General features: G+C 38.0%; 240 protein-coding genes and 8 pseudogenes (1 of these 248 running past the window's edge). 177 read left to right on the top strand and 71 right to left on the bottom strand.

Going from position 1 to position 230,686, the window contains the following annotated elements:
* Positions 1-237: 237 nt before the first annotated feature.
* Both UN64_RS11610 and fdhF read right to left on the bottom strand, forming a co-directional pair.
* On the bottom strand, positions 238-717 hold the full coding sequence (locus UN64_RS11610; protein ID WP_077362827.1) for a helical membrane plugin domain-containing protein: 480 nt from the start codon (positions 715-717) through the stop codon (positions 238-240).
* A gap of 15 nt (positions 718-732) precedes the next feature.
* Entirely contained in the window at positions 733-3,669 is a 2,937-nt protein-coding gene (fdhF, locus tag UN64_RS11605) for a formate dehydrogenase subunit alpha (RefSeq protein ID WP_077362825.1), read from the bottom strand.
* 446 nt (positions 3,670-4,115) lie between these two features.
* Here fdhF and UN64_RS11600 point away from each other — a divergent pair, with 446 nt between their 5' ends.
* Entirely contained in the window at positions 4,116-4,460 is a 345-nt protein-coding gene (locus UN64_RS11600) for a Na-translocating system protein MpsC family protein (RefSeq protein ID WP_077363750.1), read from the top strand.
* A gap of 14 nt (positions 4,461-4,474) precedes the next feature.
* Positions 4,475-5,269, top strand: coding sequence for a formate dehydrogenase accessory sulfurtransferase FdhD (gene fdhD / locus UN64_RS11595; RefSeq protein WP_077362823.1), 795 nt, complete (start codon positions 4,475-4,477; stop codon positions 5,267-5,269).
* A gap of 66 nt (positions 5,270-5,335) precedes the next feature.
* On the opposite strand, the gene UN64_RS11590 is transcribed toward fdhD, so the two are convergent.
* Both UN64_RS11590 and UN64_RS11585 read right to left on the bottom strand, forming a co-directional pair.
* On the bottom strand, positions 5,336-5,704 hold the full coding sequence (locus tag UN64_RS11590) for a VOC family protein (RefSeq protein WP_077362821.1): 369 nt from the start codon (positions 5,702-5,704) through the stop codon (positions 5,336-5,338).
* Between the two features lie 107 nt (positions 5,705-5,811).
* Positions 5,812-7,473, bottom strand: coding sequence for a serine hydrolase domain-containing protein (locus UN64_RS11585; RefSeq protein WP_077362819.1), 1,662 nt, complete (start codon positions 7,471-7,473; stop codon positions 5,812-5,814).
* Positions 7,474-7,699: 226 nt separating this feature from the next.
* On the opposite strand from UN64_RS11585, the gene mraY reads away from it, so the two are divergent.
* Positions 7,700-8,650 (top strand): phospho-N-acetylmuramoyl-pentapeptide-transferase, encoded by a 951-nt coding sequence (mraY, locus tag UN64_RS11580; RefSeq protein ID WP_077362816.1) that lies wholly within the window; start codon positions 7,700-7,702, stop codon positions 8,648-8,650.
* Positions 8,651-8,756: 106 nt separating this feature from the next.
* A complete protein-coding gene (locus UN64_RS11575; RefSeq protein WP_077362814.1) occupies positions 8,757-9,329 on the top strand; it encodes a DUF4256 domain-containing protein in 573 nt (190 codons plus the stop codon).
* Between the two features lie 241 nt (positions 9,330-9,570).
* Here UN64_RS11575 and UN64_RS21290 read toward each other — a convergent pair whose 3' ends face one another.
* Positions 9,571-10,758, bottom strand: coding sequence for an endonuclease (locus UN64_RS21290; protein WP_425590116.1), 1,188 nt, complete (start codon positions 10,756-10,758; stop codon positions 9,571-9,573).
* A 287-nt stretch (positions 10,759-11,045) separates the two neighbouring features.
* On the opposite strand from UN64_RS21290, the gene UN64_RS11565 reads away from it, so the two are divergent.
* The 8 genes from UN64_RS11565 (at position 11,046) to UN64_RS11530 (ending at position 18,240) form a co-directional block, all read left to right on the top strand.
* Positions 11,046-11,690: a pentapeptide repeat-containing protein gene (locus UN64_RS11565; RefSeq protein ID WP_077362810.1), complete on the top strand. Its 645-nt coding sequence runs from the start codon at positions 11,046-11,048 to the stop codon at positions 11,688-11,690.
* 238 nt (positions 11,691-11,928) lie between these two features.
* Positions 11,929-12,456, top strand: a complete 528-nt coding sequence (locus tag UN64_RS11560; protein WP_139343085.1) for a GNAT family N-acetyltransferase — start codon at positions 11,929-11,931, stop codon at positions 12,454-12,456.
* A 108-nt stretch (positions 12,457-12,564) separates the two neighbouring features.
* Positions 12,565-13,629, top strand: a complete 1,065-nt coding sequence (locus UN64_RS11555; RefSeq protein WP_077362806.1) for an NAD(P)H-dependent flavin oxidoreductase — start codon at positions 12,565-12,567, stop codon at positions 13,627-13,629.
* Positions 13,630-13,740: 111 nt separating this feature from the next.
* On the top strand, positions 13,741-13,998 hold the full coding sequence (locus UN64_RS11550; RefSeq protein ID WP_077362804.1) for a phage holin family protein: 258 nt from the start codon (positions 13,741-13,743) through the stop codon (positions 13,996-13,998).
* A gap of 355 nt (positions 13,999-14,353) precedes the next feature.
* Positions 14,354-15,025, top strand: a complete 672-nt coding sequence (locus UN64_RS11545) for a 5'-methylthioadenosine/S-adenosylhomocysteine nucleosidase family protein (protein ID WP_077362802.1) — start codon at positions 14,354-14,356, stop codon at positions 15,023-15,025.
* Positions 15,026-15,520: 495 nt separating this feature from the next.
* Positions 15,521-16,774 (top strand): L-lactate MFS transporter, encoded by a 1,254-nt coding sequence (locus UN64_RS11540; protein WP_077362800.1) that lies wholly within the window; start codon positions 15,521-15,523, stop codon positions 16,772-16,774.
* Positions 16,775-16,903: 129 nt separating this feature from the next.
* The gene (locus UN64_RS11535) at positions 16,904-17,353 is read left to right on the top strand and encodes a GNAT family N-acetyltransferase (protein ID WP_077362798.1); all 450 of its coding nucleotides are present in this window, start codon (positions 16,904-16,906) and stop codon (positions 17,351-17,353) included.
* Positions 17,354-17,577: 224 nt separating this feature from the next.
* Positions 17,578-18,240: a YrrS family protein gene (locus UN64_RS11530; protein WP_077362796.1), complete on the top strand. Its 663-nt coding sequence runs from the start codon at positions 17,578-17,580 to the stop codon at positions 18,238-18,240.
* Positions 18,241-18,351: 111 nt separating this feature from the next.
* On the opposite strand, the gene UN64_RS11525 is transcribed toward UN64_RS11530, so the two are convergent.
* A complete protein-coding gene (locus UN64_RS11525; RefSeq protein WP_077362794.1) occupies positions 18,352-19,113 on the bottom strand; it encodes a class I SAM-dependent methyltransferase in 762 nt (253 codons plus the stop codon).
* A gap of 447 nt (positions 19,114-19,560) precedes the next feature.
* Here UN64_RS11525 and UN64_RS11520 point away from each other — a divergent pair, with 447 nt between their 5' ends.
* Positions 19,561-20,148: a SurA N-terminal domain-containing protein gene (locus UN64_RS11520; protein WP_077362792.1), complete on the top strand. Its 588-nt coding sequence runs from the start codon at positions 19,561-19,563 to the stop codon at positions 20,146-20,148.
* A gap of 36 nt (positions 20,149-20,184) precedes the next feature.
* The gene (locus tag UN64_RS11515) at positions 20,185-20,889 is read left to right on the top strand and encodes a polysaccharide deacetylase family protein (RefSeq protein WP_077362790.1); all 705 of its coding nucleotides are present in this window, start codon (positions 20,185-20,187) and stop codon (positions 20,887-20,889) included.
* A 52-nt stretch (positions 20,890-20,941) separates the two neighbouring features.
* Here the strand turns inward: UN64_RS11515 and UN64_RS11510 are convergent, their stop codons facing one another.
* Positions 20,942-21,394 carry a universal stress protein gene (locus tag UN64_RS11510; RefSeq protein WP_171978882.1) on the bottom strand — a complete coding sequence of 151 codons (453 nt, stop codon included), beginning with the start codon at positions 21,392-21,394 and terminating at the stop codon, positions 20,942-20,944.
* Between the two features lie 159 nt (positions 21,395-21,553).
* Between UN64_RS11510 and UN64_RS11505 the strand changes: the two genes are divergently transcribed.
* The 10 genes and pseudogenes from UN64_RS11505 (at position 21,554) to UN64_RS11460 (ending at position 29,707) form a co-directional block, all read left to right on the top strand.
* A complete protein-coding gene (locus UN64_RS11505) occupies positions 21,554-22,843 on the top strand; it encodes a phytoene desaturase family protein (protein WP_139343084.1) in 1,290 nt (429 codons plus the stop codon).
* A 2-nt stretch (positions 22,844-22,845) separates the two neighbouring features.
* Positions 22,846-23,709: an RNA polymerase sigma-70 factor gene (locus UN64_RS11500; RefSeq protein WP_077362784.1), complete on the top strand. Its 864-nt coding sequence runs from the start codon at positions 22,846-22,848 to the stop codon at positions 23,707-23,709.
* An 18-nt stretch (positions 23,710-23,727) separates the two neighbouring features.
* Positions 23,728-24,289: pseudogene (locus tag UN64_RS11495) on the top strand (GNAT family N-acetyltransferase).
* Positions 24,290-24,305: 16 nt separating this feature from the next.
* Entirely contained in the window at positions 24,306-24,986 is a 681-nt protein-coding gene (locus tag UN64_RS11490; protein ID WP_077362782.1) for an HAD family hydrolase, read from the top strand.
* A gap of 261 nt (positions 24,987-25,247) precedes the next feature.
* On the top strand, positions 25,248-26,135 hold the full coding sequence (locus UN64_RS11485; protein WP_077362780.1) for an AraC family transcriptional regulator: 888 nt from the start codon (positions 25,248-25,250) through the stop codon (positions 26,133-26,135).
* A gap of 113 nt (positions 26,136-26,248) precedes the next feature.
* Positions 26,249-27,364, top strand: a complete 1,116-nt coding sequence (gene dnaN / locus UN64_RS11480) for a DNA polymerase III subunit beta (protein ID WP_077362778.1) — start codon at positions 26,249-26,251, stop codon at positions 27,362-27,364.
* Between the two features lie 10 nt (positions 27,365-27,374).
* A complete protein-coding gene (locus UN64_RS11475) occupies positions 27,375-28,034 on the top strand; it encodes an alpha/beta fold hydrolase (RefSeq protein ID WP_077362776.1) in 660 nt (219 codons plus the stop codon).
* A 244-nt stretch (positions 28,035-28,278) separates the two neighbouring features.
* Positions 28,279-28,752, top strand: a pseudogene (locus tag UN64_RS11470) (GNAT family N-acetyltransferase); the annotation flags it as partial.
* Positions 28,753-28,791: 39 nt separating this feature from the next.
* On the top strand, positions 28,792-29,166 hold the full coding sequence (locus UN64_RS11465; protein WP_281249443.1) for a GNAT family N-acetyltransferase: 375 nt from the start codon (positions 28,792-28,794) through the stop codon (positions 29,164-29,166).
* A gap of 7 nt (positions 29,167-29,173) precedes the next feature.
* Positions 29,174-29,707 (top strand): GNAT family N-acetyltransferase, encoded by a 534-nt coding sequence (locus UN64_RS11460; protein WP_077362774.1) that lies wholly within the window; start codon positions 29,174-29,176, stop codon positions 29,705-29,707.
* 31 nt (positions 29,708-29,738) lie between these two features.
* Here the strand turns inward: UN64_RS11460 and UN64_RS11455 are convergent, their stop codons facing one another.
* Positions 29,739-30,698, bottom strand: coding sequence for a helix-turn-helix transcriptional regulator (locus UN64_RS11455; RefSeq protein ID WP_077362772.1), 960 nt, complete (start codon positions 30,696-30,698; stop codon positions 29,739-29,741).
* An 86-nt stretch (positions 30,699-30,784) separates the two neighbouring features.
* Here UN64_RS11455 and UN64_RS11450 point away from each other — a divergent pair, with 86 nt between their 5' ends.
* Entirely contained in the window at positions 30,785-31,696 is a 912-nt protein-coding gene (locus UN64_RS11450; RefSeq protein WP_077362770.1) for an SDR family oxidoreductase, read from the top strand.
* A 32-nt stretch (positions 31,697-31,728) separates the two neighbouring features.
* Here UN64_RS11450 and UN64_RS11445 read toward each other — a convergent pair whose 3' ends face one another.
* The 3 genes from UN64_RS11445 to UN64_RS11435 are packed head-to-tail and all read right to left on the bottom strand — an operon-like array spanning position 31,729 to position 34,436.
* Positions 31,729-32,484: a hypothetical protein gene (locus UN64_RS11445; protein WP_077362768.1), complete on the bottom strand. Its 756-nt coding sequence runs from the start codon at positions 32,482-32,484 to the stop codon at positions 31,729-31,731.
* A complete protein-coding gene (locus UN64_RS11440; RefSeq protein WP_077362766.1) occupies positions 32,481-32,855 on the bottom strand; it encodes a cupin domain-containing protein in 375 nt (124 codons plus the stop codon). Before UN64_RS11440 ends, UN64_RS11445 begins: the two co-directional genes overlap by 4 nt.
* 15 nt (positions 32,856-32,870) lie before the next feature.
* Complete coding sequence (locus tag UN64_RS11435; protein ID WP_077362764.1) at positions 32,871-34,436, bottom strand: hypothetical protein; 1,566 nt, start codon at positions 34,434-34,436, stop codon at positions 32,871-32,873.
* A 91-nt stretch (positions 34,437-34,527) separates the two neighbouring features.
* Here UN64_RS11435 and UN64_RS11430 point away from each other — a divergent pair.
* Together UN64_RS11430 and UN64_RS11425 are read left to right on the top strand one after the other, a co-directional pair.
* Positions 34,528-35,096 (top strand): annotated as a pseudogene (locus UN64_RS11430) (GNAT family N-acetyltransferase).
* Between the two features lie 14 nt (positions 35,097-35,110).
* Positions 35,111-35,845, top strand: coding sequence for a DUF4362 domain-containing protein (locus UN64_RS11425; RefSeq protein ID WP_171978881.1), 735 nt, complete (start codon positions 35,111-35,113; stop codon positions 35,843-35,845).
* Between the two features lie 59 nt (positions 35,846-35,904).
* Here the strand turns inward: UN64_RS11425 and UN64_RS11420 are convergent, their stop codons facing one another.
* Positions 35,905-37,440 (bottom strand): ATP-binding protein, encoded by a 1,536-nt coding sequence (locus UN64_RS11420; RefSeq protein WP_171978880.1) that lies wholly within the window; start codon positions 37,438-37,440, stop codon positions 35,905-35,907.
* A gap of 397 nt (positions 37,441-37,837) precedes the next feature.
* Here UN64_RS11420 and abc-f point away from each other — a divergent pair, with 397 nt between their 5' ends.
* The 3 genes from abc-f to UN64_RS11405 all read left to right on the top strand — a co-directional run bounded on the left by abc-f (position 37,838) and on the right by UN64_RS11405 (position 42,010).
* The gene (gene abc-f / locus UN64_RS11415) at positions 37,838-39,568 is read left to right on the top strand and encodes a ribosomal protection-like ABC-F family protein (RefSeq protein ID WP_077362758.1); all 1,731 of its coding nucleotides are present in this window, start codon (positions 37,838-37,840) and stop codon (positions 39,566-39,568) included.
* Positions 39,569-40,122: 554 nt separating this feature from the next.
* On the top strand, positions 40,123-40,824 hold the full coding sequence (locus UN64_RS11410; RefSeq protein ID WP_077362756.1) for a hypothetical protein: 702 nt from the start codon (positions 40,123-40,125) through the stop codon (positions 40,822-40,824).
* Between the two features lie 211 nt (positions 40,825-41,035).
* Positions 41,036-42,010, top strand: a complete 975-nt coding sequence (locus UN64_RS11405) for a bile acid:sodium symporter family protein (RefSeq protein ID WP_077362754.1) — start codon at positions 41,036-41,038, stop codon at positions 42,008-42,010.
* 258 nt (positions 42,011-42,268) lie between these two features.
* On the opposite strand, the gene UN64_RS11400 is transcribed toward UN64_RS11405, so the two are convergent.
* Positions 42,269-42,466 (bottom strand): hypothetical protein, encoded by a 198-nt coding sequence (locus tag UN64_RS11400; protein WP_077362752.1) that lies wholly within the window; start codon positions 42,464-42,466, stop codon positions 42,269-42,271.
* Positions 42,467-42,677: 211 nt separating this feature from the next.
* Between UN64_RS11400 and UN64_RS11395 the strand changes: the two genes are divergently transcribed.
* From UN64_RS11395 to UN64_RS11385, 3 genes are read left to right on the top strand one after another with little or no spacing between them, the layout of a single operon-like run.
* The gene (locus tag UN64_RS11395; protein WP_077362750.1) at positions 42,678-43,952 is read left to right on the top strand and encodes an ammonium transporter; all 1,275 of its coding nucleotides are present in this window, start codon (positions 42,678-42,680) and stop codon (positions 43,950-43,952) included.
* Between the two features lie 60 nt (positions 43,953-44,012).
* Positions 44,013-44,987, top strand: coding sequence for a DUF294 nucleotidyltransferase-like domain-containing protein (locus UN64_RS11390; protein ID WP_077362748.1), 975 nt, complete (start codon positions 44,013-44,015; stop codon positions 44,985-44,987).
* The gene (locus UN64_RS11385) at positions 44,984-45,712 is read left to right on the top strand and encodes an exonuclease domain-containing protein (RefSeq protein WP_077362746.1); all 729 of its coding nucleotides are present in this window, start codon (positions 44,984-44,986) and stop codon (positions 45,710-45,712) included. The genes UN64_RS11390 and UN64_RS11385 overlap by 4 nt, the downstream gene beginning before the upstream one ends.
* A gap of 35 nt (positions 45,713-45,747) precedes the next feature.
* On the opposite strand, the gene UN64_RS11380 is transcribed toward UN64_RS11385, so the two are convergent.
* The gene (locus tag UN64_RS11380) at positions 45,748-46,062 is read right to left on the bottom strand and encodes a MerR family transcriptional regulator (RefSeq protein WP_077362744.1); all 315 of its coding nucleotides are present in this window, start codon (positions 46,060-46,062) and stop codon (positions 45,748-45,750) included.
* 192 nt (positions 46,063-46,254) lie between these two features.
* Between UN64_RS11380 and UN64_RS11375 the strand changes: the two genes are divergently transcribed.
* From UN64_RS11375 to UN64_RS11355, 6 genes are all read left to right on the top strand, one after another.
* Positions 46,255-46,836: a nitroreductase family protein gene (locus UN64_RS11375; RefSeq protein ID WP_306460362.1), complete on the top strand. Its 582-nt coding sequence runs from the start codon at positions 46,255-46,257 to the stop codon at positions 46,834-46,836.
* Positions 46,837-47,033: 197 nt separating this feature from the next.
* Entirely contained in the window at positions 47,034-47,222 is a 189-nt protein-coding gene (locus UN64_RS11370) for an alpha/beta-type small acid-soluble spore protein (RefSeq protein ID WP_077362742.1), read from the top strand.
* A gap of 115 nt (positions 47,223-47,337) precedes the next feature.
* A complete protein-coding gene (locus UN64_RS20925) occupies positions 47,338-47,484 on the top strand; it encodes a hypothetical protein (RefSeq protein ID WP_171978879.1) in 147 nt (48 codons plus the stop codon).
* An 18-nt stretch (positions 47,485-47,502) separates the two neighbouring features.
* Positions 47,503-48,138: an FMN-dependent NADH-azoreductase gene (locus UN64_RS11365; protein ID WP_077362740.1), complete on the top strand. Its 636-nt coding sequence runs from the start codon at positions 47,503-47,505 to the stop codon at positions 48,136-48,138.
* A gap of 218 nt (positions 48,139-48,356) precedes the next feature.
* Complete coding sequence (locus tag UN64_RS11360; protein WP_077362738.1) at positions 48,357-48,755, top strand: hypothetical protein; 399 nt, start codon at positions 48,357-48,359, stop codon at positions 48,753-48,755.
* 142 nt (positions 48,756-48,897) lie between these two features.
* Complete coding sequence (locus UN64_RS11355; RefSeq protein WP_245802010.1) at positions 48,898-50,199, top strand: Nramp family divalent metal transporter; 1,302 nt, start codon at positions 48,898-48,900, stop codon at positions 50,197-50,199.
* Between the two features lie 18 nt (positions 50,200-50,217).
* Here UN64_RS11355 and UN64_RS11350 read toward each other — a convergent pair whose 3' ends face one another.
* Positions 50,218-51,198, bottom strand: a complete 981-nt coding sequence (locus UN64_RS11350) for a D-2-hydroxyacid dehydrogenase family protein (RefSeq protein ID WP_077362736.1) — start codon at positions 51,196-51,198, stop codon at positions 50,218-50,220.
* A 163-nt stretch (positions 51,199-51,361) separates the two neighbouring features.
* Here UN64_RS11350 and UN64_RS11345 point away from each other — a divergent pair, with 163 nt between their 5' ends.
* Genes UN64_RS11345 through UN64_RS11335 form a run of 3 tightly spaced genes read left to right on the top strand, consistent with a single transcriptional unit; the run spans position 51,362 to position 54,580 of the window.
* Positions 51,362-52,720 carry a sugar phosphate nucleotidyltransferase gene (locus UN64_RS11345; RefSeq protein WP_077362734.1) on the top strand — a complete coding sequence of 453 codons (1,359 nt, stop codon included), beginning with the start codon at positions 51,362-51,364 and terminating at the stop codon, positions 52,718-52,720.
* 13 nt (positions 52,721-52,733) lie between these two features.
* Positions 52,734-53,420 carry a glycosyltransferase family 2 protein gene (locus UN64_RS11340; protein WP_171978878.1) on the top strand — a complete coding sequence of 229 codons (687 nt, stop codon included), beginning with the start codon at positions 52,734-52,736 and terminating at the stop codon, positions 53,418-53,420.
* A gap of 14 nt (positions 53,421-53,434) precedes the next feature.
* Positions 53,435-54,580, top strand: coding sequence for a glycosyltransferase (locus tag UN64_RS11335; protein ID WP_077362730.1), 1,146 nt, complete (start codon positions 53,435-53,437; stop codon positions 54,578-54,580).
* On the opposite strand, the gene UN64_RS11330 is transcribed toward UN64_RS11335, so the two are convergent.
* Positions 54,566-55,738 (bottom strand): glycosyltransferase family 4 protein, encoded by a 1,173-nt coding sequence (locus UN64_RS11330; protein ID WP_077362728.1) that lies wholly within the window; start codon positions 55,736-55,738, stop codon positions 54,566-54,568. The two genes, UN64_RS11335 and UN64_RS11330, sit on opposite strands and share 15 nt — an antisense overlap.
* The gene (locus UN64_RS11325; RefSeq protein WP_171978877.1) at positions 55,735-56,853 is read right to left on the bottom strand and encodes a glycosyltransferase family 4 protein; all 1,119 of its coding nucleotides are present in this window, start codon (positions 56,851-56,853) and stop codon (positions 55,735-55,737) included. The genes UN64_RS11330 and UN64_RS11325 overlap by 4 nt, the downstream gene beginning before the upstream one ends.
* Before the next feature lie 176 nt (positions 56,854-57,029).
* On the opposite strand from UN64_RS11325, the gene UN64_RS11320 reads away from it, so the two are divergent.
* Both UN64_RS11320 and UN64_RS11315 read left to right on the top strand, forming a co-directional pair.
* Positions 57,030-57,575 (top strand): hypothetical protein, encoded by a 546-nt coding sequence (locus UN64_RS11320; protein ID WP_077362724.1) that lies wholly within the window; start codon positions 57,030-57,032, stop codon positions 57,573-57,575.
* A gap of 333 nt (positions 57,576-57,908) precedes the next feature.
* Positions 57,909-58,331: a DUF1801 domain-containing protein gene (locus UN64_RS11315; protein WP_077362722.1), complete on the top strand. Its 423-nt coding sequence runs from the start codon at positions 57,909-57,911 to the stop codon at positions 58,329-58,331.
* Between the two features lie 395 nt (positions 58,332-58,726).
* On the opposite strand, the gene UN64_RS11310 is transcribed toward UN64_RS11315, so the two are convergent.
* Complete coding sequence (locus UN64_RS11310) at positions 58,727-59,710, bottom strand: nucleoside hydrolase (RefSeq protein WP_077362720.1); 984 nt, start codon at positions 59,708-59,710, stop codon at positions 58,727-58,729.
* 169 nt (positions 59,711-59,879) lie between these two features.
* Between UN64_RS11310 and pepT the strand changes: the two genes are divergently transcribed.
* The gene (pepT, locus tag UN64_RS11305) at positions 59,880-61,112 is read left to right on the top strand and encodes a peptidase T (protein WP_077362718.1); all 1,233 of its coding nucleotides are present in this window, start codon (positions 59,880-59,882) and stop codon (positions 61,110-61,112) included.
* 282 nt (positions 61,113-61,394) lie between these two features.
* A complete protein-coding gene (locus tag UN64_RS11300) occupies positions 61,395-62,663 on the top strand; it encodes an aminopeptidase P family protein (RefSeq protein ID WP_077362716.1) in 1,269 nt (422 codons plus the stop codon).
* 40 nt (positions 62,664-62,703) lie between these two features.
* Here the strand turns inward: UN64_RS11300 and UN64_RS11295 are convergent, their stop codons facing one another.
* Positions 62,704-63,255: an NAD(P)/FAD-dependent oxidoreductase gene (locus tag UN64_RS11295; protein ID WP_077362714.1), complete on the bottom strand. Its 552-nt coding sequence runs from the start codon at positions 63,253-63,255 to the stop codon at positions 62,704-62,706.
* Positions 63,256-63,666: 411 nt separating this feature from the next.
* Between UN64_RS11295 and UN64_RS11290 the strand changes: the two genes are divergently transcribed.
* The 7 genes from UN64_RS11290 to UN64_RS11255 all read left to right on the top strand — a co-directional run bounded on the left by UN64_RS11290 (position 63,667) and on the right by UN64_RS11255 (position 69,851).
* Positions 63,667-64,749, top strand: a complete 1,083-nt coding sequence (locus UN64_RS11290) for a GGDEF domain-containing protein (protein ID WP_077362712.1) — start codon at positions 63,667-63,669, stop codon at positions 64,747-64,749.
* A gap of 87 nt (positions 64,750-64,836) precedes the next feature.
* Positions 64,837-65,355, top strand: coding sequence for a GNAT family N-acetyltransferase (locus UN64_RS11285; protein WP_077362710.1), 519 nt, complete (start codon positions 64,837-64,839; stop codon positions 65,353-65,355).
* A gap of 130 nt (positions 65,356-65,485) precedes the next feature.
* Complete coding sequence (locus UN64_RS11280) at positions 65,486-65,845, top strand: rhodanese-like domain-containing protein (protein WP_077362708.1); 360 nt, start codon at positions 65,486-65,488, stop codon at positions 65,843-65,845.
* Positions 65,846-65,861: 16 nt separating this feature from the next.
* Positions 65,862-66,158, top strand: a complete 297-nt coding sequence (locus UN64_RS11275) for a rhodanese-like domain-containing protein (RefSeq protein WP_077362706.1) — start codon at positions 65,862-65,864, stop codon at positions 66,156-66,158.
* 98 nt (positions 66,159-66,256) lie between these two features.
* On the top strand, positions 66,257-67,501 hold the full coding sequence (locus tag UN64_RS11270; RefSeq protein ID WP_077362704.1) for an erythromycin esterase family protein: 1,245 nt from the start codon (positions 66,257-66,259) through the stop codon (positions 67,499-67,501).
* Positions 67,502-67,601: 100 nt separating this feature from the next.
* Positions 67,602-68,444, top strand: a complete 843-nt coding sequence (gene ypfJ, locus UN64_RS11265) for a KPN_02809 family neutral zinc metallopeptidase (RefSeq protein WP_077362702.1) — start codon at positions 67,602-67,604, stop codon at positions 68,442-68,444.
* A 390-nt stretch (positions 68,445-68,834) separates the two neighbouring features.
* Positions 68,835-69,851 (top strand): Gfo/Idh/MocA family protein, encoded by a 1,017-nt coding sequence (locus UN64_RS11255; protein WP_077362698.1) that lies wholly within the window; start codon positions 68,835-68,837, stop codon positions 69,849-69,851.
* A 265-nt stretch (positions 69,852-70,116) separates the two neighbouring features.
* Here the strand turns inward: UN64_RS11255 and UN64_RS11250 are convergent, their stop codons facing one another.
* From UN64_RS11250 to UN64_RS11235, 3 genes are all read right to left on the bottom strand, one after another.
* Positions 70,117-71,205 carry a GerAB/ArcD/ProY family transporter gene (locus UN64_RS11250; RefSeq protein ID WP_077362696.1) on the bottom strand — a complete coding sequence of 363 codons (1,089 nt, stop codon included), beginning with the start codon at positions 71,203-71,205 and terminating at the stop codon, positions 70,117-70,119.
* A gap of 244 nt (positions 71,206-71,449) precedes the next feature.
* The gene (locus UN64_RS11240; RefSeq protein ID WP_171978876.1) at positions 71,450-72,655 is read right to left on the bottom strand and encodes a Ger(x)C family spore germination protein; all 1,206 of its coding nucleotides are present in this window, start codon (positions 72,653-72,655) and stop codon (positions 71,450-71,452) included.
* A gap of 16 nt (positions 72,656-72,671) precedes the next feature.
* Positions 72,672-74,261 (bottom strand): spore germination protein, encoded by a 1,590-nt coding sequence (locus UN64_RS11235; protein ID WP_077362690.1) that lies wholly within the window; start codon positions 74,259-74,261, stop codon positions 72,672-72,674.
* Between the two features lie 163 nt (positions 74,262-74,424).
* Between UN64_RS11235 and UN64_RS11230 the strand changes: the two genes are divergently transcribed.
* Together UN64_RS11230 and UN64_RS11225 are read left to right on the top strand one after the other, a co-directional pair.
* The gene (locus UN64_RS11230; RefSeq protein ID WP_171978875.1) at positions 74,425-74,910 is read left to right on the top strand and encodes a DinB family protein; all 486 of its coding nucleotides are present in this window, start codon (positions 74,425-74,427) and stop codon (positions 74,908-74,910) included.
* 18 nt (positions 74,911-74,928) lie between these two features.
* The gene (locus UN64_RS11225) at positions 74,929-75,381 is read left to right on the top strand and encodes an SRPBCC family protein (protein ID WP_077362686.1); all 453 of its coding nucleotides are present in this window, start codon (positions 74,929-74,931) and stop codon (positions 75,379-75,381) included.
* A gap of 774 nt (positions 75,382-76,155) precedes the next feature.
* On the opposite strand, the gene UN64_RS11220 is transcribed toward UN64_RS11225, so the two are convergent.
* Positions 76,156-76,989: a deoxyribonuclease IV gene (locus tag UN64_RS11220; protein WP_077362684.1), complete on the bottom strand. Its 834-nt coding sequence runs from the start codon at positions 76,987-76,989 to the stop codon at positions 76,156-76,158.
* 144 nt (positions 76,990-77,133) lie between these two features.
* On the opposite strand from UN64_RS11220, the gene UN64_RS11215 reads away from it, so the two are divergent.
* Positions 77,134-77,361: a hypothetical protein gene (locus UN64_RS11215; protein ID WP_077362682.1), complete on the top strand. Its 228-nt coding sequence runs from the start codon at positions 77,134-77,136 to the stop codon at positions 77,359-77,361.
* 124 nt (positions 77,362-77,485) lie between these two features.
* Positions 77,486-78,334, top strand: a complete 849-nt coding sequence (locus UN64_RS11210) for an MBL fold metallo-hydrolase (protein WP_245802009.1) — start codon at positions 77,486-77,488, stop codon at positions 78,332-78,334.
* Between the two features lie 40 nt (positions 78,335-78,374).
* Here the strand turns inward: UN64_RS11210 and UN64_RS11205 are convergent, their stop codons facing one another.
* A complete protein-coding gene (locus tag UN64_RS11205) occupies positions 78,375-78,638 on the bottom strand; it encodes a hypothetical protein (protein ID WP_077362680.1) in 264 nt (87 codons plus the stop codon).
* 107 nt (positions 78,639-78,745) lie between these two features.
* Here UN64_RS11205 and UN64_RS11200 point away from each other — a divergent pair, with 107 nt between their 5' ends.
* From UN64_RS11200 to UN64_RS11190, 3 genes are all read left to right on the top strand, one after another.
* Positions 78,746-79,372, top strand: a complete 627-nt coding sequence (locus UN64_RS11200) for a LysE family transporter (RefSeq protein WP_077362678.1) — start codon at positions 78,746-78,748, stop codon at positions 79,370-79,372.
* A 449-nt stretch (positions 79,373-79,821) separates the two neighbouring features.
* A complete protein-coding gene (locus UN64_RS11195; RefSeq protein ID WP_077363740.1) occupies positions 79,822-81,114 on the top strand; it encodes an amino acid permease in 1,293 nt (430 codons plus the stop codon).
* 314 nt (positions 81,115-81,428) lie between these two features.
* Complete coding sequence (locus tag UN64_RS11190; protein WP_077362675.1) at positions 81,429-81,821, top strand: VOC family protein; 393 nt, start codon at positions 81,429-81,431, stop codon at positions 81,819-81,821.
* Between the two features lie 29 nt (positions 81,822-81,850).
* Here UN64_RS11190 and UN64_RS11185 read toward each other — a convergent pair whose 3' ends face one another.
* Entirely contained in the window at positions 81,851-82,234 is a 384-nt protein-coding gene (locus UN64_RS11185) for a hypothetical protein (RefSeq protein ID WP_077362673.1), read from the bottom strand.
* A 147-nt stretch (positions 82,235-82,381) separates the two neighbouring features.
* On the opposite strand from UN64_RS11185, the gene UN64_RS11180 reads away from it, so the two are divergent.
* On the top strand, positions 82,382-83,401 hold the full coding sequence (locus tag UN64_RS11180; RefSeq protein ID WP_077362671.1) for a S66 family peptidase: 1,020 nt from the start codon (positions 82,382-82,384) through the stop codon (positions 83,399-83,401).
* A gap of 269 nt (positions 83,402-83,670) precedes the next feature.
* On the opposite strand, the gene UN64_RS11175 is transcribed toward UN64_RS11180, so the two are convergent.
* On the bottom strand, positions 83,671-84,462 hold the full coding sequence (locus tag UN64_RS11175) for a TIGR00266 family protein (RefSeq protein ID WP_077362669.1): 792 nt from the start codon (positions 84,460-84,462) through the stop codon (positions 83,671-83,673).
* A gap of 185 nt (positions 84,463-84,647) precedes the next feature.
* Between UN64_RS11175 and UN64_RS11170 the strand changes: the two genes are divergently transcribed.
* Positions 84,648-85,466, top strand: a complete 819-nt coding sequence (locus UN64_RS11170; RefSeq protein WP_077362667.1) for an STAS domain-containing protein — start codon at positions 84,648-84,650, stop codon at positions 85,464-85,466.
* 139 nt (positions 85,467-85,605) lie between these two features.
* Here UN64_RS11170 and UN64_RS11165 read toward each other — a convergent pair whose 3' ends face one another.
* Together UN64_RS11165 and UN64_RS11160 are read right to left on the bottom strand one after the other, a co-directional pair.
* Positions 85,606-86,289, bottom strand: a complete 684-nt coding sequence (locus UN64_RS11165; RefSeq protein WP_077362665.1) for an LrgB family protein — start codon at positions 86,287-86,289, stop codon at positions 85,606-85,608.
* Complete coding sequence (locus UN64_RS11160; RefSeq protein WP_077362663.1) at positions 86,286-86,648, bottom strand: CidA/LrgA family protein; 363 nt, start codon at positions 86,646-86,648, stop codon at positions 86,286-86,288. Before UN64_RS11160 ends, UN64_RS11165 begins: the two co-directional genes overlap by 4 nt.
* A 201-nt stretch (positions 86,649-86,849) precedes the next feature.
* On the opposite strand from UN64_RS11160, the gene UN64_RS11155 reads away from it, so the two are divergent.
* Positions 86,850-87,188: a MerR family transcriptional regulator gene (locus UN64_RS11155; RefSeq protein WP_077362661.1), complete on the top strand. Its 339-nt coding sequence runs from the start codon at positions 86,850-86,852 to the stop codon at positions 87,186-87,188.
* 16 nt (positions 87,189-87,204) lie between these two features.
* On the opposite strand, the gene UN64_RS11150 is transcribed toward UN64_RS11155, so the two are convergent.
* On the bottom strand, positions 87,205-88,053 hold the full coding sequence (locus tag UN64_RS11150; protein WP_077362659.1) for an SDR family oxidoreductase: 849 nt from the start codon (positions 88,051-88,053) through the stop codon (positions 87,205-87,207).
* Positions 88,054-88,071: 18 nt separating this feature from the next.
* Positions 88,072-88,365 carry a hypothetical protein gene (locus UN64_RS11145; RefSeq protein WP_077362657.1) on the bottom strand — a complete coding sequence of 98 codons (294 nt, stop codon included), beginning with the start codon at positions 88,363-88,365 and terminating at the stop codon, positions 88,072-88,074.
* Between the two features lie 566 nt (positions 88,366-88,931).
* Between UN64_RS11145 and UN64_RS11140 the strand changes: the two genes are divergently transcribed.
* Entirely contained in the window at positions 88,932-89,588 is a 657-nt protein-coding gene (locus tag UN64_RS11140) for a C40 family peptidase (RefSeq protein WP_077362655.1), read from the top strand.
* A gap of 454 nt (positions 89,589-90,042) precedes the next feature.
* Here the strand turns inward: UN64_RS11140 and UN64_RS11135 are convergent, their stop codons facing one another.
* Genes UN64_RS11135 through UN64_RS11125 form a run of 3 tightly spaced genes read right to left on the bottom strand, consistent with a single transcriptional unit; the run spans position 90,043 to position 91,738 of the window.
* A complete protein-coding gene (locus UN64_RS11135; RefSeq protein WP_077362653.1) occupies positions 90,043-90,540 on the bottom strand; it encodes a DMT family transporter in 498 nt (165 codons plus the stop codon).
* A 15-nt stretch (positions 90,541-90,555) separates the two neighbouring features.
* Positions 90,556-91,260, bottom strand: a complete 705-nt coding sequence (locus UN64_RS11130) for a Crp/Fnr family transcriptional regulator (protein WP_077362651.1) — start codon at positions 91,258-91,260, stop codon at positions 90,556-90,558.
* 52 nt (positions 91,261-91,312) lie between these two features.
* On the bottom strand, positions 91,313-91,738 hold the full coding sequence (locus UN64_RS11125; protein WP_077362649.1) for a DMT family transporter: 426 nt from the start codon (positions 91,736-91,738) through the stop codon (positions 91,313-91,315).
* Between the two features lie 204 nt (positions 91,739-91,942).
* On the opposite strand from UN64_RS11125, the gene UN64_RS11120 reads away from it, so the two are divergent.
* Both UN64_RS11120 and UN64_RS11115 read left to right on the top strand, forming a co-directional pair.
* Complete coding sequence (locus UN64_RS11120; protein ID WP_077362648.1) at positions 91,943-92,836, top strand: DUF4199 domain-containing protein; 894 nt, start codon at positions 91,943-91,945, stop codon at positions 92,834-92,836.
* Positions 92,837-93,233: 397 nt separating this feature from the next.
* The gene (locus UN64_RS11115) at positions 93,234-93,737 is read left to right on the top strand and encodes a DinB family protein (protein WP_077362646.1); all 504 of its coding nucleotides are present in this window, start codon (positions 93,234-93,236) and stop codon (positions 93,735-93,737) included.
* A 39-nt stretch (positions 93,738-93,776) separates the two neighbouring features.
* Here the strand turns inward: UN64_RS11115 and UN64_RS11110 are convergent, their stop codons facing one another.
* On the bottom strand, positions 93,777-94,397 hold the full coding sequence (locus UN64_RS11110) for a cell wall hydrolase (RefSeq protein ID WP_077362640.1): 621 nt from the start codon (positions 94,395-94,397) through the stop codon (positions 93,777-93,779).
* Positions 94,398-94,672: 275 nt separating this feature from the next.
* Between UN64_RS11110 and UN64_RS11105 the strand changes: the two genes are divergently transcribed.
* Positions 94,673-94,801, top strand: coding sequence for a DUF4023 domain-containing protein (locus UN64_RS11105; protein WP_077362638.1), 129 nt, complete (start codon positions 94,673-94,675; stop codon positions 94,799-94,801).
* Between the two features lie 54 nt (positions 94,802-94,855).
* Here UN64_RS11105 and UN64_RS11100 read toward each other — a convergent pair whose 3' ends face one another.
* A complete protein-coding gene (locus tag UN64_RS11100) occupies positions 94,856-95,647 on the bottom strand; it encodes a lipase family protein (RefSeq protein ID WP_077362636.1) in 792 nt (263 codons plus the stop codon).
* Between the two features lie 136 nt (positions 95,648-95,783).
* On the opposite strand from UN64_RS11100, the gene UN64_RS11095 reads away from it, so the two are divergent.
* On the top strand, positions 95,784-96,638 hold the full coding sequence (locus tag UN64_RS11095; protein ID WP_077362634.1) for a hypothetical protein: 855 nt from the start codon (positions 95,784-95,786) through the stop codon (positions 96,636-96,638).
* Between the two features lie 177 nt (positions 96,639-96,815).
* On the opposite strand, the gene UN64_RS11090 is transcribed toward UN64_RS11095, so the two are convergent.
* On the bottom strand, positions 96,816-98,276 hold the full coding sequence (locus UN64_RS11090; RefSeq protein ID WP_077362632.1) for an MDR family MFS transporter: 1,461 nt from the start codon (positions 98,274-98,276) through the stop codon (positions 96,816-96,818).
* A 453-nt stretch (positions 98,277-98,729) separates the two neighbouring features.
* On the opposite strand from UN64_RS11090, the gene UN64_RS11085 reads away from it, so the two are divergent.
* From UN64_RS11085 to mngB, 3 genes are all read left to right on the top strand, one after another.
* Positions 98,730-99,464 carry a MurR/RpiR family transcriptional regulator gene (locus UN64_RS11085; protein ID WP_077362630.1) on the top strand — a complete coding sequence of 245 codons (735 nt, stop codon included), beginning with the start codon at positions 98,730-98,732 and terminating at the stop codon, positions 99,462-99,464.
* Positions 99,465-99,595: 131 nt separating this feature from the next.
* A complete protein-coding gene (gene mngA, locus UN64_RS11080; RefSeq protein WP_077362628.1) occupies positions 99,596-101,515 on the top strand; it encodes a PTS 2-O-a-mannosyl-D-glycerate transporter subunit IIABC in 1,920 nt (639 codons plus the stop codon).
* Positions 101,516-101,530: 15 nt separating this feature from the next.
* Complete coding sequence (gene mngB, locus UN64_RS11075; RefSeq protein ID WP_077362626.1) at positions 101,531-104,131, top strand: mannosylglycerate hydrolase; 2,601 nt, start codon at positions 101,531-101,533, stop codon at positions 104,129-104,131.
* 118 nt (positions 104,132-104,249) lie between these two features.
* Here mngB and UN64_RS11070 read toward each other — a convergent pair whose 3' ends face one another.
* A complete protein-coding gene (locus tag UN64_RS11070; RefSeq protein WP_077362624.1) occupies positions 104,250-104,441 on the bottom strand; it encodes a YfhD family protein in 192 nt (63 codons plus the stop codon).
* Positions 104,442-104,528: 87 nt separating this feature from the next.
* Positions 104,529-106,697, bottom strand: a complete 2,169-nt coding sequence (locus UN64_RS11065) for an FUSC family protein (protein ID WP_171978874.1) — start codon at positions 106,695-106,697, stop codon at positions 104,529-104,531.
* Between the two features lie 212 nt (positions 106,698-106,909).
* Between UN64_RS11065 and UN64_RS11060 the strand changes: the two genes are divergently transcribed.
* The 13 genes from UN64_RS11060 to UN64_RS11005 all read left to right on the top strand — a co-directional run bounded on the left by UN64_RS11060 (position 106,910) and on the right by UN64_RS11005 (position 117,598).
* A complete protein-coding gene (locus UN64_RS11060; protein ID WP_077362622.1) occupies positions 106,910-107,419 on the top strand; it encodes an LURP-one-related family protein in 510 nt (169 codons plus the stop codon).
* Between the two features lie 133 nt (positions 107,420-107,552).
* Complete coding sequence (locus UN64_RS11055) at positions 107,553-107,759, top strand: hypothetical protein (RefSeq protein ID WP_077362620.1); 207 nt, start codon at positions 107,553-107,555, stop codon at positions 107,757-107,759.
* A 60-nt stretch (positions 107,760-107,819) separates the two neighbouring features.
* Positions 107,820-107,957: a hypothetical protein gene (locus UN64_RS20920; protein WP_171978873.1), complete on the top strand. Its 138-nt coding sequence runs from the start codon at positions 107,820-107,822 to the stop codon at positions 107,955-107,957.
* A 109-nt stretch (positions 107,958-108,066) separates the two neighbouring features.
* Complete coding sequence (locus UN64_RS11050) at positions 108,067-108,540, top strand: YjdJ family protein (protein WP_077362618.1); 474 nt, start codon at positions 108,067-108,069, stop codon at positions 108,538-108,540.
* A 121-nt stretch (positions 108,541-108,661) separates the two neighbouring features.
* On the top strand, positions 108,662-109,306 hold the full coding sequence (locus tag UN64_RS11045) for a pentapeptide repeat-containing protein (protein ID WP_077362616.1): 645 nt from the start codon (positions 108,662-108,664) through the stop codon (positions 109,304-109,306).
* Positions 109,307-109,574: 268 nt separating this feature from the next.
* Complete coding sequence (locus UN64_RS11040) at positions 109,575-110,360, top strand: cupin domain-containing protein (RefSeq protein WP_245802008.1); 786 nt, start codon at positions 109,575-109,577, stop codon at positions 110,358-110,360.
* A gap of 431 nt (positions 110,361-110,791) precedes the next feature.
* The gene (locus UN64_RS11035; RefSeq protein WP_077362612.1) at positions 110,792-111,604 is read left to right on the top strand and encodes an ABC transporter ATP-binding protein; all 813 of its coding nucleotides are present in this window, start codon (positions 110,792-110,794) and stop codon (positions 111,602-111,604) included.
* A 69-nt stretch (positions 111,605-111,673) separates the two neighbouring features.
* Positions 111,674-112,618: an iron-hydroxamate ABC transporter substrate-binding protein gene (locus UN64_RS11030; protein WP_077362610.1), complete on the top strand. Its 945-nt coding sequence runs from the start codon at positions 111,674-111,676 to the stop codon at positions 112,616-112,618.
* Positions 112,619-112,914: 296 nt separating this feature from the next.
* Positions 112,915-113,958: a FecCD family ABC transporter permease gene (locus tag UN64_RS11025; protein WP_077362608.1), complete on the top strand. Its 1,044-nt coding sequence runs from the start codon at positions 112,915-112,917 to the stop codon at positions 113,956-113,958.
* Positions 113,955-114,962 (top strand): FecCD family ABC transporter permease, encoded by a 1,008-nt coding sequence (locus tag UN64_RS11020; RefSeq protein ID WP_077362606.1) that lies wholly within the window; start codon positions 113,955-113,957, stop codon positions 114,960-114,962. Before UN64_RS11025 ends, UN64_RS11020 begins: the two co-directional genes overlap by 4 nt.
* A 411-nt stretch (positions 114,963-115,373) precedes the next feature.
* Positions 115,374-115,904 (top strand): hypothetical protein, encoded by a 531-nt coding sequence (locus tag UN64_RS11015; protein WP_077362604.1) that lies wholly within the window; start codon positions 115,374-115,376, stop codon positions 115,902-115,904.
* A 154-nt stretch (positions 115,905-116,058) separates the two neighbouring features.
* Positions 116,059-117,063 carry a serine hydrolase domain-containing protein gene (locus tag UN64_RS11010; protein WP_281249421.1) on the top strand — a complete coding sequence of 335 codons (1,005 nt, stop codon included), beginning with the start codon at positions 116,059-116,061 and terminating at the stop codon, positions 117,061-117,063.
* A gap of 181 nt (positions 117,064-117,244) precedes the next feature.
* Positions 117,245-117,598 (top strand): hypothetical protein, encoded by a 354-nt coding sequence (locus UN64_RS11005; RefSeq protein WP_077362602.1) that lies wholly within the window; start codon positions 117,245-117,247, stop codon positions 117,596-117,598.
* Positions 117,599-118,150: 552 nt separating this feature from the next.
* On the opposite strand, the gene UN64_RS11000 is transcribed toward UN64_RS11005, so the two are convergent.
* Entirely contained in the window at positions 118,151-119,032 is an 882-nt protein-coding gene (locus tag UN64_RS11000; RefSeq protein ID WP_077362600.1) for a phosphatidylinositol-specific phospholipase C/glycerophosphodiester phosphodiesterase family protein, read from the bottom strand.
* Between the two features lie 216 nt (positions 119,033-119,248).
* Between UN64_RS11000 and UN64_RS20915 the strand changes: the two are divergent.
* The 11 genes and pseudogenes from UN64_RS20915 (at position 119,249) to UN64_RS10945 (ending at position 125,891) form a co-directional block, all read left to right on the top strand.
* Positions 119,249-119,542 (top strand): annotated as a pseudogene (locus tag UN64_RS20915) (YolD-like family protein).
* A gap of 232 nt (positions 119,543-119,774) precedes the next feature.
* Positions 119,775-120,056 (top strand): antitoxin Xre/MbcA/ParS toxin-binding domain-containing protein, encoded by a 282-nt coding sequence (locus tag UN64_RS10990; protein WP_077362598.1) that lies wholly within the window; start codon positions 119,775-119,777, stop codon positions 120,054-120,056.
* Positions 120,057-120,170: 114 nt separating this feature from the next.
* Positions 120,171-120,581: a DUF2750 domain-containing protein gene (locus UN64_RS10985; protein ID WP_216352796.1), complete on the top strand. Its 411-nt coding sequence runs from the start codon at positions 120,171-120,173 to the stop codon at positions 120,579-120,581.
* A gap of 211 nt (positions 120,582-120,792) precedes the next feature.
* Positions 120,793-121,200, top strand: a complete 408-nt coding sequence (locus UN64_RS10980; protein WP_077362596.1) for a YciI family protein — start codon at positions 120,793-120,795, stop codon at positions 121,198-121,200.
* A 2-nt stretch (positions 121,201-121,202) separates the two neighbouring features.
* Positions 121,203-122,453 (top strand): RNA polymerase sigma factor, encoded by a 1,251-nt coding sequence (locus tag UN64_RS10975; protein WP_077362595.1) that lies wholly within the window; start codon positions 121,203-121,205, stop codon positions 122,451-122,453.
* An 81-nt stretch (positions 122,454-122,534) separates the two neighbouring features.
* Positions 122,535-122,930 (top strand): YciI family protein, encoded by a 396-nt coding sequence (locus UN64_RS10970; protein WP_077362593.1) that lies wholly within the window; start codon positions 122,535-122,537, stop codon positions 122,928-122,930.
* A gap of 646 nt (positions 122,931-123,576) precedes the next feature.
* Positions 123,577-123,846 carry a spore gernimation protein GerQ gene (locus UN64_RS10965; protein WP_077362591.1) on the top strand — a complete coding sequence of 90 codons (270 nt, stop codon included), beginning with the start codon at positions 123,577-123,579 and terminating at the stop codon, positions 123,844-123,846.
* Positions 123,839-124,207: a spore coat protein gene (locus UN64_RS10960; RefSeq protein WP_077362589.1), complete on the top strand. Its 369-nt coding sequence runs from the start codon at positions 123,839-123,841 to the stop codon at positions 124,205-124,207. The genes UN64_RS10965 and UN64_RS10960 overlap by 8 nt, the downstream gene beginning before the upstream one ends.
* Positions 124,208-124,225: 18 nt before the next feature.
* Positions 124,226-125,362 (top strand): zinc-dependent alcohol dehydrogenase, encoded by a 1,137-nt coding sequence (locus UN64_RS10955; protein ID WP_077362587.1) that lies wholly within the window; start codon positions 124,226-124,228, stop codon positions 125,360-125,362.
* Positions 125,363-125,379: 17 nt separating this feature from the next.
* Entirely contained in the window at positions 125,380-125,589 is a 210-nt protein-coding gene (locus UN64_RS10950; protein ID WP_077362585.1) for a hypothetical protein, read from the top strand.
* Positions 125,590-125,591: 2 nt separating this feature from the next.
* Positions 125,592-125,891, top strand: a complete 300-nt coding sequence (locus UN64_RS10945; RefSeq protein ID WP_077362583.1) for a spore coat protein — start codon at positions 125,592-125,594, stop codon at positions 125,889-125,891.
* A gap of 46 nt (positions 125,892-125,937) precedes the next feature.
* Here UN64_RS10945 and UN64_RS10940 read toward each other — a convergent pair whose 3' ends face one another.
* Positions 125,938-127,032 carry an L-dopachrome tautomerase-related protein gene (locus UN64_RS10940; RefSeq protein ID WP_077362581.1) on the bottom strand — a complete coding sequence of 365 codons (1,095 nt, stop codon included), beginning with the start codon at positions 127,030-127,032 and terminating at the stop codon, positions 125,938-125,940.
* Positions 127,033-127,195: 163 nt separating this feature from the next.
* Between UN64_RS10940 and UN64_RS10935 the strand changes: the two genes are divergently transcribed.
* The 13 genes from UN64_RS10935 (at position 127,196) to UN64_RS20540 (ending at position 135,845) form a co-directional block, all read left to right on the top strand.
* Positions 127,196-128,188, top strand: coding sequence for an aminoglycoside phosphotransferase family protein (locus UN64_RS10935; protein ID WP_077362579.1), 993 nt, complete (start codon positions 127,196-127,198; stop codon positions 128,186-128,188).
* Between the two features lie 98 nt (positions 128,189-128,286).
* Positions 128,287-128,772, top strand: a complete 486-nt coding sequence (locus UN64_RS10930; protein WP_077362577.1) for a MerR family transcriptional regulator — start codon at positions 128,287-128,289, stop codon at positions 128,770-128,772.
* Positions 128,773-128,801: 29 nt separating this feature from the next.
* The gene (locus tag UN64_RS10925; protein WP_077362575.1) at positions 128,802-129,260 is read left to right on the top strand and encodes an SRPBCC family protein; all 459 of its coding nucleotides are present in this window, start codon (positions 128,802-128,804) and stop codon (positions 129,258-129,260) included.
* A gap of 111 nt (positions 129,261-129,371) precedes the next feature.
* Entirely contained in the window at positions 129,372-130,040 is a 669-nt protein-coding gene (locus UN64_RS10920; RefSeq protein ID WP_077362573.1) for a Type 1 glutamine amidotransferase-like domain-containing protein, read from the top strand.
* 588 nt (positions 130,041-130,628) lie between these two features.
* Positions 130,629-131,402, top strand: a complete 774-nt coding sequence (locus UN64_RS10915; protein WP_077362571.1) for an RNA polymerase sigma factor — start codon at positions 130,629-130,631, stop codon at positions 131,400-131,402.
* Between the two features lie 12 nt (positions 131,403-131,414).
* Complete coding sequence (locus UN64_RS10910; protein ID WP_077362569.1) at positions 131,415-132,425, top strand: hypothetical protein; 1,011 nt, start codon at positions 131,415-131,417, stop codon at positions 132,423-132,425.
* Positions 132,426-132,439: 14 nt separating this feature from the next.
* Positions 132,440-132,916 (top strand): GyrI-like domain-containing protein, encoded by a 477-nt coding sequence (locus UN64_RS10905; protein ID WP_077362567.1) that lies wholly within the window; start codon positions 132,440-132,442, stop codon positions 132,914-132,916.
* A 28-nt stretch (positions 132,917-132,944) separates the two neighbouring features.
* On the top strand, positions 132,945-133,364 hold the full coding sequence (locus UN64_RS10900) for a VOC family protein (protein ID WP_077362565.1): 420 nt from the start codon (positions 132,945-132,947) through the stop codon (positions 133,362-133,364).
* Between the two features lie 58 nt (positions 133,365-133,422).
* Positions 133,423-133,908, top strand: coding sequence for a GyrI-like domain-containing protein (locus UN64_RS10895; protein ID WP_077362562.1), 486 nt, complete (start codon positions 133,423-133,425; stop codon positions 133,906-133,908).
* Between the two features lie 172 nt (positions 133,909-134,080).
* Positions 134,081-134,626 (top strand): SMI1/KNR4 family protein, encoded by a 546-nt coding sequence (locus tag UN64_RS10890; RefSeq protein ID WP_077362560.1) that lies wholly within the window; start codon positions 134,081-134,083, stop codon positions 134,624-134,626.
* A gap of 122 nt (positions 134,627-134,748) precedes the next feature.
* Positions 134,749-135,108, top strand: coding sequence for a DUF2750 domain-containing protein (locus UN64_RS10885; protein WP_077362558.1), 360 nt, complete (start codon positions 134,749-134,751; stop codon positions 135,106-135,108).
* Positions 135,109-135,278: 170 nt separating this feature from the next.
* Positions 135,279-135,578 carry a hypothetical protein gene (locus tag UN64_RS10880; RefSeq protein WP_077362556.1) on the top strand — a complete coding sequence of 100 codons (300 nt, stop codon included), beginning with the start codon at positions 135,279-135,281 and terminating at the stop codon, positions 135,576-135,578.
* A 111-nt stretch (positions 135,579-135,689) separates the two neighbouring features.
* Positions 135,690-135,845: a tRNA U-34 5-methylaminomethyl-2-thiouridine biosynthesis protein gene (locus tag UN64_RS20540; RefSeq protein WP_139343080.1), complete on the top strand. Its 156-nt coding sequence runs from the start codon at positions 135,690-135,692 to the stop codon at positions 135,843-135,845.
* 524 nt (positions 135,846-136,369) lie between these two features.
* Here the strand turns inward: UN64_RS20540 and UN64_RS10875 are convergent.
* Together UN64_RS10875 and UN64_RS10870 are read right to left on the bottom strand one after the other, a co-directional pair.
* Positions 136,370-136,810, bottom strand: a complete 441-nt coding sequence (locus UN64_RS10875; RefSeq protein ID WP_077362554.1) for a hypothetical protein — start codon at positions 136,808-136,810, stop codon at positions 136,370-136,372.
* A gap of 350 nt (positions 136,811-137,160) precedes the next feature.
* Positions 137,161-137,583: an ASCH domain-containing protein gene (locus UN64_RS10870; protein WP_077362552.1), complete on the bottom strand. Its 423-nt coding sequence runs from the start codon at positions 137,581-137,583 to the stop codon at positions 137,161-137,163.
* 110 nt (positions 137,584-137,693) lie between these two features.
* Here UN64_RS10870 and UN64_RS10865 point away from each other — a divergent pair.
* The 4 genes and pseudogenes from UN64_RS10865 to UN64_RS10850 all read left to right on the top strand — a co-directional run.
* Positions 137,694-138,211 (top strand): annotated as a pseudogene (locus UN64_RS10865) (tyrosine-type recombinase/integrase); the annotation flags it as partial.
* Between the two features lie 148 nt (positions 138,212-138,359).
* Positions 138,360-138,797, top strand: a complete 438-nt coding sequence (locus tag UN64_RS10860; RefSeq protein ID WP_077362548.1) for a hypothetical protein — start codon at positions 138,360-138,362, stop codon at positions 138,795-138,797.
* A 107-nt stretch (positions 138,798-138,904) separates the two neighbouring features.
* On the top strand, positions 138,905-139,684 hold the full coding sequence (locus tag UN64_RS10855; protein WP_077362546.1) for a hypothetical protein: 780 nt from the start codon (positions 138,905-138,907) through the stop codon (positions 139,682-139,684).
* Between the two features lie 180 nt (positions 139,685-139,864).
* On the top strand, positions 139,865-140,320 hold the full coding sequence (locus tag UN64_RS10850) for an SMI1/KNR4 family protein (RefSeq protein WP_077362544.1): 456 nt from the start codon (positions 139,865-139,867) through the stop codon (positions 140,318-140,320).
* 97 nt (positions 140,321-140,417) lie between these two features.
* On the opposite strand, the gene UN64_RS10845 is transcribed toward UN64_RS10850, so the two are convergent.
* On the bottom strand, positions 140,418-140,942 hold the full coding sequence (locus UN64_RS10845) for a DUF4871 domain-containing protein (RefSeq protein ID WP_077362542.1): 525 nt from the start codon (positions 140,940-140,942) through the stop codon (positions 140,418-140,420).
* Between the two features lie 244 nt (positions 140,943-141,186).
* Positions 141,187-141,307: pseudogene (locus UN64_RS21500) on the bottom strand (IS3 family transposase); the annotation flags it as partial.
* A 217-nt stretch (positions 141,308-141,524) separates the two neighbouring features.
* Between UN64_RS21500 and UN64_RS10840 the strand changes: the two are divergent.
* From UN64_RS10840 to UN64_RS21395, 3 genes are read left to right on the top strand one after another with little or no spacing between them, the layout of a single operon-like run.
* Positions 141,525-142,217 (top strand): response regulator transcription factor, encoded by a 693-nt coding sequence (locus UN64_RS10840; RefSeq protein ID WP_077362540.1) that lies wholly within the window; start codon positions 141,525-141,527, stop codon positions 142,215-142,217.
* On the top strand, positions 142,195-144,408 hold the full coding sequence (locus UN64_RS10835; protein WP_077362538.1) for a histidine kinase dimerization/phospho-acceptor domain-containing protein: 2,214 nt from the start codon (positions 142,195-142,197) through the stop codon (positions 144,406-144,408). Before UN64_RS10840 ends, UN64_RS10835 begins: the two co-directional genes overlap by 23 nt.
* Entirely contained in the window at positions 144,408-144,542 is a 135-nt protein-coding gene (locus UN64_RS21395; protein WP_281249419.1) for a hypothetical protein, read from the top strand. Before UN64_RS10835 ends, UN64_RS21395 begins: the two co-directional genes overlap by 1 nt.
* 56 nt (positions 144,543-144,598) lie before the next feature.
* Here UN64_RS21395 and UN64_RS10830 read toward each other — a convergent pair whose 3' ends face one another.
* The gene (locus UN64_RS10830; protein WP_077362536.1) at positions 144,599-145,651 is read right to left on the bottom strand and encodes an NAD(P)/FAD-dependent oxidoreductase; all 1,053 of its coding nucleotides are present in this window, start codon (positions 145,649-145,651) and stop codon (positions 144,599-144,601) included.
* Positions 145,652-145,835: 184 nt separating this feature from the next.
* Between UN64_RS10830 and UN64_RS10825 the strand changes: the two genes are divergently transcribed.
* Positions 145,836-146,399, top strand: coding sequence for a sigma-70 family RNA polymerase sigma factor (locus UN64_RS10825; protein ID WP_171978872.1), 564 nt, complete (start codon positions 145,836-145,838; stop codon positions 146,397-146,399).
* Complete coding sequence (locus tag UN64_RS10820) at positions 146,389-147,708, top strand: hypothetical protein (protein ID WP_077362534.1); 1,320 nt, start codon at positions 146,389-146,391, stop codon at positions 147,706-147,708. Before UN64_RS10825 ends, UN64_RS10820 begins: the two co-directional genes overlap by 11 nt.
* Positions 147,709-147,737: 29 nt before the next feature.
* Here UN64_RS10820 and UN64_RS20910 read toward each other — a convergent pair whose 3' ends face one another.
* Both UN64_RS20910 and UN64_RS10815 read right to left on the bottom strand, forming a co-directional pair.
* Complete coding sequence (locus tag UN64_RS20910) at positions 147,738-147,878, bottom strand: hypothetical protein (RefSeq protein ID WP_171978871.1); 141 nt, start codon at positions 147,876-147,878, stop codon at positions 147,738-147,740.
* 112 nt (positions 147,879-147,990) lie between these two features.
* Positions 147,991-148,860, bottom strand: a complete 870-nt coding sequence (locus tag UN64_RS10815) for a TetR/AcrR family transcriptional regulator (RefSeq protein ID WP_077363730.1) — start codon at positions 148,858-148,860, stop codon at positions 147,991-147,993.
* Between the two features lie 166 nt (positions 148,861-149,026).
* Here UN64_RS10815 and UN64_RS10810 point away from each other — a divergent pair, with 166 nt between their 5' ends.
* Positions 149,027-150,547, top strand: coding sequence for an MDR family MFS transporter (locus UN64_RS10810; RefSeq protein ID WP_077362532.1), 1,521 nt, complete (start codon positions 149,027-149,029; stop codon positions 150,545-150,547).
* A gap of 134 nt (positions 150,548-150,681) precedes the next feature.
* Positions 150,682-150,849, top strand: a complete 168-nt coding sequence (locus UN64_RS10805; RefSeq protein ID WP_077362530.1) for an imidazoleglycerol-phosphate dehydratase — start codon at positions 150,682-150,684, stop codon at positions 150,847-150,849.
* 303 nt (positions 150,850-151,152) lie between these two features.
* On the opposite strand, the gene UN64_RS21125 is transcribed toward UN64_RS10805, so the two are convergent.
* The gene (locus UN64_RS21125) at positions 151,153-151,572 is read right to left on the bottom strand and encodes a hypothetical protein (protein ID WP_077362528.1); all 420 of its coding nucleotides are present in this window, start codon (positions 151,570-151,572) and stop codon (positions 151,153-151,155) included.
* Between the two features lie 215 nt (positions 151,573-151,787).
* Between UN64_RS21125 and UN64_RS10795 the strand changes: the two genes are divergently transcribed.
* On the top strand, positions 151,788-152,159 hold the full coding sequence (locus tag UN64_RS10795; protein WP_077362526.1) for a hypothetical protein: 372 nt from the start codon (positions 151,788-151,790) through the stop codon (positions 152,157-152,159).
* Positions 152,160-152,250: 91 nt separating this feature from the next.
* Here the strand turns inward: UN64_RS10795 and UN64_RS10790 are convergent, their stop codons facing one another.
* Positions 152,251-152,901 carry a FusB/FusC family EF-G-binding protein gene (locus UN64_RS10790; protein ID WP_077362524.1) on the bottom strand — a complete coding sequence of 217 codons (651 nt, stop codon included), beginning with the start codon at positions 152,899-152,901 and terminating at the stop codon, positions 152,251-152,253.
* A gap of 480 nt (positions 152,902-153,381) precedes the next feature.
* Here UN64_RS10790 and UN64_RS10785 point away from each other — a divergent pair, with 480 nt between their 5' ends.
* On the top strand, positions 153,382-153,804 hold the full coding sequence (locus UN64_RS10785) for a hypothetical protein (RefSeq protein ID WP_077362522.1): 423 nt from the start codon (positions 153,382-153,384) through the stop codon (positions 153,802-153,804).
* Positions 153,805-153,918: 114 nt separating this feature from the next.
* Here the strand turns inward: UN64_RS10785 and UN64_RS10780 are convergent.
* Positions 153,919-154,119: pseudogene (locus UN64_RS10780) on the bottom strand (KGG domain-containing protein); the annotation flags it as partial.
* Positions 154,120-154,497: 378 nt separating this feature from the next.
* Here UN64_RS10780 and UN64_RS10775 point away from each other — a divergent pair.
* On the top strand, positions 154,498-155,037 hold the full coding sequence (locus tag UN64_RS10775; protein WP_077362518.1) for a GNAT family N-acetyltransferase: 540 nt from the start codon (positions 154,498-154,500) through the stop codon (positions 155,035-155,037).
* Positions 155,038-155,140: 103 nt separating this feature from the next.
* Here the strand turns inward: UN64_RS10775 and UN64_RS10770 are convergent, their stop codons facing one another.
* On the bottom strand, positions 155,141-155,644 hold the full coding sequence (locus UN64_RS10770) for a hypothetical protein (protein WP_077362516.1): 504 nt from the start codon (positions 155,642-155,644) through the stop codon (positions 155,141-155,143).
* 699 nt (positions 155,645-156,343) lie between these two features.
* Here UN64_RS10770 and UN64_RS10760 point away from each other — a divergent pair.
* The 4 genes from UN64_RS10760 (at position 156,344) to UN64_RS10745 (ending at position 158,483) form a co-directional block, all read left to right on the top strand.
* Positions 156,344-156,892, top strand: coding sequence for a GNAT family N-acetyltransferase (locus UN64_RS10760; protein WP_077362512.1), 549 nt, complete (start codon positions 156,344-156,346; stop codon positions 156,890-156,892).
* Positions 156,879-157,208 carry a hypothetical protein gene (locus UN64_RS10755; protein ID WP_077362510.1) on the top strand — a complete coding sequence of 110 codons (330 nt, stop codon included), beginning with the start codon at positions 156,879-156,881 and terminating at the stop codon, positions 157,206-157,208. Before UN64_RS10760 ends, UN64_RS10755 begins: the two co-directional genes overlap by 14 nt.
* 217 nt (positions 157,209-157,425) lie before the next feature.
* The gene (locus UN64_RS10750; RefSeq protein ID WP_077362508.1) at positions 157,426-158,031 is read left to right on the top strand and encodes a DedA family protein; all 606 of its coding nucleotides are present in this window, start codon (positions 157,426-157,428) and stop codon (positions 158,029-158,031) included.
* Between the two features lie 80 nt (positions 158,032-158,111).
* A complete protein-coding gene (locus UN64_RS10745) occupies positions 158,112-158,483 on the top strand; it encodes a VOC family protein (protein WP_077362506.1) in 372 nt (123 codons plus the stop codon).
* Positions 158,484-158,771: 288 nt separating this feature from the next.
* On the opposite strand, the gene UN64_RS10740 is transcribed toward UN64_RS10745, so the two are convergent.
* The 3 genes from UN64_RS10740 to UN64_RS10730 are packed head-to-tail and all read right to left on the bottom strand — an operon-like array spanning position 158,772 to position 164,100.
* Positions 158,772-160,325, bottom strand: a complete 1,554-nt coding sequence (locus UN64_RS10740; protein WP_077362504.1) for a SagB family peptide dehydrogenase — start codon at positions 160,323-160,325, stop codon at positions 158,772-158,774.
* A 20-nt stretch (positions 160,326-160,345) separates the two neighbouring features.
* Positions 160,346-162,286 (bottom strand): TOMM precursor leader peptide-binding protein, encoded by a 1,941-nt coding sequence (locus tag UN64_RS10735; protein WP_077362502.1) that lies wholly within the window; start codon positions 162,284-162,286, stop codon positions 160,346-160,348.
* Complete coding sequence (locus UN64_RS10730) at positions 162,283-164,100, bottom strand: hypothetical protein (protein ID WP_077362500.1); 1,818 nt, start codon at positions 164,098-164,100, stop codon at positions 162,283-162,285. Before UN64_RS10730 ends, UN64_RS10735 begins: the two co-directional genes overlap by 4 nt.
* 969 nt (positions 164,101-165,069) lie before the next feature.
* On the opposite strand from UN64_RS10730, the gene UN64_RS10720 reads away from it, so the two are divergent.
* The 5 genes from UN64_RS10720 to UN64_RS10700 all read left to right on the top strand — a co-directional run bounded on the left by UN64_RS10720 (position 165,070) and on the right by UN64_RS10700 (position 169,233).
* Positions 165,070-165,645, top strand: coding sequence for an RNA polymerase sigma factor (locus UN64_RS10720; RefSeq protein ID WP_077362496.1), 576 nt, complete (start codon positions 165,070-165,072; stop codon positions 165,643-165,645).
* On the top strand, positions 165,614-166,429 hold the full coding sequence (locus UN64_RS10715; protein WP_077362493.1) for a hypothetical protein: 816 nt from the start codon (positions 165,614-165,616) through the stop codon (positions 166,427-166,429). Before UN64_RS10720 ends, UN64_RS10715 begins: the two co-directional genes overlap by 32 nt.
* Entirely contained in the window at positions 166,413-167,285 is an 873-nt protein-coding gene (locus UN64_RS10710; protein WP_077362491.1) for an ABC transporter ATP-binding protein, read from the top strand. Before UN64_RS10715 ends, UN64_RS10710 begins: the two co-directional genes overlap by 17 nt.
* Positions 167,282-168,394 (top strand): ABC transporter permease, encoded by a 1,113-nt coding sequence (locus tag UN64_RS10705; protein WP_077362489.1) that lies wholly within the window; start codon positions 167,282-167,284, stop codon positions 168,392-168,394. Before UN64_RS10710 ends, UN64_RS10705 begins: the two co-directional genes overlap by 4 nt.
* Before the next feature lie 185 nt (positions 168,395-168,579).
* Positions 168,580-169,233 (top strand): DsbA family oxidoreductase, encoded by a 654-nt coding sequence (locus UN64_RS10700; RefSeq protein WP_281249442.1) that lies wholly within the window; start codon positions 168,580-168,582, stop codon positions 169,231-169,233.
* A 124-nt stretch (positions 169,234-169,357) separates the two neighbouring features.
* On the opposite strand, the gene UN64_RS10695 is transcribed toward UN64_RS10700, so the two are convergent.
* A complete protein-coding gene (locus tag UN64_RS10695) occupies positions 169,358-170,281 on the bottom strand; it encodes a S66 peptidase family protein (RefSeq protein WP_077362487.1) in 924 nt (307 codons plus the stop codon).
* Between the two features lie 158 nt (positions 170,282-170,439).
* Here UN64_RS10695 and UN64_RS10690 point away from each other — a divergent pair, with 158 nt between their 5' ends.
* Positions 170,440-170,925 carry a DinB family protein gene (locus UN64_RS10690; protein WP_077362485.1) on the top strand — a complete coding sequence of 162 codons (486 nt, stop codon included), beginning with the start codon at positions 170,440-170,442 and terminating at the stop codon, positions 170,923-170,925.
* A gap of 153 nt (positions 170,926-171,078) precedes the next feature.
* Positions 171,079-172,539: a protein adenylyltransferase SelO gene (locus UN64_RS10685; protein WP_077362483.1), complete on the top strand. Its 1,461-nt coding sequence runs from the start codon at positions 171,079-171,081 to the stop codon at positions 172,537-172,539.
* Positions 172,540-172,599: 60 nt separating this feature from the next.
* Here the strand turns inward: UN64_RS10685 and UN64_RS10680 are convergent, their stop codons facing one another.
* Positions 172,600-172,947, bottom strand: a complete 348-nt coding sequence (locus tag UN64_RS10680; protein WP_077362481.1) for a hypothetical protein — start codon at positions 172,945-172,947, stop codon at positions 172,600-172,602.
* Positions 172,948-173,136: 189 nt separating this feature from the next.
* Here UN64_RS10680 and UN64_RS10675 point away from each other — a divergent pair, with 189 nt between their 5' ends.
* Positions 173,137-173,931, top strand: a complete 795-nt coding sequence (locus tag UN64_RS10675; RefSeq protein ID WP_077362479.1) for a DUF2935 domain-containing protein — start codon at positions 173,137-173,139, stop codon at positions 173,929-173,931.
* Between the two features lie 274 nt (positions 173,932-174,205).
* On the opposite strand, the gene UN64_RS21390 is transcribed toward UN64_RS10675, so the two are convergent.
* From UN64_RS21390 to UN64_RS10665, 3 genes are all read right to left on the bottom strand, one after another.
* Positions 174,206-174,340 carry a hypothetical protein gene (locus tag UN64_RS21390; RefSeq protein ID WP_281249418.1) on the bottom strand — a complete coding sequence of 45 codons (135 nt, stop codon included), beginning with the start codon at positions 174,338-174,340 and terminating at the stop codon, positions 174,206-174,208.
* Complete coding sequence (locus tag UN64_RS10670) at positions 174,337-175,416, bottom strand: tetratricopeptide repeat protein (RefSeq protein WP_077362477.1); 1,080 nt, start codon at positions 175,414-175,416, stop codon at positions 174,337-174,339. Before UN64_RS10670 ends, UN64_RS21390 begins: the two co-directional genes overlap by 4 nt.
* Positions 175,417-175,639: 223 nt before the next feature.
* The gene (locus UN64_RS10665; protein ID WP_171978870.1) at positions 175,640-176,170 is read right to left on the bottom strand and encodes a DJ-1/PfpI family protein; all 531 of its coding nucleotides are present in this window, start codon (positions 176,168-176,170) and stop codon (positions 175,640-175,642) included.
* 322 nt (positions 176,171-176,492) lie between these two features.
* Between UN64_RS10665 and UN64_RS10660 the strand changes: the two genes are divergently transcribed.
* Both UN64_RS10660 and UN64_RS21495 read left to right on the top strand, forming a co-directional pair.
* Positions 176,493-176,783: a division/cell wall cluster transcriptional repressor MraZ gene (locus UN64_RS10660; protein WP_077362473.1), complete on the top strand. Its 291-nt coding sequence runs from the start codon at positions 176,493-176,495 to the stop codon at positions 176,781-176,783.
* A 57-nt stretch (positions 176,784-176,840) separates the two neighbouring features.
* Positions 176,841-176,951, top strand: coding sequence for a Spo0E family sporulation regulatory protein-aspartic acid phosphatase (locus tag UN64_RS21495; protein WP_171978869.1), 111 nt, complete (start codon positions 176,841-176,843; stop codon positions 176,949-176,951).
* A 77-nt stretch (positions 176,952-177,028) separates the two neighbouring features.
* Here UN64_RS21495 and UN64_RS10650 read toward each other — a convergent pair whose 3' ends face one another.
* Genes UN64_RS10650 through UN64_RS10640 form a run of 3 tightly spaced genes read right to left on the bottom strand, consistent with a single transcriptional unit; the run spans position 177,029 to position 180,459 of the window.
* Positions 177,029-178,078 carry a Ger(x)C family spore germination protein gene (locus UN64_RS10650; RefSeq protein ID WP_281249417.1) on the bottom strand — a complete coding sequence of 350 codons (1,050 nt, stop codon included), beginning with the start codon at positions 178,076-178,078 and terminating at the stop codon, positions 177,029-177,031.
* Positions 178,068-179,147 (bottom strand): GerAB/ArcD/ProY family transporter, encoded by a 1,080-nt coding sequence (locus UN64_RS10645; protein ID WP_171978867.1) that lies wholly within the window; start codon positions 179,145-179,147, stop codon positions 178,068-178,070. Before UN64_RS10645 ends, UN64_RS10650 begins: the two co-directional genes overlap by 11 nt.
* Position 179,148: 1 nt before the next feature.
* Entirely contained in the window at positions 179,149-180,459 is a 1,311-nt protein-coding gene (locus tag UN64_RS10640; protein ID WP_171978866.1) for a spore germination protein, read from the bottom strand.
* A gap of 406 nt (positions 180,460-180,865) precedes the next feature.
* Between UN64_RS10640 and UN64_RS10635 the strand changes: the two are divergent.
* The 4 genes and pseudogenes from UN64_RS10635 to UN64_RS10620 form a co-directional block, all read left to right on the top strand.
* Positions 180,866-180,982: pseudogene (locus tag UN64_RS10635) on the top strand (cyclase); the annotation flags it as partial.
* A gap of 180 nt (positions 180,983-181,162) precedes the next feature.
* Complete coding sequence (locus UN64_RS10630; protein WP_077362465.1) at positions 181,163-181,459, top strand: antibiotic biosynthesis monooxygenase family protein; 297 nt, start codon at positions 181,163-181,165, stop codon at positions 181,457-181,459.
* Positions 181,460-181,814: 355 nt separating this feature from the next.
* Positions 181,815-182,147, top strand: a complete 333-nt coding sequence (locus UN64_RS10625; protein WP_171978865.1) for a VOC family protein — start codon at positions 181,815-181,817, stop codon at positions 182,145-182,147.
* A 469-nt stretch (positions 182,148-182,616) separates the two neighbouring features.
* Positions 182,617-183,315: a hypothetical protein gene (locus UN64_RS10620; protein WP_077363726.1), complete on the top strand. Its 699-nt coding sequence runs from the start codon at positions 182,617-182,619 to the stop codon at positions 183,313-183,315.
* A 119-nt stretch (positions 183,316-183,434) separates the two neighbouring features.
* On the opposite strand, the gene UN64_RS10615 is transcribed toward UN64_RS10620, so the two are convergent.
* On the bottom strand, positions 183,435-184,154 hold the full coding sequence (locus tag UN64_RS10615) for a GDSL-type esterase/lipase family protein (protein WP_077362461.1): 720 nt from the start codon (positions 184,152-184,154) through the stop codon (positions 183,435-183,437).
* 286 nt (positions 184,155-184,440) lie between these two features.
* Between UN64_RS10615 and UN64_RS10610 the strand changes: the two genes are divergently transcribed.
* The 16 genes from UN64_RS10610 (at position 184,441) to UN64_RS10535 (ending at position 194,341) form a co-directional block, all read left to right on the top strand.
* Entirely contained in the window at positions 184,441-185,307 is an 867-nt protein-coding gene (locus tag UN64_RS10610; RefSeq protein ID WP_245802006.1) for an AraC family transcriptional regulator, read from the top strand.
* 147 nt (positions 185,308-185,454) lie between these two features.
* A complete protein-coding gene (locus UN64_RS10605; protein ID WP_077362459.1) occupies positions 185,455-186,042 on the top strand; it encodes a GNAT family N-acetyltransferase in 588 nt (195 codons plus the stop codon).
* A gap of 108 nt (positions 186,043-186,150) precedes the next feature.
* Positions 186,151-186,636 (top strand): NUDIX hydrolase, encoded by a 486-nt coding sequence (locus UN64_RS10600; protein ID WP_077362457.1) that lies wholly within the window; start codon positions 186,151-186,153, stop codon positions 186,634-186,636.
* A 9-nt stretch (positions 186,637-186,645) separates the two neighbouring features.
* A complete protein-coding gene (locus UN64_RS10595) occupies positions 186,646-186,957 on the top strand; it encodes a hypothetical protein (protein WP_077362455.1) in 312 nt (103 codons plus the stop codon).
* A gap of 33 nt (positions 186,958-186,990) precedes the next feature.
* Positions 186,991-187,635: an HAD family hydrolase gene (locus UN64_RS10590; protein WP_077362453.1), complete on the top strand. Its 645-nt coding sequence runs from the start codon at positions 186,991-186,993 to the stop codon at positions 187,633-187,635.
* 56 nt (positions 187,636-187,691) lie between these two features.
* Positions 187,692-188,291, top strand: coding sequence for a GNAT family N-acetyltransferase (locus UN64_RS10585; protein ID WP_077362451.1), 600 nt, complete (start codon positions 187,692-187,694; stop codon positions 188,289-188,291).
* A gap of 19 nt (positions 188,292-188,310) precedes the next feature.
* Positions 188,311-188,763 carry a hypothetical protein gene (locus tag UN64_RS10580; protein WP_077362449.1) on the top strand — a complete coding sequence of 151 codons (453 nt, stop codon included), beginning with the start codon at positions 188,311-188,313 and terminating at the stop codon, positions 188,761-188,763.
* A gap of 96 nt (positions 188,764-188,859) precedes the next feature.
* Positions 188,860-189,216 carry a YunG family protein gene (locus UN64_RS10575; protein ID WP_171978918.1) on the top strand — a complete coding sequence of 119 codons (357 nt, stop codon included), beginning with the start codon at positions 188,860-188,862 and terminating at the stop codon, positions 189,214-189,216.
* Between the two features lie 57 nt (positions 189,217-189,273).
* The gene (locus UN64_RS10570) at positions 189,274-189,723 is read left to right on the top strand and encodes a hypothetical protein (protein ID WP_139343077.1); all 450 of its coding nucleotides are present in this window, start codon (positions 189,274-189,276) and stop codon (positions 189,721-189,723) included.
* A 16-nt stretch (positions 189,724-189,739) separates the two neighbouring features.
* On the top strand, positions 189,740-190,306 hold the full coding sequence (locus UN64_RS10565) for an AAA family ATPase (RefSeq protein ID WP_077362445.1): 567 nt from the start codon (positions 189,740-189,742) through the stop codon (positions 190,304-190,306).
* 33 nt (positions 190,307-190,339) lie between these two features.
* The gene (locus UN64_RS10560) at positions 190,340-190,762 is read left to right on the top strand and encodes a DUF4181 domain-containing protein (protein WP_245802005.1); all 423 of its coding nucleotides are present in this window, start codon (positions 190,340-190,342) and stop codon (positions 190,760-190,762) included.
* Between the two features lie 22 nt (positions 190,763-190,784).
* Positions 190,785-191,327, top strand: coding sequence for an NUDIX hydrolase (locus tag UN64_RS10555; RefSeq protein WP_077362443.1), 543 nt, complete (start codon positions 190,785-190,787; stop codon positions 191,325-191,327).
* Positions 191,328-191,505: 178 nt separating this feature from the next.
* A complete protein-coding gene (locus UN64_RS10550) occupies positions 191,506-191,994 on the top strand; it encodes an RNA polymerase sigma factor (protein WP_077362441.1) in 489 nt (162 codons plus the stop codon).
* Positions 191,991-193,430, top strand: coding sequence for a zf-HC2 domain-containing protein (locus tag UN64_RS10545; protein WP_077362439.1), 1,440 nt, complete (start codon positions 191,991-191,993; stop codon positions 193,428-193,430). Before UN64_RS10550 ends, UN64_RS10545 begins: the two co-directional genes overlap by 4 nt.
* A 20-nt stretch (positions 193,431-193,450) precedes the next feature.
* Positions 193,451-193,897: an NUDIX domain-containing protein gene (locus tag UN64_RS10540; protein WP_077362437.1), complete on the top strand. Its 447-nt coding sequence runs from the start codon at positions 193,451-193,453 to the stop codon at positions 193,895-193,897.
* Positions 193,898-193,996: 99 nt separating this feature from the next.
* Positions 193,997-194,341 (top strand): avidin-fold protein, encoded by a 345-nt coding sequence (locus UN64_RS10535; protein WP_171978864.1) that lies wholly within the window; start codon positions 193,997-193,999, stop codon positions 194,339-194,341.
* A 175-nt stretch (positions 194,342-194,516) separates the two neighbouring features.
* Here UN64_RS10535 and UN64_RS10530 read toward each other — a convergent pair whose 3' ends face one another.
* A complete protein-coding gene (locus tag UN64_RS10530; protein WP_077362435.1) occupies positions 194,517-195,200 on the bottom strand; it encodes a DUF1796 family putative cysteine peptidase in 684 nt (227 codons plus the stop codon).
* Between the two features lie 190 nt (positions 195,201-195,390).
* Here UN64_RS10530 and UN64_RS10525 point away from each other — a divergent pair, with 190 nt between their 5' ends.
* From UN64_RS10525 to UN64_RS10515, 3 genes are all read left to right on the top strand, one after another.
* Positions 195,391-195,777, top strand: a complete 387-nt coding sequence (locus UN64_RS10525) for a GNAT family N-acetyltransferase (protein ID WP_425590115.1) — start codon at positions 195,391-195,393, stop codon at positions 195,775-195,777.
* 172 nt (positions 195,778-195,949) lie between these two features.
* Positions 195,950-196,561, top strand: coding sequence for a hypothetical protein (locus tag UN64_RS10520; RefSeq protein ID WP_077362431.1), 612 nt, complete (start codon positions 195,950-195,952; stop codon positions 196,559-196,561).
* Between the two features lie 27 nt (positions 196,562-196,588).
* The gene (locus tag UN64_RS10515; RefSeq protein ID WP_077362429.1) at positions 196,589-197,230 is read left to right on the top strand and encodes a hypothetical protein; all 642 of its coding nucleotides are present in this window, start codon (positions 196,589-196,591) and stop codon (positions 197,228-197,230) included.
* A 174-nt stretch (positions 197,231-197,404) separates the two neighbouring features.
* Here the strand turns inward: UN64_RS10515 and UN64_RS10510 are convergent, their stop codons facing one another.
* From UN64_RS10510 to UN64_RS10500, 3 genes are all read right to left on the bottom strand, one after another.
* Positions 197,405-198,436, bottom strand: a complete 1,032-nt coding sequence (locus UN64_RS10510) for an HNH endonuclease (RefSeq protein ID WP_077362427.1) — start codon at positions 198,434-198,436, stop codon at positions 197,405-197,407.
* A 145-nt stretch (positions 198,437-198,581) separates the two neighbouring features.
* Entirely contained in the window at positions 198,582-199,331 is a 750-nt protein-coding gene (locus UN64_RS10505; RefSeq protein ID WP_077362425.1) for a DUF1385 domain-containing protein, read from the bottom strand.
* A gap of 127 nt (positions 199,332-199,458) precedes the next feature.
* On the bottom strand, positions 199,459-200,448 hold the full coding sequence (locus UN64_RS10500) for a Gfo/Idh/MocA family protein (RefSeq protein ID WP_077362423.1): 990 nt from the start codon (positions 200,446-200,448) through the stop codon (positions 199,459-199,461).
* A gap of 179 nt (positions 200,449-200,627) precedes the next feature.
* Between UN64_RS10500 and UN64_RS20905 the strand changes: the two genes are divergently transcribed.
* The 3 genes from UN64_RS20905 (at position 200,628) to UN64_RS10490 (ending at position 201,654) form a co-directional block, all read left to right on the top strand.
* Positions 200,628-200,783, top strand: coding sequence for a hypothetical protein (locus UN64_RS20905; RefSeq protein WP_171978863.1), 156 nt, complete (start codon positions 200,628-200,630; stop codon positions 200,781-200,783).
* A gap of 209 nt (positions 200,784-200,992) precedes the next feature.
* Positions 200,993-201,238, top strand: coding sequence for a hypothetical protein (locus tag UN64_RS10495; protein WP_077362421.1), 246 nt, complete (start codon positions 200,993-200,995; stop codon positions 201,236-201,238).
* A 32-nt stretch (positions 201,239-201,270) separates the two neighbouring features.
* The gene (locus UN64_RS10490) at positions 201,271-201,654 is read left to right on the top strand and encodes a hotdog family protein (protein WP_077362419.1); all 384 of its coding nucleotides are present in this window, start codon (positions 201,271-201,273) and stop codon (positions 201,652-201,654) included.
* 69 nt (positions 201,655-201,723) lie between these two features.
* Here the strand turns inward: UN64_RS10490 and UN64_RS10485 are convergent, their stop codons facing one another.
* Positions 201,724-201,915 (bottom strand): hypothetical protein, encoded by a 192-nt coding sequence (locus UN64_RS10485; protein WP_077362417.1) that lies wholly within the window; start codon positions 201,913-201,915, stop codon positions 201,724-201,726.
* A 209-nt stretch (positions 201,916-202,124) separates the two neighbouring features.
* Between UN64_RS10485 and UN64_RS10480 the strand changes: the two genes are divergently transcribed.
* The 14 genes from UN64_RS10480 (at position 202,125) to UN64_RS10410 (ending at position 228,297) form a co-directional block, all read left to right on the top strand.
* A complete protein-coding gene (locus UN64_RS10480; RefSeq protein WP_306460361.1) occupies positions 202,125-202,766 on the top strand; it encodes an alpha/beta fold hydrolase in 642 nt (213 codons plus the stop codon).
* Positions 202,767-202,924: 158 nt separating this feature from the next.
* Entirely contained in the window at positions 202,925-204,268 is a 1,344-nt protein-coding gene (locus UN64_RS10475; RefSeq protein ID WP_077362415.1) for a hypothetical protein, read from the top strand.
* Between the two features lie 1,082 nt (positions 204,269-205,350).
* Positions 205,351-205,611 (top strand): TIGR04540 family protein, encoded by a 261-nt coding sequence (locus UN64_RS10465; RefSeq protein ID WP_245802004.1) that lies wholly within the window; start codon positions 205,351-205,353, stop codon positions 205,609-205,611.
* Positions 205,612-205,633: 22 nt separating this feature from the next.
* Positions 205,634-206,230 carry a DUF1819 family protein gene (locus UN64_RS10460; RefSeq protein ID WP_077362409.1) on the top strand — a complete coding sequence of 199 codons (597 nt, stop codon included), beginning with the start codon at positions 205,634-205,636 and terminating at the stop codon, positions 206,228-206,230.
* Between the two features lie 13 nt (positions 206,231-206,243).
* Entirely contained in the window at positions 206,244-206,810 is a 567-nt protein-coding gene (locus UN64_RS10455; protein WP_077362407.1) for a DUF1788 domain-containing protein, read from the top strand.
* Positions 206,811-206,830: 20 nt separating this feature from the next.
* Positions 206,831-210,388, top strand: a complete 3,558-nt coding sequence (brxC, locus tag UN64_RS10450; RefSeq protein WP_077362405.1) for a BREX system P-loop protein BrxC — start codon at positions 206,831-206,833, stop codon at positions 210,386-210,388.
* Between the two features lie 15 nt (positions 210,389-210,403).
* Positions 210,404-213,931 carry a BREX-1 system adenine-specific DNA-methyltransferase PglX gene (gene pglX, locus UN64_RS10445; RefSeq protein WP_077362403.1) on the top strand — a complete coding sequence of 1,176 codons (3,528 nt, stop codon included), beginning with the start codon at positions 210,404-210,406 and terminating at the stop codon, positions 213,929-213,931.
* Positions 213,932-213,943: 12 nt separating this feature from the next.
* Positions 213,944-217,435 carry a BREX-1 system adenine-specific DNA-methyltransferase PglX gene (pglX, locus tag UN64_RS10440; protein ID WP_077362401.1) on the top strand — a complete coding sequence of 1,164 codons (3,492 nt, stop codon included), beginning with the start codon at positions 213,944-213,946 and terminating at the stop codon, positions 217,433-217,435.
* Positions 217,436-217,510: 75 nt separating this feature from the next.
* Positions 217,511-220,066 (top strand): BREX-1 system phosphatase PglZ type A, encoded by a 2,556-nt coding sequence (pglZ, locus tag UN64_RS10435; protein WP_077362399.1) that lies wholly within the window; start codon positions 217,511-217,513, stop codon positions 220,064-220,066.
* Between the two features lie 27 nt (positions 220,067-220,093).
* Positions 220,094-222,139 carry a protease Lon-related BREX system protein BrxL gene (gene brxL / locus UN64_RS10430; RefSeq protein WP_425590114.1) on the top strand — a complete coding sequence of 682 codons (2,046 nt, stop codon included), beginning with the start codon at positions 220,094-220,096 and terminating at the stop codon, positions 222,137-222,139.
* A 129-nt stretch (positions 222,140-222,268) separates the two neighbouring features.
* Positions 222,269-223,867, top strand: a complete 1,599-nt coding sequence (locus tag UN64_RS10425) for a hypothetical protein (protein ID WP_077362395.1) — start codon at positions 222,269-222,271, stop codon at positions 223,865-223,867.
* 30 nt (positions 223,868-223,897) lie between these two features.
* Positions 223,898-224,398 carry a hypothetical protein gene (locus UN64_RS10420; protein ID WP_077362393.1) on the top strand — a complete coding sequence of 167 codons (501 nt, stop codon included), beginning with the start codon at positions 223,898-223,900 and terminating at the stop codon, positions 224,396-224,398.
* Between the two features lie 150 nt (positions 224,399-224,548).
* Positions 224,549-227,026: an AAA family ATPase gene (locus UN64_RS10415; RefSeq protein WP_077362391.1), complete on the top strand. Its 2,478-nt coding sequence runs from the start codon at positions 224,549-224,551 to the stop codon at positions 227,024-227,026.
* The gene (locus tag UN64_RS10410) at positions 227,023-228,297 is read left to right on the top strand and encodes an McrC family protein (RefSeq protein WP_077362389.1); all 1,275 of its coding nucleotides are present in this window, start codon (positions 227,023-227,025) and stop codon (positions 228,295-228,297) included. Before UN64_RS10415 ends, UN64_RS10410 begins: the two co-directional genes overlap by 4 nt.
* Positions 228,298-228,377: 80 nt before the next feature.
* Here the strand turns inward: UN64_RS10410 and UN64_RS10405 are convergent, their stop codons facing one another.
* The 3 genes from UN64_RS10405 to UN64_RS10395 form a co-directional block, all read right to left on the bottom strand.
* Positions 228,378-228,557, bottom strand: coding sequence for a hypothetical protein (locus tag UN64_RS10405; protein WP_077362387.1), 180 nt, complete (start codon positions 228,555-228,557; stop codon positions 228,378-228,380).
* A 113-nt stretch (positions 228,558-228,670) separates the two neighbouring features.
* A complete protein-coding gene (locus UN64_RS10400; RefSeq protein WP_077362385.1) occupies positions 228,671-229,552 on the bottom strand; it encodes a hydroxymethylglutaryl-CoA lyase in 882 nt (293 codons plus the stop codon).
* Positions 229,545-230,219 carry a GntR family transcriptional regulator gene (locus tag UN64_RS10395; RefSeq protein WP_077362383.1) on the bottom strand — a complete coding sequence of 225 codons (675 nt, stop codon included), beginning with the start codon at positions 230,217-230,219 and terminating at the stop codon, positions 229,545-229,547. Before UN64_RS10395 ends, UN64_RS10400 begins: the two co-directional genes overlap by 8 nt.
* 218 nt (positions 230,220-230,437) lie before the next feature.
* Here UN64_RS10395 and UN64_RS10390 point away from each other — a divergent pair, with 218 nt between their 5' ends.
* Positions 230,438-230,686 carry the beginning of a CaiB/BaiF CoA transferase family protein gene (locus tag UN64_RS10390; protein ID WP_077362381.1) on the top strand. Its footprint extends 951 nt past the window's final position, so 249 of the gene's 1,200 nt are visible here — the first part of the coding sequence; it begins with the start codon at positions 230,438-230,440; the stop codon falls past the right edge of the window.

The raw sequence follows: 230,686 nt of genomic DNA, 5'->3' as shown, positions 1-230,686 counted from the left end.
GCACTTAGGGCAATTAATTTAAAATTATAAAGCTTTAAAAAGGAAAAATCAGAACTTGTCTTATTCTACAATCGGGTGCGATTGTTGAAGATGGTTATAAGTAAACGACCAGACAAAAAAATCTGGTCGTTTTTTTATGTCATATCCAATTATAGTGCTATTTCACCTGCTAAAAGGATTGTGAATTACAATTTTCTCCTCCAAAAGAGAACCCGTTACCAAAAGGTCATCTTTTCTTTATTTCTTCAATTCCTGCCCCATGCCTTTTAAGAAATGAAGGCCAAAGCCGATTGCTCGGTTAATGTCAGGGTCTTTCAGAGACTTAACAAGATCGAATGCTCCAATCTTTTGTTCACTCTCCACAAATGTTTCACCTTGCTTCAAACCAGAAACGACGCTATCGAGAAGTTTCGCGGTCACTTCTGGATCCATCTTCGTCAGGACGCCAGCTGCACCCATCAGATTGTTTATCATGTTCGTGACCGGTTCGCGTGAGGCTTGACCTAGTGCGATACTTGCAATCTTGTCTTTTGCTTCAAGCATGGCATTGGCTGCTTCCAACGCGCCTATCTTATCGAGCTCTCCAATAAAATCGAGCGCCTTTGTTAAGGCTGCGTCTTTTTCCGATAATGCTTTTTGAAGTTCGGCGAGTTTTTCCTGCTGGATCTGTTCTTCTGTTTTTACATTCTTCTTAACAACTGTAATCGGTTCTGCCATATCAAATCAGCCCTCCTACACTTCATCCGTCAGGTGGACATAGCCAGGACGGTTCCATTTTCTATCTACTTCCACGCCATTTTGCGGATAACGTTTCTTGTTTCTCGGGTTGTTGCCAGGCAGCTTCACTTCGCCTTCACGACTGATGATCTCCATTCGTACTTTTGTCTGCTTATAAGCAGGTGTACGTGTTCGGTGGTCAACGGCCGGTCCGGTCAGGAAGTTGATGGCGGACTCTTTATCCACCGAGTTCATCGGCAGGTAAAGCTCGTTGTTTTTAACGCGATCGGTAACAAGTGCGTTCAGCTTTACGGCTCCAAAAGGAGAGATAAGCCGGACGACCGAACCATCAATTAAACCGCGTTCCTCGGCAAGACTTGGCGACACTTCAACAAACACATCAGGCACTTTATGCTGAATTCCTCTCGATTTGTTCGTCAGGTTACCTTCATGGAAGTGCTCCAGCATACGCCCGTTGTTGATGTGCAGGTCAAATTCTTCAGGGAACTCAGCTGGCAGCATCCAGTCAGAAAGTGCAAAGCGCGCTTTTTTATCAGGGAAGTTAAAGCCATCTGTATAAAGAAGCGGTGTGCTCTTGCCGCTGAAATCTCCCCAAAGAAAGCTGCCCCAGCCCTCAAGAATGTCATAGTTAGCTTCTCCAAACAACGGTGCTAATGACGCCATCTCTGCAAAAATCTCGCTTGGGTGCGAGTAGTTCCAGTCAGCTCCCATACGGATGGCAATCGCCTGGATGATTTCCCAGTCCGGCCGTGAACCGCCAGTTGTCGGAAGCGCTTGGTATAATCGCTGAACACGGCGTTCCGTATTCGTGAACGTTCCCTCTTTTTCTAAGGAAGGCGCCGCTGGTAAAATCACATCTGCATATTGAGCGGTCTTCGATAAGAAAATATCTTGAACAACAAAGAAATCAAGCTGAGACAGCATGTCATGGACGTGGTTCGAGTTAGAATCCACTAGAGCCATGTCTTCACCGATCAAGTACATCGCCTTGATCTCGCCTTTCCCGATTCCTTCAACCATTTGGATGTTGTCTTTTCCTGGTTTGCCGTCGATCGATACGCCATACGCTTTTTCAAATTTTGCACGGGCGACATCATCGGTAATGTGCTGATAGCCAGGCAGCCATGCTGGAAGGCTACCCATGTCACAAGCGCCTTGAACGTTGTTATGTCCACGAAGCGGATAAGCTCCAGCACCAGGCCGGCGATAGTTTCCAGTTGCTAAAAGGAGGTTCGAAATGGCAGCTGACGTATCACTTCCGCCCGTGTTCTGCGTAACACCCATGCCCCATAGGACACATGTGCCATCAGCGTCGTGGATCATTTTCGCCACATCGATCAATGTCTCTTGCTTCAAACCTGTGATCTCTTCTGCATATTCAAGAGTGTACTTCTCTAAAACTTCCTTAAATTCATCAAGAAAATGAACGTTATCATCAATAAACTTCTGATCGTGCCAGCCTTGATCGATGATGTACTTTGTAACGGCCATCAGCCACACCTGATCGGTTCCTTGTTTTGGACTTATAAAAATGTCCGAACGCTCAGCAAGTTCATGTTTGCGAAGATCAGCGACGATCAGTTTTTGACCGTGAAGCTTGTGTGCACGTTTTACACGAGTCGCAAGTACAGGATGACCTTCTGTCGGGTTCGCACCAACAACAATAACAAGTCCGGCTTCAGCGATATCTTGAATCGTACCGGCGTCACCACCCATACCGACTGTTCGGAACAGACCGTCTGTTGCAGGTGACTGACAATAACGGGAGCAGTTATCTACGTTGTTCGTTCCGAAAACTTGGCGTGCCAGCTTCTGCATCAAATAGTTTTCTTCATTCGTAATTTTAGATGAAGATACGAACCCAAGAGCATTGCTTCCGTAATCTTGTTTGATCTGGCTCATCTTACTCGCAATCAAAGATAGCGCTTCATCCCAAGTTGATTCTACAAACACTCCGTCTTTACGGATAAGAGGAGTAGTCAGGCGTTCCTCAGAATTCACGAAATCCCAACCGAATTTTCCTTTTACACATGTGGAGATTGCGTTAACAGGGCCTTCACTCGGCTCTACTTTTAAAATTTTTCTGCCTTTTGTCCATACTTCGAACGAACAGCCGACACCGCAGAACGTACAAACCGTTTTCGTCTTTTTCGTACGAGTCTCACGCATAGCTGCTTCCACTTCAGATACGGCGAAAATACCGCTGTAGCCAGGCTCAACTTCTTTTACAAGTTCGACCATCGGCTCAAGTAGATCTTCCTTCAATCCAGTCATGAAACCAGCTTCACCGAGCATTGATTTTTCCATTAAGGCGTTGCACGGACAAACCGTTACACACTGTCCGCAGCTGACACAAGAGGACTCGTCGATACTGGAACCAGCATCCCAAATAACACGCGGGCGTTCACGTTCCCAATCGATCGAAAGTGTCTCGTTCACCTGGAGGTTCTGACATACTTCCACGCACTGGCCGCACGTGATGCACTGGTTTGCATCATAACGGTAGAACGGGTGAGACATATCGATATCCACCGTTTCTTCTTTTGGCGAGTAGGGAATAGACTGATGTTCGATTTCCATCAGTTCAGCCGTGTTATGCAGTTTGCAGTTTCCGTTGTTGTTATCACAGACTGTGCAATAGAGAAGGTGATTTTCCAGAAGGCGGTCCATCGCCTGATTTTGTGCATCCTTCGCTCGAGAGGAGGAGCGAAGGATGCTCATGCCGTCTAGTGCCATCGTCGAGCACGAACGCATCAGTTTGCCATCTACCTCAACGATACATGTGTCACACGTCTCGATCGGATCCACTTGCGGCGTGTAGCAAATTTGAGGATGAGGCAGTTCATTTTTGTTGATGATATCCAGGATGGACGTTCCAGTTGGTGCTTCGTACGCCTTCCCGTCGATCTTGATTTGAATCATTTTATCCATTTCAGACCTTCCTTTCAAATATGAAAGTACAAAAAAATCCACCACGAAAGCACAAATTCTATGAAGCGCAGAAAATGTGTATCATGGTGGAATAGTTTAATAGCAGAACTTACTATTGAGCCAATCCAACATTTATATTTCCCATAAGCAGCGAATCTCTTCGTCAGTTTTGTCCATCCGGTACTCACGTATTAAGATACGCTCCGTTCCTCTGAACTTCACTTCCTCGACCTTCTTGCTTCTGAAAAATATATGAGTTATGTAATTCGGTAAGAGGGAAGAAGAACAAAACATTATTCCTGCATCCAACTTTTCTCCTCTTATTATAGCGTTTTCATAGAAAAAGAACAATGAATCTTCAAAGCTTGCTAAATTTTTTCACGTGCGAAAAGTAAGTACATCATGTATGATTAGTAAAAAATGGAGAAACAGTGGTGATGGTTCAAATGTCTAAGAAGGTACATGATTTTAATGATATTATCCGAAAGCTGCGAAAAAATTTATTAGGAAAAGGGCCAGAGAAAATTCACACGGTTTTTGTTGAAAACATGGCGATCTCAACCATGTACGGCAACTTGACTCCTACTGAGAAGTTTATCGCGAGAACATCTGAAGGCAAAGAAATGGTGCATGCAGCCAGAACGCGCCTCATCCAGGATATTTACGCGACAGCACCGCCAGAAGGTTTAGAAGATGTGACGGGTGCAAAGTTTGTATATCTGTTCTCAGATTTTAAAGTTGATGAAGACATGGCCGTATCTGTATTTGTTTTCGATAAACCCATCGCTTAAGGGGGAAACCACTCATGAAACCTGTTGTAACAAAACGTGAAGTTCTTCATTTTAAAAAGGGTGAAACGTCTCAAGTGGAAGACACCATCGTAACCGAACTTCCAGTGACGATCAAAATCAACGGGGAAGAATTCGTGACGATGGTTTGCAGTCCGGAGTACATAGAAGACATGGTTGTCGGCTATCTTGCATCAGAAGGCATTATACGAAACTATAAGGATATTAAAGACATCTGGGTACAAGAGGACGGAAGCTATGTTCATGTTACGACGGATCGGCTGAACCCTTTGTATCAAAACCTGCAGAATAAAAGATACATAACCTCATGCTGTGGGATGAGCAGACAAGGGTTTGTCTTTGCGAACGATGCGCTTACGGCAAAATCTATGAACGAAGTCCGGGTGAGAGTGACGCCTGAAGATTGTTTCCGTTTGATGAATGAAATGCAGGGAACAGCAGGTGTTTTTAAAGAAACAGGCGGTGTGCATAATGCAGCACTGTGTGATGTGAACGGAATCGTGCTGAGCCGGATGGATATCGGTCGGCATAATGCCCTTGATAAAATCTATGGATATTGCTTGAAGAATGATATTTTCATAGGGGACAAGATCCTCGTGTTCAGCGGAAGGATTTCATCAGAGATCTTGTTAAAAGTAGCGAAGATTGGATGCGAGATCGTATTATCCAAGTCCGCCCCGACCGAATTTGCCCTGCAGTCAGCAGAAGAACTTGGAATTACGACGGTTGGGTTTATCCGTGGAGACTCGATGAACGTGTATACGAGACCTGAGAGGATTATTACGGAATGAAACTGGTTAGGAATAAGGTAAAGAGAAATGAGCAGTCCACCTTTATGGTGTGACTGCTTTTTTGAATTAATTGTGTACTTGGAGTTTATTTCCACTGGGATCAAAGAAATGAAAATAGCTGTGCCCGTTGTCTTCTTGTATCTCATCCACTTTTACATTTTGATTTGATAGATATGAATGCAGCTCTTTAATATTTGAAGTTGTAAATCCGATAGAAAATTCCGCTTGTCCGTTTATGGTGAAATGCCCCCGGGAATCTGGATCTCCCTGTACTAAAATCAGTAATGGACCGGACTTCAGCTCTATAACAGCAAGTTTTTCATCGCTGTGTCTTAATTGAAATCCTAAACATTCCGTGTACCATGTAATGGACTCTTGAAGATCTAGCACAGGTATCCTAAAGTAATGCATCTCATGAATTAATGATTTACTCATTGTTGTTCCTCCTAATGATTTCTATTTACATATTTCGGTAATAATTGTCATATTCCTTCAAAAAAATAAGCAGTTCTGCTACAAAGAGCAAAGCTGCTTCATGCTTTTTACCAATTGCGCTGTTCCCACTGGCTATCGGTTACTTCCAATCTCTCTTTTTTTCCTTCCGAATCAGTAGCATACACATCATCTACATACCAGCCTCTGCCGTTTACAGATCCATCCGTCTGATAGAGGAAGCGAACGAATTGTGTTCCATCAGGAAGTTCCACTTTTTCGTGCGACCATTTTTCATCCTTACCTGTGTAAACTTCAGGTAAGTTCGTCCAAGTTTCACCGTCTTCAGAAACCTGAACCAGCCCTTTGTCACTGCCGGTTTCGATGCTGAACCAGTTTTGGAAGTGAAGTGTATTCTGATCCTCTGCAAGTTTAAAAGTTAAATTCTTTGCAAGTTTATCGCCATACCCCGCAAACCAAGCTTTATCCTTTTGTCCTATAGTGACGGAAATCGAATCTCCAGCTAGACGAGCCACTTCACGTCTGATCGGATTCATCGAAACGGTAGCCCGAGATGGATGGACCCGGTTCGTTAACGTTAAAACGATCATCTGATTTTTTGGCGATACGACCATTGACGTCCCTGTATATCCAGTATGACCGAGAGTCTCTTCATTTGCTAAAGAGTCCATGTACCAGCCTTGATTCAATTCCCAGCCGAGTCCGTGTGAGTTGCTAGGGAACTGAGGAAGCTGGTTTTCAGTTAATAAGCGAACTGTTTCTGGCTCAAGAATTTGAGTCGAACCATACTTTCCTTTTTGTAAAATCATGTGGCCGAAAACGGCGAGGTCTTTAGCGGTTGAGAAAACTCCAGCATGACCTGCTACACCGTCAAGACTCCATGCATTTTCGTCATGAACACTGCCCCAAACCATGCCACGTCCGATGTTTGGCTGAAATTCTGTTGCTGCCACACGGTCACGAAGTTCAGCAGGAGGATTGTACATCGTATCTTTCATTCCGAGCGGCTCTGTGATGTTTTCTTTTACAAACGCATCAAGTCTTTGACCCGACAATCTTTCAACTAAAACACCTAGTGTGATTAAATTCAGGTCACTGTATGTATAGGTCGTGCCAGGCTGATTTTTTAACTGGTATTTTAACGCGATCTGCAGCCTGTCTTCACGGTTCGTTCCCATGTTGTAAAGCGGAATCCATGCGGTAAAGCCAGAGGTGTGCGTCATGATCTGCCTGATCGTTACTGATTCTTTACCATTCTCATTAAATTCAGGAATATACTTTCCGACGGGGTCATCCAGCTCGAATTTTCCTTGTTCATACAGCTGCATCGCAGCAGTTGTAGTGAAAAGCTTGGAGATGGAGGCGATGTCGAAAATCGTATCCTTTTTCATCTCTACAGGGTTGTCCATTTCCGTAAACTGATCGTCTGTATAGCGAGCGGAGTAGCCATAAGCATCATGCTTTGCGATGCTTCCGCTGCGTGCCACAAGAACAACAGCTCCCGGCATCGTCCGTTTCTCCATTTCACTTTCGATAAAAGAATCGATTCTCTGAAGCGGCTCTCTTTTGAGTGAAGCGCTTTCAGGAGTCCCCGGGTGAAGGACAGCAGAAGGCTGAACAGAACGGTTCCAATCTCCTGGTTTAATTTGATTGTTGATTGAAGAATCTTCGGCAAAAATGGCAGGGGTTACACTGGATAAAAGCATGGCTGTACTTAGCATGGTACAAACTAATACGCGTTTTCCTTTCATTTGTACATCTCCTTATTCTGAAAATTCTTACACTTTATTACAGTATCAATCCAGAAAAGGTGTGTCCATCACTCAGAAGACCCACAGCACAAGGACCTATAGAATTGTCAGAATTGTTTGGGGTCTGTCCCGGGTCTGTCCCGGGACAGACCCCCTTTTAATTTTGAAGGAACATTTTGCCTTTTATCGAATTCTATATAAATGGCAAACTTGAAAGGAGATTATCGTGCTTCTACAGCTAACACCTGCATTTATTACGTTTTTATTAACGGTTCTTATAGCCCCTGTATTGATTTTCACTCTAAAAAGATTAAAACTGACCCAGCCGATCAGGGTGGAACTTCCAGCGGACCATCAGGAAAAGAAGGGAACACCCCTCATGGCGGGGAGTGTATTCTTCGTAGGAATCATAGTCGCTTTGTTTTATTACACAAGTCCCAGCATGCTCTTTTTGGTAGGTGTATTTATATTATTTAGTTTCATAGGTTTTCTTGATGATTTTTGGAAAGCGTCAAAACAAGATCCTGGCGGGGTGTCAGGGAGAACAAAGCTTATCTTTCAATTTGGATTTACGATATTGCTTTTATATATTGGCATCGATCTGTTCAACATTGATACGAGCATCAGGGTGACGGAATCCTTCCACATTGTCTTGCCATACATTCCATATCTTGTGATTATCACACTATTTATCGTAGGTACCGCCAATGCGATCAATTTTACTGACGGAATGGACGGGCTGTTGGGCATGGTTGCAATCCCTACATACTTCTTTTTCTTTGTGATCACGGAGAATACAGAAGTGAAAGTTTTTTGTTTAGTCATGATCGCGACCATACTTGGTTTCTTGATCTATAACTTATATCCGGCAAAAGCGTTTATGGGGGATACAGGTTCTTTAGCGTTAGGAGGAACGTTATCATTTCTCGCAATCATTGAAAACGTAGAAATCTTGATTCCAATTCTATTTATCATCTATCTTGCCGAACAACTATCTGTCATCATTCAAGTAGCCTATTTTAAAAGGACGAAGAAGAAACTGTTCAGCTTTACACCAATACATTACCATTACGGCATAAAACATGGCTGGTCTGAAAATATGATCGTTACCGTATTTGCCATGGTCTCATGGGCTGCGTGCGGAATTTGCCTGATTTATTTTGAAATGTTTATGTAGTTTTGCTCGTTTCTATAAGATTGTTGCTTGAACATCACAGTAAGACTCTTGTCTCTGAATTAAATTATAATATCTATTATGAGCTAAACAATAAGGGGGAATGAATATGACAACCACTACCGGTAAAAAGGAATTGTCACTGGAACAGCGTGAAGAATTACTGCAAACATTGAAAACCCGTTTTGAGAAAAACATGGATCGTCATAAAAACCTTGAGTGGGACAAAGTCCAAGCAAAACTGGAAGCTAACCCTGAAAAACTGTGGTCACTCAATGAGATGGAAAGAACTGAAGGGGAACCTGATGTTGTTGAGTATAATGAAAAGAACGATGAATACGTTTTTTATGACTGTTCGGCCGAGAGTCCTAAAGGTCGCAGAAGTCTATGTTACGACCGTGAGGCACTAGATGCGAGAAAAAAACATAAACCAGAGAATAGCGCACTTGACGTGGCAGCTGAGATGGGTATTGAACTTTTAACGGAAGAACAATATCGAGCTTTGCAGAAACTTGGGAACTTTGATAAGAAAACGTCCAGTTGGATACAAACCCCTTCAGATATAAGAAAATTAGGCGGGGCTATTTTCTGCGATTATCGTTTCGGACATGTTTTCGTGTACCACAATGGAGCTGATTCCTACTATGCTGCAAGGGGTTTCCGCGGTTCACTAAAACTCTAATCTAAAAATAACTTAAAAAAACGGGGCTGACTTAAAAGTATAAAAACTTTTAAAGTCATGCCTCATTTTATTTAAACTTATTTAGATAACGTACATCGTTATAAAATAGTAGTTTATCTAATAAACTCGATTAGAATGTTGACGATTTTATTTATTTTTTATTTTGATAAAAAGAAAAAATTAGGGGCTGCCAAAAGTAAGTTTACCTTACTTTTGGGACAGCTCCATTTTTGTTATTTGTTTACCAGATTTCCTCAGCCCATTCTGGATGGTCGATGAAAGGATTTCGGTTGTGCTGATAATCGTTATAGATGATGTTATTCCGGTTGCGTTCCCAGTTATCAACAGGATCTTCTAAATGCCACTGAAGCAGCACCGACATTTTACCGTGATATGGAGCCGTTCCGTTATTCACGTTGTTGTTCAGCTCTAGCTGCGGCTCGCCGCTGTCTCCTTCATAACGGACAGCCATGTAGAACAGCATACGTGCAACGTCGCCTTTTACCGCATCTCTCGGTTCCCACGAATCACTGTCATAGTAGTTTCCAAGGGCTTCAGAGTGCTGTGTGCCTCCATTATCGAAATCAAGGTTGCCTCTTGAACTGTTTACCGTTACATCGGTCGGACGAAGGTGATGAATGTCTGTACCAGGTCCCATCGTCGTACCGAAATCACCGTGAGATTTTGCCCAAACGTGTTCACGGTTCCAGTCGTTTATATCGCCGCCGTTCGTTGTTTTACTTTGAGATCGTCCTGTATATAACAGAATTACGTTGCTGCTGTTGTTTGGATCCTCATCTGTTTCCTTTAATGCTTCCCAAACTGCTGAATAAGAAAGTTCAGTGTGATCGTCGATGATGTTGTGCAGGGCATTTTTTAAAGCTGCACCTGTTTTTCCTCTGGCTGAATCGTAATAAGAATCGTCATACGCGGGCGGATCAGTCGGATCCCCTGGGTCACCAGGATTTCCAGGGTCAGAGCCCGTTGCTTTTTCCATCGCAGTTGCGTTCTTTAAGCCAGGGTGTGAAAAATAAGCGGCTAAGTTCCCTGTAACTTTAATCGATTGTCCTTTTAAGCTTGGATTCGATTGCAAACCAAATGTTGAACGGAACGATGACGGAATTTGTACATACACCATGTTGGCCGTGTTCGTTTCAGAAGCACTGTCCGCGAGTGCGAGCGCATAATCGTTCGGATAGTTGCTCGTCACAACCGTATTGGTAGCAGTAGGCTGCCCGACAACATACCCCTGTACCGTTTTGATGCTGTTGTTTTGATTGGATAGTGCTTGAGATACAGAATACGGACTTGTCCAGGAACCATCACCGGCAGCCTGAAGAGTAGGTATGAATGCTAGTGTACTGATCGCTAAAGCAATGACTACAGAAAAAAGAGAAAGAAACTTCTTGTTTCCATGCCTTCTTTTCATCATCAACGCCTCCATTATTTTATTTTCTTTCAAAGCTTTAAACTGCTTTTATTTTACAATCATTTCATTAACTTCATTTTACAGACTTGTAAAATATCAACCTAGTTACTAAGGAACGAACTATTTATCGAGAAAAAGCAGTTAGATATGCCTAGTCAGTAATCGGGAATCGAAAGAAACGAAACTTTTATAATATATATCTGCAGTGATAGAGTCTTGTGAGAGGGAATATGCGAGTTATGTCGAAACAGACGGTAAAGAGGAAATGGTGAAATGAGGCGAAGGTATTGAAAAAGAAAATAAGATCAATCAACAAACCAGATCTGCCTGAACACTTGGAAACCTTAGAGATAAGCGGGCTGGGGGATAGTGATTCATTCGAAATGGGGAAGATTGAATCTTCCGTTGGAACACTTGATGCAAAGCATGTGCAATTTAATGAAGTTCTTATCAAGGGTGTCAACTTGGGAGATTCCCAGTTACCATTTTCGGCATGGAATGATGTTGTTTTTGAAAAGTGTGATCTGTCGAACGTGAAATTTAACGGTGCACGGTTTAACCGTGTGGAATTTATTGAATGTAAGCTGGTAGGTGCAGATTTTGATGAAGCGGTTCTGCGTGATGTTCAATTTATCGACTGTCCTGCTCCGTATTCCTTATTTAGTCTTACTGAGCTTAGAGATGTTCGATTCGATAATTGCTTGTTAAAAGAAGCAAACTTCATCGAGGCAAAGCTAGACAACTTTCAACTTGGGACTTCAACCATTCAAGAGGTGCAGTTTTCGGACACGTCATTAAAAAGTATAGATCTGAGCAAATGCCAATTTTCATTCATACATGTAAAGGAAGATGATCTGCGGGGTGCTATTATCTCAGCTGAACAGGCAGTCACCTTAATTGAAGTGTTTGGTGTGGAAGTAAATGACGATTGAGGTTGGGACCGGACAAAAATGGCGGTTGACCGAACAAAAATGAAGCATGACCGAACAAAAAAGTGACGCAACCGAACAATTTTTCTTTCCAACCGAACAAAAATAGTTTTACTCAAAAAAATATCATCCTGAAAAAGACTGCCAGTACACCCTCGGATCTACCCCAACAAAAATACTAGTGGTTTAAATGAGAAAAGGATATTATTTACTATTGTGGGGAATTCACGATAGGGGGTTAATGATGTCTAACCAAAAAACACATATTCGTCCTGTACGAGTAGAAGATGCTGAAGCTGTCTTATCGATTCAGCGTGAAGTCGTTGGAGAAAAAGATTATTTTATTGCGGTATCCGAGGAATTTAACAAAACGACGGAAGAGTATCAAGAATGGATTCAGAAGATTATTGAACACGAACGAGAAACCATGTTCGTAGCAGAAATAGAAGGCAAAGTGGTCGGATGGATCGTATTCAAATCACAAGAGCGCAAAAGAATGCATCATACAGGTTCGTTTGCGATCATGCTTCAAAAAGACTGCAGGAATAAAGGGATTGGCAAGCTGTTGATCCACGAATTGCTGCGCTGGGCAGAAGAGCATCCAATCATAGAAAAAGTTTCATTAGGTACGTTCTCAACGAACACAAGAGCGATCGAACTCTATAAAAAGCTTGGTTTTGTTGAAGAAGGACGCAAAGTGAACGAATTTAAGTTTAATGAAAATGAATACGTAGATGATGTACTTATGTACAAATTGGTAAAAGCATAAATAGATTGAAAGATTGCCGTGTAATAGATATCGAGCTTTGGTCAAAACAGACTAAAGCTCTTTCTTTTTGATATGATTTAGAAAAAGTATGGGAGAGGAGAGCAAGATATGATCTGTAAAAGACTAAACATCAAATACCCCATTATCCAGGCAGGAATGGCAGGAGGGCCGACAACCCCGGAGCTGGTAGCCGCAGTCAGCAACGCAGGTGCTCTCGGAACGCTAGGAGCGGGGTATATGTCACCAGAAGATATACGAAATGCACTCTCGCAAATTATGAAACTAACGAAAGATCCCTTTGCCGTGAATCTCTTTCTGCCACAAGTCTATGAAAAAAACGAGCAGCAGATCTTGAACATGCAGAAATATTTGAACAAGTACCGGAAACAGCTTGGCATTCCGGAAGTCAGTTCTGTTCCGGATATCCAGGATCTTTTTGAACAGCAGCTTAACGTGGTGATCGAAGCGGGAGTGAAAATTGTAAGCTTTACGTTCAACAAACCTTCTGCTGGTTTAATAGAAAAATTGCATAATAGCGGAATTACGGTGATCGCCACAGCAACAACTGTAAAAGAAGCGAAAGAACTAGAGTCACTCGGTGTTGATATGATCGTTGCACAGGGCAGTGAGGCGGGTGGCCATAGAGGAACTTTCTTGGATGCTGAAGATGAAGCACTGATCGGCTCGATGGCATTGGTTCCTCAAATCGTTGATACAGTTAAATGTCCTGTTATCGCTGCCGGAGGAATTATGGACGGCAGAGGGATGGCGGCGGCTTTCTCGCTCGGAGCATCGGCTGTACAGTTAGGAACAGCATTTTTAACCGTTCCAGAAAGTGGAGCAAGCGAGATTCACAAGTCAGCCATCCTAACAAGCAAGGATACCAATACAAAAATAACACAAGCATTCTCTGGAAAAAGCGCAAGAGGGTTTAAGAACGAGATGATGTTGAGTTTAGAGAGCGCAACTGATTTGCCGCCTTATCCGATCCAGCATGTGTTAACTTCAGACATCAGAAAAGAAGCGGCAAGGCAAGGAAACAAAGAGATGGTCTCTATGTGGGCAGGGCAAGCATCTGCATTAAGTAAGAAACAATCGGCTAAGGAATTAATTGAATGCCTTGTACAAGAATACAGAACAACGATTTCAAAGATTTCAACTGAATGGAACTAAGGCAGCATCACATGTCGTGCTGCTGTTTTTTATTGTGCTGCTGTTCTTTTATTTAAATCATAAAAATATATTGTGAATAAGCATTACAATACAGTGAACGAGGTGACAGTCATGGATTTTGCGAGTATGGCAGCAAATTTTTCACCGTATGTCGGTCTGGCTGTGATTTTATATGCGATTCGTCAAACGGAACGAGTGTCGAATAAGTATATCCCCATTGTAGCTATCGTGTTAGGAGTCCTGTATTCTTTTTGGGAATCTGGAGGAGCAAGTCCAGGTGCCACTTTAGAAGGATTGAAATATGCATTGCTTGGAATAGGTACAGTTGCAGGTGTTAAGTATTCCATTGAAAACAAGGCTAAGAAATAATACTAGAGTAGTACTGTTTATATGTAACGGGTTCTCTTTTGGAGTATAAAAAAGAAAAAAGCAATACAAATAGCAAGTTAATTCGCATATGAATTAGCTTGCTTATTTTTGTTGTTATATCAATGTTTATTGGGTTTTTATGTTGAAATTAGCGCTCTTATTCGCACTTGTTAATAGACTTACCAATTTTTAGCGAAAAAGGATTAGACTAGGGCTTATTCGAATATATAATTAGATTAAAAGTATGATCTTCTTATTCAACAAACAGAGTAAAGAAGAATAGTGATAAAAATGAAATTCAGACCGTGTGTAGACATTCAATAGTGACAAATTATATTTGTAGGGTGATAAATCGATGATAGGAATAAGCATAGCAACGAAGTGGGAATATGAAGCGACATTGGAATACTTTAGCATAAAAGATAACGAACGCTTCGGTTATCCTTATGGCGAGTATTTCATGAGAACAATTAATGATACTGAGCTTGTTTTTTATAGTACTGGTGTAAGAAAAGTAAATGGTGTTGGTGGTAATCAGTATATGATTTCTAAATTTAATTTAACTAAAGTAATCGTTGCTGGAACATGTGCAGGAATAGATGATATGTTCAGTAATTTGGATATTTTTGTACCTGATAAAGCCGTTCAATATGATTGCACAGTAAAAGAAATTGAGCCTCTTATTAAACAATCCTTCATAGTTAATTTTGATCTATCAAAATATGGAAATGATTTTTATACCGGAACAATTGCCACCGCTGATAAAGCAGTAGTTATGTGGAAGGACTATATAGAACTTAAAGAAAACGAAATTACAATAGCCGATACAGAAGCGGGTGCAATTGCTTATATCTGTAAAAAGAATGATGTTGAATGTATTATTATTAAAGGAATATCTGATTTTCCAACAGATGAAAGAAACTCTGATAAATTCGAATCAAACATTGAACAAATTAATGTTTATTTAGAAAACACACCCAAAGTTATGAATAAAATTTTTGGCGAGTATTTAAAAAGATTTATTTAAAAGCGCACTTCTTTTTCAAATTGCTGTTAGAATAACTGGAGATTGAAAAGCTTCTGAAAAAATTCTTTATGATGTGTTTCATGAACTTTGGGTCACACCAAACGATTTTACTCAATCCAAAGATACATTTCTTTCGAGTTACTTGATCAAACGCTGTAAAATAAAATGTGTGCAAATAGAAGAAACACATATTAAATCTCTTTTGTCAAAAAAATCAAAAAATTATATTGCGGCTTGCCGTTCTATCTGATAACATTAAAAGCGTTTACAACTATTGCAACTGAAATGGAAAATTTGCACGATCTGCTTATTTTCTATTTTATAAAATAATGATGAATGATTTCTCTGCACGAGTATGTAGAGATGTTAGGCAACATTCTTAAAAGACTTATCACTGTATAAGTTCTTTTGGATGTTGCCTTTTTATTTTGTTTGCAATAGGAATAACAAGAAAGAATACTTAACAAAATTAACTTTTTAGGGGGGATTTCCGAGATGAAAAAGACAAAAAACCGTTGGCTTATTGCATTGTCAGCTGTTGGTATTCATATTTCAATCGGGTCTGTGTATGCGTGGAGCAACTTCACAAATCCATTAATTGATAAGTTTGGCTGGTCAGCGTCACAAGTACAGATGACGTTCAGTATCGCTATTCTTTTCTTAGGATTGTCAGCTGCATTTCTAGGACATTTTGTTGAGAAGCATGGTCCGAAAAAAGCAGGTATGCTGGCTGCGATTTTCTTTGGAATCGGTATTGCCGGATCTGGGCTAGCTGTTAATATTGGCTCACTGCCGCTGCTTTATATCTTTTACGGGGTGCTGGGCGGTATAGGACTAGGCGTTGGATACATCGCACCGGTTTCAACACTGATCAAGTGGTTCCCTGACCGTCGTGGGCTTGCGACTGGTCTCGCTATCATGGGCTTTGGTTTCGCCGCGGCAATAAGTTCGCCGATCATGGACACATTAATCAAGTCCGTTGGGGTAGCAAACACGTTCTTTATTTTAGGAATCGCTTATTTTGCCATCATGACATTGTCTTCTCTTTATTTAGAAAAACCAGAAGAGGGCTGGCTGCCGGAAGGATTTAAAGAAAACGTGGAAAGCGGAAAGGTGAAGATCAAGAAGGACCTTTCTCAACTTACTGCAAACGAAGCAGTAAAAACACGCCGTTTTTATTACCTTTGGATCATGCTCTTTATTAACGTAACGTGCGGAATCGCCATTCTTTCAGCTGCAAAACCTCTAGCACAAGAAAGTATCGGCCTTTCTACAGCTGAAGCTGCAGCACTTGTTGGGGTGCTTGGATTGTTCAATGGATTCGGCCGTATCGGCTGGGCTTCCATTTCGGATTACATCGGGCGTCCAAACACGTACACGACGTTCTTTGTGTTACAGATTGCACTCTTTTTCATGCTGCCGCAGACAACATCATCGATTCTTTTCCAAGTGATGCTTGCAGTCGTTTATACGTGTTACGGCGGTGGATTCGCATCGATTCCAGCTTACATTGGCGACTTGTTTGGAACAAAGCAAGTTGGTGCGATTCACGGCTACATCTTAACAGCTTGGGCAGCAGCGGGTCTTGCAGGTCCATTGTTCGCAGCATGGATCAAAGACACAACAGGATCATACGCAAACAGTTTGTCATTCTTCTCAGGACTGTTCGTTGTTGCGCTCGTCGTTTCAATTTTAGTACGTTTTGATATGAAACGATTAGCCGCAAAACAAGAGAAGTCAGTAGCGTAATCAACAATAGCAGAAATGCAGTGCTTTCATTGACGGGAAAGCACTGTTTTTCTTTGTGTGAAATGCCTTGTTTTTGAGAATATATGGTAAGGTTAAGTAGATACATAATTACAGTCAAAAGGGGAATTTATGAATAACAATCTTGTAGAGATCGTAGAATTAAACTCGGAAAATTGGTATGAATGCTGCACATTAGAAGTGTCTGAAGAGCAAACAAGTCACATTGAGCCTAATGCCGTTTCAATTGCTCAATCTAAATTTGAACCAACTTTAAAACCTTATGCTATTCAGTGCGAAGGGAAAACAGTTGGTTTTCTCATGTTTAATACGAATGAAGAAGAGCTTGACGGGTATTGGATTTATCGGATTATGATCGATAAGAACTATCAGAAAAAAGGGATAGGGAAAATCGCGACAAAACTAATGATTGAAGAAATGCGTACATTGCCTAACATAAAAAGAATTGTAGTAGGCTATCACCCAGAAAACATAGGAGCGCAACAGCTTTATAAAAGTATGGGATTTGTTGACAACGGCGATCGGTTCGGTAAAGAAATGGCTGTTGTTTTAGAAGTTTAATAATGCTTTTTAATGCCTAAGTAGGGCAGTTTTTTATGTGAAGAAAGAAAACATTCTATAGCAATTTCTAACAAAGCTTTTAATACCCTCATTTTTTTACACCATTTCTACGAATATTGTTGAGTGATTAAAAGAGATTCTTAATTGATAGAACTCCTTAAGCTGGAGTTCTTTTGTTTTGTTTTAAAGATAGAGGGAACCGTATTTTAAGGAGTGATTTATAGATGGGAAGATATAACAAGAAAGAAAAAAGCACAAAGAAAAGAAATGTTGTCCTATTCAGTGCGTTAAGTGCAGTCCTTTTAGCGCTATTGTTCTTGCCGAAAGATGCGTTATTAATGGGCAATGAAGAAGAGGAACCAGCTAAAAAAGAAAGCAAAGAACCTAAACATAAAGTTGTAAAGCTTCAGCCAGATAATGAAAGTGCTTATGAAGATGAGGAAGAGAGCTCTGAATCTTCTCAAGCAGCGAAAGAAGAAGAACAAGAACCTTCTCAAGAAATCGGTATAGATCCGGAAAAAGAAGCGGATAAGAAAGAAAAAGCTAAAAAAGCAGAAGAAGAGAAAAAGGAACAAGCTGCAGAAGCAAAAAAGAAAGAACAAGCAGCTAGTCAGCCTAAAATTAACGAACCGATCGGAACATCCCAAACCGGAACACATACTTCGAGCTATGAAGAAGGCAGCGTAGACTGGAATGAGAAATTAAAGGCTATTCGTCTCGCTACTGGACTTGATGAAAACATGACCGTTTGGAAGATCGCAAATGGCGGCGGACCACAAAAATCAGTCGCAGAAGTAAGTCCAGACGGTAAGCCGGGTGAAAGATATACGGTAAATCTTGAGTGGGTTGATCAAAAAGGGTGGAAAGTAACGAGCGTTAAGAAGTAAAGTAGGTCTGATTTCGCATTTGGACAGTTTAGCGCACTTATTAGACAAATTAATATAAATGAAGCTGACTCCAGATAGGGATGAACCTATAATGGAGTCAGCTTTTTTTGATCATCTTTTCTTAACTTTTACAATGAAACGATGCTGCTTCACATCAAAATAACCCTTCAATTGGATCATCTCATGAATTTCGTAAAGCTGAGCAATATAGTTTTTACTTTTAAAATCAGGGACCTGCCAAGGTATTGCTTTTAAATAATAGAGGAGAGCTCCAATATCATAAAAGCGCTGAATCGGAAATTCCTCTTTCGCCTCTAGAATTTCGAATCCAATTTCATGTAATTCTTTCTCTGAAAAGGCAAGTTCCCAGTGGGAAAACTCGTCATTTACAGGGGCAGCAAGAGCATGATTAATATCTACATAATCGGCGCCACCAACCTGCTGAGTCACAAAAATACCATCATCAGTCAGTACTCTGTGCACTTCACTTGGAGAATATGATTCATGCTTGTTGATGATCAGATCAAACTGATTATCATCAAATGGAAGCAAGTCATCCTCACCTATTTGATATACCTCAATGCTTAATGGCTCAAGCCGTTCTTTAGCTACTGGAACATTTGGCGGGTAACCTTCTGTTGCACAAACTTCTTTTGGAAAAGGCTGCAGCTTTGATAAAAGCTCACCGCCGCCCGTTCCCATATCTAGCAAGGATGCGGATTTCTGAATGAGCGGCAATACCATACTGCCATATGACCAGGTAAGTAAACTGCTGCTCACTCGGCCGGTTTCTGTTATATAGGAAAAATCCCATCCCGAAAAAGGTTTTTCAATTTCTTTTAAATAACTCTGAAATGATTGATCTTTTAACATAATTGCACCTCCGTATAATTTCAAGGCTATTTTCGTTATACATTGTTGTTTTTGTAAGTAGTTGATCTCCGTTCCAGGATGTTCGCTTTCCGGGGGGGTGTGCGGTGAGCCTCCTCTGCGCTTTGCGCCGATAGGAGTCTCACCTGTCCCACTAATCCCCCAGGAGTCTCACACCTTGCACTCCTATAAACTAGACAATGAAGAAATGAGTCGAAAGCAACAACCTTCTAAACAGCCATTTTTTTTAAGTTAATTGATGCAGCCGGAGGGCCTCTGCACGGATAGCGTTTTTATATGTCATGTTCGAATGTATTCATTATTTACTCCTTTCGCACAGTTTCAGTTGTTTAGTTATTCTTTTTAAAAAGGCATTTACCTTTTAAATAGCAGGGTTTTGAAACTTTTTGTCGAAATTCAGCAGACGCCGATTTATTAAGGAGCGAGTGGATGAAGGATAGAAGGACAGTTCTGTTGGGAGCAGTTACACTTATTTTGCTCATTTTGGTTGCTAGTCGTGGTGATCAAAGTTTTGCTCAATACATACGATCTTTTGCGGACACAAAGATCTCGAATAAAGAAGTTCTTTCGGAACACGAAATCAAGAAACTCGCTTATTTTAACGAGCATGTGATGAATCAATCAAAGAAAGAAGCAACACTCAATTCAATTGATGCGCTATTAGAAGATAAGGCAGTTCAACAAGAAGCAGAAAAGCAGAAGCTGAGTGTTTCAGATGAAGAAGTTCAAAAGACGATCAACTTCCAAATGGAGCATGCAAAAAAGACAACTTCACCAGAATTGACATCACTTCTAAAAGCTTTAGATTTAACGATAGGGGAGTATTACCAAGAATACTCCTATGAATCAATTCGCGAAAAGTTAATAGAGAACAAATTATCTCTGCAAGTGACTAAAGAAGTTCGAGATCCTGAGGAAAAAGCCAAGGTATGGGAGAAGGAAAAGCAAAAACTAGTAAAACAATTTTTGACTGTGAATTATGTTGAAATCGAACAACTTAAAAAAAGGTATGAGTAGTAATAAGTTTCATGCTTGACGATTAAAGGAGAACAAATGAAAAAGAAGATTTTGATTACCCTGCTCTCTGTTGCAGTTTTATTAGCGGTTTCATACACTCTATTTAAAATCAGCAGTTCTAGAGATTTTCAGTTTTACGGCGGCCTTGTTACAAAAGCAGAAACGACAAATAAGGTAGTTGCACTAACGTTTGATGATGGTCCTACGGAAAACACAGATGAAATCTTATCAATTTTAAAAGCAGAAGATGTAAAAGCAACATTCTTTGTTACAGGACGCGAAATTGAGGAGAACTTTGAAGAAGCGCGAAAGCTAGCAGAAGCTGGCCACGAACTGGGAAACCATTCATATTCTCATAAAAGAATGGTCTTGAAAACGCCATCTTTTATCAAGAGCGAAATCGAGAAAACAGACGAACTGATCCAAAAAGCCGGTTACGAAGGGACGATCCAATTCAGACCTCCTTTTGGAAAGAAGCTGATCGGTCTGCCTCGTTATTTGGACAAACATGATCGAAAGACGATTCTTTGGAACCTGGAACCTGATTCTTATCCGGAAATCGCCTCGGATGCAGAAAAAATCGTAAAACATGTAAATGAAAAAATAGAACCGGGATCTATCATACTTCTGCACGTTATGTATGACAGCCGTGAAGAATCCATGAAATCGGTAAAAGGAATCATCAAGGACTTGAAGGCTCAAGGGTATACGTTTCAAACCGTTACAGAAATGCTGGAATAAAAAGAGGAGCTCACTCTCGTTAAAGTGGGCTCCTTTCGTGTATTAGCTTTAATTATTTTGCGACAAGTACTGGCTGGTGTGCGTCAGATACGACTTTTTGACTGACGCTGCCTAGGAATAATTTTTTAAATCCGCTATGGCCTCGGTTTCCGATGACGATGAGATCGATGTTATGGGTATCCGCATACGAGCAAATTGTCGCAGACGGGTCTCCATGCAGAATGGCTGACGTTGTTTTTGTCGTGGGATCGATTCTTCTTAGTGCTTTGTTCAGGATTTCTTCTCCATGACTTTGCTCGGTAATGGCAGCCTCTTTCACTTCAACAGTTGTATTAGCCATGCCTACAGGGTAAACTCCGCCGTACAAAGGCAGAGATACCTCATTCGTTACGTAGAGCAACGTTATTTCAGCACCTGTGTTTCTGGCAATCTCAATGCCATTGTGAAGGGCAACGAAGCTTCCTTCTGAACCGTCAACTGCTACGAGAATCTTTTTATATAACATCACGTGATCTCCTTTCATGCAGATTTGGCAACTTCTATCAAAATAGTTACCTTATAAAAACATTACCCCTTGGAGTTTTATGTAAACAAATTCCGGTGTTCTGTCACAAAACCTAACCCTTTCTCGTCTTGTTTGTAAAATCAGAAAGTGGTGATTAGATTGAATAAATACGATGCAGCGATTATTGGTGGCGGGGTTTCTGGATTGGCAGCCGCGGTGTACCTGTCTAAAGCAGGACTATCTGTGGTTATTTTTGAAAAAGGAAAAGAACTTGGAGGGCGGGCTCAAACCGTTAATCGAAACGGTGCACTATTTAACCTTGGAGGTCATGCATTATATAGAGGCGGAGCAGCAGAAGAAATATTAAAGGAACTTGAGATAAACGTTTCTGGAAATGTTCCCGATACGAAAGGATATGCCATATGGAGCAACGGACTCTTAGAATTGCCAGATTCGTTAAGCAGCATGTTAAAGACGAAATTATTATCGTGGTCAGGAAAAATGGAACTTGGCAAATTAATGATAAAACTTCGGAAAATAAAAGCCGCTTCCATTAAACCGATGACATTGCGAAATTGGGCAGAAACAGAGGTTAAAGATCCAATGGTAAGACATGTGTTCTATGCACTATGCAGGACATCTACCTATTGCATAGATCCGGATCAGCAAGCAGCAAGTGCTGTAATAAAACAAGTTCAACTTGGTATGAAAGGTGTCTTGTATATAGACGGTGGGTGGCAGACGATAGTAGATCATTTAAGAAGGAAAGCTGAAGAAAATGGTGTGGATATCCTGACAAACAAAACCGTTGTTTCTATAGACTGTAAAGAAATGCAGCATATTCATTTTACAGATGGAGAAAAGCTCGAAGTGCCAACCGTTATCGTGACAACTGGTCCAGAAAATACGTGTAAACTTGTTAGAGGAGCTGAACAAACCATGCTTCAGAAATGGAAGGAACAGGCACAACCCGTTTATGCAGCGTGTTTGGATGTAGCATTACATCATCTTCCCAATCCGAACCATAACTTTGCAATAGCTGTGGATCAGCACATATTATTTTCGAATCACTCCAGAGCTTCAATGTTAAGTAAAAATGGATCGGCAGTACTGCAGCTTATTAAATATCTGGGAACTGAAAAAAATTGCGATCCTAAGATTCACAAACAAGAGCTTGAAGAAGTCATGGATCTTATGCAGCCAGGGTGGAGAGAGAACGTAATTGCTCAACAATTTCTACCACAAATGACTGTTGTCCATGATACCATCACAGTGAATGACAGACATTATTTTGGTCCATCTATTCCTGAGATTCCAGGGCTCTATATAGCAGGAGATGGAACAGGACATGGAGAAATGTTGGTGGACGCAGCATTTGCCAGCAGTAAAAGGGCAGCTTATGCCATAATCGAGAAATATGGAGCTCAGAGGGTTCAGAGGGAGGCTTAACGATGAATGAGACGGAACAATTATTTACGACACATCGTCCTTTGTTATTTTCATTGGCATACCGAATGTTAGGAAGTGTGCAGGATGCAGAGGATATTGTTCAAGAAGCCTATATTACCCTGAGTGAGACAACAACGGAACACGTTCTGAACTCGAAAGCATATCTTTGTAAAATTGTGACCAACCGCTGTATCGATTTATTGAAATCAGCAAAAAAACAACGGGAAACATATACAGGCCCTTGGCTTCCTGAACCACTTTTAATAGATTCCAAGGAAGATCCAGCCCAAAACTATATCATGAAGGAATCTCTTTCCACGGCTTATTTGCTTTTGTTAGAACAGCTATCAGAAACGGAACGTGCCGTATTCCTTCTGCGTGAGGCTCTTCAATATGACTATGACGCCATTGCGGATGTGGTAGGGAAGAGCAGTACAAACTGCAGACAGATTTATCACCGCGCGAAAAAAGCAGTTGGGAATCATAGACGATCTGATCCATTAACGCCAGCTAAAGCGCACGCGCTCTCAGAACAGTTTGTTTCAGCGATTATTACAGGAAACGTTAGTAAACTATTAAGCTTGTTAGCCGTTGATGCGACTCTATTATCAGACGGCGGAGGGAAAACAAAAGCGGCTCTATTCCCGATTCTTGGTGCAGAACGAATCTCCCGTTTTTATATGGGAATCTTGGCTAAAACAACTGAAGATTTCTCCTTCAAATTTACAACGGTTAACGGTGACCCTGGTATCGTGTTGTATATAGAAAGCCAGGTCTATGGCGTGCTTTCACTTCATGTCCAAGACGACTTGATTGAAAAGATATACTGGGTAGCAAATCCCGATAAATTATCTCATATCAGCTGACATAATTGGAGGAACACGATGAAACCGATACTATTAGACTTCCCAACAGAATTTACAACAGATAGACTGCTGATCCGTATGCCGAAGCCAGGTGATGGTAAGGCAATGTTTGAAGCGATCAATGCTTCTATCGAAGATCTAAAACCAGGCTGCCCTTTGCCATAATAGATCAGACAGAAGAAGATGTTGAAGTAAATATACGAGAAGCACATCTGAAATTTTTGAAGAGAGAAGATCTGCGTCTTCTCGTTTTCTTAAAAGAAACAGGTGTACTCATTGGATCATCTGGTTTGCACCGGATTGACTGGGCCATTCCGAAGTTTGAGATCGGCTATTGGATCGATTCGCGTCACTCTGGAAAAGGATATGTGAAAGAAGCGGTTCAAGGAATTACTGATTTCGCAGTTAATGAATTAAAAGCCCGCCGGATTGAAATCCGCTGTGACACGAAAAACGTAAGAAGCGCTGCGATACCTGAACGATTAGGCTTTACATTAGAGGGATTCATCGAAATGACTCATTAGCTGTTGGGTCAACCACTATACTAAGAGATACGAGTGTTTATGCGAAGGTGTTTTAAATAGGAGGACTTTCTTGTGATAAAAGCAGTTTTTTTCGACCTTTATGAAACACTTATCACAGAGTGGAACAACAATCAGAAAAAAGCGGTTTATTCCACAGATGAGCTTGGACTGAATCCCAAGGTTTTTAAAAACGAGTGGGATAGTAGAAGAGAACTGCGGATGGACGGAACCTTTCCTGATCATGCGAGTGTATTGAGAGATATCTTGAATTCTCACGGCATGTCTATAGATCCTGATTTGATCGAGAAAGTTCATCAAAAGAGAGTCTGGGCAAAGACAGTGCCTTTTCAAGAAATGCATCCAGAAGTTATAGAATTACTCGCAACCCTTAAAGCAAAAGGCATGAAACTTGGTTTGATATCAAATTGTGCACCAGAAGAAGTCTCGTCATGGAATACAAGTAAACTAGCAGACTATTTTGATACTGTAGTTTTTTCCTATGAAGTAAAGGTCGCAAAACCAAGTCCTGCAATCTATCATATAGCATGTAAGAAACTTGCGGTAACACGAGAAGAAGCTATATTCATTGGCGATGGTGGATCGAACGAATTAGTAGGTGCAGCTGAAGCAGGGTTAAAATCTTATCATGCCACTTGGTTTTTACCCGAAACTTTTAGTCAAAAGATTCAAGGATTCCCGAAATTAAATCATCCATTAGAACTTCTTGATCAAGTTGAACTAGCATATCATTAACGTGCTAGTTCTTGTTTTAGATTGAATGGTTTTACTTTCTAAAATGGTCACACAATGTCAAGGAATGTAAACTCGTTGATAAACAGCAAAAATTTTTGGATTCTAGTCCCAATCTCGTGGATAACATACAAAAACTTTTGGATTCAGCTATAAAACTTTTGGATTGAACTCATGTACAATACATTTTAGAAGAAGTTAGCAAAAAAGGTTAAGAACGAATAGCTGTTCGTGGATATGATAGAAGCAGGGTAGGTGGAAGAGATGGATTATGAGGTTTGTATTCAGCGGACATTAGATTACATCGAGGAGAACTTGCACGAACGGATCACATTAGAGGAGCTTGCAGAGCTCGCTTGCTTCTCGCCGTTTCACTATCATCGGGTGTTTCATTTTCTCGTAGGAGAATCCGTCATGGATTATGTGCGGAAAAGAAGGGTGACGCATGCAGCCATCCGATTAATGGATTCTGATGAGAAAGTGATCGATATCGCACTCGATCTTGGGTTTCAATACCAGGAGTCGTTCAATCGTGCTTTTAAGAAGTTCTTTGGGGTCTCGCCAAGACAGTACAGGAATATGACTTTTATTCCGAGGTCTCTTCATCAAAAAGCTTACCTGAATATGAGCAGTTTTATGGGAGGAATTTCAATGGAAATGAAATTAGTTACGAAACCTGCGTTCAACCTGATCGGATATGAACTGAAAACACGAAATATTGATGGCGAAAACAACAGTGAAATCCCAAAGTTCTGGCAGCATTATATTCAAAACAACCTAGGCGCAAAAATACCAAATCCTCTTAACAGAAATGAACTCGGGCTTTGTACAGACTACAACATGACGACAGGTGAGTTCGTATATATCATTGGAATGGAAGTGGCGGAAGAGACACCGGCTCCTGAAGGCTTAACATACAGAAGCTTCCCTGAAAAAGAGTATGCTGTTTTTACTACTCCTAAAGCAACAGAAGAAAACTTCCCATCAACAATCCAGTCTACATGGGTTGAAATCTACTTAAAGTGGTTTCCGAATTCAGGATATGAGCAGGAAGGGACCCTTGAGTTTGAGTTGTATGATGAAAAATGCCTGGGTAATGAAAAACAGATTGATATCTATATTCCGGTAAAAAAACAAAAAGTAAAAGCATAGGAACAAGTTCAAGTAAGGCAGCTGAAATAAGCTGTCTTTTTTCTTTTTAAAAAAGATTTTCCTATTTTTTGTCGAATTATCAAGTAGACATAAAGATTGGAAGGAAGTAACATATGGAATTTATAATTGCACAGAGTCTTTTCAGCAAAGCTCTTTCTGATGTTAGTAAAGCAGTTTCATCAAGGACACTATTACCTATTTTATCTGGTATAAAGATTGTTGCAGGAGAAGACGGGATCACTTTGATTGGCAGCAACTCAGACATTATCATTGAACGAACCATTTCGGTAACTGATGAGAAAGTTAAGATAAATAAGACGGGTAGCATCGTTGTCTCTGCAAAATATCTAACTGAACTTGTTAAGAAACTGCCAGAACAAATTCATATTAAAACGGATAATAATCAAATATATATACAAGCAGGAACAATCAGTACGAAACTTAATGGGATTGATGCAGAAGAATATCCTTCACTTCCTATAATTGTTGGTGACTCGATACATATATCAGCACAAGAATTGAAAGACGCAGTGAAAACAACAGGGTTTGCAGCTGCAAGAAATGAAACAAGACCTGTCCTGACAGGGGTGAATCTCATTTTTTCAGAGAACTCATTCACTTCGGTCGCGACAGACTCACAGCGCTTGGCATTCAAAAAAAGTGACATCCAAAGCTCAGGGGAAGGAAGCTTTGTCGTTCCGAAATCGAGCATAGATGAACTAGCCAAACTCGTAAACCATTATTCTGGCATGGTAGAGATCCAGTCAGCGGAAGGCTATATCCATTTTAAAACTAATGAGATTTCCTTATATTCAAGATTAATTGCAGGTCATTATCCAAATACCTCTGTTCTGATTCCGAATGAAGTAAAAACGACCCTCGTGTTGTGCAAAGAGACACTGATTAAAGGAATCGACCGTGCGTGCTTGTTTGCAGGAGAGTGGAAGAACAATAATGTAGTGCTAAGTATAAATGAGCATAAGCTGGCTATTTCATCTGGCTCATCGGAAATGGGGAGTATTGAGGAACTTCAAGAAATAAAGGCGATGGAAGGAGAGTCTGATTTAAAGATATCAGTAGACGGTCATTTCTTGCTGGATGCCTTAAAGACGATTAACGACGGAGAAATCAAGGTGAAATTCAGTGGTTCGATGAAACCGATTGTTATAGAATCTGCGAAAGAAGAATCACCGTACTTGCATCTGATTTCGCCAGTTCGGTCTTTTTAAGAGGTGCTCTATGAAATTTAATAATGGTGAATATATATTAAGTATTAGTGGGATCAATCATTGGGTAAAGATTGATGGTTATGAAAACAAAACAATACCTTTAATTCTTCTCCATGGAGGGCCAGGCGGTAATCACTATAATTTTGAACGAACTGTTGGACGCATGATTTCTAAAGAGAGAACAGTTGTGTATTACGAACAAAGAGGATCAGGACGAAGTGACAAGCCAGAATCTGCTGATAACTACTCGATTGATTTACTTGTGTCTGATTTTAAAATATTGAAAGATTTGTTGGGAATAGAAAAGGCGGACTTGCTGGGATACTCCTTTGGAGGAGAGTTAGCACTTGAAATAGCTTATGCCTTTCCAAATGACATTTATAAGCTGGTGATTTCTGGTCCAAGTTTAATGTATTCAAATATACAGCAGCTTATTCAGATACAGGGATTCATGTCTGTTGCTGAAGGAATTCTTCTAGAGAGAATTGAAACAATCCTAAAACAAAAGAAATCGATAGAAGATAAATATAATGAAGTGTGGTCAATCGTAGATACAAAGACTGTTGATAGATTTTTGTTTGAAGATCAAAGTGTGGCTGAACAAAATAGATTGCTTTGGAATAAAAGCGGTCTACAGAACACAGGACAAATGATGAAAGCATTGTATTAAAGTCCACCTAATGTACCACTATTACATCGACTAAAGAAGATAGAAAACGAGACTTTAATAATTAATGGGGTACATGATAGAAACACAGGATTAAGTGTTTCAAAAATAATAGATAAAGAGCTCAACAACAGCAGCTTGGAGTTATTTTATAATAGTGCCCACTTTCCTGAAATGGAGGAAACAGAGAAATTTTTAAGATTAACTTTAGAATTTTTGAATACAAAAGAATTAAGGAGTCATTTCAATGAACATCGTACCAACCTCAGTACTGGACAAAGAAAAAATTGATTGTTTTTTTATCAAGCATTGGGGAAGTTTAGAAATGGTTATTTCAAGCGGAACGTTTCAATGTAATGAATTAGATGGTTTTGCAGTTTTAAATGAATCAGAGCAAATCATAGGTCTTATTACATATATATTTCACGCAGAAATATGTGAGATTATCTCCCTAGATAGTTTAGTAGAGAAATACGGGATAGGGTCTTCACTTATTGATAAAGTGGAACAAATCGCACAGAAAAGAAGTATTTCACAAATTAAAGTCATCACTACAAATGATAATTTACATGCTTTAAGTTTTTATCAGAAGAGAGGTTATCAAATTGTAGAAGTACTGGTAAATGCAGTTGAGCAAGCAAGAAAGAGTAAACCCGAAATTCCTTTTACAACTGAGAACGGAATTCCAATTCGTGATGAAATCGTTTTGCAGAAGAGTTTGGGTGTAGATCAAGTACTAAAAGGTGATATTAAGTATGTCATGAATGATAATTCGTTAACTGCCGAAGTGTTTTTATTATTAGTAAACGGAGTTTGGCAAGGTGATTACAATGAAACACTTACACACATTGCCCTACAGAAAACAATGAACATAACAGCTTGGCAGAACGATAGATTAGTTGGTTGCGTTCGAATTCTAACAGATGGTTATTTTTTTGGAACAATTTCAGAGATTCTAGTACTTCCTGAATTTCAAAAGATGAGGATTGGGAAACAGCTGATGGAACTTGCCTGGGAGGCAAGCCCAACATCACTTTTTTTGGGTGCTCAGCCAGGAAAAGAGCCTTTCTTTGAGAAGCTAGACTATACAAAAGGGATTCAATCTTACCAAAAGAAAAAAGAACGCAGAAAATAGGGAGCTTATGATGCAAAACAAACTACCAAAAGTAATCTTGCGAGAGTTATTAATGGAAGACGCAAATGACCGTTACAAATGGTGCATGGATCTAGAAGTGACCAGGCATCTCAACATGCCTGATAGAACACCACCATTTAGCCTGGATGAGACAAAGGGCTGGATTCAACAGTGCATCAACAAGACAAATGGTTATGAACAAAAAGCTATACTTGCTGAAGATAGTAAACATATTGGCTGGGTTGATTTGAAGAACATTGACTCTTTAAATAAACATGCAGAATTAGGCATCGCAATTGGAGATAAGAACTATTGTGGTAAGGGTTACGGCATTGCTGCAATGTATGAAATGATATCTTTCGGATTTCAAGAACTTGGTTTAAACAAGATTTGGCTTCGAGTAGAAGTGGATAATGAAAAGGCAATAAAATCTTATAAAAGAGTTGGGTATGTAGAAGAAGGGATCTTAAGACAAGACCGCTTAAGAAAAGGCATGTATGTGGACAGGATAAGAATGAGTATTTTAAAAGATGATATGTAAAGGGAAGGCAATCCTAAAGCCTTCCCTTGTTTTATTTGTATAGAGAGAGCGCTGATTCCGCCATTTTAGTAACAGTATCAATTAGTGAAACAGGTTGCTTAATTTTGATTTTATCCCCAAACCCTAGAACAAAGGCTGCTGCTTCTTCCTTCGTATCAAAAGAAAGCTGAACAGGAATACTCCCATCTTCGTCGTTCGGTGCTCCGGTATGTAAAACTTGAGCAAAACGTCCGGTAAACGTTAACCGTGGAATAATAGCAGGAGACACCTCAACTTCGACTTCAAAGACAGGCAGATTTTGAACAAAGGTTTGTTTTGACTGATTCCAATACTCAGCAAGTTTAAAATCTTGAGGTCTTGCAAATACCTCGTCGGTCATTTCAGGAGATTTTATTCGAGATACTCTAAAGTTTCTAAGTTCACCGTTTGAGGCTGCGATTAAATACCACGTTCTTCCTTTTGCTACCAACCCCAATGGCTCTACGATTCTCTCAGATGTTTCTTTGTTTGCTTTTTCGTATCCCATCTTTATTGTTCGTTCTTTCCAGATTGCTTGCTGCAAGGTGCTTAGTGCGGATAGTTCTTGGCTGGACTGTCTCCAAGTATCTGTATCGATATGGACGCGGTTCCACATATCATCTGCTTGTGTTTGAAGAGAGTTTGGAAGGGATGCCAAAAGCTTCTGCCGAGCTTCCTTCCAGTCCTTTGTGAAGCCAAGGTCACTCAGGAGCTGAAATGACGGGGAAAGAAACAACGTTTTTAGCTCGTTGTCTTTTAATCCTGTCAGTTTTGTTCGGTATTGATCAACCAGCCGCCATCCTCCATGTTTCCCGCGTTCAGCTAATACGGGAATCCCAGCTGAACTCAACGCCTCCATATCACGATGGATCGTACGTTCTGTTACTTCTAATTCTTCGGCTAATGCTTTCGTTGTCATCTTTTCATGATTTTGCAGCAGTAATAAGATACTGATCAATCGGTCTGCTCGCATACGATTTCCCCCTTTTTTAAATATGACATAAGGTGTCAACTTTAAAGGTTATACTAAAGATAATTCAAAAAAGGAGCGGATGCAAATTGAAACCACTAAAAGGAAAAATAGCACTTGTAGCTGGCGGAACAAGAGGGGCTGGACGAGGGATCGCGATGGAACTAGGAGCTGCGGGAGCAACCGTTTATATTACGGGAAGAACAACACGCAAAGAAATTTCTGAATACCGAAGACCTGAGACGATCGAAGGAACAGCCGATCTCGTGAACGAATTAGGCGGTGTTGGAATTCCGGTGCAAACTGACCATCTAGTACCAGAGCAGGTTAAAGCATTGATCGAAAAAATTGAAAAAGAACAAGGCAGACTAGACATCCTGGTCAATGATATTTGGGGTGGGGAAAATTTAATCGAGTGGAATTCACCCGTTTGGAAACATTCTCTTGAAAAAGGGTTAAGAATGCTTCGTCTAGCTGTTGATACGCACCTTATCACTAGCCATTATGCACTTCCGTTATTAATTAAGAATGAAGGTGGACTCGTTGTTGAGATGACGGACGGGACAAAAGAATACAACGATAAAAATTACAGGGTATCGATGTTTTATGATCTAGCGAAAACGTCAGTGAACCGAATGGCAAAAGCTCTGTCGCATGAGCTTTCTCCTTACAAATGTACAGCTGTTTCTGTATCGCCAGGCTGGATGCGGTCAGAAATCATGCTTGAGGTATTTGGGGTAAACGAAGAAAATTGGCTAGAAGGTGTAGAAAAAGACCCGCACTTTGCAATCTCTGAAACACCTCGGTTTGTTGGAAGAGCTGTGGCTGCAATAGCAGGGGATGAAGATCGAAATGAACTGAATGGTCGATCCTTTTCAAGCGGTGACCTTGCAAAGAAATACAACTTTTATGACTTAGATGGTTCACAGCCTGATTGCTTTCGTTATTTAGAGGAAGTAGTGGAAACAGGAAAACCAGCAGACACAAAAGGATATAAATAAAAAGAGAAAGGCGTATGCTGTATACGCCTTTTCTAGTGCGAACTATTATTCATATGTTTTAGTAAAGGAAACAAATAATCAACACTATCTCTCTTTTCGTTGCGAATAAATTCTTCAATACTTTTATTAGCGTTCTTTAACCACACAATACGTTGAAACTCTGGAATCTCACCTTTTGCTATCAGTGCTTTACAGAATTCTTCATATTGGTCAACAAGTTGTTCTAGAGTTAAGTTTAGCTGTATGTGATATAGCACGGTTATGAAATCAAAATCGCCGCCAGTTTTCAGATATTTAACAGCACAATCCTTAACGTCATTATCATTGACTATTCCTAACTCTTCGTGTAACTCCCTTAATACACTTTTTTCTAAATCGAAAATAGAATCATGAAGATCCTGGCTGCTTAACCCGCCGCCAACACATTGTAATCTCCCAGGATAAGCTGTATTTTTTCCCATTTCTCCAAAGACAAAGAAAGAATCCGCTGTTTCAACTAATCCTGCACTATAAATTACTCTGCATCTTTCCATTTCGATCTGTTTGTTTCGCACAGAATAGAGATAGTATGCGTAATCTGATCGTTTTAAGATCACATCCAAAAAATCTTGTGTTTCCTTCACCGTAGCAACATGAAAAACTTCACCACGAGAAAATCGATTGTCTTTATTGATAATACGCCAAAAATTATCCACTTTATCTTGAAAATGTTCAGGCAGTTCAACCGGATTTTCATCTAGTTTTACTGAGAGGGGCTTAGTTACATAAGTTAAGACGGCTGGTTTCATGATGAATACTCCGTTAATTCTTTCTGTTTCATAAACGAAGCAGGTTCTAACTCTTCACTTTCTATCACTATTGCAGTCAATCCAGTTTTTGTAGTCGTTTCATGAAATTCATCTTTTACCCAAAATACAGCTTCTCCGGCTTTGATAGGGTAGATCGTATCGTCCTCGCCGCGGACAAAGCCTTCGCCGCTAACTACAAGAAGCAGCTGAGGAACAACCGCCTGGTGATAGCCGATGATGCCATCTTTATCAAGATGCATGCAGCCAATATTTGCGGGCTTATTCGTAAGTATTATACGAGACATTACAAAATCAGAATCAAATCTCGTAATGTGTTTACCAGCTTCCTTACTAAAGTCAAAAATCTTCATAATGAACCTCCATCTCTAGAACATATATGGACCAACAGTTAAGGACAAAAATGTGATGTTTACTCCTATAAAGTAACAAATGGAAGCGATCATGCTCCAGTCTTTCTTTTTACCGAACATTACCGCAGCTCCGCTTAATACAGCAAGAATCAAAGGAATGATAAACGAACTGCCAGAAAACGCTAGGAAGTCCGGTGCGAAATAATAATAATGTTCGTTAAATAATTTCTGTATAAATATTAACTGTACACCAAGATAAAGAGCAAGAATCGTAAACATAACTCGCTTATCTTCGTCCTCTATCAGCGAAATCTTAACCAAATAGACAAGAAGGGCAAAAAGTATTGCTGGTGTAATCCAAAACAAAGCACTCATGGCAAGAACTAATCCCTGAAATAGGGATAGAATGGTTGTTGAAATGGCCTGCTTGTAATCTTCTTTTGTTATTACTAGACTCTTTTCAATAATGTCCGGATTAGCAGAAGCTCCGCTAAACGTAAATTCCTTTTGTGAGATCATGTTCATCCAAACGATTGATTTTTCATCTATCCAATGTGCATGCAGGGAGCCGTTATTCGTTGTACTCCTTCTTTCTGTAAGCCAGACATCGCCTTTCTGGTAAGCTTCGTAAACATTAACTGCTTCTTTTTCATGAGATTTCATGGCGCGTGTAGTAAATAGAACTTTCGCTAGATTGTTCTCATCAACACCATACTGTAAGTATTTTGGATTCTCTAGCTTTACTCCATTTTTATGTTGAAAAGTCATCTTATTAAATGTCCATTCATCACCAGAACCCATTTGATTGGTTCCATGAAAGACATTATACGATCTGGCACCAGAAGTGTTTTCAAACAAAGTATAATAAATGGTTACATCCATACCATGCTCGATAAAATAAAATCCAAAGTGGTTTTCCGAAATGAGTTCATCTTTATTTAAAATTTCGTGCTTTTTATAGGTTGATTCTTCAAATTGATAAAAAACAGCTTTTGCTTTTTTCGTATCACCTGCAATGACTCCTGAAGTTAAAAAAGACTGAGATTCATCGTTTACTACAACAGCTTCTAGACGTTCTTCAACTTTGTCAATCGATTTAATCGTCCATTTTCCTGGTTCAACACTCAAAATTTCATGTTCTTTAAAATAAATAATTTTCTCTTGATTGGCATCCATCCCGAAAACACCCTTATCAAGGACGTTCTCTTTTTTTCCATCAAAGTGAATGAGCTGTTTATTTTTCACATAAACAAATTCATTATCTTTTGCCCAGAAATTTTGCGGACTAGGAATTGAGATTGGTGTGGTCTTTTTATTTTTCACTTCGAGGTCACTGTTAACTGTAAAAGAAAGCACTTCATTTTCTTTCGGAACGTACACATGCTGCTGGCCGCTCTCTTGTAAGAAAACAGGCTTAACTGCGCCAACTTTACCTGCATCTAAAGGCAAGGAACGGCTCCATCCTTCTGCTGGAAGTTCGAGCTCATTTTGTAAGTTCTGATTCGTTAATATAGAAAAGACTAAAAGAAAAAACAAAATAGGAATTGCAAAAGGTTTTAGCTTTCCACCTATTTTTCTCATTGAACATCCCCCTTGAATCAAATTTCGACACATGTCCATAATTTTCCTTTTTCATGTATAATGATTAGAAGAATTGGAGGGGAACGAAGTGATGGTGCAAGATATTTATAAAGACATTCCGTCTCTTGAAACGGAGCGAATTAAACTTAGAAAAATAACGATGGATGACCTTGAAGATATGTTTGAATATGGTTCTGATGAAGAGGTATCAAAATATGTAACATGGGACAGACACAAAACGACAAACGATAAAAAGGGGTTTATTGAATTTGTAATAGATCGATACGAAAAAGGTGAGATTGCTCCATGGGGTATCGAATTAAAAGAAAACGGAAAGTTTATCGGAACTGTTGATTTTGTTTCCTGGTCGCCATACCACAACAATGCTGAGATCGGATACGTTCTTTCAAAGCCTTATTGGGGGAAGGGCATTACGACAGAAGCAGCCAATGAAATCATTCGGTTCGGTTTTGAAACAATGGATCTCGTCAGGATTCAGGCAAGATGCTTTATGGAGAACATAGGGTCAGAACGCGTGATGGAAAAGCTTGGCATGACCTATGAGGGAGTTATCCGAAAAGGGATGTTCGCAAAGAAGAGCACCGAGACTTGAAACTGTACTCCCTGTTAAAAGAAGAGTTTTATAGATTTGCTCCTTAAAAAGAGGTGGTATGTTGAAAAGATGGATAATGGTGATTGCAAGTTTAGTATGTTTAGCGGCTTGTTCTCAAGACACAGAACCACAAACTGATAAAGCAGAAAATCATGTGGATGAAGTCGTCATAGGGCACAATGCAATTGAAAACGCAGATCGTTTTCAAGCATTCTCAAAGCGTGTCTCTCAAAAACAAAAAGATGAAATCCGTATCATGCAGCGCACTATAGAAGGTGATCCGATCTATCAAGATGTCCGATTTGACGGCAAGAAGTACGAATATACACATGATAATCGTGAAGACGCTTATGGCAGCAAAGAAGTAACAAAAGATTCATGCAAAGACTTCCGGGTCATTGAAACCAATACAGAAACAACTGCATTTTTAGAGAAATGTGAAAACAGAATCGACAGTATCACTCTTTTTACTTTGAGTTATAATGCAGCGAAAGAAGACCGTTTTGATTTTTTGCTGAAGTATGGTGAGAACCTGGAAAAGGTAATTGATACGAACAAAGTAGAACTCCCAAACAAAGAAAAGAACATTGTGTTTAAGAACATGATTTACATTAATTTGTTCAAGGATAAAAAGCTGGAGAAATCTTGTTCTGAGTCAAACATGCAGTACGAACTGACGGTCTGGATTAATCAAGGCAAAGAGAATTACAATTGGTACGATTGTGATACTGGTAAGGATGCTAAAGACTTATCTGGGCTCGCTGAGACAATTATTGGGGTGTATGAACATCGATAATCACTAAATTCTGCAATAAAAAGATGTCCCAAACCAGCCTAGGGACATCTTCTTTATTTTTAATTAGTAGTCCTGTATGTATTCATAGCGTTGTTTTCAATTAGCGGTAAAGTGATATCAAAGGTTGTCCCTTTGTTAAGTTCACTTTTAACTGAAATACTTCCTTTATGATTCTGTATAATCTTATAGCTGACCATTAATCCCAGTCCAGTACCGGTTGCTTTTGTTGTATAGAACGGTTCACCGATTTTCTTCACTTGTTCTTCGGTCATTCCCACGCCGTTATCCTCGATTGATATTCTGACTTTGTCTTTGACTAGAGATGTGGAAACGCGAATGATACCGCCGTTTGGCAATGCTTCCATCGCATTTTTTAATAAGTTAACAAAAACCTGAGTTAGCTGATTCTTTTCTCCATGCAAAGTGACGTCTTCCTCTATAAAATCATGAAGGATGACAACGTTCTTCAAATTCGCTTCTGCTTCTAAGAGGTAAATCACTTTTTTCAAAATATCTGTTAAACTGCAATCTGTAAAATAGATCGCATGCGGCTTAGCTAGCACCATAAATTCACTGACGATATAGTTGATCCGGTCGATTTCGGTCAAGATGATGTCCGAATACAGCACTTTTTTATCCTCGGTTGTTTCCTGAAGGATTTGAACCATACCTTTTATCGTAGTGAGCGGGTTTCGGATCTCATGGGCAAGGCCGGCTGCCAGCTCACCTACAAGAGATAGTTTTTCTGATTTAAGGAGCATTTCTTCCGTTTTCTTCTGTTCTGTTATGTCATATTGAATTGAGATGTGCTTATATGTCTTACCGTCATAATTTAAATAAGGAATAATGGTCGTATCCACCCAATAGAGTGTCCCATCTTTCGCTTTGTTACAGATTTCGCCCTTCCACACTTTTCCCTGACGGATGGAATGCAAAATGTTATCAAGGTACTCCTCCGTATGATAGCCGGACTTGAAGATTTCTCCGTGATCTTTTCCGATTAATTCGTCTCGGGAGTACTTTGAAATTTTACAGAAATGATCATTAACATAGGAGATGATGTTGTTCTGATCAGTCACCGCGAAAATCGTTGCCTCATTTAATGCGAATTTAAAATCCTTCAACTCTTCTAACGTAATAATCAAGTCTTCATCGGTTTCGGTGTTATATGTATTCATTGTATAGTTATTGGTTAACGAACTTGTTGCATGGTCTAACAATGGATCGATAACTTTTAAGATTTCGAGAAGAGCTGCTGATGATACAGTATTATCCTTAATTTCATTCTCTAAAACGCTCAAGATAAGGTTTCTGGAATAAAAAACTGAGTTTAAATAATAGGTCAGCGAGTATTCGTGGGGAACTTTTTGCTCTTTTAAATCAGCCCAGTCCTGAATTTCTGCTTGTGCTTTTTCATAGTTTTCACTTAATGCATAGCCGAGGTGCTGGAAGAGCTTGCTGCGCCATTCGATCATTTCTTTCCTGTCTGGTTCGGGTGAATGATTCCTTAGCTGATGAATCTCAGTTATTTTATTCGCCAACAGATGACTGCGCATCTGCAGCATATAACCGAACAAACTGACTTCTGTGTTCACGATTCTTTCACCTCTCGACAAAATTTGAATAATATTCCTATTAGACATTTAGATGTAAATACCTTTATTTTAAATCTAATTTGACAATCTGGTTTTGCCAAAATATACTATAAACTGTAAGAAGTCATTTGGGAAAGGAACGGTACTGCGCTGATGTGGAAAAATCTTATTTTCTTAGGCTAACTCATAATAAGTGAGACCTGGAGAATAGGATCAGTCTGCCCATTTTGCGTACACAAGTACCATCATTCCTAATATGATTTCACACAAAAAACTTTTGTTTTTGTGTTTATTTGGATACGTGTCAATGCAAATTTGCGGTACAACCTCTCTGGGATCTCCAGGGAGGTTTTTTGTTTAGCCTCCCACTCAATAACAGATGACGAGGTGATGCTGCATGTCTATCGTATTACAAGTAAAGAACCTGCAGAAGAAATTTGGAGAACGAGAAGTTTTAAAAGATATAAGTTTTGAAATCAGGCATGGTGAAAAGATCGGGCTTGTTGGCTGGAACGGAAGCGGAAAAACGACGCTTGTGAATATGCTGATGGGAAGCGTGGAACACGATAAGGGATCGATCACAACGTGGCCTTCAAACTTGAAGATGGGCTATCTGCCGCAATCAACAGATTATACGCTGAATGTGGAAAACGAATTAACAAATTCAGCGGAAGAACTGTTTCAAACAAGTAAAAGGCTTGGTCTTCATAAAGACATTATTGAAAGAGAAGAGTTTCAGCACCTAAGCGGAGGTGAGAGGTTGAAATTATCGATCGCGAAGATTTGGGCAAATCATCCAGAGTTCTTGATTCTAGATGAGCCTACCAATCATCTGGACCTTCAGGGGATCACTTGGCTCACAGAAGAAGTGGGCCGATATGCTGGAGCTGCTCTCATCATTTCGCACGACCGCCGTTTTCTGGATCAGACGGTGAAAAAAATCTTTGAGATCGAAGACGGAAAGCTGACCGTGTATGAAGGAAACTATTCCGCATACCGTGCAGAGAAAAGTCGCCGGTATGAACAGCAGAAACGTGATTATGAGAAGCAGCAGCGAAAGGTTGCGATGATTGAACAACAAGTTACCACAATCAAGAAATTTGCTGATAAAGCACACCGCCAGGCAGGGAAAGGCGGCTCACTATCTGAAAACAGGCAGATGGGGCTCAAGCAGTTCGAACGGGCAAAAGCGAAGAAAAAGGATAAACAGGTGAAGTCGAAGCTGAGCCGGTTGAATCTGGAGTTGTCCAAAAAGGATGTTGAAAAGCCAAAAGAAGAGACAGACGTTTTCTTTCATTTCGATTCTGCCGGAAAAAGAGGAAAGAGATTGATTGAAGCACGCGGGTTAACAAAGCAGTTCGGCGACAATCTTTTATTCGAAAAAAGTCACTTTTACATTAAGCATGGTGAAAGGGTTGGACTGCTCGGTTCAAACGGAGCGGGGAAGACGACTTTTATTAAGATGCTGCTTGGAGAAGAGCCGTTAACGAAGGGCTCTATCTGGAAAAGTGAATCGATGAAGATCGCCTATTTGTCGCAGGATGTCAGTGATCTTCCTGAAGAGAAGAACGTCTATGAATATTTAATGATTGAGGAACGGGAACGAGTTAGAAAAGCAGAAACCATTTTTGCGAACATGGGAATCGATAACGCTAAACTAGCAAAGCCGATCTCTCATTTTAGTTTAGGGGAACGCACACGGGTGAAGCTCGTGCAGATGATTCTTCAAGACTATGACGTTCTTATTCTTGATGAGCCAACGAATCATCTGGACCTGCCAAGCCGGGAGCAGCTTGAAGAAACACTGAGTGAATTTAACGGCACCCTCATCATCGTCTCTCATGACAGATTTTTCGTGGAGAAGCTTTGCGATAAACTGCTAGTTATTGAGAATAAGCGTATTAATCGCTATGAGATGGGGTTAAGGGAATATGAAGAAAAGAGGGCAGAGAAAAACACAACGCATGATCAAAAATTGGTCGAAGAACTTGCACTGGTAGAAAATAAAATTACAGAATTGCTCGGTAAGATCAGTTTCTGTAAAACTGGTACGGATGAGTATTCGCAAGTCGATCAGGACTTGAAAAATTATATGGAAAGAAAGAGACAGCTGAAATTAAAGCTATAAAGCAGAAAAAGCTAACTCAAAAAGGGCAAAACCTTTGAGTTAGTCTTTTTATTGTTCAGAACATCTATTTAACAAAGTCCATGTTTACATGGAGGAGACATTTTGGAGAAAGTCTGTATCGAACGGACGCCCTTTGCTTGAAATGCCGTCTCAAATCGAAGATCCCACGAAAACAAATAAAAATCCCACGTTAAATAAAATAATCCCACGAAACCGGATTAAAATCCCACGTTAAATAAATTAATCGCACGTTATTTAAAATAAACGTTATTTTCGACAAATTTAGTTAACGGCTATCAACTTCCACTATATATTTTTTTAGTTAATGGCTCTTTTTCCTTTTTTCAAAACACTTATAGGTGAGTCAAATGTTAAGGGGGAAGAAGATTGAGAGCAGGGAATATTAAGCAGTTCACAAGATTTAGCAAGTTTACTAATGTGGGAGAATTTAACGAACATAGAAAAACTTTTTAGAGGATCATCATCAGCTTTTTACAAAATCTGAGTTCATAGCTTTTGAGTTGCTGAGTCAATATAGTGTCGTGGTGCCAGGTGTGGCGAACGCTAAAATCGATACTCTTGTTAAAAAAAGCGGCGAAAAGGGGGCTGGAGTGTCCAGGGCATCATTTATCCGAATGATTCGGAAAGCAAAGAAAGCTGGCATTCTAGTTGTTCATAAAACATACAGATCAAGCGGCGGATTTGCGCATAACGTCTTTGTGTTTCAGCGTTTTGATCCAACGGGTGAAACGGAAGTGATCCACCGTGGAAATGATGAGAACGCTAGTGACAGTAGGGCTGTACACACGGAAAATGAGACGGAAACTATAAATCTCTTAATAAATCATCAAGATCAAAAGATAAACATACGTAAGGAAAGCGCCTCGACAAACACAACTACAGAAAATCCCTCTCTTAAAGACCTCGATGAAACCTTTACTCCTGACAATGTTCCAAATGAGTTCATACAAACAGTAAAACCTTTTTATAACAGAGCCATAGAGATTTATAGATTTTGGCAAAAGGCTCGCCTCGCTTATGATAAGTTCAACTTCGATATGCCTCTGGAATTTATGATCTCCGTTACCATCGATGCCTTCAAAACAACCGTTTTTCACTACAAAAACCGTAAAATCAAGACCACATTTGGGCAATATTTCTATGGGACATTATGTGGCATGTTTGGCGTGCAAAAGAGAAAGGAGCATATGGCGAAAAAGCCGCGTTATAACTGGCTGGATGCGATGGAGTGTTAATAAACGAATCCATTGCTGTTACCGATTTGAACAAAAAATCGGAGGAACCGAACAAAAAATTGACGCGACCGTACAAAAAAACACTGTGACCCAACAAAAATAAATTTCACGTATAGAGGCAGCTGAACAAACATTATTTCAACTTTTAACTGAATATATATTGAAATTTCTGATAACTAGTTTATACTCTCATAAAAGGAGAGTGAGAACCATGAGTTTTCTAGAGAAAGTAAGTAAAGCAGCAGGCAGTACATTTGCAGTTTGGGTGATTCTTTTTGCCATCTTAGCCTTTTTTATTCCAGGTGGATTCACATGGATTGCTCCCCACATTGCCCTGTTACTGGGCATAATTATGTTTGGCATGGGACTGACTTTATCACTTGATGATTTTAAAGCAGTTTTTCAGCAGCCAAAAAGCGTTATGATCGGAGTGATTGCTCAATATACGATCATGCCGCTCTTAGCTTTTGGATTAGCTGTACTTTTCCGTCTGGAGCCTGAAGTGGCAGTCGGCGTCATATTGGTAGGGTGCTGCCCAGGTGGAACAGCATCGAATGTGATGACGTTTTTAGCAAAAGGAAACACAGCGTTATCGGTGGCAGTAACATCTGTATCAACTTTGTTAGCGCCAATCCTTACACCGGCATTAACACTAGTGTTTGCGAGTAAATGGCTTGCTGTTTCAGCGGGTGACCTGCTTTTATCAATCGTACAGATTGTGCTAGTCCCAATTGTTTTAGGGATTGTGGTGAAAATTTTATTCCGCAAGCAGGTTGAAAAAAGCATTGCCGTACTGCCTCTTATTTCTGTTGTGGGAATCGTAGCCGTTGCATCTGCTGTAGTGGCAGTAAATGCCGGGAAGATCGCTGAAACGGGTCTGTTGATTTTCTCAATTGTTGTCCTTCATAATGTGCTCGGACTTTTAATCGGCTTTCTTATCGCAAAAGCATTAAAGCTAAACTTTGCCGACCAAAAGGCAATTTCGATAGAAGTAGGTATGCAGAACTCAGGGCTGGGTGCTGCACTCGCAGTTGCTCACTTTTCACCGCTCGCAGCTGTTCCGAGTGCCATCTTCAGCGTATGGCACAACATCTCAGGTCCTCTCTTAGCAACGTGGTGGGGAAAAAGAACAGAAGAACCCCCCGCTAAGAACGAAATGCATGATGCAGAGGTTAATACCTTCTAATAGAAATAGTGTTCGCGAAAGGCTCTTATCAAAATGATGTTGCTATAGAGTTTTTAAGACGTTCTTCTTTGTAAAGTTGATTGGAGTGCAAGGTGCGAGACTCCAGCGGCAGGAGGCTCACCGCGCGCCCCGCGGAAAGCGAGCACCTGGAACGGAAATCAACTACTTTCAAAATGTTTACGTCAGACGTACTTGCAAAAAATACTAAAAAGGGAACTTCCCAACAATAAGGAAGTTCCCTTTCACTTCGTCATAATATTATTTGAAAATGTCGATCGGGATCGTCCCTTTTTTCACAGAAAGTGATTTAATCTTCTGCACATCCTGGTTGTTCTTAATTTCCCCCATAAACTTCTCATACGCCTCAGGTACTGAAGGAACAGTATACACCACACGATGCAATCTGTTTTCAATGGCAGCTTCAACTAGAAACAGTTCAAAATGATCTTTATTCAAAATTGAACCCCCTTCGTATTTCAGAATAATAATAAATTCTCCCTATTAGCTGGCTGTCCCTTTATTCTTCAAATATTTGTAATAGAAAAGTAAAGAAAACGGATCATATGATTACACCGAAAAACCATGTTAGATTTTCTGACATGATAGTAGAATCTACGCCAGAACTGTATAGAATGAAAGAAATATCACATACAGGGGGCGTTCTAGAATGGAAGAAATCATATTTTCGTTGAATAGTGTGTGGCTGGTGCTAGGTGCACTGCTCGTTATTTTGATGCAAGGTGGATTCATTTTACTTGAAGCAGGTTCGACTAGAATGAAAAACGCTGGTCACATTGCCGGAAAAACAGTCTTTACGTTCGGGCTGGCATCCATCGTGTTCTGGGCGGTTGGCTACGGATTTATCTTTGGAGGAAACTCAAATTTCTTTATCGGCTTGTCAGACTTTTTTTATTCAGGTGAACAAACAGGTGACATGCCTTATTCGACAGCAGCATTTTTTCTTTTTCAGCTAGCTTTTGCCGGCATCTCGTTAACCATCGCGTTTGGCGGTTTTGCAGAGCGCGCAAAGTTATCGGCATATCTTGTATTCGCGATTCTCTTTTCGGTTGTTGTTTATCCGGTTGTTGCACATTGGATCTGGGGCGGCGGATGGTTGGCTGAACATGGCAAGCAAGACTTTGCAGGATCGACAGTTGTTCACTTAACAGGTGCGATGGCTGCATTTGCGGCAACGATCTTACTTAAACCGCGTATTGGCAAGTTCAATAAAAACGGTACTGCTAACAATATCTTTGGTCACAACCAAGTCTATACCGCGCTCGGAGTCATCGTATTATGGGTTGGCTGGTTTGGTTTTAACGGCGGCAGCACGTTTGTTGTTGATGATGGCTTTTTTGGATTCGTTGCACTTAACACAAATATTGCTGCTGGTGCTGGGGCAGTTGCTGCGCTTATCATTTCATGGATGGTTCTTGGAAAATCAGATATACCAACGATACTCAACGGTGCACTTGCAGGACTTGTGGCCATTACGGCATCATGTGCTTTCGTTGAAACGTGGGCAGCCGTTGTTATCGGCTTTGTAGCCGGTATCTTAGTATTCTACAGTGTAAAGTTCTTCGACCGGTTAAAAGTAGATGATCCGATTTATGCATTATCTGTTCATGGTGCAGCGGGTGTCTGGGGCACGTTGTCAACGGGTCTGTTCGCTACACCTGAACTCGCATCGGTCGGTAAGCCTGGATTATTTTATGGAGGAGGATTCTCTCAGCTTGGCGTTCAGGCGATGGGTGTTTCTGTATCCGCGATCTACGCTTTTGCTGTCTCTTTCGCAATTTTATATATCATGAAAAAAGTGATGAAAGGATTGCGAGTAAGTGAGGAAGAAGAGATTATAGGGCTGGACGTAAGTGAGCACGGCAACTACGGTTATCCGGAAGCTTTTATTACAAACGAAGAAAAGAATAAAATTGCAAATTAAATCTGTGTGATAAGCATTGGGGATAGCCTCAATGCTTTTACACAATTGGATGTGTTTTAAATGTCATATATCGAAATAAAACAATGGCGGGACAGCCAGATCGAAAAACAAGAATCTTCAGATGAATTGAATGCATTTCACGATTCTATAATGAAAAAAGTGTTTGAAACAACTCTAAAAAAAGTGAAAGAAGAAACGGGACCTCCTCCATGTAAATATGCCTGGTTTGTCATGGGCAGTGCAGGCAGGTTTGAGCAGGCGATCATAAGCGATCAAGACCACGGTATCGTCTATGAGGAAGATGGCAAAGAGAACAACGCTTACTTTAATACCTTCGGAAAAGAATTAGCTTTTGGATTGCATGAAGCGGGTTATCCGTATTGTGATGGCAACGTGATGAGTTCGAATCCAGTCTGGTGCAGATCAAAAGCGAGCTGGACCGATCAGCTGAAAAAATGGCTGAACGAAGAAAGTTTTGACAGCATTCGTTATCTGCTGATCTTTTATGATGCGAGGGTGTTGGTAGGAGAAAGTGAATACAACCTCCAATTAAAAAAACATATTCACGACGCCATCAAGGATAAACCAGATCTGTTAGAGCGTTTTTTAGAAAATACAATTCATACAAAAAAGGCAGTCGGTTTCTTTCAGCAGTTTTTGCCGGAAACACACGGTTCACATGCTGGCAGTATTGACATCAAGCAATCTGGATTCCTGCCATATGTGAATGCTGTCCGATTGTTAGCATTAAAAGAAAAGGTGGAAGAAGCTTCGACTCTGTCAAGAATTGAAGCATTATCCCAGCTTCCGAAATATGCCACGGAACTTCAAGGTTATAAAAGTGATTTTGAGAACCTGCTTCATTATAGGTTAATGCATCACAAAAAAATGACGGAAAGTTATGATGATATTCATTATCTGGATGTTAAAGGATTAAACAAAAATGAAAGAAAAGAACTAAAACGGATTCTAAAAGATGGTCAGAAACTGCAGGATTATACACAGTCAGTCATCAAAGGAATGATGAGAAGGTGAGAATCAATCCGCTCATACAGTTTATGAAACAGATGCAGGGTAAGGTCAGTAGTAGTGTTTATGCGTCCATGCAAGGACAGTCCAGCGCACAGCACATCGCTTTTTTAAGACAATTGCAAAAAGAAGTGAAAGTAGAAGAAAGTCTTGAGGTCCCGCTGAGCGAACTGAATGTCGTCGTATTCGATCTTGAAACAACAGGATTCTTTCCGGATCAAGGAAACGAGATCCTCTCGATTGGTGCTGTAAAAGTAAAAGGCGGAAAAGTACACTATGAAGAGTGTTTCTATTCTTTAGCTCAATGCAGTGCTGAACTGACCCCTGAGATCAAACAGCTGACAGGACTAAAGGAAGAAGATTTTGAAGGAGCTCCAGAATTATCAAAAGTACTTATCAACTTTTATGAGTTTGTAAAAGGCGACGTCCTCGTAGCGCACCATGCGAGCCATGAGAAAAGCTTTCTGCAGCATTTCAACTGGAAGCTTTTCAGAACCCATTTCAGACACAGAATCGTGGATACGTCTTTTATATTGAAAATTGCAGATCCAGATTCAAATTTAATTCGTCTGGAAGATTGCTGTGAACATTGCGGGATCTCTGTGGTCGATCGGCATCATGCATTAGGAGATGCGAAGATGACTGCTGAACTATGGAGTGTATATGTGGATCGGATTCAAGAGCAGGGTTATAAGACGCTGCGTGATGTATATGAAAAGCTTTCAAAATAAAACAGCTGGCAACCTTAAATGGGTAGCCGGCTGTTTTAATTCCTTATATTAAACTGGGCGTTGATCTGTCCGCGGATCATCTTGTTCCGTTCTTCTCGCTGCTGTCTTTTTGTCATTTCCTTTTTAATCTCAAAGGTTTGTACACCATCTTCTATCTGGTTGGCAATCTCCATCAATGTTTCCACGTCAGAGAAGGAATACTTTCGAGTCCCGCGTCCTGTACGATCAGGGAAAATCAGCTTTCTTTCTTCGTAATAACGAATCTTCCGCTCTGACAAACCTGTCAGCTCACTGATGATACCGATAGACATGACTTTTTTGTCTTTATAGGATGTTTTATCAACAGACATAGAGTGACCTCCATTTTAAGAATGAAAGAAAGCTAACAAAAAATGTTTTTCAGAATATTGTTATTTATTATATCATATTCATGTTAGAATTCCTTACATTAATTTTATGATGGTAACTGAAAAGGGTGATTACTTCCTTTTTATGGCTTCTATATACAGAAAGGTCAGAATAACTCTTATAAGGAGGGGAGAGTGTATGAGATTATGGATGTAATAGATGCGATTAAAACACGGAGAAGCATCGGAAAAGTCAAAGGTGACCCTGTTCCTTCTGATTGTATTGAAAAAATCCTCGAAGCGGGAACGTATGCCCCAAACCATTACAGGACGGAGCCGTGGCGTTTTTTTGTGATAAGCGGAGATAGCCGAAAAAGATTAGGAGCCGTTTTAGAAGAAATAGTTCGAACCGATCATGCAGTTTTAGAAGCTGAAGAAGTGGACCGGAAAGCAGAAAAAGCGAGGAACAACCCTTTAAGGGCACCTGTCATAATCGCTGTAGGAATAGAACCGGCCGATAAGAAAAACGTTATCATGAAAGAAGAATACGCAGCAGTCTGCAGTGCGATCCAAAACATGCTGCTTACCGCACATTCATTAGGATTAGGCGCGATTTGGAGAACGGGTGCAGTAACTTATCAAGATAAAGTAAAGGAATTCTTTGGACTGACGCCAAAAGGAGATATGGCTGGCTTTATCTATATCGGTTATCCAGATTTAACGCCTAAGTCAGTAAAGAAAAAAGGATTTGAAGATTTCACAGTATGGATGAACTAAGAAAAGATAAAGAATATTAGTTAAATATTAGGAAAAAATAAAAATGAAAAATTAGAGTTTGCCATTAGTTTCACAGGAACGATTGTTTTCAATCGTTCTTTTTTATTTCCCTTAACAAATACTACCTCTGCTTAAAGGCGTATAAGAAAAATTTGAAGTGGAATTATAATCTTAATCATTAAAAGGAGGTGAAAACAATGGCTAGAAACAACAACAGCAACCAATTAGTAGTACCAGGTGCTCAACAAGCTATCGACCAAATGAAGTATGAAATCGCTTCTGAGTTCGGTGTAAACCTTGGAGCAGACTCTACATCTCGTGCAAACGGATCTGTAGGTGGTGAGATCACGAAGCGTCTTGTAGCACAAGCTCTTGGCGGACGTTAATAATTAAATAACATGGCTATGGCTATCTGTTAAAGCAGGTAGCCTTTTTGTAATAAATTGTAAATGTATAAATGTAAATATATGGTTTAAAATAAAAAGGGGAGGTGAGTGATTATTGGATAACAAGCCTATTCATTATGATGGAAGTTTGCACAGCACAAATGAAACAGAGCAAGAAACAATCACAGAGCCGTTTGCATTAACAGATGAAGTAAGAGCAAAGATCAGTGGAAATCCTTATCTGCATGAAGCAAATGAATAGAAAGGTCAGGTTTATTCTATGACAAAAGTCTTGTACATAACAGCACATCCGCATGATGATACAATGTCGTTCAGCATGGCTGTTGGAAAAGCATTTATTGAAGAGTATAAAATAATTAATCCAGATCATGAAGTAGTGAATGTTGACCTATATAAAGACGATGTTCCGCAAATTGATGTGGATGTCTTCAGTGGTTGGGGGAAACTTCAATCAGGTAAAGGGTTTGAAGAACTGTCTTCAGAAGAAAAGGCCAAAGTAGGAAGACTCACAGAGTTGTGTGATCAGTTCGTTTCAGCAGATAAATATGTATTTGTTACGCCAATGTGGAATTTTTCGTTTCCTCCCGTAATGAAAGCATATATTGATTCAGTAGCTGTGGCCGGAAAAACATTCAAATACACAGAACAAGGGCCGGTTGGTCTTTTAACAGATAAGAAAGCCATGCACATTCAAGCCCGCGGAGGCATTTATTCTGAAGGACCTGCAGCAGGAATGGAAATGGGACACCGGTATTTGAGTATCATCATGCAATTTTTCGGGGTTCCTTCCTTCGAGGGAATCTTTGTTGAAGGACATGCGGCAATGCCCGACAAAGCAAATGAAATAAAGGAAAATGCCATCGCAAGAGCTAAAGACGCGGCACATACGTTTTAAAATAACTTCTAAAAACACCATTGACTCATAAATCGAGCAGAAGATTTTTACATTTTCTGCTCGGTTTTTTATTTTGCTCCTCTAATTCTTAGACCAAATTGATAGGAGTGCATGGTGCGAGACTCCTCGAAAGTCACTAAAACAATCTTTACTTTTAATAGTTAAGTAAAATTATGGTAAAATATTAGTGTGGTCATAAATTATTGGGGGATGGTAAATTGTTTGGGATGACTGTAGAAGAAACGCTTATTTTAGTATGGTGTGTCATACTGTTAATAAATAATGTAGAGCTGCTTATTAGATATCGTTTTATAAAAGACAAATACATAGAACTTCAAGGATCGGATGAGTTTTTTCCAATCAGCAAATTCAGATTAAATTTAGGGATACTTATAGGAACTTTTATCTTCAAAGGGCTTATCTATATTATTGCAGTGTTTGTACTGAATAATATGTATGCCAAAATAATAGGTTTTTTGCTTTTGGCTTTAAGGATGATTGTTGGGACCCAGACCGAGGAAGAATTCCGTAAAACAAAATGGGATTTAATAACTTTAATATTAGAAACGCTTTTTGTCATTTACTTCATACTAGCCTTCTTCTTTTTTAACTGGTAAGAAAAGCTCAGAATTCTGGGCTTTTTTATTTTTTGTATTAATTTTTAAACTTATAGTTGAGTAAATTTTCTGAACTATGTCATAATGGATAAATACTATTTTGAAAACGTTTTCTAAAATCGGAGCAAAAGGAGGAGTAAACTTGAAAATTGAATCATCATTGAATCATGATCTGCATCACGCAACAGCAAACACTGGTCCTTTGCCGCCACAGACAATAGGGCAAAAGCTGAAAATGATTGGTCCAGGATTTGTAGTCGCTGCCACTGGAGTCGGAACAGCGGATATGATTACTGCGATTGTCATCGGAACTTCTTTCGGTATGACCTTCGTATGGGCCATTATTGTGGGAGCTATCTTAAAATACTACTTAAACGAAGGTGTCGGACGCTGGTATCTTGCAACAGGACAAACGATCCTGCAAGGCTGGCATTCCCTTGGCAAATGGGCAACAAGTTATTTTGGAGTGTACTCGGTTATCTGGGGTTATATTTACGGAGCAACAGCTGCGATGACTTGCGGGCTAGGCATGCATGCTATGCTGCCGATCATGCCGATCTGGGCATGGGCGATCGTTCACTCACTGATTGGTTTCGCTCTAGTGTGGACTGGCCGCTATTTGCTGTTTGAACGAATCATGACGATTCTGATTGGGGTGATGTTCATCACGATCATCGGAACATCTCTGCTCTTTTTGCCAACAATCGGTGAGTTTGCAGGCGGTTTTGTACCTAGGATGCCTGATGGATCACTCATGCTTGCATTAGGTTTGATCGGAGGTGTAGGCGGGACGATCACGATGGCCTCCTATGGGTATTGGCTGAAGGAAAAGGATTGGAAAGGGAAAGCTTTTGTTCCCATTATGAGATTGGATACGAAAGCAGCTTATGTAATCACAGGTATTTTTACGATGGCAGCACTAGTGATCGGTGCTAAATTCCTATTTGGAACAGATGTGAAACTGGAAGGGGACCAAGGCTTGCTGGATCTTGCCGGATTATTAGGACAGGAATTCGGGACGCCATTGCGGTGGCTTTTCCTGATTGCTTTCTGGTCAGCAGCTTTCACTTCACTTCTTGGTGTATGGAATGGTGTGCCGTACTTGTTCGCTGACTTCTTAAGAACGATTCGAACTAAGAAGGAAGATCTGCACAAAGTTAAGCCTGTATCGGAGAAAGATAAGTCTTACCGAGCATATCTTGCTTGGCTGACATTTCCGCCTATGCTCATTTTCTTTTTAGGAAAACCCGTGCAGCTCATCATCATTTATGGGGTCCTCGGAGCATTGTTCATGCCGTTTCTAGCGATCTCACTGATCATCTTATTGAACTCGAAGAAAGTAGACGCAGAATATCGCAACAAATGGGTGACCAACGCAGTATTAATCGGATGCCTCCTTATGTTTGCTTACCTCGGAATAAACGAACTGCAGAAGCTGTTTTAAAGAAATAGAGCCCACCGATTAGCCGGCGGGCTCACTTTTATGGATTTCTTCAAGATTCACGATTCGTTCGGGCTTTCCATGGATTAAAAAGGAGAGGATGTTGTCGATGCTTACAGATAAAAATTGATGAAACATATTATCTGTCTTCCATCCGATATGAGGCGTTAAGATTACGTTATCCAGTTTCAAGAGCGGGTGATCCTGAGCGATCGGCTCATGATTGAATACATCAAGACCAGCTCCTCCGATCCAATTTTCTTCTAATGCTTTTACAAGTGCAGCTTCATCCACTACTTCTCCCCGGGATGTGTTAATTAAGAAAGCATCTTTTTTCATAAGCTTGAAGTGTTTTTCTGTCAGTAGGTGTTTTGTTTCTGGAACGAGTCTCACTGCAATTATTACAAAATGAGCTCTCTGCAGCAGTTCCTCGAGTCTGCTGAATTCAACATCTTGAGCTTCTGCACGTTCTTCCGTTAATCTCGGTCCCCACGCGACAACATTCATATTGAAAGCTTTCGCTATTCTTGCGATGCCTGAACCAATTTTGCCAAGCCCGATTATACCCACCGTTTTGTTTTCGAGTCCTAAACCGACCGATTCCGCCCAATCTCCTTGTTTCATCTGTTTATGTAATGACAAAAGATTACGGGAGTGGTTGATCATCATTCCGATGATTAACTCTACAACAGCGGCAGATCCTCCAGGAGTGGTGGCCACAGCTATGTTCAGCCTGTTCGCCTCATCCATGTCAATATGAGCGAGACCAGCACCTGTTTGAGCGATTAACTTAATATTTTTCAGCTGGCCAAGCACTTCTTTAGAAAACCTCGTACGTTCTCTTATCGGTAAAATAACATCTGCCTGTTCGATGCGGCTTAAAAGTTCAACCTGAGAGGGTTTGTCGTGATAGATTTCAACTTGAAAGTGCTGCCGCAACCGCTCTATTTCTGGATTTTCTGCAAAACTTTTTTCCCAATCATCTAAAATGACTACTATCACTATTGCTCACCTCATCCTGTTTACTTATTAATTTTTATCATAAAGGAATAAGAAGGAATTTTCTTCTTTTTAATCTAGTTTTCTAATGTGTTGCCAGAACCGCATATCACCTTCCTGATTTTCATAATATAGCAGAGGCTGTTTTATACAATGGAGGATTGATATGAAAATTCTTCTTTTATCAGGCGGTGCCGGAAGGAGACTTTGGCCGTTATCAAACAAGATCCGTGCTAAGCAATTTCTAAAACTGCTTAGCACGGACAATAATGGTAAAGAGTCCATGCTGCAGCGTGTATGCAGACAATTAGAAGCAGCTGATCTTATTTCAAATACTTATCTTATTACGAATCAAAATCAGAAAGACCTCATTCAAAACCAAATAGCTGCATCAATACCAATCATCAGTGAACCAAGGCAAAAAGGTACCTTTTCAGCTGTATCATTAGCAGTTGCTTATCTGCATTCAAAAAGGGAAACAGGGCTCGATGAAACGATTTGTGTTTTGCCCGTTGACGCATTTGCTGACCAATCCTTTTTCTATCTTATTAATCAGATGCCTTCTATCCTCGAAAAATCTTTGGCAGAACTGGCACACATTGGAGTTGAACCTGAATTTCCCTCCGATCAAATGGGTTATATTGTTCCAAACATCACGGAACAGTCCAATGACTATTTCCAGATCACTCATTTTATCGAAAAACCGAATAGGAAAAAAGCGGCTGAACTAAAAAAGAAAAAAGCTCTTTGGAATTGTGGCGTCTATAGTTTCAAGCTGAGCTTTATGCTTGAGTTGTTAAAGGATAAAGGAATTCCAACACAATACGATGAGCTGCTCAGCGTGTACAATAAACTTCCCAAATTAAGCTTTGATGTGGCAGTTGCTGAGCATAGTAAGCGTTCAATCGTCGTGCCTTATGCCGGACAGTGGAAAGATATTGGTACATGGAAGACGATAAGTGAACATATACCTTCATCGGTCACAGGTCGGGGCATGCTCTCCGACGACTCAATCAATACACATGTTGTAAACGAATTGCCGCAACCCATTCATGTGATAGGAATTTCAGATAGTATGATTGTGGCTGGCGCAGAAGGAATACTTGTAGCGGATAAAAACAGATGTGCAGAAGTAAAACTGCAGCATACCAACGACATGCCCCGCTATGTAGAAAAGAGATGGGGCAGCTATAAGGTGTTAGAAAAGATAGACGATACTGATGAGCAGCAGTCCATTGCAAAATTCGTAAATGTGCTGCCGAACTGTAATATCAGTCTACATGTGCATCAGAACAGACAGGAAATCTGGACCATCCTTTCAGGTTCAGGTGAAGTGATTGTAAACAGCCAGCTGCACTCAATTAAAGCGGGGGACGTCATTCGAATTCCTGTAGGGTGCAACCATTCAATTAAAGCGTTAACCTCTCTTACGTTTATTGAAGTACAGATTGGTGCTGAGATTAATGAGAGCGACATAATGCTTATTACGTATTCATGGGATGAAGCAGTTCAACAATGTACGTAAGGTGGGGAGGATTATGGTCTCAATTATCTGCTGCACAATGAGAGAACAATTTATGGAGAACGTTTTTCGGAATTACGAAAATCAATTAATGGCAGAAAAAGAAATGATTATTGTATTAAATAATGATCAGTTACAGCTAGACAAATGGAAAGCAAGGGCAAGAACGTTCAAAAACATATCCGTGTGTCAGCTCCCTGAAGAAACTACGCTTGGCGAATGTTTAAATGCTGCGATTCAAAAAGCCAGCTATCCTTATATTGCAAAGTTTGATGACGACGATTATTACGCCCCTCATTATCTTCAGCATGCTTTTATTACTATGCAAGAGACGAAAGCGGATGTAGTAGGGAAACGGTCAGTTTACATGTACTTTGAAGATGAAAAATTATTAACTATTAATAGTCCGAAAAGAGAGAAGATGTTCGTGAGACAAGGTCTGAAGGGAGCTACTCTGCTTTTTAATAAAGAAATCTGTGAGAACATTCAATTTCCTGCTCTGAACCTTGGAGAAGATACTGTTTTTTTAAGGCAATGTGTAAAGAATAATTTGAAATTGTATTCAGCCGATAAAAGAAATTATGTATGCATACGCACTTTCAGGTCTGGTCATCATACATGGAATGTCAATAATGCCGCACTGAAAAGAAAATCATCTATCGTTTGTTATACAGAAGATTTTAAGTCTCTCATTCTCGAATAAATAAGGAGAAGAATATGAAAGACTATCAAGTGATTTGGCGCGGACCTGTACTAGATGCAACAGGGTACGGAACAGCAAGCAGGGAATATGCACTGGCTTTAGACAGGCAAGGCGTTGACGTGAAAATTGAAACGTATACGTGGAATTTCCCTTTTACTATAGAGGATCGAGAGAAAAAAGAGTGGCTGCAGCAGCTTATAGAAAAACCTGCATCAAATAATAAACCGAAGATCTTAATCTACCATTCTCCTCCAGCCATTATTGATAAAAAAGAAAGAGCGCAGTATGAGTACTGTCTATTAAATACAGTCTGGGAAACGAATAAAATACCTGAATCTTGGAAGACGATCCTTCAAACCTTTGACGCCGTATGTGTACCGTGTACCCATAATATAAAGGCACTGAAAAAAAGCGGCGTTTCTGTCCCAGTTTTTCTGGTTCCTCACGGAGCGGATACGGCCATGTATGATCCTGCCAATCCGCCAGCATCGTTGTCTTTAGAAGAGGAAAGGTTTGTTTTTGTTTCAGTTTTTGATTTTCAGCACCGAAAAAATCCAGAAAGTCTCTTGCGCGCGTATTGGGAAGCGTTCACCTCAAATGATCAAGTCCTTCTGGTCATCAAGACATATGGAAGTTCACGGAAAGAAATCAGAAGTGCCATTAATAATTATAAAAGAAAACTCGGATTTGGTGAGAATACGGCTCCACTTTACGTGATGACAGGAATCTGCGAGGAAAAACAATTAAAAGGACTTTATACAGCAGGCGATGCGTTTGTTCTTCCTACGAGAGGCGAAGGCGTTGGACTGCCTTTTATAGAGGCGTTATCAAGCGGGTTGCCAGTAATCGCAACAGGGTGGGGCGGACAGATGGATTTTTTAAACGAAAAGAATTCTTTTTTAGTGAAATATAAACTCGAGAGTCCTTCGATCAGTTTTGAAAATGCGATATCCACCACCTATCCTAGCTTTGCTGAGAAAGGTCAGCTATGGGCAGAAGCGGATATTGAGCATCTGAAACAGCAGATGAGGTATGCCTTTATGAATCCGAAGCTGTGCAAACAAAAAGGAGCACAAGGCAGACAAGATATGCTGAAAATGACTTGGGAAAATGCAGGTATGGCGATGATAAAAGCTATTGAGAGGTTAATTAGACGTTAATTTTTTCAGTTCAACTTGTATTTGTTTGGCAATGTTTTTCCAGGAATAGTGACGGTTTATATACTTTTGTCCATTTAAGGAAACTCCATGTAATACATTTTTATCAGATGTGAATCGCTTTAATGTGTCAGCGAAGTTATTTTTTTCTGTATGAATGTAGTGTTTCATAGGGGTGAGATTCAATCCTCTTACACCGAATTCCGTTGAGAATAATGGAAGTCCTGCAGATAAAAACTCTAATGTTTTCAGATTAACGCCAGCACCCGTGAACATAGGATTGATGGCAAAATCAGCTTCTGCCAATAATCTTAGTTTTTGTTTGTGGCGCACTCTTCCCAAAAGTCTTACATTAGGTTTGCTAGAGTTTGCAAACGGAGTGCAGCATCCTCCAGCGACAACAAATTGAATTTCAGGACAGCTGTCAGCTAGATGATTAATGATATACTCCACTGATTCAATGTTAGGCGGGTAATCTGCGCCAATAAAAAAAGCGGTTGGTTTTTTGTTAGATGACTTTGTTCTTGGAAGCCATTCAGATGGTTGAATCCCATTAGGTGCCACCATAATTTTAGAAGGATTTGTATTGTACATCGTTATCAAACTATTTTTTTCATCCTCTGAGGTTGAGAAAACAAGGTCTGCACCTCTTACTAGCTTCTTTTCCAAATTAGAAAGCACTGGCAGGTAGCCTCTAGCCAGATTGTTTTTCCAAATCTGATGTGCGAGCTTGTATTCGTGATTATGACTGTTATAGATTCTAAGTTTAGAATCTTTACCAAAATACTGATCATACTGAAGCAGAAAAGGAGACTCGTGAACGATTAGATCGGCAGAATCATAGAGAGAATCAAATTGTTTTTTTAATAGAGTAGGATGTTTAGACAGTTCAGTTTGGATGATTAAACCGAATTCATAGGATAATTCATTGTGCTGTAATTTCTGCACAACTTTATGATAATTAGAATCTTTCTCAGCTTTATATTCTCTGAAGGTAGGAGAATAAGTAAACAAACCTCCTTTATGACTAAAGGTTTGGGAAAGAAGAGTAACATCATAATAGTTGCTGAGTTCCTGATAAATATGAAAATAGCGTAAAGTGCCGCCGCTAGTCGGCGGATATACAGTCGGGAAATGATTTAAAACCAGCATTCTTTTCATCGCTTATCTTTCCTCTTAATAACTTGCTGAAACACAGCGAGTGTTTCTTTGGCGCAATTATCCCATGAGAAAATCTTTGACCGGACCATTCCTTTGCTGATAAGAGCGTTCTTTGTTTCTGAATGCAGAATTCTTAGCATCTTATTTGCTATGTCTTCAGGTTTTTCGGGATTGAAAGGAAGTGCAGCATCACCTGTAATTTCTGGAATACTTGCTCTGTTGGAACAGATGATCGGACATTTTGATTTCATCGCCTCGACCAAAGGAATGCCAAAACCTTCATAAAGGGAAGGAAAGACAAGGAACGACGCTTTGGCATACAAATCAGGCATAGCTTCTGTTGCAACATAACCGAGAATCTTTACCTGATTCTGGAGTGAATAATTCCGTATAAATGATAAGACAGACTGAAACGTGCGGTTATCTGGAGCGGCAAAACCTGTAAGAACAAGAGGGATACGCTTTTTATGGTGATCCCGAAGAAAAACAATAGCTTTCAAGAGATTAAGGTGATTTTTATGCGGGTTATAGCTCGCTGGATAAAGAGCAAATCCACTTTCGAGCTCCTCGGTGATCCTGTTATTTTGAAACCTCTCTCTATAATGATTGAAAGTTTCAGGTGCATCAGGATAGATAGCTGAAATCTTTTCTTTCGGGATATGAAGATGTTTGGATATAGCGTTTTTCGAGAACTCTGAAACCGTTAAAACGGCGTCGAAGGATGGAGTGAACTTTTCATAATATCGATTGTTTTCTTGAAATTCTCCCGGTACAAATTGAGGGTAGCGTGTATGGAGAACGTCATGAATGGTCGCGACAGAAGGCACATGAATATTTGGGATATACGATTTGTGAACCGGTGAAAACCAAACATCAATCTGGTGTTCCTGGATACGGCTGTGCACTTCAGTTTGAATTTTAGATCCCTTCAACATGACTTTTATAATGCGTTCCTGAAAATCAGGGAAGATATCTCTGCTTGGTTTTGTAAGAAACAAAAATAACTTTACACTTTCATCTGCTTTTTTTAGATGCTCGATTAGGTGTTTAACATAGTGCTCAACCCCTCCATATCGGTCATTGGAAAGAGTCAGCAAATTTACCCCAATCCTCATATGTATCACCTCATTCATACGTACTTTCATATGTATATGTTTCAGATAAGTCCAAAGCCACTCCTCATATTAAAAAACACAAAATTGCCTAAGAGCCCATTCCTTTTTAAGGAGTAGTGCATCTAATATGTTGAGGTTTAATGACAGTTTAGAACAGAACAATAGGAGGGCTTTAAATGAGCGAATCGAAAGATAAATCTAAATCCAAAGATAAACATAAGAGTAGTAAGGTAAAAATCACCACCGGTCCGTTTCTGGTTCCGGAAGAAGTCGATTCAGAGCTTCAAGGCGGCAGGGAAAACGATCGAATCATTATCATTTTAAAAAATCCGACAGACAAATATCTCAAAGTAAAAGTAACACTTGGTGTTTGTCTAGAACCAAGAACACCTATGAGTGGTCATCTAAATGTATATAAAGACATTGAAGAAAAAGAAATTAAATTAGGTTACTTCACTTTAAAGCCCCATACGTGTACACGAATCGAAAGAAATATTCCTCGTGGATTGGGAATAGGAAAAGATGAGAGTAATGCAGTTTATCGCGTAACGGCAAAAGGTGATTTCAACGTTAGTTCGGATAAAAGTACAGTACTTTGCGGGCTTGCCGAAATTTCGGTCATTGGAGGAAGTGTATTTAATTTCCAAGAAGCCGGTCTTGAGCAGGCAGATCCAGCATTGTTCTTCCCGTACAGCAATTTTGTTGTATGTAATAAGTGCTAGCTGTTTTGAGAATCAGGCGGATGTTGACTCCGCCTGTTTTTTTTTGAAGAAGTGTAACGGAGGGGCCAGAATTTGGCGAGGAATGACATCTCGTGGATAAACGATAAAAACTTTTGGATTCAAAGGCTAAATTTCTGGATTGAGCACCGAAACTAGTGGATTCATGTTTAAAACTTTAAGATTCAGGTTCGCAAAATATACCCCTGGGCGCACCGTGTGAGGACCAGTTTCGAGGTTCGAAACTGCACGTTATTAAGTATATCTTTTAAAAGGATAACGATTTTATCTGTAGAAGACTTATCATAGGTCAAAATATGGTAAAGGAGTACCAATATGTACGAACTGAAAACAAAAGTGAACGATAACAGTGTCATCGAGTTTATTGAAAACGTAGAAAATCCAAAAAAGCGGGAAGATGCTTATAAACTGTTAGATATTTTTACTGAGACGACCGGTTTTGAGGCAAAGATGTGGGGACCGAGCATTATCGGGTTTGGATCATATCACTATAAATACAAAACAGGTCATGAAGGGGATGCAGCGCTCGTTGGCTTTTCGCCGCGCAAAGCGAAGATCAGTCTCTATTTTGCACCCGGAGACCCGAACCGGGAAGAATTGCTGAACAAATTTGGCAAACATACGACCGGAGCAGCTTGTGTGTACATAAATAAAGTAGATGATGTTGATGTTGAAGTGCTTAAGAAATTGATCCAGCAGTCTGTTGCCTTTCTACAGAAAACATATCCGCAAGAATAAAAGGAGGTAACCTTGAAAAAATCAAAAACATACTCTTTTTCAAACAGCGGCTTTGCGGTGGGTATGGCGATTGGTATTGCGATCGGACTCGCTCTAAAAAACATCGGCATTGTATCGCTATAGGGATCGTGTTCGGTATTGCCATATCAAGCGGAAAAGGAGCCCCTTTAAGGACTCCTTCTTTTTATGATTTAAAATCAGTGTTTGTCTCTGCAGCCGCACTTTTTCTTCTTTTTCTTGCGCTTTTTACATTTTAAATGAACCCAGCTTGAAGAAGAAGAGGACTCGCATTTGTCCCAGCAATTGTTCCAACCCATTAAAATCACCCCCGCTATTGTCACAGCACCTTAACTTTAGCGCTGGTACTATATCATATGCGGGAGGGGACAAGTTGTTTAGACGGATGAAGATTTTTTGTGAAATATGCGATTGCCTCCGTTGGTCATGGTTTTTATAAAGTCTTGCAAAAAAGCGTTGTAATCAAACCAATTTGCAATATGATCAACTGCATCAGGTGGTTCTTCTTGAGGAGCTCGTGGTCTAAAGTCTCCTTGGCTGAGTCCTTTTGTATCGTCCATGTTGATCGAAACCGATGCTTTTCTGTCCACATAGCGTACTTTATCTGGATTGGTCAGCGCAAATAATGGCAATACATCATGTATGGGACTTCCTTCAATTCCGGGTACCAGCTTTTTATACGCTTCGTTATAGAAATCAAAGATCGGTTTAATTAAAGGTGAAAAAGAATTATAGTTTGCAGAAGATATTTGCGTGATGGTTTCAGGTTTGATGATTGCATAGTTTGTCACGTTCAATGGAAAGATATAGACGTTCCTAGCTTTATTGAGTACTAGATTTGATGCAATTGCATCGCCATGAAAGTTTGCTTCGGCAAGAGAGGTGACATTCCCCGGAACCAGAAAGGCACCTCCCATAATATAAAAAGCTGAAACCTTATGCATTTGTTCGTCGCCGCCTAAAATAAATGCCGTTGCTAAAGAGGTAGACCTTCCAACATCGACGATAACCAGGTTGTTCTCATAGCGTTTTATGATTTTAAAGATCTCATCAAAATTAAGAATCTCACGCGGAATCGTATTTGGCGGCTGGATCGGTCCGAGGCCTTCTTCACCGTGAATTTCAGGATAATAGATGGCGATCTCGCCGCTAAAAGGACTTCGTGCACCAGCGATTATTGGGATGTCCGGCCGGTTCGCAAGCTGCAAGAGATACGCGATATTTTGAGTGGCTTGCTGCTGAGGCACGTTCCCGTAACTTGAAACAATGCCCACCACATTTATTTCAGGATTAAGCAGTGCATACATGATCGCGAGCGAATCATCAATTCCAGGATCACAAAACAATAACGTATTGTACATAGGTGTGCCCCCTCTCAACTATAAATATATGCATCCAAACAATGAAATTAACTGTTGAAAATTTGAAATTTATTTAAATAGGTGAATGGTCTGACAAACGATTATCAGAATAGGTGACCGTTAGAAAAACATGCTATGATAAAACAAAATCAGAGGAGTTGAGTGAAAATTGAAACAAGAGATCATTGATAGATTTACTTCTTATGTAAAAGTAGACACACAATCAGATGCCAGCAGTGAATCTACCCCTTCAACACCTGGGCAGCTGACTCTAGCAAACTTGCTCGTAGAAGAATTGCAGCAGATCGGCATGGAAGAAGTTACAATTGACGACTACGGCTATGTGATGGCAACACTTCCATCTAATTCGGAAAAAGATGTACCTGTGATCGGATTCTTGGCACATGTGGATACTGCGACTGATTTTACAGGAAAGAACGTCAAGCCGCAGATCGTTGAAAACTATGACGGGGAATCAATCATACTAAACAAAGACTTACATATTGAACTATCACCAAAAGATTTTCCTAGTTTAAAAGATTATAAAGGTCATACGCTGATCACAACTGACGGCACAACGCTGCTTGGTGCAGACAACAAAGCTGGTATTGCAGAGATCATGACGGCAATGAAGTATTTAATCGACCATCCAGAAATCAAGCACGGCAAGATCAGAGTGGCGTTCACACCGGATGAGGAGATCGGCCGCGGTCCGCATAAGTTCGATGTGTCTGCATTTGGCGCTAAATTTGCCTACACGATGGACGGCGGGCCTCTTGGCGAGCTGGAATATGAAAGCTTCAATGCGGCAGATGCGAAGATTAAAATTCTAGGCAAGAACATTCACCCAGGCTCCGCTAAAGGAAAGATGATCAACTCTGCTAAAATCGCGATGGAGCTGAACAGCAAGCTGCCTGCCGACGAGGCACCTGAACTTACGGAAGGTTATGAAGGCTTTTACCATCTGCTTGGATTAAAAGGTGACGTCGAAATGACCGAGATGGCTTATATCATCCGGGATCATGACAAGGAACTTTTTGCGAAAAGAAAAGCGAAGATGCAAGCGATCGTTGATGAACTTAAAGAAAAATATGGCAATGACAATATTCAACTGAAGATGGAAGATACGTATTACAACATGAGGGAGAAGATCGAACCTGTTAAAGAAATCGTAGACCTCGCTTACAAAGCGATGAAGAATTTAGAGATCGAACCAATCGTTAAGCCAATCCGGGGCGGAACGGACGGGTCTCAGCTATCTTATATGGGATTGCCGACACCGAATATATTCACAGGCGGGGAAAACTATCACGGCAGACACGAATACATCTCAGTCGATAACATGATCAAAGCGACTCAAGTCATCGTCGAACTCGTTCAATTGTTCGAACAGGAAGCATAAAACAGACGGAAGCTAATCATTTCATGAAGTGGTTAGCTTTTTTATAGTATACAGGGGATGAATGACGCTTGCAGAAGGCTGAAAAGGGAATAATCACATAAAAAAGCCACATCATCACATAATTATCGAGGTTCATTACATAATTTACCTTTTGTTGGTAATGACGTTTTGGAAAATTCTAAAAATACCTGTCATTTAAACGGAAAACTTATTATAATATAAATACATAAATAAACTAATCAGTCGGTTTTAGCTTTTAACAATAAACGAAGGAGGATCTACATGGAATCCTATTTTTTTGAAAGAAATCGTAACAGATTGAAAGCATTGCTTCCAGATGAATCGCTCACGATTCTTTTCGCTGGAAAAGCACCTCAAAAATCTGCAGATGAGGACTATGCGTTCGTACCGAATCGCAACTTTTATTACTTAACGGGAATTAACGAGCCTAAAGTAATTCTGATGATGAAAAAGAATGGTCAAACGTTTGAGGAAACGCTTTTTATCGAAAAAGCGGATCCGGTAATGGAGAAGTGGGTCGGTAAAACCGTTTCAAAAGAAGAAGCGGAAAACATCTCTGGAATCAAAGACATTAAATATGTAGATAGCTTTGAATCTTTTGTAGCAGGAAACTTCTTTACGAATCAAGCGAAGGAAGTGTGTCTGGATTTAGAGCGCCGCGGGTGGTCAGGTGCACCAACGAGCACATCTCTTTTTGCAAAACACATCCGTGAGCATTATCCGCATGTTACGATCAGCAACATCTATCCTGAGATCTGTGAACTGCGCGTCTTCAAAACAACTGAAGAGATTCAGAAGATTAAAGAATCAATCGAAATCACAAAAGAAGGAATCTATAATGTTCTGAAGAACGCTAAGCCTGGAATAATGGAATATCAGCTAGAAGCACATTTTGATTTCACATTAAAATACAATGGTGTTCGAGATTATGCCTTCAAAACTATTACAGCGAGCGGCAAGAACGCAACTGTGCTGCACTATGAGCACAATAATGCGCAAACGAAAGACGGTGATCTCGTTCTGCTGGATCTCGGCGCACAAAAAGACTATTATAGTGCCGACATCAGCTACACGTTTCCGGTAAATGGGAAATTTACAGATCGTCAGAAAGAGCTTTATAACATTGTGTTAAAAGCCCTAAAAGAAACAACAGCAATGATCAAACCGGGCCTTCCATATGCGGATCTTAATGAACATGCGAAAAAAGTGCTTTCCGAAGAGTGCAAAAAAATCGGCTTGATTCAAGAGGACTCTGAAATCTCCAAATACTATTACCATAGTGTGGGGCATTTCCTTGGACTGGATACGCATGATGTTGGGTCATACAAAGACCGCGTGCTGGAACCAGGAATGGTGATCACCATCGAGCCTGGATTGTATATTGAAGAAGAGTCGATTGGAATCCGAATCGAGGATGATATTTTGGTAACAGAAGATGGATTCGAAAATCTTTCAAAAGATATCATGCGTGAAACAGAAGAGATCGAGGAGTTTATGGCGACTCAACGGGCCCATGCTGTAAAAGCATGAAAGTAAAGAAGAGGCAGCCGCCTCTTCTTTTTTGTGGAAATCATCTTCTTTTAAATAAACGCTCAGTCCAACTACTGAAGAAAGTGTCATTCCCGCTGTTTAATGATTGAAGCTTTTGGCCCTTCAAATACCTTTTCATATTGTTCCATAACAAATCAGCTTGTTTGTCTGGGGATTCAGTTTTATTGGATGCTCCACCTACAATAGAAACACTTTCTCCCGCACCAAATAAAATCGGATATTCAGCATTTTGGAGGGTGTCTTCTACAAGCATTGCGCCATTTTCAACAACCGGAACCAGTGCTTGTCTAAATAGAGAGAACTTCATATCCATATTAAAAGAGATCACATCAAAACGGTAGATCTCGCCTGAAAAGCACAGCAGCATTTTTTGCATAGGATCAAACGAGATAATGGTGTCTTCTATAATAGAAACAGAACTTTTTTCACTTAATACTTCTAAATCAATTTGGACATCTTTTTTAGAAGGTGTGATAAGCGTGATTTCGTAATCTTTGTGTTTCTCGTTTATTAGACGTCGAATAATGGATAGATGGGCATGACCACTGCCGATTAATAGAATTTTAGTCAATTTACGCACTCCTGTTAATATATTTCTTATATTCATCATAGTGGTTTTTCTCAATAATCGCGAACGGTTCGTTTTTTTAATACATAAGGATTTCAAAATAAAAGGCTGTTTTCGGAAACTTTGTTGCTCTTGTAAGTAGTTGATTTCCGCTCCAGGTTGCTTCGCTTTCCGCGGGGCGTGCGGTGAGCCCCTTGCCGCTTTGCGCCATTAAGGGTCTCACCTGACCGCTCGTCCCGCAGGAGTCTCGCACCTTCCGCTCCAATCAATTTTTCAATGAACAGAAAGAACAAAAATACTAAAAAGCCAGAATCTTTTAGAAATGAGCCAAATAAAAAAACGTAACAAATATTTTGGAATTAATGTTAGTTATTGGATGGAAAGTGTGGTATTTTACTAGTTGGTGATGAAAAAATGATAATTATTAAAGATCTTTTTGCGAACCTTGCGATACTTATCTCATTGTTATTCTTATATACGCAGGTTTCAAATCGATCTCCGTTAACATCCAAATCCTCTTATAGGATAAAAGCGCAATCTGGGATTTTTGGGGGGATATTAGGAAACGTATTGATGCACTACAGTATTAACATTGGAACGACAATTATTGATCTCCGTCTCATACCTATCATTTTATTAGCCTACTTCGGCGGCGTGGTTCCAACTTTTATATCGATGTTCATGGTCATCGGCGGGCGTTTTTTAATCGGAATCAATATCTCTTCTTATGCTTCATCTATACTAGTGTTTGTGGTCGCGATTTTTTCTGTTTTGATTTCAAATTCGAACTTATCAAAACAGATGAAACAGCTTCTCATGCTGACCTTTATAAATATATCCGCCAGCATCTTGTTCATATATCTCATAGAGGATATTAACTTTCTTATAACTCTGCTGCCTATCTATTGGATTGCTTCATATCTTTCCGGATATATCGCTTTTAATACCGTAACGTTCTTGCGTAAAAGCCAAGAGCTTTTCAATAAGTACAAATCGGAATCTATGATCGATCCATTAACAGGGTTAAACAATGTACGAAAGTTTGATGAAATATTTAACCAAACGCTAGAGGAACTTGAGAAAAAGAATAAAAAGTTATCATTGTTATATATTGATATCGATTTTTTCAAAAAGATAAATGATACATACGGCCATGCAGAAGGAGATGTTGTCCTAAAAGAACTTGGGTATATCCTTCGATCCTGTACAAGAACGTTTGATATCGTGAGCCGAAACGGCGGGGAAGAATTTACAGTGTTATTACTCGATTGTCCGTTAGATCAAGCCGTTCAGATTGGTGAGAGAATAAGGAAAACCGTCGAAGATAAACCATTTGCTTTAACGCAAGGGGGTACGGTTAACTTGACCGTTTCAATTGGAGTATCGTGCTACTCAGATACGACCAAAGAGACGGGTTTAATCATAAACGATGCAGACAAAGCTTTATATGAAGCGAAACGATCAGGGAGAAACATGTTATGTGTGGCCCATTATTAATCACTGACCTTGGGAGGATTCTCAAGGTTTTTTTCTTTGTCAGATAATCTTACAAAAAGGTAGTAATGTTAAGCTTCAAAAATTAAAATGGGAGAAAAAAGGGGTTTGGCTGTGGAAATTATTAATATCAGTAATATCAATGAGTATGTTGAAGAACTTTCGGACCTTTTAATAAAAGTGGTTCATGAGGGAGCATCGATCGGATTTTTACCGCCACTTAAAAAAGACGATGCTGATGCTTTTTGGAGAAGCTGTGCAGTACCTGAAATCATTTTTATAGCAGCGAAAATTGATAATAAGATTGCAGGGACTGTCCAGCTTCACTTGTGCACAAAGCCAAACGGCACACATCGGGCAGAGGTCGCAAAGCTTATGACACATCCAGACTTTCGAAAAAAAGGTATTGCCCGACAGTTAATGAAAGAGATCGAAAAGCGCGCGAAAAAGGAAGAACGAACATTACTGGTGTTGGATACAAGAGAGGGAGATCCATCCAACATTCTTTATCAATCGATGGGCTTTATCGAAGCGGGACGAATTCCAAACTTTGCGCAGTCTGAAACAGGGACTCTTGATACAACGATTCTTTATTATAAAAATATATAATCGAGAGCGAAGAGGGTTTTCTCTTCGTGTTTTTTGATTTGACAATATACCCCGTAGGGTATATGATATGGATAAGAAATAAAGATTTAAACGTTAATTTGACACAAACCATAGAAAGGTGGAGAACAGATTGGAATACCTGAATTATATTCTTTTTGGTCTTATTATATTGTTTATTGCTCAACGTTTAATACCGGCTAAAGGTGTGAAAAATATCTCAACTCAAGAACTAAAAGGGGAACTTAAAGATAAGAAGAAACAATTCATTGATGTTCGTACACAAGGGGAGTTCAACGTATATCATATACCTGGATTTAAGAATGTTCCGCTGCACCAATTAGCACAAAAAACAGATAAGCTTTCAAAGGACAAAGAAGTAATCGTGATCTGCCAAAGCGGTATGAGAAGCCAAAAAGCGAGCAAAATCCTAGTAAAGTCAGGTTTTAAACAAGTAACGAACGTAAAAGGCGGAGTCAGTGCCTGGAGATAAAAAGGAGGAAAAAATGATGAAACAATTAACAGCTAAAGAAGTAGAAGCGAAGTTAAATGAAGGACAAGATGTAAATATCATCGACGTACGTGAAGTAGATGAAGTGAAGGCGCGTAAAATTCCTGGAATCACTCATATTCCTCTTGGATTATTAGAGTTTCGTATGCACGAATTGGATAAGTCTAAAGAATATGTAATGGTATGCCGTTCTGGTGGAAGAAGCGGCCGTGCATGCCAGCTGTTGGACAGCCATGGTTTTAAAGTGATCAACATGATTGGCGGTATGGACGCATATGAAGGAAAGACTGAATAGCTTAAACTTAAACAGAGTGCGATAAGCACTCTGTTTTTTCGTTTCTGTTTAAGAAGAAACTTAGCTGGTTATAGTACAGGTAGAAAGCGGGTGGAAAGATGGAAAAAACGTTGTCCGATTATCTAAAGAAACATATGGTCCGGTTAAATAACCACATAGACCTGGATGCCATTGTAAGTGAGATTGGCGACTCGCGGTATGTTCTATTGGGAGAAGCATCGCATGGAACGTCTGAATTTTACACTATACGTGCTGAACTTTCTAAAAAGCTAATCCAAGAAAAAGGCTTTTCGTTTATTGCTGTGGAAGGAGACTGGCCTTCATGTTATCCGATTAATCGTTACATAAAGGGCTACTACTCAAATCAGCCTCAGTTGGACTTTCTATTAAAACACAGTTTTACACGCTGGCCGTCTTGGATGTGGGCAAATAAAGAAATTCTCGATTTTACAACTTGGCTGAAAAAACATAATGATCAGCAGTCGAGGCAAAAAAAGGTCGGTTTTTTCGGTATTGATATGTATAGCCTTTTTGAATCAATGGAAGAGATTATAAGATATCTGGAAAAGCATGACTCGGAAAGGGTTGAATCTGCCAAAAAAGCTTTTTCTTGTTTTCAGCCGTTTCAAAAAGACGAACAAACTTACGCAATGTCGGCAGGATATCTTTCTGAAAGCTGTGAGGATGAAGTGATCAAGCTTCTTGTTGAAATTCAGACGAATCGGGATTTATACGATGAGGATCCTGAGGGCGGTCTTAGCTTGGAACTTAATGCACTGGTTGCTGCACACGCTGAACAATATTACCGATCTATGGTGAAAGGAGATACAGAAACATGGAACATCAGAGATCGACACATGGCAGAAGCTGTGGAACGGCTGATGGATTTTCACGGCAGTGACGCAAAGGTAATCATTTGGGAACACAACACACATATCGGTGATGCACGGGCTACTGATATGGCTGATGAGGGCATGGTGAACGTAGGTCAATTAATTCGTGAAAACCATGCGCCAGAGGATGTATTTGCAGTAGGTTTTGGTACTCATAGAGGTACCGTGATCGCAGGAGATGAATGGGGGGAACCTTATAAAAAAATTATAGTACCGCCAGCACCACCAGACACTTGGGAAGGGGTTTTTTATGCTGCAGGTGCACATGACCAGATCGTAATGCTGAAACAGCATCACGAAAAACTGCAAGAAGTAAGAGGACATAGAGCCATCGGAGTCGTGTACAACCCTCAATTTGAGCATCTTGGCAACTTTGTTCCAACAAGTCTTTCAAATCGGTATGATGCTTTTGTTTTTATTAACCATTCAAATGCACTTCATCCTCTTTAATTATAAAAAGCTTAATAAAAAATAGACTCGTCTAATTTCATAAAACTTGGGGTATACAAACTATTAAAATTAAGTTTGATATGAATGAGGAGGATACAAGATGAAATGGCGAGGCAGACGCGGAAGTACAAACGTTGAAGACCGGAGAGGAATGGGTGGTAAAGGACTAGCTGTTGGAGGCGGAGTCGGCGGTCTTATCATCGTCTTGATCATAACATTATTAGGCGGGAACCCCGGTGATATACTTAGCGGGATCAACGGCGGAACAGAGGAAAATGTTCCTTATGAAGAAACTGAAAAAGAAAAAGAGGATGCTCAGTTCGTTTCTGTCGTACTAGCCGATACGGAAGACGTCTGGACAGAAGTTTTTCAAGAAGAAGGTATGACCTATAAAGAACCGAAGCTTGTTTTATATACTGGCAGTGTCCAGTCGGCCTGTGGAACAGCGGGTTCATCAGTCGGTCCCTTTTATTGCCCTGGTGACCAAAAGCTCTACATAGACCTTAGTTTTTATCAGGAGCTTCAGAGCAAGTATGAAGCCCCAGGAGATTTCGCGATGGCTTATGTTATTGCCCATGAAGTCGGACATCATGTTCAGACCCTTTTAGGAGAATCACAAAAGCTCCAGGAGATGCGCTCAAAACTTAGTAAAGAAGCTTTTAACAGATACCAAGTTAGGTTCGAACTGCAGGCAGATTATTACGCTGGTGTGTGGGCGAATCACGCGCAGGATATGAACGTGCTTGAAGAAGGAGATCTAGAAGAAGCACTGACGGCAGCGAGTGCAGTCGGTGATGATACCCTTCAAAAGAAACATCAAGGCTACGTCGTTCCAGAAAGTTTTACACATGGTACATCTGAACAACGGAAGAGATGGTTCCACAAAGGATTTAAGAATGGAACCATCGAGGGCGGAGATACGTTTAAAGCGAAGGAACTATAAGAAAATAGTGAACAAAGCTGACCGATTGAGTCAGCTTTTTTCTTTTTAAGAAAATTTCATAGGTTGTATAGTTTGGGAGAACAAATTTAGTAAATGTCCATCTATAAAAGACGCTTTTTATTGATCATTTCAGAATCCCACGGTTATTTGAAATAATCCCACGAAAGTCAGAAGGAATCCCAGGAAAAACTGGATTAATCCCACGTTCATTTAAATAATCCCACAGACCCCATTTATGCCAAAGGATACTTTGGACAAAAGAAAGAGATTCATAAAGCATTGATCTATATCGATAAAGCAGAAGAATTAAAAAAAACTCTCGAAGAAAAGCGGTGGCTTCCATTAATATATGTCATAATAAAGCTACTAACTGATAAGGAGAGATGATCAATGAACGTAGCTCTACTCAGTAAATGGCATGTACATGCGGTAGATTATGCACGCGAAGCAAACGAAAATGAATCGATCTCTATTAAAATGGTCTGGGATGAAAACCCTGATCGGGGAGCAGAATGGGCAAGTGAATTGAATGTTCATTTTGAGCCCAATCTAGATGATGTCTTATCTAACCCTGAGATCGACGGAGTGATCGTGACAACTGCCACCAACCGTCACAAGGACATCATCATCGCTGCCGCTAACCACGGAAAGCATATCTTTACGGAAAAAGTGCTTGCTTTCACGGTGGAAGAGTGTGAAGAAATTTATCAAGTTGTTGAAAAAAATAACGTACAGCTTATGGTCAATCTTCCAAGGCTGACAGAAAGTTTTTATTTATACGCTCAAGAAGCCGTGGACAAAGGCTTGCTTGGGGACATTACATACATCAGATGCCGGGTTGCGCATAATGGGTCAGTGCCATCAAAAGAGAATCCAAAGGGCTGGCTGCCGGAGCACTTTTACAACAAAGAAGAGTGCGGAGGCGGTGCGCTGATCGACCTTGGTGCTCATCCAATCTACTTAACAAACCGTTTAGGCGGAAAAGTAAAAGCCGTTACAGGAAAGTTGAACGAGTTCTATCAGCTGGGTGTTGATGATAACGCGGTGGTGATGGTCGAGTATGAATCAGGTGCGATGGGCATGATCGAAACTGGTTTTCTATCATTCGGAAGTCCGCAGCAGCTGGAGCTTTATGGGACAGAAGGAACACTCATGATCGAGGGTCAGAACGAACGGATTAAAAGCAAACACCTTGGCACCGATGAGTGGATGACTTCAGAAAAGCTGCCAGAACCCATTCATTCCGCGATGGAGCAATGGGTGCAAGCCATCCAGAATGGAAATAAGCCTTCAATTACGAAAGAAGACGTACTTAACCTTACTGCAATTAATGAAGCGGCGGCGATCTCAAGTCAAGAAGGCCGCCGAGTGCTACTGTCTCAGCTCGGAATAAAGCAAGGAATTTAAATACACGAAAAAAGAGCTTGCAATTAAAGCTCTTTTTTCTTTTGACTCTGTTTTAAAAGAGTGTAACTTATGATCACTTTTTTCCACTTCATTGATAAGTTGATTGGAGTGCAAGGTACGAGACTCCTGCGGGACGAGTGTGACAGGAAAGACTCCTTAAGGCGCAAAGCGCAAGGAGCTCACCGCACGCCCCGCGGAAAGGAAGCGCGTGGAACGGAAATTTACTACTTTCAAAAACATCAAAGTTTAAGGAAACACCTTTCTTCTACACAGGTTTGCCTCGTACTAGTGAAACGAGCCAAATGAACACGGGCATGAGCATCCATAGCACCGCATAAAAATCATAGATCGGTGTGAACTCAATAAGATAAGTTGAGCTTGGAAAGATAACAAGAGACACGATATATAACAAAAGTCCGATCGGTAACGTTAAAAGTTTATAATCCTGAACATTAAACACTGAAGCCATTCCTAAGCATAACGCATAAGTCAGAACGACAAGTTTTACAAAAACGGTAATGAACCAGATGAGAGCCATAAAGGCTTCTACTCGCTGGAAAAACTCTCGGATGTTGATCGTTTTGGATAAATCATACGTTGGATAGATGCTTCGTGCGGTTTCAGTGACACCGATCACGAGAATAGAAAGCGTCGCGATTAATATAAGTAAGCCGCCACCAAGGGCAGTGCCGAGCAGAAAGGCTTTTTTCGTCTTTTTCGGCTCATTCACATAAGGAATTATCATTAAAAAGACCACCAATTCCAGAAAAGGAAAAACGATAAACGAGAGTGATGATCTTAGAACTGGTTGGATGCCGTTTTCCATTATAGGCAGTATATTAGTAAACTCGATTTGCGGAAGGAGTGTTATGAATAATACAACGAACAATATCACAATCCAAGGAAGAAACAGTTCAGTCGTTCTTGTAAAAGCTTCTAGACCGAGCTTGACTCCATAAAGTACGACGGCTAAAAAGATAATATGTATGGCTTCTATAGGTGTTTCTACCATCATAACAGTCAGCATGAAATCGCCAATATCCCGCAGAACAAACGTGGATAATATGAAAATATAGAAGGTGAAATAAGAAAATGCAACAGCCTTTCCAATCCATTTTCCGAAGCATTTTTCGAGAATTTCAACAAGATTCATAAACTGAAAGCGTTCAGATATTTTCCAATAAAAAAATACCAACCCTAACCCGGAACCAAGACCGATCAAACCAGCAATCCAAATATCCTGCATCGCTTTTGCTGCAAGAATGGAAGGGATGATTAAAATTGCAGTGCCTACCGTATATAGAGCTACTAATACCGTAAACTGACGCACACTTATTTTGCCATTTTCAAGCATGATAACCACCCCATCCTTTCTTTAAAAAATGCTAATAATCGGCTTTAAGACCGCGGAAATCCAATAAAGAGGTGTAGGGAGAGTTCTACCTGAACTGTGGATAAGCAGTAAAACAAAACCTAAACCTAGAATCCCAAAGTATACCCATAGATCTTTGGAATTTTTGTACTTTTTTAATTTACGTTTATCAATAAGAAGGATAGCTCCAATGATTAGCAATGAAATGATAGTGTAAACCATGTTGTTACTCCTTCAACTCATTAATATAAGAGTTGCTTCTTTTTCCTAGCTTATGAATGTGAACACGCACTTTACTTTTTATAGGAATGTTAACAAATTCTTTATCCCAGTCTTTTTTTACACGTTTCCAATACTTTGGTTCAGAACGGTGTACAACTTCTCCGAATCCTAGGAAGTCTAGTTTGTACTTTTGCTGAGCAGTTTTAATAGCAGATCTTATCTTGCCGTTGATATCTTTCTCAACTAACTTCTCAATTTTATTTATTGTTTCTTGCTTTGTTAGATCAATTGAACATCCAACCTCTGCAATATTTGCGTCTGTCTTAACAGAAACACTCATTTCAGGGTGGCTATTCATAGAATTGGTTTTCAATTTTGTATCTGAATCAATTAGCTCGATTGATAAATTTTCTTTTTTGTCCGTAAAACACGGAACGGTTACGATCGTACTTTTAACATTATTCTCTATGTAATTGTAGCCTTTACTTTCTTTTTCATTCAGCCAACCTTTTAACTTATCCACCTTAAACACAGCGATATTCGTGTATTTTAAGCGGACTTTCGGGTTTACTCTCTGTAGGTTCTCCATCTTTTCACCCTCAAGAGGCTCTCCAGTAAGCTGAATGCCTGTAATCACGGGCTGTTTTCCCGGACTTGTGAGGTCATGAAGCAAGTCTCCAAAAGTAAGAGCTAGAGTTGGAGCAAATACATCTGCTGAAGTTTTTAGCTTCGAATACATGTTTTGTGCAGCGATTTTTTCTACTGGAACTAATACGTTTAGAACATGATCTGCTCTATGATTTTTCGCTACCACTACATAAAAATCTGAACGAAACTCAGGGTCGCGTGCAAGCAGGTCAAGTGAGTTTGCAAAACCTTCACGCGCAAGTTTTTCACTTATTACTAACATCTTCAAGTGAGGATAAAAAGTTTTTCTTGGAGCTGTTTTCGTAAGCCGTCTTATGGCATCAAAAATTGTTTTGCCTTTTTCCTGATAAGTTACAATTGGCGCTCTGGATGAATCGCCCGTTCTTGCAGAGATAGACGATGGATTTACGAGCTGAACCGTCACAACATATTGGTTGTCAACTTTATCGATGCCCATCGCGACGGCAATTCCTATGTCTTCAATTTCCCTATTGTTCCAACAGCCCGTTAGAATAAGCATAAGGGCACAAACCGGAATCAGATCTTTTCTTGTAAGTTTCACCCCTTCATGCTCCTTTCTACTTATTTTTTGGTGACACATTTTCTCTAACGACATTCGTTTGATTAAGTAATCGTGGACGTGTTACTAATTTCCACCTTGGCTTTCTCCATAACGTATCTTTCATATCTGATCCGATATATGGGGCGAGCGGCTCCATGTAAGGAATCCCAAAAGATCTTAGACTGCAAAGGTGCAGCGACAATGCAAATATTCCGGCTGCGATGCCATAAAGCCCGAAAGAACCAGCAAGGAACATAAATAAAAATCGTAAAATACGGACAGCGATTCCCATATTATAAGCAGGCAGTATAAAGTTAGAGATAGCGGTAATAGAAACGACGATAACCATCGCAGCTGATATGATTCCAGCTTCAACGGCAGCCTGTCCGATAACTAAAGCACCAACAATGGAAACAGTCTGGCCGATCGCTTTTGGCAGCCGGAGACCAGCTTCCCGCAAAATCTCAAGTGTTACTTCCATGATCAAAGCCTCAATTAAAGCAGGAAACGGGACTCCTTCTCTTTGCGCTGCAAGACTAATCAACAGAGGAGTCGGAAGCATCTCCTGGTGAAAGTTAATAATCGCGATATAAACCGAAGGACCAAGCAATGAAATAAAATATGCAGTCACCCGAAGCAATCTTAACAGGGTAGATATATCCCATCGCTGGTAATAATCTTCTGCCGCTTGAAAAAAGTGTGTAAACAAAGCCGGAACCAACAAAACAAATGGAGTACCATCGATAAAGATCGCGATGCGTCCTTCTAGTAGAGCAGCAGCAACTACATCAGGTCTTTCTGTATTAAAAACAGTAGGAAAAGGTGTGTATACTTCGTCCTGAATAAATTCTTCAATATAGTTGCTTTCGAGAATGCCATCAATATCGATTTTATCAAGACGTTCATGTACTTCTTTAACGATCTTGTCGTTAGCGATGCTATGGATATACATAACGGATATACTTGTTTGCGTAATGTTTCCGATCTCTTTTTTCTCTAACCACAGCCTCGGATCTTTTATTTTTCTCCGGACTAATGCTGTATTGGTCTGAATATTTTCCGTAAAAGCTTCTTTCGGTCCACGGACTACATTTTCAGTCGCTGATTCTGAAACATCACGATCTCTCCAGCCTTTAGCGTTAATTACGAGAGCATGCGAAATGGAATCCACCAGCAAAACAGCGTTTCCAGCGAGTATGGCTGATACGACTTTCTTATAAAGTCGAACTTCTTTTACTTGATTAACAGGTGCAAAAAACTGTTTCATAAAGTCAGAAGCTTCTATTGTTTTAGTTAAAAATTCGGAGTGTTTAATCAGATGATCAAATCGACCGATGTTCTCAAAAAAGTGGCCTATAATCATTTTGTCTACAAGACCATTTATATAGATCAAAACTGCTTTTTTATTCCCAAGCTCAAAATCTGAAAATGAGAGGTCGGAGCTGTTACCGAACGTTTGTTGAAGATACTGTATGTTCAGGTTCAGCTCGGTGGACAAAGCTTCCTCAGGCGGAGCTTCAATTTTTGGATCTTCAAGTTGCGGCTGGGCATCAGCTTCATTCTTATCTTTTACCAGCTTCTTGAGCGCCCTTTTCTTAAATACCATCAGCAAAACTCCCGTACGGTTTTTTTGTATTTTTACCAAGAGAGCGCCTGATTATTCTTAAGGTTACTCTCGAACAAAGAAGGGAAAGAAGTCGAATTAAAGGAGTTCCAGTTAGTTTGAAGAAATGATACCTGATGATTATTTTTGTACAGGAGGTTTTTTCATGGATCAAAGGACGATTCTTTTGAGGCAGATGGCTGCCAATCATAATGAGCCGAACTGGTTTGTCCCGGTTGAAAGAGCACTGGATGGATTGACGCCGGAACAGGCCAATGAGAAAAACGGTATCAGTAACTCAATCTGGGAGATTGTAAATCACTTAATCTTTTGGAACGAGCGTTATTTGAGCAGATTTAAGGGAAAGCCGACTTCAAAAAAGATTAAAAGCAACGATGAGACGTTTCATAGCGAAAACAATCAGGACTGGGAAAAAGCGAAAACACAGCTCTATCGGGTACTGACAGAGTGGGTAAGTGCTGTAGAAGATGCAGAAGATGATGTGTTTGAACGGTCGGCACATGAAGACAGGCACGATCCATGGTACTCGGTTCTTGCAAACATCAATATCCATAACGCTTACCACATCGGTCAAATTGTAGAGATTCGTAAAAACAATGGAAACTGGAATCCAAAGAATGGCGTTCATTAATAAAGGAGGAATATCATAATGGAATCAAAATTCGTTTATGTCACATATATCGGGGCTTCACCGGAAAAAGTATGGGAAGCATTAACAGAAGGGGACATTTCAGAGCAGTACTTTTTTGGTACTAGAATAGAATCAAAATGGGAAGAAGGATCAAGTGTTACTTACTCTCGTAATGGAGAGGTGACGGATGAGGGAAGCGTATTAAAATATGACCCGGCTCACGAACTTTCATTTACTTGGACGCATAGGAATGACGACACGCCGCGCGAGAGCCCTACGGTTGTAACCTATAAGCTGCAGCACATGGACTCCACAGTAAAACTAACGTTGATCCATGACAATATGGTTAAGACAGACTTTGTAGAAAAAGAAGGTACGTTCGAAGGTGTCAACAATGGCTGGCCTGCGATACTTAGTAATTTAAAAACGTTCCTTGAAACGGGGAAGACGCTGCCGGCTTTGAGTTTGTGATAAAAAAATGGGAATTTAAAGGAGCAGGTCTAAACCAATTTTTAATCGATGGCAGATGTTTTCAAAGAACAATGGATCAATACAGGTGAGGAAGCTGAAGTAAAAGATCCGTTGTATGGCAATAAACGGATTTTTACTGTATGGAAAGTTGAAAGAGAAAGCGGTGTTATAACTTTTGTCTCAGGTGAGCTTTCCAATAGCGTTTTTGGGATCTGGATATGATTATTAGCGGGCTACCTATGCTGTAATTTGACAGCAAATGTCGACTCGTGGCTATTTTAAATTAAAAGTGGAATTATGGCCGATTTTCGTGGGAATAATTATCTAATCCGTGGGATATTGAGGTTAACCGAGGGATTAATTTTTGATAAGAGATATTGTCCATCCCATCCATACGATGTGCAATATATGTTTATTCGATAAGAACACATTTTTAGATTTAAACGGCTAACTCTATTATCCATAGAGTTCTAGCCGTTTATTTATTAAAAATGTTTACCTAACTCTTTGTTTTTCTAAGAAGATAATAAATTTTTCACGAGCATAAGAATCATTGATCAGTTTACGGACACGTCGTTTACTTTCTAAGTAACATCGCACATGAACATTGGTGAAAAATAGCTTTCGATAATTTTAGTTTTCATATATTTTGTTAAACCATTGATGTTCGTTCAGTTCCTGAATATACCGGTCGATTGTTTGAGTATCTAATCCAAGAAACATACCCGGAGAGATAAACCGTAAAAAAAGTCCAATAAATCTCTTAACATTTTACTAACCCCACTTCTCATACAACTCTTTGATCTCTTCACGGTGATTAATTCCATATTCGGACGGAGTCTCCAATATGAAGGGAACATCTTTCATTATGCGAGAAAGAACGAGCTTAGAAAACTGCTTCTCTGAGATATGACCGTTATGAAAAATATTCGCATGCCGGTCTTTTCCTTCACCTGAAGCATACCTCGAATTATTTAAATGGACAGCCAGCAAATGTTCAAAGTAACCTAGCTCCGTACCTTTTTCCTCGAGCTCGTCCCAGTTATCTCCATTCCACATCCCGCTCGCAAATGCGTGGCATGTATCCAGACAAAAACCGACTTTTTCAGGATACTCACACAGGTTCCGGACTTGTACAAGTTCCTCCAAAGTTATACCCATTGAACCTGGCCGTCCTGCATTATTTTCTAATAAAATTTTACAGTGCCCATCCCAATCCTGAAGGACAGCATTCAGCATGTGTATCATCAGCTGATAGCTTGCAAGCGGGTCTTCACCAGGTATCGGACTGCCGAAATGCACAACAACACCTAGAGATCCGCACGCATCAGCGATCTCTAAATCATTCTGCAAAGACTGAATCGTAATCTCTTTTTTGTCCTCAGAAGGAGTGAGACTGGTTGGATAAGGAGTATGGGCCACCGAGATTAGATCATTTTCCTGACAGAACGCTTTACAGCTCGCAGCGTCCCCACTATTAAAATCTTTCACAGACAGACTGCGAGGGTTCTTGGGGAAGTACTGATAGGCGCGGGCACCTAAAGAAGAAGCATGCTTTGCAGCTCCTATATAACCGTTTCTAATACTGACATGACAACCGAATCGCACAGTAATCCCTTCTTCCGTTCAGTAAATGATAAGAATAAAGTTTCCATATATGGAGGATGATATGCGAATTTCAGTCCAATGGTCTTAGTTTTAAAAAAAATTGGGAAGGGAATATTGAAACAAACCACAAAGGAGGTGGATAGCATGTCTGTTTATGATCAGATCAGCTCTTGCTGCAGCAGGATTGAGAAAGCAGACACAAAAGAAGACGTACTACGCGAAGTAGATAAGCTGGATCAATACGCCTCTTATCTCAACGCTGACAAAGCAAAAAGACTTCATATTTATTGCGATAATATCCGCAAACTAAATGTAGATGTGAAAAGTGAAACCGTCAACCAATCTCAATCTATCCGAAAGTTGTTTTCATAGTATGACTAAAGACAAGACTGCCAGCAGGTGGTCTTGTTTTTCATGTATCACATTAACAACAACGTGGAACAATGAAACCAATCACTCAAAGATAGAAACTGAGAGACATGAGGAGTTGATCAGAATGGAACATCAATCAAAAAAGAAAGATATGAATCATGAATTTTTACCGATGACGAGTGTTGCGAATAATACCGGCGACCGGATTGCACCTGGAGTTTATGTACTAACGACCAAGATTGTGAACGTCTATTTTATCCAGTGTACAGAAGATCCCCATACCTATTATTTAGTGGACACAGGAATGCCGAAATCAGGGGATATGATCTCTGAATGGGCTGAGAAATGGTTTAATCATCCGCCAAAAGCGATCCTTTTGACCCACGGGCATTTCGATCACGTGGGAGCCGTTAACGATCTAGCAGAAAAGTGGGGAGTTCCGGTTTATGCACATCACGCCGAGATTCCTTATTTGAACGGACAAAAAGATTACCCAAAGCCGGATCCATCTGTAAACGACGGGTTGGTCACGAAGCTTTCACCTATGTTTCCGAATCACGGAATTGATCTAGGTAACCACGTCAAGTCTCTTCCTGAAGATGGAACCGTTCCTGGACTCACCGGGTGGAAATGGATTCACACACCAGGCCACACCCCAGGACATGTCTCGTTTTTTAGAGAAAGCGATAGAGTATTGATCGCAGGGGACGCATTTATTACAGTGGAACAAGAATCGCTTTATAAAGTTTTGACGCAGAAACAAGAATTGAACGGACCTCCCAAATATTTCACGACGGACTGGGAGATGGCAAAGAATTCGGTTCAAGCATTATCTGCACTTCAGCCATCGGTAGCTGCTACAGGACATGGAGTTCCAATGAACGGAACAAAGCTTACAGAGGAACTAAACAAGCTCGCTGAAAACTTTGATGAGCTGGCAAAACCGTCTCATGGAAAATATGTAGATCAGTAAAAGGAAAGTCCCTCATGAATCGTCATGAGGGATTTTCTTATCAGTCATATCGTGTTTCTTGCAAAGCAGCTTGAGTCTCATGAAGGTGGCGCAAATATTCCTTAGCATGCAATAGCTGCTTTTTCTCTTCATCCGTTGTTCCTTCTCCAGCGGAATGCAGAGATTGTTGAGCGGTTTCAAGCCAGATTTTAGCGGTCTGAAAGCAATTCGGTGCTGAGTTTGCTTGTGCTTCAATCATCGCTTCATCAGCACGCTTCACATGGTCTAACACTTCTTGAACCTTAGGATTTAGGTTTTGCTCCATAGTGCTTTCTCTCCTTTTTAATAAAAATGAAATTATGGTCTGATTGAGCCTCCGGATGAATAAGATGAAGACATGCAGAGTTGTCCAACTTATTGTGGAGGTTGCCAATGCTTCTTATCTTAAAATATGTTTTGTTAGGGATATCACTCGCTGCACCAATCGGTCCAGTCAACGCGGCTCAAATGGACCGCGGAATCAAATACGGGTTCTGGCAAGCATGGATGGTCGGACTAGGGGCAACGATAGCAGATGGATTGTACATGCTCATGGTCTATTTAGGACTCGTAAGTTACATTGATACACCGTTTATGAAGTCTTTTCTTTGGCTTTTCGGCTGTTTTGTTCTTGTATATACCGGGATTGAGACGTTTAAAAAAGCCGCCAAAGATACCAGCAGCGAAAAAAATTACACAGTACATGCTGGTAAAAGTTTTTTTGCAGGATTTCTTATGTCGCTTACAAATCCGCTTACCATCTTATTTTGGTTAGGAATTTATGGTTCTATACTTGCAGAAACAGCCGCAAAGTATAGCTTTGAGAGTTTGATGCTTTACAGCGGCGCGATATTTGCAGGGATATTAGCCTGGGATTTTACGATGGCACTTGTTTCAAGCAGTTTCCGAAAACTCTTGGCTGACCGAATATTAGGAGCTATATCAAAGCTTTCAGGATTATCATTGATCGGCTTTGGTGTTTACTTCGGATATCAAGGCATTACGTTTTTGTTCTTTTAAAAAGTATGTTTTCGCAAATTTTGTTGCAATGGAAGTAGTTGACTTCCGTTACAGGATGCTCGCTTTCCGCGGGGCGGGCGGTGAGCCTCCTGCCGCTCTGCGCCATTAGGAGTCTCCACCTGACCGCTTCAGAGAAGTATTATTGCTCCTGCGTCTACAAGTAAATGCTACCGGCGTGAGCTTCCTCGTCGCATGCCTAGCAAGAAGCTTCTCATGTAGAAGGCACGCACCTTGCACTCCAGTCAATTTGTCAATGAAGATGAAAAATTTCGAAAACAACTTTAATAAGCAGGTCAAGATCAACCTTGGGTTGTTTTTCATTTTAAGCATGCATATTAGACAGGTTAAGTTGAACAATAATACTTGAGCAGCAGGAGGGTATTATTGTGAAGAATTCTAACTGTAATGGGCCGGTGCAGCCCAAAGTGGATCAATCAGAAGTAAAGAAAATGACATGGTGGCAGCTCTCATTAATAGGGGTCGGATGTACGATCGGGACTGGTTATTTTCTCGGTTCGACAATCGGGATTCAGCTGACAGGTCCTTCGATCGTTTTTTCATTTTTATTAGCCGCAATCGGTACATACATCGTTTTTCAGCTCCTTGCTAAGATGACAGCATCTGATCCTCAAAAAGGATCCTTCTGTTATTACGCTTCACAAGCCTTTGGAAGGTGGGCAGGATTTAGCTGCGGGTGGAATTATTGGGTATCCAGTATCTTGATCATGGGCAGTCAGCTTACAGCGCTTTCGATTCTTTCGCAGTTCTGGTTTCCTCATATTCCGTTATGGGTGTTTGCCGCGGGTTATGCGATGTTGGCTATTATCGTTGTGCTGGCAGGAACGGAGAGATTCGACCAAGTGGAAAACCTGCTTGCGGTAATAAAAGTCGCTGCCATTGTGATGTTCATCATCTTGGCGATAGCAGGACTCATTGGGCTAGTTGATGGAAAGTCTTATGATTTATCCATTCCAAAAACCTTCGATGGATATTTTGCAGGCGGGTTAAAAGGGTTCTGGTCGTCCCTGATCTATGCGTTTTACGCTTTTGGCGGGATTGAAGTGATCGGAATGATGGCGATGCAGCTAAAAAAGACAGAAGATGCGACAAAAGCCGGAAGCATCATGCTGTTCATTTTAACGATAATCTATGTACTTTCTATCGGATTAGCTGTAACGACAGTAGAGATGGAGGTTTTCGATCATAAAGAAAGTCCGTTCGTAACCGCAATGGAACGTTATCATCTATCATTTTTTCCACATGTCTTCAATGGAGCGATTATTGTTGCCGGATTCTCTGCCATGGCAGCCGCATTATTCGGGGTAACCAACCTCTTGCAATCGTTAGCGGAGGATGGTGATGCTCCAAAACTTTTTGCAAAAAAGATTCAATATAAAGAACTGCCGCTCCCCGCAATGGGATTAGGAGCCGCGGGATTATTAGCCAGCATCATTACGGCGCTGCTCCTCCCAGGGAGGATATACGAATATATCACAACTGCAGCTGGAATTCTTCTATTATTCAATTGGCTTTTCATCATCTTTTCAGCCATAAAGATCCTTAAGCAAAAAGCTTTGGCTAGAGTGATCGCCGTAATTGCGGTGGTCTTAATCTTTGCTGCTGTCACAGGGACGTGGTTCGAGCATACGATTCGGCCCGGGCTTTATGTAAGCTTAGCAATTGCAGCTTTAATAGGTGCAGTCGCCATTATAATTCAGATAAAACATACGAAATCACAATGAAAACTGTCACTTACGTACACGATGTGTTCTAAAATGGCGGTTTTTTTAATTTGATTGTTTGTGTAAAGGGCTTGTGTATAGTGATTTGAGCGAAAAATGAAGATTTTGAGCGAAACTAAGGGGAGTTTGAGCGCAGCGAGCAAATCTTGAGCGTAACCCGGCGTTTTTGAGCGAAACTCCAATGAGTCTGAGCGAACGTGTAATAAATATAAAAACACGTACCGTAAAAACTCTTGTTATCGTTTATAGAGGACTTCTTTCCTCGAAAATCGAATCTTTATAAAACGACGATTTTTTTAAAAGGAGAGTTGCATATGACAGCTAGCGATCAAAAAATCACTACATTTCTTATGTTTACTGGGCAAGCAGAAGAGGCGATGAACTTTTACATATCCTTATTCGAGGACTCAGAAATTACGAACGTCCTTTATCAAGAAAACGGAAAGGTACTGCATGCGACATTTACGTTAAAAGGCCAGACATTCATGTGTATTGACAGTCCGATAAAACATGACTTTACGTTCACTCCATCCATTTCGCTTTTTGTTAAGTGTGATTCATTGGATGAGATAAATGGTCTTTATGAAAAAGTGTCTCATGGCGGCTCCGTTCTCATGGAGCTAGGGGAGATCCCCGGCTATGAAAAATTTGCCTGGGTGCAGGATCGATACGGTGTTTCTTGGCAGTTGAGTCTTCCTCAAAAATAAAAAAGCAGGAGAAATGCGCCTGCTTTTTTTTATCCAAAACAAATAAAGTTCCTAATTTGGGAATATTCGTAGCGAACTCGCTGGCGGCGTCCACGAATCCAGATAAACCCTGTTACGCTGTTTCTGCGGATTACTGTTGGGAAGAACCAGAAATCTCTGCCAAACTGACCTTGACGTCTTAACCCTAACAATCCCCAGTTTCCTAAACAAGCACACAAACGTGCACGGAGTTGAGGTGGCTGAAAGGAGGAAGTGAAGAAAGGTTGAGGAATTTGGGACTGCTGGATAAATTGCTGCGGCGGCGGTCCAAAAGGTCCATCTTCTTCATCTTCTCCGTCAGGACGATCTACATATATAGGTTCCTCATGCGAATGGGAATTATGGCTCTGATGGTAAAAAGGATGGTTATACATGAACAATTCACCTCCTTGTCTGATGACTCTATGATATGAATATGTTGTACACTTCGAATGAGTAGCTTGTACGCCAGCCTAAATTTAATTTGTCAAAATTTAAGTAGTGTTGTTAACGAATGAAAAAGAAAAGCGAGATGAGCAAACATGATCAAATATCCTATTTTGAAAAATAATGCAAGAATCGGTGTAACGGCACCATCCTCAGGTGTCCCTTCTTTTTTGCACGATATGTTCAAGCAGGCATGTAATCGAATGGAGGAGAGGGGCTATTCAGTAACGGTAGGAGATACCGTCTGGACACAAGAGAAAGCGAAGTCTGCTCCTGCAAAAGTAAGGGCAGAAGAATTTAATCAGATGATGGCAGACGATTCCATAGACCTAATCATTCCTCCGTGGGGCGGTGAGTTGCTCATCGAAATGGTCGAGCATGTAGAATTTGCTGCCATTAAAAAGAAGTGGATTATCGGGTATTCAGATACAAGCGGACTGATGCTTGCGATTACATTGAAAACAGGAATCGCGACAGCGAACGGAACGAACTTTGTTGATATAAGAGGAGAATATTCCGATGAAACCACTGCAATGTGGGAGAAAGTACTGTCAACGAAAGAAGGAGAGTCCGTTCTTCAGCATTCATCTTCACACTATCAAAAAGCATGGCAGCATGGGAACCCAACTCCTCATGTGTTTCACCTGACTGAAGAAACGAGCTGGAAGACGGTTTCAGGGAAAAAAGAAAAGGTAGAAGGCCGTTTGCTCGGCGGATGCATTGATATCATCAGGCATCTGGTAGGAACTCCGTTTGGTGATGTGAAGATCTTCCAGAAGCAATTTATTAATGAAGAACCGATTCTGTGGTATTTTGAAAACTGTGAGATGAACACAACTGATTTGAGAAGAACATTGGTGCAGATGAAGCTTGCAGGCTGGTTTGAAGAATGTTCAGGAATTCTATTCGGCAGAAGTGACGCGAACGATCCTGTGGGAGATTATACTGTAGAAGATGTGTATCAGGATCTGGCGGATGAGCTCGGTATTCCTGTTATTTATGATTTCGACTGCGGTCATCAGCCTCCGCAGAATACATTCATCAATGGTGCTTATGCAGAAGTAGAAGCAGATGGAGAAGGAAAGGGAACTGTTTTGCAATATTTTAGATCGTAATTTAAAGAGGATTTAAGCTGTAGTTTTGTCGAAAATCGTTTAAATTTTTTTATCCGTGGATAAAAGTTCGTTTACCGTGGATAAAAACAACATTACCGTGGATAAAAACAACATTACCGTGGATAAAAATCAAATTACCCTGGATAAAAACTATCATGTTCTTTCCATATAGACATTTTATGAGAATGTATTTATCAAAAATACATTTTATACTCATATAAAAAAGAGTCGAACTCATCAAGTGAGTTTGACTCTTATTCTATCAATTATCAATCACCATTCAACATGCCGAACACGCCTTTAGCTATACTGCCTTCATCACTGGAACCGCCTCGGTGTGGAGCAGCTGCGAATACTCGGCTCGCCAATCGGCTGAACGGAAGTGACTGGATCCAGACAGTTCCCGGTCCTCTTAATGTTGCGAAGAATAATCCTTCTCCGCCAAACAATGCCGTTTTCACGCCTTTAACCATCTCGATGTTGTAATTCACGCCGCTTGTCATTGCAACTAAGCAGCCAGTATCCACACGGAGCACTTCGCCGGGTGCCAGTTCTTTCTTGTGAATCGTTCCGCCTGCATGAACGAAAGCCATGCCGTCACCTTCAAGCTTCTGCATGATAAAGCCTTCTCCACCAAAGAACCCAGCGCCGATCTTACGCTGAAACTCAATTCCAACAGAAACACCTTTAGCCGCAGCCAAGAATGCATCTTTTTGACAGATCACTTTACCGCCAAGTTCACTCAGATCCATCGGAATGATTTTACCTGGATAAGGTGATGCGAAAGAGACGTGCTTCTTCCCATGTGCATCATTTGTGAATGTAGTCATGAACAGGCTCTCACCTGTAAGTACACGTTTCCCTGCGCTGAACAGTTTGCCCATCAAACCGCTTCCTCCGCCTGAAGATCCGTCGCCGAAGATTGTTTCCATCTCGATGCCATCTTCCATCATCATCAGCGCACCAGCTTCTGCGATCACTGTTTCTTTTGGATCGAGTTCCACTTCAACAAACTGCATGTCATCTCCGTAAATTTTATAATCAATTTCGTGATTGTTCATATTCATTTCCTCCAATTAAGTTCATTTTCGTTAACCTAAGTAAATTACGTTCAGGGAGAAAATTGGTTTCAAAATACTTACTTAACCGTGGAAATATTTTCAACTTCCAAATTCTTTTTCTTTATTTTATGGAAATGGTACAATAGAAGGTAGAAATTTCAAAACAATTAATAGGAGTGAACACTATGGCTTTAACCTTGGAAAAGGATTATATCGAATATTTTACAAATAACAGAGAAGAGTTCCAAGAGTCATTATTAAGTGAAGCCCAAAATGTTCGTGGGAAAATTGAAGAAATCCTTCTGATTGGTAATATCGACCTATTATCCAATGCTCATAAACTTGTGATGTACACGATCCAGGGAAAAGACGATGAATTAGAAGAATTCGCAAAAATCGAAGGCGTTTCGTGGGCATCGCATAGTCTCACACTAGCATTCAAACTTGAGTGGGTACAAGCTATCCGCAGAACCATTTGGAGATACTTGCAGGAATTTGATAAATCAAATCAAAATGATGTTGACGGTGACAACTTTTATAACATTGAAAGACAAATCAATGACCGCATTGATAAGTTTTTAAATGAATTATTCTTGAGCTATTCGGAGTACAAAGATAAGCTGATCGAGTCTCAAAAAGCACTGGTTGAAAATCTCTCTGTACCCATTATTCCGATCACATCATCAGTTTGTGTCCTTCCATTAATCGGAAATATCGATACATATAGAACAGACACGATTGAAGAGAAAGTCCTTTTGGAAATCAGCAGACTTCGTATCGGAACATTAGTCATTGATCTATCTGGTATCGCTCAAATGGAGACAGAAGTGATCGAACATATGATGAAGGTAATCGAAGGTGCGAACATGATGGGCTGTGAATGTGTCATCACCGGCCTGCGTCCAGAGATCGTACGCAAAGTGACGAGCATCGGGTTAACATTCGAAAGTAAAGCACAAACGAAAGCCACGCTTCAGCAAGCATTGGAAGATTACTTGAAATAACAACTTTATGATAAAAAAATCAGAGGATAACTCAAAAGTAAACAACTTTTGGAGTCATCCTTTTTTTATTAAAAAATAATAAATGAGGACTGCCAAAAATAAGTTAACTTACTTTGGGGACAGTCCTTTTTCTGCATTTCTATGAAAACAACATATAGAACGGTATTAAGGATGAAACAATGATGGCGGTAGTGGTCATGGCAATTGCACTCATAGCACCTTCTTCTTCTCCCCATTGCAAGCACTTGCTTGCTCCAAGCGCCTGTGCTGAAGCACCCATTGCGAGCCCTTTTGCTGCTTTGCTTTTTATGTTTAGCCATTCTAACACTTTAGGACCACAGATAAAAGAAAACAGAGCTGATGTTAAAACGAATAAAACAGTGAGCGCAGGCACGCCGCCAAGTGATCCAGATGCTGAAAGCGCGACAGGCAATGTGGCTGCTTTAGGAAGCAATGACGCCATGATGTCCTTTTTGATGCCGAACAAAGTGGCAAGAGATAAAGTTGAACCAACACCTGCCGCACCTCCAATAAAAATACCTGTACCAATTTTTTTAAAATTCTTTTTGATGAGCGGCCATTGTTTATACAGCGGAATTGCCAAAGAAACAATCGCTGTTTGCATGAGTATGGAAAACAAACCGCTGCCGTTTTCGTACGTTTTATAGTCTAAGTGAAGGAAAGGTAGAAATATGAAAAGAAACACAGTTACAGTATAGAGCGGGTTTAGCCAAACATTCCGATTTGCTGCTTGAAAAATCTTTAAGCCTATAAGATAAGCAAACACGGTAATTCCTGTACTGATTAACATATTTTCAATCATTGTTTTAGTCTCCTTTTCAATTTTTCGTAAAGCTCCACAGAATATCCTGTGATGACGATGATACATAAGCTGCTCCCGGCTATGACGACGCCAAGCTTCCAGATTTTCATATGAATATGATGAAAGTACACTAAAGCTCCAATAACAGGCGGGATAAAAAGCAATGTCATATGCTGCAGATGAACATTAGCGGCTTTTTCTACCCATTCAATTTGAATGATGCCGCTAAGAAGTGATAAAAACAGTAAGAGCATTCCTACAATACTCCCGGAAAGGGGCAGTCGGAAGATAGATACAATGGCATTTCCAAAGGCTAGAGAAGAGAAGATCAGTGTAAACTGCCAAAATATCTTGTGCATCTGAACCACCTCGCATTAATTTCCTATAGTGTAAAGAACAGAAATACTTCCATCTACAAACTTGTCAGAAAATATACCAAGGTTTTTTAATTTTCAGAAAATATATGTCAGATAACCTCACAGTTTTCTTGATTAACAGTTGGATTGAGATAAAGTGGAATAAAAGGGGACCTCTTTTTATTTGAAAAGGGAGTGGCTGGAATGTCTTCTGAAAGCACATCGCATAAAGATAAAAAGGTCATTTCAATAGGAATAGTGAGGGAGCTCACGGGATTATCTTTAAGACAGATCCGGTATTATGAAGAGCGAAAGTTAATATTCCCTGTTCGCAATGAGAAAGGAACTCGAAGATATTCGTTTTCTGATATTGAAAAGCTCATTGAAATTGCGAATAAAAGGGAAGAGGGGGTACAGACAAATGAAATTAGACGGGAGATGAACAAGGAAACAAAACCGGTTGAAAAGAGAATGCTCAAAGAGATGCTGCGGGGTCAGTTTAATGCACACTTCAGGAATAATTCGAATAACAAACCATTTTAAAAAGGCAGTCAGATGACTACCTTTTTTTTAAATCAAAAAGCTTTTTTAAGATTACACTCTCAAGAAGTTTCCAAGGGATAATTGACTTCATAAAAAGACTTATTTTAATATCTTTACCGATGGGGTACCGCAGTTTCGGTGTCTTTTTTTGTAAAGCAATCTTTGCTACTAGATTTGCCACATCCAGCGGATTTCCGTGACCCGCTTTGCCAGACTCAATTTCATCAAGCAGTCTTTCCATATAAAAATGATAGGGGGAATCCCTGCTCACAGTCGTATTATCGATCGATGACCAAATGTTTGTCTGATAGGAACTAGGTTCCACAAGGATGACATCGATGCCAAACGGTTTTAATTCCAATCGGAGACTTTCACTCAGACCTTCAAGGGCATGCTTAGATGCCGTGTAAGGGGACAACCCCGGGAATCCAAACTTTCCTGAGATGCTGCTCATGTTGATAATCCTGCCTGTCCGGTTTTTTCTCATTATTGGAAGCACAGTTTGTGTTACGGCGATCACGCCAAAGACGTTCGTCTCAAACTGCAGCCGGTATTCATCCACCGAAAGTTCTTCACAAAAACCACCAAGTGCAAACCCTGCGTTGTTCACGAGCACATCAATACTAGGAAACTTTGAAAGATACTCGGCAAAGTCACGGACCGATTCCTCTGATGTCACATCAAGTGTCTGCAGCTGAATGAAGTCGGACACCCCTTGTTCGTCCGCCAAACGCAAGAGATTCTCCGCTTTATCCAAACTTCTCACGGTGCTAATTACTTCAAAACCGGTCTTCGCGAGTTCAACTGCACATAGCATGCCGAATCCGCTGGAAGTACCGGTTATAATGGCTATTTTTCTATTCATAAAAAATCTCCTAATAGACTATTTGTAAGGGTTCGAGTGCCCTTTATCGCGATATGTGTGTATAAAAGCGGCAAAGGCAGCATAAGCACCCACCGCTGCTATGCCATAAACGATTCCCATCACGATGCCCGTCCAAAGACTGTGAGGGTGAGCAATAAAAATGGAAATCACAAGACCGATGAGATTAGCGATTACTGGAATCAAAGCTGATATAGAAGGAAGAAATATTTTAAGAATCTCAATTAAAACAATGATAGCAGGTACAGCGATCAATCCATCCCAAAAGTTAGTATGAATGAATGGGAACTCCAAATAGATGCCTCCTTCATTTTACCCTATACTATACTCTATACAATTTGGAGCTAATCTTTCCTGTTATCATCCTTTATGATCTCTTAATCTCTTGTACTTCGAAGTGATCCGGGCACCAGCAGTCTTTTCCAGGTGTTTTATCTATGTAAGTTGCTTAACTCTATGGCCGATTTCGTAAGCATCAACAAAATAGAGCTTAATAGGTTTACCGTTAATTTGAATGATTTTTTCATCTTTATTAATTCCTGTAATTTCACCTGATATAGTATGAGTTTCATAAGAGTTACAACCGGCTAAAGAATAAAAACAATGCAGCTCTTTTAAAAGAATTGTTTCTGAAGAAAGCTTGTTCTCTCATTTAATCAATCTCCTTTACTCTCATCACCAATCTTCTTCATTCACAACCCAATTCCTTCCAATATTACAATATGTGATTTATCATACATTTGGTCGGAAATTGTTATTCCCCTGTAACTACTCTAAAATCTCGCTGTCATCTCAACCTGTTAGTATGGGACAGGTCAGATCAAAAGTGATCGGCGAATTAATAAAAAGGGGATGGTAGTTTGAAGAAACTAACAGCAGGATTAGCATTAGCAGGTGTTTTAGCATTCAATCCAGTGACAGGTCATGCGGCAGTAGGAGATCAGACTCTGGAACCTGGAACAACTCATCAAGACGTACAAGAACTTCAAGAGATTTTAGACAACAAAGGATATTTCTCATATAGCAAAACAACTACTTACTATGGCGACTATACGACAGATGCCGTGAAAAAGTTTCAAGAAGCTAAAGGAATAACGGTAGATGGAATCGCTGGAGACGAAACATTTAAAGCGCTAGGTGTTGATGAGGAAAGTAACGATTCAAATATCGTGGAAGTAGCGAAAAAATATGAAGGCACAAAATATACGTGGGGTGGAGAAACAGCTGAAGAAGGCTTTGACTGCAGCGGATACTTAAATCAAGTGTTTGATGAAGCCGAAAACATAGACTTGCCGCGAACCGTAGATGAAATCTATGCTGAAGGAACGAGTGTAGATGAGCCAGCTGTTGGCGACATCGTGTTCTTTAATTTAGAAGGTGACGGACCAAGCCACGCAGGTGTTTATGTTGGAGACGGTGAATTCTGGCATGCATCTTCTTCAAATGGCGTAACATCAGATGACGTGAATAGCTCTTACTGGAGCGACAAATATATCGGAGCTAAAAGTTACGAATAAAAAATACCATTAAAGTATTGGGAAAATGAAACAAGGCTGCTTATATGTGGCCTTGTTTTTTTATACCCGAATAGACTAAATTTCACACGTTAAAAATGCCGATAATGACTCATGAAATGAAAGATTATGGGTGTAATATGACAGTAAACAATTAAAGGATGGTCCTCACCTAGATAAGAAAAAGATATCCTTTACCATTCCTTCCATAGATAAAACAGAGCTCATACGTATTATTCAAGAACTGAAAAAGCACAAAGGTCTAGAGTTAGTTAATGTGAAAACACAAGACGGGACCGAAGTGATTGTAAGGTTATAAATAACACTAACAAAATTGGTCTTTCAGTTAATGATTTATTCAACGGTCGGTTACATGAGTTGAAAATGAGTATAAGAAAACGGCCAGACAATAAAATCTGGTCGTTTTGATTAACAGATTACAAACCTTGCAGTATCACTATCTGCCCACTGTATACTGATTCAATGTTTTTTGAACCTGTTTAACTTCTTTCTTTTCTTTCGTGCCGCTAAACTTAAAAACGATTACACCTCCAGCGATCACCAGTACACCGATCAGCTGCTGAAACGTAAAAGGAATTTTCTCTAAACCGAACCAGCCGAGGGAGTCCCATAATAAAGCAAATCCTAGCTGTGAGGTAAGGACAATCGCAATGGCATAAGTGGGTCCTAGCAATCGAGTTCCCTGTACGAGACAAACGACCACGCCTACTCCGATCAAGCCGCTGAACCAGTGCCATGTTTTCATGTTATCCATAATAAAAAGACTGCTGCCTTCAAAAACAAGACCAAGCGTCATAGAAGCCAGGAACCCTAATCCCAGCACCAAAGCAGTAGTTGCCCAAGTACCTGCTTGTTCATTGACTTTCGCGTTAAAAATATTTTGCAGACCGACCAGCAGTCCTGCTAAGACCGCAAAGAACAATCCTAAGAACATATCAATCGCTCCTTTCTATTCGTAGATGTTATTGTGACCGGCGATCGCACTTAAACCGTCTTTGTCTTTGACTAAAATAAACCCGTTATGACGTTCGATGAGTCCTTCTTTGGAAAGATGCTGAATGACGCGATTCAGGTGCCTGTAGCTCGTACCGATCAGATTCGCGGCATCCATCAGATGTGCCGTGCTCAACCGGCCTGTCGCAAGCGAGTCATTCTCTTCAAAACAAACGGAAAGGAGGTAGCTGGCGAACCGTACTTCAACGGGATATAGAAGGTTAAAGCTTAAAGAACTGGATTTGACATAAAATTTTTGCGTGATCACTTCCAGCAAAAATTTTAAAAGCGGGGTATGGTCATTCGCGTACTTCCTCAGATAGCGATGGTGAACACCAATCATGTGAACGGTTGAAACAGCCTCTACCGTATTAATAAACTCGGTCCCATGCTGCACGTACTCGATGTCACCGATGGAATCCAGCGGCTTTTTAAAAGAGAGGATCAGCGTTTTGCCTTCTGGGGAAGTAGTGAAAATCTTCACCTTTCCTTTAACGAGCACATACAAACAATCAGGGGGATCACCTTGAGAACAAATTAACTCTCCATGATCAAAGCTGAATAACGATAGATGAGGCTTCACTTCCTCGTTAAAGATGTTTTCGATACCATGTATTTGAAGATAATGCTCGAGCAGCTTAGGATCCTGAATCTCTTTCATTCCTGTTATTCACCCCATGACTTTTCAATACTTATTTTCAAAAATCATATCATCAAAACTTCAGAATCACCACGCCTGCGATCATCATTCCTATTCCGATGAACTGCGGCAGCCTCATTTTCTGTTTCATTACCCCAAACCAGCCTCTGCCATCGACTAAGAAAGTAATCGCCAGCTGTGCGATAAGGATAACGGCAATGGAAAGGGTAACACCGATCTTATGAATCGAAAAAATATTACCATAAATGACGACAGCGGCAAACGAGCCGCCAGTCAAATACAAAGGTTTTACACCTTTAAATCTTTTCCACTTTCCATCTCGAACGATCATGACGATCAATATTGCCATCAGGAAGCCAGTTAACTGTGTAACAGTAGCAGCTTGCCAAGCACCGATGTCTTGACTGATACGGGAATTCGCTACACCCTGCAGCGTAATGAAGCCCCCGGCTAAAAAAGCAAAGATAACACCTCTCATAATCTCACTTCCCAACTCAATTTCTTTCCTAATTAAAAAACAGATCCACTTATGTTGGAAAGGACATATGTCCTAAAGTTAGATATTTTTGTTCTGATAAAGAAATGATAACGATATGATGATTTAGTGTTTTCACTTTCCACTTCTCAAATTATCGTTTAAAATAAAGAGCTGCACGACAATCTCTACGAAAGAGGTAAGATGATGAAACGTATTTCAATGCTATCAAACAAAAATAAAAATCAAGAACCGAAATCTGATGAGATCAAGAACCGTGAAAGCTGGCTGAAGATTATCATCATAGGCGCATTCGCACTTTTATTATTCTACAAAATCGCAACAGCGCCATTTGTTTTCCGTTTTTCAGATTTCATCTCATTGTTTTGCTCGTTATTTGCAATCGCAGTTACTCTAATCTATTTCAATAAGATCAATAAGCTGGAAAAGATGCTTGAGTCTTATACGAAAAGCAAACCAGTTCAACAGCCGGAAATGCAAATAGCCGAGGAAAAAGTGGAAGAGCCAGATCAGACGCAGCTTGACCTTTTTGATGAAAAAGTGGAAGAAGATGAAGTTGTTGAAGCGGTAGATGTAACGGAAGAAGAGCTAGAAGAAAGTGAAAAAGAAGAAAAAATCTCTGAAGAAATTTTTGAAACACAACGCATCAAAGAAGAAGAGCTTGCAAAAATTGAGATGGATAAAACACAGATTTATAATGAACTATTTACTCGAGCTCAATTAAATGAAGAAGAAATGAAATATTTTAATGAAAGAATCAGAGAGAAAGAAACAGAATCCTTTAACACCAAACAAGAACTGAATCAGTTTAAAGAACGCATTCAAAATGTTTTCAAGAAAACGCCTCAGTTTTTCCAAAAAAGAGATTCAAGAATTGAGGGGATCGTTCGAATGCTGAATCCTGTTACACTGAAAAATGCCTCTCTTGAGGATCTCAATCAGCGGTTAGATGGGGTCATTGATGTAATTCCGACAGAGACACTTGATTCATTAGTGCGAGATGGTTTCCTGGATTCGCATTATCACTTAACACGCTCAGGCTACCGTGAATTCGTTACTGTAAGCAAGACATTCCAATAAATAACGTAAACCTCCTTCTTATTAAAAGAAGGAGGTTTCTATTTAAGGGCGAAGTTTAAACTAACGGAATGGCTCTTTACTAAAGACTTGTTGCTATTGGATTTTCTATTATTCATCATCATCAAGTTGATTGGAGCGCAAGGTGCGTGCCTTCTACATGAGAAGCTTCTCGCTAGGCATGCGACGAGGAAGCTCACGCCGGTAGCATTTACTTGTAGACGCAGGAGCAATAATACTTCTCTGAAGCGGTCAGGTGGAGACTCCTAATGGCGTGAAGCGGCAGGAGGCTCACCGCACGCCCCGTGGAAAGCGAGCAGCCTGGAGCGGAAATCAATTACATTCAACTACAATGGATTCGAAAACAGGTTACGAAAAAAACGTTTAAGGCGGTGTTTGTATGAACGATCTTCAATTAATCGAAACATACAAAAGTGACCTTCACAATTATTCTGTGGAGCAGCTGAGACATATACCTGAAACCGGGGTTTGGTCACTATGTCAAATGTACGACCATGTGATTCTTGTTGCTCATGAATACCTTAATCATGTCGATTCTTGTACGGAAGCAGCGGAAGAGCAAAAACTCGGAAAGACGGAATTTGGTGAAAAATTGTTTCGAATTGGAGGATTCCCGCCAATTAAAATTCGTTTACCTGATGAAATGAATGCTCCTCCAAATAACTCAGAAACCAATGAAGAACTAATAAGGAGAATCGACCAGGTCATTGAAAGGATGAAGGATTGTGAAGGAAAAGTAGACTCAATAAATCCAAACTACAAAATAAGACATGGTGGCTTTGGATGGCTTAACGCACGGGAATGGTACGACTTAATCGGCATGCATTTTCGTCATCACCTGAGACAGAAGAGTGAGCTCGAAAAGAAAGTATTAGTGAGATAAAAAACAAACCTCCTTCATAATTAGAAGGAGGTTTCGTCGTTATCGGGCAAAGAGGTGATTGCCAATCTTCGTTACAGATTGTCTGGTGAAAATCCAGGTGTTCGTCGCAAGATCAGGGTTGTAATAATAAACGGAACCGTATGTAGGATCCCAGCCCTGCATCGCATCGAATACAGCACGATAAGCATAGCTATTAGGTTTTAAATGATATTGTCCATCATGAACAGCAGTAAATGCATTCGTTTGATGAATGACATCTCCCACGTTATCAGGGAATGAGGCATCATCGATTCGATTTAAGATTACAGCCGCCACAGCCACTTTTCCTATGTATGACTCGCCTCTTGCTTCTCCGTGAACGACTCTTGCCATTTTTTCAACTTCATTAAGCATCAAAAAGGTTGCAGGACCTGCAACGCCATCTGAAGACAGATTGGACTTATACTGAAAATCCATGACAGCTCTCTCGGTAATCGGACCATAAAACCCTGTAACTGGACCATAAAAGAAACCCATCTCTTTCAAATTTTGCTGTAGCTCTGACACCTCATATCCTTGATTGCCGACCTTTAACAAACCATGAGCTTGTACATTTGAAGGTACAAACAGCACCGCAGCTAAAACAAATAAAGTTATAACTTTCCTTATAAAATCTTTCATAATTGGCTCCTTTCTCCACTTTTTTCTATATATTATCAGTTAAGAAAAGTGCGGGCATGAAGCACTTGCTCTATTTTTACAAAATAAAAAATGTACGCTAAAAGTAGGAAGTTATGACAAATTACTGTACTATTCTACTAACTCAGCCTTAGACAGGTTTTTAATTTGCAATCATAGGGTATATTAGGAAATTGTTCTATCTTAGGAAACGATATGAGTAATTTCCTTCAAAAGGGAAATAGTAACAAATGAATGATTCCTTAGGAGGCTATAAGATGGAAAACACGAGTGATTTTGTAGAAAAATTGCATGATGATCAGGAGAAGCAAGAAAAGAACAAAAAGCAGGGAAAAGGAAATCCTGGACAGAAATTGCCGAACAAGCAGCATAGCACAAACAAGTAAATTATATGTCTGGACCATAGTGAAGCGATTGCGTCACTGTGGTTTTTTTATGGGTCAAAAATCTCCACTGCACCTAGACGTATCTGGACAGAAACCTGGATTATCCTTACACATTTTTTTCGCGAACTTCGGATAAATCTTACGTAGTTGATTAAAATAGCACACGATCTTATGGTTCAGCCTGACACTGCAGTTTTCGAAATTCAAACGAAACTCCTCTCCGACCTGCATGTTCATGAGAGGTTCTTTTCGAAATAATAAAGGGGTTATATGGTTCGTAACGGTGTCGTACACATTTATGATTCGTGTGCTATTTTTAACTTCTTTATAAAATCTCCTTACGAACTCCGTATTTCCGATCGGCAAACTTGCAAAGGTATAAAGAATAGGGTTGTTAAATGGTGTGTTCAAGGTAGCATCTAATGTAAAAAGGGTAGCTAGACAAGCACCGAGGCTATGACCTGTCACAAGCAGTTTTTTCTCTGGGGAAAGTCTCATAAGGGTTGTTAAAATAATACTTCGGGAGGCTGAATAGATGCGGGTGATTCCGCGGTGCGTTTTACCGCTGTTTTTCACAAAGGGATACGTAACTTGAGGGATATCTAAGTAGGAGGATACGTTTTTTACCGTTGAAGTTCCGCGAAAAACGACGACAACGTGATCAGCAGATTCTGCGATAAAACCGAAGATCTCACCGGAAGTAGAAGGGATGGGGCACTTCAGAGAATACCCACTTGGGAGTGTGAACGTTTTTCCGTCACTTAATTGATAAGCTTGATGACACATGACAGCCAAAAACATAGCAAGATGGCCATCATATTCATAAACTTTCTTATCTTTACCCATAAGCTCCACTCCCCTCAGAATACTAGATGTAATAGTATATGAGTGTGGATGCAGCAAGGTATAGACGGATATGATGGTTATTCATAGAATGTGGTAAAATCAGTAAAAAGGGCATAACATAAGCATGGGGGATAATATGCAGATCATTGATACAATTCCATATTTTAAGCAAAACTATCATTCTTCTATCCAATTCTTGAGGAATTATTACGAAGAGTACCCAGAGATATTTAAAGAATATTTTGCTTATCATTGCAAAGATACAGAAGAAAGGCATCAGGCTTCATTAGAGAAATATCCAGACGTTTTATCCGATATTGACCGTGTTTACAAAAATATTGTGCCTATCATACATGAAACTGATGAACACTATGAGAGCAACTACCATGTATCGTTTCCCGTAGACATCAACCTCATTGTAGGAGGGTTTGGCTCTAATGCATATACATACCGTCAAATCATTCCGAACATCACCTTTGCTCTAGAAAAATTATCACCCGTCCCAGACCACTTAAGAACGATCGTAGCACATGAATTTGGTCATGCTGCACACAACATCATTTCAAATGATGCAGGGATAAACTGGTTAAATGTCGATTGGAACAGTCCGTTAACATGGCTTTATCAAGAAGGAGCAGCAACCCATTTCTCCAGACAAACCGCAAAAGGCATTAAAGAATCTGTGTATTTTTCCTTTGATGATGAAGGAGAAGAATGGCTGCAGTTTTTTAGTCGAAACCAAGAAAAAGTCATTTCCGAATTTGCAAAGGATGTAACAACTGAAACACCATTTGCAGTATTTAAAGAATGGTTCTCCATCAATGGAGGATTAAAGTTTGGCTACAATCGGTTAGGTTATCTCATCGGGGATCAGTTTTTTCAGAACCTCATAAAAATCCATGGCGAGCATGGTGCCATTACCGCATGGAAAGACCCGAACTTCAAAGAAAATGTGATTAACTGGTTATTAAACACTACACAAAAAGTTTGAGTTTAAAATGAATCCACAAATTTCGAGGGTGAATCCAAAAGTTTGGGCTGTGAATCCAAAAGTTTTGGCATTTAATCCACGAGATTTGCCCTTCAATCCAGGAATAGTCATTTATATATAACATCTGGATAGAAAACAAAACACGCCTGGAAATCATCCTAAGCGTGTTTTCGTGTTTTAATAGGAAGACTCCTCAACTGATCGGTCCCGTTGTTTTACTAGCAAAAAAGAAATTCCGACTCCTATAATGACGAGCAGCAGCATCACCCCATAGATTGCATGAATGCCTGAAGCCAATATCTCTTGAAGCTGAACGAGTTTTTCGGATGGAAGATTTCCATGTTCAAAGGATGCGTTTAGATTCAAATCGTCTTGACCTTCTTTCTCTGCTTTTGAAAGAGTAATAATATTGAAGATCGTTCCGAATACGGCTGAACCAAGTGTCTGGCTGAACGTGTTGGTAAAGGTGTTCGATGCCACAGCCACCCCTCTTTTGCTTGATGGGACAGAGGATTGGATGATCACCATAAAGACTGGCATCATCAGACCCATTCCGAGTCCCAGCACGCCTGATGCTACATAGATCAAGAACTCAGGAGAATGTGCGGTTAACGAGAAAAAGATGGCTGATGCTGCGGCAACAACCGTTAATCCGAGTGTGATGATCCAGTTTTCTTTAATCTTTCCAACGAGGTTCCCAACGATCAGCGACCCAAGAGTCCAAAACACCGGAAGTGGCATGAGGATGAACCCTGCTTGTGTTGCGGTTTTTCCCATAACTCCTTGACTCCAGATCGGCAAGTAGATCGTGATACATATAATAATAGCCCCGACAATGAGCGTTAGCGTGTTCACGATCAGAACACTTCGATTTTTAAACAGATTAAGCGGAATAAGTGGTTCCGGCGATTTCAGCTCAATTCTCACAAAAACTACAAACGTAATAAGTGCGAAGAAGAAAAGTCCGATGATCGTCGGGCTCGTCCATTCCTGCGTCTGGCTTCCAGTTAAAAGGGCATACAGGAAAGCAATCGTCCCGAGCGAGAAAGTTACAGCGCCTTTGTAATCAATGTATGGTTTTTCTTTTGTAAGATCTTCCTTATAGTTAACGACTAGCATGAAGAACGCAAGAAGACCGAACGGAATGTTTAAGAAAAAGATGTAGCGCCATGAAAGGGTATCGACTAAAAAGCCGCCCATCAATGGTCCTAAAACGCCAGCCACTCCCCAAACGGCTGAGATCCAGCCTTGTGCTTTCGCTCTGTCCTTCGCTTCGGAATAGAGATCTCCGATAATTGTCATCGTGATTGGCATAACCGCTCCAGCACCAAGACCTTGAATCGCGCGATAGAAGATAAGCTGTTCCATCGACATGGCAATTCCGCAGAGTGCAGATCCTACCAAAAAAAGGACGATTCCAGATAAGATAACCTTCTTCCGCCCGAACAAGTCGGCAAGCTTACCATAGATCGGCGTCGATACAGCAGTCGCCAGCATGTATACCGCATACACCCAGCTAACAAGTTCAATCCCCGATAGATCACTCGTGATACGAGGTACGGCGGTACTGACAATCGTACCTTCCATTGCCGCGAGAACCGTAACAAGCAGAAGCGCGGTCATAATTTGTTTTTTCATATGATTCCTCCTCAAAAAACAGGCAAAACATCTATAAAATAAATAAATCGATTAAAACGTTCATCACAACAAAGAAATATATTACCACTAAAGGTTGTTTTAAGCTATTATGTAAAACTTTGAAGTGTGATAGGTGAAAACTGAGGAAGTTTGGTCGGGAAATGGGGTTGTATTAATAAACGAATCTGCAGCTTTGACCGAACAGGGCATCATTCTGAGCGTAGGTGAGACATTTTGAGCGTATGAAGTCAATTCTGAGCGTAACTCGGTGATTTTGAGCGAAGATAGGACAATCTTGAGCGAACGTGTAATAATTAAAAGAACACGTACCGTAAAAACAAAAAAGGAAGAAACAGGACCGCTTCTTCCTTTTTGTTATGATTTCGGATTTCTTCTTGTTTCGGATATAATAACCTTACTTATTAATAAAGTAAGAAGGTGTTCCATTTAATCATGTTATTTGATGAGCGAGTTCATAAATATGAATACAAACTTAATGATACAGAAGATCAAATTATCGAATATATACTCAATAACAAAGAAGAAGCTACCTCCTTATCTATCCAGCATCTAGCATCTAAACTTTATACTGTTCCGAATACAATTACGAGGTTAACCAAAAAGTTAGGATATGAAGGGTTTGCTGAGATGAAGATCAGCCTTAAGGAAGAAATCAAAACACCTAAAGCTGAAGAGTCAGAAGACCAACTCGTTTTTAATGTTTACAAGACAATAGATTTGATCGACAAAAATAAATTTGCTTCCGCAACAAAGGCAATTCAAGAGGCTCGTCGTGTTCTTTTCTTTGCAGTTGGCGATACAGCGCCTTTTTGTGAAATGGTTGTAAAGAACCTTAAAGTGGTGGGGAAGCATGGGGAATATTATAACCATAGACATGATATGCTTCATGAAGTAAACCAAATGGAAGCGTCAGAAGTTCTGTTTCTCATCTCTTTGTCTGGTGAAACCAAACAGGTTTTAGATGTCGCTAAGATAGCAAAGGAAAAAGGCAGTCGTATTATTTCTCTTACCCACTTTAACAAAAATACGCTGCAATATTTAGCAGACGTTAATTTGTTTTGTTATTCTCCAGCCATAAAATTTAACGATTATAACATTACGGATAAAACACCGGTTATGCTGATAGTACGGGCATTCTCTGAATACTATTGGAATGCCGTTAGATGATGTGTATAAATACACAAAAAGAACGTAGAAAATAAAATATCTGTGTACAAATAAGAAGAATTCAACTTCTTATTTTTTTTTGCTAGTATGTAACCAAAGTGGAACACGGAAAATTGAAAGGGGTTACAAAAATGTTGTTAAAAAAATTAACATCAGTATCCTTACTTAATACAAAAAAATCGTTTGGTTCCAAAGACGAGGTAATAAAATATCTTATTAAGCAGTTGATGGCAGAGGGGAAGCTTCATTCAGAAGAGGAGTTTTACCGGGCTGTTATGGATAGGGAATCACTTTCACCGACTGGATTTGAAGGCGGTTTAGCGATTCCTCATGGAAAATCATCAGCAGTAAAAGAAGCAGTGTTCGCTGTTGCTACATTAGAAAGACCGATTGGGGATTGGGAGAGTGTCGATCCTGAAAACCAAGTAGAATTAGTAATTTTGTTAGCGATTCCAAAAAATGAAGAAGGATCAACACACCTTTCCCTTTTATCAGAACTCGTAACAAGATTATCAAATGAAGAATATAAAAATAATTTACTGCAGGCGCAAACAAATCAAGAATTATATGATCGTCTAGATCAATCGCATGACATTGAAAAAACGAAAAGTACGCATAACCCTAATAAGACGGTGCTGGCGATAACAGCTTGTCCAGCTGGAATTGCACATACTTATATGGCCGCAGAAGCTTTAATAAAAGCCGGTAATGAAATGGGTATTCGAGTATTCGTTGAAAAGCAAGGCGCAAATGGAATAGAAGACCGCTTTACAAAGGTTCAATTGCAGCAAGCAGATGCAGTGGTCTTTGCGGTAGATGTTGCTGTAAAGGATGAAGAACGCTTTAAACATCTTCCTAAGGTGAAAACTTCAGTTGCAGAACCACTAAGAAATGCTGAAGCTATTTTACAAAAAGCGTTAACGAAAGCTGAAAATCAACCCAAAAAAGAGCCTGTTGATCATTCCCTTGATGACCACACAGAACAAAAATCAGTAAAAACAGAGATTAAGGATTCTCTATTAACCGGAATCTCATATATCATTCCAATCATTGTTGCAGGCGGAATGACTCTCGCAGCTGCAGTATTTATTTCTCAAGCGTTCGGACTTCAAGAACTTTATGATACAGAGGGCTCATGGTTGTGGCTTTTGCGACAGCTCGGTGGCACTCTTTTGGGTCAGCTGATGATTCCAATTCTAGCTGCTTATATGGCTTACTCTATTGCGGATAAACCAGCATTAGGACCAGGCTTTGCGGCAGGAGTTGCGGCAAACTTAATTGGAAGCGGCTTCTTGGGTGGTATGCTCGGCGGTTTATTAGCGGGTTACTTTTTAAAATATCTAAAACAGACCGTAAAGCCAAAAGGGACATTCGCTGGCTTTGTAAGCTTCTGGTTCTATCCTGTAATTGGAACACTCGTTGTTGGTTCGATCATGTTGTTTGTGGTCGGAAAACCATTGGCATTTGTAAATGAAGGACTTATTCAATGGCTTGAAGGCATGAGTGGTGCAAACGCAATAATATTAGGTGCGATTATCGGAGCTATGGTTTCGTTTGACCTTGGAGGTCCAATAAATAAAGCAGCGTACACGTTTTGCATTGGTGCAATGGCGAGCGGAAATATCGTTCCTTATGCGGCGTTTGCCTCTGTCAAGATGGTTTCAGCATTCTCAGTAACAGGCGCAACGATTATCGGGAAAAAATATTTTACCAAACAAGAACAAGAAGTCGGGAAGCAAACCTGGCTGCTGGGCTTAGCGGGGATAACAGAAGGTGCCATCCCGTTCATGATCAATGATCCACTCAGAGTTATACCGTCATTGATTGCAGGATCAGCTGTTACAGGTGCAATCGTTGCTTATTTTGATATCGGTCTAAATGTACCGGGTGCAGGTATTTTCTCACTTGCCCTACTGCAGGGGAACTCACTTTTATTAGCAGCATCCATTTGGTTTGGGGCAGCACTAATCGGAGCATTTATTTCGATGGTTCTTCTGATTCTTACTCGTAAATATAAAAAGAAAGAAATTTCACAGAAAAAAGCAGCATAGATGGAGGAGAATAGAATGAAAAATGTTCATATCGTTCCACATATGCACTGGGACAGAGAATGGTATTTCTCAACAGAAGAATCTAGAATTTTATTAGTTAACAATATGGAAGAGATCATGGATATGTTAGAAAGTAATCCGGATTATCCTTATTATGTTTTGGATGGACAAACTTCTATATTAGAAGACTACTTTGCGGTCAAACCAGAAAATAAACAACGTGTAAAAAAACTTGTTCAAGAGGGCCGGTTAATTATCGGTCCTTGGTATACACAGACAGACGAGATGATTGTTGGAGCTGAATCAATCGTTCGGAATCTATTATACGGAATAAAAGATTGTGAAGAGTATGGAGATTTTATGCGAATTGGCTATCTCCCTGATTCATTTGGACAATCCGCACAGATGCCTATGATCTATAATGGGTTTGATATTAACTATTCCATCTTTTGGCGGGGAACTTCAGAGCGCCATGGTACGGACAAAACGGAGTTCTATTGGCAAACAGAGGATGGATCGAAGGTACTTGTACAATTATTCCCTCTAGGTTATGCGATAGGCAAGTATTTACCAGAGGAAGAAGAAGCTCTTCAAAAGCGGATGGATAAGTACTTCACTGTGTTAGATCGAGGAGCAACCACAGAAAACATCATTTTACCTAATGGTCATGATCAGATGCCCATTCAGAAGAATATTTTTGAGGTAATTGAAAAGTTGCGGAAGCTTTACCCAGATCGGGAATTTTTCCTAAGTAAATATGAAAATGTGTTTGCAGAAATTGAGAAGCAGCAGGATCTCCCAACTTTAAAAGGTGAGTTTTTAGATGGTAAATACATGCGAGTACATCGCAGTATCTACTCGACTAGAATGGATATTAAGGCTGCGAACACAAGAATCGAAAATAAAATCACAAATACATTAGAACCATTAGCTTCACTTGCATATAGCCTTGGATTTGAATATCATCACGGTTTAATCGAGCTGATTTGGAAAGAAATCATGAAGAATCATGCACACGACAGTATCGGTTGCTGCTGTTCTGATAAAGTGCACAGGGAAATATGCAATCGTTTTTTCCTGGCTGAAGAAAAAGTCGATCAGTTGATTAAATTTTATAAGCGTAAAATCGTTGATAGCTTGGATACTCAAAAACAAGAAGATCGCTTAACGGTTTTCAATTTATTGCCTTATGAACGTAACGAAGTAACTACAACGAATGTGATAACGAAGTTGAAATCATTCAAATTAGTAGATAAAGATGACAATGAATTGGATTTCGAAATCCTTGAAAGTGAAATCATGGACCCTGGTTTAATTGATAGACAGATCGTACATTATGGCAACTATGATCCTTTTTATAACTATACGATTCAATTTAAAGAAACACTTCCTGCAATAGGATATAAAACGTTTTTCGTTTCAGAAAGTGAACAGAAAACATCATCTTCTATCTCTAATGTGGACAAAGTGGATACGGATTTTTACGAAATCACGGTTAATTCGAATGGAACATTAAATATCTATGATAAAAAACTGAAGCAGCTCTTTGAGAATGTTCTTCTCATGGAAAATGAGGGAGATGACGGAGATGAATATGATTTCTCTCCATTGCCAAATAAAGACGTGATCTATAGTGACCAAGTAAAGGCAGCTGTAAAAATAAATCAAAACCGTTATGAAGCTACAATCGAAATAGATTATAGATTAGATGTCCCTTCAAATCTAGAGAAAAGAAAATTGAAGGAGATTGATCATTCAGTTGAGATTCATTTGACTATTACTGTTCCAAATCATAAACCGATAATCAACTGTAAAATGGAGATAAACAATCATGCAAAGGATCACCGGCTTAGAGCATTAATCCCGACAAACATCGCGTCGGCATTCTCGCTATCCGATAATCAATTCGGCTTAATCAAACGTCCAGTAATAGACCCTGCCATACACGTATGGGAACAAGAAGATTGGGACGAGCGTCCAGATCCTATTTATCCGATGCTAACCTATGCGGGTCTTTCAAATAATGATTATGGTGTAAGTGTTCTTACCAACAGTACGAGAGAATATGAAATCACTGGTGAAAATTTTGATACCCTTGCCATAACTTTATTTAGGAGTGTCGGTTTTCTTGGTAAAGAAGAAATGCTGCGCAGACCAGGACGACCATCTGGAATTAAATTACCAACTCCTGATTCTCAAATGATTGGAAAGCAAACCATAGATTTTGCGATTGCAACACACACTCATGAAGCAAACGTGGCACGAATTGCAAAAGAATATCTAACACCTGTTGAAACATATAATAAAATTCCACACGACGCCATGAAGCTTAACAATTCTGGAATAAAGACACCTCTATCGTTTAGTTTATTTAAAGAGGTCGAGCCAAACGTCGTATTGAGTACTTTGAAAAAAGCTGAAAAAGAGAATAAATTGATCTTACGCTTGTACAATCCAACAAATGAAGAAAAACAGGCAGTATATGAGTTGCCGCATAAAACGGAATATGCTTCACTCACAAACTTAAATGAGAAATCACAAGAAGAGCTTGAATTGAAAAACAACAAAGTTCAACTAGTTGTAAAAAAAAACCAGGTAAAGTCAATCATGTTCTAGAAAAAAGGCACTTTCATAGTGCCTTTTTTCAATGCTTAAAGAATGATGAATAAAACAAAAACAGCCAAACCAAGTGGTCGTGGCTGTTTCTTTGCTGCTAAACTTTATTTAAATCCTTCTATTCTTCTTCAGATTTTCGTCTTACCCCAGTTGTATCAAAACCTGGCTTCTTTTCGAATTCGTACTCTGCGTTCAATTCTTTTGCAAATTCGTACTCCTCACTGTTTGAATCTGCGATCTGATTCTTAGGGGTTTGGGGAAGGGAAGTAATATTTTTGTCCTTGTTTCCCTTATGATGATGGTGTCTCAAATAAATCATCTCCTCATGAAATTTTTTTACTCTGTTAGATTGTGGAATTGAGAGTATTTTTATGAGAAGAATTTATTTGAGAAGATTTTATTTTTCTCGGGCACCTAACTCTGTACCCAGCTCTATGAGCGAATGATTGATCCTCCATACATAATAAAGATGATGGATTAAGTCACGCTGAGAGTGTTTTCTGCTTGGAGCGAGTCGTTCGATTTGCTCACGTTCGTTTTCAAGACTGTACATTAGAGGGTCTTCCACTTCAGTTCGCTTAAGCAGTTCCATTAGTGTATCCATGTTATGCCCAAGCTTTTCTTCGGTCATTTTGAACACTTCTACCAATTCTTCTGGATAGTCGAATCCTTTTCGATAGGATGAAGCGACGAGATGCTTCGCGTAATAATTGATGGCAGACAGCACCGTGAACCACCGGCTCATATCCGTATGGGCAGGAGAGCCTGGCCGCTGCATTAAAGTTTGAGCTTCATCTCTTATAGCCTTCAGCTTTTGATCCAGTGAAAACCCTTTTTCAGAAAGCTCTTTAACGTTTACATCCTCACGAAAACTTTTTACATATTCAGTAACATATGGTTTAAGTTCTTCAAAAAATTCATTGATGGATTCGGCCACTTTTTGTTTGGTTTTCTTCGGAAAAATGATCGTTGAAACAACTAGTGCGATCAATGCACCTGCAATCGTATCAAGAACGCGGGCACCGATAAGCTCAAACGTAATACCGCCAAGCAAGATATCATACATGAACGCGATCAGCATCGTGATGAACAAACTCATCATCGTGTACGATACGGTGAGTAAATAAAAAGCTAAGAAAATAACGGCAAACAGCAAGATAACTTCAATAACTGGCTGACCGGATAACAGCTTTGCCATCAAAAAGCCGATCACTGCCCCTATAATAGTCCCAAGTGAACGCTGGTATCCTTTCGTGTAAATACGGCCGATCGATTCAGTTCCAAGCAGGACGATAAACGCAGTAAGCAGAACCCAGTACGGCTGTGTAGGGGAGATGATCTCTCCGATAATGATGGACAGAACACCAGCTGCCAACGCCTGATAAGCTTTTTTCGTGGAAGGCTTCAAACCTGTATCTTCTTTTGGAGCATCTTCTTCTAAAACTTCTTCCGTTTCTTCTGATGCAGCTGTGACAGTCTTTTTTTCATGCAAAGACTGTTGTATCGTAGTAGCACCTTCAATCACATGGTTCGCGATCGATTCAATACGTCTTATCAAAAATACCCAGCCCTTTGGCTCTTGATCACGATTCAAGAGGTCCAGAATCATAAGACGCAGCTTTTGAACGGCTCGTTCGGCTCCTTCTAAATTCTGTCCTTCTTCATTCGGCGCAAGTACATTTGCATCTCGAAGAGACTGGGTGACCTCTATGAGCAGAGGTCTTATCTCCTCCAGGTCTTGAGCATCCGCAGTTTTCAAACTCCGGATCGAATCAGATAATGTTTCGGCAAGCATCCCGGTATCAAAAACGTATAACCGAAGCTGTGAAGCAGTTAAACCTGGCCACATTTCATTAACATCTTCTGCTTTTATGTATCCTGACACAATCACGGCGTACTCTTTTAGCTTAAGTACATTCTTCTGTATCTCTTTTTTGCGTTTGAGACTTACTTCGGGGTCTCTCATGGCATTAAGTAAAAGATTAAAGGTAAGATTGCTCTGGAAATGAAAAGAACGAATACTTTTCTTAAGATTTTTTGCCGTACCTTGAAAGAGGATAAAATTCACAACATACGCGTAAAGAATACCGATCGCGATACCAGCGAAAAACCAAGGCAGCTGGTTGCTGTGCAGCTTTAAAACAGAAGAGATATAAACCGTCATAAAAGCGATCATCGATAAAGAAAAATACCTCACCCCAAAGCGGGTCAAATAAAAACTGCAAAAAATGATAATGATCATCATCACATCGATGTAATACGCATTGCCGGATAAAGAGCCGATCGTTATCCCAAACATGGCTGAAGGGGCCATCAGCAAGGTCGTTACTTTCATCTTTTCCTTCGTGTCATCCATGACCGCCATGATTCCGAGCAATCCAGCCATACCGGCAACAATGGAAGGTGTGATAACGAAATTACCAGCAGCACGCATGATCAATAGTGTTGTAAAAACTGAGGCAATTAAGCTGATCGTCGCGCGGCTAGCTTTATAAAAGCGGATCTTTCCCGGGTCCGAGGCTAGCAGTCTGCCGAGCCAGTCATGTTTTCTATGAAGATTTCTCATCTATTTCACCCCGTTTCTCCCGATAAAGAATAAGTATCATCCTACCACACGCTTATTTATTATCCCAAGTTATTGCCTTTTACACCTGTAAACATGCACAGGAGATTGCACATTGCTAATTCACAAAGGAATATACTTCCAATCTGTGGAATATAGAGAGGATAAGTTTCCAAAGAAAAAGTAACATCCACATTTAAATAGAGGTGGTAACTATGGAAAAATGCGTATACTTTAATGATAATTTTTTCTCTTCGGGGAAAACGGATATTTACAATGAATCTCAAGAAAGAATTGGAGAAATTGATTTAAAGAGTGCATTCGGTTCGAGTTTGAACGTGGAGAATGAAAAAGGAGAAGTTGTTGTTGAAGGAAGCTTTCCTTTTTTCTCAGGAAGATGGAACATCAAACAACCAGATGGGACTGAGTTAGGTGAGGTTAAATCCTCTTTCTCATTCTTCTCGAAACGGTATCATTATCTCACTCATAACGCCACATATGAAATTGAATCACCGGCATTTTCAAAAGAATACACCATACTTGATGAGAACAAATCGGAAATAGCAACGTTCAAAAAAGTGAACGGCTTCTTTCAATCAGCAGCTTTCGAATTAAAAAATTACTCGGATTCATTATCCACTGAAGAACTGATCGCAGTTGTGATGGGCGTAAATGCAATCGAAAAAAACAACAGTGCGAATGCTGGAGGAGGAGCGGCTACTTAAAATGACAAGAGGTTATATACAGCAATGAGTAAATTGTTTTGGGTTATGATGGCACTTGCCGTCGTATTTATTGTTGTATTTTTTTATACCGAGACTCCTATTTCAAGGAAACGGATTTTAAAGGAGAGTTACTTTGAATGCTAGACTGCTGATATTACTTTTGATCCTATTATTAACTGCTTGTCAAAATAACGAGGATAGAGAATATATCCATTGGTCCGAAGCAGGGGAAAATGTGACTATGAGATTGAGGGATGGCGGGGTAGATTACAAGGTGGAGAATGGTGAAATTTATATTCCAAAAGAGCAGTTGAAAAGAGCAACGTATTGCTGCACATAGTTTTAATTTTAGTAGAAACTTTGAGGAGAAACGTCATCTTTAAATATAGGAGGGTTGGCTGTGATATTCGCTCTTGTTGCATTTTTTTTGATTTTTATTACACTTTTAGGAATTGAAAGCCAGCTTAGAAAAAATCATAAACAAAATGAAAGAATAACAGAACTGTTGGAAGAAATTAAAGAAAATCAACGGTATTAAACAAATATAATACCGAAAAGATGGAGGCGCAGTTTGGAAAAAAGCTGGAACTCTAGAACTTCATACATTTAAAATAAGGTAGACCGTCTCAAGGAAAGAGGTGTGGAATATGACTTATATCATTCAATATGGGATAGCAATCTTTACGTTTCTGTTCTCAACATTTTCTGCTTGGTATGAAGGAAGCGAATTAAGAGATGTTCAATGGGAGTGGAATCACTCGGCTATTATCTCAAAATGGCTGAACGGAGCTGTGACAGCACCTTCGGATATTTCCGGACTCGACCACTTTATTTATGCAGCAAAATTTAAGCCGGTCTTTCCAATTCTTATGGCAGTTAGTGGTTTGTATATCATTATACTAGCCGCTACCTGGCTGCTAAGGAATCAAAGAAACAAATTGTTTATGTTCCTTGACATACTTGGACTGTTATTGATGCTAGCAAGCTTACTTACTTATCAGTCCCCAACAAAAGGACTTGAATTGTTTACTATGCTGTTTATCGTAATGGGATTATTGAGCATCACGGCTTCGGCAGTTATAAAAATGAAATTGCCAATAAAAGAAAACATATTGAATTAAACATGTAAACCAACCAAAAGAGATAGCTCGTTGCACACAATCTTAAGAAAAAATAAAGACTTATAAACCTTTTTGTTTTCTTGTAAAGTTATGAACAGTTAGAAGAAAACAGAGGTGGAATATGTCAAAAATAAAAATTGAATCACCCAAAATTCATCCTGATTTAAGAAGTGCGAATTTCCAAGATATCTTCTATGAAGAAGAGCCGGAACTCATAAACTGTACAATCGTTAACTCCCAAGCAGACAATGAAGTAATGGATAAGGTTGTCTTTTCAAAAGTTATTTTTAAGAATACGACTTTTATGAATTGTACGTTTATGAACATCGATGTGACGGATGTGGTTTTTGAGAATTGTAATCTATCGAATACACGCATGTGCGAAGGTATTATACATAGAGTCACGTTTAAAGAATGCAAACTGTTGGGCGTGGATTTTTCAGGAGCTAATCTTGGCAACGTCCTTTTCGAGGACTGTGATTTAAACTTAAGCAATTTTACGGAGACTCGTTTCAAACAAGTTGGATTCGAGGGAACTTCATTAAGAAGCGCTAATTTTTTCGATGCTAAATTAAATAAGGTTCGTTTACAAAACTGCGATCTGAATGATGTGGATTTTACACAGACGATTCTAAAAGGCATTGATATAAGCACGTGCAGATACGAGCAGATCAATGTCTCTTCTGAAAGTTTAAAAGGGTGCGAAGTTTCACCTAATCAAGCGATAGGATTCTCAAGATTGTTAGGACTTAAAATTAAAGAGTAATAGAAAAAAGACGTCCAGCAGGACGTCTTTTGTGCGTATTGCGGCGAGAGACAGCACTCCACATAGTGCATTGCCAAAAAGGCGCGTCAATCTCGTCTTATGCAAATTAGCTCATCGCTAAACTAGTATACCATCCTTCGTGCTGATTGAGAAGGGGGTACCTTCTTAAGACATAGGCATAAGATAATCCCATAAGTCTTTGAAGGGAATGAGCAGAGTGTATAATTCTTACTACCGTAATGACCATTCACAAGCAGAAGCTTTACTTATGAGTATTCAAAGAGAAGCTTCAGCGATCAATTTATACCAGAGGTTAGCACATACTGCGCCTAATGAGCATCATAGGAATCACATTCTTTATGCACTTGAGGGCAAACAAAATCATCTGCAGCAATTTACAGAGCATTATCTTTCTCTTACTGGATCTCAGCCTGAATACCATGTAGATCCGGTGGCTTTTTATGGTTACAAAGATGGATTGAAAATCGCTTATACAGCGGAAACAGAAGGTTGCCATGCTTATCAGAACCTCTGTCAGCGCAGTGAAAACCCTTATGTTCAGCAAATCTTCATGCAAGCTTCAGCAGAGAAAAAGGAAAGTGCATCTCGAATGGAATGGTTATACAGAGATACTCCAGCAGAAATTAGAGATTATGGAGGAAAACCGTTAGTTATTAATATTAATGAAGCATCTAAACAAAATAATACGTATCGTACGGCCTTATGGACTGGCGAGCATTTGCAGGTAACCTTGATGAGTATAGATGTAGGAGATGATATCGGATTAGAAGTTCATCCGAATACCGATCAATTTTTAAGGATCGAAGAAGGTGAAGGAATCGTTCAGATGGGAGATTCCCAAGATCAACTAGATTTTGTAGTTCCAGCTTACGACGATTTTGCCATCATGATTCCTGCTGGAAAATGGCACAACCTAACCAATACAGGCAATAAGCCACTCAAACTATATGCGATCTATGCACCGCCTGAACATCCCTTCGGAACCGTTCACCCTACAAAAGCGGCGGCAATGGCTGCTGAAGCGAGTGAATAGGTTAATAAATTTTAATTTTATCGTTATGAAGTAAAAAAATTGGCTCAGAAGCTTGCATTTCTGCTTTTGGTGTCAATTTTTTTTGTTGGAGGTATCTTGGTCAGCTGTGTAAAATAGATTTTTTAAGACAAGAATCCTCCTTGTTTGAGCAAAACCAGGTCTCTTTGAGCTTAGCGGCAAGATTCTGAGCGAAACGTGACCTAGTTTGAGCGTACAGAGGTAATTTTGAGCGAAGATCAGGATTTCTGAGCGAACGTGTAATAAATAAAAGAACACGTACCGTAACAGTAAAGTGAAAATAACTGTTTTGTGAAAACTTTGTAAAACATATTGACACACTTAAAGCATTCCAATAAAATGAAAAACGAGATTGATAATCATTTTCAATTGATTAATATAGAGCTACAAACAGTACAAAAGGAGGGCGAAACATGTCCAGACTGTATGCGGAACAATTACATATTGCTTATGGTGAACGGGACATTGTGAAAGATCTCAACATTTCCATTCCTGATGGAAAGATCACTACGATTATCGGACCGAATGGCTGCGGAAAATCAACGGTTTTAAAAACGTTGTCGCGCATATTGAATCCGAAGTCTGGTGCTGTTTACTTAGATGGTAAGGCCGTGAGCAAGGAGTCAACGAAGAAAATCGCACAAAAGATGGCGATCTTGCCGCAGTCTCCAGATTCGCCAGAAGGACTTACGGTAGGAGAACTAGTTTCTTACGGAAGATTTCCATATCAAAAAGGCTTTGGGAAGCTGACGAAGAAAGATTTTGAAGTGATCGATTGGGCTCTTCATGTGACGGGTGTTTCTGAGTTTAAGGACCGTCCGGTAGATGCACTCTCAGGCGGTCAGCGCCAGCGCGTCTGGATCGCGATGGCTTTAGCACAAGAGACAGATATTATTTTGCTGGATGAGCCGACTACATACTTGGATCTGTCTCATCAGTTAGAAGTCCTTGAGTTATTGCACCAGTTGAACCGTGATGAGAAACGCACGATCGTCATGGTGATACATGATTTGAATCATGCTTCAAGGTTTGCCCATCATATGGTAGCGATGAAAGATGGCTCGATCCTGAAAGAGGGAACGGCAGAAGAAGTGATGACACGTTCAGTGCTTCGGAACGTTTTCCATATCGATGCCGAGATCGGTGTTGATCCGAGAACGAGAAAGCCTGTTTGTCTGACGTATGATCTAATCAAAAATGTTCAGTTAGTTGAGAACTTGGCGTAATTGATCGCCTTTCTTTTTTACTGTTAACTGAGAATGATTTTTATTATCGAATGTATGGGGGATAACAAAATGACGAAACGCACAAAACAACTACTAATCACTTTTATGACAATGCTGCTCGTGTTCGCACTTGCTGCATGCGGAAATAAATCAGAAGAAGGCGCAAGTTCTGGAGAAAAAGACTCCAAGAAAGAAACGAGAATTTATAAAGGCGAGAATGGTGATGTAGAAGTGCCTGCAGAACCAAAACGTGTTGCGATGATGGCAGCAACATACGCTGGTAACTTGCTAGATTTAGGAATTACGCCGATTGCAGTAAACGAATATCCGAAACAAAACAAATTTTATGGCAACAAACTGGATGAAGCAGAAGTGGTTACAGCAGATTCTTATGAAAAACTTCTAGAGCTAGATCCAGATTTAATCATCACCTATTCGGACGACAAAAACATTAAGAAGTATGAAGAGATTGCTCCAACTGCTACAATGACATATGACAAGTACGACTATAAAGAACAACATGTTGAAATTGGTAAGATGGTTGGCAAAGAAAAAGAAGCAAAAGCATGGGTTGAAGAGTGGGATAAGAAAGCAGCTGACGCTCGCAAAAAAGTAAAAGACGCGATCGGTGAAGATAAAACGTTCATGGTTATGGAAGCATACGGAAAAGACATGTATGTTTACGGTGAGAACTGGGGCCGTGGAACAGAAGTAATCTATCAAGCTCTTGAACTAAAAGCGCCTAAGAAATTAGAAGAAGATGTATTCGGCCCTGGCTGGAAAGCGATCTCTACTGAAACGATTCCAACATATGCAGGAGACTATATCTTTGTTGGATCAGGAGCAGGTAACCCTGATAACTCATTCTTGGAGTCAGATGTTTGGAAAGAGCTTCCTGCAGTTAAGAACGGAAACGCGATTAAGTTCGATTCAGAGTCATTCTATTTCAATGACCCGATCTCACTAGAAAAAGAACTAGATTTCATTGTAAAAGAATTAACGAAAAAGAAATAATCGGTTGTTTTTTCTTTTCACTTTTTCATGAATGTTGATTGGAGTGCAAGGTGCGAGACTCCTGCGTGCCATCCACCTGAAAACACTTCTTGCAAGGCATGCGACGAGGAATACGCCGCGTCAGGATTTGCTTGTAGACGCAGGAGCACGAATACTTCCATGAAGGTGAGACGCCTAAAGGTGCAAAGCGGCAGGAGGCTCACCGCCCGCCCCGCGGAAAGCGAGCATTCTGGAACGGAACGGAAATCAACCACTTACAAAAGTAATAATAAAAGCCTCAAAAAGGAAAACAGGCCATGTTTAAAACAAAGACCAAGCTTATAAAAGATAATAAAGTGTACTCAAGGCCTGCCGTTGGTTTAGTGATTCTGCTGTTTGGATTCATTCTCTTATTGGCGAGTATGGGTCTTGCGATTTCAGTAGGTGCGGCCCAGATTAATTTTCCAACCGTTTGGAATTCTATCTTAAACTATGATCCTAGCAGGGAAGCGGACCGTATTATAATGAGCCTCCGATTACCGAGGGAGCTTGGTGCTGCGATCGTCGGTGCGGCGTTTGCGGTCAGTGGTGCAATCATGCAGGGGATGACGCGAAATCCCCTTGCAGACCCTGGCTTGCTTGGTTTGAATGCGGGAGCAAGTCTAGCTCTTGCGTGTGTGTTCGCTTTTAACACGGGTGCAAACTATTTTACCGTGATGTTAATTTCCTTTCTTGGTGCAGGAATAGGTGCAGGAATGGTGTTCGGATTAGGCTCGATGAGCAGAGGAGGACTATCTCCCATCCGGATCACCCTAGCCGGTGCAGCTGTTTCTGCACTGCTTTCTTCGTTAGGAGAGGGAATTGCGCTTTATTTTAAACTTTCTCAAGACCTAGCATTCTGGACAGCAGGCGGTGTTTCGGGAACGAACTGGGCACAGCTGAAGCTGATCGTGCCAGTAGTTATTGTGGGAATCTTCATTGCCATTATGTTTTCCAGACAGCTCACGATCCTTAGTTTTGGTGAAGAAGTGGCAAGAGGGCTCGGACAGCGTACGCTGCTCACAAAAATTGTTCTCATGACGGTCGTACTAATCCTTGCAGGTGCAGCAGTCTCACTAGTTGGAGCTATCGCATTTGTTGGGCTTATGGTCCCGCACATCGTACGTTTTCTTGTTGGTACGGATTACCGCTGGATCATACCATGCTCGGCTATTTTTGGGAGTGTACTGATGGTGCTGGCAGATACGTTTGCTCGGACAGTTAATGCTCCTTATGAAACACCAGTGGGCGCGGTTGTTGCTATGATCGGTGTTCCTTTCTTCCTATACCTTGCTAGAAAAGGAGGAAGGAAACTGTCATGATGAACTCTGCTCAGATTAAGAGAATTAGAATAACAACGATTGCAGCCATAATCCTGCTTCTAGCCGTTTTTATAATTAGTGTAGCAACAGGTTTTGCGTCACTCACTCCTGCAGAACTGTTTCGGATTATAATCGGACAGGGCACTCCTCGGGAAAATCTGATTTTGTTTGAGTTTCGGCTGCCAAGAATATTTGTAGCAATCTTAGCGGGGATGGGGCTCGCGGTGTCTGGTGCCATCCTGCAAAGTTTGACGAAGAACCCGCTTTCTGACCCTGGTATTTTAGGAATCAATGCCGGTGCAGGTTTGATGGTCGTGGTTTATATCATGTTCTTCACAGTTGAAACATCAAGCTTCTTATACGTGCTTCCGCTCTTTGCTCTTGCGGGAGGTATGGTAACAGCGGCCGTCATCTACATCATGTCATACATAAAAGGCGAAGGAGTTGAGCCAACGAGGCTTGTGCTCGTCGGGGTAGGTCTGGCCGCTGCATTATACGGAGCAACGCTAACATTATCAACAAGATTAGATATGGAAGATTACTCGTTTATGGCGAACTGGATAGCCGGAAGAATCTGGGGTGATGATTGGGTGTTTGTCCTATCATTACTGCCATGGATCTTAATCCTGATTCCGATCACAATCTTGAAGTCAAATGTGCTTAATACCTTGAATCTTCATGAAAATGTTTCAATTGGTGTTGGCGTGAATGTGGGACGGGAGAGAATTGTCCTAATCATGATCGCGGTCGCACTTGCTTCTGCATCTGTTGCAGTGAGCGGCGGTATCGGTTTTGTCGGACTGATGGCTCCTCACATCGCAAGGTCACTCGTAGGTCCTCGGCATCAAGCGTTCTTGCCCCTCGCTGCATTAATAGGAGGAATCCTGCTCCTTTCTGCAGACACGATAGGAAGAGTCGTCCTCGATCCAAGCGGTATTCCAGCCGGAATCATCGTAACGATAATTGGGGCACCGTATTTTATGTACTTATTAGCAAAAAAATAATAAACAAGAAGCTGCCTCCTTTACCTTAACAGGTTCTCTTTTGGAGTACAAAACAGATAAAAGTAATGCAATAGCCAGCTAATTCGCATATGAATTAGCTGGCTTATTTTTGTTTATATTTATCAATGTAAATTGGATTAGAATCAGCACCCCAATTTACATAGTTTTAGCAAGATGAAAATAATTTCTGTCACGCTGCGTTTTGGTATGCAAATTCTATTTTATTTAACTTCCCAATTATACGAGAAGGGATTAAAGACATTAAATCTAATATTTATTAAGCTTATAAGAGGCATTTTTTATTCCACAAACCGGCCAGATTGTGGAATAAGGAGGACTTTTAGAAGTCATTCTTGAACTATAGGTTATTCCGTTATAAGAGAAGTTAAGATATCAGGAGGTACGGTTTGGTTGAAAAGAATATTTGTTTTTTTAGCATATTTAACTTTTTTGTTATTCTTTATTACTGGATGTGATACAGACAGTAAAGCTGAAGACAAAAAAGCCAAAAATCTGGAATTAAAACATGAAGGTTTAATTCCAGATCAATACTATGAGTGGAATCCTACAAGAAAGTTTACATATCAAACTACAGATCAAAAAACCGGTGAAAGTGTATCTTACGAAGTAATTGGGAAAAAAAATGGCTTTGGCATAACTGGTCCTTTCCCAATTACGGCCAGTCAAAAGCAGAAGTATTTTTGGTTCTATTGGGGTAAAAGAAACATTAAAGATCAACCAGTTAAAGTAATGGGGTTTAATAAAGACTCAAAAGAATTAATTACTATATTTGAGGGTGAATTTTACAAAGCTGCTCAAATAAATGAAAATGAAGTGAATATGCCATCAAATTTGCTATTTCCTTCCTCCGGGATTTGGAATTTACTTATTTACATCAATAATGAACTTTCTGGAAACATTGTGGTGGAAATTGTTCGTTAAGGATAAATATTAGAAAATCCGTTATTTAGTATAAGGGTGCGTTGATCTAAGAAGGATTAACGCCTTTTTTTATGGAACTTATTAAACAAACGTGCAGGATTGTTGAATAAGGAGTACATAAAGATAACTCATATTAACTGGGGATGAAGAGAAAGTGGCAGAAAACTATCAAAGACTAATTTCATATGTAGAAGAAATAATGGAGCTTAATCATAGTAGTGCTTCTTCATTGGTGGTAATAAAGGAGAATGAAATTATATTAGAGCAATATTGTGGCTATCATTCTAATTCAGTAAGTTCAACACCAATTACAGAAACCTCTGAGTTTAACGTAGCATCTGCAAGAAAAAGCTACTTAGGTTTAGCGGTAGCTTTTGCTTTGTATGAAAATAAAATTAAAAGTCTTGATGACTATGCAATAGATTACTTCGATGAATACGATAAGGAATTGCTTGCAAACACAACTATAAGGCATTTAGTTACTCATTCTCATGGATTACACCAGAAAGATGATGGAACTCTTTTTAGAGAGTTCGACTTAGGTAAGGGGTGGGCTTACAGAGGAATTAACGTATTAATGATGACAGAATTAATAAAAAGGCTTTATGGAAAGAGTTTTCCCGAATTACTAAAAGAAAGAGTATTTCTACCATTAGGTATTAAAGAAACTGCTTGGTATACAAAACCTAATGAAAAACTGGTGCAAGTTATTGATAGTCCAAACGAAGTTGCAACATTTAAATTAGGAAGTACAGATGATGGCAGTGACTCAAACCTGCATACCACAGCTCGTGAGTTTGCGTTATGGGGTAATCTTCATTTGAATAATGGATTTGTGAATGGCAAACAAATTGTACCAAAAAAAGTAATACGATTAGCTACCCAAGTACAAAACCCAATTTACAAAGATAAAGATACACCACAAAACGGATTGTTTTGGTATGTACAAGATACACCATCCCTTAAAAGCGAAATAGGAGAGAGGGTGCCTGAAGGTTCTTATCAAATCTTAGGTATAACTGGACCAACTCTGTTAGTCATTCCTAAACATAATCTTGTCGTGGCAAAAATGTATAATAAGAGATATAACTACGGGGGAGACAACTACCTTCATTATCTAAGAGAGTTCAGTAATATAGTTGCAGATATATTCAAATAGAAATATTTAATTAATTGACTCGTTCTTTACTACATAGTTTTCTTCAACAATCGGGTGCGTTGATCCAGTAAGTATTTTTTTATGAACCAACGTAGAATAAGCAGCATAAAAAGCTAGGTTAATAGAAGTAAAACCTGGAATATGGATAGAACCAAGATCTAAATAGGAAGGTGTTAATTAAGTGATACAACATAATCTAAAGGAGTTAATAAAGAAAAATAATATTATATATACTGTCATAGCTAATATGGCTAGAGGCGCAACTGAAAGTCATGGTGATTTAGATAAGTTAGAGTATTCTTCGATAGTAAATAGGTTATTCGGAGATAAAGAAAGTATTGAAAATTTATTCTCTAGCTTAGAAGGTCAGATTATGCCCAGAACATGGAGTCAAGGTAGAGTTAAAGGTATAGTTTGTAAGCCCACGAACAATGTCATTGTAGGGTTGTTTTATCATGAGGAAGATGATGACCCTGTTGCAAGTTTTCGGTTTTCAAAGGATCTAAATGAAACCATAGAAGAAATTTGGAAGTAAAATTAATTCGCGGTAAATGAATATCAGATGATACTAATAATAGTAATTAATTTAATACTAACGAAAAAATTTTTAAATCCTTTAACGAAAACGAATTAATAATTCCGACAACACAAGTGAGCAGTGGAGAAGATTTTGGCTGGCGCATAGAAATCCGTCCTGTTCATTACTTTAAGAACGATAAATGAGTTAACATAAAAAAGGCATTTCCTAGTCATAGAGGTGCCTCTTTTATATTTTAAGCTACCTCGTGATTGTCCATAAGATAATCGAAGACCACTTAAATGACTTCTTAAAGTTAACTGAAGAAATCATAAACAAAGGGTAAGACCGAATCTATTTACTTGAGATTCGGTCCTTTTCATGGCTTTTTGTGGATAGCTAAGGGTATAGGGTCTCTAAAATTAAACAAGTGTTTAAAAAGCAATAAGAAAAATAATTTTCTTAGAAATAAACATCTCTCAAACAAAGTAATATATGGTTGCCGTAGGTTATCCTCTTACTGTTAACAGTTTTCACAGCAAGAAACTCGAAAGTGTTTTTTAGATTTGTTTACCACTTTATATGCTGCCCAGTAGGATCTGGGTCATTTTCGAGTAGGTACTTCTGTAGACCTGACAGATCGTCTGTGTTAATTAAGTCCACATCTGCTTTCATAAGCTCATCCCAAACAGCTTTACGGTTTGGTAGCGAGAGATCAGGGGTAGCCCAAAACCGGACCATCTGTCCGTTGTTGTGTGCTGTTTCTACGATATGGTTCAGCTTGTCTCGCTCTTCCTTTGGCATTTCACCTGTTCCTTGCCATGAGAAATGTTTCGTCCAGTTATCACTGATAACAGGCATAAAGTCATTTGGCGCATGTGTATCTAGATCATCCATTCGTCCATCATACGCTGCGTAACGAACAACTTGGTTCTCCATCAATTCTCGTGGGCGATTCCCTGAGATAATTACGGTCACAGCTTTTTGGTCGACTCCAACTCTTGAAAATTTCGTCAGCATCTTTTGATATTTAGCGAGCTGTTCATGAATCTTTTTATATGTCGTAACATCTTCTGATTTAACATCAATCCACAGTAAGAAATCTTGGTTTTTATCTTTGTAGACAGATCCTTGGTTCTGAGTGATCTTTTGTTTAAGGGGTTCTAAATATAAAGACTCTAACGTTCGTTCTGGTTTTACATCTGCCTCGTCATGGGCTACAAGCAGTTTTCCATCTTTCAGCCATACATCAGCTTCCACACTAGTAAAGCCATGGTCCAGTGCATCGTAAAGCGGTCTTTCGTGTTCATAGTCATTGTGCGCATGGGCTTTTGCAAGAGGGACAATAGTTGAATCATTTAACTCAGGTGCTGCGAAAACCGATGTGGTTGATACCGGCATCACGATTGCTGTTAAGGTCAAAGACATCATTAACTTCAATCTCTTCATCATTTCTTTTCCTCCTTATATAAATTCACTTTTTATCCTACTTCACAATCTTGATAAAAACATGAAATCAACAGAAACTTAACAAATAATAAAGATTGTTTACAACCAGTAGTCACCATCCAACTATTCTTGATAATATAAGAACGTATGTTCTTATAAAAAGAATGAAATGGGTGGTATTAAATACTGCGAGATCGAGGGAATATAAAATGGCAGGGGATGTTCTTACCGGAACATGTGAAGTTATTACGAGAATATGATCAGGAGCATAAAAAGAAACAACAGGCGGTTTTAGATGAACAGCAGATGGAACTCATACAGGAAACCATCTATCAAGGGATGGAAGAGGGCTGAAGCTTTTGTTTTACATACTTTCATAACTATGACTATCATTTGCTGATTGGAAAGGTACACTACGTAAATCTGTTCAATAAAGAATTGCATATTCAAGATGCTCAAGAGGAAATTTGCAGATTAAAATTAATGGATATCATTGATGTCAGAATTCACTAGGGTTATAAACTCCTACTATTAATCTTGTTATTCAACAAACGGGCAAAGATTGTGGAGTAAGAAAGGATTAGAAAGGATTTGAACATGTACAACTTGAATTGGTAAGTTATTCAACAAACGTGCAGGATTGTTGAGTATGGATGGTTAAAAATTAATTGCAGAATGAATTAAATCGAAAAACAATAAGGTGGAATAAAGGAAAATAATCCTTAAGAAATAGGTGATATTTAGAATGAAATATCCAGCAATCAATTCTTTATCTAATAGCTATAACGAAGAATATTGGAATAAATTCGCTAGCAGTTTTCCAAGTGTAGAAATAAAAGAAAATTTCAATTCAAATATTCCAAATGATGTCCTTAATGCACTGGTTGGGATCTTAGGTGAAAGTGTAATTGAACAATGGTTAAATACAGAACTTAAATTGTTAGATAATAAAAAAGCTATTGATTTAATGCAATCAGAAAAGGGTCTTAAAGCATTAAAAATGTTAATAATTAGCCTTCCAAATTAATAATAAATATTAAACTAAAAGGTAGTTTAGTTGAGTGGATTCCTTTAGGGTAGGATAAAATCTTATTCAACAAAAGGTGTATTTCTTCAAAGAGAAAGGAACCTTTTTATAGAAATGAAGATCAAGATACATAATGTCATATGTGTAGTATATGAGGTGGTTTTTCTGAGTCAAGCATCGGCCCAATATCACGATTTTATACAAGGGGTAGTAGTACACAAAAAGGTTTGGACTCTAAAGGATGATGGGGGATTTCCTACTTCAACAAATCTAAACGGCGAAACCGTACTTCCTTTTTGGTCATTAGAATCAAAAGTAGTCAAAATCAATAAAAATGTTCATGCTTATAGAGAATTTCAACCTTATGAGATTAAATTAGATGATTTTATAAACAAATGGATAACTGGTCTGGAAGAAGATGGTTTATATGTTGGTGTTAATTGGAGTGGTAAAAAGGCAACAGGTTATGATGTAAAGCCAAATGAATTATTAGAACATATAACATACGAGCTGGAAAAATACTGAGGTTGCTCAACAATCGGGTGCATTTCTTCAAGAAGGAAATGTACTCTTTTTTATTGAAGTAAGAATTTGCCCATATTTCCATTTAGATAATTTGGCAAAGATTTTTTATGATTGTTGTCGATTTTGCTTTTTCTTGTTCGTTGTATTTATACAACGGCCGAGTAAAAAGGTCTTCTAAAAAGAAATTAACTAAAAATAAGGAGGAAGATTTATGCTGTTTATGTTAATTGTCAAAGCCTCGAAGAATTCGGAAGCTGGAAATCGCCCGAGCTCAGAGCTCAATGAAGCCATGAAGAAGTACAATGAGGAATTAGTTAAGGCAGGTGTGCGGGTTGCGGCTAAAGGACTTCATCCAAGTTCAAATGGGATTCGCATTTCGTATCCGAAACCAGGGGAAAAACCGGTGGTTACGGATGGTCCATTTACGGAAACCAAAGAATTGATTGCCGGGTTCATTTTGATTGATGTGAAGTCGAGGGAGGAAGCCATCGAGTGGGCCATGCGAATGCCGGACCCGCAAGGACATGGGGAGGGTCAGATTGAATTGCGTCAAGTATTTGAGGCACCAGAGCTGACCGAAATGTTGGCAAAAGAAGCTAAATTACGCGAGAAATCATAGTAGTGACAACATACGGAACTCACCGAACCATTGAAGGGATCTGGACAGTCGAATCAGCCAGAATCATTGCTGGAGTTGCCCGAATTGTTCAAGATGTCTCTATTGCAGAAGATTTAGCGCAAGATGCGTTGGCCATTGCACTTGAAAAATGGCCGGAGTCAGGCATACCGGAAAAACCGGGAGCCTGGCTCATGACTGTTGCCAAACGTCAGGCGATTGATCATCTGCGTCGAAACAAATTACGTGATCAAAAGTATGAGGAAATCGGGCGCAATATGGAATTCCAAATAAAAACGGACTATGATTCAATTGAAGAGGACATCAATGACGATCTTTTACGTCTCATCTTCACCACGTGTCATCCTGTGCTTTCGAGGGAAGCTCGAGTCGCTTTAACGCTTAAACTGTTATGCGGATTAAAGACAGATGAAATTGCAAGAGCATTTCTTATTTCGGAATCAACCATTGCACAACGAATCGTTAGAGCAAAGCGTACACTTTCTGCTTCAAAGGTACCTTTAGAAGTTCCCCATGGACATGAGCTTGCAAGCCGTATTTCATCCGTTCTGGAAGTGATCTATCTCATGTTTAATGAAGGATATGTTGCAAACGACGGTGAGAACTGGATTCGTCCAACACTGTGTAATGAAGCCATTCGTCTTGGTCGGATCTTGGCGGAAATTCTCCCTGAGGAACCGGAAGTACATGGCCTGATTGCCCTCATGGAAATCCAAGCCTCACGTTTCAAAGCTCGCATTGGTCCATCAGGAGAGCCGATATTGCTTCAGGATCAGAATCGGGTGCTTTGGGATGATCTTTTGATTCATCGTGGCTTTTCTGCGCTGAAGCGGATTGAGCAAATGGGTGGTACCTATGGTTCGTACTCACTGCAAGCATCTATAGCTGCTTGTCACGCCAAGGCACGAACAGCAACGGAAACGGATTGGCAAGAAATTTCAGCCCTATACGATGCCCTTGCCCAGGTGGCACCTTCTCCCATAGTAGAATTGAATCGTGCGGTTGCTATATCGATGGCATTTGGGCCAGAGGCAGGGTTGGAGATTGTTGATTCTCTACTTTTGGAGCAGACGTTGAAGAACTATCATTTGCTTCCGAGCGTAAAGGGTAATTTTCTCCTAAAGCTAGGGAGAAAGAGGGAAGCATTTGAAGAATTCCAGCGTGCTGCTTCGTTAACACAAAATGTACAGGAACAGAAATTCCTATTGAAACAGGCTAAAGTTTGTATGGAATAAAAAATATATTATAGTTTAGTCGATTTTACAGTTTGATGTTTGACATATACAAAAAAATTCGAGTATATAGGAGAGATGATTATGATATTTTTAGGTATGGGTTATTTAATCCCTGAAAAAATGGATGCTCGCCCAAATGCAGAGATTGAGGCAGTTATGAGTGAATGCCAGCCACACCTCGAGAAATTTTATGATAGCGGAAATGTGTTAATCGATGCCGGTCTGCAGCTAGAGACAAAAAGCTTACGCCGTGTGAATGGTAAGGTAACCGTAACAGATGGTCCTTTTACAGAATCGAAAGAGCTAATCGGCAGTATCTTCCTTATCGAAGCTGAGGACATGGATGAAGCGATTCAGTTGGCCGCTCTTCATCCGACAACACAAGTGAGCAGTGGAGAAGATTTTGGCTGGCGCATAGAAATTCGTCCGGTGCATTACTTTAAGATAAATGAGTTACATAAAAAAGTCATTTCCTAGTGATAGAGGGGCTTCTTTTTTATTTTAAGCTATTTTCTAATCAATGATGAGCGATCAAAGTGGAAGGTGTTAGGGAATCTTATAGTTTATGTTGAGTTAGATAAAAAAACAGTTGTAGGAAAAGGTTATAAAGATATAAAGTAAAAATTCCACAATCGGGTGCGATTGCGAAAAGAAAGCTAAAAGTAAACGACCAGACAAAAATCTGGGCGTTTTTTTAATGTCATTTACATATCCAATTATAGTGCTATTTCACCTGCTAAAAGGCTTGCGAATTACAATTTTTCTCCTTTCAAAGAGAACTCGTTAGAATAAGGGGCACCTGTTTTCTATTTTTCCTCTATATACTAAAGGAGTTGTTGCTTTATGGAAGTAAGATCTGTGCAAACAAAACTGACCCCATCTGGCGATTACTGGGCTCGGGACATTTTTCCCCATTCAATTTGGGAATAATAGCTCTTATCGTTAAAAGCAGCGGATGCCACTTTTCTGATTGTAAACTGGATGAAATCAATACTAATAATGTAATCAAAAAAGGAAAGGATCTTGTTATTGATTAGTCTTTGTAGGAAATATTGTAAAGCATACTTCATCCCCTTTTTGGCACAATATCATTGTATTTACTAAAAAAAGGAGGGGAATCAAAATGGATCCACAAAAATTGGCTGCCCATGAGTCTTTGGATTTACATGAGGCCATTAACTTTAAAACCCTTTGTATCGCCAAGTCTAAATTAATGCAAGGACTGGTCTTTGATGATGATTTGAGGAATTTAATGAAAAAAGATGTTGAACAATCAATACAAGATCTGACTGAATTGCAGTCCCTCTATGAACGAGCACCGTTTCAAGCTCCTGTTCCTCAAAATCGCCCAACCCCCATCATTGATGGAAAGGAAGAAAACATTCATGAATAATGATTATTTGGACCCGATAAACTCGCTGCATATGCCTGAATTAGCAGACACAACCTTTGCCATGGACTTTCTTCTTCGTGCCAAAGAAGGCGTTCGTAACATAGCGGTAGCATTGACCGAATCCGCATCACCTGATGTCCGTGCTGTATTAAAAAAACAATTGATGCAGGGTATCGCAACGCATCAGGAAATATCTGAGTTGATGATCAAGAAAAAATGGTTCCATCCTTACGAATTATCGGAACAGTATCAATTGGATCAGCTTTCGGCCAACAATACCATTAAGATTGGCAAAATGAACCTGTTTCCCATTGAGACCAATCGAAAGGGCTTGTTCGATCGTACACCTGATGAACATTAACATTGGAGGTTATATTGTATGAAGGCGGTAACGTATCAAGGGATAAAAAATGTTGTTGTGAAAGAAGTGCCAGACCCTAAGATTGAAAAACCAGATGACATGATTATCAAAGTGACCAGTACTGCGATATGTGGTTCTGATTTGCATTTAATTCATGGTATGATCCCAAACCTGCAAGAAAACTATGTCATTGGACATGAACCGATGGGAATCGTTGAAGAGGTTGGTCCTGAAGTGACTAACCTAAAAAAGGGAGATCGCGTAATCATTCCATTTAACATCGCATGCGGTGAATGCCGTTTCTGTAAAGACAATTTGGAAAGTCAGTGCGACAATTCAAATGATAATGGAGATATGGGAGCCTATTTCGGATATTCTGGAACAACTGGCGGTTACCCAGGCGGGCAAGCGGAATATTTGAGAGTCCCTTTTGCCAACTTTACCCATTTTAAAATTCCTGAGACCTGCGAGGAACCAGACGAAAAGTTAACGGTTATAGCGGATGCGATGACCACTGGTTTTTGGAGTGTTGATAATGCGGGCGTAAAGGACGGGGATACCGTTATTGTTTTGGGATGCGGTCCGGTGGGACTTTTTGCACAAAAGTTTTGCTGGCTAAAAGGAGCGAAGCGGGTGATTGCAGTCGATTATGTGAATTATCGCTTGCAGCATGCGAAACGGACGAATAAAGTTGAAATCGTGAACTTTGAGGATCATAAAAATTGTGGAGAATACCTGAAGGAAATCACCAAGGGTGGGGCGGATGTAGTCATTGATGCTGTGGGTATGGATGCGAAAATGACCGATATGGAGTTTCTAGCCAGCGGATTAAAACTTCAGAGTGGGGCACTTGGTGCTTTTATCATGGCGACCCAGGCCGTCAGAAAAGGCGGAAATATACAGGTGACCGGCGTTTATGGGGGGAAATATAACGGTTTCCCATTTGGAGATATTATGAACCGCAACGTAAATATTCGCACCGGACAAGCTCCAGTCATTCACTATATGCCTTATATGTTTGAACTGGTTTCTACAGGAAAGATCGATCCGGGAGATGTGATTACCCATGTCCTTCCTCTCAGTGAAGCCAAGCGTGGCTATGAGATTTTTGACACCAAAACGGATGATTGTATAAAAGTCATCTTGAAGCCTTGAGGAAGGAGGATTGAAAAATGAACTATACCCTACACGAAGTTCTTGAGGTTCAAGAAATGGCCGCTTTTAAAACCAATTGTTTAACCAAGTCTAAAACAATGAGAGCAATGGTTGGTGACCCAAGGCTAAAAGAAATTATGCTGCAAGACATTGATCTTTCCACCAGACAGTTAAACGAATATAACACTGTTTTATCTAATGCAAAACAATCATTAGGAGTTGAGTAAAATTGAATCCAATCATTGAAAACTTAACAGGAATGGACGCCCTTTCCGACCAGATTGTTGCGATGGATTTATTGATTGCGGCAAAAAGCGGGGTCAGAAATTACGCCATGGCGGTCACCGAAGCCGGAACACCTGAAATCAAAGAAATGTTAACTCGGCATTTAGAGGAAGCCATAGAGCTGCATGAACGAGTTTCCGGTTATATGGTGGAAAAAGAATGGTATCATGCTTGGAATACGAACGAGCAAATCCAATTGAACTTGACTAATATGAAGACCGCATTGGATTTGCCAACACTATAGATCATTAAAGGAACAGTTTATCGAATAAACTGTTCCTAATTTATTGTCAGAATGTAGGAGCAGGCATTTCACCTATGTCCATGCGAAGCAAACTATACGGCTTTTCTCTTAGGTCCCTTCCATAATGAAACCTGGCTTGCCGGTGTAATTGGTTCACTATCACATATAAGTATTGATCCGGGCCAATCGAAAACGTATCCGGCCATAAAAGCCTCGGGTCATGTGCAATGGTTTCCATGTTTCCGTTCGGCATAATTTTTCGTATGCTGTTGTTTTCATAATCCCCTGCATACACGTTTCCTTTTGCCCCGGTAATCATACCGTCAGATGCCCCTTTTTCTCCCCAATACTCCACCCGGGAAAGTAATTCCTTTTCCGGTATTGTTCTGTCTCTCAAGGCTTCTGTTGAAATAGAGAACAGATGACGGCTCGTTAATGGGCAAAAAAATAATGTCTTTCCATCCACAGAAATAGCGATACCATCAGACGCCAGTCGGAAGGGAGAAGTGGAGCCGTCCTTATTGCGGTTCATCAGTATTTTACCTTCTACTTTTGGCAAAAAATAGGGATCGGGTGATGTAGGAGGGGCTCCACTTAACCGTCTGAATGCGTTTCCGGTTTCTAAATCCACAACAATGATCGCTCCTGGCCCTTTTGATGATGAATCTGTGATATAGGCATAACCGGCTTTTCCTACGCGAAAATCAAAGCGAACATCATTCAAATAGGTGGTTGGCAGGATGACTTCTTCTGTAAAAGTATATACATTTCTGATTGTATTTGTTTGTAAATCAACAGCGACCAGTTTTGCTCCCCCTTTAATTGGTTCAGAAAAATTGGGTGCTGCTGTATCCAATACCCAAAGTGTTCCCCTTCCATCAGCCACTACACTTTGGACACTGATAAATGTCATAGCAACGTTTGTCAGGGTGGCCAAATTTGTTTCTAAATTTGGATAGGGCTGCAATTGGCCACCCGCAATTTCCGCCACCGTAAATTTTACGTCATCTCCCCATTTCGGAAAGCAAACGAAAATCCGCCCGGTTTCTGACACGGTAACGCCTGTAGGCATAGCCCCATAAAATGAATGAACGAGTTCAAACTTACCGAAATATTTTTCCATAGGCAGCATAAAATTCATCATCTCCTTCATACGAATGAACCGATATTACCTATATATGAACCGCAGTTCTTCTTGTGCATGGCTTAAACATCAGAGGAACAGTTTGCAGAAGGAAGAATTCATAATGAAAAGAATAATATCCTTTAGAAATTAAAACATTTAATAAGAAAAGGAGAACCAGATGGAGATTAATAATCAGATTACCTCTATATTAAATGATAACTATGGAATTGAAGCAACTTCAATAGAACAACGTCCAGGCGGCTGGTCGGCTTTAGCATTTTTCGTGGAAGATAAATGTAAAAAGTATTTTTTAAAAGTATATAACAAAAGAAAGCCGTCCATTGTTCAGTGGATTGATGCAATTGATAGATATACTCCTTTAGTAAAGTGGTTGCATAACCATACTGATTTAAAAAACAATCTCGTAAATCCAATCTTTACGAAATTGAAAAGTAATAAATGTGAAGACGAACAGTACGTGTATTTGCTTTCAGAATATATAGAGGGAACTACAATTGGTGACAAACAGCTAAGTCAAAATCAGGTAAATGAACTGGCTAAGATTCTTGGAATACTTCATAAGAACACTTCAAACATCCCAAATGAATTAAAACAGCAACAAGTAAACGAAAGTTTTGACATAGATTTCTGCGAATACTTATCTTCTTTTATTAATAACGATTTGGATAATACAGATGATATCGTTTTAGAAATTGTGAAGCCGTATACAGGCACTTTATTAGAAAAGGTTAACAGGATGAGGTATTTATCAAATACTTTGAAAAGCAAAACATACCAGTTTGTTTTGTCCCATGCAGATGCTCATAATTGGAATATTATACAGGGGAAATACCTTATGCTTATTGACTGGGAATGTCTAAAACTTGCACCACAAGAACAAGACCTGATTTTAATCATTACAGAGCCATATGCTGGACAATTCTTAAATGAATACAGGAAATATATGAAGTATGAGTCTCCTGATTTTGATGCCTTTGAATTTTATTTCTTAAAGAGGAAACTCGAAGATATTTGGGAGTGGATTAAGGACTTACGTTTTGAAGGTCTTGTAAAATCAGAAGAAGTAACACTCGAATTACTAAAGTTGAACCTTGATGCCTGTACAAGAACTGAGAGCTTTCGATCTGATTTGAAAAAAGTTTTTTATTAAAAGGATAAATCTCTTTGAAAAATTTCAACTTGACCCTTACGTTACGTAATGGTTTATATTAAAGCCACCGGTAATTAATAGTCGCGCGAAATGAGGGGATGATTATTGCAGGTAAAAAATATTGGAAAGTTGGGGAACTTGCCACATTAACAGGGTTAACCGTTCGAACATTACGGTATTATGATCAAATTGGCTTGTATTCTCCATCTGGATATTCTAACTCAGGATACAGGTTGTATAACGAATCCGACCTATCACGTCTACAACAAATTCTAGCATTAAAGGAACTAGGTTTATCACTTGATGAAGTTAAATCCATTCTAGCTGATCACAATTACAGTGCATTCGAAATTGTATCGCTCCAAATTGATCGACTTAGAGAAAATATCAGAATTCAACAGAAGCTTTTAAAAGAATTACAAAATGTATCAAGTCTGGTGGAAATGGAAGAGCCGTTGACGGTTGAGGATTTCACAAAATTATTAAGCTTGATGAAAAAGAACCATGAAAATTTTTTTACTGAACGACGATCAAGTATGGTGCACCACTTCGACAGGCTGGACGACTTTCTCGACAAGCATTAAAATGAACCAAACTAAAGGGAGGAAAAATGATGAACAAACGCTTTGCAACACACGACACTTTTGTCATTGAAAAGACTTATAATGCTGCACCTGAACAAGTGTTCACCGCCTGGTCAGATTCCGCAACCAAGGCAAAGTGGTTTCAGAAGGCTGACGAATTCGACTTTCGAGTTGGCGGGCGTGAGTATAGTCAAGGTGGTCCCAAAGGAGGACCGGTCTTTACCTTTGATGCTTGCTATCAGGAGATTGTTTCGAATCAGCGTATCGTCTATTCCTATTCGATGGATCTTGAAGAAACACGTATATCGGTATCCCTGACCACGGTGGAGTTCAAGCATGCAGAAGCTGGTACTCAGCTCATATATACCGAGCAAGGAGTCTTTCTCGACGGCCATGATACGGTAGCTCAGCGTGAACACGGCACGAAGGTCATGATGGACAAACTTGGCGATTATCTACAGATAGAGTCGACAGTTGAGAAAAATTAATAACGAGCATTATGACCAGGTCTAACCGATAGTTAGAAAAATCAAAGGGTAGCAGTCTTAGGAGTATAGAAAACTTTGACAGCACTACACAAAGACAAGGGGGCTGAATATATGAAGTTTCTCCTCACATCTGGAGGCATCAATAATAAAAGCATTCACGACGCGCTGGTTGACATGCTAGGTAAACCAATTGCCGACTCCAACGCCTTGTGCATCCCCACTGCGATGTACGGACATCCTTGGGTCGGACCAGGCGTGAAAACCTGGGAATTCATCAGCGGGAAAGAAGAGAATCCCATGGTTAATCTAGGCTGGAAGTCAGTTGGCGTGCTGGAGCTTACTGCGTTGCCAAGCATTGACAAAGATCGCTGGGTACCTTTGGTCCAGGAGACTGACGTCCTGTTGGTGTCCGGCGGCGACGCTCTCTACCTGTATCATTGGATGCAGCAGTCCGGACTGGCAGATCTCTTACCATCGCTTCAAGCAGTTTATGTGGGAATGAGCGCAGGTAGCATGGTGATGGCACCTAAAATTGGAGAGATCTTCGTTGGCTGGACTCCACCCAACGGTGAGGATAAAACACTTGGTCTTGTTGATTTTGCAATGTTTCCACACCTTGATCACGAGATGCTGCCGGATAACACCATGGCTACCGCAGAGCGATGGGCTGCCGAGATGCAGGGACCAGCGTATGCGATTGACGATGAAACCGCCATCAAAGTGATTGACGGAGCAGTCGAAGTTGTTTCCGAAGGGCATTGGAAGCTGTTTTCGCCTTGATATTACTCCTCCGCTAAAAATCAAAAACGTAGGCGAGTTTCATTGTGTTGCCATTTAGAGAGGATCGTATAGGTTTCTTATCGATATATTGTTAAGGGTTTTACCTAACGGGTGCGTTGATCTAATAAGGATTAACGCCTTTTCTAATGGAACTTATTCAACAAACAGGCAGGATTGTGGAATATCAAATTTAATTGAAACAAATAAAGTTTAAGAGATAGAGACGGTTTCCAATGAATAAACAATTAGCAATTATCTTCTTTTTGTTGTTAGCTTTTTTTATTGGTGGTTATTTTATATTTAAGTATTATATTACTAACTTAATGGGATGAAATGTAAAATCATATTCAACTAAGGGGTGCATATTATGTACTCTTTTTTTAGTTAAAAAATTGTTTTATCCATTTTTAAAAAATGTATTTCCATTTTTTTGTCGAAGTTTGTAGCATGAAAAACACCCTTTATTGACCAAATTTATCCAATTTTACTCAAGAGTGAAAGAAAAGAAAAAAATTTTAAAGTTTTTGATAGATTTTTGTTTCCAAATGCATCTCTAGTAGTGGAGGTGTTGAAAGGAGTCTATTTCTTATGAATGTAATTCTCACTGATGAAAGTGAACAAGCTTTAAGTATTATACAAAATGAAGAATCTGAGTCTAGAATCCAAGAGATGAAAAAAGAAAAGTTGGTCCACGAGGCGAGGAAGGGGAATCAAGAAGCTTTTAATGAACTAGTGAGGTTGCATCGGGCAAAAGCTCATGGTTGGGCTTTTTCTGTCACTAAGGATACCTTTTTAGCTGAAGACATCGTTCAAGAAGCGTTATACCGAGCTTTTATTAAGATCGGCACACTTATAGACACGAATAGGTTTACTCCGTGGCTTAAACAGATCGTACGCAATCAAGCTTACATGAAAGTACGTAGTGCTGGCTATCGTATGGAAAGCTCAATAAGTTCACTAGCTGCAGGAAGAGAAAGGAAGCTCTCACCGTCCTCGGTGGATTGGGGAGATATTGACCAGATCTTATGTTTTATTTCTTCTTCCGCTTCTAAAAGATCACAAGAGGATAATCCCGAAGAACATTTAATGCGGTTAAGCGTGGTGGAGGGGATTTGTAATTTATTGAAGTGTTTGACCAAACGAGAAAAAGCGTTCTTTGAAGCGTACTTCTTTGAAGATCTTCCACCACATGAAATTGCTAAGCTTTTCAATACGACCAAAGCAAATGTGTATAATACCATCTCACGCTCTAGGGTAAAAGTACAAAAAGAAAGACTTCGTATTACGATTCATCAGTACGTTAAGAGAAAAACTGAACGAGGAATTTGTAAACGAAAGGTGCTGCTTAAGCCGGATATTTAGGAGGAATAATCGTTGGAACGCAAGGATAAAAACAAAGAAGAGTGTTGGTTAAGAACGAAAACTTCAGCAGCAGCCGCGCTCCATGGAGCCATCAAATACACCGATAAGAAACATCTGAGTCTTGTAGATGTCATGGGGATCTCGGGTCATGCTTTTCGCATTAACATCGATCCAAAAGAAATAAACGTAGCCGGACCGACTGCAATACCTGGGGGATACATCTTACGAAAGAACTTATGTAACTTAGGCTTTACTAGCAACCTCGCTGACTCTCTAGCACCGGTGCAACCTAAAAAGTTAGAAGAGACAATTGAGTTAATTCAAGTATCTGTGGATAAAGGGATACCAGCTATTGTATTCGATATGTTCATACCAGAGTTTGGATTGATTTTTGGCTATGACGACGATAAAAAAGTATTTTATGCTAAGGATTGTTCAAAAGACGGAGAAGTCACTTATGAAAATTTTGCAGATGTAAACGGTGTTCTATATACGACCACAATTGGCGAGAGTCTTCCTCATTCTAAATACGAGATGCTTCGGATGAGTCTAGATACAATTATTGATCATGCCCATGGCAGAGAGTGGCAGCATGTTTTAGAAGGTAAGTACATTATAGGATTAAAAGCGTATGAAGCATGGATTAATGTGTTGGAAAAAGGAAATGCCGACCCGCACGGTAACGCGTTTAATGCTCTTGTGGTATCTGATGCAAGGGAGTTTGCGATGAAGTTCTTGCACGATCTTACAATCAAATGGGACGGGACGAACATAGTAGAGCGAGGTGTCAGAAAGTTGGCTTCCGATGCACTAAAACAATACGCTATAGTCGTCGATGCGCTTGTTGAACTTCGTGAGTTGTTTCCTTTTCCACACGGTGGTGATCCATCAAAAGAAGAGAATGCAAGTATTGCTGTCCACCTCTTAAGAAAAGCAAAAGATGCTGAGACAGAAGGTGTGAAGTGTTTAGAGACGCTACATAACTTTATGAAGAACTACTATGCAGAGAAATGGGTCAATTAAGGAGGAATAATAAGATGAAGGTTCAGTTAACACAGAACTTATCTGTAAAAGAAGTTAGCGAACTCAAGCTTGTTGGATTTAGAGTGTTGTGTGCAAATAACGAATACAAAAACGAGATTCCTAAAGCCGCGAAATCTTTGGACAGTCGGTTGATAGAGATTAAACACCTATTGAACAAAGAAATTCAGTTTGGAGCTTTTTTCGTTGACTCAAAAAAAGAAGAAGAAGACGGGTATTGGGTCTGTGTGGAAGTGGAGAAGTTTGAAGATATTCCAAAAGATATGGTAATCATTACAATTCCACTTCAAAGGTATGCTGCAGCAAACTTTCAAGGATCAAATCAACAAATATTTGAAGCATATGAGGAACTGCATCAATGGGCTGAGGAAAACGGCCATAAAAGGCTAAAAAACACATGGCACATCGAGATTTTTCAGTCTTGGAAAGACTCTAATAACCTTAAGGTGGAGCTGCTAGATACGATTAAATAATGCTAATTATAAAGAGGGGTATATGAAAATGAAAGAAAAATTACAAAGAGTGGGTACAACTTATATTCCAGTTACAGACATTAATAGCTCCAAAGATTGGTATGTTAATAAACTAGGTGCAGAATTAAGTTACCTAGATGAAGATAAGGCGATTCTTAACCTTGCAGATCAAAGCATTTTTTTAGTAAGGTCGCACCAGGGACAAACCTCTAACTTTAAGGATTTTAACGGAGAAGAACGTTTCTCGTTAACGTTTGAAGTGAATGGAATTGAAGCGTTAGAGACAATGCATCGTGAATTTATTAAACAAGAAATTAATGTTGGAAAAATAGAAAACAGAGGTCATGCTGGAAGGAACTTTGTATTTCAAGATCCCAGTGGAAATTTGTTTGATGTATGGAGTGAGTTAAGCCCGAAATATAAAAAGTTACACATGATTACACCATAAATAATGCAAGATGAAATGGAGTATTATATATATTTTTTAAAAAGGTGGTTAATAGATTATGAATAGAAGAATAAACAAAGTGTTTCAAGTAGTGGGGATGAAGAACAAAGGTCTTTACAGCAACTTGGCAAGTGAGGTGCCAATAAATGCACAAGAATTTCTGAGTAGAATTGATGAAATAAAGAACCACTTAGGAGTAGAGGTTTCGCTTTTCGAACCGAAAAAAGGTGAGGATCATAAAGAAGGACATTATTATGTTGGGGTCCTAGTGAAGGATAAGATAGATGAAGTGCCATCTGGCATGGAGTATATAGAAATATCAGGTGAATATGTTTCAACAAGAGGGAGTATGACGGTTGTATCCGATCTTTACACTTCTTTACAAAAATGGTCTAAAGAACACGGATATTACCCAACACAGGAATCTTATTTTATTGAGATGTATCATCCGGTTGAGGAAGGAGAAGAAGAAGTTGAGATTTACATACCGATAAATAGTTGTATCGATAACGTTACAAGCAAAGAGAGTCAATTAGTCACATAAACGATTTTTCATTGACCTTTTATTCATTAGTAAAAAATTTTTATAGAACTTGAAATTTACCAAATAGGTGCGTTGATCCAAGAGGGATTAACGCCTTTTTTATGGAACTTATTAAACAATCGTAGCAGGATTGTGGAAGAATAAAAAACTTGCCAATAAAAAGGAGTAATCAATGTTTGAATTTTTGGGTCAAGCACTAAACAAAATGTATGATGATAAGAAAAAATTAAAAACAAACACTGTCTTGTATGGGTACTTAGATGAAGGACGTTGGCATACACATTTACAACCTCCATTACCTAATGAAGATATTATTAGGTTTGAAGAGGAGTCAAAACGAGAATTCCCTGCTGAATATAAAGAGTTTTTGTCATTTAATAATGGGTGTTATTTGTTTGATATATTGAGAATTGCAGGTAAAGATGCAGATACTTACAAGGGTTTAAGCATAGAAGAGGAAGGTCATTTAGCTTTTGATTTAAACACTATGGACAATTTATACAGAAACAAAAGGACTCCTACGACCCACTTCATTTTCGCTGACTCATTGGTAAAAAACGCTTATTATGTAATTGATTCTGAGATGAGAATTTTAGAAATAGACGTTAGAACAAAAAAAGTTATTAATTCATATGTAGATCTTAAGTCTTTTCTTAATGAAATCCTCATAGAAGGAAAAAGAAATATCAATGATGGAATATACTATGAATTTAAGTAAATAGATTATATGCTTATTTATTCAACTATCGGGTGCGTTTCTTCAAGAAAGAGAAATGAATCTTTTTATAGAAGTGAAGAGCAGAATACTTATGTCAAACAAGTAGTATTTGAGGTGTTTTTATGAGTCAAGCATCAGCCCAATATCACGCCTTTATACAAGGGATAGTAGTACACAAAAAGGTTTGGACTCTAAAGGATGATGGGGGATTTCCTACTTCAACAAATCTAAACGGTGAAACAGTACTTCCTTTTTGGTCATTAGAATCAAAAGTAGTCAAAATCATTAAAAAAGTTCATGCTTATAGGGATTTTCAACCTTATGAGATAAAATTAGAAGATTTTATAAACAAATGGATAACCGGTCTGGAAGAAGATGGTTTATATGTTGGTGTTAATTGGAGTGGTAAAAAGGCAACAGGTTATGATGTAAAGCCAAATGAATTATTAGAACACATAACATACGAGCTGGAAAAATACTGAGGTTGCTCAACAATCGGGTGCATTTATTGAAGAACCAAAGAGCTGTTTGCGCAGCTCTTTTTATTAAATTTAAGATCAGAAATGTCTAACGAGAAGGCTAAAACATTTGTTAAAATAAATTGAATAAAATGGAAGAAGTTTATAAAAAGAATATAAGGGGGGCTTATTACATGAAATCGTTTATGGTTATAGGAAATATTGTATTTAGTGGTTTTATGACTTTTTTTATTACCATGTTTTATGCAGGAGGAACAATAGCGGAAAATTACACAGACAAAACGTATGTTGCACCAGAATTTTTTATGACCATTCCAATTTGTTGGGCAATTGGTGCAATCATGATATGGAGATACTTTACAAAGCATCCACTTAAAGATATGTCTTTTGTAATGATTGTTTTAATTAATTTTGCCTTATGGTTATCCATACCCATTGGGATTCAACTAGGGTATACAATAAATCAATCTTAATAAGGACGAAGAAAACAGAAAGCTTCAAAAAGTATTATTTGTTAAACAATCGGGTGGTTTCTTCAGGTATGAGATATTTGTTTTTTTTAATTAAATTGGGGATGGGGATTTATGAAGAATTTACTATTAGCCATTTTAGGTGCTATTGCTGGTTGGTTGCTTTGGGGATTGTTTACAAAGCATTACGAAACAGATTCACTTCTTTTGCTCATCTTTGGGATTTTTATAGGACATAGTATTGGGAAAAAGGAAAGCTTTTCTACATAGAGAAATATATTTTTCATATTCCACAAACGGGTGCTTTTCTTCAAGAGGGAGCTTTGTTAAAGTAAAAGGATATTACCTAATATCCATATAAAGAAATGAAAATGTAATCAAATAGAGGAAGCTATCTATGAATTATGCTAGATTTATTATTTATAAATTTATATTATTTTGTATGCTTTTTGTTATTAATATTATCTTTGATATGTACATCAGCAAACCGTTTACTCGTGTGATTTAATAGCAATTTGTATAAGTCTTTCTGTCACGATAATCATTTTCACCGTGGTAAGAAAGTTATATTTACGATACAAAGATATTCGTTTACGAACTAAGATTTTATTATCTATACCATCTTTTATTTTATCATCCTTTTTTATAGGGTTACTGGAGCAATTGTTATTCAGATAACGGGTGCATTTCTTCAAGAAGGAGAAGTGCTCTTTTTATTGAAGTAAAAAGCAGGATTATCGGAATTACTCTGTTTATCATGTAGTCTGATTGAGGTAACAAGTAGTATGATTAATTCAGTGTTTTTTAAGCAACAGGTACTGGGGTTTTTCTCTTTTACAATTTAAATATTTCCTTACGAATAGTAATACATGAAAATAAGTAAGTACTGGTATTAACCCAAAATAAACTATAGTTTCTATAGCAATTTCTCCACGTGCTACTGTTGGTAAAAGAAAAGCTACTAAAGTGAATAGGAATAATCGAACAAAATATAGTTTTACTATATTTTTGACAACTATTTTCTTGCAAATAAAATCTATTAGATAAGTCACCGGAATGCCCAAAATTATATAAAAAGGAACTTGGAAAGCAGTATATAAAAGAAAACTACCAAAAGGGCTATAGTACTCATAATAATCAGCTCTCTCTGCTACTGTAGAGAAGCTAAAGTACTCACTAATTACTAAGAGCATTGAGGAAATAATAGCAGACATAATTACACTAATTGTTTTCATATAAGTACCTCAACTTTTGATAGTAATTAAACACATATTACCATAAAACACCCAAGGGGTAGATCAATACTGAGTTATTCTACAATCGGGTGCGATTGCTACATAAGGCGGTTGCCGTTACTCAAGAAAAGTGCAAGATTGTGGATTAAAGAAGTTGTATATCACCACAGTTTTTACGTATGCTGTTATTTTGGTCGGCGAACCAAAAATATTTTAGCACCTCAGGAGAGTTTTTTTCATACAACGCTGAAAGCTTTTTGGAACCCTCGGCCTAGCCTAGGGTTTTCTTTTCTATAATAAAAAGGAGCTGATTCAGCGCATCGTGTGCAATGTATCAGCTCCTATTAAATTTAAACATGCTCCCATAATCCTAGCTTTCCCTTTGCTGGAATAAATTCATCCAGCATCTGCATATCCTCAACTACCCAAGCATAACCTCCCACTATAAAGTCACCCATAAAATAGTCATTCCCTGATACGATTCGACCATCCTCCAGAATGGCACATGTCTCATTGTTTTCAGTTACCTTCAAACAATCTACAAGTTTGCATACAGCAATGATCTGGCCAGTTGGAAGATTCTCTGGTGTGTATCCGTGCTTACCAAGCAACGACTTTATGGCTATATGGTTAGAGACGCCTTTATCTATTTTTTTACTTGTGTGAATGGCAAGTGGTCCCCGATAATTCGTTCTCCATGACCTTGTTTCATATGTTGCCTCTCTAAGGACAAAAAGGCTTGCCCATGGCTGGATCATTGATAAAACCTTCATTCTGGCAGCCTCCAACCTATAGAAGTTTATTTTGATTATAGAGTGTCCCTGTAAAGGAATATTATGAGCAAAAGGCAGAATATCAGTTCAATGTATCCAATTTATGAGGCATTGAACCTTTAAGAGAATCTTGTCAAAACGCTATGGAAAATGCTTTATTTGAGTTCTTTTACTCAACAGGTTGTCGTATTGGTGAAGTAGTAAAATTAAACCGTAATGATATTAACTTTATAACAAACTCTGTTTTTGTACACGGAAAAGGTGATAAAGAACGTGAAGTTTACTTTAATACTCGGTGCTCTTTATGGTTAAAAAGGTATCTGGATTCAAGAGACGATACAGATCCATGTTTGTTTATCACAGATAGGAAACCTAGAAGAAGGATGAGTATTGATCTCATAAGGTACATCATAAAGCGTATAACTAGTCGTGCTATAATCAGGAAAAGTATTCATCCCCATCAATTACGTCATAGCTACGCTACGAATATGATCAATAATGGAGCACCTCTAGAAGTAATTCAGAGTCTATTGGGGCATGAGAAAAGCGAAACAACCAAAATATACTCTCAATTTAGTGGGAAGCAAAGACAGATTTATATAGTAGATATTTCTTAAGTGCGTTTTAGAAGACGTACTTTTTTTATTGATTTAAGGATTGAGTTAATTGTTATAATTTGAAATAATTGGTATTAAGCAATCGAGCAGGATTGTGGAATAAGGATTATCATTTAATAAGTTAAATTTAAAGTAAATATATAGTAGGATGGTGGATTGGTGTCTAAAAAGGAATGGAGTGTTTTAGCATTTATCGTTTTAATAACAATTGGAACTTTTGTTTTTTATCAGCAAACTCATTTGTCAATTTGGGGATTTAACCTTGCTAAAAAAGATATAAAAGAAGTAATTGTTTCAACAGATAATCATTCTTATAAAGTTACAGATAAAAAACTGATTATGAAAATTGCTGAAGATGTTTCAAAAATGGAAAAACATTCAAAGATTGAATCTTTTAATTTCCCTCCTCAACAGAAACCCAAACAATATAACAAACTTTTAATTCGAACAAATGATAAGGTTATATATGGCGGTAGCTTTTGGATTATGGAAAATACCGTTATGTTTGAAAGTAGTGGTTATTATTGGTCACTTGATTACAATAAAATAAGTGATATATTAGATACTTCACTTAAAAATGCCGCTATATTGAACTAAAGGTCATAAACACAAGTTTGCTTCTTATTCCACTATCGGGTGCATTTCTTCAGGAAGGAAAACCCCATTTTAAACAGTAACAATTGTATACATAAAGGAGATTTTTAATGTCCAGAGCATACTATTTAAATAGTTTTCCAGTGATTTTTTTGGAACATAAACAGGGTATAAACAATAAAATTAGTAAGATTAAAAGCAAGAATGTTAATCCGAACTTTATTGATAGGTACTATGATATGTTAGCAAATGATTATTGTGTTATTGGAATCGGTGAGATTTGCCTTAATAATGACATTCTTGCAGCTAAGAAAAATTTTTATTTAGCAGGAAAAATTCAAGAGATTCTATTTCAGAAGTACGATAACAAAGAAATGAAAATTTCATCTTCTTTTGTGTCAGTGTCAATGAATAAATATAATAGACTACTACTTGCTATCCTGAGTGATTCTGAGGAACTAACATTTTCAGTATCACATTTATTAGGAGGAAGGACTAAAGAAGAGACAGAGCATGGGCATCCCTTTATTAATAATGTGGGATACACCATTAAATACATCGCATTAAATGAAGATAAAAAAGCTATGGAGTACATTGAAAACTTTAAGAAAATTAAGTATCAGAAAAAAGTGAAACCATATGAAAATTATATTCAAGTTTTAAACGGAATAGTGGAAAGAGATGAAAGTGTGGTAAATGAAGGGTTAAATCTTTTAATAGAAGAACATAAAAAAAATCATACCATTAATGAATTAATTAGTATTACGGCTTTAGGGTTGGGTAAATTGGCTGAATCCAAAGGCATAAAGGTTAATATAAATGATCAAATAGCTCCTTATAGTGTTTTAAAAAGAGACAATATCAATTTTCCAAATTTAGATTTTATATAAGTAATAACCAATTACATATTCTTATTAAACAATCGGGTGCATTTCTTCAAAAAGGAGAAGTGCTCTTTTTTTTGCGGGCAATTAGTTTAACAAAACCTTCTTCGTATATGACCGATATATAATATGAAAATTAAGGGAATGGTCAATTAAATATATATGTAGGAGTGTCTGGGGATAAATATGTATTCAAATAAGATTTTAGGAACAAAAGATAATATTCTTGAAGCTGATTTGCAAGCATTAGAAAAGATTTTTAATTTTATATTTCCTTCCTCATTTAAAAATCACTATCTACTGTATAACGGTGGATATCCTGAAAAAGGACTACACGTAGGAAATGATTATAATGAGTATGTGGTGGATAACTTTATTCCAGTAAAAAATGAAAATGGACGAAGTCTTTTTAGTTTCTTACCGTTGCTAAACGATGAAAAGATTAAGCCTAGTTGGTTAATCCCGTTTGCTGATGAAGAAGGTGGTAATTTATTTTGCTTCAGTATTAGTGAAAAAGATAATGGAGCAATTTATTATTATAATCATGAATTTGAATATGGTGATAATCCAGAAAATCATATTGTGTATTTGTCTCAATCATTACCCAATTTTATTAATAAGTTAGTTGAGTATAATGAATAATTAAAACTACAATAAACAATCTAGTTTCATATTCAACAATCGGGTGCTTTAATGGAATGAAACGACCAGACAGAAATCTGGTCGTTTTTTTAACTTATTATTCTGTTACTTTATTTTTAACACTTATCACTAACGTATCAAATAACTGTTCATCTATATACACAAGCAAAGCCCATTTTCCTGATGAGGGTAAAGAAACATTAGAAGGCATCGTGGCATCTGCCCCGTTCATTGCTCCTCCTGAAAAATCTCTTGTGTAACCACTTGTTAACAAGGGCTTTTTCATCGATGTTTCTTGATGATAAGCTACTACGGTTAATTTCCCTTCTGCTTTCCCAAAGAAGTGCCATAACCATTTATCTATTTTTTTTGCGTGTAAATCAGGTCCTACATAACCAACTTTGTTTGGATTTCCAAAGATATCATTGTTTCCATTTGTCCCTATTTTTGTAACCGTTTTCTCCCAATCAATGTTTTTAAGATCAGCCTCACTTACATAACTAGGCGAATCATCATTTTGCATAACAAACTGTGCTTTTTCATCCTTTGTCTCCTCTGAAAAGCAACCACTCATAATCAAACAACACAAAGAAAACACAAGTAGAGTGAATTTAACTTTCAACTAAACTCCTCCTTTTTAGTAATCATACTATTTTCATATTTAAATTTTAACATAAATTACCAAAAAACTTTTAAAAACAATTTTTAAAGTTAAAATAATCAGTAATGGACTTGTCTATTTCAGGATCTGCTTTTATTCAACGAACGGGTGCGATAATTGAATAAAGCTTTGTCTAAAAAATGACAAAAGCACTGCAATTTTGATCTGAACCCGAAAAATTAGACACGAATGATCAGGCGGCTTCTTAGGCTTTAATCCGGTATTGTACTGGACTCAAGCCTTTTAATTTTGCCTTAATTCGTTTGGTGTTAATAGTAATTATTCCTCTCAATTAGGATGTAGTTCATTTGCAGTGCTTTTTCATATGCGATTGCCTATACTTTTCGCCTTTTGTACTCCAAAAGAGAACCCGTTATTTTTACCTTGGCAGCTTTTTTATTATGTTTTGGATTGATCTATGTCAGCTTTACATAATTAAGAAAGTCTTAAGATTTATGCTAGGAAATTATAAAGGATTGCCATGTAGAATGAAGATAATTTCAAATATATACCATGCTATAATGCAGAAGGGAGAGTGAGAACATGAATGGATTTACTGTGCTAGTCGTGGACGATGAGAAAGAAATTCGCGATGCCATTGAAATATATTTGAAAAACGAAGGAATCATAGTTGTGCAGGCAAGTGATGGAATCGAAGCGATTGAAAAATTGGAAGAGCATCAAATTCATCTCATTTTAATGGATATCATGATGCCGAAATTAGATGGCATCTCAACTACGTTTAAAATACGAGAACAAAAAAACATCCCGATCATCATCTTAAGTGCGAAGAGCGAGGATACCGACAAAGTACTGGGACTTCAGATTGGTGCAGATGATTATGTGACAAAACCTTTCAATCCTTTGGAGCTGATTGCCCGCGTTAAATCTCAACTCAGGCGGTACGTCACACTTGGTACATATGAGGGGAGAACAGAATTGATCAATCTGAATGGACTGACCCTTGATAAGGAAGCGAAAGAAGTAGCCGTAAACGGTGAACCTGTAAAGTTAACACCTATCGAATATAAGATAGTAGATCTATTAATGTCTTATCCGGGAAGGGTATTTTCCATCAATGACATTTATGAGCGGGTATGGAAAGAACCTAGTTATAATGCGGAAAATACAGTCGCCGTTCATATTCGGAAGATTAGAGAAAAGATAGAGATTGATCCAAAAAATCCAAGGTATTTAAAGGTGGTATGGGGAATTGGATACAAAATGGAAAAGTAGAATAAAAATCTCTGTTTGGATCTTGTTGGTAACCTTTGGGCTAAGCGGAATTCTATCAATCTTAGACAATGGCCATTGGTACTTAAATAAAGATTATTTTCATACGGAAGATTTCAACATGCACGTAGATGAATTTATAGAATACATCACCATCGCTGATATTAATTATACTTCTGAAAAAGAATTAAAGAGCGATATAAAGGTAACCAAAGAAGAAATTGAGGAGCATCGTACTCGATATGGCACGTTATCTGATCAAGTTACAAATATTAAAGATCAGTACCAGGGGAAAATAGAAGATGCTAAAGCTGCAGAGAATGAAGATGTTGTGAGGCTCTATGAACAGCAAAGAGATGAGAAGATAAGCGATATTATTGAAAACTTTAAAAGCGATGAACATGTTAAAGCTAAGGTAATAAAAGAGAAGGAAAAGCAAATTGATGCATTTCTCAAGCAAAGAGAACAGTTCATTGCCAATTACGATGATAACCTATTGGGCTTCCACTACTATCTGGAAGATGTGAAAACGGGAGAAGTTTTTACAAATGTTAAAAATGCCAATAACCCAGAAGATCTGAAGGATCAACCTAATTTGTTTACGAGACAATATTCCTTATCAGAAAATGACTCTTTACAGTTAAATGGTCATTATTCATTTTTAGATTTCATACAGGACGAATATTTTGCTCAAAACCCAAGATTGATTCAAGGGATTATTACCTTGCCGAATTCGGGTTCAACAGGGAACTGGATAAAAGAACAAAAGGAAGAATATGAGAGCAGGCAGATGTTCTTTTATGTAACATCCATCAGCAGTCTCCTAGTCATCTGCTCTGTGGTGATTTGGGCAAGAAAAATGCACCCATTCCAGGTGATTGCCGCTTCGGATAAAAGGATCTATTACAAGAGAGTGCCAATTGATATTAAACTAGTAAGTCTATTGCTTTCAATTTTCTTTATGTTCGTGGCACTCGTTGCCAATGCTCAGAATTACGATAACCTTTATTTTTCTTTCCTGTATAGCAGCGGACTCTTTGAATTTCTGTTCGCGGTCCTAATGGTAGGGATTACCCTCATACAAATGGTATGGATCTACAGAGAACTCGGCAAAGTACAATTGTATAAAGAAGCTTTTATCATAAAAATGTCACGCTGGTTCTACCGATTAAGCTCAGATGCGTTTTACAACAAAAGTGTGGGAATTCAAATCCTGCTGCTCCTTATTGTAATCTTCTTATCAGGATTCGGTGCAGGAGTCGTTTTCATAGAACCAGAACCTGATTTATTTGGTATTTATGCAGTTCTGTTTCTTGTAGTCACCATTCCTGTTCTGTTATACATGTTTAAACACATCGGAAATTTCAATCGGATTATTCAACATTCCAATGAGCTTGCGGCCGGAAAATTGGAACAAGATCTTCCTTATAAGGGGAAGTCGGCTTTAGCAGCGCTTGCTGGGAATCTTAATCTTTTGAAACATGGAGTAAAAACATCCAAAAAAGCAGAAGCCAAAAGTGAACGCCTAAAAACCGAGCTCATCACAAATGTTAGTCATGATCTCCGAACGCCTTTAACTTCAATTATTACTTATACAGAACTACTAAAGGCAGAAGGATTAACGAAAGAGGATCATGATTCTTATTTGGAAATTATCGACCGCAAATCAAAACGTCTAAAAGTCCTGATTGATGATTTGTTTGAAGCTTCTAAAATGGCAACCGGCAATATTGAACTGAATAAACAAAAAGTAGATATTTTCCAGCTGCTGCAGCAGGCACTGGCTGAATACAACGAAACGATAAAAGAGTCTTCATTAACCTTTAGGCTGGCAACTCCTAAAAGTCAGATTTTCACATATGTAGATGGACAAAAAATGTGGCGCGTCTTTGATAATTTGATAGGCAACGTCCTGAAGTATTCTCTGGAAAATACAAGAGTCTACGTTTCCGTTGTTCATGAAAAACACAGAGTTATAATTTCTTTTAAAAACGTTTCTAAATATGAGTTAGGCGGAAATATTGATGAATTGTTTGAACGTTTCAAGCGAGGAGATACTTCCCGTCATACCGATGGATCGGGTTTAGGCCTTGCAATTGCTAAATCCATTGTAGATCTTCATGAAGGAAGCTTGGAGATTGATGTAGATGGAGACTTATTTAAAGTCACGATAGAATTGGATGCAATGGAGTAATGAAGATTAACAAGAAGTTTTTTATTGGTATAACGATTGTTATATACAGCATATTTGGGTTTGCCGAGAATGCTGGAAGTCCCAACTCTAAAGAAACGATAAAAACAACACATATCTCTGAGACTGATGACTGATTAAAAAAACGACCAGATGAAATTTTCTGGTCGTTTTAACTTTTGTCAGCTTCATATTACGAATGAATCATCTGTTTCACCAGTTCACGGTTGCGCTCTTTGAATACTTCGTTATGAGATGAAACCATCGCTACGGTTTGAGCGTCTGGCTGAATAAACTGCTTCGCTTTGTTTACAGCATTTGCTGCGTCTTGGAATGTTCCAGCGATCAAATTCAATTTGCCTTCATGTTTCAGGATGTCACCTGCAGCATACAGACCAGGGACTGATGACTCACTGTTTGCGTTTCCTGCAATATAAAAATTATCAGCGAGTTCGATGTTCAAGTCGCTATTTCCGAGCAGGGATGTATCCTGCTCATACCCATGATTGATAATAACTTCGTCGATAGGAAGGTAGGAAACCTCACCTGTCACATGATTGGTCAGCTCGATCTGCTCGATCACCTCATGATTCGGACAAGCAAACAGCTTCGAGATTGAGGTGTTGAAAATACAGTCTGCACAACTGTTCATCAGCTGTGTAACTTGAGCTTCGTGCCCAGCTAACGTACCTTTTCGATATGTAAGGTAAACTTTTTTGGCGATCGGCACTAGTTCGTTTGCCCAATCAATAGCAGTATTACCGCCGCCCGATATTACAACCGTCTTATCCTTAAATTGCTGTAGAGATTTCACGGTGTAGTTTAAATTAGACACTTCAAATCTCTCAGCACCTTCGATATCCAGCCGCTGAGGATTTAAAATACCGCTGCCGACTGCAACGATCACTGTTTTGGAATAATGCAATTCTCCGCTGGCACCTTTTAAGATGAAAATACCGTCTTCATCCTTCGTCATCGATTCAACTTTTTCATTGAGAACAACTTCCGGATTGAATGTTAATCCCTGTTCAACCAACTTTTCAATAAGTTTTGCACCAGGTAGCGGGGTATGGCCGCCGACATCCCAGATCATTTTCTCAGGATACACATGAATCTTTCCGCCTAAATGGGGCTGAAACTCAATGATCTTTGTCTTCATTTCTCTTAGTCCGCTATAAAAGGCTGAATATAAGCCTGCTGGCCCTCCGCCAATAATAGTTACATCAAAAATCTCTTTGTTTTCCATATGCGTTCCTCCTCAGGAAGCAATAATAGTGATTATCATTCTCATTTAAATATATAATGAATCTCACATTTTTACAATGGAAATTTGAGCGATGTACTACTTAAGATGAAGTCGCATTTTTTGTGTGAAAAATGGAACTCAATTAAACCGATAATCGTCTATTATAAAGAATAGAGGTGGAGAAATGGAAAAAGCGGAAGAATTACAAAGTATGACTCCTGTAGGTCAAAGTAAGGAAGAAATCCTCATGTGGCTTATGAAAGAGTACGGTCGAGACTTAAAGAGATTAGCCTTTACATATGTTAAGCAAGAACAAATGGCAGAAGATATCGTCCAAGATGTTTTTGTGAAATGTTATAAAAACTTAAATTCCTTTAGACAGGATTCATCATATAAAACGTGGCTTTATAGAATTACAGTAAATAGTTGTAAGGATGTTATAAAAAGTTGGAACTTTAAAAATCTCATAATTTCAAACTTAGTTGGCCAACCCATTCGTGCGTCCAAAGAGAAATCTCCTGAAGAGAAACTTCTTACATTTGAAGAGAATGACTACCTATCCAATCTAGTTATAACCCTGCCGATTAAGTTAAGGGAAGTTATTATTTTTTATTATTATGAAGAAATGAAGATCGACCAAATATCTGAGCTGCTAGGCATTAATCAAAACACAGTTAAAACTAGACTTTTAAGAGGAAGACAGCAATTGAAAAAGAAGCTGGAAAGAGGTGATAAACGTGGAAGATAAACTAAAAAACCTCAATGAAAAGATGAATAGCACATTACTTAAAAATTTGGATTTTAATGAAAATAGTATGATGCAGGTCATGCGAAAAGTAAAAGAATCAGAAAAACCACAGAACAGTTCTTTCTTTTCTCGAACATGGAAATTCACTTTAAGTACTGTCGTTTCAGTTTTTTTATTAACAGCCGTCACGTTATTTGCCGTTGAACAAATTACTCTTACAGAAAGCGGAGACACAAAACGATTAAAGGAAAACTTAGCGAATAAACCAGCGACAACCACATATGTACCAGAGAAGAAAGAAGAGTACTTTGGTAAAATGACAAAAGAAGAAGTACTAACAAAGATGATCAACACGATTGATTACTTTGAAACTGCTAAGGGGAGTTTTGAGGAATATACTCACAATAATATGACGACAGTAGAATACCAGCTAAATATGAAAAAACCAATTGGAGGTTTTAGTAAAACCGTGCATGTGCCTAATGGCAAAAAAAATTCTAATGTTGAAATTACTTATTATGATAAAAGTACAATTTGGAGTATCTCTAAAGAAAATAACTCCTATCGAAAAATAGGATATTTGCCTACTGCTACTTGTTGCACATTAAAGATTGAAGATGCATTTTCAACAGAATCAGATGGAGCGAACATGACAAGCTACCGAGACCGGCCGCCGATTGGAATGGCACAAAATTCACTTTTCCCCTATGAAATCGCTTCAAATTATACAAGAGATTTAGAAAGATGGGAAATTGAGAAGCAGAATGAAAGGGTACTTGGTCATAATACAGTCGTCATTAAAGGAAATCTGGACAGTTATGCGTCCGAAAAACATAGCTCTGAGACTTTTCGATTTTGGGTGGATAAGGACACCGGAATCCTGGTAAAGTATGAGACCTACAATAAAAATGATGAGGTTGTAAATTACCTGTACCCTAAAGAGTTACTGATTAATATACCTATAGAGGTCAGTAAATTAAAACCGGATATAACAAAATATAAAAACCAGTTTGATATTAATAATGAATCTCCAAGCGGTGAAAAGAAGTTTCTAGCAGAAGATAATAGCAAGGTTGCTCTCTTCGTGGTTGGAGATGAACTAGAAGTATTTGAGTTAGAAGAAAAAGGGATTAAAAATATTCAATCTATCTTTAATGCTATATCCTTAAAAAATGCTCAACAAAAATATCCGTTTTTAAAGTTACAAAAAGAACCAACATACGTGGTCTTTGATAACAAAAAACAAATATTTAATACTTCTGATTACAATGAATTAGTGAAGTATTTAAAGAATTTGAAATTGAAATAAACAAGATTTAAAGGGAAAATATTTTTATTTCACCCTTTGCTATCTGCATTTTTTACAGATTCACTTAATTTACTTATTTTCGAATTAAGAACCATACCAAAGACAAAAGAAGTAACAAGACTCAGGATAGTAAAGAAAATTATAGCTGCAAAACCAGTTTCATTACGCATAATTAACCTCCAAGTGATTGATGAATTTAGTATTTGTTTTCAAATATCTTTTATCCACTCAAAAAAGAGGCTGCCGGCAAAACGATCCGGTAGCCTCTTTAACTTTTTATCATTAGGTCTTCAACAAATACCAAAGCATATTCGTAAACTTGTGCACTTGTGATTGAATCGGTGTCTCTTCGAAAAGTTTCTGAAAAGGTTTTAACAAAGGCTGAAGTACGACTTTACGCATTCGTTCACGCTGTAATTCACCAACGATGACATCATATAAATCTTGCTGCTCTTCGTTAAAGGCGTGATGATTCCGCAGCTGATCCGCCAGCTTCATGACATCTTCCTTGGTTACAACATTTTTACTCACATTCGTACGCAATAAATCGATAGCAGAATGGTTCAGCATCACTTTCTCATTCATAATCATTTTCGGCGCAATTAGTTCGATATACGACAGAAGGATGTCTACCACTTCATCTAATGAATACGTACTGTTTGTAACCCGCAGCGTAAACAACATGTGGTGCACCATCCCAAAAAACAATACAGTCGCTTCAAAGGCATGGTCGCGGATGTCTTCCCCCATAATATCTATAAAACGATTCGACAGCCATTCCATCTCATAAACACGGTGCTGCATCACTAGTTTTTTTAGATCAGCTTCATTTGAAGACAGAATAGCCTCAAAAAGCGGTGTTACATTTCGCTCTTGATTCAGACGCATGATGGTTGTAATTTGCTCGATAAAAACTTGGCGGTCACTTGGATCCTTACCTATCTGTAGCGCGATCCGCTGCTGGCTTGCATCATAGCGCAGGAATTCCAAGATATCTGCAATGCAATCACTCTTTGAGGAAAAATAATTATAAAACGTACCTTTAGAGATGTTCGCTTTTTCAATGATTTCCTGTATAGAGGTCTGTTGAATACCTTTTTTTATAAACAATTTTAGTGCAATGTCAGCTACTTTTCTTTTCTTGTTATTCATGTATTCAAGCCATCCCCTTGGTTTTCTTCTACTTATAGTATAAATTTCTTCTGCTAGAAAAACAATATTTTTTAGACTATCAGTATAAAAGTGTTGCCTTTTTTGAACCTCGAGTATAAACTTAATAAAGTTAAGTATTATCTTTATAAAACAGAGGAGAAAATACATGAAAAATACAGATACAGCTTTAGAACCTAAAAAGCCTCCTTATTTAATGCTCACTATTTTGTTCGTCGGAGCATTTGTTTCATTCTTGAACAACTCATTGCTGAACGTCGCACTTCCGACGATCATGGTTGATTTAGAAATAAAAGATTATTCAACGGTACAATGGCTCGTCACAGGATTCATGCTTGTCAGCGGAGTATTGATTCCGGCATCAGCCTTTTTAATCACACGCTTCTCAAATAGAGCACTGTTTATATCTGCAATGGCTATTTTTACAGTAGGTACGGCTATTTCGGCATTCGCACCGAACTTTGGTCTGTTACTGACAGGACGTATGATTCAAGCGGCAGGTTCTTCCGTTATGGGACCGCTCTTAATGAACATCATGCTCGTCAGCTTTCCGCGCGAGAAGCGGGGAATGGCAATGGGGATCTTTGGTCTGGTTATGATTACAGCTCCAGCGATAGGACCTACTTTATCTGGATACATCGTAGAATACTATGACTGGCGATTGCTTTTTGAGATGATCCTTCCTTTAGCGATTATTAGTTTACTGTTTGCAGTCTGGAAACTCGATAACGTAATGGCACAAAACAAAAAAGCGACACTTGACTACACGTCACTTGTTTTATCAAGCATCGGGTTCGGAGGTATCCTTTACGGATGCAGTACAGCTAGTTCAGATGGATGGACGGATACGATCGTACTCAGCACACTCATTACTGGTGGTATCGCATTAATTCTGTTCTTGCTGCGTCAACTCAAACTCGAGGAGCCACTATTAAATATTCGTGTTTATAAATATCCGATGTTTGCACTCGCTTCCGTAATCGCAATTGTAAACGCGGTAGCGATGTTCTCAGGAATGATCTTAACACCGGCTTATGTTCAAAGTGTTCGCGGCATTTCTCCACTAGACTCTGGTCTCATGATGCTGCCGGGAGCGGTCGTGATGGCGATCATGTCACCGATTACTGGAAAGCTGTTCGATAAATTCGGACCTCGTGCTTTGGCAGTAGTGGGATTATCGATTACAGCTGTTTCCACATATATGCTGGCAAACTTAGATGCTCAATCGGCGTATTCATATATTATCTTTGTTTACTCACTTCGCATGTTTGGACTTTCGATGGTGATGATGCCGATCATGACAAACGGATTAAATCAGCTGCCTACGAAACTTAATCCGCACGGTACAGCTGTCAATAATACGGCACAGCAAGTTTCAGGTTCGATCGGAACGGCAATTCTCGTTACGCTCATGAACTCTGTAACGAAAACAGAGGCGGAAAGCTTGATGAGCGGAGTAGATCCTGCAACGATAACCGAAGCATCAACCGCTGCATTATCACAGCAAGCTTTATTATCCGGAATCCAATATTCGTTCTATGTAGCATTAGGGATGAATATTGTAGCACTGTTACTAGCGCTTTTCGTGAAACGGGTAGACACAAGCGCAGAAGCTGTTAACAAGATAGAAAATCAAGGCAAACCACTAGCAAAGCCTGTAACAAATTAATAAAAAAATGAAGCTGATACGAAGGGACCGATCATCCTTTCGTATCAGCTTTTCTTGTGCCACTAAAAAAATGAGTAATCCGCAACGGAAAAGCAATACTAAAAAGGAAGTTCAGAATAAAAGGAGGAAATGAGATGACGAGCCGTAACGGAAGTGAAGGAAGCCAAAATCAAGGTTCACCAAAAACACAGCACGATCAAGAGTTTGCAAGTGAACTAATAAGCGGCAATAACAACAAAGGAAACGAATATCGTTCTAAAAAGGGAAGTAAATCAAAGGCAAAACCAAAACAGAGCGAATAGAATGGGCTGCCTCAAAAGTAAGGTAAACTTACTTTCGGCAGCCTCGATTTTTTAACGGTACGTGTTCTAATATTTATTACACGTTCGCCGAAAGAGGTGGAGTTTTCGCCGATAAATAGGTTGTTTTTTCCTGTAGTCGACAAATTCCCGCTGGAAAAAACCTCATTCTCGCCTATACTCGACAATTTTTCGCCGATAGCAGCTTTAATAACGAAAAATACTGACTCCCAAAATAGTCAGCTTTTACTTATTATATTCTTTTGGGCCAGCGCCTTCTGCCTTTAGCTCAACAAGAAACGGAAATTAATTACGAGGACCCCAGCCGCCCCAACCACCAAAATATTGTTGAAGCCACCAAGGTACGCCTTGTCCTTGTAGACCACCTTGACCCATTTGTCCCATCTGACCGCCCATCTGACCCATTTGCCCCATCTGTCCCATTTGGCCGCCCATCTGACCCATCTGTCCCATCCCAGATCCGAAGACTGGAGGAATTGGTCCTTGATATGGAGCAATTCCGTACATATCGGTTTCATGTACTTGTAAGGCTCTTACTCCACTAGGTGTGAATACGTTAAGTGTTGCCATCTTGCTGGCTTTATCGTATTTAACGACTTGTGCCACTACCTGCCCGTATCCTGTAATGGCAGTCGTAATATATTGACCAATAAATTGTTCAATCGTGCTACCTGGTACTAAATACGCTCTTTCACCTTGAAACAAAAAGATCCATCCTTTATATAAATTTTCTTCCATATATGTATATGTTCATCCCAACCATAAGCATGGACGAGTACCTATAAATGGTGATTTATATCATGTGGATTAATTTTATTAGTGGTATTCATTTGTTTTTCATAAGTGTTTGCCTATACATTAACAGGGAGAAATCCATATACTTAAACGAAAAGATTTTATTTTGAGAGGGTTGCTTTTTTTTGTTTCAACACACAAGATTGAGTGCTCAAGAATTAATTAATATCTATAATGTGAACAGCTATGGGATAACTAATTTACCTGGTTATGGTCAAGTGATTGTTCAAATTACAGGTTATACTTTGAATACACAAACAAACACTGGAGACGTATATTTTAAAATATTTACTCCAACAGAAGATATATCAATAACTTTACCTTTACAAGCGATAGGTGGTTGGACACCTTATAACGGTCCTATTCCTCCACAATTCGGACACCAAGGCGGTCTTCCGGGCGGCATGGGTGGTCAGGGGTATGGTCAAGGTCAAGCTTTCCCATCACCATGGGGAGGTCAAGGCACACCAAGCGGCTGGGGTACTTGGGGTAATTAATGTAATAAACGTTGATTTTTGCTAACAAAAAGAAGCCACCTAATTCATATGCGAATTAGATGGCTATTTTGTATTATTTATATATTTTTACTTAGTAAAGAACCTCATGAAGAAATTTCTCCAACACCGCAACGCTCGTAATCTTCTTGTTGCACTCATGACTGTCCACGCACATATAGTTACCGATTGCTTTATAGTAATCAGGTGATGCGTTCTCCGGTTTAGATTTGGTGACCGCTGAAAACAGCGCCACATCACCAATCCCATTACATAAAAAGCAAACTCCTTTGTTCGCAGGTGTATAACGCCCTTGAATGCCCACCGTTTTGCCGTTTAGATGATAGACGATGAACAGCTTTTGAGTTGCTATGTCCACCCAGCCCAGATAGCTGATCTGGTGATGATCGATCGCATTTAAGTTAGGTGTCTTTAACTTCTTGATCTTCGGGAACAACTTCAGGATCTGTTTTCCAGTTACTTGTGAAAATGCTTCTAAATAAGGTTCCAGAGAAATGAAGTATTGCTGAAATTCTTCTGTTTTACGTAAACCCACAAACTTTTCTAACGTATGTTTTTGAGAATCAGTTAGTTCCGGAAACGAATCCAACATAGTAGATAGAGCGTTAAACTCTACCGCGTCAATGACTTTAGGGTCAGCACCATTATTGCAGGCATGCTGCAAATGTCCGACCTGTTTTTTGATGAGGTTATATTGATGGTTTCTAATGAATGGTGTATTCATTGCTTTTCAGCTCCTTTTGTTTTAATAAAAAATAAAACAAGCTGCAAAGCCCACTATTAGAAACGATAACTGCTCTAAGGCGACAATCCTATCTATTTACGATCCGCCCATACAAAGTATCGCCCTAACAACAAGGCTTCGCATGAGCAGCTTTTGATTACGGCAAATTGATTTGCCATTTCCATCACACTCCATTCATCACATTTTATTATAGGAAGTATTCTGGAGAACTGCAAATATATATAATGACAAAAGGAATTTGTTTTTTTCAGTAAGGAAACACTTTACTCATAATACTAAGTGATTGATTCTATTATAGATATCACATGTACTTTTTCAACAAAATGGTACATTTCTTCAAGAATATTATAAATGTTTAATACATATTCAATGCTAAATTGCTACAAATATTGTTATAATAAATTAATGATTAGAAATTTAATCAGGCAGGTGTTATCTATAAAAATAGTAGAAGAAATAATGAAGGAATCATCTCTTAATATAATAGTCGAAATTAAAGACCACTCAGAAACTCGGCCATTAGCTGGCGGGGTATATAATCCAAAAGAAAATAAGATCACGCTTTATATAAAAGGATTAGAGAATCAGTGTCTTTCATTATATAAATCATTAAAGCCTTTCGAGATACATGCAGCTATTGTATTTGCACATGAATTAGGTCATGCCATGGACGATACTCTCTTAGATATTTGTGAACAATTAGATACTATAAAAGTAGATTATTTAAGAAGAAGAGTTGAATTGCGTGCTGAGACAAATGCATGGGAAAAAGCTAAGCAACTGCTTGGTGACAGACTTAGTTTGCCGGGACACATGGAATTGTTTGAACTCTTGATGCACCACTCTCTAGAACCATATTATCGTAAGAGATTTGCTGCGTGATAGCTGGTGATTATAACTGTCATTTTGTTTTGAATATAAAAAAGATAAAAAAACTCGGACCTTACATTAAGGTCCGAGTTTTTATTGGTTTTATCCGTTGTTATTATTATTGTTGTTGTTATTGTTATTTCTTGCGTTTCCGCCTTTTTCACCGATCTCTTGATAAAAGTCTTTATCATGATTTTTGGAGGTAGCTTCTCCGCCTTTTTCACCGATCTCTTGATAAAATTCTTTGTCATGGTTTTTGGAGGTAGCTTCTCCACCTTTACGACCTGCTTCTTCTCTACTCATTTTACCTTGATCTTCTCTAGCCATTGAAAATTCCTCCTTTAAATATTTTCAGCTGACAATTTTCTTGTTTGTCGGCTGTACAGAGAATGTATCCGTTATCCCGAGATAATAAACTTCAAAATGTGCTTTTCTTTTTTGAAAGATGAAAATTTTTCTGTAATCACTTGAGATTTATGAATTCAAAAGAAGTGAAAAACTTTTTCAATATGAGATTCACGGCTGTAATTAAAGATAAAGTATTTTATTGATATACTGAATTTTGTCGATGCATTCATTGCTTCTCAACCCATTTTATTTTTATAAAAAAAGAAAACTGCAAAGCCCATTATCTGAAACAGTATTCAGCAAAGGAAAAGTAAAACAATATATAATTATTATGATAAATTTAAAAGGGGTGAATAAATGAATATTATAAAAAAATTTGGTGATATACCTAAAATAGAAACGGAACATCTTATCCTTAGAAAAATCACATTAGATGATGCTGAAGGTATGTATTTATATGCCTCTGATGAAGAAGTAACGAGATATGTAACGTGGGATACTCATTCTTCTTTATCAGATACAACCCATTTTATAAATTCATTTTTGCCTCAATACGATGCTCCATGGGGAATTGAGCTAAAAGAAAATGGTAAGTTTATTGGAACAGTTCATTTTGTGTGGTGGCAACAACAACACAATAGTGCTGAAATCGGATATGTTCTTTCAAAAGAATATTGGGGCAAAGGGCTAATTACTGAAGCAGCAAGAGCAATCATTTCTTTTGGTTTCGAAAGTATGGACTTAGTGCGTATTCAGGCAAGATGTTTTTTAGAAAACAAGGGTTCAGAGCAAGTTATGAAAAAGTTAGGTATGTCTTTTGAAGGAATAAGTAGAAAAGTAATGTATGTTAAAGGCGAACATAAAGATTTAAAGGTGTACGCTTTATTAAAGTTTTAGAGTTTTTACAAAAGATTTAAATTAGTAAACAAATCAAGTACACCTTTTTATTTTGTTGCTTATGTTTCATAGAAATTTAATGTGATTTAATGGAATCTTTAGTTCAGGTTCGTTCGTAAGGGTGTCTTTTTTCAATAAAGTTTGAAAGCCAAATGTTAGCGGCAAAGACAACGATATAAACGAAAAAAGATAAATACAATTTCCAACCTGTATACGTAAAAACATGAAACTTCAATGAAATCCATTCTATAGAGATCGCTATCCCAGCCCAAAAAATAATATAAGATAGAAGTTTTATGCCATTGGGTTTTTTATGTTGATAGAAGTTTACAACAAAGTAAGGAAGAGTTGGGTAAGTAATAAAATGCAATAATACATCAAATAATTCATGCTTGGTATGATCAATTGTAGAATAAAAGTTGTAAGGTTTTATACCTATGGTGATATCGGCTAACAAAGCAAGAAAAACATTAAATGTCCAAATAATAATGAGGGTAACAGCAGACAAATGTTTAGGTGATTTATACACCAGGAACAAGGTAATGATTGTGGAAAAGATAATAAATATTTCATTCGCATCAAATTTCTCAGGAAGAGGTAAAATCATATCGTATTCACCTCTTTGTTTCTATTAATAAGTTTTTCTAGATAAAATGAGTAAATAGCCAATAATAAAATAATTAGACTGTATCTCAAATAGGAATAAAACACGTTCCAATTCACCCATTCTAAATAACCTATATGAACGAAATATATTTCACTTGAAATAAGTGCGGTTAAGAAGATAAAGAGAAGAATAAGTTTACTAAAAATACTTCTCTTAGAGAACAAAATATAAATCAACCATAATAGTAACGCTGGTTTGAGAGAAAGCTCTGGAAATTTTTGTGTCCAAAAAATCAAGGTGCTTGTGGGATCTTGCTTTGTTAATTTTAAATTTAAATTAATGATTACACCTGTATTTGTAATTAAAACATTGGAGAAAAAATAACAGCCCAAGACATTAGTAATGTTCATTTTCTTCATCAGAATGTATAAGGAACTAAAGGATAATATGGCTAATAGGATAAAAAGCCACAAATGTTTCATAATAAGTCACCAACTTTATTAATATGAACATTAGTTTTTACATAAATTCGCTGATTTACACTATAAATACATCCAAATTGGAAGGTGTAATAACTCAAGAAAGGAGTAGGTAACTCTATATTAAATCTTTAAAATTGTTGCATTTCTTCAGAAGGAGAAGTGCTCTTTTTTATTGAAATTCTTTAAATCGCAACTGCAAAAATTTGGAGGTCTAGTTATGATAAAAGGTATGAATGTATATCTAAATCCTGTGGATCGGAGTGAAGTAGAATCTTTACTAGAACTTGAAACAAGGAACATGGATTTTTTTAATCAATATGCCCCTAATCGTGATGCTGATTTTTACACGTTGGAAGGACAAGTGAAAAGACTGGAAAAGATGGCGGAGAACAGAGAAAAGGATTTAGGATACTCTTTTGGTATATACCTTAATGAAAACAATGAACTCATCGGTCAAATTGGTTTTTTTAAGCTGGAAAGAGGTCCTGCTCAAAAGGCGATGGTAGGATATTCTCTTGATAAAGAGTGGAACGGAAAGGGTTATATGACAGAGGCTCTGAAATTAATCGTTGATTTTGGATTCAATCAGATTAATTTGCATCGAATTGAAGCTGAAGTAATGCCTCAAAATATTGGATCCATAAGAATATTAGAGAAGGCTGGATTTCATAAAGAGGGAATTGCAAAGAAAAATGTAATGATTAACGGGAAGTGGGAAGATCATCAAGTACTGGCTATCATTAATAATAAATATGAAGTGGAGTAACTTTTTACAAAATAAAAAGAGATGGTTAGTAATAATTTCTTTAATCATAGTATTTACTTTATTGCATTCCACTCCAAGTATAGCCTTAAAAACACACGTTTTTTTTATGGGCTATCCAATAGCAGCTATTACATCGGGGATCGTTGAAGATGATTTTCATAATAAAGTAGATAAAGAGAAGTTTGCAAAAATAAACGCTAAAGCATATACGCTAACTAAACCTCCGATTGAAAAAGCTACCCAGGGGAAATTAAGAAATTACCTAGTAAGAAAGATTGGAATTTGGTATTTTGCAGAATTTTTGGGAGAAGGTTAATTTTACTGTTTTGAGAAATGGTTAAATGATGTAAAAATGTCTGGTCTAAATCTGGACGTTTTTTCTTTTACTCTTTAGTGTTTGGTTAAGCTGTTTATTTTTCGTCTAAGCTTTTTTAGAGGAACTTTATTTTAATAGAAACTTTTTTAAAAAATTAACGTACTTGTACAGAGCCTATTAAAAGGGTACATCTTAGTTTTGATTAAAGGAGTTTACGATGGAAAATTGGTTAACGAGCATCATGAATGAATTCGGCTATGTTGGCATCTTACTGCTGATTGCGCTCGAGAATATATTTCCGCCCATCCCGTCGGAGATCATCTTAACGTTTGGCGGGTTTATGACACAAACCGCTAACCTGAGTATTTTAGGGGTAATCCTATCAGCAACAGCGGGGTCAGTTCTGGGTGCTTTAGTGTTGTACGGAATCGGCCGGCAGCTGGATGTTGAAAGAATGGAGAAAATCGTAGACCGATGGGGGCATATTCTGCGTCTAACGAAAAAGGACATACATAAAGCGGATGCATGGTTTTATAAATATGGTCCCTGGACGGTATTCTTCTGCCGTTTTGTTCCGCTCGTTCGCAGTTTGATATCGATCCCTGCTGGAATGTCTAACATGAACCTGGGTGTGTTCCTAGTGCTGACAACTCTCGGAACCCTGATATGGAACGTGGTACTCGTGAACCTCGGAGCTTATTTTGGAGAATCGTGGGATGTAATCGCTCATTATATGGATGTTTATTCTAAAGTGATCTATGTGGTACTGTTCGTGTTATTCATAGTTTTGATTGGATTATATATAAGGAAACGCCAAAAATGATAATTAGAAATTCTTTGGAAAAGGATCCAACCTCATTTATACTTGATGTAAGAAAATAACAAGTTTTAAGAGGAGGAACTATGAAACTAGGCGCATTTTCTGCAAGTTTAACAGTAAAAGACATTCATGCATCTAAGGAATTTTACGAAAAGTTAGGGTTTACAACCCTAGGTGGGGACATTACACAAAATTGGCTGATCATGAAGAATGAAAGCTGTGTGATTGGTCTATTCCAAGGCATGTTTGAAAAGAACATCCTCACATTTAACCCAGGATGGAATCAAAATGCCGAAAATCTCGATTCATTTACGGACGTTCGAGAACTTCAAAAAGAGCTGAAAGCAAAAGGCATTAAGATGCTTACTGAAGCAGACGAAACAAGCGAAGGACCTGGAAGTTTCATGATAGAAGATCCGGATGGAAACCCAATTCTTGTGGATCAGCATAGATAAATCAAATATGTTTTGAATAAAAACCAAGTTGCGGCTTGGTTTTTGTTGTATTTCAAACAAGAACCAATGGAACAACGTAAGCCTGAGAGATTGTACCCTCAGGCTTTTGTTGTGTGTTTTCAGTAAGAACATATTTTTAAATTTGTTCTTACTAGATTCATTTATTAAAGGGTAATTCATTTTTTATCCACGGTAATTTACTTTTTATCAAGGGTAATCCGCATTTTATACAGGGTAATTCATTTTTTAAACGATTTTCGACACCGCTCGACAACGAAGGCATCCAAATCAAACCCGCAAACTGCCTTGTAGCCTTGCATTTGGCTGATAGTGCCCGATTGGTATGTGAAGCAGACTAGTTTTTTTCCTTTTTTTCAATTGAAAGAGTTCATCATACCAAGGGACATGAAACCCGAGGATCGGATGTGCGCCTAGGTTTAAAGAAGAAGCGGCTAAAGTCAGCGAATGGGAAAGCAATCCCGCTTCCATATGCTGAATCCTGTGGCCTCTGTATCCGTAAGCATGCTTATAGTGATCTCTATCACCAGCGATTGTTAACGAGAGAGGAATCTGAGCTGTATTCACAAAGTCAGATAACAATCCATCTTGCAATGCGGTTCGGTAATCGCCTTCTGCTAAAGAAATTAAACCGTGTTTTGAATTATTGTAAACATACATCCCATTACGCAATCCATCTATTTGATAGGTGGTTACATACATTGAAATCCGGGAAGGAAGATGTGGATCACCTGTATCCAGGTCATTACGATAAGGATTCACAGCATGAGTTTCAGTTAAAAGAGATGATAAAGTGTGCTCGTTAATCGGCTTTAACACAAAATCCAATCCAGGTGAATATCGTTTACGGCATGCCGAAAAAAAATCATAAGATAACCGGTCGACTTTAGTCAGAGGAACAGCAGGTTTGTTCCACATTTCTTTTCTAGCAGTCTTACTTTCCGAGGCTGTTGTAAAAGGATCAATCATGCATGCTTCATTCAACTTAAGCAGCATTGGGTATTCAATGATTTCCTTCGACCGGACGTAATGCTGATGGTGGAGCGGTTTTAGTTCAGCGCATAAATTTTCTGCCGAAACCAGATCAGACGCTTCATCACGAAACCAGGTCATTTTTTTATCAACAGAAAGAGGTATCACAGCATAGACACTTTCTTCGTTTTCGTTGATGCCGATCAGATGATTAACGGCTCGATCCAAAAAGTGATAATAGACTCCTGTTTCAAAACCGAGACGCCGCCCAACTTCGAGCAGCTGACCGATCACAAACCCAGCATCCAAACCTTGCAGACGATAAGAGAAGTTATGATATTTAAAAAAGTTCTTCCAAAAGAAAGTCGAGATGAAAACAGCTCCAAAGGAAGATGAAATGTCACAGCGGCTCCCGAGTGCCTGATCTAAATAATCGTCAAAATTTCCTTCCCGCAAACAAACTAAACGGTGGTGTGCAACATCATAGTGATAGATGCCAGCAGCCAAATCTTCAATTTTTAAATACAGATAAAGTTCATTCGGATACAGCCCTCCGCCGGATGGGACAAAGCGCCGGCATGTTGTCCATGAGTTCGTATCGCCAGGAAAAGGGAACGATTCGCTCATTTGCGTCAGTCCGAAGCTATACCAAAGAAAGTGGCTAATTTCTTTTAAAGTGGGTTTAGACGTTTCTTCCAGTGTGTCCGGAATCTCTAAAGTCATTTTCACAGCTGGCAGACCCCGGTAAAGTTTATAGGGAAGCGGCGCGTCGTCCCAGTTTACCTCCCAGCTAGGGGGAGTTATTTTGTCAGTCTCGTAATGAAGTTTATATAAAAACTCATCAAGATTCATAACGATTCCCCCTTGCTAGCTTATGGAAATGGATGAGGATACGGATTGAGCTCGCCGTAAGTAAGAGGCTGCTGTACGTACCCGAGTTTTGCCGGAACAGTCAGAACTCGATCCAGTCCTTCTAACCGAGTTAGGTGGTGTCCGAATGTCATCGGCAACATGCCTGGAATTACAACTTTTACACAGTGAAGTCCGTTTCGTTTCAGCTCAGGTCCTGTCTGATCCACTACTATGACTTCCAGCTTCAACTTTTTAAACGTATCTAAAACTCCATTTAAATCATCCAACAAGTCAGCTGTTTGACGGACTGGCTTAAATTCATCTTTAAAATTCCTTTTCATCCGTTTATCCAGCAGGAAGAACATCCGTTTCTCAGCTTCCTTTAACCCATACAGCATCGAATGATCTTCCATATGGCGGATGCGATAGGAGTCATATAGCATTTCTTCATATTTTTTGCGGTTCTTTACAAACACATCGTCCATGTTCAAGAGCATGCCGGAGAGTTCTTGGACGGCTCCTTTTACCGCACGAATCGGATCGAGGTGGGCACCTGCTGCACATAGTAGATTCAACCCGTTATCATTCGTATTCTTAGCCATCGCCCAAATGCTCGGAATGCCGTTTTCCGTCGTCGAATTAAAAAGATGGATCTCGTAGCCCGTTATACTCTGAAGGCGGTGAAGCATGAGCTGAAGTTCCGTATCATCGATCGTCTTGCAGTCGAGGCGGGGAATAGGAAGCTGTCCGTACCATGCCATAAGGAACGCATCGCGCTCAACGATCTCAAAGATTCCGTACAAAATCGCTTCCTCTAAACTGCCCCCGACCGCACAGCCGTTGGAAGTTTCGTACACAAATCCTTCTCCGCCACCTAAGCTGTAATAAGCGTAAGTTTCAGGAACAAGGATCGGCCGGTCTTCTGTTAACGAATAACCCCAAACCCAATGAACAGGGCGGTCACGGTCTAACGGATTAAACGGAAAATGTGGCCGCTCGTATTGTTCCTTCGTATGAACACCGATCGAATCAGAATCCAGTGCATACTTCTCAACCTTTGAATACGGCTCATACACAGTCGTTCGTTTACCTCTGGGCGCATAGCCGCAATATCTCTCAAGTCCCTCTAAAATACCAGAGAGCTCACTATGTGCGTAAGAGTGGGTGCGTCCCGCGTTCAACTCGTTGCCCGAGAGCAATGGAAGATTGACGACCGTATCTGCAAAAGGGGACAAGTAATCATAGCGTTTAAAATTCAAAACACCCGTCCGGCTGTCTAAGTAGTCTTTGCTGAGCACATTCTGAAGCTCTTCAATCGAACGGCATCGGTAACTTTCCATCGAAGTTTTTGGGCTTTGCTTTAAAGAAATTTTTGCGGAATCCACTGAATCCTCTGGCAGAACACCGCAAACTGAACAATATGGGTCAGGCAAAAAGAAATGGCGAGAAAGCTTGAAGGTATGCAGGTGAAGAAAAAGGACGTGCTGAGCGGTCTGTGATTTTTCTCCATTAAAGAAGCGATGGACCTCATCTTGAATGAGAGCAGCAGTTTGAGAGATTGCAAGATTAGTTCCCCATGGATCTGGTGATGGGTCAGCTTCATTTATCTTGGAATCTTTTATCTGAAAAAGCTCTCTCCGGTCTGTTGCCGTTATAAAATGGCGAAGATCAGCACACTGAGAACAGCCGGGTTCTTCAGGCAGAACAAGGGGACCGATGTTTGCTTCACCAAATGAAAAGAACGCCCGGAGCCAAGGAATGCCCTGTGAACGGAACACTTCTTCAGCTTTTACATGTTCTGCCGGATTCCATGAATCGTGAAGGACTAATACTAGACTTTCGTTTTTAGGGATGGCTTCTTCTACAGAATCCCAGCGTGCAATTTGATAGGTTTCACATAATTTCATAGACACATAGTCAGCCAACCGACCGTTTCCAATGATTGCGATGGAGTGCTTCATGACTGTTCCTCCTCGCATAATGTGACACCGAAAATTCCGGCTGTATGTTCTTCGATGATAGTTTCAGCTTTCAACAAGAAAAACTCTGCGCGCACGTTATTCTTTTCTAGTGTTTGAAGTGCTGAAGCAAATGTTTCGTGAGGGGATTGATCAGCTAGTGAAACGGTCTGTGTTTCCGTTTTACAGGAAATAGAGTTAACTTTGACGCCATAAGGGTGAAAAAGGTTTTCATTATTTTGCGTGTCGATCAAAGCGGTTTTTAATGCGCGCTCTAAAGCTATCTTATTATTCAAACCAGCACTTCCGTACCAGTGGTCATTGGTCTGCACCCAGACGATAGGAAAACCGAGCACTTTAACACCGCTAAATAATTTTGTTTCCGGACAAAATGTAGACAAAGACTGTATCAAAAAGCGGCATCTTTCATCATGTAGAGTGCTAATGTCTAATTTAGTTAGTGCAGCATATTCCTTTGACTTTACAAAAGTTTCATGAAGACAGTTCTGTAAGGCTCTGCACATACCTTCCACTACCGTCTGACCAGCACCAATGCTCAATGAGGGAGAGACATCCTGGTATAATCCTTTTATATACGTTTCAACCCCTGAAAGACCTACTTCCGTCCTTGCTTCATCATGCGTAAGACCCGAACAGACAATCTCTGTGTGTGGGTTGGATACCGTAACTTTACATTGTGACAAAGGGAGTTGCAGCAAATCTTCTTCTTCCCACGTATGAAAAATACCAGTTTCTCTTGAAGTGATCTGATAAAAGAGCGACTGAAAATCCTTTTGCGGTTCACTTACGTCCAGCATGTGCAGCAGTGGGTCTGGAATGGGCACAGCATGAAGGCTCTTTGTCACATGTGGATGAGGAATAACAGTGTGCCAGCTGCCCTCAAGTGTTTCTATGTTAAGTCTGTAGATCAAGCTGTCTTTGGTGGTTTCCTGAAGACCGGTAATCGTTTTAAAAAGTTCAAAAACCGCAACGTTGGCGAGCATGGAAACTGCGGTTGGCGAAGGAGAGTAACTTTCTTTATGATGAAGCCGGCGATAAGCAGACTCCCAGCACGCAATGGATTGTGCGGAAACGATAGGTCCCGCGAATGCAGCATTTTTCTCAATCGTAACAGGTAAAAAGATCTTATCAGTTTTTTTGCAGAAATCTTGTGTAGAAAGAAGCTGATCACGGTCATCACCATTGGAACCGTAGATGATGCATTCAAACGGCTGTAATGTTTCATTAGCTTGTTTAATAGAAATCATGGTGTCCGGATCTGCCGCCTTCGCATCAGCAATCATCTTTTGCAGTTTGGTTTCATCATTATTTTTAGCTAGGAAGACGCTGAACGCAGGATGACCAGTTTCAATCAACGAACCGACAAGAGAATAAAGAAGGGGACCCGAACTTAGGACAGCTACTTTTGTCGCTCGATAAGTTTGAAACCGGTGTGCGCCAGAGTCTTTTAAATGACTGATGTATTCAATCTGTGAGGCGTATTTTTTAAGAATATGATCGGGAAGCTCGTGGGGAAGATCCTTGCTAACATCGCGCACAAATCCATTTTCGAATAAAACATCCGTAATCTTATACACTTGGTCTTTATAGGGTTCTGGTAAGCCGTTTGTTATTTCACCGAGTGTCAGACTGCCGTCTAGCATAGGGATTAATTTCTCCAGCCACTTTTCTATCGTACTTCCTTCCATTCGTACAGAGGTGACATTATTACGGAGATAGACCCCTTTATTCGCTTCCGGATAAATGAAAAGATCTTTTTTTACCTTTAAACACATAGAAGGATTAACTTTGTTCATAAGACCACTCCTCCAAAAAAAGCTCATCATCTATTCATATGGGATACATTTTGTCCATTATGTATTTTAAAAAAATGAAGAGGAGCGGCGTGAATGTCCGAAATTTGGCAGATTTCACGGTACGCGTTCTTATATTTATTACACGTTCGCTCAGAATCACTGTCGTTTCGCTCCAACTAGCCTCCGAATCACTCAAGAATGCCCTAGTTTCGCTCAGGGGCGTACATCTGCACTATAGAATGACAGGTTCAACCAAGCAAAAGTCCCTTAAATATAAAAAAGCTGACTTTAAAGGCCGCTTTTAATGCCTTTTTCGGTCAGCTTCTATCTTGTTTAAATTAAAAATAGCTTATTTATGTCTCACAATCAGATTAATGTCCTCCACAACGTCCGCCGCAGCCTCCGCAACGTCCGCCACAACCGCCACAACGACCAGCGCATCCGCCACAGCCACCGCAACGTAGAGCACATCCGCCGCAACCGAAACATCCGCCACAACCTCCGCAAAAGTTAAAACAGATACCGATTACACAAACGCCAACACAGGTACCGATAAAAATACGGGAATCTTGTTCACGCGGATCTTGCGGATGATGCGGGTTACCTCCACTTACTTGAAAATCACCCGTACTTAAGCCATCCAGATTCCATTGGTGTTTATTATCCAATAAGTACACCTCCTTGAATTGTTTGTACTATTATAACGAGTTAAGATTAATCGCATGTTTACGTGAAAATCTCTTCTCGATTTCCTCATATTAAAATATGGAAAATACCTGTCCCGAGTTACTGGATTGGGTTGAACGACATAGCTTCTACTATCCAATCAATCATTGTACAAAGTGTCATATTTTGAAATAATTGTAATTGAATACATAAAAATATCTGGAGAGCTGAAAAAACAGCTCTTTTTTTATAAATTTAAATCCTTTTGAAAGTTATCCCGTCTTAATGAATGAGGTGATGAAAATGCCTGAAGATGAACAGCTCGTTAAAGAGATCTTAGCCGGCAGCCAAGCGGCCATGGAGGTCTTAACACGAAAATATTATAAGCAGATCTTCGCCTATGTTTACCGAAAAGTCGGAAACAAGGAAACGGCGTATGATCTGACTCAGGAAATTTTTATAAAAGTGATACAAAGAATTCAATCGTATTCCAACAAAGGCAAGTTCTCGAGCTGGCTGTATACGATCGCGGTCAACCACTGCCGGGATTATTGGAGAAGCTCAGACTTTAAGCAGACATCAAAACTAGCGGAATTAAATGAAGCACTTGTGTGCGACAAAAGTCATGTGCCTTACATATTTGAACGGAAAGAAATCCGAGAACAGGTAAAAACAGCGGTTAGCACACTTCCGGAACATCAGCGGGAGGCAGTCCTGCTCAAGTATTTTCACCACATGAAAATAAAAGAAATCGCGGATGTGACGGAAACAAACGTCTCGACGGTAAAATCAAGATTGCATCAAGGGCTAGGCAAGCTAGCCAAACTCTTAAAGCGAGGTGTTGAAGATGAAGAAGAGAAAACTACACCATACTTTTGATAAAAATGTAGATCATCAGATAGAAGACTTGGAACAGGAGATTGGCAGTCTGTTAGATGAGTACGATGTGGAATATCCGGGAGAAGAGCAGATCATAATGACGATCGATGCGATGAAACCGTATGTTCCGGTTCGGAAAAATAAGTGGAGAACAGTTCTTAGAGGAATGACTGCCATCACGAAGCAAGCGTATCAAGAAATTTTCTATATGAGTTCGCTGTTCTGGATCGCTAATGGGTTATTAATCGCCGCTGCATTATCTGGTGTACTTCTCATGAAAGCAGATCCCTATGCAATGGTCATGATGTTCGCGCCTATCACTACGATTATGGGTTTAATCGAAGTGTTAAAGAGCAGGAACGCCGGCATGGCAGAACTGGAAATGTCTTATAAGTATAACTTTCAGGAAATTATGCTCTCGAAGATGCTCGTTGTTGGCGGGTTCAACCTCGTTATTAACCTTTTAATCACCTTGAGTTTAGGGATGTTTTATCAAGAGATTTTGATTGCTAAGATGCTTCTATTTTGGATCACACCGTTTACGTTCATAGCTGCACTTTCATTGCTTTTTGTGAGCAGGTACCGGCAGATTTATGCCATAACGGCAGGCATGGTCATATGGCTGACTGTCAGCGGATACTTAAGCCAGCCGCAAATCATTGAAAAATTAGAATCACTGCCAGCAGAACTGTATGTAACCGCAAGTGCCGTAGCGTTGATCCTTTCATTGTTTAAAGCCGTCCATATTTATAAAAGAGGTGTGTTATATGAAGTTAACCATTGAGAACATAACGAAGACTTTCAAGGATAAAAGTGCGCTAAATGATATCAATCTGGAACTTACAACAGGCGTTTATGGAATTCTTGGGGCAAACGGGTCTGGCAAGACGACGCTGATGCGCATACTGGCGAGCGTGATGAAACCAAGTTCCGGACGTGTTCTCATGAACGGGCAAGATATCGCGGACATGAATGAGAAGTACCGGGAGCTGATCGGCTATCTGCCTCAGCATGTCGGCTATTATAAAAACTTTTCAGCCGAAAAATTCCTGAAGTACATCGCTGCGTTAAAAGGACTGCCGAAAGAAGAAACGAGTGAAAAAGTAGAGGAAGTAATAGAGTTAGTGGGATTAACTGAATATCGGTCGAAAAAAATTGGCGGATTTTCTGGAGGGATGAAGCGAAGGGTCGGAATTGCACAAGCTTTATTGAATAATCCTAAGATTTTAATAGTAGATGAACCAACAGCAGGTTTGGATCCAAAGGAAAGGATCCGATTCAGAAATCTTTTGTCTAAGATCTCAACCAACCGGATTGTTCTTCTTTCCACACATATTGTTTCAGATATTGAGTTTATTGCGAAAGAAGTACTAATCTTAAAGGATGGTCAGCTCGTGAAAAAAGAAACACCTCAGTCTTTGTTAAAAGGGATCGAAGACAAAGTGTGGACGCTCGTTATTGAAGAGAAAGAAATTCCGAGATTTCAGTCAGAATACAAAGTAGGAAACATCGCACGCGTCGAGGATAGATTCCAGCTGCGTATCCTGAGTGATGAACAGCCCGAGCCTAACGCCGAAAACGACATTCCAAATCTTGAAGACTTGTATTTATACTACTTTGATGAGGAGGAAACAGCGTGAAGCAGCTCGTAAAATTTGAACTCTACAAGATTTTTAAGCAAAAAACGGTTTATATCACGCTTTTTATTTTGCTGCTTTTTTCAACGGGATTCACGTTCAATCATAGTACAGAATCGGAAAGGCAGCTGTATAAGGATTGGGAGGGACCAATTACAAAAGAAAAAGCTGAACTTGCTGAAAAAGAATACCAGCACCTGATGAAAGTACTGGAACAAAGAGCAGAAGGCGGGCAAGAAGGCCACATGTTTACTGATAACGAACAGACCCAATCTGGTATATATGAAACGATTGCTTTTATAAAAAGTTCAGAGCAAAGGCTGGAAAGCAGGTATAAAAAGATTCAACAAGATAATAACTACAACACCGAACTTGAGAAATCTATGATTCAAAAAGTAGATTTGTCCTATTTTTCATATAATGAAGGGCCGAGGGAAACAGTAGATTATGCAAGTACTTATGCTCTTATGATTACCGGAGCTATGCTTTTGATCGGACTTTCGATGACTTATACCCAAGAATACAGCTCACGGGTTGACCGGTATATTCTCAGCTCCAGTAAAGGAAGAGAGAGTTTGCTGTGGTCTAAAATCATGGCGGCGCTCATTTATGCATGCGTCATCGTAATAATTACTGAGATGTTTAATTTAATATGGCACGGGATTCGATATGGACATGACGGATGGACGAGTCCGATTCAGAACATGCACACTTATTTCTTTTCAAACTATAGTTTTACATTAATAGAGTTCCATCTCATTCAATTAGGGTTCCACTTGCTCGCAGCATTTTGTTTTGCCCTGGTGATCATCTTGGTCTCATCACTATGTAAGAATTCTTTTATTTCTTTTATCATCAATGGAGTTATTTTCGCATTGCCTTACTGGTTTGTTGAATCAATGAATCTTCCAACCTGGTTAGACGATGTATTCAGTTTTTCATTCCTCTATATCATGAAAGTGGAATTTTTGTTCCATCACTTTAACACGATCAATCTATTTGGGATTCCAGTTCTTTATCCGTTCGTTGCCTTAGTTTGGATATTTGCTGTTTCATTTATCGCCGTGCTGGTGACCAGCCGAGTGATGAAGAATAAGGAAGTTACCATATAATTTATAAATACGGTGTAGGGTAGGGGTCTGACCCCTACCCTACACCGTATTTTTTGTTCCAAAGTCACATCACGTGTAAAATCCCAGGATTCCTTCTATACTAAAGTTGAAGATGAAAACAGCGATTGGAGGAATCGTTTATGTATATTGAAATGTGGACTGACTTCGCTTGACCATTCTGCTATATTGGCAAAAAGCGTCTGGAGGACGCTATTAAGCAGATTGACCATCCGATCGAAGTGACGTATCGATGCTTTGAGTTGGATCCGACGATGGAACGCGATGTCAAAGATAATATGTACGAAAAACTCGCTAAAAAATACGGCATGAGTATAGAAACAGCAAAAGCAAACACAGCGAACATGACAAAGATGGGGAAAGAAGCTGGGGTAGATTTTAATTTTGAAACCCTAATCTTAACCAACACGTTTGATGCTCACCGTGTGACGATGCTTGCCAAAAAACATGGCTTGATGCATGAGATGACAGATCGCATCCTTCTTGCTTACTTCACAGAATCCAAACACATTGGAGATCATGAAACATTAGCAGAACTTGCAGCGGATGTCGGATTGAATCGTGAAGAAGTAGAGAAGATGCTCGCAAGTGATGAGATGACAGACGCCGTTCGTGCTGATCAGCAAACAGGTCAGCAGTATGGCATTACCGGTGTACCATTCTTTTTAATCAATAAGAAATACGCCCTTACTGGTGCGCAGCCAACGGATGTGTTTGTGAACGCGTTGAAAAAAATCATCGCAGAGGATGAGGTTACTTCTTTAAACGATCAAGACGGAGCAAGCTGTGATGACGACGGCTGTGACATTCCTCAAAAATAGCCCGCAGAAAATAAGATGCACTTTTCCTTTGAAGGAGGAGTGCATTTTTTATTGAATGTTAGAACTGCAATGAGTCCTCAACAACCATTTATTTTCCTTACCTTTTTTTTTAGGTTCAAAAAAATTAAGCAATCACAGTCGGTTCCATCACCGTAATCGTCCGGTTGGTCGTATTCATATTCACGTTTACCCCGAAAGGTACCGCCGCTTTATAAAACCCATGTCCGCTTGCCAGGTTCGTCATTAGTGGTTTGCCTAGCGGAACTATATATTCATCAATCACATTTTCAAACGTTTTCCCATACGCAGGTTCACAATTCGTGCATTCTCCCATAATAATTCCGAGACAATCATCAAACTTACCGGCTAGCTTCAGGTGATTAATGTATCGGAAAATCGTATTTACCGGTTCATGAGTATCTTCAAGAAACAAAATCTTCCCTTTTGTATCAATCTCATAAGGCGTTCCTAAAGTGCCTACAAATGAGGTGAGGTTACCGCCAACGAGTGGACCGGTTACATCGCCAGGAACTTTACTGACAAGCTGAATTTCGGGAGGGTTATTAATCGGCCAAGGTGCTGTCAATCGTGTAATGGCATTGAAGAACTGGTTATAATTATAGTCAGGAGTATCCGGTTTGAAATCAAGAAGCATTAAGCTATGAAAGGTAACAAGATTCGCATATTGATAAAGAACATTCAGCAGGATCGTAATGTCGCTGTAACCCGAAATCAATTTAGGATTTTTGCTGATGAGGGGAAAGTCCAAATAAGGAAGGATGCTCGCTACACCCACACCGCCCCTTGTAGGTAAGATCATTTTTACTTGGGGATTTTCAAACATGGACATCAAATCTGCGGCCTGCTGCTCGGGTGTCCCAGCCAGAAAACCGTTAGAGGCATATACATGATCACCCACAATTACTTGGAATCCCATATTTCTTAACGTATTGATCCCCTGATTAATCGTATTGGCATCCAAAGGGCTTCCTAACGTAACAATCCCAATCGTGTCCCCCCGTAGCAGCTGTCGCGGTTTATTCGCCATCTCCTGCCCCTCCCCTCCATAAAACACAAAGCTCCAATTCTATTTATATTCAATAAAAAGTGTGTTAGAACATTAAACCTAAAAATTTTAAAGGGAAAAACCATCCAAACACGAAAGGTAAACGTAGCACACAAACCAAGCATTTAGGAGGCGTAAAAATGCTAAAAGAAAATACGACAAAGAGACGAATGGACCTGCTTTTAAACGTACTCGATTCAACATATGAAAAGGAGAGTTGGTATGCCCCGCTTAAACACGCAATCGAAGGGATTACGGCAGAACAAGCCACCTGGAGACCAGCGGGAGAGGCAACCAAAACAATCTGGGAGAACGTGAATCATCTCATTTATTACAAAGAAAGACTTGTGTCCAACATGCAGGGTATCGAGTGGACAAATAATCTTGATGGTGATCAAACCTTCTCTCTAACTGAACAGTCTAATGATGATGTAGAGTGGAAAAAGATAGTTAAACGTGCCGAGGATGTTTATCAAAAGTTGCGCCAGTTGCTGACTAACACTCCAGAAGAAGAGATTGAACAACTAGAAGGTAAGCTGCTGGATATCTTCCTTCACGACGCCTATCATACAGGTCAGATAATACAGATCAGAAAAATGCAAGGCTCGTGGCCATCTCATCGTTAAGCTTATTTTACAACGCCCGCATTTCATCGGGCGTTTATTTATTTGGCGTGAAATGGGAATAATGGGGAAGCAGAATAAGACTCAAGCGAATCTGTATTGTGTTAATGTGGAGATAGAAAAGTATTTCATCATAGAAAAAGGAAAGGAGACATCATGACAAAAGAAACAGGATGGAACCTAGAAAATAGTTACGCAAGTCTGCCTGACAAGTTTTATTCAACGATCAGCCCAAACCCAGTTGAAGAACCGAAACTAGTGGTATTGAATGAACCTCTAGCAAAAGAACTTGGTTTGAACACCGACGCACTTCAAAGTGAAGATGCCCTTAACGTATTCGCGGGGAATAAAGTTCCAGAAGGCGGTTCGTCACTTGCTCAAGCCTACGCCGGCCACCAATTCGGCAACTTTACGATGCTAGGAGACGGACGGGCACTCATGGTCGGTGAGCAGATCACGCCAAAAGGTGATCGTTTCGATATCCAGCTAAAAGGATCAGGAAGAACACCATATTCTCGTGGCGGTGACGGTCGGGCGGCACTTGGACCGATGCTGCGCGAATACATCATCAGTGAATCCATGCATAGACTTGGCATCCCCACTACTCGCAGCCTTGCTGTTGTAACAACGGGTGAACCGGTTATCCGTGAAACGAACCTGCCAGGTTCGATTATGACTCGCGTTGCTTCTAGTCATCTGCGTGTAGGAACATTCGAGTTCGCGCGTCAATGGGGCAGTGTAGACGAACTTCAGGCTCTCGCCGACTATGCTATCGATCGACATTATACACATGTGAAAGACGACGAAAATCCATATCTCAGTTTTTATATAGAAGTGGTTAAACGACAGGCATCACTCATAGCGAAGTGGCAGCTCGCCGGTTTTATTCATGGTGTCATGAACACTGACAACATGACGATCAGCGGGGAAACCATCGATTATGGCCCATGCGCGTTCATGGATACGTACGATCCAGCGACCGTGTTCAGTTCCATAGATGTCCAAGGCCGTTATGCATATGGCAATCAGCCAAGTATCGGTGGATGGAATCTCGCACGTTTTGCGGAAACACTTTTACCATTGTTCCATGATGATCAAGAGAAAGCAATGGAACTGGCTCAAGAGGCGTTATCCGATTATGGTGATCAATTCAACAGCAACTGGATGTCAGGAATGAGAGCAAAGCTTGGTCTGTTTAATGAAGAAAAAGAAGATGAAGCGTTAATCAAAGAACTTCTCAATCTGATGAAAGATCATTCAGCAGACTATACGAATACTTTCCGATCGCTCACTCTTGATAAGAAAGAGGATTCAAAACTCTTTAATTCTCCTGATTTTGATGAGTGGTATAAAAAATGGCAAGAAAGACTAGAGAGGCAGACAGAACTAAAAGAGTCTTCCAATGAGTTGATGCGAAAAAGCAACCCAGCAGTGATTCCACGAAACCACCGGGTAGAAGAAGCATTAGAATCTGCTGTGCAAAATGGCGATTACAGTGTGACGGAGAAGTTGCTTGGTGCTTTAACAAATCCATATGATTACTCACCAAAACAAGAAGAGTACTGTAAGCTGCCACCTGAAACGGAAGGCCCTTACAGAACATTTTGCGGAACATGATACACATGATTACATTGACAAAGCTTGGTCTCTAAATTAGAGAACCAAGCTTTTTTTCACTTAATAAGTATATGGATAGACGTACGGAGGAGCGTAACCTGGCGGATAGTAATATGGATAATACGGATAGTAGTATGGATAATAAAATATTCTTCTTATAAAAGGAAATGGAAACCTTCTTCGACGAAATCTTCGAAACCTTGGTCTACGCCTGTAATCATCATCATCGTCACCAGTAAAAATATACTCTCGATCTACACTATTCATCTCTTCGGCGACCATCATCGTTACTCCCTGGTCATCCGTACTTTCTATGATGCCATCAATCGTTCGTCCATCGGTGGTTTCAAGCAACATATGGCTGCCGATATGTTTTCGGCATTGTTCCTGCATATTTCTTTCAATCATTGATTTGCACTCCTTTTTGTCGAATTAGATCTAAACAAATTCATTATATCCAGGCATTTTTAAATTGTGCTGGTCCGCTGTCTGGAATTTTGTAAATAGTACCAATGAATTTGTTTATTTGCGCATTAGTAATGGAGACCAAAAATATACATAGGAAGGGAAAAAGTATTAAGATTGTGAGGGGATACAATGGCGGATCCGATAGTGGCTAGGTCTCTAGATGAAATTCAATTTTGGTCCAGAATAATGAAGGAACATGCCTTATTTCTAAGCTTGGGTTTCACTTATGAACAGAAACAATTGATCGACGAAGCACGTCAATTTATAACTGTATTTGAAAGAATTGAGGAGAAGTTATCCAGGTTTAATGTGAACTCGGACCTGAATCAGGTTAAAGCTTTTAACACGGAGGTCTACCAAGCAGCTGCTGCGATTTGGAGCTATAAACGGAAGGTATTAGATTTAACATTGCGCTGTGTGATCCGCACAAACAATTTTCCATTATTGGTTGACCATATTAGCAGGGAAGCCGCCTATTTTGCCAACCGATTAAAGGAATTAAATCAAGGGGTGTTAGTCCCTAAAGCCAATGAAGTTATCCAAGAAAATGTATTCTTTTTAAGAATCATGGCGGATCATGCTAAGTTTATCGGTCATTTGTTAGATCCTTCTGAGAGAAAGTTAGTAGAACAAGCGAGAGAGTTTAGTCATGATTTCGACCAGCTGCTATTTCAAGCGATTGATTTAGATTCGATGCGGCCGCAATCTGAAACCAGACCATTACTTAGCCAATTTTTAAACCAGAATAAAGTATCAGTTGCCTCATTAAGGGACTTTAAGAAAACAGCGAGAGAGCTAATAGAAGCATGCCGCATTAAGAGCAATATTCATCCTCTATTAGCTGATCATACCTTTAGGGAAGCAGAACGCTTTTTAGAAATTATCGACTTATTTGAGTCCAATCTAAATACTGGCCAACGTTGAAATGAATAAAGAACTTATGATATGAGGTAAGCTCGGGTCACTAAGGCTCGAGTTTATTTTTTTTTATCAAAAGCAGATGGGAAAAATATATAGTTTAAAGAGCTGTTTTCGTTCGCTTGGTTTTTTTATGTCAAAGATACAAAAATGGTATCTAGCTCTTTCATAGAATATGTTATCTAATTCACATAGATATATGATGTATTTGGTTTCCATTAAAAAAACCTCTTCGTAAAATGAAGAGGTCAGTGATCGTTCTTAATCAATGTATGATGGATTACAGTTTGTTTGAGAGGGTAAGTGTGCGGCCATGTTCAGCCTGGTCCACAGACTTAGTCGAGATAGAGCTCCCCACGATGACAGCAGTTAGGACAAGGGATGAGAGAATGATTCCTGATAAGATACGTTTCATTTTAGTGCCTCCTTTTTTTGCAAGTTCTTTTTAGCAAGGTATGCTTTATAAAAATAATGACTCGCTCTTTGATGATCCTCTTTATTATGAAAGTATTGAGCTAACTCACCGCAATAGTCTTCAATAAATCCAAATAGTTCATGTTTCTCAAAATATTGGATTCCCTCCATCACGATGTTTTCTAACTCCTGATCAACTAGACTATTATGGAAAGCTCTCACGATATTAAAGTGATGTTTATATTCTTCATTTGTGTACTGGATTCCTTTTTGCACGAATATCTCTGCTTTTTCAAGATCGTTAAGTTTAAAATATTCACGCGCTAAGAGGAAAAGGGTCTTATAAAATGGCTCCTCTTGTTCATATACTTCTTGAAGATAACGGATCGCTAAATCTGAGATGTTCTGTTCAGCATAAAGATAGCCCAAATTGTACCTGATTAGAAGGGTAAGGTTCTTATGTTCTTGTTTGTTTGCCATATCCAACGCACTCAGGAAATGTTCTTCGGCTTTTGTATATTGCTTTAGTGAAGTACAACTGAGCCCTTTAATGTTCTCACAGTCTGCTGTTATCACCTCATAACCTTTAACATCGCTAAATATTTTCAGTGCATCGTTTGCATAGTGTAAAGCCGTTAATGGCTGACGGATATGATAGTACAGGATAGACGCCTTATAGAAGAAGTCCGCCCTTATCGTATCATCAGAAACATATTCTAATAGATGGTATGCGGCGATAAAGCTCGATTCAGCTTTGTCGTATTCTCCCAGGTTGGTCGAGAGGAGCCCGCTATAGAAATGATAGTAAAATCCTGTTAGATCGTTTCCAATCCTATAGATATCATGGATCTGTTTGAGTGTTGCATGAGCAGCAGACATATCTCGCTTTAATATAAGATAGCGGCTTTTCAATAACTGGTAGTAAACTTCTGAGTCAGGGTCACTCATCTCTTTTATAGATTTATTTATTTCATTATGTAGTCTATCTGCTTCTTCGATTATGTTTGTCCGTATACTCTCATGCCAAAGCTCTAAAGCTTGTAAGATCGGATCTCCTTTGATTATCTGAACACTCATTAAATTTCTCCTCCCAAAAGATTCTACTTTAAATCTAGCATAAATTGGAAATAAAAAACTTGGGAAAATAAAGGTGTTTTTGGGGCGATAATCATACAAATTTAACTATGTTTTTCCCAATACAGAAAAATAGTAAAGATAGCGAAGTTCTACAAGACTGCAACCTTTTTAAATAAATACATATAAAAACACTCCCTAAAAAGGAGTGTGAATAATCATCATTTTACTTTATACCTTTATAAAAGTTATATTCATCGATGTTTTCAATACAGTTCATACGATCACCAATTAATAACCCGAAATCGGTAAACGCATGAGATTTAGCTGTTATCAAATTCTTATCTTCAACTAGGCGTTTGTTTACATAAATTCCATCTGAGAAATTTGAAATAACCGATGTAGTTGTGTATGTTCGTCCTTTTAATAGACCTGCACGACATAGTAAGTCAACCCCGCGGCCGATCGCTGCAATTCTTAGCTTTTCTCGGTTAAAATTTTGTAGCAACTTCACCAAATGATGATTCATAGGTCCAGTAGTTTCTCCTCCAGGGAGAATCAACATATCATACTCCCAAGACCTTATATTTTTCACCTTAATATTCGGTTGTATGATTAATCCGCAAGCTGATTTAATTTGTCCAGGAAATAGGGTGAAAGTATGGAGATTATAATTCCTCTTTAAAATAGAAAGAACAATTGTCACTTCAATTTCATTAAATTTTGGATAAATATATAATAAAATATTCTTTGCCACTGACACTTTCCTATCTACTATATAAACTACCCAGGGGGCGTATTAAAATTGTAGCACTTAAAGAACAGGTTGGTTATTGGGAAAATAGACACGGGTAGATAGTAATAATATGTTCGAAAAATAAGCAATTTTCCCAAGTTTTTATATCGAATTACTTAAGAAAACTTTTTGAAATGGTTCATTATTTGAGTATTTCCTGTATTCGAAGTGGATGCTTTTTTATTTATTTATGGAAATTTTAATTAAAATTTCCTAGTTTTACTTTATCTCTTTAGTGTAATAAGGTAATATAGTCTTTTAAAATCATAGGCAGGTGTATACGTTGGTTATTTTTACGGGTAAAACATATAAAAATGATAAAGGTTATCTTTATATACCTGTTACTTGGAGAGAAGAATTTAATTTGAGATCAGGAAAGGTAGTTGGAATTGATTATAAGAATGATTGTCTTGTTATCGATTCTAAACCTTCAAGAGAATATAAACAAAAGATAGACTCTAAGGGCAATTTAACAATTCCTTTAGACCTAAGAGAGAAATTACATAGCAATAATTTTCATATCATAATTGAACAACTGGAAGAGAGAATAATCCTTGCGCCCATACTAGATTAATTTTAGATAGGAGGAAAACAAATTAAGAATATAAATGATGAGCAAAGAAAATTAAACTTGATAAATAAAAAAAGCGAAAAGTTGATTGAATTGGGGATCAGTTTGAATGACTTAACTGATCCTCGATTAATTAAGTTAAGTGAAGAGTTAGATGGAATGATCATTTGAATACCAAAAGATGTGTTTAGGAAGCAAATAACTTTTTCTCGTTAAAAGTAAGTAGAACAAAATTTTTCTTAGTATAATTACTCCAAATCAGCATCGACCTTAAACTTCACTTTTAGTTTCGGATAATATTCATTCCTCCAGTCTTTTAATTCATGGTAAGAGATCTGCTGGTGAAATTGTTGTCCGAAACCAAAAATATCAATATGGCTTCCTTGGGTTCTCTTTAATAAACGGTAAAAACGCTTTTCAGTGAGCTTTTCAAGCTCTTTTATTATCCTTTTATTTTTGATTCCTTCTTTTCTTTCTAAAATGTATATTTTTAAACGCAGGTTGCTGGACACCACTGGACTATTATTTTTCATTGATGTTTTATTCTGTAGGGAACTGTTTGTTACAATAATGCTAGCAAAACCGAGACTTTCTATTCTTCCTTTTTCATTATTGTTTCGAAACACATTTACTAATTGGCTTTCATCCGGGCCGATTGTTCCCATTATTTTTCCATGCTTCAAAATAGCTGCCCCCTGAAATGTTAGTACTGTCTCTTTTCCTGAACGAACAACAGGGACAGCTATATCTTTCGTATATGAATACAGACTTCGATAAACTTTCCAAATTGGAATACTAAAGATTTCTGGTGCCCAGCCAGCTCCTTTATTAAAAAAATCAAAGATAGAAGAAGCATGGACACCTAATTTTTCATTTATATTTGATAAAACATCCTCCACGTTATCATCTGTAATGGTTACCAGCGCTCTTGACGGAATATCTTCTGAAACCATTAGGAATTTTATAAATTTCTTTAACTCTTGGTGGTTGTTTGCCAAATTGTTTTGAATGACAATCAATCGTAGTTGTGAGTAATCAATAGCATCTTCAAAGTTTGTACGAAGTTGTCCAAGTACACTTGCAACCGTTTCGCCACTTTCTGTAACGGTTCTAGATAATTTGTTATCTTCTTGCGGAATAGGGATTTGTAAGGTTACTTTATAATCTTCTTCGTTTTCTTTGGAAATTCCCATAACCAATGGAAGCGCTCGTTTATCGATATCTTTAATATCCCAACAGCCAGAAAGTAAAACCATTGTCATGAACCCGATCAGAAGTTTGAATCCATTATTCTTCATATCCCAACACGTCTCTTTCCGATAAATAACCATAGATAAAAATGATAAACGGAGTGATAACCATAAAAACGGTTTGAGCTCCTATGCTCCACAAAAAGTATTTTTCAATCAAAGTCTTATTCGGAACGATTAGCGCAAACATAAAGGAGAGGACAGATGCACCAATTATCCAATGAGAAGGTTTTATTACTCGCCATTCACTTATTTTTTTTGCCACCTGACCGACCATCCAAAGAATAACTGCATTTGCGAATATCACTAATCCGACTAAAGATACACCAAAGAATACCGTTTGTCGGTTAAATGAAAACCAGCTAATGTCAACTGAATCCATCGCTTCTACAAAAGGATTGGTGAGCCTGACAACAGTTTCTTGTCCAAAGATAAACAACGGTATATAGACCACTGAAAGGAAAAATAGGGTTACACTTATCCACGGTACAATTAGCTTACGGAATGTTAAGTTTGTTTCAGAAGTCATAAATCCCAAAAATAAAAATGGTGACAATCCCAATAGATAGAAGAACTTTATGTCTAACCAGGAATGTATAGGTAGATCCATAACTTGCGAAACATTATGTAGATCAAAATTTACCGAAGAAGAAAAAATATTAAATACCACTAAAGGAATAACTAAGATGGAGATAAAGACCGAGCAGCGTAAAATGGTTCCAATTCCTTTTGTTGCCGTATATGCTGAAATGAAAAATAAAAGTATCAAGATTGCCCAAATGGGGGTACGGGGTAAAAATATTGAAATAATGACTTCGGTATGTACACGAATATTAAAAGCAACAATCATAATCAAGTTAATGACAAACGGGATGAAGAATAGGAATGCCAACCATCTACCTATCTTTAGATAAATATCAACGACATCTTTTTGCGGAAAATAACTTAAACCTTTCATAAAAATCCAAATTAAAAACAATTGAAAAAGCGCATGACACATAACCAATTCCCAATGAGCAGTATGGGTTAGCTTATAAATGAGATCAGGGTAGATTAAATAGCCAAAACTCAAGTTTATGATAATGAAAGTGATTCCAATTTGAAGTAGTCGAGTCACTTTATGTCTCCTTTTCACCAATTCGAAACGTTGTATATGGTATGTCGTTCGAAGTTAAACTAGCTAAATATATGATTGTGAAAATTAAACCCGTACAAACACCTAGGATTCCAAATATTGATGCCAGGATTAAGATTGGATACTTTAGTAAGCGAATGTACAAAGAGTTTTGCATACCAATAACGGCCGAACTGGCAATTACAACAGCGGTAATAACGATAACTAATAGATTACTGACCAGCTTGGCTTCAACCATGGCTTGTCCTAAAATGATTCCTCCTACCATTGTTATGGCAGGACCAACGCTCTTAGGAAGTCTTACTATGGCCTCTAATATTAAATCCACTAGAACGACCATAGCAATCGTTTCAAGAAATGCGGATAATGGAATACCTTCCCTGCTTTTTATTACAAACAACGCAAGATCAGTTTTAAATACTTCTGTGTTCACTGAAACCAAAGCGACATAAAGAGCGGGAAGTATAAGTGTTGCAACAGCCCCAATGATTCTAAAAATTCTTAGCATAACTGACAGTGGAAAGGTAAAATTTCTATCGTTAATACTACTAAACATGTCCCAGAGTAGATGAGGAAAAACAAGTGCGAATGGGCAATTATCAATAAAAAGAACAATTCTGTTCTTTTTCAAAGCATGGATGGCTGGAATCGGAAGTTCAGTTGTGAATAGATGACTGACAGGATTCAATCTCCGCTTACCAAAATGTCGATTTAAATCATCGATAGATTCAATATCTGATTTTATGTAACTTAACTGCTGGTTGACTCTTTCAACAAGATCATTAGGGGCATTCCCTTGTATATAGAGCATAGCCAACTTTCTTTTTTCAAGATTCCCAACATGATAGGAACGATGGCACAGTCGCTCCGTATTCAATCTTTTTCTGATCATTCCAACATTCGCATTTACATCATCTCCAAAGGCGTCCATCGAGGCTTGAATAGTACTTTCATTTTTAGGTTCTTCAATGCCTCTCTTCAGATTTTGGGAGATGGGATCAACAATGGCGTTCTGATCGCCATTTTCAGAAAACAGCACTAATTTCCCTTCTAATATGGCCTCTATTATTTTATCTTTATCAACATTAATCTGATCACTAAGGTTTATGAAAAGTGCCTTTACTGAAGGGGACGTAATAGCTATTTGTTGAACATATAGTTTTGACCTAGTTGTATCTATTAGAGTATTAAATCCCATTAGAAAGAATGCTGAACTATCAAAGAACCCTTCTTCGATGAAAAAGTCGTCGTGTGTAGAAAACTCGGATTTAATCTCATTTATAATATTTCTCATGAATTTGCCCCTCAACATAAAGAAATCTAACAAAATTATTTGCATCAAGAGGAGTTTTTATACGAAAATTTTAATAGTGTGATAACGAATTTTCTAATGAATTAAAGAGGTTAGAGAGGAATATCTGGATTATCGATAAGTTAGGGGAAGGAAGAGAAGTATTGTATTTAAAGAACAATGTTTATCTAAAACGTGAAGCATTGAGGAAGTTGGAGTGGAAAATCTAAAATTTCAGCTGCAATATCAGGAGACTATTCTTACTTAACGATCGGCGCGTTTGTTGAAGATTCAGGAACTAATGTAGCTCTTTTTATATTGATCTTAAGGGGGGAGTTCAGGAAGGTAATGTTTCAATAAACTAGAATATGTATTAACAACCTATAACTAATAAAAAGATGGAACCAAAATGGATAAAAGAGTTCAATTCGACTTTGAAATTGTATTTACTAATGGCAGTGGAATACAAGGACAGGAATTCCGTCTTGATTTTGATGGAGATGACATTACTGACGAAGAGTTAGCCCTTAGGAAAGATCAATTATTAAAATAGAATGCACTAATTTAAGATTGAGCTACAAACTTATTCCACAATCGGGTGCTTTTCTGTAAGAAATGTGTCTTTTTTATGTTTGGGAAAGTTAAAGTAATAATACTTCCAATATTCGAATTTATTATTGTTATACTTTAAATAAGGAGTGATTACATGATATTGGAAGCTGTTATGCTACAAGTTAAACCAGGAATGGAAGGGGAATATGAAAAAGCCTTTTATAATGCTTCAAAGATTATTTCATCAATGAAAGGATACATATCTCACGAATTACAACGGTGTATGGAGGTAAAAGGAAAGTATTTACTTTTAGTTAAATGGGAAAGTTTAGAAGATCATACAGTAGGTTTTAGACAATCAGTAGAATACCAAACGTGGAAAGAACAGCTTCATCATTTTTATGATCCATTTCCAATAGTAGAACATTTTGAATCAGTAAACCTTTCGTAAAGATATCATTTTTAGTGCGTTGATCCAAGAAGGATTAACGCCTTTTTCATGAAATTTATTGAACAGGGTGAACAAGGAGATACCTCTTTATTTGTAGAATTATGTTCAAAAGTACAAAGGGGTAAGACTATGAAAAATTTGATTTTTATCATCTCATCCTTAATCAGTTGGTGGATATTCTTTGTATGGATTTCTTCTAATATATATTTTATTGAATCAATGGAATATGGGGCTTTTCTATATACCTCAGTTTTTGCATTTAGTCCTTTTCTATCCGCTTTAGTGACTTATTTAACATATAAATTCTGCATTAAATTATTTTCTAATTTTACGCTTCAGGGGTATTATGAAGTTAGTGTTTCATTCGCAACCTGTTAAAGAGATGAAGAAAGCAGTATCTTTTTACCGTGATGTTTTGGGTATGGAAGAGGCTTGGAGAGAAGGGGAACATACTGTGGCATTCAAAACAAATGCGGATACCCAAATCCTGCTTGAAGAAGATGCAGAAGAACATACATACGGACCAGGAAGTATTTTCTTAGTTGATAGCGTTGATGAGTTTTATAACGAAAACAATACATCCCTTATTTTTGTAAAAGAGCCGAGTGATATTCCACCAGGCAGATATGCGATATTCAGTGATGATTCAGGTAATCCAATACGTATAATAGACATGTCAAAAAAATAAAAAAGCTGCTTTAATCGAGTGCATTTCTTCAAGAAGGAGAAGTGCACTTTTTTATTGAAATAAAGAAGAATTTGATAGAGAAGGAACTAAGAAGCGCTTTGCTAAAAAACATCTGAAAGATTAATAGGAGTGGCAACACATGAATTTGGTTCCATATCCGGAAAAAAGGGACTCGACATTGGCTGTGGTAGTTGTAATTCGTTAAATTACCTGAGGAGCATTCAGAGAATCCTTCAAAATGGTACTCGATTCAAAAAGCTAACCTTGTTCCTTCAACATTAATAATAAATGCCTCGAAAAGGATTGATTAATGTAAGGAGTAAGAAAGAAAAAAGAAATGTAACTACTTTATAAAATTCAACTTATTATTGAACATATAGAGAGCCTAGTAAAAAATCAGGGGGAGGTGATTTATATATATCCTTCAAAAAGCATTTTACATACATGGAAGAAGTTTGATAGTTTTCCCATGGAAACCCTAACAAAGGCTTGGTATTCCGACCAAGGAACTCAAAAGAAACAAAGAGATGTTTCCCAGATGAAAGAACATCGAGCGCAATACGGTATTACCGGTAATTGCTTTGATCTGGCTCTTTGGCTGCTGGATGAATTTAAAAAAGATGTGGTAAAAGCCTATCCGATAGGATCAAAGTTTAACACGGAAAAAGCACATGTGGCTGTTATTGCTCTAGACGAGAATGGCAGGCGGTACATGTGTGATCTTGGAGACCAGTGGTTAACTCCAATCTTGGTGGATACAGATGCTGACGATTACACCAACGAGAAGCTGACTGGCTTTTTTCCGGGAGCTAACATCCAGGTTCAACCGGAGAACAACGGCTTTATCGAAATCCTTTACCACCGGCCAAATGGGAAGTGGTCCACACAAACGTTCAATCTTGAGCCGATTAATATGAATGATTTTACGCATGCAGCAGAGTTTTCACAAAATCACATCCATCCCTACCCTCTATTTGAGTGTAGAATTCCTTACCAATCTGAAGTGGCTCACTGGGAATTTTATAACTGGGAGAGCTTTCTCAGTACGAATGAAGGTTTGCATCAAGGGGAACAAACGGATTCTATTGAACATTGGGTTAGCGTCATTCATGAAAAAGCAAACTACAACAAAGACTTCTTGTTTGATGCCTTAACCAAATACAAATAAATTACTACATAACATAAAAAAGAAATGAATAGCACAAGACTTTTGATCTTTCAATAATTAAAAGGGGAAACAGCAGAAACGACTCGTAAATGGACGAGTCGTTTTTGCTAGATTCAAAGCTATTTGGTTTTCTTGTTTTGCATGATAGCCTTCCAGAATTCTTTTGCTATTATTTTGTATCCTTTAATATTCAAATGATTATCTTCTGGGTTAGGCATATATTTCTCAAAAAGTGGATCGATTCGATTTCCTGTCGGAACAAACGTATCACCATTCGCTTCGGTGCGCTTTTCAATTTCTGCGTTCAGTGCGTCATTTAATGGAACTAAAAACTCTTGAACTTGTTCAGGGTAGTAGGCAAATGGATTATAATATCCCATTACATAAACTTCTACGTCAGGATTTAGTTCGTCGATGGTACTGAGTATCGTTTGTAAATTGTCACTGGCCGTGATGACTCCTTCATATGCAGAGGATGGATCTGATAGAAGTCTTTTGAACAAGTCATTCGCACCAATAGTAACGGTAATATGTGTAGCCTCCCTTACTTCTTGCCGTATGGTGTTGTTGTTTTGTAAGTCATTTTTTAATTGGTCTGAAGAGTATCCGGAAATTGCAAAATTATTGTAAACTACTTGAGTCGCTCCATTTTTAAACTGTTCAAATAGATAATCTGTATAGCTAAGATCATACGAACCATAAGGTGTCATTCCGGCTGGTATGGAATCACCTAACGCGACATATTCCACACTCCGATCAGATGGTTGGGAAGCAAACGTTGCTGAATTGGAAGAGAAAAGGACCGCCGCAGTCATCAAACTAACTAATCTTTTTTTCATCAAATTAATCTCTCCTTTTTTCGTTCATTCTATCAATACAAAAATATATTTATTTAATGTCCTCCTTCCAATCTATTTCATGAAATCATTATACAAAAGCCACTGGTATGAATCCTGTCATTCCGTGCTTTTACTGAACAGGTTAGCTCAGGCTGCTGACAATAGTTCACGATTTTAATCGTGCATAGCAGGTTGTAACTCAACAGGTGTAGAATATAATATCGTCTATTTAAAAAGGATTTCCGAATCGAAATTCAAGTTAATAAATAGCAAGAGGTGATGAGGAGTGGACTGGTTGAAACGGGTGGAAGATGCTTTAGAGTTTATGGAAAGCAAGATGAACGAACCACTGGATATCGATGCGATTGCTAAGGTAGCCTTTTCTTCTCCTTTTCATTTTCAAAGGATGTTCCATATGTTAACTGGAATGACCGTAGGCGAATATGTGCGAAAACGCAAATTAACTTTAGCTGCGCAAGAACTGGCCGTATCCTCTTCAAGAGTGATCGATATAGCTTTAAAATATGGATATCATTCACCGGAATCCTTCTCCAAAATTTTCCGAAAGCTCCATGGTATTTCACCCTCAGAAGCTCGCCGTTCTGGCGTTTCATTAAAAGCGTTTCCACGTCTTTCATTCCAATTCCAGATCCAAGGAGAAAGGGAAGTGGATTATTTAATAGAGGAAAAAGAATCGTTTAGCGTAATCGGTAAATCTGCCACTTTAACTTGTGGAAAGGAAGGCTATACCCGTGAATGGTTTTGGGGAGAATGTCAGCAGGACGGAACACTTGAGAAATTCAGTTCCTTAGAAACAAATAAGCCGATACTCGGCATAACATTAGATTTCGAAGAAAATTTCACTTATATGATTGGCAAGAAAGTTGAGAAAGAGGTTCCAATGGGTGAATTAACACAACTCTATATACCCTCCTCAACCTGGGCTGTTTTCCCGTGTAATGGATCGATTCCAGCAGCTATTCAGAACGGATTTCGTCAAATATATCAGGAATGGTTTCCGGCAACTGAATATGAACATGCCGGACTGCCCGAAATCGAGGTTTATATCGCGGATCCTTTAGAATCAGAGGGCTACAGGTCTGAAGTGTGGATTCCTGTTAAAAGCCATACACAAGAACGAAACAATGGATAGTTATGAAAACCTTCTATCTCCAATCTTGTTATTAAGAGCAACGTTACCGAATAGCTGGAATAAGTATAGGAATAAATCAGAGGCTTTAAAGAAATATTCGAAGTAAACAGGCATATGGTAACATTAGACAAAAAAGGGGACACGTCTATGTTTTTATATAAAATAGATGAAAATATCGCGTTAAGATCATTAAATGTGAATGACGCAGACGAGCTTTTCAATTTAACCTTCGAATCAAAAGACTATCTGAAAGAATGGTTAGGCTGGCTGGATTATACGAACCAGGTAGAAGATACGAGAGAATTTATTCAAGCCACGTTAAAAGGATTTATCGAGACGGGCGGTTATCCGAAATCAGCGGCCATTTTATATCAAGGAAAAATTGCGGGTACAATCGGATTTAACGAGATTAATAAACTCCATAAAATCGGGGTTTTGGGCTATTGGCTGGGAAAAGATTTTCAAGGGAACGGAATCATGACGAAAGCGTGTGAAGCTTTTATCGAATACGGATTTAATGAATTGAACCTGAACCGTATTGAAATTAGAGCTGCAGAAGAAAATAGAAAAAGCCGGGCGATTCCTGAGAGACTCGGATTTACCGAAGAGGGTAAGATCAGACAAGCGGAATGGCTATACGACCATTACGTGGACCATGTCATTTACGGTCTTTTAGCAGATGAATGGGCAAAGAATAAACAAGTAAACACACAGCACACTAAACAGCCTTCTTGATGAAGTGCTGTTTTTTTATCATGTATCTATCATCTTCCTGTTATGTAAATAAATTGAAATACATACTATGATGATAATAGAAACAGAGAATCATAGGAGGTAACATTTATGGCGATGCCAACTCATATCGTAGCAGTAGGTGCATGGGTAGAAGATGCTCATGGAAACATTTTATTGGTAAAAACACATGATGAAGGCTGGGTGTTCCCTGGCGGACAGGTTGAAAACGGGGAAAGCCTAATGGATGCAATCATCAGAGAAACGAAGGAAGAGAGCGGCATCGACATAGAGGTCTCACATCTATCAGGAGTCTATTCCAACACATGTGAATACATAGGGCACGATGGAGTAACACACATTCCAACAAAAGTGATGTTCGACTTCGTCTGCAGACCAGTCGGAGGAGAATTGGACATTCAAGAAGGGGAAACCACGGAAAGCCGATGGGTGCCGATTGAACAAGTATTAGATTTCGTTAAAGAGGAAGCGATTCGAACCCGCTTGAAAGATTTCTTAAAAAAAAATGGAAACATTCATTACAAGGACTATGTGACAAAACCGGAGTTTAAATTAAAGCTGGAAAGGACCGTTTAGGTGGGTTGAATGAATAGAAAGATATTTATTGTATTATTCATCATTCTAAGTTTATTTATCTTTCCTCCGTTGCTGGCACCATCCGTTCACGATAGTGACAGTCAAGAATCGGCCATTCGGGCAGATTTAGTAGAGAGAGGACATCCCTATCAGAGTTTCATAGCGTACATAGAGAAGAACGGCAGTGATCCCGAATATGGTGAAAGGTTCGACGTGACCTGGCATGATTTCGATAGCGAAACAGGAATGACAGCAACCATCTTTTATGTGAAGAAAAACGATGAAGGTTACGAGGTTGTTTCAGCGGGTACAGGACCTTAAGTTGTGAATGAGCAGAAAGAGGTGAAGAAGGATATGGATAGCATCATTTTTGATCTAGATGGGACCATTTGGGATCCGATCGATACCGTTCTAGATGCGTGGAATAGTCGCATCAAAGATCACGAACAAATTAAGTCAGAATTAACACGGTCCGATTTTGAAAGTACGATGGGATTACAGATGCATGAGATCAGTGTAAAGTTGTTTCCTGATTTAAATGAGGATATCCGTACACAAGTGATCAAAGAGTGCTGTGATGCCGAACAGGGATACTTAAAGAAACACGGAGGCAAGCTTTATCCCCATGTGGAAGAAGTACTGAAAAAGCTTTCGAAAAAATACAAGCTTTATATCGTAAGTAACTGTCAGGATGGCTATATCGAATCCTTTTATGAGTTTCATAAGTTGGAAAAGTATTTCTTAGATTTTGAGAATCCAGGGAGAACCGGACTTTCAAAAGGCGAGAATATCAAACTGATTATCCAAAGAAATAACTTATCTGATCCTATATATGTAGGGGATACAGAAGGAGATTGTAAAGCAGCGAAATACGCTGGCGTTCCTTTTGTTTATGCCAAATATGGATTCGGACAGGTAAATTATTATGACGAGTCTATCGATACATTCGCTGAGCTTGTAAAACTCTATGTAACGGAAGAAAGCGGTGCAGTTCTCTAAGAAGGAGAAGTGCACCTTTTCATTGAACTTTAGAGTAAAATAATGGAAGGTGAAAAATGATTGATTTTACAGGAACCCCGAAAATAGAAACAGAGCATTTAATCCTAAGAAAGTTTGAGATGACTGATGTTCAATGTGCATTTGACCATTGGCTGTCAGACGAACGAGTCGCTGACAATCGCATCAACCCTGCACACAAATCCGTTTCGGAAACAATTGAGAGAGTTTCTAAGATTGTAAGCCAATATGAAAGTAAGGAATTTTGTTACTGGGCTATTGAGGTGAAAGAGACCAGTGAGCTTATTGGAGAAATTGATTTATATGATTTCGACAGTGCCACGGAAAACTGTGAGGTAAGCTACTCAGTCGGATATAGATGGTGGAATCAAGGCTATGGAACTGAAGCCTTGAGAGCGGTTGTGGAATTTGGTTTCAGGACGATGAATATCCATAAGATATCAGCAGCTCATAACACCGATAACCCAGCTTCAGGAAAGATTATGAGGAAGGTTGGGATGATACACGAGGGAGTAATCAGACACATGATCCGCAATAGCAAGGATCAATATAAAAATTGTGCGGTTTATGGCATTCTTCAAGAAGATTATTTAAAATTACATCGCAATTCTATAGAGTTTGCTGAAAAATTCAGATAGAAATAAGTGAGGGATGGGATTGAGGAAACTTTTATTCTTTTTTATTTTTGCACTACTAGTCATTAATACAGCTTGTTCAGACAAAGGGATTAAAAAGCTCGATATAGAAGACATAACTTTTGGAACTCTTAAAATACATGTTAACGGAAATTTAGTAAAAGACATTCGTCTTATGGAAAACAAAAACTTATTAAAAAAACTAGAAGAGGAATATAATAATGCAAAATTTCTTTCAGAAGAAAAAGAGAACTTGGAACCTATTTTAACGAATGGAGACTTAGAAGAAAAAATCTCAGGCTCTTACATTATTGTTGATGAAAAATCGTCCGGAAACAATTTCTATATTGGGTACAAAGGAGAAAATACATTTAAAGTCATTGCTTCGGGAAGTAATTTCAAAGATGGCACATACGTTTATTATATTGAAAGTAAAGATTTGAAAAATACAATTGAGAATCATTTGAGTGAATAATAGCTCGGTTAATATACTGTGATGTTTTGGAGGGATAATTTGAAGAAGAGAAATGTAGTTCATCTCCTTAATCTAAATGATAAAACAATAGGTACAATCTCAACCTTTACCAAATTAGAGTTATTGAATGCTTTAAATAAAGCATGGTCATTAAAATCAAGTTCAAAATGGAGTTTTAATAATCCGGCAAAAGGACAATGTGGAGTAACATCTTTAGTGGTTCAAGATACTTTAGGTGGGGAAATACACAAAACTCAGTTAGCTGAGGGTTGGCATTATTATAATGTTATTGATCATAAACGCTATGATTTTACAGAATCTCAATTCAGTGAAAGCATAAATTACGAGGACATCCCTTCAAACAGAGAAGAGGCATTCATGGACACAAACCTTAATCAATATAACCATCTCAAAAACAGTGTTGAGGTACAGCTGAGTAAATTATCCAAATAAACAGATGTATATATGAATTGGGTGCAATACCCCATTTTTTTCTCGGGAGGGATTAATGTGAAACACAAGCTCTCTTTTTTGTTATTAGTTGGTCTATTTTGTACATTAATCGTTCCATCGAAATCACTTGCAACTTCCTGGGCGTATCCGTTTGTCGTTTGGGATGGTTACATTTATATCGTCAACGATGAGTATGTTACAGAGATAGATAAAGAAATCGGGAAGGTTATGAGATATTCAGATATGTACGAGCAGCCTGGCAACTTTTCAAATGTTTATGAGAAAGGAACCAAGTATTACTCAATTAAAGATGTTAGTACAGATGAAGCCATTGCGGTGGAAGACGGCAGCGGTAAATATAAAAAGGCTATAAGAGAGAAAAAGTATACGTTCGGAAACGAAGACCCTTCAGAAGATAAAAGTTCAGACATGGCTGCAACACTTTTAATCTTGTCCGCCATTACAATTTTTCTAATTATATTCGTGTTGAAGAAAATAAAAAGATAAAGGAAAAAGGCTAATTATGAATAGACTAGTAATCATGACAGTAGGTAAAACGCATAGCGGAAAAACTACTTTTGCTAAAGCATTAGAAAAAGAACTACATAACTCAGTTGTGATCGATCAAGGTAACCATGCTGAATTCCTGCATTCTTATTACCAGACATTGTTACCGAAGGAAGGGCCGAATGTAATCAAGTATGCGATCACACAAACGATTGTGGACTATGCAGTTAATGAAACGAATTGCCATATCATTCGTTGTAACTCCCACAGAAGCCGGAAAAGCAGGTTGGACCAGATTGCTTATTACCATGAAAAAGGATTTACAAGTATAATAGTTAACTTTGAAATCCCAACTCATGTTCTTGAAGAGAGAATTGCAAAAAGCAATCGAAGTAAAAATGTATTACGGGTCGCTTCAACGTTTGAGGACGTTCTGACTCGCCAAGAGAATGAGACGAATAAAGGAGATATCTTAACTCCAGCAGAAGGAGAAGCAGATCATTTGTTTGTAATCGAAAACTCAGATGATATTCGATCTGTTATCGAAAAAATCGTTAAGATATCACAAAGTGTTGGTGCTTAAGTGTGCGGACTATAAATAAAGGAGGAAGTGGTGTTGGATCATTTTTTGCTGAATGTTTTACTGCTCCTGGCCATATATAGTCTATTCATCTACATATTTAATAAGGTTATGAGGAAGTGGCTTAAGGTTGAAAAGAAGAAGTTCTTTTCATACAACCATGTGAATCATAAACACAAAAAAATAGATTGGATGATTAGAATTACGTTTCTTTTATTACTAATCATCAGTACGACGATCAACATTATGCGCATGCAAAAAGGGTTAGAAAAACTTTGGTTTTTGGAAACATACGTGATTCTGTTTCTTTTTATCATCGTTACGGAAATGGCAAGAGCTATTATGGAGCGGAAATACGCTGAGGATAGAAATGATTATAAGTTTACGATTGTCCAATTAGTGTTCATATCTATTTTGTTGTTTTTGACATATACGACTAACTTTTTTGGATTGGTTTAAATAAATTTAAGAGAGGCTGCATATGAAAAAGTGGAGAACTTTAAGCTCGGAATATTTTTATAAAACACCATTTGGTAACTTGAGAAAAGACAGATGTGAACTGCCAAACGGACATATTGTAGATGGTTATTACATAAATGAATATGCTGATTGGGTGAATGCTGTTGTTGTGACGAAAGAAAATAAGATAGTGCTCGTGGAGCAATATCGTTATGCGGGGGATGATGTTTTTTTAGAAATCCCGGCTGGGAAAATGGAAGAGAATGAAACATACGAAGAAGGCATCCTTAGAGAAGTAAGGGAAGAAACGGGATTCACTTCAAAGTTAAAGCCAATTAAATTAGGAGAGTTTATGGTCAATCCTGCTACACAAAACAACAAAGTCATTACTTTTCTCATAATGGATGCCTATCAAGAATTTGAACAAAATCTAGATGCAACAGAAGAAATAGAGGTTCGGTTATTTGATTTTAGTATTCTGGGAGATTTAATTAGAACGAACCAATTGAAAACACAACTATTCACAGCACACGCTTATTTTATGGCTAAGGATTATCTCGCTTAAATACAAATAAAATAATGCTTTAATTCACATTGAGTGCATTTCTGTAAGAAAGAGGTGCACTTTTTATTTTGGATTAATCAACCTTCTTGTTCTGATATCCGAAATAAAAAAGAGTTAAAAATTTTTTTGTAACCTTTTCCATTTTCGTTTGTCATTACCAGTGGGAGGAGAGAAGAACATGGCAGATCCGCTTGAAGAGATGTATCAGGCCTATAAAGAACCAATCTTCCGTTATCTCCGCAATATGTGCCGAAGCCGTACGATTGCAGAGGAACTTACGCATGATACATTCATAAAAGCTTTCAAGGGATATGGCGGGTTTCGTGGTGATTCCTCCCTTAAAACGTGGCTTTTTAAAATTGCGAGAAATACATATTTGAATGAATCGGGAAAATTTTCACGGAAGAATGAGATTCCTTTTGCAGAGCCTGAACTTCAATCTGAGGGTACCACTCGAAACATAGAAACAGAAATGATGATCAAGCAAACACTTCAAAGGCTGACAGAAAAAGAAAGATCGCTGCTGGTTTTAAGAGAACAAGGTTTTTCACTCAATGAGATGGCAGAGATCCTAAACCAGACAGAAGGCAACATCAAGGTAGGCATTCATCGGGCAAAAAAGAAGTTCAAGGAATTCTATCTTGAAGGAGAGGAGGAAAGAAGATGAAACTTGATTGCAGTCTTGTAGAAGATCTGTATCCATTATATCAAGAAAATGAATTAAAACCGGAAAACAGGCGTGCAGTGGAAGAACATTTAAAGGAATGCAATAGATGCCATGAGTTGTATCAAAAAGGCAGCGGATTTTCTGAAGTATCTCTTTTCCCTGATGAGAAGGAAGAAAAAGTATCTAAGGAACTAGATGACCGGATCAGGCTGAACTTCCGATTAAGGCGAATGAAAGTCATTGCTGTTCTTCTTGCAGCAATCATTATTGTCACAGGAATTAACCGGTATGCTGCAAATCGAGAGCAAGTAGCTACCCTTTTAAATGGGATGTATTCATATAGCAGATCTCTTAATGAAATAGCGGATAGACCGTATGAAACAAACAGTGAATTGTATTTATCAGATTCCATTGATGATATCATTGATTTGGACAACGAATTAAATTGGCTCGAACGCAATTTATTTAACAATACCTCCTACAATTTTTTCGTGGATACCGAGGTTTTTAATGAAATGCTAACTAGTCTAAAAGAGCGAAAAAGTCAGGGACTTCAGGATGAAACAGATGTGATGGCAATTGAACTTTTGCAAAAGCACTCTAAAGCTTTATTTCAACATGTTCAAAGCGAGTATGATAGTTTCCACCATGGCTATAGTTCTTATTTAGAGATTCTGGATATTGATGGAATCGGAGAACCGATTAACAAAATCGAAGAGCTTGCTTACTTTTATAACACCTATCACAAGCTGCCTTCAGAGATGAAGCTGTTGAGTGAGAAAGATTTGGAGAAGAAAATTAGAACAGTATTCAATATAGAGGAGGAAAAGGTCGAATTAGAAAAATCTCATAATAATGTTCCTGGTGTTTATCGCTTTGAAATCAATGGTATTCATGGTGAGATTAACGGGTACTCTGGAATGATTTTTGATGCGGATAGCTCATTGAGATTGAATGATAAAAAGACTAAAGACAAGAAGGAAGTTATGGAAAAAGCAAAACAATTTGTTGAAAAAATTTACGGCAATAACGCACACTTTGAAATGTGGCAAGAAAATATAGGTGGCCAGCCAAGTATCTACAGATTCAGGTTTGTTCCGCTTGCCGGAGAATATAGATTGCTATTCCTGGGATCTGAACCGTATTACCTCCAACTTGATGCGGAAACTGGTGACAGCATGTTTTTAGCACACAGGCCAATGCTTACAAAAGAATTTTTCGCTAAAAAATATAAGGAAGTGCTTAGTACAGAATCAATTGAATCAAAGGCTGAGCAAGTTTCAGGTGTAAAAGGAAAATCGGTAGAAAAAGGCATTATTTATTCAACGGTATCTGCCGATTACGTTCTTGTCCATGTTTTCGAAGGTGAGGATAGTTTCGTTTATATTAATGCCGAGACAGGTATAGTTGAAAGGCCATATTTTTTTAACTATTGAAGTTATCAGGAGGATAGCATATGAATTCAACCCAAAATAATGGTACAGAGTTCCTTGAATTTATTAAAGTGACGGAAGAAGAAATCTATAATTATCATCCTGTAGCGGGCTCCTTTGCAGTAATAAAATGTGAAGGTAAGTACCTTTTGTGTTACAACGTCTGGCGTGAACAATGGGAGCTGCCAGCAGGAAGTAGAGAAGAGGGAGAAACTCCAAAGGAATGTGCAATAAGAGAACTGTATGAAGAAACTGGACAAATGGTATCTGATTTAATGTTTAAAGGTTTATTAAAGTCCAAAAAAACAATAAATGGAGAAATTAAATTTAATCCCGTGTACTTTGCAAACATAGAAGAACTTAAACCTTTTAAAGAAAACAAAGAAACTTCGAAAATAATGCTATGGGATTTAAAAGAGGAAATTGGTGCTATTGATTCGGTAGATATCAGGATACTAGATTTTATCTAATTATAAAATTGAATTATGGTATAGAATCAGGCTGATATAAATTGCCTTCTCAAGAAAAAATGATATGATTGTAAAAATAATTCCGAGAGGAGCAACGAGATGATAGATTATAATGGACGCAGCTTTGTCTCAGTAGAAAATACAGATAACGGAGAAGTTTCTTCAAAGACTTTTTTTGAATATAAACAAGAGGGTCACATCATCACAGCGACTTATGGTGGAGGGGAAATTATAAAAGGAACATTGGTCGGGATCGTAAAGGAAGACGATTGTTTAGAGTTTCGGTACAACCACGTGAACACCAAAAATGAAATTAGAGGCGGACAATGTAAATCTACTCCTGAAATCTTACCGGACGGGCGTATCAGGCTGTACGAGAATTGGAAATGGCTTGACTCTGAAGCGACTGAGGGACATTCTATTATTGAAGAGGTTAAAATGTAACGCTGTTCATTACTCAAAAGATAATAAAAGCAAACATTAAAGCAGAGCATTTCTTCAAGAAGGAGAAATGCTCTTTTTTATTGAATTAAAGGGAATGTTAACGAGTAGGTTTAAATGAATAACTTAGAAAAGGGATTGGTAAAAAAATAAAGACCACCAAGCGATGATCCCATTGTTATTTTATAGATATTCCTTTTAAAAGATGGTTCCAGATTGTATTGTCTGTTATAGGTTCTGAGTGATATGGTACGTGAACAGCGCAAACATTTTTCAAACCCCATTCCACATTAGTGATGCCGTTTACCCCATGTTTCGGATGGATCATTAAAATCTTAAACTCACCTTTTACAACGTTAGATAAAACCCTTTCTAACTCTGATGTTTCATTTTTTATCTGATTTTCTTCAATTTTTAAAAGGGACCATCTTATAAACAAAATAGAGGGGCTTTGATTTAGACAATTATAGAATCTTTCTATTCGTTGATTTAACTTTTGTTTATAACTAGGATATGTTGTTTTCCAGTCTTGGCCAGATACGATGGGGAAATCATGGACGGAAATAACGTTGAACTGGGTATCTTTTATAAAATGCGAGTGGGATCCTGTATTTTGACCTGCCTCATCTAACACGAAACCCGGTTTATATGATTCAATTTTTATCATATTGTGAAGTTCCATATATCCGTTAAATTTGGTTTGAATTAATCGATTAATACCAGATAAAGAATGAGAGCACACCCAATCAAAAGGTAATGATGTTCTTCTTAAATGATGTCTTCTAAGATGTAAAGCTGGACCACACTCACTACCAAGACTGATAATCATATGATATGGTTTCTGGATTTCTGTTAATTTCATTTAATCACCCTGCTTTCCGGAAATTAAGCGTTTATATAATAGATGCAGGATTCTACTAAAATGATTGGACAAAATGTTTGATTTTTCAATTTTGATAGATACGCTCTGTATATTGAAAGGATGTAATCAGTTGGACCATAAAATAAATATTATTCCCTATGAATCTAAGTATGCTGAAGAAACAGTCGAAATGTGGAGAGAAAGTAAGTACAAGGCAATTGGTCAAAAAGAGGTTCATAGTTTTGAAAGCCAGGTCTACTTTTTGAATCATATTTTACATAAAGAATATCAAGTTGATATAGCCCTATGGGATGAAACCGTGGTTGGAATCATTGCCTATAACAAATCGGAAATTAGCCAGCTCTATATTCATAACGACTATCAAGGTAAGGGTATAGGAAGAAGCTTACTTAAAAAGGCGAAAGAACAATCATCAGGAAGATTAACATTATACACATTCGAAATAAATGTAAAAGCCCAACGCTTTTATGAAATGAATGGCTTTAAGATCATTGGTAGAGGGCATGAAAATGAGGAGAATTTGGCTGATATTCAATATAAATGGGTAGCAAAATAAAAATATCACATTTATTAAAGCTTTGATCAACTGATCTAAGCTTTTTATTATGAATTAAAAAATTATTTCAAAATAACTATTTTCATTAATTATTATTTATGTTATTATTTTCTTGTTTTGTTACTTGATTGTTACAAAACTTTTACAAAAATATTAACTGGGGGTTATTGGTTTGCGTAAATTTTACTTAATAGTTTTGGTTTTGGGTATAGCATTACTCACTGCATGTTCATCTTCTGAAGAGAAAAAATCATCTTCTGAGAATATGGAAGAAAGTAAGAGTGAAGCAGTATCTGTTGATAAAGGTTTGTTAAATGTAGAAGTAATATTACCAGCATCATTTTTTGAAGGCGATGATATTAACAAAGTTATTGCTGATGCAAAAAAAGATGGAGTTAAAGAAGTAACGAAAAATGAAGATGGTTCTTTGACTTATAAAATGTCCAAGTCAAAACATAAAGAAATGATGAAAGAATTAGAGACGGGTATTGAAGAATCAATTGAAGAAGCCAAGACAGGGGATGATTTTACTTCTGTAAAAGACATAACTCATAATGATTCCTTTACAGAGTTTACTCTGCTAGTAGACAAAGCTGCTTATGAAAATAGTTTTGATGGATTTGCGGCTATTGGATTTGGAATGTCTGGAATGATGTATCAAATGTTTAACGGAACTGACTCAAAAGATGCGAAAGTGACTATTTTCGTTAAAGATGAAGCTACTCAAGAAGTTTTTGATGAAACAGTTTACCCAGATGCATTAGAAGATTCAGAGACAAATTAAATCATATTTTTGGAGGGTCATTTAGTAATGAAAAAATTGCTTAGTTTAATTCTAATGAGTTTACTTACGGTTGCAATTTTAGGAGCTTGCGGTCAGGACACAAAAGATGTCTCTATCGATTCTGAAAAAGAAACAACGGAAAAAGCAAGTGACACTAATAAATCAGAATCAAAAGAGAAAAAAGAAGAAACCAAATCAAAACTTGGTTCTCGAACAAACCCTGTACCATTTAACACAACTGCTACAGTTGAGGATGAGTTGATTAATGATAACGGAGATTCTTTCCCGATCAAAATCGATATAACAGTAATGGAAGTGATTCGTGGCGATGCGGCTTTCCAAAAGTTAAAAGCAATGAATGAATATAACGAAAATGCACCTGAGGGTTACGAATGGGTTCTAGCTAAAACAAAAGTTAAATTAACTGAATCCGAAACAGAAGATTTAGCATTTTTTATTGATGGAGTAATGAATTTTAATTTCGTTAGTGAAAGCGGAGATATTTATAGTGGAGATATCGTAGGTACTACTGAACCTGATTTTAGTTTCGAAATGTACGTTGGGAATGAGAAAGAAGGTTATATTTCGGGTCTTGTTAAAACAGGTGAAGAAGCTCAACTTCGCTACGAAGATATGATGGATGGTAAAGTTTTCTTTAATTTAAAATAATAATAAATAATTTAAGCCTACCAAATACTGGAATTTGATAGGCTTTTTTGTTGGTACAATAGTGTAGATAATATTAAAATAACGGATGGACTTAAGAATCCATTCTGATTAAAAAAAGCTCAGTATATGAGCCTTCAAAATAATGTGTTAGTGAATAAAAATAATCTTGCTTGTTTACTTTTCAACAAGACTAGTATTAAAAATACGATTTTTTAACTGTTCAATTGTTAAATATTCTCCATCTTCTTTCCGATGAAGCATAGCATGACAGTTTGGACAAACTGGGATTAGATCTTTGACCGGATCAACAATATACTCTTGTTGTATTTCGTGAAGTGGCTTAATATGATGAACATGAATGAAATCTTTTCCTACATCTCCATAAGTTTTTTCAAAGTTTGTCTCACATACCTGACACTGGATTCCGTAATGCTCCACACACTTTTTACGTGCAATAGGATTACGCTCATACATGTTGACTTTAATCGTTTTTCGCTGTCCCTCTTCTAAATTCTCAACGACTTCTTCCGGATAATATTCTTTAGTTAAATCTTGTTCAAAAAAAGACATGATGTAGTCTTGAAGTTCGCCAGTAAGTTTCATTGAACCTTGAATGTTTCCTTTTAAACCATAATTACGTAATCTATTTAGAGAAAGTTCCGCTGTATCATTTTCATCTACTAAGCGAACACGGCTCCAGTCCCAATTTTTTGAATCCTCAAATTTTGCTTTATCCAACCAATACATTTTATTATGGTATACATCGTTGGTTTTAACTTCCCCTTCAATTACTTCAACTTTATAACGTACTTTTTTAACATTGCCTGAAACATACAAAAATAGTATATCGCCATTTTCGTACTTAAAGGAGCGTTTCCAGTCTAATATTTCATATCGACTAAATGCTTTTTCTAAATCATATTCATTGGGGTTTGCTGGTACCAACCATACACGGCGAGCATTATGGTGTCCTCTTTCTTCAAGCTCTTTACGACGCTTGGATGCAATTGAAACAGGTGCAACAAATCTATATTCATCTTCATCTTTAATGTAAGGGATGTTATATACATAACTACGTTCAATGGGATCATAACATTTCGATACTTGGGTGTTCAGGTGATTAGCTAGAAATCTAGCTGCCTCTTGAATACTTGTTTCTGTAACCATAACATTATCATTTTTAAAAATAGTAATAGGACTAGCCATATAAAAACCTCTTTCTTTTTCTTTTAGTAAAAGAATGTATACTTCGTTATAGTAATAACTTAATCCTTTTTTCTACCATTCAACAGAAAAAGCCATCATCCTATATTTCAGGATAATGACCATACCTATTTTGTCTTTTACAATATTAGTTATTAGTTCTTTCTAATTTTATTAAATGATTAATTCCTTCTACAGCTGGTTTGAGTTCGTATACCGTCGGTTCTGATGTAGTTAATAGCTTTTGAAGAAACTCCCCGATTGTTATAAAGGGCTTACTCAAAAATGCTAATTTTGTTTCCTGTAATTCAAATATTTCATATGCTACGAGCCATATAGACAAATTAACTAGTGGGCTATTCACACCAGAAATTAAAGAAATCAATTTAAGTACAACTACAATAAATACAAGGTTTGTACCGCAACGAGATGAGATTCGCGTCGTTTTAATTGCTGAAGCTAATTCAACTTTCCCATACCTCTTGAAGGTGTTAATTACCTTATGTTCAGCACCGTGAAATTTACCATACTTTCGGTTAATTCCCCAAAAGATGATAATAATCAAAACAATATATAGGTACTGCACACCGATTGTTAGCTCATTAATATTTGAATCATTAATTACTTTATAGTTTTGAAGCAACAGTGTAAAAGGGATAACTAGAATAAATGAAATTATAAAAATCTTTCTGACACTCCAAAGAATACGAAAAAGAGCAACAATCCCTCTTAGGAAAGGCAGCGAACTCATGAAACTGACGAATTTATTGTCCAAGATAGTAGGAGTCTGTTCTTCCGTAATAAAAATATTTCCCTCTTTATCATATCGTGCCTTAACTGTATAGTTTTCTGATTGAAACATGATTCCGTTCAGAAGAGCGCGACCACCAATGTTCATAAAGGAGCTTCTTGTACATGTATTTAAGTTTTATTATAGTCCATAAGTCCTTGGCTTGGAATATTTGACCAAATTATTTGATTATGAAAAAAGGGAGCTTCTCTATATAGAAGTCCCCTTTGATAAGTTATTTTTGATCAGCTGGAAACACAAGTCCAATCTGCTTTCGAGCTTCATCCATGATCTCCATCACAGCGAGTGAGTTCGCATGAGAGTTCACCTTCGACTCCAGCTCACCATTTTTCACAAGGTCCATGAACTCTTTTGCTTCATAATACATCTTCGGCTTGTCTTGCTCTACCGTGATATCCTCAGTCGAACCGTCTTTATACCGGATCTCAATCTTCGACATGTCCTGGATGTGGTCGATCAGGATACTGCCGTTCTCGCCTTGTATCTCAGATGGAACGTACGAGTTCGAGATCTTCGAATACATCACTACCGCGTCTTTGTCTCCATAGTTCAAGAGGATGCTGCCTTCACCATCCACTCCAGACTCCAAGAGAAATCCGTTCGCTTTTACCGATTCAGGTTTTCCGAAAAGAACGACCATAGGGTACAGACAGTAGATGCCGATATCCATCATCGATCCGTTCGAGAACTTCGGATTGAACGCGTTAAGAACTGTTCCTTCTTTGTACTTGTCATAGCGTGAAGAGTACTGACACGAGCTCGCAAAATAACGGCGGACAGGGCCGATCTTATGTAAGTTTTCCTGAATGCTCTTAAAGTTCGGCGTTACCGTAGAACGCATTGCTTCCATTAGAAGTACTTTATTTTCTTTAGCAGCTGCGATCAAACTCTCCAGTTCCCTCACGTTCGAAGCGATCGGCTTCTCACAAATCACTTGCTTGCCATGATTCATCAATGTAATGGCTTGTTCAGCATGAAACGAGTTAGGGCTGGCAATGTAAACCGCGTCGATCACATCGCTCGCTGCCATTTCTTCTAAATCAGTAAACGTATGTTCAGCACCATTCCTATCCGCAAATTCCTTCGCTTTCTCTTGCGTACGGGAGTAGACCGCTGATAACCTAAAATCCTCAACTTCTTTTGCTGCTGTAATAAAACTTTCAGTAATCCAGTTCGTTCCGATCACACCAAATCTCAATACAATTCATTCCCTTCAAAATAAGGTAGGCAAAAGCCATACCGTTATCATATTATGTATTCTACTCCTTTCGTCACGAGAAAGACAAATGTTTGGGACCAATTGACTGTTTTTGTCAAAAAAAGTTTCATACTATAATAATTTCGGGTAAAGTGGTAGTAAAACCTGGTGAGGAGGAATGAGTTATGCTTACAATGACTAACCATGAACAGCTAACATCAAAGCCTTTAGATTTACCAGTACCACGATACGTAGTCAAACTCGTAGAAAAACCAATTACCGAACAAGAAAAACAAAAACCTGAATTAGAACTTACGCCATTGAATCCAACATGTCGATGAGTCCAAATATAGAACTGAGAAGAGCCAAGATCAATTGATCTGGCTCTTTTCCTATTCACTGAAGACGGTACTGCTATCAAACATAGTTCATCACTCTAGGCCAATTTTTCACTATAATAATTTCCATATTGTTCCTCCGGATTCATTTGTTATGATATGGTAAAAGTTAAGGAAAACCTGAAGCGAAGAAGTAATTAGGGGGGACAGAGATGAATAAACTAGGAATTCTTTCGTTATCAATGGTTGCTGTTAGTGTTGTAGCATTCTTTCTATTAAGAGGACCGAATGCGGATCTTACTACAGGCGTTATCGTACTAGGATCACTTTCAATTATTGGTGTTGTTTTGGCGGTACTATCGAAGAAATGGCTATCAGGTATATTAGGTGTATTACTAAATGGAGCGGTCTTGACCTTTGCTCTTCTCTTATTGCTCGCAAAAGGAATTGGTGGTTAAGACAAAATGTTTAATCCAAAGGGGAGTCCAGGGTGAATTTAAAAGTTGGGGATATCATTACTTTTGAGCGGATGTTCACAAAAGAAGATGTTGAGATGTTTACGAAAGTCTCTTGGGATGAGGGGGATCATCATATTCAACCTGATGAACAGGGGAGACTCGTCATCCAAAGGTTGTTAACGGCTACATTGCCAACAAAAATTGGCGGAGAAAATAATGTGCTCGCTCGTACGATGAACTTCGAGTTTCTGCTACCTGTATTTACTGGAGATACGACCCTATGTGAAGTGCGGATCGAGGAGTTAGAACCAAAAGAAAACAATCGAACATCAATCATGGCCACTTTCCTTTGCACCAATCAAAATGAAAAACAGGTATTAAAAGGAAGCTTTGCAGGAGTCATCTTATCAAACTAGTAGCTCAGGTTTATGACATTTGTACTCTTTTTTTTATACAAAAACACCGCTAAACGCGGTGCTGCATGTTCATTTGATTTGGTTTCTTTGTTCCTGAATGGTTTTATAAAAATAAAGAGAACCATGACCGCCGGCGATACCTAATGGCAGGATAATAAAAGGTGCCCAGGTCTTGTCATGCAAACCTGACACGTAGAAGATTCCATAAATGATGATCATCGTCATAATGCTAAATGTGAATCGGATAAAATAGTCTTTCACCGTTAACGCTCCTCATTGCTATGTTTGTTTTATAGTACCACAATTCACAAAAAAGCAGGATTCAGTAATGGTTTTAGAGAATGGAGTTACCGAAGCAAAAAGGAGTGGTAAACCATGTCTTATTGTAAAGTAGAGAAAGCGAGCGGATCTGGAACACCGATCCTCATGATTCACGGATTCTCACCTGACCATCGTTGATGAAAGGATGCATGGAACCGATCTTTCAACAGAGGGATGGATACAGACGCATCTATATCGACCTGCCAGGAATGGGGCAGACGAAAGACTATGAATCTATTCAAAACTCTGATGAAATGCTGGATGCTGTTCTTCAGTTCATAGAAACTAGATTACCGGACCAGTCGTTCTTGATCGCTGGGGAATCATATGGCGGATACATCACTAGGGGAGTAATCACGAAAATGCCTGAGCGGATATTGGGTGCAGCATTTATCTGTCCGATGATAATTCCTGATAAAAACAAAAGAACATTGCCGGAGCATGCCAACATAAAAGTCGATCATGAGTTCCTCGTTACTTTAACAGAAGAAAGAGAAGACTTTAAAGGGATTCATGTGAAGTTAGATGAATACACGTGGAAAATGTACAACGAAGAAGTCTTAGCCGGAATGAAGATAGCAGATCCAGCTTTCTTAGAAAAAATCTCAGGAGGGTATGGGTTCAAGTTCAAGATCGACCAAGAAGTGTTTCCGAAACCGAGTGTGTTCCTGGCTGAGAGACAAGACCATATTACAGGCTATAAAGACGTGTTTGACATACTTGATAAATATCCGAGAGCTACTTTTTCCGTGTTGGATACAGCGGGGCATAATTTGCAGAATGCAGGGTGAATTGTTGAGTGTGAATATTAATGATTGACTTGAAAGAATTAATATAAGAAACAATTTGAATTCCTAACCACACTGTATAAAAAGTTGTCTCTTTGTAAAATCATTAAAAATAATGGAAAGATATTTTACATTTTATTTAAAAGGAAAGTTGGGGGAATATGCTACAAATAATTCAAGAGGAAACAAATAACTTTACAGATAGAATTAATAAAAATACAATCATAAACATTCTCAAAGATTTTGGTTATGAATTTCCATTAGATAATATAAAAGGTGTTGTCGAGGAAAGTTTAGGATTGTTAAAAACACCGTTTGATTATCAAGACGAAAGGACTAAAGAGATTCAATATTTGTTACGAAGAAGTTTTGCCAACAGTGGACCGTATAACTGGACTACTTTCTTTAAATTGCTAAACAATTATGGGTATTGCATCATTAGTTTACATCGTGATATATCTACTGAAAGAAAACCAACATTTAAAATTATTTTAAATATTTTAACCAATGGTCCCTTAGGAGATGAATTAGACTTCTTAAAAGAAAAAATTACTATTGCAACAAATAATATTGAGCAATGGGAGCAAAGTCAATTTATAAATAACAAATATGCAGAATTAAGCGAGGATTATACTTTACCAAACTTTGTAGAAGATGATTTTAACATCGCTAAAATATTTAAAGATAAAAATATTAATCAGATAATCCAAACTATTAAATCATCGGGAGGTATGCTAAGAAGAGACGCCAATAGTAAACTTAATAAATACGGTTGCACTGATGAATTATTGGAACAACTATCGGAATTAAACCTAATTCATTCTGAATATGTTATATTATGTAAAAAATCTTCTGAACAAATTAACAGAGTTCCTTCTAAAGATAGTATTGTAGTTCTTGAACAACACGGAATTAGATGCCGATGTGGCAAATTAGTTTCAGATGAGTTAATAGAAGAAATATTAACATCTACTGAAAAGTCAAATACAATGATAGATGGTAGTCATTGGATGACTGTAAACTTAGTGGAAGCATTACTAAACATAGGATTACCACGGGAAAATATTCTAGTGAATATTAATGATGGTCCTGAGGAAATTGATGCGATTGTTACATATAAAGGAAAAATCTTGTTGTTTGAACTAAAGGATTCTCAATTTTCAATGGGACATGCCTATGCATTTCAGAGTAGAGTTGGACTTTATCAACCTACTAAAGGAGTTATTTGGGCAGTTGGAGGAGTTGCTCCTGAGGTTAAGGAGTACTTTAAAAGAGCTAACCCTGATGCTGATTTGCACTACATTGAAAATGTAGAAGATATTGAAGAAGGGATAAAGGATATTATAGATGATATCAATTGGAAAATAGCTGATAATGTTTTGGCACCATTATTTGCAGAGGGCTTTATTGCATTAAATCTACCTAAAAGTATTTTATATGAGTTAAAAGAAAGGGTTCCACCCAAAGACGATAAATTAGAAGTAGCAGCATCGGTAGAACAATAGTTTAATTATATGATAATTAGTTTTAAATCTAATTATACACTTGCTCTTTATTGGCAAGTGTATTTCTTTTGGTTTACATTTCGATATAGGATTATTGGTAATATTAACATAAACTAAAATGAAAAACGTAATAACTTTGTCTACATACAATAAACGTTTCTCTGACCTCTATTCCAGAAAATCATTAAAAGAACTGGTGCTTCCATTAATACAATCTGAATCAGATTATATAAAAGAACTAAAGAATCTTTTGAAGAACTAGATGAGTATGTAATAACTGAAAATGACAAGGGTACTGTAGAGGAACTAGCTGACCTCCAAGAATTAATGTACGCACTGGTAAAGGTTCATGGAGTTCATTTCTATGAAATTGAAAAAGTTAGACAGGAAGGAACGTATCTTTCTGGTCGATACAAAATGGATGTCTATTAACTGTTAACAAGTAACTTTTATGCAGAAATTCTAGAAGGAATGCAAAAAGCTAGATTGATTCACATCCTTACTTCTTTTGTAATGAAGTCAGGTGTTGAATGTTGTTGCTCCATTCTAAAAATAGCTACAGACGTGGAACTGAGGTTCAAGTCTTCAATAGTAACTATCTTATTAGAAGGACTGGAAAGATTAATAACAATCCACAAAAATACTTTTGTTCGTTGTTCAAAAGAAACGGAAAATCTTTTCATCCAAAAACTTACTTCCATAGATATATTTTACTGAAAAGGAATAGCGGAAACGCATCGCCCTTTCAGTTAAGTAGCTAAAAATGTAGGAAAAAAAAGTTTGCGAGATTAAATTGTAACAATGTCTATTAAAAAGTGGAGTTGCAAGTACCATTACTTTAATAATAAAAAAATTTATTATAAATTAACCTATTTCAAATTTAATAAAATAATAGTTTAGTAAGAGTTAGGAACAAAAATGTATAAAATGTGGAGTTTGTTATATTAAATTGCTTAGGTGATTCTAAAAGAATTAAAGTCTTAGCTAAGGGTAATCTAAACTTTTTGCTTTTCTTATAGCTATTATTCAAAAGTAATAATAAAATAAGAATAGAATAATAAACTTTATATAAAGTTTTTGAGGTGATTTTATTGCAGGTTAAACTTTTTTATAAAACACAAAGAGATCTTGCTATATCTCTAAATTCAATTATAGATGCCTATTGGAAAAATTCTATAGATGAAAAAGTCCTTATGAAAAAGATTTTAGAAGTTTACATAAATAATCAAAATAAAGTATTAAAAAATGGCGGTTTTACTACAGTTCTAAAACAACAATGTGGGAAAAGAAGACTCGAGATAATAGAAAACATTATTAAAAGCAATAATGTTAACAGCAATTAGAACTGTGAAGGGAATTGAAAGTATGACTAAGGAATTAGATTATAGTGCTACTTTAACGGGAGCGTCATTTTTACTTTATGAGTTAAAGCAAGTTTTGAAATTGAAGAGGCAGGGTCTAATAGACAACGAAATTAAGAAGAAAGTAATTGAGGATAATGTTTTTGAATACCAAGTAACATCCAGTTTAAAAAGAATTGTCCCTTCTGTAATTAGAAGAGCAGGTGTATTAGATGCCTTGCTTGAAGATTTGATTTTAAACAGTCACTTAGAAGTAGGTAAGTTAATTAACCTTTATGCAATTATGAAGACAGATAAACTATTTTTTGAGTTTATGAACGAAGTGATTAAAGAAAAATTGGATGATAACAATTATTTACTTGAAAAGAAAGACTTGAACATATTTTTCATTACTAAAGCAGAGCAAAACGAAAAAATGTCTAAATGGACTGACCTTACAATTAATAAATTGAAACAGGTTTATATAAAGTTGTTATTTGAAGCAGGTTTATTAAGAGATAAGAGATCAGGTGAATTGAATAGATTGTTAATAGATGAAGATATAAAGCGTCACCTAATAAAAATAGGCGATACAGCTTATTTAAGAGCAATGGGTGAATGAAAGGGACATACATATGGCAATTATTAACCGAAGACTTGATAAGATTATCCCAAAGATAAAAGAAGACAAGTTTATTCAAGGTAGAGGACTTGGAAATGAGATTAGTTTTTATATTTTTGATTATAACCCGAGTGAAGAATTAATCGTTAGAGATTATGTTAAGCATATAAAGAAAGAATTTAGTTTCAATGGGTCAGACCGAAGGATAATTGAATTTGACTTATATAAAATGTTGCTTGATATCGCTAAAGAAAAGCGAATTTTTGATCGAGTTTTTGAAGTTGAAAAAAAGCAGGGAAAGGATGCGCTATTTAAAGCGTTGACGACCTTTGCTAAGCCTGAAATATTTTTGAAGAAAATTAAAGAAAATGTGGGTGATCACAATGTTTTGTTTATAACGGGAGTCGGGAAAGTGTATCCATTTGTTAGGTCACACACCATCCTAAATAATTTGCAAGAAGTAATTGATAAAATTCCTGTTATTATGTTTTTTCCAGGTAGATATGACGGACAGTCACTGCAATTGTTCGGAAAATTTAAGGATGATAATTATTATAGAGCATTTCCGTTAGTCGATTAAAGAATATAGGGGGATATAACATGAACATTAAAGACATGTTTCAGAAAGACATTGAGAGGGATATTAGAGGAGTAATTAAAGTAGCTCAAACAGACGAGGATAATATATATCAGGAACTTGATGAGTATGTCGTTACAAGAGAACTTAACAAACATCTATCTAAGTTTTATGAGAATTATCAAAGAGGAATTGATGGTGTTACTGATAAAATGGGGGTCTGGATTAGTGGTTTTTTTGGGTCAGGAAAATCTCACTTTTTGAAAATCCTTGCCTACCTTCTTGAAAACAAAAAAGTAAAAGACAATAAAGCGATCGATTTCTTCCAAGATAAATTACAAGATCCTTTAATTTTGGCAAACATGAATCGAACAACAGATGTTGAAACTGAGGTCATTCTTTTTAATATTGATTCCAAGGCCTCATTAGATAGTAAGTCTAAGGAAGATGCAATTCTTCGTGTATTTATGAAAGTATTTTACGAGCATCGTGGTTATTATGGTGACATTCCAGGCGTTGCTGAAATGGAAAAGTATTTGGATCAAAAGGACGCTTTTGATGATTTCAAATCCGAATTTAGAGATTTGTCAGGAGAAGAGTGGGTAGACAGACGTAATACGTTTTACTTTGATGCTGACTATGTAATAGGAGCTTTAACGAAGGTAACGGATATGAGCGAGGAATCAGCTCGGAATTGGTTTGAAAATGGTGTGAACAACTTTGAAATAAGTATTGAAAAGTTTGCTAAAGATGTTAAATGCTACATTGATCAAAAGGGCAAAAACTTTCATCTTGTTTTTTTAGTGGACGAAATTGGTCAGTTCATTGGGGATAGTCGTAATCTTATGCTTAATCTTCAAACAGTTGCTGAAGATTTGGGTACACATTGCCAAGGAAAAGTATGGATCATGGTCACTTCCCAAGAGAGCATTGATAGTATTGTAAAGGTAAAGGGAGATGACTTCTCTCGTATTCAAGGCCGCTTTGATACAAGACTTTCGCTATCTTCAATTTCTGTTGACGAAGTAATAAAGAAACGTATTCTTCTAAAAAAAGATTTTGCTAATGACAAGCTCAAACTTATATATCCAGAGAAAAGTGCGATTTTAAAGAACTTAATTAGCTTTAAAGAAAGTACAGCAGATTTAAGGGGATATGATAACGAACAAGAATTTGCAGAAGTTTATCCATTTATTCCATACCAGTTTAAACTTTTGCAAAACGTTTTTGAACAAGTAAGAAGACATGGATCATCTGGTAAACATTTATCTGAAGGTGAACGCTCCATGCTATCAGCATTTAAAGAGGCGGGACTCCGTTATAAGGATGATGAAGAAGGAGTGTTAATCCCATTCTATGCTTTCTATGATACGATTAAAGAGTTCCTGAACCCAACAATTTCCAGAGTTGTAGAAGGTGCCTATGAAAATCCTGCTTTAAAAGATGACGAGTTTAACATTGATCTACTTAAAGTATTGTTCATGATTAAATACATTAAAGAACTTCCTGCTAACATCGACAATATTGCAACCCTAATGGTAACAAATATTGATGAAGATAAACTGGAGTTGAAAGAGAAAATAAAAGTGTCGTTACGTAAGCTAATTACTCAAACGCTTGTTCAAAAAAATGGAGAATTTTTTATTTTCCTTACAGATGACGAACAAGATATTAACCGAGAAATCAAAACCATCAATATAGATGAAGATTTAATCAAAAGAGAGCTTGCAAACTATATTTTCCAAGATCTTTATGATGAAAAGAAATATCGTTATACATCAGAATACTCATTTTCTTACAATCAAAAAATGGATGAAAAAAATTATGGAAATCAAACATCCAGTATCAGTGTTAATATACTTTCACCTCTTTCGGATTACTACGGAAAATCTGACCAGGAATTAATGTTAATGTCTTCTGGTAATGACGAATTGATTATTAAACTAGGTGGCAATGAATCGTATATAGAAGAAATGGAAGAAGTCTTAAAAATCGAAGAGTACCGCAAGAAAAAGAATATTACTCAACTACCAGAGAGCATTCAAAACATCTTGAACAATAAGCAAGCTGAAGTTCGAGAAAGAAGACGAAGAGTAAAAGAATTGTTAGAGGATGCTATTAAAAGTGGGAAGTTCTTTATTAATGGAGACGAAGCAGATATCAAAGGCTCTTCAGTGAAAGATAAAGTCAATAGTGCTATGCATTCTTTGGTGGACAACGTTTATAAGAAGTTAGGTTATGTAAAGGACTTCTTAGATAGTGAAAGAGAGTTATTAAGCTTGTTGAATGCGGAAGAACAAATGACCTTAGGCACAGATTTAAAACATGATCCCAATGAATTAGCCATTAAGGAAATTTCGGATTTTATAACTCTTCAAGATTCAATTAAGAAACAAGTTCGCATAAGAATTATTTTAGATCGTTTTAATGATAAGCCTTATGGATGGAGACCACTTGATATTCAACGACTACTTGTTGAATTGTTGAAGGAACAAAAAATTCGACTTCGTTACAATTCGGAATATTTAGAGCCAGAAGAAAATGCAAGTAAGATCGTTACGGTTTTAACGAAAACATCTGAATCGGATAAAGGAATTATTCTTAAAAGAATAAAAGTTGATGAAACCTTGATTAGAACAGCAAAAAAGGTATGTAAAGAGGTATTTAATAAGACTGATTTACCAGATGACGAAGATGGCTTAGTGAAAGAAATTCGTACACTTATTGAGAAACAAGTTGCCGAAATAAATGCTTTTAAAACTCGTTATGAAGGTAGAAAATATCCTGGTATAAGCCTTCTTAATAAAGGCTTGGAATATTTTGATCAGTTCCATAAAGGGTTAGATAATGCTTCGTTTTTTGCAAAAATAAAAGAACAACAAAAAGATCTTAGTTTTTGGGAAGAGGACATGACATATGTCAAGAGCTTCTTCGGTACAGATCAAAAAGATATCTTTGATAAAGGACTTTCAGCTATAAACAAATATGAAGAGAATAAAGCATATCTCATGAGTGATGATGCTGATACATTTGTAAGCCAATTAAAGGATATCGTTAATGATCCAATCCCATATGGAAGAATTAAAAATATCCCTGAAATCGTTTATAAAATTGATGACCATATTGAAAAGGTTTTAATCCAAAAAACGGAAAATGCTAAAGAAAAAATTAAGGTTGACTATGATTACACATCTCTATTAGCAGAACAAAATGGAGTATCTCAAGAAACCAAAGAACGAATTAAACATTATTACACTGAATTGATGAAACAGCTTGATAGATTCACTGATATATATAAAGTTGATGCAACGATTTCACAAAGTGTAAGTTTTAAAGAAAAGTACGAACGAACTATTAATGCAGAAATTGAGGAATGGAAAAGAAGAAATGAAAAACCAAATTCTGTAGGCGGAGGAGCTGGTGGAACTACTACAATTCAAAGGCAAATAGTAAGAGCTTCCGAGCTTATCGTGGTTAAGGAATTACGTACTGAAAAGGATGTAGATAAGTATATCAACACCCTTTCGAATAAATTAAAGCAAATTATCAAATTGAATAAAGAAATTGAGTTTATTGATTAATTAGGGGATGTTGGAATGAATAAATTTGCTTTGAAGTCCTTTGCAACTAGTGCGAGAAAAGAACTGTTAAAAAAAGTGGCAGCAAAAGCTATGAAAATCGGTATTACAGAAGAAAAGATTAAAAAAGCAGATATTGAAAGCTCGGATGCCATCTTTATAGATGGCAAACAGCTTTCAAAGGAAGAAAAAATCCAAAGAGAAAAACTAATTGCTCGTATAAATCAAAATGGATTTAACCAAGTAATGGAAGAAGTGGCATACACGTGGTTTAACCGTTTTACAGCACTGCGGTTTATGGAGGTAAACGATTATCTTCCAACAGGAGTAAGGGTATTATCTTCCTCAAATCCATCCAGTGCCGATCCAGATATGTTAAATGAGGCATTAGAATTAGATTTAGAACTTGATAAAGTATACGTTTACGAATTGAAATTGAACAACAAGATAGAAGAGTTATTCAAGTATCTAATTATAAAACACTGTAACGACTTAAACAAATACCTTCCATTTATGTTTGAAACTATTAACAATTATACAGAAATTCTCTTTCCAGAAGGCTTGTTAGGAAAAGACTCTTTTATTCGCCAAATGACAGATACTGAGTTCATTCCAGGAGATAATTGGAAAAAAGTAGAGGTCATTGGTTGGCTATATCAATATTACATAGCGGAAGAGAAGGATCGAGTAATAAAAGCAAAAAAGAAATATAAGACAGAAGAAATCCCTTTTGCAACTCAGCTCTTTACTCCCGATTGGATAGTAAGGTATATGGTTCAAAATACATTAGGTCGTTATTGGGTGGAATCGCATCCAGAACACCGAGATTTATTAGGAAATTGGGAATTCTATCTTGAAAACCCAAATGCAGAACAAGATTTTGAGGAGAAACTTGCTCCTTATATAAATAAAGAGCTTAAAGTAGAGGATATCAAATGCTTCGATCCTGCAATGGGAAGTGGACATATCCTAGTCTATATGTTTGATGTTCTGTATGAAATTTATGTTAAGTGTGGATATATGGAAAGAGAAATTCCAAGACTAATTTTAGAAAATAACCTATATGGATTGGATATCGATGATCGAGCATATCAGCTTAGTTGTTTTTCTGTAGTAATGAAGGCATTAGAATACAATAATCGGTTCTTTAGAAGTATCGAGAGAGAAGGATTAACACTCAATTTAGCTGCTATACAAGAAACAAATATGCTGGTAATACAGGAGATTGAATATTTAGCAGGGGATTCTTCTGGTGAAAATTTTGCGAAAATGAAAGTCTTTTTAGACCAATTTATAAACGCTAAAACAATAGGATCTTTAATAAAATTAGAATTATTTGATTATGATTTTTTACAGGATAGATTAAAGAAGATTGAAAAACAAGTAGGAGATTTGTTTGAAATTGAAATGAAAGATAGGCTACTTTCATTTTTAAAAGATATTATTAAACAATCGTTAATTTTAAACAAACAATACGATGTGTTAGTAACAAATCCACCCTATGCTGGTAACAAATATTTACCTTTAGAATTAAATACTTACTTAACTAAACAATATCCTGATGTGAAATTAGATTTATTCTCTGCATTTTTAGATTATAGCTTTAACACAACTAAATCAAATGGACAGATGGGATTTATTACACCTTTTGTTTGGATGTTTATTTCATCTTTTGAAAAAGTAAGAAAAAAGATTGTCAAAGAAAAAAATATTAGTTCATTAGTCCAACTTGAATATAATGGATTTGAATCAGCAGTTGTTCCTGTTTGTTTATTTTCAATTAGAAATTATCAGGTGGATATAGCTGGTGAATATATTAGGTTGTCTGATTATAAAGGAATTGAAAACCAACCAATTAAAACATTAGAAGCGGTTCAAAATCCTTCTGTGACATATAGATATTCCTATAATCAAAAAGAGTATAAAAATATTCCACAAAGTCCTATAGCTTATTGGATTACTCCAAAAGCTATCTCTGCTTTTAAAAAAGGGATTCTATTTGAGAACCTTGCAAAACCAAAAGCAGGCCTTACAACAGGCAACAATAATTTATTCCAAAGATTATGGTACGAAGTTAATTTTTATAAAATTGGATTTGATTATAAAGAAATAAAGGACACAGAAAAAGACAGACATAAATGGTTCCCATGTAATAGTGGAGGAGAGTATAGGAAGTGGTCAACAAATGATGAATATATTGTTGATTGGGAAAAAAATGGTAGAGCAATAAAGGAATATAGAAATGAAAATGGAAAATTAGCTGGCAGACCACAGAATACCCAATTCTATTTAAAAAAAGGATTGACATGGAACAAATTAAGTAATGCTAATTTCTCTGTGAAATTTAAACGTGAAGGATTTATTTTTGATGATACGAGTAGATCAGCATTTATAGAACAAGAAGAAAAACTTTACTACTTAATTGGTTTTTTGTGTTCTAAAATTTGCTTTGAATATTTAAAAATGCTAAATCCTACAATGAGTTTTACAAATGGAGATTTAGAAAGAATCCCAATTATTTACTCAGAAAAACATGCTGAAAAAATAGATGCTTTAGTAAAAGAAAATATAGAAATATCAAAAATGGATTGGGATTCTTTTGAAACTTCATGGGATTATATTCAAAACCCTTTGATTAAGTATAAAGACAAAACTAGCAGATTAAAAACAGCTTTTGAAAATTGGAGTTCGTTTAGCGAATTTCAGCATGCAAAACTTAAAATGAATGAAGAAGAAATAAATCGTATTTTTCTTGAAATATATGAGTTACAAAAAGATTTAAATCCTGTTGTAGAAGAAAAAGACATAACTATAAGGAAAGCAGATTTGCATAGGGAAATAAAAAGTTATATTTCTTATGCAGTTGGTTGTATTTATGGTAGGTATTCTGTGGATGAAGAAGGACTTATTTATGCAGGTGGAAAGTTTGATCCATCCCGTTATAAGAATTTCAAGGTAGATAAAGATAACGTCCTTCCAATACTATCAGGAGCATATTTTGAAGATGATATCCTTACAAGGTTTATTAAATTTGTTGAAGTAACATTCGGTAAAGAGACACTTAATGAAAATATCATGTTTATTGCTAATACGCTTGGTATGAAAAAGGGAGAAACAGCAAAAGAGACCATTAGAAGATATTTTTTAAATGATTTCTTTAAGGATCATGTACAAACATATAAGAAAAGACCAATTTATTGGTTGTTTACTTCTGGTAAACAGAAAGCATTTAACTGTTTAATTTATATGCATCGCTATGATAAGACAACCTTATCTCGAATTCGGACTGATTATTTACACGAATATCAAATCCGTCTCGACGCTGAGAAAAGAGATTTATTAAGTATTATTGAAGGCGATTATTCTACTAAAGAAATTAGTAATGCTAAGAAAGAATTGAAAACATTAGATAAGAAGATTGAAGAGTTGAAAGAGTACGATGAATTATTACATCATATAGCTGATATGCAAAAAGAATTAGACTTAGATGATGGTGTAACAGCCAATTATGAGAAGTTTAAAGGTTTAGTAGCAAATTATAATTAAATAGGTGGTTATATGAATAAATCAAGATTAAAAACTTTTGCGATTAATGCAAGAAAAGAACTTTTGAAAAAAGTAGAAGCAAAAGCAATGAAAATTGGAGTTACAGAAGAAAAAATTAAAAAAGCAGATATCGAAAGCTCGGATGCCATCTTTATAGATACCAAACAGCTTTCAAAAGAAGAAAAAATCCAAAGGGATAAATTAATTATTCGTATCAATCAACTTGGATTTAAACAAGTTATGGAGGAAATTGCATATACATGGTTTAACCGCTTTACTGCACTACGTTTCATGGAGGTAAATGATTATCTTCCAACAGGTGTGAGGGTGTTATCTTCTTCAAATCCATATAGTACTGATCCAGATATGTTAAATGAGGCACTTTCTCTCGATTTAGAGATCGATAAAGAGTATGTGTACGATCTGAAATTAAATAACAAGACAGAGGAGCTATTCAAATACCTAATCATTAAACATTGTAATGATTTATATCAATATCTTCCGTATATGTTTAAAACAATAGATGATTACACAGAAATACTTTTTCCAGAAGGGATGCTCACATCTGATTCTTTTGTTGGACAAATAACTGATACAAGGATTATTAATGAAGAAGACTGGAGGAAAGTTGAAATTATTGGGTGGCTGTATCAATTTTATATTGCAGAGGAAAAAGACCAGGTCTTCGCTAATTTAAAAAGAAATATTAAGGTTACCAAAGATACACTTCCCGCAGCTACTCAGTTGTTTACACCTAATTGGATTGTTCGATACATGGTTGAAAACTCATTAGGTAAAATTTGGTTAGAAAGCTATCCCGAAAGTAAATTGAAATCGGAGTGGAGATATTATTTAGATGGAGCAGAGCAAGAAGAAGATGTAATTAGAAAACTGGAAAAAAACAGATATAAAAATGTGAATCCTGAGGAAATTACGTTTCTTGACCCGTGTTGTGGAAGTGGACACATTCTTGTATATGCATTTGATATCTTCTATGATTTGTATCTTGAAAAAGGTTATATTGAAAGTGAAATTCCAAAATTGATTTTAGAAAAAAATATATTTGGTTTGGATGTAGATGATAGAGCGGTTCAATTAGCTTCCTTTGCAGTCATGATGAAAGCAAGAGAGAAATCACGCAGGGTTTTCAGACAGGAGATCAAATTAAATTTATGTGCAGTTCAGGAGAGTAATTGGTTATCAAATCAGATGATCTCGAACTTTTCTGGAAATGAAAATCAAATTCAAGATATTCTTATTTCTATTCGAGAAATATTTTATGATGCAAAAGAGTTTGGATCATTACAGCATGTTGAATCGTTAAACTTTGAACTCCTCGAAGAACGTCTAAATAAATATAGAGAGGAGCCTTCTAATCTTATTGAGATGATTGACAAGCAGATTATTGAAGGTAAACTTCCATTTTTAATTATGCAAGCTAGAATTTTAAGTAATAATTATGATATTGTTTGCACGAATCCTCCTTATATGGGCATTAATAATATGAGTGATGAGTTAAAAAAACATGTTCAAACTTATTTCGAAAAGGGGAAAGCTGATTTATATTCAGCATTTATAGAATTAGGCATTTCACTAACAAAAAAAAATGGGTATTGCAGTTTAATAACAATGCACTCTTGGTTTTTCTTAAGTTCTTTTGAATCTCTTAGGATTAATATATTAGCTAATACAACTATATCTTCAATTCTTCATCTAGGAATGGAGGCTTTCGAAGGGATAATAGGAAAAGTTGTTCAAACAGCTGCATTCATTTTAAAGAATAATCATATTCCAGAATATAAACCCACAGGAATAAGATTAGTGGATTATTATGATGGAAGAAAACTTGAAAAAGAGAGACAGTTTTTTAATAAAGAACATTCTTATTCCTCTGTAAAACAGAGCGATTTTAACAAAATACCTGGAAGTCCTATTGCTTATTGGCTTAGTGATTCATTTGCAGAAAGCTTTAGCGAAAAGAAAATTTCTGATTATTACGAAGTGAAATCAGGAATAATGACAGGAAAGGATCCATTACATTTAAGACTATGGTTTGAAGTTGATAAAGAATCTATCAATTTTAACTGTAGGAATGCTACGCAAATGTCTAACCACACGTGGTTTCCTATTAACAAAGGTGGAGATTATAGAATATATTATGGAAATAATGATTATGTAATTAATTTAAAAAATAATGGAGAAAAAATAAAACTGACATCTCCAAATTATAGATTGCGTGATAATAAATATTATTTTAAGGAAGGTATTACGTGGTCACGAGTAACATCTTCAAACATTGCTTTCCGGGAAAATAAATCAGGAACCTTGTTCGGGGATGCTGGACCAATAATCTTTATTGAAAATCAAGAAGATAAATTATACCTACTTGGTTTATTAACAAGTAAAGTAACTAACGAATTATTAAAATTTATTAATCCTACTTTAAATTATCAAATTCGGGATATTGAAACTTTACCATTAGTTTTAAGCGATAAATCTCGTGTAATTAAACAAGTGCAGGAAAATATAGAAATCTCCAAATTAGATTGGGATTTTTTAGAGACTTCCTATGAATTTAAAAAGCATCCCCTTCTGCCAGATATAGAAAAAGACAGCAATTTAATTAGAAATGCATATAATAAACATAAAATAACAACAGAAAGCCTTTATAATCGTTTGAAAAACAATGCAGAAGAAATTAATAGTTATTTCATTGAATTGTATGGTCTACAAGGAGAATTGTCATCCGTAATAAAAGATGAAGAAATTACTTTGCGAAATGTTGATTTAGAAAAAGATATAAAAAGTTTTATTTCATATGCTATTGGCTGTTCCTTCGGACGATATTCTGTAGATAAAGAGGGACTAGTTTTTGCTGGTAACAGATTTGATCCTTCCTTATATAATACTTTTCCTGTTGATAAGGATAATATACTTCCGATTTTACAGGGTAATTATTTTGAGGATGATATTGTTTCTAGGTTTGTAGATTTTGTTCGTGTAACTTTTGGAGGAGAAACACTTTTAGAGAATTTAGATTTTTTAGCAGAAGCAATTGGCCGGAAAAAAGGTGAGACTGCAAAAGAAACGCTTAGACGTTATTTTTTAAATGATTTCTTTAAAAATCACGTCCAGATTTATAAAAAACGACCAATTTATTGGTTATTTACATCTGGTAAGGAGAAAGCATTTAACTGTTTAATTTATATGCATCGTTATGATAAGACAACTTTATCACGTATTCGTACTGATTATTTACACGAATATCAAATTCGTCTTGATGCTGAAAAAAAGGATTTACTCAACATTATAGAAGGCGATTATACAACAAAAGAAATAAGTAATGCTAAGAAAGAATTAAAAGCATTAGACAAGAAGGTTGATGAACTGAAAGAGTATGATGAATTGTTACATCACATGGCAGATATGCAGATAGAAATTGATTTAGATGACGGAGTAGCAGTTAATTATGAGAAGTTCAAAGGACTTTTAGCGAAAATATAGGCAGTCATAAGGATATGCCAGCTATGACTGGTGTATCCTTGTTTTATGAAGTTTATTGTAAAGGGGTGAGTGGATTTGAATTTAGATCAGGTAATTGCCACATTAACTACCACATTTAATGAACCACTTAAGGATGGTGAGCAAAGAAAGATCATTTTTTGGGTGGACAAGGATCAAGATTTTTTTGAAGAGATCGATCGAATAGCTATTAATGATGTAAAGATTCATAAATTAACTCTGAATAACAATCTCTATACAAAGCATTTGCTGGAAGAGGAAGATCCGACCACTCATTACCTCATTTACACTAATGATGATTTAAATGTAGAAGAAAACTGGCTTATTGATACATTGTACTATTCCAAAACATTTTATGCGGATAAGATTTCATTATTATTGGATGATTTAGGAATTAATTCTACTTTAAGAGCGGTTGTAAAAGAATATGAGAAGTTTTTTAACAAGAAACACTCGCAAAAATTTAAATCCTATGGGATACAAGCACATACAGAAGAGACGATTGAAATTGCCATCATGAGTGTGTTGTGTAATTTAAAGACACCTGATTTTGAAGAGATACTAAAAACCATTTTAAAGGAAAACTTGTCGGAAGAAGACAATAAATTCATTGATTTAATGGGAAAATACTTCGACTTGAAGGTGTTCTGGAAGTATGTTTCTAATCTTTATGGTTATGTTCGAGATGAAAAGTCATTAAAGACACTCTATATGCATTTAACCGTAACAACACTTAGTCAATCCATGGATGACTCATTGCTATCAAATATTAAGGACTTTATTTCCGAAATAAACAAGTCCAATTCATTAGTATTCATTGATCATTGGATGCACCATAAAACAGATTATACCATCTATAATGAGTTAGCAGAAATCGTAGAACAAGAAATTAAATTGGCTGACATCGTCCATCAATTACCTATTGAATCCTTTAAAAATGCCGATACATTCCCTTATTTTGATAAGGCGATCATAATCTATATAGCTAATAGTCTTGAAGCATCATATGAGGACTATGCAGAATATATCAAGTTGATAAACTTGAGAAGGGTAAAGCATTTTTATGAAAAGTTTCAATTTATTTACGATGCTCTATTCTACACAGTAAAAATGTTTGAGTTCTACAAAAAGTACGATTCTGGTATACCTAAGTTACCAGCTATAGATATTTGGAAGAATTACGTGAACGAGTATCATTCAATGGATACATATTATCGCAAGTTTTATGTTGCATTTGATAATGAACCTAATAGTGAAATCCTAAAAAAATTAAAGGCAATGGTGGAGAATCTCTATTCGAATTGGTTCATGGGGGATATAAGCTCACATTGGTCTAAAGCTGTGGAATCAGATTTGAAAGATAATTGGGTGCTTCCAGGAATCACAAATCAACAGGATTTTTATAAACAAAATGTTGAACCTAAAGTTAATAAGGGAGAACGAATATTTGTCATTATTTCAGATGCACTTCGTTATGAGGTAGGAATCGAAATTACTGAAAAATTAAATGCTGAAACAATAGGAGCTTGTGAAATTGAACCAATCCTAAGCGTTGTACCTTCTGTTACTAAACTCGGTATGGCATCGTTGTTACCACACAAGACTATTGATTTTGACGAAAATGCCCGAGTGCTAATTGACGGGAAATCATCAAGTGGACTTGATAATAGAAAGAGCATTATAGAGTCTACTGTTTCGGATAGTATAGCGATCCATGCCCAAGAAGTTTTTGCAATGAACAAAGCTGGTAGAAGAGAACATTTTAAAGGAAAAAAATTGGTTTATATTTATCATGACACCATTGATGCTATGGGTGATAAAGCATCAACAGAGATTTACACGTTTGCTGCAGTCGAAAAAGCAATTGAAGAAATCTCTAACCTTATAAAAATCATTCGTGATGATTTATCTGGTACAAATGTATTTATCACATCCGATCATGGTTTTGTGTATCAACGTGAAGCATTATTGGAAAGCGATAAAATTAATAAAGAAGCTATTGAACCCGTCGAAATAAAAAGAAGGTATCTGCTCTCAAAAGAAAAGCGAGAAATGGACGGGATTCTTAATATTAATATGGATTCCATTATTAAAAACGAACATCAATTGAATGTTTACGTACCTAAAGCAACGATTCGATATAAAATACAAGGTTCTGGTGTGAATTTTGTGCATGGTGGAGCAAGTCTACAAGAAGTGGTAGTTCCTTTAATCAAGTACAAGAATATCCGACGAGGACAAGCAAATAGTAGAGAAATTATAAAAGTGGATATTAAACTGACGAATACAACAAGAAAAATCACCAACAGTCTATTCCATCTATCCTTTTTCCAAACCGAAAAAGTCGAGGAAAAAATTGTGCCACGAACGGTTATCATTTATATGGCTGATGATGATGGAGCTGTTATCTCAAATGAAGAGACGATAATTGGAGATCGCACATCAGATAAGCCTGAAGAACGGACATTTAAGCTACGCTTTGCCTTAAAAACAATATCTTATGACAAAAATAAACCGTATTACTTAACGATGAAAGATATTGAAACTGGCGTTACCCTTGAAAGAATACCATTTAACATTAACTTAGGCATTGTGAGTGACTTTGATTTCTAAGAGTAGGGAGGGAAACCATTGGAGAACGTGAATGAAGTAAACACACTTGAATTAGATAAAAAACTTAATTCGGTGTTTGCTGGCAGAGTAGTTCGAAAAGATCTTACGAAACTCATAAAAGAAGGAGCAAATGTACCTGTTTATGTCTTGGAATATTTGTTAGGGATGTATGCGGCTACTGATGATGAAGAAAATATTAGAGAAGGTGTTGCCAGGGTTAAGAAGATACTTTCTGAGAATTTTGTACGACCAGATGAAGCTGAAAAGATAAAAAGTAAAATACGTGAAATAGGACAGTATTCAATCATTGACAAAGTAACAGTAAGGTTGAATCCAAAAAAGGATACATACGAAGCTGAGTTTTCAAATTTGGGCTTAAAGGATGTTCCTATTTCAGCAAATTACGTTAAGGAATTCGACAAGTTATTAGCTGGTGGTATCTGGTGTATGTTGAAAATGGACTATTATTATGATGAAGAGCAAAAAAATATGAGTCCGTTTAGTATCAGCAATTTGAAACCGATACAAATGCCTAATATGGAATTAAGTGAAATAATTGAGGGTAGAAAAGAATTTTCGAAAGATGAATGGATAGATATACTCATTCGTTCTACAGGTATGGAGCCTACTCAATTAGATGAGCGTGTAAAATGGCATTTATTATTACGCCTTGTTCCACTTGTTGAAAATAACTACAATATGTGTGAATTAGGGCCAAGAGGAACAGGTAAAAGCCATGTATATAAGGAAATATCACCTAACTCAATTTTGGTTTCTGGTGGTCAAACAACTGTAGCAAATTTATTTTATAATATGTCATCAAGAACTATCGGTCTTGTTGGAATGTGGGATACAGTCGCATTTGACGAAGTTGCTGGTATTAAGTTCAAGGATAAAGATGGCGTACAAATTATGAAAGACTACATGGCATCTGGATCTTTTGCGAGAGGAAAAGAAGAAAAAACTGCTTCTGCATCTATGGTATTTGTCGGAAATATCAATCAAAGTGTGGATTCCCTTATCAAAACATCACACTTGTTTGCTCCATTTCCAGAAGGTATGAATAATGATTCTGCGTTTTTTGATAGAATGCACTATTATTTGCCTGGTTGGGAAATTCCTAAAATGCGACCTGATTTATTTACAGATCGATATGGGTTTATCGTGGATTACTTAGCTGAATATTTCAGAGAAATGAGAAAAAGGTCATTCGGGGATTCAATAGATCCATTTTTTAAACTGGGTAATAATTTGAATCAACGTGATGTAATTGGGGTTCGTAAGACAGTCTCTGGATTAACTAAGTTATTGTATCCTAATGGTGAATATACAAATGAAGATATAGAAGAAATTCTTCAATATGCATTAGAAGGTCGCAGACGAGTGAAAGAACAATTAAAGAAAATTGGCGGAATGGAATTCTACGATGTGAATTTCTCCTATATAAATAAAGAATCATTACAGGAAGAATATGTATCCGTTCCAGAACAGGGCGGCGGAAAGCTTATACCAGAAGGAATGGGTAAACCTGGGCATGTTTATACAGTAGGTCATGGCTTATCAGGTATGATAGGTGTGTTTAAATTAGAAAATCAAGTTGTTTCTGGTTCAGGTCGTTTTGAAAAATCTGGAGTTGGGTCTAATAGAGATGTAAAGGAAAGTTTAGATACAGCTTATCGTTTTTTTACAGCAAATAGTAAAAGTATTAGTGGTTCCATTTCAATCAAAACAAAGGATTATTTGATGCACCTTACAGATCTTCAGGGAATCGGGTTAACCAGTCATTTAGCAATAGCAGAACTAATCGGATTGTGTTCTGGAGCATTAGAAAAACCTGTTCAAGAAAGCATGGTTGTCTTAGGAACAATGACAGTAGGGGGAACTATCTCAAAAGTTGAGGAGTTTGCTAATGTCCTACAAGTCTGTGTAGATGCTGGAGCTAAAAAAGTCTTAATTCCAGCATCATCTGTAGTAGATTTTCAAACCGTTCCGTCAGATTTATTAATAAAAGTTCAGCCAGTATTTTACTCTGATCCGATTGATGCTGTGTTTAAGGCATTGGGTGTGAATTAATTCTAAAAACTATTCTCAATAAAAACAAAGGTCTAAGGATCTTTGTTTTTATTATTGTAATAAGGTATTACTTTGGTAATTTATATTATATAATTACCATTAGTTCAAATTTATTACAGGAGAGGTTTTATGATATCTAAGGAAGTAATAATAAATAATTTTGAAAAGGATTTGGATAAATTATTTGCTGAAATTGAAAGGTATCACACTGAACTTACTGAGTGCAAATTAATTCTTGTAAAAAGAGAAATTGAATTAGAACATTTAAAAAAAGAATTGAAATTTGAAAAAGAAAAGAATAAGACTTTATCTTCTAAAAAAGTTGAAAAACAGAATTTAAATGTTGAGCTCAAGGATAAAAAGAGTAGTGAAGATTTACAAGCTGATGAGTTAACTCTTCAATCTATGGTTGAAGATCCACAATTTGTATTAAAACAAAATGATATTACAATTGTACAAGTGTTAGAATTTATTGGAGAAACCTTAGAATCACGAAATAAAGATTACTCAAATGAATGTTATTATTTAGCTTTAAAATTATTAAATTCACTTTATTATTCTTCGGTTAAGAATCAAGTGGAAGAATTTTTCAGATACAAACATAGTTCTTTTGAAGGAAATGTTTATGAAAGATTTTCATTACCCCTTATTTTAGAGTTGTTGAAATCTTATTTGTTATATGGAAAAAGAAATGAATTATTAGATATTTATTTGGATACAATCAATGATTTTGATTACTTTTCTTCAGAAAAAATTAATAGTTTAATTTTTTCTAAGTTTTTATGGTACGGAGTATATTTAGAAAATGAAAAAGAGTTTATTAACTGCTGTAAAGATACTACAGTTTTTCTTAATGAAGACAGAGCTGAAGTTGTTCTTTATCCATTGGTTTTAGAAATGATGCAGAATAAAGACGTTTCAAAAGATTATAAAATTAAAATAGAGAATTTACTTAATGAGATTACAGATTTGGATTCGTCGGAAAAGGAAATAATATTTAATTTTATAAAAAAGAAACTATTAATTAATTTACCGCTAAAAATGCATGATAAAGAGATGGTGAATTCTAAAATATCTACTAAAAATACTCCTATGTTTAATACAGTTCATTTCTTAGAAGACACTAATGAAAATAATGGTTTTAGAGAGAAGGAAATACTGTTTGCTATTTATCATAATTTAAATAAAAGTTCATCTCCAAAAAATTATTTTGTTATAAAAGCCTTCATAAAACCTAATGATCAAAAAGCATACGTTAATAGAGAACAAGTGCTACAAATCATAAAGCTCAGAAAAGGTGGCTGGGCAAATGTTGAGGGTTATCCATTATCCACCATAATAAATAAAAAACAAGTAAATATAATGAACTCTAAATTAAAGATTAATAATGATTTATTCAAATGGCCAACAACAGAAATTATACAAAACAATAACTTAGAATCTACTAACTCTAATGATTTTCTTAATACTACAAGTGAATTAGCTAAATTGGGTTATCGCATTACCGGACTAAATCGAGAAAAAAGATGGAATGTCTTGCAAACTGCAGTACCTAAATTGGGCCTCAAGAGGGTAGCTAATATAATTGCTTATAATGTTAGGTTAAGAAAGAAACAAAAAAATGGAGCTATAAAGAATTCTTATAGTATTGGAGAATGGGAGTACGATCTGGGAAGGTTAAAAAGTAAGTACTATAAAAACGAATTCGTTTGGCCGAAATTAGATTAATTTTAATACAATGATAAAGGGGACCTTTTTATGAATTTAGAAATAGAAATGGATTCAATTAATATTAATGGTATGCTTAAAACTTCTAAAAGCAATGGTAAAAAGTTTATGAGCCATAACGTTTTTAGTACTAACACTTTAAAAAATATTGAAATGATGGAAACTAACTTAGAGATAGAAGAATTAATGGACCATCTTGTGAAAGAGGGAAAATACGTTTATGTAAATTTCTCTTCAAATGTAATGGACAATGAATTAAATTGTATTGATGGTAATACCTATCTTTATTTAAATGATGAAGAGGCAGAGGAATACTATGAGGATGAAGAAATACCAACATATTTTATTCCTTATAAAAACCTAAGAGTTTATGAAGATACCTCAGTGGGCTATCTTTTAAAATATGAGAGAAACAAACTACATATTAAGTCTGGAATTATTGATGTAACTAATTCTTCTATTGATATTGTTGATGATTTAGAATTATTAAAGAAACCAATGGAATCTTATCTATTTAATTTTATTAAATAAAATTTAAGGTTAATAAGAGCATGCTAAATTGTTTAGCATGCTTTTTACTTTCAACAGAATATCTTGAATAATATATAAAACTATCGTTTTACCAATTTTTATACAGTTTTCATATATAATAAGGTTATAACTTTTTATGGAGGCAAAGAGATGCAAAGATTAAAAGAGAAAATACTAGAATACAAAACTTCTGAAGTAGAAAAAATTCTTGAAGAAGCTAAACGATTGCATAAAGAGTTCATAATGAAATTCCCTAAAAACGATCTTAGTAATATGACTGTTGAACATTATGCATTAGGGAGAACTAAAAAAGACTCATTTGGTTGGTGGCTAGAATATAATTCAATACCACTTGGTAGTATAAAAGGTGGAAGTGCTGCAAAACATATTATATATTTTCGAAAAAAAGATAATCAATGGCAATATCCTTCTCAATATGAAAATGTAGAGCAAGCTTGGTTGGCGTTGAGAGATGATATGCTAAAACTTATTAATGCATTTGATAACGGTACATACAAAGGGATTGAAGAGGATAACCTTCTTTCACCTGCAAATATGTTAAAGGGAAAGATACTATACATGTATCACCCTGACAAACTTGTAACTATTTATAATGCAAATCACCTTAGAAAGTTTTTACTTGAACTAGGAGTAAGTGAAACAGAATTTAAAGGAAAAGATTCAGTTGAATTAAACATTATGTTAAGACAAGTGATTAATAACACGGAAGAATTAAAAGAATTTGATCCTATATTAATTTCTCATTTCCTATACCATGAGTTTATGCGTGAAGAACAATATGTAAAAGTTTCACCTGGAAACGAAGGAGTTAAATGGGAGGAATGTCTTGACGGTGGTTATATATCAGTAGGTTGGGATACAGTAGGAGATCTAACTGAATTTAACGATTATAAAGAATTTAAAGCAGCTTTTCAAAATTTAGGATTACATAACTCCGTTCAAAAAAACACTGAAAAGGCAAATGAATTATGGGAATTCTATCAACTTAAAACTGGAGATAAAGTAATAGCGAATAAAGGAAAGTCCAAAATTCTTGGAATTGGAACTGTTACAGAAAAGGGTTATGAATACAGGGATGATCTCGCTACCTTTAAACATGTAGTTTACGTCAAATGGGACACTGTATATAATCCAGCTTTAGAGATTCCTAAACAAGAGTATTGGGGCTACAAAACAGTAGCTAAAGTAGGAAAAAAACAGGTTATTGAATGGACAACTTCTAAAGAAGTAGAAGGAACTCCTGTGAAACATTATACGTCGGAAGAAGAGCGTTTCTTTGAAATGATCGAGCAAGCATTGAACAGAAAAGGACAAATTATTTTGTATGGTCCTCCAGGTACTGGAAAAACATATATGGCTCGTAAGTTCATCAATTGGAAAAACGAAAAGGAGAAATTGTTTAAAAATCAAGGAAATCCATTAAAAACTTGGTTGATGGTAGCATCAGAGAGTACAGATGACTTTAGGTGGGAACAAATTCTAGATGGTAAGGAAGAAAGATGGAACACAAAAACGGTTGTAAGAAATTTTAAAAATGTTAAAAAAGGTGAAAAGATACTCTGCTATAGAGGTGGGAGTGCCCGTAACGCATTAGTGGGTATTGCCGAAATTGTAGGGGAGTATGAAGATGAAAGTATACTTGTAAAAGGTGTACGTTCTTTCGATACCGAAATCCCTTATAAAGAATTTAAAGATTTACCTGAATATAAATCAACTCAAGCTGGGAAAATGGGGAATCGTGGTACCTTATTTGAAGTGAATGATCAATTTGTGGATGCTGTTAAAGAAACCCTTATTGAATATGGTGATATCGAAAATGCTACTATTTTAGATAACCATGTAAGTCAAAATAACATGGAAATCTGTACGTTTCATCCATCTTATCAATACGAGGACTTCTTAGAAGGTTATAAACCAGTTCATTCAGATAATGGTAACATTGCTTTTAAACTTGAAAAAGGAATCTTCAGACTTTTTGCAGAAAAAGCTCAGGAAAATGAAGATTCTAATTATTACTTTATTATTGATGAATTAAACAGAGGGAATGTACCAAAGATCTTTGGTGAGATAATTACTTTGTTGGAAATGGATAAGCGTGAGGTGGAAGTTAGACTCCCACAGAGTAAAGAGTCCTTCTGCATTCCTAAGAATCTATTTTTAATCGGAACCATGAATACCTCTGATAGAAGTATTAAAATGATGGATGCTGCTTTAAAGCGCAGATTTGCTTTTATTGAGTGTATGCCTAATTATGACTTAATCAATCATCCTGTGGACCTTTTAAGTATTACACCAGGAGATATTTTAAGATCTATAAATGAAAAATTATTATTTCTTCAAGGAAGAGACAAACAGATAGGGCATGCTTATTTTATGAAGAATGGAGAACAAGTTAACTCAATTTCAGAGATAAAAGAAATATTCAACTTTGAGATTATTCCACTCGTGCAAGAATATTGCTTCGATGACTATAGTCAGTTAGCTGAAATTATTGGGGAAGAGTTTATTAATATTGAAAAGATGGAAATCAATACCGCATTACTCTATGAAACCGATGATGCTTTTATCCAAGCTATTGAAAATCAATTCAAAGGAACCAAATTATGAAACAGCAATTTGTTGTAAGTGAGTATTCTGATGATATTTTCATTCCTAATTATGAACTTACACAAGAAGAACGACTGTACCTTGTGAAAAGCTCTATCATTCATGAAAAAAGACCATGGGAAAAACGGTTTTATTTTGACGAACTAAAAAATGGTCTTCGTCTACAAACTCAGAGTTGGGTTGGTGTTATTGAACTTGAAAAAGCTAGAATCGTGATCCAACCCAAATTTAACAAAGGGTTTACTGCTTTATTAGAGATGATTTCCTTTATTGAAGAATTACCATTTTATCAATGGCAAGACACAGATGGAGCTATAGGGAAAACGGATTTGTTAGAGATCCTTGTTCGAGTTTTCCTTAAAGAAGCCGAGCGTGTGTTAAAAATAGGATTGGTAAAAGAGTATATAACAGAAGCAGAGAACCTTGTTAATTTAAGAGGTAGGGTTGAATTTCGACAAAATCTAAAACAAAACTATAATCTTCCTAACAAGGTTTATTGCGAGTATGATGAATTAGTAACAAATATTGTTGATAATCAAATTCTACTTTCTGTACTATCCAAGATTTCGACATATAGATTGTCAACAAAAACGAAACAAAAACTAAATATGATACGCTCTCAAATCGAGTTGTTATGTGATGAGTATAAGGATACCGTATGGCCGACATTTAACTATAATCGATTAAATACACACTATGAAAGAGCACATAAGATTGGACACCATCTTTGGAAAGGTCTTTCAGCAACGTCATTCCTCGATAACCAAAACTCTTTTTACTCTTTTCTAATTGATATGAACGATTTGTTTGAAAAGTTTGTAGTGAAATTATTAACAAAATATTTGCCACCAGTTTTTAAGGTTATTCCAGGAAAGAGAATAACAAATGGTATAACTATGGATGGGCAAAGTTATAGACACATTATTCCTGATATATTAGTAGAAAATAAAACGACTAATGAGATAAGTATTCTAGATGTGAAATATAAACATTATGGTAAAAGACGAGTTGATACAAGTGATGTCTTTCAACTCGCATTTTATGCTCAAAATAAAAATAGCCAGAGCAAGGATGTTTACATCTCAACAATTGTCTATCCAAGTTTTGCTGATGATCGTTTAATGGACATAAATAAAATCAACCTTAATATTTATTCGAACTATCCAGGTGCTATGTATTTAAAACCAATCAGTATAGAAAAAATTTTAGAATCTATCAAATGCAGAGATACGAAAATTCTCAGAGAATTAATAAAAAGCCTTATAAAATAAAAAAACACTAAAAAAATAACCTTCTTTTTATAGAAATAGATGACCCATTTCATTCTGAGGTCATCTATTTTCATATTTATCTACTTAACTTTATTACAGTAATTCAACTGTAAAGAAGCATTTAAAATCTTTTTATTTTCATTTGAATATTTAATATCACACTCATCACAAATAGGCATTTGATTATTATACTTTAAGATTTCCCAATCAGTTGGATGAAGTCTGATTCCACATCTAATACAACATACTTGTTTTTTCATTATTTAGCCACCTCTAGTTTAGTTATTATTAATTTTAACATTTTTATCCAGTTGAGGGGCGAATCTGTTTTAAAAAAGCTTGAAAAGTTTAATTTCTTAAGCATTTTTATTATTTATGCAATTCCAGCCTTCATCAGCATTCCGTCAAGAGGCTTTTCCATAATTCTCTCTAGCCATCTCGATGTTTCTACTAAACTCTCAAGATTAGTTACCGTCTCCACATTCATCCCTTTAAACATATTCACCATATCTTCCGTACAAACATTTCCTACTGCTTTAGGAGCGAATGGACAACCGCCTAATCCACCAATCGATGAATCAAAGCGGGTGACACCAGCCTGGTATCCAGCAAGGATATTGGCAAGGCCAAGTCCGCGTGTGTTGTGGAAGTGAAGTCCGAGTGGCAGTTCTTTACCGAATTGTTTCTGAAAAGCTGATACTACGTTCTGCACCTGCTGTGGATTAGCCATTCCGGTCGTGTCTGCAAGTGTGATCTCGGTACACCCTGCTTTTAAAAACGACTCCGCAACATTTAAAACTTTTGATAATTGAACTTCCCCTTCAAACGGGCAGCCAAATGCTGTTCCGAGTACCCCGGAAACTCCTTTTGAAGCTGCACCTTCCTTAATAACCTTTGTCAGCTCATCAACCGCCTGATCCACAGTTCGTTTAGCGTTTCGTAGATTGAAAGAGTCACTTGTCGTTGTGACAACATGAAGGAAGTCGACGTCTGTATGTAGTGCACGTTCAAGACCTGATCGGCTTAGAACGAGCCCTGCATAAAGAACATCATCTCGTTTTGGAACGAGACGCATCACTTCTTCGGCATCCGCCATCTGTGGAACGACTTTTTTGTTCACGAATGATACGGCTTCGATGATACGTATACCGGAGTCGATGAGCTTGTTAATAAGTTCAACTTTCGTTTCCGTGGAGACGAGCTTTGGTTCGTTCTGCAGCCCGTCTCGTGGTCCGACTTCACAGATTTCAATCATGAGTATCCTCCTTCAACACATGGATTTTCTTGATTTCTTCTAGATGGGCAAGTACTTGATCACTGCCTTGATAGATGTGCTCGGTCATCGCAACACGTGCGCGTTCGGAGTCCTGATTCTGGATCGCCGAAAGGATTGTTTTATGAACTTCTAATGATCGTTTCAGCTCAAACTCGTCGTACCAATAGAACGAACGGAAGACGAGCGGCACCACGACTACTTTTGATAGATGAAAGTAGATATGCGGGTTCTTACAGGCTGAAATAATGGCTTCGTGAAACTGCTGGTTGAAGTTCACGATCTCTTTAATCGAGTTTAAGTCTGCTTCCTTATAGCGTTCGATCGCTTCTTCATAACGTGAATTTGCTTCTTTCATCTTTTGGATATCTTCATCTGTTCGGTGCAGGGCAGCCTGGCTCGCTGCGTAACCCTCTAATAGAGTACGAAGGTCATAGATTTGCTGAATGTCTTCCCGTGTGAAATGGCGAACACTTACGCCGCGTTTAAGAGGAGTGACAAGCCCTTCTGACTCCAGCTGCTTGATAGCTTCTCGTATCGGTGTCCGGCTCAGCTTAAGTTCCTTCGCAAGAGATTCCTCTCCGAGCCTCATCCCAGGCTCATATTTTCCGTGTATGATGGCTTCTTTTATATATTTATAAGCATCCATTTCAACCACTCCTTAATTTGTATTGTATACAAACGAAATTTAAGTTGCAATAATTTTCTGACAATAAATAAATCGATAGCTGTTAAATCAACGTTTAAATAACATTTTTAAAATAAAATTAAAATTACCCATTGACCTTTTGTATACAAAGCGTTAATTTGGTATAAAGATTAAGAAAATTATGATTCTTCTAAAAATAAGACAAACGGAGGGATAACATGTCCGATCAACTTCCTTTAGGTGATATTCGTGTCATTGAGCTGGGTACCCTTTTAGCTGGTCCTTTTTCCGGAAGGCTGTTAGCGGACTTTGGTGCTGAAGTCATCAAGGTGGAACCCCCGGGTAAATCAGATCCGATGAGAAACTGGGGACAGTCAAAAGACGGTGTTGGACTATGGTGGCCGATTCAGTCGCGTAATAAAAAGTCCATCACGCTGAACTTGAGAGTAGAAGAAGGGCAGAACATC

Source organism: Fictibacillus arsenicus, from assembly GCF_001999465.1.
GTDB lineage: Bacteria > Bacillota > Bacilli > Bacillales > Fictibacillaceae > Fictibacillus > Fictibacillus arsenicus.
Note: the sequence above shows the minus strand (reverse complement) of the source record. Positions and strands in the feature narration are given on the sequence as shown.

What these genes read in the sequence shown, in the direction of transcription:
- UN64_RS11120 (WP_077362648.1), top strand. Translation starts at nt 91,943, where the DNA reads ATGAAACGTATTTCAATGCTATCAAACAAAAATAAAAATCAAGAACCG.
- UN64_RS21290 (WP_425590116.1), bottom strand. Translation starts at nt 10,758, where the DNA reads ATGAAAAGAAGGCATGGAAACAAGAAGTTTCTTTCTCTTTTTTCTGTA.
- ypfJ (WP_077362702.1), top strand. Translation starts at nt 67,602, where the DNA reads ATGAAATGGCGAGGCAGACGCGGAAGTACAAACGTTGAAGACCGGAGA.
- UN64_RS11125 (WP_077362649.1), bottom strand. Translation starts at nt 91,738, where the DNA reads ATGAGAGGTGTTATCTTTGCTTTTTTAGCCGGGGGCTTCATTACGCTG.
- UN64_RS11250 (WP_077362696.1), bottom strand. Translation starts at nt 71,205, where the DNA reads ATGCTTGAAAATGGCAAAATAAGTGTGCGTCAGTTTACGGTATTAGTA.
- UN64_RS10710 (WP_077362491.1), top strand. Translation starts at nt 166,413, where the DNA reads ATGAAGTTAACCATTGAGAACATAACGAAGACTTTCAAGGATAAAAGT.
- UN64_RS10810 (WP_077362532.1), top strand. Translation starts at nt 149,027, where the DNA reads ATGAAAAATACAGATACAGCTTTAGAACCTAAAAAGCCTCCTTATTTA.
- UN64_RS10965 (WP_077362591.1), top strand. Translation starts at nt 123,577, where the DNA reads ATGGATCCACAAAAATTGGCTGCCCATGAGTCTTTGGATTTACATGAG.
- UN64_RS11095 (WP_077362634.1), top strand. Translation starts at nt 95,784, where the DNA reads ATGCAGATCATTGATACAATTCCATATTTTAAGCAAAACTATCATTCT.
- UN64_RS20910 (WP_171978871.1), bottom strand. Translation starts at nt 147,878, where the DNA reads ATGCGTAATGAAACTGGTTTTGCAGCTATAATTTTCTTTACTATCCTG.
- UN64_RS10775 (WP_077362518.1), top strand. Translation starts at nt 154,498, where the DNA reads ATGAATATTATAAAAAAATTTGGTGATATACCTAAAATAGAAACGGAA.
- UN64_RS11590 (WP_077362821.1), bottom strand. Translation starts at nt 5,704, where the DNA reads ATGAGTAAATCATTAATTCATGAGATGCATTACTTTAGGATACCTGTG.
- UN64_RS11225 (WP_077362686.1), top strand. Translation starts at nt 74,929, where the DNA reads ATGGAATCAAAATTCGTTTATGTCACATATATCGGGGCTTCACCGGAA.
- UN64_RS11170 (WP_077362667.1), top strand. Translation starts at nt 84,648, where the DNA reads ATGGCTTTAACCTTGGAAAAGGATTATATCGAATATTTTACAAATAAC.
- UN64_RS11020 (WP_077362606.1), top strand. Translation starts at nt 113,955, where the DNA reads ATGATGAACTCTGCTCAGATTAAGAGAATTAGAATAACAACGATTGCA.
- UN64_RS11085 (WP_077362630.1), top strand. Translation starts at nt 98,730, where the DNA reads ATGTTATTTGATGAGCGAGTTCATAAATATGAATACAAACTTAATGAT.
- UN64_RS11050 (WP_077362618.1), top strand. Translation starts at nt 108,067, where the DNA reads ATGACTTATATCATTCAATATGGGATAGCAATCTTTACGTTTCTGTTC.
- UN64_RS10840 (WP_077362540.1), top strand. Translation starts at nt 141,525, where the DNA reads ATGAATGGATTTACTGTGCTAGTCGTGGACGATGAGAAAGAAATTCGC.
- UN64_RS11455 (WP_077362772.1), bottom strand. Translation starts at nt 30,698, where the DNA reads ATGCGAGCAGACCGATTGATCAGTATCTTATTACTGCTGCAAAATCAT.
- fdhD (WP_077362823.1), top strand. Translation starts at nt 4,475, where the DNA reads ATGAAACCTGTTGTAACAAAACGTGAAGTTCTTCATTTTAAAAAGGGT.
- UN64_RS10960 (WP_077362589.1), top strand. Translation starts at nt 123,839, where the DNA reads ATGAATAATGATTATTTGGACCCGATAAACTCGCTGCATATGCCTGAA.
- UN64_RS10555 (WP_077362443.1), top strand. Translation starts at nt 190,785, where the DNA reads ATGAAAAAGTGGAGAACTTTAAGCTCGGAATATTTTTATAAAACACCA.
- UN64_RS11235 (WP_077362690.1), bottom strand. Translation starts at nt 74,261, where the DNA reads ATGGTATTTAAGAAAAGGGCGCTCAAGAAGCTGGTAAAAGATAAGAAT.
- UN64_RS10410 (WP_077362389.1), top strand. Translation starts at nt 227,023, where the DNA reads ATGAAACAGCAATTTGTTGTAAGTGAGTATTCTGATGATATTTTCATT.
- UN64_RS11340 (WP_171978878.1), top strand. Translation starts at nt 52,734, where the DNA reads ATGGTCTCAATTATCTGCTGCACAATGAGAGAACAATTTATGGAGAAC.
- UN64_RS10730 (WP_077362500.1), bottom strand. Translation starts at nt 164,100, where the DNA reads ATGAACAAAGTTAATCCTTCTATGTGTTTAAAGGTAAAAAAAGATCTT.
- UN64_RS11530 (WP_077362796.1), top strand. Translation starts at nt 17,578, where the DNA reads ATGGGAAGATATAACAAGAAAGAAAAAAGCACAAAGAAAAGAAATGTT.
- UN64_RS10680 (WP_077362481.1), bottom strand. Translation starts at nt 172,947, where the DNA reads ATGATTGAAAGAAATATGCAGGAACAATGCCGAAAACATATCGGCAGC.
- UN64_RS10760 (WP_077362512.1), top strand. Translation starts at nt 156,344, where the DNA reads ATGATAAAAGGTATGAATGTATATCTAAATCCTGTGGATCGGAGTGAA.
- UN64_RS10510 (WP_077362427.1), bottom strand. Translation starts at nt 198,436, where the DNA reads ATGGCTAGTCCTATTACTATTTTTAAAAATGATAATGTTATGGTTACA.
- UN64_RS10525 (WP_425590115.1), top strand. Translation starts at nt 195,391, where the DNA reads ATGTGGAGAGAAAGTAAGTACAAGGCAATTGGTCAAAAAGAGGTTCAT.
- UN64_RS11285 (WP_077362710.1), top strand. Translation starts at nt 64,837, where the DNA reads ATGGGAGAAAAAAGGGGTTTGGCTGTGGAAATTATTAATATCAGTAAT.
- UN64_RS10830 (WP_077362536.1), bottom strand. Translation starts at nt 145,651, where the DNA reads ATGGAAAACAAAGAGATTTTTGATGTAACTATTATTGGCGGAGGGCCA.
- UN64_RS11345 (WP_077362734.1), top strand. Translation starts at nt 51,362, where the DNA reads ATGAAAATTCTTCTTTTATCAGGCGGTGCCGGAAGGAGACTTTGGCCG.
- UN64_RS10745 (WP_077362506.1), top strand. Translation starts at nt 158,112, where the DNA reads ATGAAACTAGGCGCATTTTCTGCAAGTTTAACAGTAAAAGACATTCAT.
- UN64_RS10770 (WP_077362516.1), bottom strand. Translation starts at nt 155,644, where the DNA reads ATGATTTTACCTCTTCCTGAGAAATTTGATGCGAATGAAATATTTATT.
- UN64_RS10670 (WP_077362477.1), bottom strand. Translation starts at nt 175,416, where the DNA reads ATGAGTGTTCAGATAATCAAAGGAGATCCGATCTTACAAGCTTTAGAG.
- UN64_RS11335 (WP_077362730.1), top strand. Translation starts at nt 53,435, where the DNA reads ATGAAAGACTATCAAGTGATTTGGCGCGGACCTGTACTAGATGCAACA.
- UN64_RS11300 (WP_077362716.1), top strand. Translation starts at nt 61,395, where the DNA reads ATGGAATCCTATTTTTTTGAAAGAAATCGTAACAGATTGAAAGCATTG.
- UN64_RS10475 (WP_077362415.1), top strand. Translation starts at nt 202,925, where the DNA reads ATGCTACAAATAATTCAAGAGGAAACAAATAACTTTACAGATAGAATT.
- UN64_RS11155 (WP_077362661.1), top strand. Translation starts at nt 86,850, where the DNA reads ATGTCTTCTGAAAGCACATCGCATAAAGATAAAAAGGTCATTTCAATA.
- UN64_RS10940 (WP_077362581.1), bottom strand. Translation starts at nt 127,032, where the DNA reads ATGAATTTTATGCTGCCTATGGAAAAATATTTCGGTAAGTTTGAACTC.
- UN64_RS10535 (WP_171978864.1), top strand. Translation starts at nt 193,997, where the DNA reads ATGATAGATTATAATGGACGCAGCTTTGTCTCAGTAGAAAATACAGAT.
- UN64_RS10600 (WP_077362457.1), top strand. Translation starts at nt 186,151, where the DNA reads ATGGCGATGCCAACTCATATCGTAGCAGTAGGTGCATGGGTAGAAGAT.
- UN64_RS10890 (WP_077362560.1), top strand. Translation starts at nt 134,081, where the DNA reads ATGTTTGAATTTTTGGGTCAAGCACTAAACAAAATGTATGATGATAAG.
- UN64_RS11190 (WP_077362675.1), top strand. Translation starts at nt 81,429, where the DNA reads ATGACAGCTAGCGATCAAAAAATCACTACATTTCTTATGTTTACTGGG.
- UN64_RS11110 (WP_077362640.1), bottom strand. Translation starts at nt 94,397, where the DNA reads ATGAAAGATTTTATAAGGAAAGTTATAACTTTATTTGTTTTAGCTGCG.
- UN64_RS11040 (WP_245802008.1), top strand. Translation starts at nt 109,575, where the DNA reads ATGAGTATTCAAAGAGAAGCTTCAGCGATCAATTTATACCAGAGGTTA.
- pglX (WP_077362403.1), top strand. Translation starts at nt 210,404, where the DNA reads ATGAATAAATTTGCTTTGAAGTCCTTTGCAACTAGTGCGAGAAAAGAA.
- UN64_RS10530 (WP_077362435.1), bottom strand. Translation starts at nt 195,200, where the DNA reads ATGAAATTAACAGAAATCCAGAAACCATATCATATGATTATCAGTCTT.
- mngB (WP_077362626.1), top strand. Translation starts at nt 101,531, where the DNA reads ATGAAAAATGTTCATATCGTTCCACATATGCACTGGGACAGAGAATGG.
- UN64_RS11460 (WP_077362774.1), top strand. Translation starts at nt 29,174, where the DNA reads ATGATGCAAAACAAACTACCAAAAGTAATCTTGCGAGAGTTATTAATG.
- UN64_RS10735 (WP_077362502.1), bottom strand. Translation starts at nt 162,286, where the DNA reads ATGAAGCACTCCATCGCAATCATTGGAAACGGTCGGTTGGCTGACTAT.
- UN64_RS11210 (WP_245802009.1), top strand. Translation starts at nt 77,486, where the DNA reads ATGGAACATCAATCAAAAAAGAAAGATATGAATCATGAATTTTTACCG.
- UN64_RS11255 (WP_077362698.1), top strand. Translation starts at nt 68,835, where the DNA reads ATGAACGTAGCTCTACTCAGTAAATGGCATGTACATGCGGTAGATTAT.
- UN64_RS11090 (WP_077362632.1), bottom strand. Translation starts at nt 98,276, where the DNA reads ATGAAAAAACAAATTATGACCGCGCTTCTGCTTGTTACGGTTCTCGCG.
- UN64_RS11535 (WP_077362798.1), top strand. Translation starts at nt 16,904, where the DNA reads ATGAATAACAATCTTGTAGAGATCGTAGAATTAAACTCGGAAAATTGG.
- UN64_RS11035 (WP_077362612.1), top strand. Translation starts at nt 110,792, where the DNA reads ATGTCCAGACTGTATGCGGAACAATTACATATTGCTTATGGTGAACGG.
- UN64_RS10550 (WP_077362441.1), top strand. Translation starts at nt 191,506, where the DNA reads ATGGCAGATCCGCTTGAAGAGATGTATCAGGCCTATAAAGAACCAATC.
- UN64_RS10460 (WP_077362409.1), top strand. Translation starts at nt 205,634, where the DNA reads ATGACTAAGGAATTAGATTATAGTGCTACTTTAACGGGAGCGTCATTT.
- UN64_RS10895 (WP_077362562.1), top strand. Translation starts at nt 133,423, where the DNA reads ATGAATAGAAGAATAAACAAAGTGTTTCAAGTAGTGGGGATGAAGAAC.
- UN64_RS10955 (WP_077362587.1), top strand. Translation starts at nt 124,226, where the DNA reads ATGAAGGCGGTAACGTATCAAGGGATAAAAAATGTTGTTGTGAAAGAA.
- UN64_RS11315 (WP_077362722.1), top strand. Translation starts at nt 57,909, where the DNA reads ATGTACGAACTGAAAACAAAAGTGAACGATAACAGTGTCATCGAGTTT.
- UN64_RS10855 (WP_077362546.1), top strand. Translation starts at nt 138,905, where the DNA reads ATGTCCAGAGCATACTATTTAAATAGTTTTCCAGTGATTTTTTTGGAA.
- UN64_RS10540 (WP_077362437.1), top strand. Translation starts at nt 193,451, where the DNA reads ATGAATTCAACCCAAAATAATGGTACAGAGTTCCTTGAATTTATTAAA.
- UN64_RS11320 (WP_077362724.1), top strand. Translation starts at nt 57,030, where the DNA reads ATGAGCGAATCGAAAGATAAATCTAAATCCAAAGATAAACATAAGAGT.
- UN64_RS10930 (WP_077362577.1), top strand. Translation starts at nt 128,287, where the DNA reads ATGATTATTGCAGGTAAAAAATATTGGAAAGTTGGGGAACTTGCCACA.
- UN64_RS10650 (WP_281249417.1), bottom strand. Translation starts at nt 178,078, where the DNA reads ATGAAGAATAATGGATTCAAACTTCTGATCGGGTTCATGACAATGGTT.
- UN64_RS11585 (WP_077362819.1), bottom strand. Translation starts at nt 7,473, where the DNA reads ATGAAAGGAAAACGCGTATTAGTTTGTACCATGCTAAGTACAGCCATG.
- mngA (WP_077362628.1), top strand. Translation starts at nt 99,596, where the DNA reads ATGTTGTTAAAAAAATTAACATCAGTATCCTTACTTAATACAAAAAAA.
- UN64_RS11500 (WP_077362784.1), top strand. Translation starts at nt 22,846, where the DNA reads ATGAATGAGACGGAACAATTATTTACGACACATCGTCCTTTGTTATTT.
- UN64_RS10750 (WP_077362508.1), top strand. Translation starts at nt 157,426, where the DNA reads ATGGAAAATTGGTTAACGAGCATCATGAATGAATTCGGCTATGTTGGC.
- UN64_RS10875 (WP_077362554.1), bottom strand. Translation starts at nt 136,810, where the DNA reads ATGAAAACAATTAGTGTAATTATGTCTGCTATTATTTCCTCAATGCTC.
- UN64_RS10615 (WP_077362461.1), bottom strand. Translation starts at nt 184,154, where the DNA reads ATGAAAAAAAGATTAGTTAGTTTGATGACTGCGGCGGTCCTTTTCTCT.
- UN64_RS11275 (WP_077362706.1), top strand. Translation starts at nt 65,862, where the DNA reads ATGAAACAATTAACAGCTAAAGAAGTAGAAGCGAAGTTAAATGAAGGA.
- brxC (WP_077362405.1), top strand. Translation starts at nt 206,831, where the DNA reads ATGAACATTAAAGACATGTTTCAGAAAGACATTGAGAGGGATATTAGA.
- UN64_RS10720 (WP_077362496.1), top strand. Translation starts at nt 165,070, where the DNA reads ATGCCTGAAGATGAACAGCTCGTTAAAGAGATCTTAGCCGGCAGCCAA.
- UN64_RS11520 (WP_077362792.1), top strand. Translation starts at nt 19,561, where the DNA reads ATGAAGGATAGAAGGACAGTTCTGTTGGGAGCAGTTACACTTATTTTG.
- UN64_RS11160 (WP_077362663.1), bottom strand. Translation starts at nt 86,648, where the DNA reads ATGCACAAGATATTTTGGCAGTTTACACTGATCTTCTCTTCTCTAGCC.
- UN64_RS10480 (WP_306460361.1), top strand. Translation starts at nt 202,125, where the DNA reads ATGGAACCGATCTTTCAACAGAGGGATGGATACAGACGCATCTATATC.
- UN64_RS11065 (WP_171978874.1), bottom strand. Translation starts at nt 106,697, where the DNA reads ATGAGAAATCTTCATAGAAAACATGACTGGCTCGGCAGACTGCTAGCC.
- fdhF (WP_077362825.1), bottom strand. Translation starts at nt 3,669, where the DNA reads ATGGATAAAATGATTCAAATCAAGATCGACGGGAAGGCGTACGAAGCA.
- UN64_RS11135 (WP_077362653.1), bottom strand. Translation starts at nt 90,540, where the DNA reads ATGTTCTTAGGATTGTTCTTTGCGGTCTTAGCAGGACTGCTGGTCGGT.
- UN64_RS11130 (WP_077362651.1), bottom strand. Translation starts at nt 91,260, where the DNA reads ATGAAAGAGATTCAGGATCCTAAGCTGCTCGAGCATTATCTTCAAATA.
- UN64_RS10715 (WP_077362493.1), top strand. Translation starts at nt 165,614, where the DNA reads ATGAAGAAGAGAAAACTACACCATACTTTTGATAAAAATGTAGATCAT.
- UN64_RS11330 (WP_077362728.1), bottom strand. Translation starts at nt 55,738, where the DNA reads ATGAAAAGAATGCTGGTTTTAAATCATTTCCCGACTGTATATCCGCCG.
- UN64_RS11525 (WP_077362794.1), bottom strand. Translation starts at nt 19,113, where the DNA reads ATGTTAAAAGATCAATCATTTCAGAGTTATTTAAAAGAAATTGAAAAA.
- dnaN (WP_077362778.1), top strand. Translation starts at nt 26,249, where the DNA reads ATGGAATTTATAATTGCACAGAGTCTTTTCAGCAAAGCTCTTTCTGAT.
- UN64_RS10950 (WP_077362585.1), top strand. Translation starts at nt 125,380, where the DNA reads ATGAACTATACCCTACACGAAGTTCTTGAGGTTCAAGAAATGGCCGCT.
- UN64_RS11310 (WP_077362720.1), bottom strand. Translation starts at nt 59,710, where the DNA reads ATGTACAATACGTTATTGTTTTGTGATCCTGGAATTGATGATTCGCTC.
- UN64_RS11325 (WP_171978877.1), bottom strand. Translation starts at nt 56,853, where the DNA reads ATGAGGATTGGGGTAAATTTGCTGACTCTTTCCAATGACCGATATGGA.
- UN64_RS11510 (WP_171978882.1), bottom strand. Translation starts at nt 21,394, where the DNA reads ATGTTATATAAAAAGATTCTCGTAGCAGTTGACGGTTCAGAAGGAAGC.
- UN64_RS10925 (WP_077362575.1), top strand. Translation starts at nt 128,802, where the DNA reads ATGAACAAACGCTTTGCAACACACGACACTTTTGTCATTGAAAAGACT.
- UN64_RS10970 (WP_077362593.1), top strand. Translation starts at nt 122,535, where the DNA reads ATGATATTTTTAGGTATGGGTTATTTAATCCCTGAAAAAATGGATGCT.
- UN64_RS11370 (WP_077362742.1), top strand. Translation starts at nt 47,034, where the DNA reads ATGGCTAGAAACAACAACAGCAACCAATTAGTAGTACCAGGTGCTCAA.
- UN64_RS11200 (WP_077362678.1), top strand. Translation starts at nt 78,746, where the DNA reads ATGCTTCTTATCTTAAAATATGTTTTGTTAGGGATATCACTCGCTGCA.
- UN64_RS11515 (WP_077362790.1), top strand. Translation starts at nt 20,185, where the DNA reads ATGAAAAAGAAGATTTTGATTACCCTGCTCTCTGTTGCAGTTTTATTA.
- UN64_RS10505 (WP_077362425.1), bottom strand. Translation starts at nt 199,331, where the DNA reads ATGAACATTGGTGGTCGCGCTCTTCTGAACGGAATCATGTTTCAATCA.
- UN64_RS11365 (WP_077362740.1), top strand. Translation starts at nt 47,503, where the DNA reads ATGACAAAAGTCTTGTACATAACAGCACATCCGCATGATGATACAATG.
- UN64_RS10565 (WP_077362445.1), top strand. Translation starts at nt 189,740, where the DNA reads ATGAATAGACTAGTAATCATGACAGTAGGTAAAACGCATAGCGGAAAA.
- UN64_RS20540 (WP_139343080.1), top strand. Translation starts at nt 135,690, where the DNA reads ATGAAGAATTTACTATTAGCCATTTTAGGTGCTATTGCTGGTTGGTTG.
- UN64_RS11600 (WP_077363750.1), top strand. Translation starts at nt 4,116, where the DNA reads ATGTCTAAGAAGGTACATGATTTTAATGATATTATCCGAAAGCTGCGA.
- UN64_RS11540 (WP_077362800.1), top strand. Translation starts at nt 15,521, where the DNA reads ATGAAAAAGACAAAAAACCGTTGGCTTATTGCATTGTCAGCTGTTGGT.
- UN64_RS11105 (WP_077362638.1), top strand. Translation starts at nt 94,673, where the DNA reads ATGGAAAACACGAGTGATTTTGTAGAAAAATTGCATGATGATCAGGAG.
- UN64_RS10935 (WP_077362579.1), top strand. Translation starts at nt 127,196, where the DNA reads ATGGAGATTAATAATCAGATTACCTCTATATTAAATGATAACTATGGA.
- UN64_RS10425 (WP_077362395.1), top strand. Translation starts at nt 222,269, where the DNA reads ATGATATCTAAGGAAGTAATAATAAATAATTTTGAAAAGGATTTGGAT.
- UN64_RS10825 (WP_171978872.1), top strand. Translation starts at nt 145,836, where the DNA reads ATGGAAAAAGCGGAAGAATTACAAAGTATGACTCCTGTAGGTCAAAGT.
- UN64_RS11100 (WP_077362636.1), bottom strand. Translation starts at nt 95,647, where the DNA reads ATGGGTAAAGATAAGAAAGTTTATGAATATGATGGCCATCTTGCTATG.
- UN64_RS11115 (WP_077362646.1), top strand. Translation starts at nt 93,234, where the DNA reads ATGAACGATCTTCAATTAATCGAAACATACAAAAGTGACCTTCACAAT.
- UN64_RS20905 (WP_171978863.1), top strand. Translation starts at nt 200,628, where the DNA reads ATGCTTACAATGACTAACCATGAACAGCTAACATCAAAGCCTTTAGAT.
- UN64_RS11550 (WP_077362804.1), top strand. Translation starts at nt 13,741, where the DNA reads ATGGATTTTGCGAGTATGGCAGCAAATTTTTCACCGTATGTCGGTCTG.
- UN64_RS11290 (WP_077362712.1), top strand. Translation starts at nt 63,667, where the DNA reads ATGATAATTATTAAAGATCTTTTTGCGAACCTTGCGATACTTATCTCA.
- UN64_RS10590 (WP_077362453.1), top strand. Translation starts at nt 186,991, where the DNA reads ATGGATAGCATCATTTTTGATCTAGATGGGACCATTTGGGATCCGATC.
- UN64_RS21390 (WP_281249418.1), bottom strand. Translation starts at nt 174,340, where the DNA reads ATGAAACGTATCTTATCAGGAATCATTCTCTCATCCCTTGTCCTAACT.
- UN64_RS11555 (WP_077362806.1), top strand. Translation starts at nt 12,565, where the DNA reads ATGATCTGTAAAAGACTAAACATCAAATACCCCATTATCCAGGCAGGA.
- UN64_RS10870 (WP_077362552.1), bottom strand. Translation starts at nt 137,583, where the DNA reads ATGAAGGTTTTATCAATGATCCAGCCATGGGCAAGCCTTTTTGTCCTT.
- UN64_RS10400 (WP_077362385.1), bottom strand. Translation starts at nt 229,552, where the DNA reads ATGATTGAAATCTGTGAAGTCGGACCACGAGACGGGCTGCAGAACGAA.
- UN64_RS11545 (WP_077362802.1), top strand. Translation starts at nt 14,354, where the DNA reads ATGATAGGAATAAGCATAGCAACGAAGTGGGAATATGAAGCGACATTG.
- UN64_RS10595 (WP_077362455.1), top strand. Translation starts at nt 186,646, where the DNA reads ATGAATAGAAAGATATTTATTGTATTATTCATCATTCTAAGTTTATTT.
- UN64_RS11060 (WP_077362622.1), top strand. Translation starts at nt 106,910, where the DNA reads ATGGAAAAATGCGTATACTTTAATGATAATTTTTTCTCTTCGGGGAAA.
- UN64_RS10815 (WP_077363730.1), bottom strand. Translation starts at nt 148,860, where the DNA reads ATGAATAACAAGAAAAGAAAAGTAGCTGACATTGCACTAAAATTGTTT.
- UN64_RS10990 (WP_077362598.1), top strand. Translation starts at nt 119,775, where the DNA reads ATGAAATATCCAGCAATCAATTCTTTATCTAATAGCTATAACGAAGAA.
- UN64_RS11205 (WP_077362680.1), bottom strand. Translation starts at nt 78,638, where the DNA reads ATGGAGCAAAACCTAAATCCTAAGGTTCAAGAAGTGTTAGACCATGTG.
- UN64_RS10885 (WP_077362558.1), top strand. Translation starts at nt 134,749, where the DNA reads ATGAGTCAAGCATCAGCCCAATATCACGCCTTTATACAAGGGATAGTA.
- UN64_RS10920 (WP_077362573.1), top strand. Translation starts at nt 129,372, where the DNA reads ATGAAGTTTCTCCTCACATCTGGAGGCATCAATAATAAAAGCATTCAC.
- UN64_RS10515 (WP_077362429.1), top strand. Translation starts at nt 196,589, where the DNA reads ATGAAAAAATTGCTTAGTTTAATTCTAATGAGTTTACTTACGGTTGCA.
- UN64_RS10585 (WP_077362451.1), top strand. Translation starts at nt 187,692, where the DNA reads ATGATTGATTTTACAGGAACCCCGAAAATAGAAACAGAGCATTTAATC.
- UN64_RS10395 (WP_077362383.1), bottom strand. Translation starts at nt 230,219, where the DNA reads ATGGATGCTTATAAATATATAAAAGAAGCCATCATACACGGAAAATAT.
- UN64_RS11610 (WP_077362827.1), bottom strand. Translation starts at nt 717, where the DNA reads ATGGCAGAACCGATTACAGTTGTTAAGAAGAATGTAAAAACAGAAGAA.
- UN64_RS10850 (WP_077362544.1), top strand. Translation starts at nt 139,865, where the DNA reads ATGTATTCAAATAAGATTTTAGGAACAAAAGATAATATTCTTGAAGCT.
- UN64_RS10755 (WP_077362510.1), top strand. Translation starts at nt 156,879, where the DNA reads ATGAAGTGGAGTAACTTTTTACAAAATAAAAAGAGATGGTTAGTAATA.
- UN64_RS10415 (WP_077362391.1), top strand. Translation starts at nt 224,549, where the DNA reads ATGCAAAGATTAAAAGAGAAAATACTAGAATACAAAACTTCTGAAGTA.
- UN64_RS11440 (WP_077362766.1), bottom strand. Translation starts at nt 32,855, where the DNA reads ATGAAGATTTTTGACTTTAGTAAGGAAGCTGGTAAACACATTACGAGA.
- UN64_RS11445 (WP_077362768.1), bottom strand. Translation starts at nt 32,484, where the DNA reads ATGAAACCAGCCGTCTTAACTTATGTAACTAAGCCCCTCTCAGTAAAA.
- UN64_RS11030 (WP_077362610.1), top strand. Translation starts at nt 111,674, where the DNA reads ATGACGAAACGCACAAAACAACTACTAATCACTTTTATGACAATGCTG.
- UN64_RS11195 (WP_077363740.1), top strand. Translation starts at nt 79,822, where the DNA reads ATGACATGGTGGCAGCTCTCATTAATAGGGGTCGGATGTACGATCGGG.
- UN64_RS11405 (WP_077362754.1), top strand. Translation starts at nt 41,036, where the DNA reads ATGAGTTTTCTAGAGAAAGTAAGTAAAGCAGCAGGCAGTACATTTGCA.
- UN64_RS11185 (WP_077362673.1), bottom strand. Translation starts at nt 82,234, where the DNA reads ATGTATAACCATCCTTTTTACCATCAGAGCCATAATTCCCATTCGCAT.
- UN64_RS11215 (WP_077362682.1), top strand. Translation starts at nt 77,134, where the DNA reads ATGTCTGTTTATGATCAGATCAGCTCTTGCTGCAGCAGGATTGAGAAA.
- UN64_RS11175 (WP_077362669.1), bottom strand. Translation starts at nt 84,462, where the DNA reads ATGAACAATCACGAAATTGATTATAAAATTTACGGAGATGACATGCAG.
- UN64_RS10915 (WP_077362571.1), top strand. Translation starts at nt 130,629, where the DNA reads ATGAATGTAATTCTCACTGATGAAAGTGAACAAGCTTTAAGTATTATA.
- UN64_RS10685 (WP_077362483.1), top strand. Translation starts at nt 171,079, where the DNA reads ATGACAAAAGAAACAGGATGGAACCTAGAAAATAGTTACGCAAGTCTG.
- UN64_RS10900 (WP_077362565.1), top strand. Translation starts at nt 132,945, where the DNA reads ATGAAAGAAAAATTACAAAGAGTGGGTACAACTTATATTCCAGTTACA.
- UN64_RS10495 (WP_077362421.1), top strand. Translation starts at nt 200,993, where the DNA reads ATGAATAAACTAGGAATTCTTTCGTTATCAATGGTTGCTGTTAGTGTT.
- UN64_RS10690 (WP_077362485.1), top strand. Translation starts at nt 170,440, where the DNA reads ATGCTAAAAGAAAATACGACAAAGAGACGAATGGACCTGCTTTTAAAC.
- UN64_RS11025 (WP_077362608.1), top strand. Translation starts at nt 112,915, where the DNA reads ATGTTTAAAACAAAGACCAAGCTTATAAAAGATAATAAAGTGTACTCA.
- UN64_RS10740 (WP_077362504.1), bottom strand. Translation starts at nt 160,325, where the DNA reads ATGAATCTTGATGAGTTTTTATATAAACTTCATTACGAGACTGACAAA.
- UN64_RS11045 (WP_077362616.1), top strand. Translation starts at nt 108,662, where the DNA reads ATGTCAAAAATAAAAATTGAATCACCCAAAATTCATCCTGATTTAAGA.
- UN64_RS11395 (WP_077362750.1), top strand. Translation starts at nt 42,678, where the DNA reads ATGGAAGAAATCATATTTTCGTTGAATAGTGTGTGGCTGGTGCTAGGT.
- UN64_RS10640 (WP_171978866.1), bottom strand. Translation starts at nt 180,459, where the DNA reads ATGAGAAATATTATAAATGAGATTAAATCCGAGTTTTCTACACACGAC.
- UN64_RS11475 (WP_077362776.1), top strand. Translation starts at nt 27,375, where the DNA reads ATGAAATTTAATAATGGTGAATATATATTAAGTATTAGTGGGATCAAT.
- UN64_RS10805 (WP_077362530.1), top strand. Translation starts at nt 150,682, where the DNA reads ATGACGAGCCGTAACGGAAGTGAAGGAAGCCAAAATCAAGGTTCACCA.
- UN64_RS11165 (WP_077362665.1), bottom strand. Translation starts at nt 86,289, where the DNA reads ATGATTGAAAATATGTTAATCAGTACAGGAATTACCGTGTTTGCTTAT.
- UN64_RS11560 (WP_139343085.1), top strand. Translation starts at nt 11,929, where the DNA reads ATGATGTCTAACCAAAAAACACATATTCGTCCTGTACGAGTAGAAGAT.
- UN64_RS11575 (WP_077362814.1), top strand. Translation starts at nt 8,757, where the DNA reads ATGACAACCACTACCGGTAAAAAGGAATTGTCACTGGAACAGCGTGAA.
- abc-f (WP_077362758.1), top strand. Translation starts at nt 37,838, where the DNA reads ATGTCTATCGTATTACAAGTAAAGAACCTGCAGAAGAAATTTGGAGAA.
- UN64_RS10545 (WP_077362439.1), top strand. Translation starts at nt 191,991, where the DNA reads ATGAAACTTGATTGCAGTCTTGTAGAAGATCTGTATCCATTATATCAA.
- UN64_RS11270 (WP_077362704.1), top strand. Translation starts at nt 66,257, where the DNA reads ATGGAAAAAACGTTGTCCGATTATCTAAAGAAACATATGGTCCGGTTA.
- UN64_RS11465 (WP_281249443.1), top strand. Translation starts at nt 28,792, where the DNA reads ATGAATGATAATTCGTTAACTGCCGAAGTGTTTTTATTATTAGTAAAC.
- UN64_RS11435 (WP_077362764.1), bottom strand. Translation starts at nt 34,436, where the DNA reads ATGAGAAAAATAGGTGGAAAGCTAAAACCTTTTGCAATTCCTATTTTG.
- UN64_RS10455 (WP_077362407.1), top strand. Translation starts at nt 206,244, where the DNA reads ATGGCAATTATTAACCGAAGACTTGATAAGATTATCCCAAAGATAAAA.
- UN64_RS11000 (WP_077362600.1), bottom strand. Translation starts at nt 119,032, where the DNA reads ATGATGAAGAGATTGAAGTTAATGATGTCTTTGACCTTAACAGCAATC.
- UN64_RS10785 (WP_077362522.1), top strand. Translation starts at nt 153,382, where the DNA reads ATGAAGGAATCATCTCTTAATATAATAGTCGAAATTAAAGACCACTCA.
- UN64_RS10985 (WP_216352796.1), top strand. Translation starts at nt 120,171, where the DNA reads ATGAAGATCAAGATACATAATGTCATATGTGTAGTATATGAGGTGGTT.
- UN64_RS10620 (WP_077363726.1), top strand. Translation starts at nt 182,617, where the DNA reads ATGGAAACCCTAACAAAGGCTTGGTATTCCGACCAAGGAACTCAAAAG.
- UN64_RS10980 (WP_077362596.1), top strand. Translation starts at nt 120,793, where the DNA reads ATGCTGTTTATGTTAATTGTCAAAGCCTCGAAGAATTCGGAAGCTGGA.
- UN64_RS10405 (WP_077362387.1), bottom strand. Translation starts at nt 228,557, where the DNA reads ATGAAAAAACAAGTATGTTGTATTAGATGTGGAATCAGACTTCATCCA.
- UN64_RS11180 (WP_077362671.1), top strand. Translation starts at nt 82,382, where the DNA reads ATGATCAAATATCCTATTTTGAAAAATAATGCAAGAATCGGTGTAACG.
- UN64_RS10420 (WP_077362393.1), top strand. Translation starts at nt 223,898, where the DNA reads ATGAATTTAGAAATAGAAATGGATTCAATTAATATTAATGGTATGCTT.
- UN64_RS10790 (WP_077362524.1), bottom strand. Translation starts at nt 152,901, where the DNA reads ATGAATACACCATTCATTAGAAACCATCAATATAACCTCATCAAAAAA.
- UN64_RS11150 (WP_077362659.1), bottom strand. Translation starts at nt 88,053, where the DNA reads ATGAATAGAAAAATAGCCATTATAACCGGTACTTCCAGCGGATTCGGC.
- UN64_RS10880 (WP_077362556.1), top strand. Translation starts at nt 135,279, where the DNA reads ATGAAATCGTTTATGGTTATAGGAAATATTGTATTTAGTGGTTTTATG.
- UN64_RS11390 (WP_077362748.1), top strand. Translation starts at nt 44,013, where the DNA reads ATGTCATATATCGAAATAAAACAATGGCGGGACAGCCAGATCGAAAAA.
- UN64_RS10675 (WP_077362479.1), top strand. Translation starts at nt 173,137, where the DNA reads ATGGCGGATCCGATAGTGGCTAGGTCTCTAGATGAAATTCAATTTTGG.
- UN64_RS11230 (WP_171978875.1), top strand. Translation starts at nt 74,425, where the DNA reads ATGGATCAAAGGACGATTCTTTTGAGGCAGATGGCTGCCAATCATAAT.
- UN64_RS11485 (WP_077362780.1), top strand. Translation starts at nt 25,248, where the DNA reads ATGGATTATGAGGTTTGTATTCAGCGGACATTAGATTACATCGAGGAG.
- UN64_RS10605 (WP_077362459.1), top strand. Translation starts at nt 185,455, where the DNA reads ATGTTTTTATATAAAATAGATGAAAATATCGCGTTAAGATCATTAAAT.
- pglX (WP_077362401.1), top strand. Translation starts at nt 213,944, where the DNA reads ATGAATAAATCAAGATTAAAAACTTTTGCGATTAATGCAAGAAAAGAA.
- UN64_RS10695 (WP_077362487.1), bottom strand. Translation starts at nt 170,281, where the DNA reads ATGGCGAATAAACCGCGACAGCTGCTACGGGGGGACACGATTGGGATT.
- UN64_RS21395 (WP_281249419.1), top strand. Translation starts at nt 144,408, where the DNA reads ATGAAGATTAACAAGAAGTTTTTTATTGGTATAACGATTGTTATATAC.
- UN64_RS10630 (WP_077362465.1), top strand. Translation starts at nt 181,163, where the DNA reads ATGATATTGGAAGCTGTTATGCTACAAGTTAAACCAGGAATGGAAGGG.
- UN64_RS10905 (WP_077362567.1), top strand. Translation starts at nt 132,440, where the DNA reads ATGAAGGTTCAGTTAACACAGAACTTATCTGTAAAAGAAGTTAGCGAA.
- UN64_RS11380 (WP_077362744.1), bottom strand. Translation starts at nt 46,062, where the DNA reads ATGTCTGTTGATAAAACATCCTATAAAGACAAAAAAGTCATGTCTATC.